Origin of the sequence: Aeribacillus sp. FSL K6-2848 (assembly GCF_038004325.1) — a bacterium.
GTDB lineage: Bacteria > Bacillota > Bacilli > Bacillales > Aeribacillaceae > Aeribacillus > Aeribacillus composti.
On record NZ_JBBOQQ010000001.1, the window covers coordinates 2787638 to 3018323 of the forward strand.

At 39.2% G+C, this 230686-nt stretch carries 232 protein-coding genes, 1 tRNA gene, 4 pseudogenes, 3 riboswitches and 1 other annotated feature (2 of these 241 cut by a window edge); of the genes and pseudogenes, 40 read left to right on the plus strand and 197 right to left on the minus strand.

Features of this window, described 5'->3' with window-relative positions:
- From NSS70_RS13425 to NSS70_RS13475, 11 genes are all read right to left on the minus strand, one after another.
- Positions 1-1017, minus strand: the 5' portion of a protein-coding gene (locus NSS70_RS13425) for an ATP-binding protein (protein WP_094246154.1). The gene continues 750 nt to the left of window position 1, outside the view; the window shows 1017 of its 1767 coding nt (coding positions 1-1017); its start codon is at positions 1015-1017; its stop codon lies off the left edge, out of view.
- Positions 1014-1736, minus strand: coding sequence for a response regulator transcription factor (locus NSS70_RS13430; RefSeq protein WP_066247683.1), 723 nt, complete (start codon positions 1734-1736; stop codon positions 1014-1016). Before NSS70_RS13430 ends, NSS70_RS13425 begins: the two co-directional genes overlap by 4 nt.
- 91 nt (positions 1737-1827) lie before the next feature.
- Complete coding sequence (gene ccsB, locus NSS70_RS13435; RefSeq protein ID WP_066247681.1) at positions 1828-3003, minus strand: c-type cytochrome biogenesis protein CcsB; 1176 nt, start codon at positions 3001-3003, stop codon at positions 1828-1830.
- Between the two features lie 24 nt (positions 3004-3027).
- Positions 3028-4659 carry a cytochrome c biogenesis protein ResB gene (resB, locus tag NSS70_RS13440; RefSeq protein ID WP_130157473.1) on the minus strand — a complete coding sequence of 544 codons (1632 nt, stop codon included), beginning with the start codon at positions 4657-4659 and terminating at the stop codon, positions 3028-3030.
- A gap of 16 nt (positions 4660-4675) precedes the next feature.
- A complete protein-coding gene (gene resA / locus NSS70_RS13445; protein ID WP_063388628.1) occupies positions 4676-5197 on the minus strand; it encodes a thiol-disulfide oxidoreductase ResA in 522 nt (173 codons plus the stop codon).
- Between the two features lie 171 nt (positions 5198-5368).
- On the minus strand, positions 5369-6106 hold the full coding sequence (locus tag NSS70_RS13450) for a pseudouridine synthase (RefSeq protein WP_063388629.1): 738 nt from the start codon (positions 6104-6106) through the stop codon (positions 5369-5371).
- A gap of 99 nt (positions 6107-6205) precedes the next feature.
- On the minus strand, positions 6206-6736 hold the full coding sequence (locus tag NSS70_RS13455) for a spore maturation protein (protein ID WP_063388630.1): 531 nt from the start codon (positions 6734-6736) through the stop codon (positions 6206-6208).
- 2 nt (positions 6737-6738) lie between these two features.
- Positions 6739-7329, minus strand: coding sequence for a nucleoside recognition domain-containing protein (locus NSS70_RS13460; RefSeq protein ID WP_063388631.1), 591 nt, complete (start codon positions 7327-7329; stop codon positions 6739-6741).
- Entirely contained in the window at positions 7326-8456 is a 1131-nt protein-coding gene (locus NSS70_RS13465; protein WP_066247679.1) for a D-alanyl-D-alanine carboxypeptidase family protein, read from the minus strand. The genes NSS70_RS13460 and NSS70_RS13465 overlap by 4 nt, the downstream gene beginning before the upstream one ends.
- 124 nt (positions 8457-8580) lie before the next feature.
- Positions 8581-9165 (minus strand): SMC-Scp complex subunit ScpB, encoded by a 585-nt coding sequence (gene scpB, locus NSS70_RS13470; protein WP_327848146.1) that lies wholly within the window; start codon positions 9163-9165, stop codon positions 8581-8583.
- Positions 9146-9916: a segregation/condensation protein A gene (locus NSS70_RS13475; protein ID WP_340808033.1), complete on the minus strand. Its 771-nt coding sequence runs from the start codon at positions 9914-9916 to the stop codon at positions 9146-9148. The genes scpB and NSS70_RS13475 overlap by 20 nt, the downstream gene beginning before the upstream one ends.
- 187 nt (positions 9917-10103) lie before the next feature.
- Here NSS70_RS13475 and NSS70_RS13480 point away from each other — a divergent pair, with 187 nt between their 5' ends.
- Positions 10104-10628 (plus strand): DUF309 domain-containing protein, encoded by a 525-nt coding sequence (locus tag NSS70_RS13480; RefSeq protein ID WP_340881781.1) that lies wholly within the window; start codon positions 10104-10106, stop codon positions 10626-10628.
- Here NSS70_RS13480 and NSS70_RS13485 read toward each other — a convergent pair whose 3' ends face one another.
- The 6 genes from NSS70_RS13485 to NSS70_RS13510 form a co-directional block, all read right to left on the minus strand.
- A complete protein-coding gene (locus NSS70_RS13485) occupies positions 10629-10997 on the minus strand; it encodes a GNAT family N-acetyltransferase (RefSeq protein ID WP_327848148.1) in 369 nt (122 codons plus the stop codon).
- 127 nt (positions 10998-11124) lie between these two features.
- Positions 11125-11595, minus strand: coding sequence for a 6,7-dimethyl-8-ribityllumazine synthase (ribH, locus tag NSS70_RS13490; RefSeq protein ID WP_340882536.1), 471 nt, complete (start codon positions 11593-11595; stop codon positions 11125-11127).
- Between the two features lie 21 nt (positions 11596-11616).
- A complete protein-coding gene (locus NSS70_RS13495) occupies positions 11617-12810 on the minus strand; it encodes a bifunctional 3,4-dihydroxy-2-butanone-4-phosphate synthase/GTP cyclohydrolase II (protein ID WP_340881783.1) in 1194 nt (397 codons plus the stop codon).
- 13 nt (positions 12811-12823) lie between these two features.
- Complete coding sequence (gene ribE / locus NSS70_RS13500; protein WP_094246158.1) at positions 12824-13468, minus strand: riboflavin synthase; 645 nt, start codon at positions 13466-13468, stop codon at positions 12824-12826.
- Positions 13441-14556, minus strand: a complete 1116-nt coding sequence (gene ribD, locus NSS70_RS13505) for a bifunctional diaminohydroxyphosphoribosylaminopyrimidine deaminase/5-amino-6-(5-phosphoribosylamino)uracil reductase RibD (RefSeq protein WP_340881785.1) — start codon at positions 14554-14556, stop codon at positions 13441-13443. Before ribD ends, ribE begins: the two co-directional genes overlap by 28 nt.
- A gap of 152 nt (positions 14557-14708) precedes the next feature.
- Positions 14709-14860: riboswitch (FMN riboswitch) on the minus strand.
- Positions 14861-15251: 391 nt separating this feature from the next.
- Positions 15252-15689 (minus strand): peptidylprolyl isomerase, encoded by a 438-nt coding sequence (locus tag NSS70_RS13510; protein WP_063388640.1) that lies wholly within the window; start codon positions 15687-15689, stop codon positions 15252-15254.
- A 163-nt stretch (positions 15690-15852) separates the two neighbouring features.
- Here NSS70_RS13510 and NSS70_RS13515 point away from each other — a divergent pair, with 163 nt between their 5' ends.
- Positions 15853-16719: a DUF1002 domain-containing protein gene (locus NSS70_RS13515; RefSeq protein ID WP_340881787.1), complete on the plus strand. Its 867-nt coding sequence runs from the start codon at positions 15853-15855 to the stop codon at positions 16717-16719.
- Between the two features lie 43 nt (positions 16720-16762).
- On the opposite strand, the gene lysA is transcribed toward NSS70_RS13515, so the two are convergent.
- The 18 genes from lysA to NSS70_RS13605 all read right to left on the minus strand — a co-directional run bounded on the left by lysA (position 16763) and on the right by NSS70_RS13605 (position 32572).
- Positions 16763-18085 carry a diaminopimelate decarboxylase gene (gene lysA, locus NSS70_RS13520; RefSeq protein WP_340881789.1) on the minus strand — a complete coding sequence of 441 codons (1323 nt, stop codon included), beginning with the start codon at positions 18083-18085 and terminating at the stop codon, positions 16763-16765.
- Positions 18086-18159: 74 nt separating this feature from the next.
- Positions 18160-19635, minus strand: a complete 1476-nt coding sequence (locus NSS70_RS13525) for a spore germination protein (protein ID WP_327855896.1) — start codon at positions 19633-19635, stop codon at positions 18160-18162.
- A gap of 55 nt (positions 19636-19690) precedes the next feature.
- The gene (spoVAD, locus tag NSS70_RS13530; RefSeq protein WP_063388662.1) at positions 19691-20698 is read right to left on the minus strand and encodes a stage V sporulation protein AD; all 1008 of its coding nucleotides are present in this window, start codon (positions 20696-20698) and stop codon (positions 19691-19693) included.
- A gap of 37 nt (positions 20699-20735) precedes the next feature.
- Positions 20736-21158 carry a stage V sporulation protein AB gene (locus NSS70_RS13535; RefSeq protein ID WP_063388663.1) on the minus strand — a complete coding sequence of 141 codons (423 nt, stop codon included), beginning with the start codon at positions 21156-21158 and terminating at the stop codon, positions 20736-20738.
- On the minus strand, positions 21148-21765 hold the full coding sequence (locus NSS70_RS13540) for a stage V sporulation protein AA (RefSeq protein WP_063388643.1): 618 nt from the start codon (positions 21763-21765) through the stop codon (positions 21148-21150). Before NSS70_RS13540 ends, NSS70_RS13535 begins: the two co-directional genes overlap by 11 nt.
- Before the next feature lie 101 nt (positions 21766-21866).
- The gene (gene sigF / locus NSS70_RS13545) at positions 21867-22625 is read right to left on the minus strand and encodes an RNA polymerase sporulation sigma factor SigF (protein ID WP_063388329.1); all 759 of its coding nucleotides are present in this window, start codon (positions 22623-22625) and stop codon (positions 21867-21869) included.
- Positions 22626-22637: 12 nt separating this feature from the next.
- A complete protein-coding gene (spoIIAB, locus tag NSS70_RS13550; RefSeq protein ID WP_063388330.1) occupies positions 22638-23078 on the minus strand; it encodes an anti-sigma F factor in 441 nt (146 codons plus the stop codon).
- Positions 23075-23428, minus strand: coding sequence for an anti-sigma F factor antagonist (spoIIAA, locus tag NSS70_RS13555; RefSeq protein ID WP_327862960.1), 354 nt, complete (start codon positions 23426-23428; stop codon positions 23075-23077). The genes spoIIAB and spoIIAA overlap by 4 nt, the downstream gene beginning before the upstream one ends.
- Before the next feature lie 97 nt (positions 23429-23525).
- Positions 23526-24692, minus strand: a complete 1167-nt coding sequence (locus tag NSS70_RS13560) for a D-alanyl-D-alanine carboxypeptidase family protein (RefSeq protein WP_063388332.1) — start codon at positions 24690-24692, stop codon at positions 23526-23528.
- Between the two features lie 181 nt (positions 24693-24873).
- The gene (locus NSS70_RS13565; protein ID WP_339196766.1) at positions 24874-26178 is read right to left on the minus strand and encodes a pyrimidine-nucleoside phosphorylase; all 1305 of its coding nucleotides are present in this window, start codon (positions 26176-26178) and stop codon (positions 24874-24876) included.
- Between the two features lie 15 nt (positions 26179-26193).
- Entirely contained in the window at positions 26194-27012 is an 819-nt protein-coding gene (locus tag NSS70_RS13570) for a purine-nucleoside phosphorylase (protein WP_094246165.1), read from the minus strand.
- 3 nt (positions 27013-27015) lie between these two features.
- Positions 27016-28206 carry a phosphopentomutase gene (gene deoB / locus NSS70_RS13575; RefSeq protein ID WP_144598189.1) on the minus strand — a complete coding sequence of 397 codons (1191 nt, stop codon included), beginning with the start codon at positions 28204-28206 and terminating at the stop codon, positions 27016-27018.
- Between the two features lie 99 nt (positions 28207-28305).
- Positions 28306-29199 carry a site-specific tyrosine recombinase XerD gene (gene xerD / locus NSS70_RS13580; RefSeq protein ID WP_063388336.1) on the minus strand — a complete coding sequence of 298 codons (894 nt, stop codon included), beginning with the start codon at positions 29197-29199 and terminating at the stop codon, positions 28306-28308.
- Positions 29200-29205: 6 nt separating this feature from the next.
- A complete protein-coding gene (locus NSS70_RS13585; protein ID WP_063388337.1) occupies positions 29206-29433 on the minus strand; it encodes a YqzK family protein in 228 nt (75 codons plus the stop codon).
- Positions 29434-29540: 107 nt separating this feature from the next.
- The gene (gene fur, locus NSS70_RS13590) at positions 29541-30005 is read right to left on the minus strand and encodes a ferric iron uptake transcriptional regulator (protein ID WP_063388338.1); all 465 of its coding nucleotides are present in this window, start codon (positions 30003-30005) and stop codon (positions 29541-29543) included.
- A gap of 111 nt (positions 30006-30116) precedes the next feature.
- Positions 30117-30755 carry a stage II sporulation protein M gene (spoIIM, locus tag NSS70_RS13595; RefSeq protein ID WP_066247667.1) on the minus strand — a complete coding sequence of 213 codons (639 nt, stop codon included), beginning with the start codon at positions 30753-30755 and terminating at the stop codon, positions 30117-30119.
- A 96-nt stretch (positions 30756-30851) separates the two neighbouring features.
- Positions 30852-32021: a TIGR00375 family protein gene (locus tag NSS70_RS13600; RefSeq protein WP_066247665.1), complete on the minus strand. Its 1170-nt coding sequence runs from the start codon at positions 32019-32021 to the stop codon at positions 30852-30854.
- On the minus strand, positions 32018-32572 hold the full coding sequence (locus NSS70_RS13605) for an NUDIX hydrolase (protein WP_063388341.1): 555 nt from the start codon (positions 32570-32572) through the stop codon (positions 32018-32020). Before NSS70_RS13605 ends, NSS70_RS13600 begins: the two co-directional genes overlap by 4 nt.
- Before the next feature lie 78 nt (positions 32573-32650).
- Between NSS70_RS13605 and mciZ the strand changes: the two genes are divergently transcribed.
- Positions 32651-32830 carry a Z-ring formation inhibitor MciZ gene (gene mciZ, locus NSS70_RS13610; RefSeq protein WP_161939821.1) on the plus strand — a complete coding sequence of 60 codons (180 nt, stop codon included), beginning with the start codon at positions 32651-32653 and terminating at the stop codon, positions 32828-32830.
- Positions 32831-32835: 5 nt separating this feature from the next.
- The gene (locus NSS70_RS13615) at positions 32836-33756 is read left to right on the plus strand and encodes an aldo/keto reductase (RefSeq protein WP_339210030.1); all 921 of its coding nucleotides are present in this window, start codon (positions 32836-32838) and stop codon (positions 33754-33756) included.
- Between the two features lie 263 nt (positions 33757-34019).
- Here NSS70_RS13615 and NSS70_RS13620 read toward each other — a convergent pair whose 3' ends face one another.
- Positions 34020-34625 carry a TetR/AcrR family transcriptional regulator gene (locus NSS70_RS13620; protein WP_066247661.1) on the minus strand — a complete coding sequence of 202 codons (606 nt, stop codon included), beginning with the start codon at positions 34623-34625 and terminating at the stop codon, positions 34020-34022.
- Positions 34626-34795: 170 nt separating this feature from the next.
- On the opposite strand from NSS70_RS13620, the gene cyoE reads away from it, so the two are divergent.
- A complete protein-coding gene (gene cyoE, locus NSS70_RS13625; protein ID WP_339210031.1) occupies positions 34796-35713 on the plus strand; it encodes a heme o synthase in 918 nt (305 codons plus the stop codon).
- A gap of 358 nt (positions 35714-36071) precedes the next feature.
- On the opposite strand, the gene NSS70_RS13630 is transcribed toward cyoE, so the two are convergent.
- The 4 genes and pseudogenes from NSS70_RS13630 to NSS70_RS13645 all read right to left on the minus strand — a co-directional run bounded on the left by NSS70_RS13630 (position 36072) and on the right by NSS70_RS13645 (position 37884).
- The gene (locus NSS70_RS13630) at positions 36072-36281 is read right to left on the minus strand and encodes a DUF3886 domain-containing protein (RefSeq protein WP_130157802.1); all 210 of its coding nucleotides are present in this window, start codon (positions 36279-36281) and stop codon (positions 36072-36074) included.
- Between the two features lie 36 nt (positions 36282-36317).
- Positions 36318-36560: a DUF2552 family protein gene (locus tag NSS70_RS13635; RefSeq protein ID WP_063388346.1), complete on the minus strand. Its 243-nt coding sequence runs from the start codon at positions 36558-36560 to the stop codon at positions 36318-36320.
- Positions 36561-36570: 10 nt separating this feature from the next.
- Positions 36571-36894 carry an iron-sulfur cluster biosynthesis family protein gene (locus NSS70_RS13640; RefSeq protein ID WP_066247658.1) on the minus strand — a complete coding sequence of 108 codons (324 nt, stop codon included), beginning with the start codon at positions 36892-36894 and terminating at the stop codon, positions 36571-36573.
- 209 nt (positions 36895-37103) lie between these two features.
- A pseudogene (locus tag NSS70_RS13645) lies at positions 37104-37884 on the minus strand (class I SAM-dependent methyltransferase).
- A 400-nt stretch (positions 37885-38284) separates the two neighbouring features.
- Here NSS70_RS13645 and NSS70_RS13650 point away from each other — a divergent pair.
- Positions 38285-38656, plus strand: coding sequence for an iron chaperone (locus NSS70_RS13650; RefSeq protein WP_130157796.1), 372 nt, complete (start codon positions 38285-38287; stop codon positions 38654-38656).
- 495 nt (positions 38657-39151) lie between these two features.
- On the opposite strand, the gene NSS70_RS13655 is transcribed toward NSS70_RS13650, so the two are convergent.
- From NSS70_RS13655 to NSS70_RS13670, 4 genes are all read right to left on the minus strand, one after another.
- Entirely contained in the window at positions 39152-39481 is a 330-nt protein-coding gene (locus NSS70_RS13655) for a YolD-like family protein (RefSeq protein ID WP_339193019.1), read from the minus strand.
- A gap of 38 nt (positions 39482-39519) precedes the next feature.
- A complete protein-coding gene (locus tag NSS70_RS13660) occupies positions 39520-40776 on the minus strand; it encodes a Y-family DNA polymerase (protein WP_063388352.1) in 1257 nt (418 codons plus the stop codon).
- Positions 40777-41115: 339 nt separating this feature from the next.
- On the minus strand, positions 41116-41910 hold the full coding sequence (locus NSS70_RS13665; protein WP_094246172.1) for an SDR family NAD(P)-dependent oxidoreductase: 795 nt from the start codon (positions 41908-41910) through the stop codon (positions 41116-41118).
- Positions 41911-42879 carry an MBL fold metallo-hydrolase gene (locus NSS70_RS13670; RefSeq protein WP_339193020.1) on the minus strand — a complete coding sequence of 323 codons (969 nt, stop codon included), beginning with the start codon at positions 42877-42879 and terminating at the stop codon, positions 41911-41913.
- A gap of 325 nt (positions 42880-43204) precedes the next feature.
- On the opposite strand from NSS70_RS13670, the gene proC reads away from it, so the two are divergent.
- Together proC and namA are read left to right on the plus strand one after the other, a co-directional pair.
- Positions 43205-44041, plus strand: coding sequence for a pyrroline-5-carboxylate reductase (gene proC / locus NSS70_RS13675; RefSeq protein WP_094246174.1), 837 nt, complete (start codon positions 43205-43207; stop codon positions 44039-44041).
- 129 nt (positions 44042-44170) lie between these two features.
- Entirely contained in the window at positions 44171-45196 is a 1026-nt protein-coding gene (gene namA, locus NSS70_RS13680) for an NADPH dehydrogenase NamA (protein ID WP_130157790.1), read from the plus strand.
- A 263-nt stretch (positions 45197-45459) separates the two neighbouring features.
- Here namA and rnz read toward each other — a convergent pair whose 3' ends face one another.
- Positions 45460-46389, minus strand: coding sequence for a ribonuclease Z (gene rnz / locus NSS70_RS13685; protein WP_130157788.1), 930 nt, complete (start codon positions 46387-46389; stop codon positions 45460-45462).
- A 177-nt stretch (positions 46390-46566) separates the two neighbouring features.
- On the opposite strand from rnz, the gene zwf reads away from it, so the two are divergent.
- Positions 46567-48042, plus strand: coding sequence for a glucose-6-phosphate dehydrogenase (gene zwf, locus NSS70_RS13690; protein WP_339193021.1), 1476 nt, complete (start codon positions 46567-46569; stop codon positions 48040-48042).
- Between the two features lie 85 nt (positions 48043-48127).
- Here zwf and NSS70_RS13695 read toward each other — a convergent pair whose 3' ends face one another.
- A complete protein-coding gene (locus NSS70_RS13695) occupies positions 48128-48400 on the minus strand; it encodes an acylphosphatase (RefSeq protein WP_094246179.1) in 273 nt (90 codons plus the stop codon).
- A 407-nt stretch (positions 48401-48807) separates the two neighbouring features.
- Here NSS70_RS13695 and NSS70_RS20890 point away from each other — a divergent pair, with 407 nt between their 5' ends.
- Positions 48808-48918, plus strand: a complete 111-nt coding sequence (locus NSS70_RS20890) for a hypothetical protein (RefSeq protein ID WP_445290600.1) — start codon at positions 48808-48810, stop codon at positions 48916-48918.
- A 306-nt stretch (positions 48919-49224) separates the two neighbouring features.
- Here NSS70_RS20890 and NSS70_RS13700 read toward each other — a convergent pair whose 3' ends face one another.
- From NSS70_RS13700 to shc, 7 genes and pseudogenes are all read right to left on the minus strand, one after another.
- Positions 49225-50403, minus strand: coding sequence for a sugar ABC transporter permease (locus NSS70_RS13700; RefSeq protein WP_327874122.1), 1179 nt, complete (start codon positions 50401-50403; stop codon positions 49225-49227).
- Positions 50404-51903 carry a xylose ABC transporter ATP-binding protein gene (locus NSS70_RS13705; RefSeq protein WP_130157813.1) on the minus strand — a complete coding sequence of 500 codons (1500 nt, stop codon included), beginning with the start codon at positions 51901-51903 and terminating at the stop codon, positions 50404-50406. It lies immediately after the preceding gene.
- 91 nt (positions 51904-51994) lie between these two features.
- Positions 51995-53083 carry a D-xylose ABC transporter substrate-binding protein gene (xylF, locus tag NSS70_RS13710; RefSeq protein ID WP_063388155.1) on the minus strand — a complete coding sequence of 363 codons (1089 nt, stop codon included), beginning with the start codon at positions 53081-53083 and terminating at the stop codon, positions 51995-51997.
- A 221-nt stretch (positions 53084-53304) separates the two neighbouring features.
- Entirely contained in the window at positions 53305-54579 is a 1275-nt protein-coding gene (locus NSS70_RS13715) for a response regulator (RefSeq protein ID WP_066247636.1), read from the minus strand.
- Positions 54572-56005, minus strand: coding sequence for a sensor histidine kinase (locus NSS70_RS13720; protein ID WP_144596820.1), 1434 nt, complete (start codon positions 56003-56005; stop codon positions 54572-54574). Before NSS70_RS13720 ends, NSS70_RS13715 begins: the two co-directional genes overlap by 8 nt.
- Positions 56002-57117 (minus strand): sugar-binding protein, encoded by a 1116-nt coding sequence (locus NSS70_RS13725; RefSeq protein WP_340881795.1) that lies wholly within the window; start codon positions 57115-57117, stop codon positions 56002-56004. Before NSS70_RS13725 ends, NSS70_RS13720 begins: the two co-directional genes overlap by 4 nt.
- 215 nt (positions 57118-57332) lie before the next feature.
- Positions 57333-59194, minus strand: a pseudogene (gene shc / locus NSS70_RS13730) (squalene--hopene cyclase).
- A 90-nt stretch (positions 59195-59284) separates the two neighbouring features.
- On the opposite strand from shc, the gene NSS70_RS13735 reads away from it, so the two are divergent.
- Together NSS70_RS13735 and NSS70_RS13740 are read left to right on the plus strand one after the other, a co-directional pair.
- The gene (locus NSS70_RS13735; RefSeq protein WP_340881797.1) at positions 59285-60436 is read left to right on the plus strand and encodes a DUF2515 family protein; all 1152 of its coding nucleotides are present in this window, start codon (positions 59285-59287) and stop codon (positions 60434-60436) included.
- Positions 60357-60824 carry a CBO0543 family protein gene (locus NSS70_RS13740; protein ID WP_340881798.1) on the plus strand — a complete coding sequence of 156 codons (468 nt, stop codon included), beginning with the start codon at positions 60357-60359 and terminating at the stop codon, positions 60822-60824. The genes NSS70_RS13735 and NSS70_RS13740 overlap by 80 nt, the downstream gene beginning before the upstream one ends.
- 194 nt (positions 60825-61018) lie before the next feature.
- Here NSS70_RS13740 and NSS70_RS13745 read toward each other — a convergent pair whose 3' ends face one another.
- From NSS70_RS13745 to gltB, 10 genes are all read right to left on the minus strand, one after another.
- On the minus strand, positions 61019-61282 hold the full coding sequence (locus tag NSS70_RS13745; RefSeq protein WP_340881800.1) for a hypothetical protein: 264 nt from the start codon (positions 61280-61282) through the stop codon (positions 61019-61021).
- 104 nt (positions 61283-61386) lie between these two features.
- Positions 61387-62499, minus strand: coding sequence for an RNA-guided endonuclease InsQ/TnpB family protein (locus NSS70_RS13750; protein ID WP_003353586.1), 1113 nt, complete (start codon positions 62497-62499; stop codon positions 61387-61389).
- Between the two features lie 11 nt (positions 62500-62510).
- Positions 62511-62909: an IS200/IS605 family transposase gene (gene tnpA, locus NSS70_RS13755; protein ID WP_094245197.1), complete on the minus strand. Its 399-nt coding sequence runs from the start codon at positions 62907-62909 to the stop codon at positions 62511-62513.
- Between the two features lie 52 nt (positions 62910-62961).
- The gene (locus NSS70_RS13760; RefSeq protein WP_340881801.1) at positions 62962-63474 is read right to left on the minus strand and encodes an ATP-binding cassette domain-containing protein; all 513 of its coding nucleotides are present in this window, start codon (positions 63472-63474) and stop codon (positions 62962-62964) included.
- A gap of 297 nt (positions 63475-63771) precedes the next feature.
- Positions 63772-65274 carry a hypothetical protein gene (locus NSS70_RS13765; protein WP_340881802.1) on the minus strand — a complete coding sequence of 501 codons (1503 nt, stop codon included), beginning with the start codon at positions 65272-65274 and terminating at the stop codon, positions 63772-63774.
- A gap of 160 nt (positions 65275-65434) precedes the next feature.
- Positions 65435-65986, minus strand: coding sequence for a hypothetical protein (locus tag NSS70_RS13770; RefSeq protein WP_340881803.1), 552 nt, complete (start codon positions 65984-65986; stop codon positions 65435-65437).
- A gap of 228 nt (positions 65987-66214) precedes the next feature.
- A complete protein-coding gene (gene gndA, locus NSS70_RS13775; protein ID WP_063388147.1) occupies positions 66215-67627 on the minus strand; it encodes an NADP-dependent phosphogluconate dehydrogenase in 1413 nt (470 codons plus the stop codon).
- Between the two features lie 110 nt (positions 67628-67737).
- Positions 67738-68958: a DNA polymerase IV gene (locus NSS70_RS13780; protein ID WP_066247697.1), complete on the minus strand. Its 1221-nt coding sequence runs from the start codon at positions 68956-68958 to the stop codon at positions 67738-67740.
- Positions 68959-69227: 269 nt separating this feature from the next.
- Positions 69228-70709: a glutamate synthase subunit beta gene (locus tag NSS70_RS13785; RefSeq protein ID WP_063388146.1), complete on the minus strand. Its 1482-nt coding sequence runs from the start codon at positions 70707-70709 to the stop codon at positions 69228-69230.
- A gap of 45 nt (positions 70710-70754) precedes the next feature.
- Complete coding sequence (gltB, locus tag NSS70_RS13790) at positions 70755-75314, minus strand: glutamate synthase large subunit (RefSeq protein WP_063388145.1); 4560 nt, start codon at positions 75312-75314, stop codon at positions 70755-70757.
- Between the two features lie 128 nt (positions 75315-75442).
- On the opposite strand from gltB, the gene NSS70_RS13795 reads away from it, so the two are divergent.
- Positions 75443-76345, plus strand: coding sequence for a LysR family transcriptional regulator (locus NSS70_RS13795; RefSeq protein WP_063388144.1), 903 nt, complete (start codon positions 75443-75445; stop codon positions 76343-76345).
- A 197-nt stretch (positions 76346-76542) separates the two neighbouring features.
- Here NSS70_RS13795 and NSS70_RS13800 read toward each other — a convergent pair whose 3' ends face one another.
- Positions 76543-77664 (minus strand): tripeptidase T, encoded by a 1122-nt coding sequence (locus NSS70_RS13800; protein WP_063388143.1) that lies wholly within the window; start codon positions 77662-77664, stop codon positions 76543-76545.
- 147 nt (positions 77665-77811) lie between these two features.
- Between NSS70_RS13800 and prli42 the strand changes: the two genes are divergently transcribed.
- Positions 77812-77910 carry a stressosome-associated protein Prli42 gene (gene prli42 / locus NSS70_RS13805; protein ID WP_232515568.1) on the plus strand — a complete coding sequence of 33 codons (99 nt, stop codon included), beginning with the start codon at positions 77812-77814 and terminating at the stop codon, positions 77908-77910.
- 425 nt (positions 77911-78335) lie between these two features.
- Here the strand turns inward: prli42 and NSS70_RS13810 are convergent, their stop codons facing one another.
- From NSS70_RS13810 to lpdA, 6 genes are all read right to left on the minus strand, one after another.
- Entirely contained in the window at positions 78336-79313 is a 978-nt protein-coding gene (locus NSS70_RS13810; RefSeq protein ID WP_063388142.1) for an aromatic acid exporter family protein, read from the minus strand.
- 77 nt (positions 79314-79390) lie between these two features.
- Positions 79391-79828, minus strand: a complete 438-nt coding sequence (locus NSS70_RS13815) for a BrxA/BrxB family bacilliredoxin (RefSeq protein ID WP_063388141.1) — start codon at positions 79826-79828, stop codon at positions 79391-79393.
- A 117-nt stretch (positions 79829-79945) separates the two neighbouring features.
- Positions 79946-81181, minus strand: coding sequence for a dihydrolipoamide acetyltransferase family protein (locus NSS70_RS13820; RefSeq protein WP_063388140.1), 1236 nt, complete (start codon positions 81179-81181; stop codon positions 79946-79948).
- A 31-nt stretch (positions 81182-81212) separates the two neighbouring features.
- Positions 81213-82196 (minus strand): alpha-ketoacid dehydrogenase subunit beta, encoded by a 984-nt coding sequence (locus NSS70_RS13825; protein WP_063388139.1) that lies wholly within the window; start codon positions 82194-82196, stop codon positions 81213-81215.
- Between the two features lie 13 nt (positions 82197-82209).
- Positions 82210-83202 (minus strand): thiamine pyrophosphate-dependent dehydrogenase E1 component subunit alpha, encoded by a 993-nt coding sequence (locus NSS70_RS13830; RefSeq protein ID WP_063388138.1) that lies wholly within the window; start codon positions 83200-83202, stop codon positions 82210-82212.
- Between the two features lie 17 nt (positions 83203-83219).
- A complete protein-coding gene (gene lpdA, locus NSS70_RS13835) occupies positions 83220-84641 on the minus strand; it encodes a dihydrolipoyl dehydrogenase (protein WP_063388137.1) in 1422 nt (473 codons plus the stop codon).
- Positions 84642-84852: 211 nt separating this feature from the next.
- On the opposite strand from lpdA, the gene NSS70_RS13840 reads away from it, so the two are divergent.
- Positions 84853-85101 (plus strand): DUF2627 domain-containing protein, encoded by a 249-nt coding sequence (locus NSS70_RS13840; protein WP_063388136.1) that lies wholly within the window; start codon positions 84853-84855, stop codon positions 85099-85101.
- Between the two features lie 20 nt (positions 85102-85121).
- Here the strand turns inward: NSS70_RS13840 and spo0A are convergent, their stop codons facing one another.
- The 28 genes from spo0A to NSS70_RS13980 form a co-directional block, all read right to left on the minus strand.
- Complete coding sequence (spo0A, locus tag NSS70_RS13845; RefSeq protein WP_063388135.1) at positions 85122-85916, minus strand: sporulation transcription factor Spo0A; 795 nt, start codon at positions 85914-85916, stop codon at positions 85122-85124.
- A 202-nt stretch (positions 85917-86118) separates the two neighbouring features.
- A complete protein-coding gene (locus NSS70_RS13850; protein WP_063388773.1) occupies positions 86119-87300 on the minus strand; it encodes an IS701 family transposase in 1182 nt (393 codons plus the stop codon).
- Positions 87301-87667: 367 nt separating this feature from the next.
- Positions 87668-88957 carry a SpoIVB peptidase gene (gene spoIVB / locus NSS70_RS13855; RefSeq protein WP_311066312.1) on the minus strand — a complete coding sequence of 430 codons (1290 nt, stop codon included), beginning with the start codon at positions 88955-88957 and terminating at the stop codon, positions 87668-87670.
- Positions 88958-89072: 115 nt separating this feature from the next.
- Positions 89073-90797: a DNA repair protein RecN gene (gene recN, locus NSS70_RS13860; protein ID WP_311066313.1), complete on the minus strand. Its 1725-nt coding sequence runs from the start codon at positions 90795-90797 to the stop codon at positions 89073-89075.
- A 21-nt stretch (positions 90798-90818) separates the two neighbouring features.
- Positions 90819-91268, minus strand: a complete 450-nt coding sequence (gene ahrC / locus NSS70_RS13865) for a transcriptional regulator AhrC/ArgR (protein ID WP_063388132.1) — start codon at positions 91266-91268, stop codon at positions 90819-90821.
- Between the two features lie 67 nt (positions 91269-91335).
- Positions 91336-92169, minus strand: coding sequence for a TlyA family RNA methyltransferase (locus tag NSS70_RS13870; RefSeq protein WP_063388131.1), 834 nt, complete (start codon positions 92167-92169; stop codon positions 91336-91338).
- Positions 92162-94063, minus strand: a complete 1902-nt coding sequence (gene dxs, locus NSS70_RS13875) for a 1-deoxy-D-xylulose-5-phosphate synthase (protein WP_063388130.1) — start codon at positions 94061-94063, stop codon at positions 92162-92164. The genes NSS70_RS13870 and dxs overlap by 8 nt, the downstream gene beginning before the upstream one ends.
- A gap of 10 nt (positions 94064-94073) precedes the next feature.
- The gene (locus tag NSS70_RS13880; protein ID WP_066247695.1) at positions 94074-94694 is read right to left on the minus strand and encodes a hypothetical protein; all 621 of its coding nucleotides are present in this window, start codon (positions 94692-94694) and stop codon (positions 94074-94076) included.
- Positions 94695-95457: 763 nt separating this feature from the next.
- Positions 95458-96336 (minus strand): polyprenyl synthetase family protein, encoded by an 879-nt coding sequence (locus NSS70_RS13885; protein ID WP_130156396.1) that lies wholly within the window; start codon positions 96334-96336, stop codon positions 95458-95460.
- Positions 96336-96575 (minus strand): exodeoxyribonuclease VII small subunit, encoded by a 240-nt coding sequence (locus tag NSS70_RS13890; protein WP_063388128.1) that lies wholly within the window; start codon positions 96573-96575, stop codon positions 96336-96338. Before NSS70_RS13890 ends, NSS70_RS13885 begins: the two co-directional genes overlap by 1 nt.
- Positions 96572-97918 carry an exodeoxyribonuclease VII large subunit gene (gene xseA, locus NSS70_RS13895; protein ID WP_340881804.1) on the minus strand — a complete coding sequence of 449 codons (1347 nt, stop codon included), beginning with the start codon at positions 97916-97918 and terminating at the stop codon, positions 96572-96574. Before xseA ends, NSS70_RS13890 begins: the two co-directional genes overlap by 4 nt.
- A 22-nt stretch (positions 97919-97940) precedes the next feature.
- Complete coding sequence (gene folD, locus NSS70_RS13900; protein WP_340787836.1) at positions 97941-98795, minus strand: bifunctional methylenetetrahydrofolate dehydrogenase/methenyltetrahydrofolate cyclohydrolase FolD; 855 nt, start codon at positions 98793-98795, stop codon at positions 97941-97943.
- Between the two features lie 10 nt (positions 98796-98805).
- A complete protein-coding gene (gene nusB / locus NSS70_RS13905; RefSeq protein WP_063388125.1) occupies positions 98806-99204 on the minus strand; it encodes a transcription antitermination factor NusB in 399 nt (132 codons plus the stop codon).
- Between the two features lie 158 nt (positions 99205-99362).
- Positions 99363-99764 (minus strand): Asp23/Gls24 family envelope stress response protein, encoded by a 402-nt coding sequence (locus NSS70_RS13910; protein ID WP_063388124.1) that lies wholly within the window; start codon positions 99762-99764, stop codon positions 99363-99365.
- A gap of 17 nt (positions 99765-99781) precedes the next feature.
- Complete coding sequence (accC, locus tag NSS70_RS13915) at positions 99782-101131, minus strand: acetyl-CoA carboxylase biotin carboxylase subunit (RefSeq protein ID WP_340881805.1); 1350 nt, start codon at positions 101129-101131, stop codon at positions 99782-99784.
- A gap of 10 nt (positions 101132-101141) precedes the next feature.
- Positions 101142-101633, minus strand: a complete 492-nt coding sequence (gene accB / locus NSS70_RS13920; RefSeq protein WP_340881807.1) for an acetyl-CoA carboxylase biotin carboxyl carrier protein — start codon at positions 101631-101633, stop codon at positions 101142-101144.
- Between the two features lie 185 nt (positions 101634-101818).
- Positions 101819-102439 (minus strand): SpoIIIAH-like family protein, encoded by a 621-nt coding sequence (locus NSS70_RS13925; protein WP_066247608.1) that lies wholly within the window; start codon positions 102437-102439, stop codon positions 101819-101821.
- Positions 102440-102454: 15 nt separating this feature from the next.
- A complete protein-coding gene (gene spoIIIAG / locus NSS70_RS13930) occupies positions 102455-103090 on the minus strand; it encodes a stage III sporulation protein AG (protein ID WP_232515569.1) in 636 nt (211 codons plus the stop codon).
- A complete protein-coding gene (gene spoIIIAF, locus NSS70_RS13935) occupies positions 103083-103700 on the minus strand; it encodes a stage III sporulation protein AF (RefSeq protein ID WP_063388120.1) in 618 nt (205 codons plus the stop codon). Before spoIIIAF ends, spoIIIAG begins: the two co-directional genes overlap by 8 nt.
- Before the next feature lie 12 nt (positions 103701-103712).
- Complete coding sequence (spoIIIAE, locus tag NSS70_RS13940) at positions 103713-104930, minus strand: stage III sporulation protein AE (protein WP_340881809.1); 1218 nt, start codon at positions 104928-104930, stop codon at positions 103713-103715.
- Between the two features lie 13 nt (positions 104931-104943).
- Positions 104944-105342: a stage III sporulation protein AD gene (spoIIIAD, locus tag NSS70_RS13945; RefSeq protein WP_094246193.1), complete on the minus strand. Its 399-nt coding sequence runs from the start codon at positions 105340-105342 to the stop codon at positions 104944-104946.
- 6 nt (positions 105343-105348) lie between these two features.
- Positions 105349-105555, minus strand: a complete 207-nt coding sequence (gene spoIIIAC / locus NSS70_RS13950) for a stage III sporulation protein AC (protein WP_063388118.1) — start codon at positions 105553-105555, stop codon at positions 105349-105351.
- Between the two features lie 27 nt (positions 105556-105582).
- Positions 105583-106095 carry a stage III sporulation protein SpoIIIAB gene (gene spoIIIAB / locus NSS70_RS13955; protein ID WP_339196817.1) on the minus strand — a complete coding sequence of 171 codons (513 nt, stop codon included), beginning with the start codon at positions 106093-106095 and terminating at the stop codon, positions 105583-105585.
- Between the two features lie 2 nt (positions 106096-106097).
- Positions 106098-107015 (minus strand): stage III sporulation protein AA, encoded by a 918-nt coding sequence (gene spoIIIAA / locus NSS70_RS13960; protein WP_340881810.1) that lies wholly within the window; start codon positions 107013-107015, stop codon positions 106098-106100.
- A 480-nt stretch (positions 107016-107495) separates the two neighbouring features.
- Positions 107496-108053, minus strand: a complete 558-nt coding sequence (gene efp, locus NSS70_RS13965; RefSeq protein ID WP_063388115.1) for an elongation factor P — start codon at positions 108051-108053, stop codon at positions 107496-107498.
- Between the two features lie 50 nt (positions 108054-108103).
- Positions 108104-109165 carry a M24 family metallopeptidase gene (locus tag NSS70_RS13970; RefSeq protein WP_094246194.1) on the minus strand — a complete coding sequence of 354 codons (1062 nt, stop codon included), beginning with the start codon at positions 109163-109165 and terminating at the stop codon, positions 108104-108106.
- Positions 109155-109607: a type II 3-dehydroquinate dehydratase gene (gene aroQ, locus NSS70_RS13975; protein ID WP_063388113.1), complete on the minus strand. Its 453-nt coding sequence runs from the start codon at positions 109605-109607 to the stop codon at positions 109155-109157. Before aroQ ends, NSS70_RS13970 begins: the two co-directional genes overlap by 11 nt.
- A 140-nt stretch (positions 109608-109747) precedes the next feature.
- Complete coding sequence (locus tag NSS70_RS13980) at positions 109748-110242, minus strand: YqhR family membrane protein (protein WP_340881811.1); 495 nt, start codon at positions 110240-110242, stop codon at positions 109748-109750.
- 243 nt (positions 110243-110485) lie between these two features.
- Between NSS70_RS13980 and NSS70_RS13985 the strand changes: the two genes are divergently transcribed.
- Together NSS70_RS13985 and NSS70_RS13990 are read left to right on the plus strand one after the other, a co-directional pair.
- Positions 110486-111424 (plus strand): DUF1385 domain-containing protein, encoded by a 939-nt coding sequence (locus NSS70_RS13985; protein ID WP_066247604.1) that lies wholly within the window; start codon positions 110486-110488, stop codon positions 111422-111424.
- A 57-nt stretch (positions 111425-111481) separates the two neighbouring features.
- Positions 111482-111853, plus strand: a complete 372-nt coding sequence (locus NSS70_RS13990) for an SA1362 family protein (protein ID WP_066247602.1) — start codon at positions 111482-111484, stop codon at positions 111851-111853.
- On the opposite strand, the gene NSS70_RS13995 is transcribed toward NSS70_RS13990, so the two are convergent.
- The 3 genes from NSS70_RS13995 to NSS70_RS14005 form a co-directional block, all read right to left on the minus strand.
- A complete protein-coding gene (locus tag NSS70_RS13995) occupies positions 111850-112728 on the minus strand; it encodes a patatin-like phospholipase family protein (RefSeq protein ID WP_066247600.1) in 879 nt (292 codons plus the stop codon). The genes NSS70_RS13990 and NSS70_RS13995 overlap by 4 nt on opposite strands.
- 108 nt (positions 112729-112836) lie before the next feature.
- On the minus strand, positions 112837-115398 hold the full coding sequence (locus NSS70_RS14000) for a vitamin B12-dependent ribonucleotide reductase (protein WP_063388108.1): 2562 nt from the start codon (positions 115396-115398) through the stop codon (positions 112837-112839).
- Positions 115399-115721: 323 nt separating this feature from the next.
- Entirely contained in the window at positions 115722-116558 is an 837-nt protein-coding gene (locus NSS70_RS14005) for a lipoate--protein ligase family protein (protein WP_063388107.1), read from the minus strand.
- Positions 116559-116751: 193 nt separating this feature from the next.
- Here NSS70_RS14005 and NSS70_RS14010 point away from each other — a divergent pair, with 193 nt between their 5' ends.
- On the plus strand, positions 116752-117126 hold the full coding sequence (locus tag NSS70_RS14010) for a rhodanese-like domain-containing protein (RefSeq protein ID WP_063388106.1): 375 nt from the start codon (positions 116752-116754) through the stop codon (positions 117124-117126).
- A 40-nt stretch (positions 117127-117166) separates the two neighbouring features.
- Here the strand turns inward: NSS70_RS14010 and gcvPB are convergent, their stop codons facing one another.
- Genes gcvPB through gcvT form a run of 3 tightly spaced genes read right to left on the minus strand, consistent with a single transcriptional unit; the run spans position 117167 to position 121095 of the window.
- Positions 117167-118627, minus strand: a complete 1461-nt coding sequence (gcvPB, locus tag NSS70_RS14015) for an aminomethyl-transferring glycine dehydrogenase subunit GcvPB (protein WP_340881813.1) — start codon at positions 118625-118627, stop codon at positions 117167-117169.
- Positions 118618-119961, minus strand: a complete 1344-nt coding sequence (gene gcvPA / locus NSS70_RS14020) for an aminomethyl-transferring glycine dehydrogenase subunit GcvPA (protein WP_340857190.1) — start codon at positions 119959-119961, stop codon at positions 118618-118620. Before gcvPA ends, gcvPB begins: the two co-directional genes overlap by 10 nt.
- Before the next feature lie 18 nt (positions 119962-119979).
- Positions 119980-121095, minus strand: a complete 1116-nt coding sequence (gene gcvT, locus NSS70_RS14025) for a glycine cleavage system aminomethyltransferase GcvT (protein WP_082829399.1) — start codon at positions 121093-121095, stop codon at positions 119980-119982.
- 213 nt (positions 121096-121308) lie between these two features.
- A riboswitch (glycine riboswitch) is annotated at positions 121309-121396 on the minus strand.
- A gap of 283 nt (positions 121397-121679) precedes the next feature.
- On the opposite strand from gcvT, the gene NSS70_RS14030 reads away from it, so the two are divergent.
- Positions 121680-123347, plus strand: a complete 1668-nt coding sequence (locus tag NSS70_RS14030; protein WP_063388102.1) for a DEAD/DEAH box helicase — start codon at positions 121680-121682, stop codon at positions 123345-123347.
- 50 nt (positions 123348-123397) lie between these two features.
- Positions 123398-124195 carry a YqhG family protein gene (locus tag NSS70_RS14035; protein ID WP_063388101.1) on the plus strand — a complete coding sequence of 266 codons (798 nt, stop codon included), beginning with the start codon at positions 123398-123400 and terminating at the stop codon, positions 124193-124195.
- A 90-nt stretch (positions 124196-124285) separates the two neighbouring features.
- Here NSS70_RS14035 and NSS70_RS14040 read toward each other — a convergent pair whose 3' ends face one another.
- From NSS70_RS14040 to comGA, 8 genes are all read right to left on the minus strand, one after another.
- Positions 124286-124465, minus strand: coding sequence for a YqzE family protein (locus tag NSS70_RS14040; RefSeq protein ID WP_130156369.1), 180 nt, complete (start codon positions 124463-124465; stop codon positions 124286-124288).
- Between the two features lie 119 nt (positions 124466-124584).
- Positions 124585-124956, minus strand: a complete 372-nt coding sequence (comGG, locus tag NSS70_RS14045; protein ID WP_327874156.1) for a competence type IV pilus minor pilin ComGG — start codon at positions 124954-124956, stop codon at positions 124585-124587.
- On the minus strand, positions 124953-125444 hold the full coding sequence (comGF, locus tag NSS70_RS14050; protein ID WP_133309105.1) for a competence type IV pilus minor pilin ComGF: 492 nt from the start codon (positions 125442-125444) through the stop codon (positions 124953-124955). The genes comGG and comGF overlap by 4 nt, the downstream gene beginning before the upstream one ends.
- The gene (locus NSS70_RS14055) at positions 125374-125700 is read right to left on the minus strand and encodes a hypothetical protein (protein WP_063388097.1); all 327 of its coding nucleotides are present in this window, start codon (positions 125698-125700) and stop codon (positions 125374-125376) included. Before NSS70_RS14055 ends, comGF begins: the two co-directional genes overlap by 71 nt.
- Positions 125684-126145 carry a competence type IV pilus minor pilin ComGD gene (gene comGD / locus NSS70_RS14060; RefSeq protein ID WP_158640149.1) on the minus strand — a complete coding sequence of 154 codons (462 nt, stop codon included), beginning with the start codon at positions 126143-126145 and terminating at the stop codon, positions 125684-125686. Before comGD ends, NSS70_RS14055 begins: the two co-directional genes overlap by 17 nt.
- Positions 126114-126425, minus strand: a complete 312-nt coding sequence (comGC, locus tag NSS70_RS14065; protein ID WP_063388095.1) for a competence type IV pilus major pilin ComGC — start codon at positions 126423-126425, stop codon at positions 126114-126116. Before comGC ends, comGD begins: the two co-directional genes overlap by 32 nt.
- A gap of 4 nt (positions 126426-126429) precedes the next feature.
- On the minus strand, positions 126430-127461 hold the full coding sequence (gene comGB, locus NSS70_RS14070; RefSeq protein ID WP_340881816.1) for a competence type IV pilus assembly protein ComGB: 1032 nt from the start codon (positions 127459-127461) through the stop codon (positions 126430-126432).
- Positions 127454-128521, minus strand: coding sequence for a competence type IV pilus ATPase ComGA (gene comGA, locus NSS70_RS14075; RefSeq protein ID WP_066247583.1), 1068 nt, complete (start codon positions 128519-128521; stop codon positions 127454-127456). Before comGA ends, comGB begins: the two co-directional genes overlap by 8 nt.
- A 316-nt stretch (positions 128522-128837) precedes the next feature.
- Between comGA and NSS70_RS14080 the strand changes: the two genes are divergently transcribed.
- Positions 128838-129083, plus strand: coding sequence for a DUF2626 domain-containing protein (locus NSS70_RS14080; protein WP_063388092.1), 246 nt, complete (start codon positions 128838-128840; stop codon positions 129081-129083).
- 54 nt (positions 129084-129137) lie between these two features.
- On the opposite strand, the gene NSS70_RS14085 is transcribed toward NSS70_RS14080, so the two are convergent.
- Complete coding sequence (locus NSS70_RS14085; RefSeq protein WP_063388091.1) at positions 129138-129782, minus strand: MBL fold metallo-hydrolase; 645 nt, start codon at positions 129780-129782, stop codon at positions 129138-129140.
- Between the two features lie 246 nt (positions 129783-130028).
- On the opposite strand from NSS70_RS14085, the gene NSS70_RS14090 reads away from it, so the two are divergent.
- The gene (locus NSS70_RS14090; protein ID WP_065095533.1) at positions 130029-130202 is read left to right on the plus strand and encodes a DUF2759 domain-containing protein; all 174 of its coding nucleotides are present in this window, start codon (positions 130029-130031) and stop codon (positions 130200-130202) included.
- Between the two features lie 116 nt (positions 130203-130318).
- Here NSS70_RS14090 and NSS70_RS14095 read toward each other — a convergent pair whose 3' ends face one another.
- The 9 genes from NSS70_RS14095 to rpmG all read right to left on the minus strand — a co-directional run bounded on the left by NSS70_RS14095 (position 130319) and on the right by rpmG (position 139831).
- Entirely contained in the window at positions 130319-131437 is a 1119-nt protein-coding gene (locus NSS70_RS14095) for a YqgU-like beta propeller domain-containing protein (RefSeq protein ID WP_339210106.1), read from the minus strand.
- 69 nt (positions 131438-131506) lie between these two features.
- The gene (locus NSS70_RS14100) at positions 131507-132628 is read right to left on the minus strand and encodes a M14 family metallopeptidase (RefSeq protein ID WP_339193049.1); all 1122 of its coding nucleotides are present in this window, start codon (positions 132626-132628) and stop codon (positions 131507-131509) included.
- Positions 132629-132736: 108 nt separating this feature from the next.
- Entirely contained in the window at positions 132737-134647 is a 1911-nt protein-coding gene (locus NSS70_RS14105) for an LTA synthase family protein (protein ID WP_339193051.1), read from the minus strand.
- A 494-nt stretch (positions 134648-135141) separates the two neighbouring features.
- Complete coding sequence (locus NSS70_RS14110; protein WP_066247573.1) at positions 135142-136110, minus strand: ROK family glucokinase; 969 nt, start codon at positions 136108-136110, stop codon at positions 135142-135144.
- A complete protein-coding gene (locus NSS70_RS14115) occupies positions 136100-136330 on the minus strand; it encodes a YqgQ family protein (RefSeq protein WP_066247571.1) in 231 nt (76 codons plus the stop codon). Before NSS70_RS14115 ends, NSS70_RS14110 begins: the two co-directional genes overlap by 11 nt.
- Before the next feature lie 86 nt (positions 136331-136416).
- The gene (locus NSS70_RS14120; RefSeq protein ID WP_063388085.1) at positions 136417-137946 is read right to left on the minus strand and encodes a rhomboid family protein; all 1530 of its coding nucleotides are present in this window, start codon (positions 137944-137946) and stop codon (positions 136417-136419) included.
- Between the two features lie 310 nt (positions 137947-138256).
- Positions 138257-139048, minus strand: a complete 792-nt coding sequence (locus NSS70_RS14125) for a DUF92 domain-containing protein (RefSeq protein WP_066247569.1) — start codon at positions 139046-139048, stop codon at positions 138257-138259.
- Positions 139045-139614: a 5-formyltetrahydrofolate cyclo-ligase gene (locus tag NSS70_RS14130; RefSeq protein ID WP_339193058.1), complete on the minus strand. Its 570-nt coding sequence runs from the start codon at positions 139612-139614 to the stop codon at positions 139045-139047. The genes NSS70_RS14125 and NSS70_RS14130 overlap by 4 nt, the downstream gene beginning before the upstream one ends.
- A 67-nt stretch (positions 139615-139681) precedes the next feature.
- Positions 139682-139831: a 50S ribosomal protein L33 gene (gene rpmG / locus NSS70_RS14135; protein ID WP_063388082.1), complete on the minus strand. Its 150-nt coding sequence runs from the start codon at positions 139829-139831 to the stop codon at positions 139682-139684.
- Positions 139832-140050: 219 nt separating this feature from the next.
- Here rpmG and NSS70_RS14140 point away from each other — a divergent pair, with 219 nt between their 5' ends.
- On the plus strand, positions 140051-140416 hold the full coding sequence (locus NSS70_RS14140; protein ID WP_339193061.1) for a DUF6115 domain-containing protein: 366 nt from the start codon (positions 140051-140053) through the stop codon (positions 140414-140416).
- The gene (locus tag NSS70_RS14145; protein WP_339193063.1) at positions 140413-140973 is read left to right on the plus strand and encodes an endolytic transglycosylase MltG; all 561 of its coding nucleotides are present in this window, start codon (positions 140413-140415) and stop codon (positions 140971-140973) included. Before NSS70_RS14140 ends, NSS70_RS14145 begins: the two co-directional genes overlap by 4 nt.
- A gap of 508 nt (positions 140974-141481) precedes the next feature.
- Here NSS70_RS14145 and NSS70_RS14150 read toward each other — a convergent pair.
- The 11 genes from NSS70_RS14150 to NSS70_RS14200 all read right to left on the minus strand — a co-directional run bounded on the left by NSS70_RS14150 (position 141482) and on the right by NSS70_RS14200 (position 152736).
- Positions 141482-143254 carry an IS1182 family transposase gene (locus tag NSS70_RS14150; RefSeq protein WP_340881820.1) on the minus strand — a complete coding sequence of 591 codons (1773 nt, stop codon included), beginning with the start codon at positions 143252-143254 and terminating at the stop codon, positions 141482-141484.
- 133 nt (positions 143255-143387) lie between these two features.
- On the minus strand, positions 143388-144041 hold the full coding sequence (phoU, locus tag NSS70_RS14155; protein WP_063388079.1) for a phosphate signaling complex protein PhoU: 654 nt from the start codon (positions 144039-144041) through the stop codon (positions 143388-143390).
- Between the two features lie 41 nt (positions 144042-144082).
- Complete coding sequence (gene pstB / locus NSS70_RS14160) at positions 144083-144892, minus strand: phosphate ABC transporter ATP-binding protein PstB (protein WP_063388174.1); 810 nt, start codon at positions 144890-144892, stop codon at positions 144083-144085.
- 66 nt (positions 144893-144958) lie between these two features.
- On the minus strand, positions 144959-145837 hold the full coding sequence (pstA, locus tag NSS70_RS14165; protein WP_063388078.1) for a phosphate ABC transporter permease PstA: 879 nt from the start codon (positions 145835-145837) through the stop codon (positions 144959-144961).
- A 1-nt stretch (position 145838) separates the two neighbouring features.
- Positions 145839-146783 (minus strand): phosphate ABC transporter permease subunit PstC, encoded by a 945-nt coding sequence (pstC, locus tag NSS70_RS14170; protein ID WP_445206387.1) that lies wholly within the window; start codon positions 146781-146783, stop codon positions 145839-145841.
- A 70-nt stretch (positions 146784-146853) separates the two neighbouring features.
- Positions 146854-147840 carry a PstS family phosphate ABC transporter substrate-binding protein gene (locus tag NSS70_RS14175; protein ID WP_117016748.1) on the minus strand — a complete coding sequence of 329 codons (987 nt, stop codon included), beginning with the start codon at positions 147838-147840 and terminating at the stop codon, positions 146854-146856.
- Positions 147841-148001: 161 nt separating this feature from the next.
- Positions 148002-149282: an MFS transporter gene (locus NSS70_RS14180; protein ID WP_339193067.1), complete on the minus strand. Its 1281-nt coding sequence runs from the start codon at positions 149280-149282 to the stop codon at positions 148002-148004.
- 406 nt (positions 149283-149688) lie between these two features.
- Positions 149689-150297: a superoxide dismutase SodA gene (gene sodA, locus NSS70_RS14185; RefSeq protein ID WP_063388074.1), complete on the minus strand. Its 609-nt coding sequence runs from the start codon at positions 150295-150297 to the stop codon at positions 149689-149691.
- Between the two features lie 138 nt (positions 150298-150435).
- Positions 150436-150509: transfer RNA gene (locus NSS70_RS14190), tRNA-Ile, on the minus strand.
- A 56-nt stretch (positions 150510-150565) separates the two neighbouring features.
- A complete protein-coding gene (locus NSS70_RS14195; protein WP_063388073.1) occupies positions 150566-151048 on the minus strand; it encodes a DUF456 domain-containing protein in 483 nt (160 codons plus the stop codon).
- A 56-nt stretch (positions 151049-151104) separates the two neighbouring features.
- Positions 151105-152736: a Na/Pi cotransporter family protein gene (locus NSS70_RS14200; protein WP_063388072.1), complete on the minus strand. Its 1632-nt coding sequence runs from the start codon at positions 152734-152736 to the stop codon at positions 151105-151107.
- Positions 152737-153097: 361 nt separating this feature from the next.
- On the opposite strand from NSS70_RS14200, the gene NSS70_RS14205 reads away from it, so the two are divergent.
- Positions 153098-153880 (plus strand): DUF1189 domain-containing protein, encoded by a 783-nt coding sequence (locus NSS70_RS14205; protein ID WP_340881822.1) that lies wholly within the window; start codon positions 153098-153100, stop codon positions 153878-153880.
- A 50-nt stretch (positions 153881-153930) separates the two neighbouring features.
- On the opposite strand, the gene NSS70_RS14210 is transcribed toward NSS70_RS14205, so the two are convergent.
- Complete coding sequence (locus NSS70_RS14210; protein ID WP_340881825.1) at positions 153931-155628, minus strand: methyl-accepting chemotaxis protein; 1698 nt, start codon at positions 155626-155628, stop codon at positions 153931-153933.
- A 77-nt stretch (positions 155629-155705) separates the two neighbouring features.
- A complete protein-coding gene (locus NSS70_RS14215) occupies positions 155706-156920 on the minus strand; it encodes an MFS transporter (RefSeq protein WP_339193073.1) in 1215 nt (404 codons plus the stop codon).
- 494 nt (positions 156921-157414) lie between these two features.
- On the opposite strand from NSS70_RS14215, the gene NSS70_RS14220 reads away from it, so the two are divergent.
- Both NSS70_RS14220 and ispG read left to right on the plus strand, forming a co-directional pair.
- The gene (locus NSS70_RS14220; RefSeq protein WP_063388069.1) at positions 157415-157717 is read left to right on the plus strand and encodes a hypothetical protein; all 303 of its coding nucleotides are present in this window, start codon (positions 157415-157417) and stop codon (positions 157715-157717) included.
- A 95-nt stretch (positions 157718-157812) separates the two neighbouring features.
- Positions 157813-158919 (plus strand): flavodoxin-dependent (E)-4-hydroxy-3-methylbut-2-enyl-diphosphate synthase, encoded by a 1107-nt coding sequence (ispG, locus tag NSS70_RS14225; RefSeq protein ID WP_094246222.1) that lies wholly within the window; start codon positions 157813-157815, stop codon positions 158917-158919.
- Positions 158920-158954: 35 nt separating this feature from the next.
- Here ispG and NSS70_RS14230 read toward each other — a convergent pair whose 3' ends face one another.
- The 5 genes from NSS70_RS14230 to NSS70_RS14250 all read right to left on the minus strand — a co-directional run bounded on the left by NSS70_RS14230 (position 158955) and on the right by NSS70_RS14250 (position 162611).
- Positions 158955-159341, minus strand: a complete 387-nt coding sequence (locus NSS70_RS14230; protein WP_063388067.1) for a hypothetical protein — start codon at positions 159339-159341, stop codon at positions 158955-158957.
- A gap of 241 nt (positions 159342-159582) precedes the next feature.
- Positions 159583-160005, minus strand: coding sequence for a Fur family transcriptional regulator (locus tag NSS70_RS14235; RefSeq protein WP_339210120.1), 423 nt, complete (start codon positions 160003-160005; stop codon positions 159583-159585).
- Positions 160002-160841, minus strand: coding sequence for a metal ABC transporter permease (locus tag NSS70_RS14240; protein ID WP_063388065.1), 840 nt, complete (start codon positions 160839-160841; stop codon positions 160002-160004). The genes NSS70_RS14235 and NSS70_RS14240 overlap by 4 nt, the downstream gene beginning before the upstream one ends.
- Before the next feature lie 15 nt (positions 160842-160856).
- On the minus strand, positions 160857-161615 hold the full coding sequence (locus tag NSS70_RS14245; RefSeq protein ID WP_066247563.1) for a metal ABC transporter ATP-binding protein: 759 nt from the start codon (positions 161613-161615) through the stop codon (positions 160857-160859).
- Between the two features lie 114 nt (positions 161616-161729).
- Positions 161730-162611: a YitT family protein gene (locus NSS70_RS14250; RefSeq protein ID WP_063388063.1), complete on the minus strand. Its 882-nt coding sequence runs from the start codon at positions 162609-162611 to the stop codon at positions 161730-161732.
- A gap of 146 nt (positions 162612-162757) precedes the next feature.
- On the opposite strand from NSS70_RS14250, the gene NSS70_RS14255 reads away from it, so the two are divergent.
- A complete protein-coding gene (locus tag NSS70_RS14255) occupies positions 162758-163024 on the plus strand; it encodes a DUF2624 domain-containing protein (RefSeq protein ID WP_063388062.1) in 267 nt (88 codons plus the stop codon).
- 38 nt (positions 163025-163062) lie between these two features.
- On the opposite strand, the gene NSS70_RS14260 is transcribed toward NSS70_RS14255, so the two are convergent.
- Together NSS70_RS14260 and NSS70_RS14265 are read right to left on the minus strand one after the other, a co-directional pair.
- Positions 163063-163956 carry a deoxyribonuclease IV gene (locus tag NSS70_RS14260; protein ID WP_066247561.1) on the minus strand — a complete coding sequence of 298 codons (894 nt, stop codon included), beginning with the start codon at positions 163954-163956 and terminating at the stop codon, positions 163063-163065.
- 23 nt (positions 163957-163979) lie between these two features.
- Positions 163980-165281, minus strand: coding sequence for a DEAD/DEAH box helicase (locus NSS70_RS14265; RefSeq protein ID WP_063388060.1), 1302 nt, complete (start codon positions 165279-165281; stop codon positions 163980-163982).
- Positions 165282-165404: 123 nt separating this feature from the next.
- On the opposite strand from NSS70_RS14265, the pseudogene vrrA reads away from it, so the two are divergent.
- A pseudogene (gene vrrA / locus NSS70_RS14270) lies at positions 165405-165920 on the plus strand (VrrA/YqfQ family protein); the annotation flags it as partial.
- 104 nt (positions 165921-166024) lie between these two features.
- Positions 166025-166972 carry a 4-hydroxy-3-methylbut-2-enyl diphosphate reductase gene (locus tag NSS70_RS14275; RefSeq protein ID WP_130156326.1) on the plus strand — a complete coding sequence of 316 codons (948 nt, stop codon included), beginning with the start codon at positions 166025-166027 and terminating at the stop codon, positions 166970-166972.
- Positions 166973-167034: 62 nt separating this feature from the next.
- Here the strand turns inward: NSS70_RS14275 and NSS70_RS14280 are convergent, their stop codons facing one another.
- From NSS70_RS14280 to NSS70_RS14390, 23 genes are all read right to left on the minus strand, one after another.
- A complete protein-coding gene (locus NSS70_RS14280) occupies positions 167035-168156 on the minus strand; it encodes a Nif3-like dinuclear metal center hexameric protein (protein WP_130156324.1) in 1122 nt (373 codons plus the stop codon).
- Positions 168157-168867, minus strand: a complete 711-nt coding sequence (locus NSS70_RS14285) for a tRNA (adenine(22)-N(1))-methyltransferase (protein ID WP_327873393.1) — start codon at positions 168865-168867, stop codon at positions 168157-168159. It lies immediately after the preceding gene.
- Positions 168868-168956: 89 nt separating this feature from the next.
- Entirely contained in the window at positions 168957-169322 is a 366-nt protein-coding gene (gene cccA / locus NSS70_RS14290; protein ID WP_063388055.1) for a cytochrome c550, read from the minus strand.
- Between the two features lie 322 nt (positions 169323-169644).
- The gene (rpoD, locus tag NSS70_RS14295) at positions 169645-170772 is read right to left on the minus strand and encodes an RNA polymerase sigma factor RpoD (RefSeq protein ID WP_063388054.1); all 1128 of its coding nucleotides are present in this window, start codon (positions 170770-170772) and stop codon (positions 169645-169647) included.
- A gap of 32 nt (positions 170773-170804) precedes the next feature.
- Positions 170805-172601: a DNA primase gene (gene dnaG, locus NSS70_RS14300; protein ID WP_094246229.1), complete on the minus strand. Its 1797-nt coding sequence runs from the start codon at positions 172599-172601 to the stop codon at positions 170805-170807.
- Positions 172602-172625: 24 nt separating this feature from the next.
- Entirely contained in the window at positions 172626-173114 is a 489-nt protein-coding gene (locus NSS70_RS14305) for a YaiI/YqxD family protein (protein ID WP_063388052.1), read from the minus strand.
- A gap of 260 nt (positions 173115-173374) precedes the next feature.
- Positions 173375-174184: a pyruvate, water dikinase regulatory protein gene (locus NSS70_RS14310; protein ID WP_063388051.1), complete on the minus strand. Its 810-nt coding sequence runs from the start codon at positions 174182-174184 to the stop codon at positions 173375-173377.
- A 15-nt stretch (positions 174185-174199) separates the two neighbouring features.
- Positions 174200-174838: a helix-turn-helix transcriptional regulator gene (locus tag NSS70_RS14315; RefSeq protein WP_094246231.1), complete on the minus strand. Its 639-nt coding sequence runs from the start codon at positions 174836-174838 to the stop codon at positions 174200-174202.
- A 765-nt stretch (positions 174839-175603) separates the two neighbouring features.
- Positions 175604-177667, minus strand: a complete 2064-nt coding sequence (glyS, locus tag NSS70_RS14320) for a glycine--tRNA ligase subunit beta (RefSeq protein ID WP_063388049.1) — start codon at positions 177665-177667, stop codon at positions 175604-175606.
- The gene (glyQ, locus tag NSS70_RS14325) at positions 177660-178550 is read right to left on the minus strand and encodes a glycine--tRNA ligase subunit alpha (RefSeq protein WP_063388048.1); all 891 of its coding nucleotides are present in this window, start codon (positions 178548-178550) and stop codon (positions 177660-177662) included. The genes glyS and glyQ overlap by 8 nt, the downstream gene beginning before the upstream one ends.
- Positions 178551-178619: 69 nt before the next feature.
- Positions 178620-178793 (minus strand) — a binding site (T-box leader).
- Between the two features lie 116 nt (positions 178794-178909).
- Positions 178910-179662 (minus strand): DNA repair protein RecO, encoded by a 753-nt coding sequence (gene recO / locus NSS70_RS14330; RefSeq protein ID WP_339210129.1) that lies wholly within the window; start codon positions 179660-179662, stop codon positions 178910-178912.
- A gap of 30 nt (positions 179663-179692) precedes the next feature.
- Complete coding sequence (locus tag NSS70_RS14335; protein ID WP_065095532.1) at positions 179693-179833, minus strand: YqzL family protein; 141 nt, start codon at positions 179831-179833, stop codon at positions 179693-179695.
- Between the two features lie 112 nt (positions 179834-179945).
- Positions 179946-180851, minus strand: a complete 906-nt coding sequence (era, locus tag NSS70_RS14340) for a GTPase Era (RefSeq protein WP_063388046.1) — start codon at positions 180849-180851, stop codon at positions 179946-179948.
- Positions 180844-181242, minus strand: a complete 399-nt coding sequence (locus NSS70_RS14345) for a cytidine deaminase (RefSeq protein WP_063388045.1) — start codon at positions 181240-181242, stop codon at positions 180844-180846. Before NSS70_RS14345 ends, era begins: the two co-directional genes overlap by 8 nt.
- A gap of 98 nt (positions 181243-181340) precedes the next feature.
- Positions 181341-181700: a diacylglycerol kinase family protein gene (locus NSS70_RS14350; protein WP_339210131.1), complete on the minus strand. Its 360-nt coding sequence runs from the start codon at positions 181698-181700 to the stop codon at positions 181341-181343.
- Between the two features lie 2 nt (positions 181701-181702).
- Positions 181703-182179, minus strand: coding sequence for an rRNA maturation RNase YbeY (ybeY, locus tag NSS70_RS14355; protein ID WP_063388043.1), 477 nt, complete (start codon positions 182177-182179; stop codon positions 181703-181705).
- Positions 182176-184308 (minus strand): HD family phosphohydrolase, encoded by a 2133-nt coding sequence (locus tag NSS70_RS14360; protein ID WP_340881831.1) that lies wholly within the window; start codon positions 184306-184308, stop codon positions 182176-182178. Before NSS70_RS14360 ends, ybeY begins: the two co-directional genes overlap by 4 nt.
- A 59-nt stretch (positions 184309-184367) precedes the next feature.
- Positions 184368-185330 carry a PhoH family protein gene (locus NSS70_RS14365; RefSeq protein ID WP_339196858.1) on the minus strand — a complete coding sequence of 321 codons (963 nt, stop codon included), beginning with the start codon at positions 185328-185330 and terminating at the stop codon, positions 184368-184370.
- Between the two features lie 3 nt (positions 185331-185333).
- A complete protein-coding gene (yqfD, locus tag NSS70_RS14370; RefSeq protein ID WP_063388040.1) occupies positions 185334-186527 on the minus strand; it encodes a sporulation protein YqfD in 1194 nt (397 codons plus the stop codon).
- 10 nt (positions 186528-186537) lie between these two features.
- Positions 186538-186822 carry a sporulation protein YqfC gene (gene yqfC, locus NSS70_RS14375; protein ID WP_063388039.1) on the minus strand — a complete coding sequence of 95 codons (285 nt, stop codon included), beginning with the start codon at positions 186820-186822 and terminating at the stop codon, positions 186538-186540.
- A gap of 63 nt (positions 186823-186885) precedes the next feature.
- Positions 186886-187263: a hypothetical protein gene (locus NSS70_RS14380; RefSeq protein ID WP_339196860.1), complete on the minus strand. Its 378-nt coding sequence runs from the start codon at positions 187261-187263 to the stop codon at positions 186886-186888.
- A 28-nt stretch (positions 187264-187291) separates the two neighbouring features.
- Positions 187292-188284: a flotillin-like protein FloA gene (gene floA, locus NSS70_RS14385; RefSeq protein ID WP_339193102.1), complete on the minus strand. Its 993-nt coding sequence runs from the start codon at positions 188282-188284 to the stop codon at positions 187292-187294.
- 16 nt (positions 188285-188300) lie between these two features.
- The gene (locus NSS70_RS14390) at positions 188301-189584 is read right to left on the minus strand and encodes an NfeD family protein (RefSeq protein ID WP_339196862.1); all 1284 of its coding nucleotides are present in this window, start codon (positions 189582-189584) and stop codon (positions 188301-188303) included.
- Positions 189585-189777: 193 nt separating this feature from the next.
- Positions 189778-189893: riboswitch (TPP riboswitch) on the plus strand.
- Between the two features lie 134 nt (positions 189894-190027).
- Here NSS70_RS14390 and thiC point away from each other — a divergent pair.
- Positions 190028-191770, plus strand: a complete 1743-nt coding sequence (gene thiC / locus NSS70_RS14395) for a phosphomethylpyrimidine synthase ThiC (protein WP_340881834.1) — start codon at positions 190028-190030, stop codon at positions 191768-191770.
- A 47-nt stretch (positions 191771-191817) separates the two neighbouring features.
- Here thiC and NSS70_RS14400 read toward each other — a convergent pair whose 3' ends face one another.
- Positions 191818-192927 carry an MGDG synthase family glycosyltransferase gene (locus NSS70_RS14400; protein WP_339196864.1) on the minus strand — a complete coding sequence of 370 codons (1110 nt, stop codon included), beginning with the start codon at positions 192925-192927 and terminating at the stop codon, positions 191818-191820.
- 203 nt (positions 192928-193130) lie between these two features.
- On the opposite strand from NSS70_RS14400, the pseudogene NSS70_RS14405 reads away from it, so the two are divergent.
- A pseudogene (locus NSS70_RS14405) lies at positions 193131-194378 on the plus strand (IS701 family transposase).
- Positions 194379-194506: 128 nt separating this feature from the next.
- Positions 194507-195061 (plus strand): YkoP family protein, encoded by a 555-nt coding sequence (locus NSS70_RS14410; protein WP_339196866.1) that lies wholly within the window; start codon positions 194507-194509, stop codon positions 195059-195061.
- 478 nt (positions 195062-195539) lie between these two features.
- Here NSS70_RS14410 and NSS70_RS14415 read toward each other — a convergent pair whose 3' ends face one another.
- Together NSS70_RS14415 and rpsU are read right to left on the minus strand one after the other, a co-directional pair.
- A complete protein-coding gene (locus NSS70_RS14415; RefSeq protein ID WP_339196868.1) occupies positions 195540-195986 on the minus strand; it encodes a GatB/YqeY domain-containing protein in 447 nt (148 codons plus the stop codon).
- A 19-nt stretch (positions 195987-196005) separates the two neighbouring features.
- Positions 196006-196179 carry a 30S ribosomal protein S21 gene (gene rpsU, locus NSS70_RS14420; RefSeq protein WP_063388032.1) on the minus strand — a complete coding sequence of 58 codons (174 nt, stop codon included), beginning with the start codon at positions 196177-196179 and terminating at the stop codon, positions 196006-196008.
- A gap of 342 nt (positions 196180-196521) precedes the next feature.
- Between rpsU and NSS70_RS14425 the strand changes: the two genes are divergently transcribed.
- Positions 196522-197469 carry a Na/Pi symporter gene (locus NSS70_RS14425; RefSeq protein WP_130157933.1) on the plus strand — a complete coding sequence of 316 codons (948 nt, stop codon included), beginning with the start codon at positions 196522-196524 and terminating at the stop codon, positions 197467-197469.
- Between the two features lie 73 nt (positions 197470-197542).
- On the opposite strand, the gene deoC is transcribed toward NSS70_RS14425, so the two are convergent.
- The 14 genes from deoC to gpr form a co-directional block, all read right to left on the minus strand.
- Positions 197543-198202, minus strand: a complete 660-nt coding sequence (gene deoC, locus NSS70_RS14430) for a deoxyribose-phosphate aldolase (protein ID WP_063388030.1) — start codon at positions 198200-198202, stop codon at positions 197543-197545.
- A 69-nt stretch (positions 198203-198271) separates the two neighbouring features.
- Positions 198272-199618: a tRNA (N(6)-L-threonylcarbamoyladenosine(37)-C(2))-methylthiotransferase MtaB gene (gene mtaB, locus NSS70_RS14435; protein ID WP_066250569.1), complete on the minus strand. Its 1347-nt coding sequence runs from the start codon at positions 199616-199618 to the stop codon at positions 198272-198274.
- 5 nt (positions 199619-199623) lie between these two features.
- Positions 199624-200379: a 16S rRNA (uracil(1498)-N(3))-methyltransferase gene (locus NSS70_RS14440; protein ID WP_066250567.1), complete on the minus strand. Its 756-nt coding sequence runs from the start codon at positions 200377-200379 to the stop codon at positions 199624-199626.
- A gap of 11 nt (positions 200380-200390) precedes the next feature.
- Positions 200391-201326: a 50S ribosomal protein L11 methyltransferase gene (prmA, locus tag NSS70_RS14445; RefSeq protein WP_063388027.1), complete on the minus strand. Its 936-nt coding sequence runs from the start codon at positions 201324-201326 to the stop codon at positions 200391-200393.
- Between the two features lie 18 nt (positions 201327-201344).
- Entirely contained in the window at positions 201345-202475 is a 1131-nt protein-coding gene (gene dnaJ, locus NSS70_RS14450; protein ID WP_063388026.1) for a molecular chaperone DnaJ, read from the minus strand.
- A 296-nt stretch (positions 202476-202771) separates the two neighbouring features.
- Complete coding sequence (locus NSS70_RS14455; RefSeq protein WP_340882538.1) at positions 202772-204130, minus strand: transposase family protein; 1359 nt, start codon at positions 204128-204130, stop codon at positions 202772-202774.
- 184 nt (positions 204131-204314) lie between these two features.
- Entirely contained in the window at positions 204315-206147 is a 1833-nt protein-coding gene (gene dnaK / locus NSS70_RS14460) for a molecular chaperone DnaK (RefSeq protein ID WP_063388025.1), read from the minus strand.
- 33 nt (positions 206148-206180) lie between these two features.
- Entirely contained in the window at positions 206181-206813 is a 633-nt protein-coding gene (gene grpE / locus NSS70_RS14465) for a nucleotide exchange factor GrpE (protein ID WP_261308784.1), read from the minus strand.
- A 52-nt stretch (positions 206814-206865) separates the two neighbouring features.
- Positions 206866-207891, minus strand: coding sequence for a heat-inducible transcriptional repressor HrcA (gene hrcA / locus NSS70_RS14470; protein ID WP_063388023.1), 1026 nt, complete (start codon positions 207889-207891; stop codon positions 206866-206868).
- A gap of 81 nt (positions 207892-207972) precedes the next feature.
- Positions 207973-209118, minus strand: a complete 1146-nt coding sequence (hemW, locus tag NSS70_RS14475; protein ID WP_340881837.1) for a radical SAM family heme chaperone HemW — start codon at positions 209116-209118, stop codon at positions 207973-207975.
- A 63-nt stretch (positions 209119-209181) separates the two neighbouring features.
- Positions 209182-211011, minus strand: coding sequence for a translation elongation factor 4 (lepA, locus tag NSS70_RS14480; protein ID WP_311066342.1), 1830 nt, complete (start codon positions 211009-211011; stop codon positions 209182-209184).
- A gap of 184 nt (positions 211012-211195) precedes the next feature.
- Positions 211196-211543 (minus strand): DUF3679 domain-containing protein, encoded by a 348-nt coding sequence (locus NSS70_RS14485; protein WP_063388020.1) that lies wholly within the window; start codon positions 211541-211543, stop codon positions 211196-211198.
- Positions 211544-211566: 23 nt separating this feature from the next.
- Positions 211567-212736 carry a stage II sporulation protein P gene (spoIIP, locus tag NSS70_RS14490; RefSeq protein ID WP_063388019.1) on the minus strand — a complete coding sequence of 390 codons (1170 nt, stop codon included), beginning with the start codon at positions 212734-212736 and terminating at the stop codon, positions 211567-211569.
- Positions 212737-212810: 74 nt separating this feature from the next.
- Positions 212811-213905 (minus strand): GPR endopeptidase, encoded by a 1095-nt coding sequence (gpr, locus tag NSS70_RS14495; protein WP_063388171.1) that lies wholly within the window; start codon positions 213903-213905, stop codon positions 212811-212813.
- 195 nt (positions 213906-214100) lie between these two features.
- On the opposite strand from gpr, the gene rpsT reads away from it, so the two are divergent.
- Positions 214101-214367 carry a 30S ribosomal protein S20 gene (gene rpsT / locus NSS70_RS14500; protein ID WP_063388018.1) on the plus strand — a complete coding sequence of 89 codons (267 nt, stop codon included), beginning with the start codon at positions 214101-214103 and terminating at the stop codon, positions 214365-214367.
- 15 nt (positions 214368-214382) lie between these two features.
- On the opposite strand, the gene holA is transcribed toward rpsT, so the two are convergent.
- Positions 214383-215435 carry a DNA polymerase III subunit delta gene (gene holA / locus NSS70_RS14505; protein ID WP_063388017.1) on the minus strand — a complete coding sequence of 351 codons (1053 nt, stop codon included), beginning with the start codon at positions 215433-215435 and terminating at the stop codon, positions 214383-214385.
- A 358-nt stretch (positions 215436-215793) separates the two neighbouring features.
- On the opposite strand from holA, the gene NSS70_RS14510 reads away from it, so the two are divergent.
- Entirely contained in the window at positions 215794-217044 is a 1251-nt protein-coding gene (locus NSS70_RS14510; RefSeq protein ID WP_339197272.1) for an IS4 family transposase, read from the plus strand.
- 234 nt (positions 217045-217278) lie between these two features.
- Positions 217279-217410 carry a YqzM family protein gene (locus NSS70_RS14515; protein WP_065095531.1) on the plus strand — a complete coding sequence of 44 codons (132 nt, stop codon included), beginning with the start codon at positions 217279-217281 and terminating at the stop codon, positions 217408-217410.
- A 100-nt stretch (positions 217411-217510) separates the two neighbouring features.
- Here NSS70_RS14515 and NSS70_RS14520 read toward each other — a convergent pair whose 3' ends face one another.
- The 3 genes from NSS70_RS14520 to NSS70_RS14530 are packed head-to-tail and all read right to left on the minus strand — an operon-like array spanning position 217511 to position 221129.
- A complete protein-coding gene (locus NSS70_RS14520; protein WP_339210140.1) occupies positions 217511-219820 on the minus strand; it encodes a DNA internalization-related competence protein ComEC/Rec2 in 2310 nt (769 codons plus the stop codon).
- Between the two features lie 25 nt (positions 219821-219845).
- Complete coding sequence (locus NSS70_RS14525) at positions 219846-220406, minus strand: ComE operon protein 2 (RefSeq protein WP_063388016.1); 561 nt, start codon at positions 220404-220406, stop codon at positions 219846-219848.
- Positions 220407-220439: 33 nt separating this feature from the next.
- Positions 220440-221129 (minus strand): helix-hairpin-helix domain-containing protein, encoded by a 690-nt coding sequence (locus tag NSS70_RS14530; protein WP_339210144.1) that lies wholly within the window; start codon positions 221127-221129, stop codon positions 220440-220442.
- A 95-nt stretch (positions 221130-221224) separates the two neighbouring features.
- On the opposite strand from NSS70_RS14530, the gene comER reads away from it, so the two are divergent.
- A complete protein-coding gene (gene comER, locus NSS70_RS14535; protein WP_340881839.1) occupies positions 221225-222049 on the plus strand; it encodes a late competence protein ComER in 825 nt (274 codons plus the stop codon).
- A gap of 72 nt (positions 222050-222121) precedes the next feature.
- Here comER and NSS70_RS14540 read toward each other — a convergent pair whose 3' ends face one another.
- The 8 genes from NSS70_RS14540 to NSS70_RS14575 are packed head-to-tail and all read right to left on the minus strand — an operon-like array spanning position 222122 to position 227154.
- Positions 222122-222871 (minus strand): class I SAM-dependent DNA methyltransferase, encoded by a 750-nt coding sequence (locus NSS70_RS14540; protein ID WP_235600443.1) that lies wholly within the window; start codon positions 222869-222871, stop codon positions 222122-222124.
- A complete protein-coding gene (gene rsfS / locus NSS70_RS14545; RefSeq protein WP_063388012.1) occupies positions 222859-223212 on the minus strand; it encodes a ribosome silencing factor in 354 nt (117 codons plus the stop codon). The genes NSS70_RS14540 and rsfS overlap by 13 nt, the downstream gene beginning before the upstream one ends.
- A gap of 13 nt (positions 223213-223225) precedes the next feature.
- Positions 223226-223786, minus strand: a complete 561-nt coding sequence (yqeK, locus tag NSS70_RS14550; protein ID WP_339196888.1) for a bis(5'-nucleosyl)-tetraphosphatase (symmetrical) YqeK — start codon at positions 223784-223786, stop codon at positions 223226-223228.
- Entirely contained in the window at positions 223776-224345 is a 570-nt protein-coding gene (locus NSS70_RS14555) for a nicotinate-nucleotide adenylyltransferase (protein ID WP_066250550.1), read from the minus strand. Before NSS70_RS14555 ends, yqeK begins: the two co-directional genes overlap by 11 nt.
- Before the next feature lie 22 nt (positions 224346-224367).
- Positions 224368-224664, minus strand: coding sequence for a ribosome assembly RNA-binding protein YhbY (yhbY, locus tag NSS70_RS14560; RefSeq protein WP_063388009.1), 297 nt, complete (start codon positions 224662-224664; stop codon positions 224368-224370).
- Positions 224661-225506 carry a shikimate dehydrogenase gene (aroE, locus tag NSS70_RS14565; protein ID WP_327848035.1) on the minus strand — a complete coding sequence of 282 codons (846 nt, stop codon included), beginning with the start codon at positions 225504-225506 and terminating at the stop codon, positions 224661-224663. Before aroE ends, yhbY begins: the two co-directional genes overlap by 4 nt.
- Before the next feature lie 26 nt (positions 225507-225532).
- Complete coding sequence (gene yqeH, locus NSS70_RS14570; protein ID WP_429653210.1) at positions 225533-226639, minus strand: ribosome biogenesis GTPase YqeH; 1107 nt, start codon at positions 226637-226639, stop codon at positions 225533-225535.
- On the minus strand, positions 226639-227154 hold the full coding sequence (locus NSS70_RS14575; protein ID WP_063388006.1) for a YqeG family HAD IIIA-type phosphatase: 516 nt from the start codon (positions 227152-227154) through the stop codon (positions 226639-226641). Before NSS70_RS14575 ends, yqeH begins: the two co-directional genes overlap by 1 nt.
- 316 nt (positions 227155-227470) lie before the next feature.
- On the opposite strand from NSS70_RS14575, the gene NSS70_RS14580 reads away from it, so the two are divergent.
- Complete coding sequence (locus tag NSS70_RS14580) at positions 227471-227611, plus strand: sporulation histidine kinase inhibitor Sda (RefSeq protein WP_063388169.1); 141 nt, start codon at positions 227471-227473, stop codon at positions 227609-227611.
- A 278-nt stretch (positions 227612-227889) separates the two neighbouring features.
- Positions 227890-228609: an RNA polymerase sporulation sigma factor SigK gene (gene sigK, locus NSS70_RS14585; protein ID WP_063388005.1), complete on the plus strand. Its 720-nt coding sequence runs from the start codon at positions 227890-227892 to the stop codon at positions 228607-228609.
- 460 nt (positions 228610-229069) lie between these two features.
- On the opposite strand, the gene NSS70_RS14590 is transcribed toward sigK, so the two are convergent.
- From NSS70_RS14590 to NSS70_RS14600, 3 genes are all read right to left on the minus strand, one after another.
- The gene (locus NSS70_RS14590; RefSeq protein ID WP_063388004.1) at positions 229070-229303 is read right to left on the minus strand and encodes a YrhC family protein; all 234 of its coding nucleotides are present in this window, start codon (positions 229301-229303) and stop codon (positions 229070-229072) included.
- A 90-nt stretch (positions 229304-229393) separates the two neighbouring features.
- Positions 229394-230089 (minus strand): 5'-methylthioadenosine/S-adenosylhomocysteine nucleosidase, encoded by a 696-nt coding sequence (mtnN, locus tag NSS70_RS14595; protein WP_063388168.1) that lies wholly within the window; start codon positions 230087-230089, stop codon positions 229394-229396.
- 109 nt (positions 230090-230198) lie between these two features.
- A protein-coding gene (locus NSS70_RS14600; protein WP_340881841.1) for a YrrS family protein crosses the window boundary here: on the minus strand, positions 230199-230686 show its 3' portion. The gene runs 181 nt beyond the window's last position; 488 of the gene's 669 nt are visible here — the last part of the coding sequence; its start codon lies off the right edge, out of view; it ends in the stop codon at positions 230199-230201.

Here is a 230686-nt window from a genome sequence, read left to right on the forward strand (position 1 = left end):
AAGAGAGCTCATGATCACTCCCCATGTTCTGCCTTGCAAAGTAATCTCAGTAACCTGCTCGCGGTGAGTCGTCGTCACTCGTTTAAATAGCTCTTCAATAGCCGGCGGAAGCTCATGTTCCTTTTTCGGATCCATTCCGTTTTCATAATACCATGCCTGCAAAAAACGTTCAGCAGGAGGATTTGTGACTAAAATCGTTCCATCGATATTTAACGTAATGACACCGTCGGCCATGCTGCTTAAAATGTTTGAAAGCTGTTCTTTTTCTTGCCGCAAAGCGTTAATATGGAATTTCACCTGCCGGCCCATTTGGTTAAAGGCAACAGCTAATTCACCAATTTCATCGCTTGTCAGCTTCGGAACTTTCGTATCAAATTTTCCATTCGCCACTTCAATTGCGACTTCTCTCATTTTTCGGAGCGGATAGGTAATGCGGGTTGATAAAAAAAAGGCAAAAACGGTAGTTAATATAATAGCTATAAATGCTGCCATAAAAATATATTTAGTTGTTTGTTTTGTTGTTTCATTAATGGCAGACAAAGATTGTACGACAAATATCGCTCCAGATTGATAAGGCACTCCGACGATCATCATTTCATTGTTGAATTTATTGTGATCATTCGTTTGCGGAAAGCTTTTTACAAGGCTGATTTTTTCTTGATCTTCCAATACTTTTGACAGTTCTTTCTCACTGATGATTTCATTTAATGAATATTGAGCGACACCCGCCCCGTCATTTTGCTTTTGCCAATATGTTTTTCCACCATCAACGATATACACACTTGTTAGTTTATCAGAAAGTTCAGTTGCGATGGAGCCGGCTAATGGTGTATTTTGATGATTTTCCATAATAATGGCTGCTTTATTGGCAAGCTGGGTCAATTTTTGCTCGGCATCTTTTATATGATAATTTTCCATAAACTCGAGCAGCAAAATGGTTAAAATCGACAGAACCACTATCACAAGAAATAAAATGGTCATCCAAAGCTTGCCAACAACGCTTCTCCAAAATTTCATTCTTCAACGACCTCGAATTTATAGCCGACACCCCAAACAGTCACGATCATTTTGGCGGCTTCAGGCGAAACTTTGTTTAATTTTTCCCTAAGTCTTTTCACATGAGTGTCAACTGTTCGTAAATCTCCAAAAAATTCGTAATGCCATACTTCCTTCAGCAGCTTTTCCCGGTCGTATACTTTATCAGGAGTTTTTGCCAAAAAATAAAGCAGCTCGTACTCTTTCGGGGTTAAGTTGACTTCCTTGCCGTCGGCCGTCACGCGATGAGCATCATGATCGATTGTTAAGTGCGGGAAAACGATCACATTTTTCGCCGATGAATCGGTTTTTAAATAGCTTGTTTGTGACGCCCTTCTTAAAATCGCTTTCACACGCAAAACAACCTCTCTCGGGCTGAACGGTTTTACAATATAATCGTCCGCACCGACCTCAAACCCTTGAACACGGTTTACCTCCTCTCCTTTTGCTGTCAGCATAATGACAGGAGTGGCTTTCTTTTCTCTCAGCTGCTTGCACACTTCGATTCCGTCAATTCCGGGCATCATAATATCCAGAATAATCAAATCATAATCGGCACAAAGAGCCTTTTCAAGCGCTTCATCACCATTTTCCGCCTCATCTATTTGATAATTTTCCCTTTCTAAGTACATTTTCAAAAGCCTGCGAATTCTTTCTTCATCATCTACCACTAAAATCGTTACATCCTGGTTCTCTGACATATTTTATTCCTCCCTTGATCAGGTTAAAAAAGAGCTGACTCAAATGATAATGATCCAAATTCCAGCATGTATCATGAGTCAGCCAATCCGTTTATGCATATGAATGTAAACCAGCTATCACAAGGTTTACAAAAATTAAATTAAACATGATGATCGCAAATCCAATAACCGCAAGCCATGCTGATTTTTCTCCATGCCATCCTCTCGAAAGCCGTAAGTGAAGATATGCCGCGTAAAACAGCCAAGTGATCAATGCCCAAACCTCTTTCGGATCCCAGCCCCAAAATCGGGTCCAAGCGATCTGCGCCCAAATCATGGCAAATATTAAAGCACCTAGTGTAAATACTGGGAATCCAATCGCTACTGAACGGTAGCCAATTTCATCCACCACATCCAAATTTAAATTTTTCACTAAAGGCTGCAACGCTGCAGAAATACGCTTTCTCAATATTAGGCGGATCACTCCGTATAAAATCAGTCCTACAAATGTGGACCATAAAACAGTGTTCACCTTTCTGGCCGATAAAATCGCCGGCAATTCCACAAATCCTGCAAGCCGATCTTTTGTCAGCAATTCTCCTTCGTGCGGCGCTACGAGAGCAGGCAAATGAAATTCCATTTCCGCCTCTTGTCCATTTTTATCGATCCATTTAAACACTGATTCATAATCCATTGCTCGGAACACGGTTGTGACAATGACAAATGCAAGTGTTGTGACTAATACAAACATGACAAATTCAAGCCAAAACGTCTTTTTTGTTGCTTTTGATTGGTCCACAACCTTTGTTAAATACAGGACTCCGGCTACAAAGCTGATCGCCAAAATAGCTTGTCCGGCAGCAGCTGTTGTTACATGGATTTTCAGCCAATCGCTTTGAAGAGCTGGTATTAAAGGGCTGATTTCTGTCGGAAACATGCTGGCATATGCAATCAATAAAAGTGCAACTGGCAATGTAAATAAGCCAAGTGCAGACAGCTTATAAATAAAATAAATAATGATAAATGCTCCTACTAGCATCATACCAAAGAATGTCGTGAATTCAAATAAGTTCGAAACCGGGGCATGTCCAGCAGCGATCCATCTCGTAACGAAGTATCCCAGTTGAGACAAAAAACCGAGGATCGCCGCCGCAATGCCTAATCGCGCCCATCTATTCGGTTTTTCATCCTTTCCTCTTTTGTCACGGATGGCACCGCCAAAAAAGAATGTTCCTATTAAATACAAAATAAACGCAATGTATAATAAAGTGCTGCTAAGTTCAGCCACAAACTTCCCCTCCTTCATGAGGTTCTATTCTTTTAATTGTTTTTGGTCAACAGGCTTTTGAATTTCAGTATCGCGCAAAATGATGTCCAATTCATTTTTTAATCCAAACCAGTTTTTGTTTGTATGCCCCGCCAGCATGATTTTGTCGTTATCCGCTTTCAGCCATATGCGGCGATGCTGCCAGTACAATCCTTGAATTAAGCCTATCATAAAAATGGCTCCGCCGACACCGAGCACCCATAAAGTTAAATCTTTTCTTACAACTAGACCCGTTAAGTTTTTCGTTTCAATTCCTGAAAATTTCATTTTGTATTTGTTATTCTCGTTAGGTTCAATCGTTTGCTGGATGGCAACGAAACTCGTTTCTCCCTTCGGTCTGTCAGGTGCAATCATTTTAAAAACAAATGCCGGGTTGTTTGGCACTCTCGACCGCGTGGCTGGATTGCCTTCGTCATCAAAATAAAAATCTGGAAGATAGCTGGCAATTTCAACAGCATAGCCGTTTCCTAAATCATATTTCTTTTCTGGGTTTAAGAGGTCAATGACAACTTTCCCGAAGCTTTTCCCCGATTTTTTATCGATAAGATCAAACGTCATTTTATTTAATTCATTCAGCTTGTAATTCACTTGATAGACAGCATAAGAATCAAATTTCAACGGTTCGTTGACGCGAATGCTGAAGTCTTTTACCTCTTTTAATTTTGGTTCTTCACCCGGCAGGCTGTCTCCCTGCTTTTTATAAAGCGTCACATTTGATTGGAAGTTTTTAGCTACGCTTCCATCGCCGACACGGTCAATCGCTTCCTGAAACACATCTTTTTCTTTTTCCTTTTGATAAGTTTCCAAAATGAATTGATGATGTTTCAAATAATACTCGCCATTTGTCCCGGGTATTTCTTTCGTTTCCCCTTCTCTTAACCAGAGAACCTCATCCACATACATCCCCGGGAAAAAGCGGAGCATGGCTCCAATTAAAAAAATAATCAATCCGATATGATTGACATACGGACCCCATCTGGAAAATCGATTTTTCTCTGCCAAAATGTTTCCATTTTCTTCTCGAATGCGATAACGGCGCGCTGTTAAATTTTTTTTAACTTGTTCTACATTTTTTTCAATATTGTCCACATATGATTCGCTAAAAAGGCGCTGTCTTTTCAAAAAAGACTCGTGCCGAGACACACCTTGATTTTTCAAGGCACGATAAAGTGGAATAACCCGGTCAAGCGAGCAAATCACAAGCGATATTCCAATCGATGCGATCAAGGTCATATACCACCAAGAACCGTATAGGCGGTGGAAGCCTAATTGATAATAAAGCTGGCCTAAAATTCCATATTCATCTTTATAAAATTGCTCTGGCGTTACGTTGGAAGGTATGTACAATTCTTGCGGAAAAATCGTTCCGATTGCTGATGCGATCAGCGTTATCACAATCAGCCAGACTCCAACTTTAACAGAAGAGAAAAAATTCCATACTTTATCGACGATCGTTTTATTATATGTTTGAGAACGTCTGGCACTTCCGTCATAACGCATATCATGAAGTTTTTCCGAATTGCCTTCGCCCTCTGCTGCCAAGGCCCGTCCGCAATTTTCACACAGCACAGTACCGAACGGATTTACATGACCGCATTCACATTTCACATGATTCATGTTGAAAACTCCCTAACTATGGTTTTATCATTTCCATGTAATCTCGAACTTCCCGTTCCGTCATTGGTGCAGTAATGATTTTGACAACCTTCCCGTTCTTATCGATGAGAAACGTAGTAGGCAGCGGATCTACATCATATGCATGAAGCACCTGCTGATTTTTGTCAATGACAATCGGGAAATTGAGTCCGTATTTTTCCGCAAATTTTTCCACTACTAATTTTGATTCGCCAACGTTGACAGCTAAAACTTCCACGCCTAAATTTTTATAGTGCTGATATTGTCTTTCAATGTAAGGCATTTCACGTTCACAAGGTTTGCACCACGTTCCCCAGAAATTGAGAAATACCCCTTTTCCTCTATAATCGGAAAATTGATGCTTTTTTCCTTCTAAATCAGTAAGAACAAAATCAGGCGCAGCTGATCCGACTTTCACTTTTTCTTTGCTCATAAAAAAATTTGAATAGAGTGTATATCCAAGAGCACCTAATAAAATAACAAGAATAATCGAGCGAGTAATGAGTCGCCTTTTTTTCATCGTGTGTACTCCCTTTGTTTTTCATTCGCTTGTTATTATATCATTGAATTTCCGTTCATTCAGAAAAATAATTTTGACGTTTATGTGACATAAAAACGTGTAAGCCCCTAAAGCAGTACATTGTTTGCAACGTTTTGTCGGTATAAATGCGAAAGCTTAACCGATTTTAGGCTAAACTCTCGCATGCTTGCCGTGCTGGGCCAGCGCCCGCAATCTCTTCACCTCGTGGGGAGTAATTTCGCGGAACGCACCCGGATTGAGCCCTTTTAAATCTAAAAATGCGTACCGTTCTCTTTTCAGCTTCAGCACAGGATAGCCGATTTTATCAAACATTCTTCTAATTTGCCGGTTTCTTCCTTCATGAATGGTAATTTCGATTATACACGTTTTTTTTCTTTTATCTAAAGAAAGCATTTTGACTTTTGCTGGTTTTGTCATTCCATCTTCCAGCATGATCCCTTGCTCCAGTTGTTTTAATTCTTTCCTTTCTGGAATTCCTTTAACTTTCGCTACATACACTTTATCAATTTCATATCGTGGATGCATTAACAAATTAGCAAAATCGCCATCGTTTGTCAGGATTAGAAGGCCTGAAGTATCATAATCAAGTCTGCCGACCGGAAAGATGCGCTGCTCAAAATCTCGAAAGTAATCGGTGACGACTTTTCTCCCTTTTTCATCTTTCACGCTCGAAATAACTCCCCTAGGCTTATAAAACAAAATATAAATCGGTTCTTCCCTTTCTACCGGAATCCCGTTTACCTCCACCTTGTCCTCGTCAGATACTTTTGTTCCGAGCTCTGTTACAACTTGTCCATTTACAGTAACTTTTCCGTCCAAAATTAATTGCTCCGCTTTTCTTCTTGAAGCAATTCCCGAACGCGCTATCACCTTTTGCAAACGTTCCATTGATCTCACCTCTCTAAAAATATTACCTTCTTTCGGTCTGGTTACACAAGATGAACGCATTTATTTTTTTGCAAATAAAAAAGCTAAGCTCATTAAAGCTTAACCGAAAAGGAGCGTAACAATTATTATGGAAGAAAGGATGGCTGCAAAATCCGCCAGCAGCCCAACCTTTATCGCATCGCCCATTCGCTTGATCCCAACAGCACCGAAATATACTGTAATGATATACAAAGTCGTGTCTGTGCTCCCTTGCATGGTGGCTGCCAGTCGGCCGATCAACGAATCCGCTCCATGCATTGAAATTAAATCGCTCATAATTCCTAACGAAGCTGTTCCAGAGATGGGCCGAATTAACGCCAGCGGAACAATTTCCGCCGGGACGTGGATAGCTTGAAACATCGGTTTTAACAGGTCCATAAAAAAATCGAGAGCCCCTGAAGCGCGAAAAACAGACACTGCCACGAGCATGCCGACAAGATACGGAATAATGGAAAAAGAAATTTCGATTCCTTCTTTTCCACCTTCAACAAACGCTTCATAAGTTGGAATGCGTTTAAAAGTCCCGTACAACAAAATAAAACCGATGATCAATGGGATCAGCCATATCGAAACAGCACTAATGAACACCATCGTTATTCTCCTTTTCTTTTTCGTAAATAGTAAAAATAGCGGTCAATCATAATAGCGGCTATGGTAGCAAAGAAAGTCGACAGAAGCGTTGGCACGACAATATCAGTCGGATTATGCGAACCGTATGTCATTCGTATAGAAATTACAGTTGTTGGAACAAGAGTCAATCCAGTTGTATTTAATGCTAGAAAGGTGATCATGCTTCTGGACGCCTGGTCTTTATTTTTGTTCAATTTTTTCAACTGCTCCATCGCCTTAATTCCCAACGGTGTAGCTGCGTTTCCTAGCCCAAACATATTGGCGAGCAAGTTTGACAGCATGTAGCCCATCGCAGGATGCTCAGGGGGAACATCAGGAAAAATTCTCCTCATCAGCGGTTTGAACAGATTCCCTAGCTTTTCTAACAGACCGCTTTTCTCAGCAATATTCATTAAGCCTAACCAAAATACAAGCACGCTGATGAAGCCAAAGGCAATGGTGACACCCTCTTTTGCACCTGAAAAGACGGCTTTATTCACTTCCTCCATTGTTCCGTTGAACATTGCAAATACGACGCCGATCAAAGTTAAGGCAACCCAAATAATATGAATCATGCGGAAACACCCAGCATATCAAAAAATAGATCGATCATCTTTCCAAACCAGCCATGCGGAGGCTCTACATCACCGTTTTCAAAATAGATCGGCACTTCTTCAATCGTTTCGCCATCGAGCAACACTCTCAATGTTCCTACTTTTTCTGGAACCTTTTCAGGATGGTTCTTCCACGAAGCCTTCGGTTTTGCTAGGAATAAACGGATGTTTATTTTGTTTTTTTCTTCCTCCATCAGCGGATAAACAATGTCGCGATTAATGAAGATGCGGTCTTTGTAAAACTTGTTGTCAATGGCAAGGTATCCTTCTTTTTTGATCGTCACTTGATCATATTCGCTGAACGCGCTGTTAAACATGGACATATGGTCGTTCCAATCATCGGGAGCATTTAGCGTAACAGCAATTAAATGTAAATCATCTTTTTCCGCAGTGGAGACTAATGTTCTATTTGCCCTCTTTGTGTACCCGGTTTTACCGCCTGTACAATATTCATATAAATTTAAAAGTTTGTTTTTATTTTTCCACTGAAATCCGTCTTTTTTATAAACTTTTGTTCCAAATATTTTGCGGAACGTTTCATTCTCCATGGCGTATTTCGTTAAAAGAGCCATATCATATGCGGTAGAATAGTGGTTTTCGTGATCATCCAAACCGTGCGGGTTGGCAAATTCAGTATTTGTCATGCCGATTTCCTTCGCCTTTTCGTTCATCATAAATACGAAACCATCTAAACTGCCTCCGACAAATTCAGCAATCGCCACCGCAGCGTCATTTCCGGACCTTAGCATAAGACCATAAACCAAATCTTCCAGCTTCACCTTTTGCTTTTGCTTAAGATATATGGAAGACCCTTCAGTTCGGACAGCGCGGTCACTGACAGTCACATTTTGATCCATTTTTCCTGATTCAATTGCTAAAATCGCCGTCATGATTTTCGTAATGCTTGCAATGCGCATTTTTTTATGTGGGTTTTTTTCAAAAAGGATCCGGCCGCTCTCCTGATCCATTAATATGGCGCTTTCTGCACTAACTTCAATCGTATGAGTTGCATGAGCTGTCGGGATAAAAAAATGGCCTATCAATATAAAAAGAATGAATACATTAATACGTGATGTCCATTTGTTCATTAATGCTTTCACGTCCCTTTATTCGATTCGTTTTGTACAAGTTTATGCAAAGAAGACAACCGTATGAACGGAATTTGAAAGAATGTGAAATAAAAATAAGTCTCAGACTGCCGCCTGAGACGACTTACAAGTTATTTAATTTTTCAAAGAATAAATCTGCCTCTTCTTGAATAAAATGCTCTTCATTCTCGATCTCTGTCAATGAAGGCAATTCTTCGATCGTTTTTAATCCGAAATATTCAAGAAACTCTTTTGTCGTTCCGTATAAAATAGCTCTTCCCGCTCCCTCTTCTCTGCCGACTTCTTGAATAAGCCCTTTCGCTGAAAGGGTCCGGATCGGCCTTTCTGACTTTACCCCTCTAATTTCTTCTATTTCAATCCGGGTAATCGGCTGTTTATAAGCGATAATGGCCAATGTTTCAAGCGCAGCCTGAGAGAGTGATTGGTTCATAGGAGTTTCCATCAGCCGCTTTAAATATGGTGCATGCTCCTTTTTGGTTGTGAGCTGGTAAACCCCTGCGACTTCTACAAGGTCGATCCCCCGTTCTTTTTTTTGGTATTCCTCTTTTAAATCTTCAATAATGCTTAAAACCGTTGCCTCGTCAATTTCAAGAACGGAAGTTAATTGCTTGATGGAAAGGCCTTCGTCCCCAGCCGCAAATAAGAGCCCTTCCAAAATGGATTTCCATTCAATAATCCCTAAACTCATGCAGCTTTTCACTCCCGTAAATATAAATTTCTGAAAAATTATGTTCTTGTTCTACATGAACGTATTCATTTTTCATCAGCTGAAGCAAAGCTAAAAAAGTCACGACCATATAATCCTTCCTGTCAGCTGGAAAGAAATCGTGAAACTCCTTTTTCTTTTTCGTTGCCTTCAGCTCCATGATCATTTCCTTCATTCGTTTTTCGATCGGGATTTCTTCTTTTGCTACGGTTCGTTCGATTGGCTTTTCAATTTTTTTTCGTTTTAGCATTTTTTGAAAGGCAGCGATCATATCATAAACCGTTACGTTTCCTTTTTGCAAAATCGGCTCTTTTTCCTCCAAATATTCGCTCAAGTCGCTTGGAGGCTTCGTATAGACAAGCGCCCGTTCACTTTCCAGTTCTTTCAGCTTTACTGCCGCTTCTTTATATTTCTTGTATTCAATTAAACGGGTAACAAGCTCATCTCTCGGATCGGACTGCTCTTCTTCGATGATTTCCTCGTCTGACCACTCTTCCTCCTGTCTTGGAAGGAGCATTTTGCTTTTAATCGACAATAATGTGGCTGCCATCACTAAATATTCACTGGCAACATCCAGCTCAAGCTCCTGCATCGTGTGAATATATTCCATATACTGTTCTGTTATTTCGCTGACAGGGATATCATATATATCAATTTCTAAACGATGAATTAAATGCAAAAGCAAATCTAACGGACCTTCAAAAGCTTCTAACTTTACTAGATACATTACCAGATCATCACCCTCGATAAATGGCTAATTTTTAGTATAGACCAATAGAAAAATACATCCAATACTCTTTTTCAACAAAGCTCATTTTTTGTTTATTTTTAAATCAGGCATGAATACTTTCTTTCTTTCTTTTTTGCAGCCATTTTCATAAACTATAACATATATAGTAGAAAAAAGGAGTTTTCTCAATATGTACCCACCTGAATATATTGAGTTTTTGTATCATTTTCATTGTGACCGGGATTATTTTGAATGTCATGAAATTTTAGAAGAATTGTGGAAAAAAGATCCTAAAGAAGAGAGAAAACAAATCTGGGTCGGGCTCATACAAATTGCCGTTAGCTTTTATCATTACAGGAGAAAAAATTTCAATGGTGCTGAGCGGATGATGAAAAATGCTATTCGCATTTTAAAAAATGAAACGGCGTCTCTTAACAAACTCGGTTTGGATGATGAACAGCTCTTACATATTTTACAAGACACTTTTGGTCGAATTCAAAAAAGAGAACCATATAAAAGCATTCAGCTGCCGATTTTTGATCAAAACCTTTACGAAATTTGCTTAACAACGGCAAAGGAACGAGGAAAAACGTTCGGCAAGCCTAGCGATATTTCAAACGTTTTTTTAATACATAAACATAAAACAAGGGATCGAACGGACATCATTGAGGAGAGATTGAAAAATTGGCATAAAAAAAGAAAAAGAAGAGAGTGATCAGCTCTCTTCTTTTTCCATTTGTTCATGGTCGCATTTTTCAAAAAAGGATTGAATTTGTTCGCTAGGAATAACATGTTTATCTTTATATAGCTCTTTTACGGCATTGATCATTTTTTTGCCGATTCCTTCATGACGATGGGACGGGTTTACGCAAATATGCTGAATTTCCACTATTCCTTTATCTTTCAATTCAACGCCGATCACTCCGATAACATCTTCTTCCTTCCATAAGAAAAGCTGCCAATTTTCGTCATTTTCATACGTTTTCATCGTTTGCTGGAGCTGCTTTAAATCCTTTTCACTCGGCATAAAGGAAAGAAGCCCCATCGCAATTTTTTCAAAAGCTTTCTTATATCGAACTAACATGCTGGATCCCTCGTTAATATATAACATTCTTTCAAGAAAGATTTTATGGGCAACTGGTGTTGAATCCCATTTATCGTATTGCTCTTAACATTATATACATTTTCTTATGAATTTTAAACTGTTTTCTTTAAAGTTGGGCGAGGGATTTGATTAAATTTGCCATTTCAATTGCCGATAGTGCTGCTTCCCAGCCTTTATTGCCCGCTTTCGTTCCTGCTCGTTCAATCGCTTGCTCGATATTTTCCGTCGTGACGACGCCAAATATTACCGGCACTCCTGTTTGCAGAGAAGCGTTCGCAATCCCTTTTGCCGCTTCATTGCATACGTAATCGTAATGCGTAGTGGATCCACGGATAACTGTTCCTAAGGCAATGACCGCATCGTATTTTTTGGACTCAGCCAGTTTTTTGGATACAAGCGGGATTTCAAAAGCCCCCGGAACCCATGCAACATCAATGTCGCTTTCCGAAACGCCGTGGCGGATGAGAGCATCGATTGCTCCGCTTAACAGCTTGCTTGTAATAAATTCATTAAATCTTGATACGACAATTCCGATTTTCAAATCTTTTCCGACTAAATGTCCTTCAATTTTGTTTATGCTCATTAGTATAACCTCCCGCTAAATATGAAGTAGATGTCCTAGTTTCGATTTTTTTGTTTTCAAATATTTTTCATTATCCTTGTTTGCCGGTATTTCAATTGGAACCCGCTCCAATATTTCAAGTCCGTATTCTTGCATTTCTTTCATTTTTCTCGGATTGTTTGTCATTAAACGAATAGACTTGGCTCCAATATCCTTCAGCATCTGTGCTGCAACAGCATATTCTCTTTGATCCGGCTGAAAGCCGAGCTCCTCATTTGCTTCGACCGTATCATAACCTTTTTCTTGAAGCTTATATGCTTTCAATTTATTTATTAGCCCGATCCCCCTGCCTTCTTGGCGCAAATAGAGCAAAATTCCGCTTCCTTCTTTTTCAATTTCACTCAATGCAGAATGAAGCTGCGGGCCGCAGTCGCATCTGTGAGAATGAAAGACGTCTCCTGTCAGGCATTCTGAATGGATTCTAACTAAAACGGGATGCTCCGGCTTAATTTCACCCTTCACCAGCGCAATATGCTCTTTTCCATCATACAAGCTGGTATAACCGATGGCTTTAAAACGGCCAAAACCTGTCGGAAGCTCGATTTCCACTTCTTTTTTGATTAATTCCTCCCGTTTTCTGCGGTATTGAATTAAATCTTGAATCGTGATCATTTTTAAATTGTATTGTTCCGCTATTTCTTTTAATTGAGGAACCCGAGCCATTGTTCCGTCTTCATTAATAATTTCGCAAATGACGCCAGCTGGAAAGCATCCTGCCAGCTTTGCCAAATCAACGGCTGCTTCCGTGTGGCCGGCTCTTTTTAATACTCCTTCGTTCTTTGCAATCAACGGGAAAACATGTCCGGGTCTTTTAAAATCCACCGCCCTTGCATCCGGCTGAATGAGCGACTGAATCGTTTTAGCTCGCTCATATGCGCTGATTCCCGTCGTTGTTGTTTGATGATCGATGCTGACAGTAAACGCGGTTTGGTGCAAATCTGTATTTTCCGCTACCATAGGGTGAAGCTGCAAACGGTGCGCTAACGATTCCGTGATCGGCACACAAACGAGACCTTTTCCTTTCGAAATCATAAAATTGATCATTTCAGGGGTGGAAAACTCAGCTAGACCGACAAAATCTCCTTCGTTTTCCCGATTCTCATCATCCACGACAATGATCACTTTCCCCTGTTTTAAATCTGCGATGGCATCCTCAATGGAATGAAACATTATTCTATCACCTCTATTCACTGTAAAAACCGTGCTTTTGCAAAAAATCAACGGTAATTCCGGTTGGCGCCTCTTTGCGAGCAAACTTTTCTAAATATTTCCCGATCAAATCACATTCAATATTGACCTTATCGCCAATCTCCTTTTCCCCAATAATTGTTTCTGAATATGTGTGAGGAATAATCGAAATCGTAAAGGTTTGTTCTGTTAAGCCAAAAATGGTTAAACTCGTTCCGTCAACTGCAACTGAACCTTTTAATATCATGTAATAAAGCAAATCTTTAGGAGCTTTAATTTGATAATAAACAGCATTTTCCTTTCTTTCTTTTTTGACGATCGTGCCAACGCCATCAACATGTCCTGAAACGATGTGGCCGCCAAATCGGTCGCCAACAGCCATTGCCCTTTCCAAATTCACCTTTGATCCGGTTTTTAATGTACCTAATGTCGTTGCTGCCATCGTCTCAGGCATGACATCCACAGAAAAATAATTCGATTCAAAGTCGGTGACCGTTAAACAGACTCCGTTGACGGCAATGCTGTCGCCTATTTTTACATCTTGCAAAATGTTTTTTGCATAAATTTCTAAAATTACTGCTTGATTCGTTCCTTTTACTGATTTGATTTCCCCTATTTCTTCAATGATTCCAGTAAACAATCTTGTCCACCTCTTTTCGGAACGGAGACAATTTTCACATCTTCTCCTATTTTCGTAACGGACTGAATTTCAAATGAATGTGCCATGCTCATCTTTAATGCTTCATCGCCCATGACGGCTGATATTCCTTCAGGGTCTCCCAATATTTTGGGTGCAAAATACACGATTAATTCATTCACCGCTTCCGCTTTTAAAAATGAAGCATGGACTCTTGCTCCTCCTTCAACGAACAGGGAGGTGATGCCTCGCTCGCCTAATATTTTTAAAATATTTGGGATATTCCATTGATCATGTAAAGTCAACACTTCTATTCCTAATTTTTTCAGTTCCGCTTTTTTATTGAGAACCCCATCTTGGCAAATGACCCAAGTTTCTGCTTCCTTGTCAGTTATCACATTGGCATCCAGCGGAATTCGCAGATGGGTATCTAAAATAATCCGTATCGGTGTTCGTTTGCGATCCGGCAGCCGACAAGTCAGACTTGGATTGTCTTTTATAATTGTATTAACACCCACTAAAATGCCGTCGTGTATTTCTCTGTAACGGTGCACATCCTGTCTTGCTTCCTCTCCGGTAATCCACTTGCTGTCACCTGTTTTTGTAGCAATTTTCCCATCGAATGTTGCGGCATATTTTAATGTGACAAACGGAGTGTTTGTTTGAATGTAATGAAAGAAAACTTTGTTAAGTTCATGTCCATTTTTTTGCAATATCCCGGCTTCCACATCGATTCCAGCATCTTGCAAAGCTTTCACACCGCGTCCACTTACGAGAGGATTCGGATCCAAAGCAGCTACAACGACCCGTTTAATCCCTCTTTTGATAATAAGCTCAGAGCAGGGAGGAGTTTTGCCAAAATGGCTGCAAGGTTCAAGCGTGACGTACAGCGTTGCACCTTTTGCCTTTTCCCCAGCCATATTTAAAGCATGAACTTCCGCATGGGGTTCCCCAGCCTTTAAATGCGCTCCAAACCCGATCAGTTCCCCATCCTTCACAACGACCGCTCCCACCAACGGGTTAGGGCTCGTTTGGCCGATTGCTTGTTTCGCTAGCTGAAAGGCAAATTCCATCCATTTTTCGTCATTCATGAAGGACACACCTCCCTTTTGTTGATTTCAAAACAAAAGCCCCGGGTTTGTTCCCCCAGGGCTTGATGATCACTTTAATGAAAAGAAGGTATACTCAAATAAGAGTATAAAATCTGTTCTTTTTGAACAGTTTATACTCCTCACCTTCAAAAGTGATCCTTCTCCCATCCAGACTATACTGTCGGCTCTGGATTTTCACCAGATCCACCGCAAAGGCGTTCCGCCAATGCGGGTCACGGGCTAAAAAAGCTTAAAAGCTTTTATCACCGCCGGTCGGGAATTTCACCCTGCCCCGAAGGATGCATCATTCATTTTATGTTATTTTCAATGGGAAAAACGGCTGCTTCCTCTTGCTTCCCACCTTCCATTTTGAAGCATTCACGAGTTTTTGAAAAAGAAACAAAGCTGAAGAAAACAGCCAATTATTCTACTATTATCTCCCTTCAATCGGTCTTCTGTCAAGAAAGCAATCTTTGAACAATATGAAAAAGTGCCTTTTTAATATTATTTCTCTCCTACACTTGACCGCACCTACAAGAATTATATTATCAACTAAAGCTGAGCGGTATTCAGCTAGTCAGCAATGAACATCCAATAGACGAGTCCCCACATAATGCTCAATACAACAAGAACAATAAATAACATCCAGTTTTTCATTCTCATTTTGTACATCCCTTTCTATTTGAAAGAGGAATTTAATTTTCATACACTTCTACTTTTTTCATTACATCTCCGTTTTTCATGCTCAACACAGTTTCCATGCCTGAAGTTACTTGGCCAAAAACAGTATGAACTCCATCCAAGTGAGGCTGAGGTTCATGAACGATAAAAAATTGACAAGAGCCTGTATCCCTGCCTGCGTGAGCCATAGAAATGGCGCCGGTTACATGTTTATGCGGATTGCCATCTGTTTCGCATTTGATCGTATATCCTGCATTACCAGTGCCGTTGCCATTCGGACATCCGCCTTGGCTTACAAACCCTGGAATAACGCGATGAAAAGTCAAACCGTCATAAAAGCCTGAATTCGCAAGTTTTTCAAAGTTCTTCACTGTATTTGGAGCTTCATTCGGAAAAAGCTCAAATTCAATTTTTTCTCCGTTTTCCATTAAAATGTAGCCTTTTTTGCTCATAAAACAGCTCCCTTTCATGAAAAAATTTTCTCTTTATTTTATCATAGAGTAAAACATAAAATACAGATGAAACGTTTTAGTATATATATACGTCTTAAATGGTTGAAAGTTTTTGCACTCTATATCATATATTCGAAGTCATGTTCGCTTAGGAGGTTAAGTGATGAAAAAAATCGTTTTATCCATATTACTTGCTATTGGGTTGGCAACACCTACTACTAGTTTTGCTGATTCTGTTGTTGGAGATGTTATTGTCACGTTAGGCAGCGATTTAACGGAGCAGCAAAAGCAGGATCTCTTAAAGGAAATGAACGTACCAGATAACGTGCAAACGGTCACCGTGACAAACGAAGAGGAGCACAAATATTTAGGGGATTATATTCCGAAAGCGCAAATCGGTTCAAAAGCGATTTCTTCTTCCAAAATACAAATTGAGAAAAAGGGATCTGGTTTAGAAGTCCAAACAAACAACATAAACTGGGTCACGGATGAAATGTACTTAAATGCGCTCATGACAGCTGGTGTCAAAGATGCAAATGTTTATGTCACCGCGCCTTTTGAAGTTTCCGGAACAGCCGCTTTAACAGGGTTGATAAAAGCTTATGAAGTTTCGACTGATAAAGCGATCCCTGAAGACGTGAAACAGGTCGCCAACCAAGAGCTGGTGGAAACAGCAAAGCTTGGAGATAAGATTGGTGACGAAAATGCTTCGGCATTAATTGCAAAAGTAAAAGAACAGATGTCCGAAAACGGCGTTCCGAAAAATGACCAAGAGTTAAGAGAAATGATTGAACAAGCAGCAAAAGATTTGCAAATAAATCTTTCCGAAGATGATATAAACAATTTAATCCTCTTATTTAACAATATGATTAACGTCAATATCAATTGGGATGAAGTCGGAAACCAGCTTGACAAAGCAAAAGACAAAATTTCTAAATTTCTCGAATCCGAAGAAGGACAAAGCTTTTTGCAAAAATTGAAAGAATTCTTTTCTTCGATCATTGATGCCATCGCATCGTTTTTCCAATAATGAAAACGGCGTCTTCAACTAATGTTGAGACGCCGCTTTTCGTTTACGGTTGACCGACTTCCGCTTTTAAAGGCAAATCGAGACTGACTAAATCCTCGTATGTTTCCCTTTTGACGACAAGTCTCGCTTCGCCGTTTTCAACAAATACAACAGCAGGCCGAGCAATCCGGTTATAATTATTTGCCATAGAATATCCGTAAGCTCCCGTGCAAAAAACAGCTAATATATCGCCTGCTTTTACGGTAGGAAGGGATAAATCCCAAATGAGCATGTCCCCGCTTTCGCAGCATTTTCCAGCAATCGATACAGTCTCAGAACATTCGTCATTCATCCGGTTGGCAAGAGCCCCCTCGTATTTTGCCTGGTACAAAGCAGGCCGGATGTTGTCGCTCATGCCTCCGTCCACCGCAACATATTTGCGAATGTTAGGGACGACCTTTTGAGATCCTATCGAGTACAAGGTTGTTCCTGCATCCCCGACGAGAGAGCGTCCTGGCTCAATCCATATTTCAGGGAGAGGAATTTGAAGCTTCTCAGAGTGTCCTTTCACAACTTCCACCATTTTTTCAACATATACATTCATTGGCAGAGGATCATCCTCTTTCGTATATCGAATTCCGAATCCTCCCCCTAAGTTTACAACTTTCGGAACAAACCGAAACTTCTCTTTCCAAATAGAAATTTTCCCAAAAATCTTTCCTGCTGCTAAAACAAATCCTTCAGTGCCAAAAATTTGCGAACCGATATGGCAATGGATTCCTAATAGCTGTAAATGCGATTGATTTTTTACAAGCTCAATCGCTTTTTCGATTTGACCATTATGAAGGTCGAATCCAAATTTCGAATCTTCCTGCCCGGTTGTAATGTAATCATGTGTATGTGCCTCGACGCCCGGTGTAACGCGAAGCAATACCGCAACTTTTTTATTCATTTGCCGGCAAAGAGAAGATAAAACATCAATTTCATAAAAATTATCAATCACAATGCAACCGATATTTGCCTCCAGAGCCATTGCAAGCTCGTCGATGCTTTTATTGTTTCCATGAAAATGAATTTTTTCCGGAGGAAATCCTGCTTTTAATGCCGTATACAGTTCACCGCCTGAAACGACATCAAGAGAAAGCCCTTCCTCATTTGCAAGCTGCACCATTGCAATGGAAGAAAAGGCTTTGCTTGCATAAGCAACTTGATATGGAACTCCTAATGATTCAAATGTATTTTTAAAAGAACGGGCTCGTTCGCGAATGAGTGCGACATCGTATACATATAACGGTGTCCCATACTGTTTGGCAAGTTCAACTGTATCGACACCGCCGATTTCTAAATGCCCTAACTGGTTGATTTTACTTGTTCCCTGTAAATACAAAGACTAGCCCCCGCTTTCGTGAACGTAAAAGTTAAAAATACATTACCATAAAACATTTTCTCTTTCAAATTTTTTTAAGGCTGCTTTTTTACGTTCTGCGGATGAACAATGCTTGGCCTTACTTTTATATGAGGCACCGACGACCTGACGATGATCTGCCAAAAGGCTTGAGGATTAAAAGGGATAAACGGCCATAAATAAGGCGTATTTAACGATCGAATGCTGGCAAGGAAAAGGATGAACAGTGTGCAGCCGATCACTAATCCGGGCACTTTAAAGATCACTACTAATAGCAGCAATACAAAACGAACGATTTTATTGGCTACGCTCAATTCATAGCTCGGGGTTGCAAAAGTACCGACCGCCGCAATGGAAACGTACAAAATAACTTCCGGCGAAAACAAACCGACATCGATGGCAATTTGTCCTATGAGAACTGCTGCAATTAAACCCATCGCCACTGAAAGAGCTGTCGGTGTATGAATGGCTGCCATTCTTAAAAGCTCAATCCCTATGTCAGCAAGAAAAATTTGAACAACAATCGGAATATTTTTTTCTTTGTTTGGTCCGATGTAAGATATAGCCTCCGGCAGTAAAGACGGCTGCACTACATACAGCATCCAAAGAGGAAGCAAATAAATAGAAGCTAGCATGCCAAAAAAGCGCACCCATCTGACAAACGTTCCGGCCGCTGGCGCCTGACGGTATTCTTCGGCGTGCTGAACATGGTGAAAAAAAGTAGTTGGCGTAATAATGACACTCGGGGACGTGTCAACAAGAATAATGACATGTCCTTCCAGCAAATGAACTGCAGCGACATCCGCTCTTTCCGTATAGCGGACAAGCGGAAACGGATTAAAGCCTTGCTTTACTAAAAATTCTTCAATTGTTTTATCTGCCATTGGAAGCCCGTCAATCTTTATCGTTTTTAACTCCTTTTTGATCACTTCAATTAATCCTGGATCCGCCACATCTTCCAAATACGCGATCGCAATGTCGGTTTTTGATCGCTCGCCGATTTTCATGATTTCATATCTCAGACGTTCGTCCCTTATTCTTCTCCGAATCAGTCCTGTGTTGACAACGATATTTTCCACAAAACCGTCACGTGCGCCGCGAATCACTTTTTCCGTATCCGGCTCTTCCGGCTGTCTTCCAGGATAGTTGCGGACATCGACAACAAAAGCAAAATCGCTGTCTTCGACAAAAAAAACGACTAAGCCTGACAACACTTGATCGACTGCTTCATCAAGCGTTTGAACCAATGTTACTTGCTGATGAACGAGACGGTTTTTGACAATTTCCTTTAAACGATTGGCTTCCGTTTCATGATCATTGATTTTCAAAAGCTCCTTGATCAGTTCGATGACATAAAGTGAATCGCAAAGTCCTGTCACATAATATAAATGCACTTGTTTTCCGAGAAGCATAAATTTGCGCACGCCTAAATCAAAGCTTGTTCCTAAGCCAATATGATCTCGAAAAAATTTTTCGGTATCTTGCAGCTTGGGAGAGATTTGACTTTTTTCTTGATCGGTTAATTTCGTCATGCTATCGAATCCTTTCTCTTCATCATTCATGTTCAGCTCACCTTTTCCCGCCTTTCTATCTCTGTCTTTCAAAAACTACTCCGTGAGCTATGGCCGGGATCGATTCGTTCAGCTTGATCATCGTTTTACTTAACAGAGCCCCGGTTGCCACCATCAATACTCGTTTTAAATTTCCTTTTTTCATTTCTTGGAATATGTGGCCGTAAGTTACAACTGCTGAACAAGCACATCCGCTCCCGCCGGCAAATGCTCTTTGTGCTGGATGAAAAATTAACAGCCCGCAATCTGAATGGTTGCCTCGGATGTCGTACCCATCCTCAAGCAATAATTCCTTCAGCTTCGGACTGCCGACTCCCGAAAGATCGCCGGTAAGAATTAAATCGTAGTCAGAAGGAGTCCGATTTAAATCACGAAAGTGCTGCTTAATTGTATCTGCAGCTGCCGGCGCCATTGCGGACCCCATATCATAAGGGTTTTTCCTGCCAACATCGATCACCTTGCCGATCGTTGCAGCCGTTATGGCAATCTCACTTTCGTCTTTGCTGATTAATACAGCACCTGCCCCTGTTACGGTTGTCGTCGCTGTTTCTGGTTTTTGTCCGCCGAAATTCGTTGGATGCCGAAACTGCTTTTCAGCTGCGCCATAATGGCTGCTTGTGGCAGCGATAATTTTGTTCGCGAACCCCCCATCGATCAGCGCGCATGCCGCAGCGACTGTTTCCATTGAAGTCGAACAGGCCCCGTACATACATAACAGCGGAATATTGAGCATTCTAGCTGTATAGTTCGATGTAGCATTTTGGTTCAATAAATCCCCCGCCAAAAACAAATCAATATCCTCTTCCTTTAATTCAGCTTTTTTTAAACAGCGGCTGATCGCCTGCTCCATTAAATTCCGCTCGGCCAATTCCCAAGACGGCGCACCGCAGTACATATCATCAAAATGAGCATCAAATGTTTCCTTAAGCGGTCCTTTCGCTTCCTTCGGCCCAACGACAGTTGCCGTTTTATTGACAAACAATTTATGTTGAAACACCCATGTTTGCTTTCCCGTTAACCGCATCATGCTATGTTTCCTCCGATCATATGACAAATTGCCTTTACAGACCAGCAAAATAAAGCCAATGAAACAAAGAGCCGCAAATTTTTCCTAAAACGATCGCCATCATCAACATAACGATTTTGTCATCAATGCCGATCCTTTTCGCTAATATCGGAAATACATTCAGCACTTCTGTTAATGCTGCTGCAAGCATTCCGACAAATATTCCGTAAAGGAGACCGATCGGGATAAACCAATAATGCGAAGCATGCAAATAGACGGGAGAGAGGCTGAACCAACCGCCGGACACGGCGCCAAGAATAACAGCCCATTCATACAAACGAATCCATTTTATTGTCTTCGTCAGCTGCATGAGTCTTGGAATGATTCCGAGAACAGATAAAAACGCAACAAATCCACACCCGACAGCCAAGCCCCCTGCAAACCCCGTAAACAAAAGCATGAACCATTTAATCATCATCATTTTTCACGCTTTCTTTGTTTTCGTTTATGGCGATGTATTGGTCGAGATCCATTTGATAATTAAAAATCTCGACTTCCAACGGACTCGGCTCTTCATTAAATTTCTTTTTAAAAACGTGATTAAAAAACAGAACCATTCCCAGCCCCAAACCGATGGAGTAGGGGATTTGCAAAATTAACGGCTTATCGATCTTATTGCCAGTGAAAAACTGATACAAATTGCGATGCATCCGCTGCATGCTGACATCTTCATGAAAGTTCATAATCGTTAAAGCCGATCCGACAAATAATAACAGCCATACAAGAAAAAAAAGGACGGGAGCAAATTTTTTTCGATGATTTTGAATTTCAACAATTGTTTGCGTCGGCCCAACAGGTTGGACATCAAGGGAAGGATCAATGGATTGGATTTTTTCTATGACGTTGATGACATCAATGACAACATATGTTTTATCTTTTGATTGAATTTGATGAATGATTTGATCCCCCATTTTGCTGATTAACGCTTCGTCTGCAATTATTTTCGCGATTTTGTTAAGCGTGATCCTTTCGTTCGGTTTTGCCTGAATACGATGCTTTAGACGCACATAAACCGTTTTATTCACGCCCTGTCACATCCTACTTTTTTCTAATAGTATGAAACGTTCGCCACTCCCTCATGCAAAATGATCAAGACCATTTATTTCCACAAAAAAAGACCAAAGAGCTATCCGCTCATTCGGTCTTTCATTTGCTTTAATATTTTCTTTTCCAGTCTGGACACCTGAACTTGTGAGATTCCTAACCGTTTTGCGACTTCCGACTGTGTTTGATCTTTATAATACCGCAAATAAACGATCAGCCGCTCCCGCTCGCCTAAATCGTTCATAGCATCTTTTAATGCTATTTGATCAAACCATTTTTGCTCATTTTGATCTGCAATTTGATCCAGCAATGTAATCGGATCGCCATCATTTTCATAAACCGTTTCATGGATGGAGGAAGGTGCACGTACAGCTTCTTGTGCAAGAACGATATCTTCAGGTGAAATATCTAAGTAGTCAGCGATCTCCCCTACTGTTGGCACCTTGCCAAGTGTTTTGGACAGTTCCTCTCTAGCCCGTCTAATTTTATTTCCGAGCTCTTTTAATGAACGGCTCACTTTTACTGTTCCGTCATCCCGGATGAATCGTTGAATTTCTCCTATAATCATCGGAACAGCATAAGTGGAAAATTTAACATCATACGACAAATCAAACTTATCGACCGATTTCACTAAGCCAATGCAGCCGATTTGAAATAGATCATCCGCCTCATAGCCTCGGTTTAAAAATCGCTGCACAACTGACCAAACGAGCCGCATGTTTTTTTGGATAAGCAAATCGCGGGCTGCCTGATCGCCTTGCTGGCTTCTTTTAATCAAATCCCTGACTTCCTGATCCTTCAATTGTCCATTCGAATGTTCGTTCTTGACCTCCACATCCATAAGCTAATCTCCTTAATTACATAAAGCTTTGCTTTTTGTAAGATGTTTTGTTAATCGAATGATTGTGCCTTTATTTTTTTCCGATTCTATTTTCACTTCATCCATAAAATTTTCCATGATGGTAAATCCCATTCCTGAACGCTCCAGCTCAGGCTTTGTTGTAAAAAGCGGCTGTCTAGCTTCTTCAATGTTGTCAATTCCTACCCCTTCATCTCGAATCGTCAAATGAACGATATGGTCCTCTAGCGTGCAGGAAATATACACAATACCGTCAGGATTATTTTCATAACCGTGAATGATCGCATTTGTCACAGCTTCGGAAACTACTGTTTTGATTTCGGTTAGTTCATCGATCGTCGGATCCAGCTGTGCGATAAAGGAAGCTACAGCTACTCTTGCAAATGATTCATTTTGACTTACAGCGGAAAATTGAAGCTTCATTTCGTTTTTCATGACGCCACCCCCAACGTTTGCAAAGCCGCTTTCTCTGTCTCGGCCAGATGAATAATTTTAAATAAACCTGACATGTCAAAAAGACGCTTTACACTCGGGGAGATGGCGCAAACAATCATTTCACCGCCGAGATGTTTTATTTGCTTATAACGCCCGAGAATCACTCCAAGTCCGGAGCTATCCATAAAAGTTAATTGTTTTAAATTTAATAAAATATGTTGAATAGAGTTATTTTCGATGGCATCATTGACTTTTTGCCGAAGTTCCTCTGCTGTATGGTGGTCGAGCTCCCCTGACAGACGTATCAATAACACGTTTTCTTTTACTTCAAGGTCAACCGCTAGACTCAAGATCATATTCCTCCTTCAACTATGATATTGAATCTTTCGAGCTGACCTTTCATATTTCCTGCCTGAAGACAAAACTAGTGGAATTTCGCCAAAAATATCATTTTTCGGCCTTCGTCCATTCGCCTAGAACCCTTTTGAACAGCTTCCACCAGCTCGCAACGCGAACATCTTGTTTAGCCACAAGCTTGCTTTCAGCAAAAACCTTTCCATTCTTTTTCAGCACGAGGGTTCCAAGCTCATCCCCTTTTTTCACTGGCGCTACCAGGTGGTTTTTAAACATAATTTCTTGTTTAATATCATCAATGCTTTCGCCCTTTTTGGTTATAATGGAAACAGGCTCCGAAGTGATCAGCTGTACATCTTTATCGCTTCCTTTGCTCAGTTTTGCTTTTGTCACCACTTCGTTTCGTTTAAACAGAGGATGGGTTTCATACTGGGAAAAGGCATAGTCTAACAGCTTCGTGATTTGAGCATTTCGATCTTTTGGCGTTTTAGCTCCAAATACAACAGCAATCACCCGCATATTCCCTTTTTTGGCTGTTGCCGTTAAACAGTATTTCGCTTCGTTTGTATAACCTGTTTTTACTCCGTCAACTCCGTCGTAAAATTTCACAAGCCGATTTGTATTGACCAACCAAAATTTTTTGTCTGTTCCTTCTCGCAAATAATCCTCATATGTTCCCGTAAATTTCGTAATTTCTTCATATTTTAATAGCTCTTTGGCAATAACCGCCATGTCCTTTGCCGACGAATAATGTCCTTTTGCAGGTAATCCGGTCGAATTTTTAAAATGCGTATTTTTCAGACCGAGCTCTTTCGCTTTTTGATTCATCATGGATACAAACTGTTCTTCTGATCCTGCAATTCTCTCCGCCATCGCGACAGACGCATCATTGCCGGAAGCAATCGCAATTCCTTTTAATAAATCTTCCACTGTCATTTCTTCCCCAGGCTCCAAAAAGATTTGCGATCCCCCCATGGATGCTGCATATTCGCTCGCTCTTACTTTTTCATCCATTTGAATCTTTCCTTTATCAAGAGCTTCCATAATAAGAAGAAGCGTCATGATTTTCGTCATACTGGCGGGCGGCAGCGGTGTATCTGAATTTTCTTCATATAATACTTGACCTGTATCCCGCTCAATCAATATAGCCGATTTCACTCCATCTACTAGTTTGACATTTTTTTCTTCTGCCCACGCAGCCGTTGAAACCCCAAAAAAAAGAACAAATGTTGCCATGACAGACAGTAGTAATTGTTTCATCTCCACATCCTCCATTCCTCATATGTAACTGCAATCTAATCTAATGAAATGTAAAAGACTCTAAAAATGAAATGAGAATGAATTTTTACTGGTAAAATTATCTGTATAAAACCCATTTTTTCCAATTATTAAAAAGTTATACAAAAAAAGAATCGGGATTACCCGATTCTTTTTTTCTTTCCTAATTTGTTATTGTTTCATAAATAAGGACAGGCTTTTTTGTTTTGTTTTTCGAAATTTTAATGCTGTAGTATAAAGTTTGTTTCACCTTTTCAATATCTTGTTGATTGCTGTAAATTGTAACGAATGTTTCTCCCTTTTTTACGTAATCGCCTATTTTTTTATGGAGGATGAGGCCGACTGCCAAATCAATTGCAGCATCTTTCGTCGCTCTTCCGGCACCAAGCCACATGGCGGCAGTCCCGACTGCATCAGCTGCAATTTCGTTTACATAGCCTTCTTCTTTCGCCTTTAATTCGAATGTATACGAAGAATGCGGCAATTTTGATGGATCGTCCACAATTGAGGCATCTCCCCCTTGGGCAGAGACAAATGTTTTAAAAGTCTCTAAAGCTTTTCCGGAAGCAATGGATTGCTCGAGCAGTTTACGCGCTTTTTCTAAACTGTCTGCTTTTTCCGCCATATACACCATATAGCTGCCAAGCGTTAAACATAGTTCAGTTAAATCTTCAGGACCTTCACCTTTTAATGTATCAATCGCTTCTTGGACTTCAAGAGCGTTTCCGATGGCAAACCCTAACGGCTGACTCATATCGGAGATCACGGCAATCGTTTTTTTGCCGACGTTTTCCCCTATTTTCACCATCGCTTTTGCCAGTTTTTTTGATTCTTCTATATTTTTCATAAAAGCGCCCGATCCGGTTTTAACATCTAAAACAATGGCATCCGCTCCGGCAGCGATTTTTTTGCTCATGATGGAGCTGGCAATAAGAGGAATACTGTTAACCGTCGCTGTCACATCTCTTAATGCGTACAGTTTTTTATCAGCGGGAGTTAAATTCCCCGTTTGTCCAACGACTGCAATTTTATTTTGATTGACTAAACGGACAAACTGTCGATTGTCTATTTCAACATGAAACCCCGGGATCGATTCTAGTTTATCAATCGTTCCGCCGGTATGGCCAAGACCTCTTCCGCTCATCTTGGCAACAGGAACACCAGCTGAAGCCACAAGCGGCGCAAGCACCAACGTAGTTTTATCGCCAACTCCTCCGGTCGAATGCTTATCCACTTTTATTCCTTTAATTTCACTAAGATCGATCTTTTCTCCAGAATCAACCATCGCCATTGTGAGCTCCGCCATTTCCTCTTCCGTCATCCCTCTAAAAAAAACGGCCATGGCGAAAGCGCTCATTTGATAGTCCGGAATCTCCCCGGCCGTATATCCTTCAATGATATAACGGATTTCTTTTTTTGTGAGCGCTTTCCCATCCCGCTTCTTCTCTATTAAATCGACCATTCGCATGCAAATCACCTTTTTCTACATTTTGGCTACGATGGATTTTACTAGCGCTATAAAATCAGCCCGAACCATTTCCGCCGTTTTCATGACTTCTTCATGCGTCAAAGGCTGTTTTAAAATACCAGCCGCCATGTTCGTAATACATGAAATGCCAAGCACTTTCATTTTGACTTGATTCGCCACAATTACTTCTGGAACTGTTGACATGCCAACTGCGTCTCCCCCGATCGCTCTTAACATCCGTATTTCAGCCGGCGTTTCATAGGACGGTCCAGTATTGGCAACATAAACCCCCTCTTTTATTTCGATGCCAAGCTCTTTCGCTGCTTCTTTTGCCAGCTGGATTAGTCTGCTATCGTACGCTTCCGACATATCGGGAAAACGGTCGCCAAGCTCAGGGCTATGTTCGCCAATTAAAGGGTTTTGTCCCATGTTGTTAATATGATCGGTAATCAGCATTAAATCACCTGGCTGATATGACTGATTGATCCCTCCGGCTGCATTTGTCACAATTAAGGAATGAATACCCAGCGCCTTCATGACTCGCACAGGAAATGTCACTTGCTTTACACTATACCCTTCGTAAAAATGGAATCTGCCTTGCATGATCGCTACTGTTTTGCCATTTAGCTCCCCAATTACGAATTGGCCTTTATGCCCTTCAACAGTGGAAACCGGAAAATAAGGAATGTCGCTGTATGGAATGGTTACAGCATCCTCCACTTCTTCAGCGAGAACTCCTAAACCTGATCCTAGAACGAGACCGATCTCTGGAGTTTGTTTGCATTTATCTTTTAAAAATTGAGAGGCCTTTTCAACTTCTTCCACAATTGACATTGATCAATCCCCCTGCTTCAATTCTGTTAAAAAGCTTGTTCCGTAATTTGGCATTTGCACGCCGAAATTTTCTGCAATGGTTGCTCCTACATCTGCAAATGTTTCTCTGATTGGCAGTTCTTTTCCTTTTGTATAGGTTGAATTATAAACTAACAGCGGAACATATTCTCTAGTATGATCCGTACCGTGGTGAAGAGGGTCGTTTCCATGGTCTGCTGTGATGATGAGCAGGTCTTCTTCCTTCATTTTTTCGAACACTTCAGGAAGACGAGCATCGAATTCCTCAAGCGCTTGTCCATACCCTTCAGGATCTCTTCTATGGCCGAATTTTGCATCAAAATCGACAAGGTTCAAAAAGGAAAGACCTGTAAAATCCCGGTCGAATGTTTGGATCAATTTGTCCATTCCATCCATATTCGACTTTGTCCGGATTGCATCTGTAATGCCTTCGCCGTCATAAATATCGGAAATTTTCCCAAGGGCAATTACATCAAATCCTCCGTCCTTCAACTCGTTCATAACTGTTCGGCCGAAAGGCTTTAAAGCATAGTCATGCCGGTTGGCAGTCCGTTCAAAATTCCCCGGCTCCCCGACAAACGGACGAGCTATAACGCGCCCAACCATGTACTTTTCATCCAAAGTCAGTTCGCGGGCAATTTGACAAATTTGATATAATTCGTTCAGAGGAATGACTTTTTCATGTGCAGCAATCTGTAAAACAGAGTCTGCCGACGTATAGACAATGATGGCTCCTGTTTTCATATGTTCTTTTCCAAGCTCTTCTATAATTGCCGTACCGCTTGCCGGCTTATTGCCAAGCACTTTTCGCCCGGTTCTTTTTTCAAGCTCCTCTATCAGTTCTTCTGGGAAGCCGTCTGGAAATACTTGAAAAGGAGAATCGATTTTTAACCCCATCAGCTCCCAATGACCAGTCATCGTATCTTTTCCTGCTGAAGCTTCTTTCATTTTTGTATAGAAGGCGAGCGGCTTGTCTGTCTTTGGAACACCTTTTATTTCACGTATATTCCCCAATCCGAGCTTCGCTAAATTCGGCAAATGCAAACCGCCGAGATGTTCAGCGATATGGCCAAGCGTGTCAGCACCTTTGTCGTTATAAAGCTCTGCATCCGGTGCTTCGCCGATTCCAACTGAATCCATTACAATTAAAAAGACGCGTTTATATGTATGCTGCATGTTAAATTCCTCCTGCCATTTGAAAGCGGTGATGATTATATTTTTTCCTAATGCTTGCCGAAACAGACGAGCAACTTGATTTTTAGCATGACGATGGCATTAAGCACGGGGGTGGTACATTTTATATACATCTTTTAAACGTGTTTTTGTCACATGAGTATAAATTTGCGTGGTTGAAATATCAGCATGACCTAGCATTTCTTGCACCGCTCTTAGATCAGCGCCGTTTTCAAGCAGATGGGTGGCAAAGGAATGTCGCAATGTATGAGGAGTCAATTCTTTTTGTATTCCTGCTTTAACCGCAATCGATTTTAAATTTTTCCAAAATCCTTGGCGGGAAATTCTTTTTCCATGATGGTTTAAAAATAAGGCATCCGTTTTATGCTTCTGTCTTACAAGCTTTGGCCGGCCCTTTTCCAAATATTCCTCCAGCGCTTTTGTTGCTTTTTCTCCAATCGGAACGAGCCGTTCTTTTTTCCCTTTACCGTAGCATCGGATAAATCCCATGATCAAATGGACGTCTGAAAGATTCAAATGAACCATTTCACTCACCCGAATACCTGTCGCATATAAAAGTTCAAGCATTGCTTTATCTCTATATCCAATCGGTGAGGTCAGCTCAGGCGTTTCAAGAAGCCGCTCCACTTCCTCAAGAGACAGCACTTTCGGAAGCTTCCGTTCAATCTGCGGTGTTTCAATATGGACGGACGGGTCTTCATCCGCAGCTTTTTCCCTTAACAAAAATTGATGGAAAGCGCGGATTGAGGCGATATGCCGGGCGATTGTCTTGCTGGATTTCCCTTGATCTTTCAAAAAATGCAAATATTGCAAAATATGATAGCGTTGAATATTTTGCACTTCTTGAATATTCAGTTTTTCGTTCAAAAATTGCTTGTACGATTTCAAGTCTCGCTCATATGAAACGATCGTATTGTTCGCAAGTCCTCTCTCAACGGTCAAATAATGAATAAAATCTTGGATATGATCGTTCAATCTTCTCTACTCCCCGTTTAAATAAAAGAATATTAAGCGATTCAGCCAATTATCGTTCTGTTCTTCCACAACGCTTGTCACCTTTACGGCAGATCCTTCAGGCTCGTCATAGCGATGGTAATCTTGATATTCCAAGTTAACCCATATAATAGCATAGTAGAACAAAATCGTAAATCCTGTAAACAAGATAAAAATTTTAAGCATATTCTTTACGGTTTTCGTCCATTTTTCCATGTTCGTCCTCCACAAGGCCATATTTTCTTATATTTAAAGATATGACCGTCTGGACAATCTTTATACGTATATAATATAAAAAAACCTTTCCCCTCGCGGAAAAGGCTTTATTCTTTCTTGTTATCTTCTTTTTCTTTTTCCTGACAGCGGTGGCATATGCCGTGAAAAGTTAGACGATGATCTTTAATTTTAAACTTCCAATCTCGTTCGACAATTTTTTCAACATCTTCTAATAAATCTTCCTGAATCTCATCAACGGAACCGCATTCCATACATACGAGATGATGGTGAAAATGAGCGGCTCCTTCCCTGCGCAAATCATATCTGGAAACCCCGTCTCCAAAGTTTATTTTATCAACAATTTTCAGCTCAGTTAACAATTCCAGCGTTCTGTACACTGTTGCGAGCCCGATCTCAGGCGATTTTTCCTTAACGAGGAGGTAAACATCTTCGGCACTTAAATGATCCTCTTCATGTTCAAGCAAAACACGAACGGTTGCTTCCCTTTGCGGGGTTAATTTATAGCTTGAAGAATGCAACTGCTTTTTTATACGCTCTATGCGGTTTTCCATGACACTTTCCCTCCCTCGCCGCATTCCTCATATATTATAACAAAATAAAAGAAAGTGTCCAACTGAAATAATTTTAAATTAAAAAATAAAATTTATATTAAATAATAATTATTATTTATAAATAAAATCGATCGTCCCTCTCATCAGGATCGGGGAAACATATGCTTCTAACATTGCAGCGAGCAATATAACGGCGATCAAGCAAGAAAATGTGACTGCATAGCCTGCAAACATTCGAAACGGCTGATCGTGGAACTTTTTTACAAAAAGCTGTCTAATGAGCTTGAAGGAAAAAGAAATTGCCGATGCGCTCATAATAAGAAACACAGGTATCAGCAGCAAATTTTGCGGCAAAACGGAAACGAATGACAGCAAAAATCCGCCCCATTTCATTTGATTTACTAAAAATCCGACTGTAAATCCAACGACCATTCCTTTTAAAAATAACATGATAAAAATAATCGGCAGACCAATGATCGAAATGCCTAGAAGCCACATAAGCCCTACATATTTTGTATTGTGGAAAAAACTTTGCTTGAACATTTCAAACGAGCTGGCAAGTTTTCCGTCCGATACTTGTCCAAAAAACAGGTTTAAATAATAATACAGATCTTCTTTTTGCGTAATGCTCATGCTGTTTACGATGATTGCGCCAAAAATTACTCCCATTATGAACAATATAAGCACAAATAAATAGACGGTTGATTGATCTTTCAATTGTTTTAGTAAAAAACGCTGAATATTCTGCATATCCTATCCTCTCCTGTCTTTCTTTACTAGATTGTATGAGAGAACGGATGGTACATATTCGTATTTTTACTAGAAAAAAAGAAAAGGCGCGAAAATTTACGCACCTTCCACTTTTCCGTATTTTCCTCCTCCCCCTGATTGCACATAAAGGGTGCCTTCTCTTGCCGAGATGATGGAAGCGGCGATTTTTTCCGGAACCACTTCGACAAGATCGGCGTACGGAACTTTGTGTAAAATATTCATTTCCGTTCCAAAATAATGCTTTAATTTTTTTAATGTTTTAGGGCCAATGCCAGGCAGAAAAGCTAGCGGGACTTGATGAATATAAGGGGGCCTTTTCTCCACATGATTTGTTTTATCCCCCAGTTCTTCAACCCGCTGTTTTACACCTTTTGTAATTTTTACTCCTCCGCATATTTGACAGCATCCCTCATCTGTCAAGCCTACTGTTTTTTGGCACGCTTCACAAAACGTTTCGTAATACTTTCCAAGTTTCGGGTTTAATCCGTAATTCGCCTCAATTTTTCTGTCGTTTTCTTTTTTGATCGCCATCACCAATTCCTGAAACGTCGGCGCTTTTAACAACAACTTCTGATATTCCCGCCCGATTTTTGGCAATGAATGGGCGTCTGAGTTCGTTAAAAATGGATAGGAAGCTAGTTCACGAATACGGCTTGCCATGTTAGTATCGCTGCTCAAACCGAGCTCGACCGCATCGATGAGTGTTTGATCAAAAACTTCTGTCAAGCTTCGCTGAACCCCTTTTCCGTACAAGCTTTTAAAAGGAGTAAAAATATGCGCCGGAATGAACAATCCGCCCAAGCTCTTCACTTTATGCTGAAGTCTTTTCCCTTCAACATATACCCGTTGAGAGCTTAAATGAATATTTTTTAAATGGGAGCTGAGCCAATGGGAAAATTCCTTCATCTTTTCTAAAGTCGGCATAAAGCATAGAACATGAATCGGCCCATTGCAATGTTCATCAAATATTTCAAGCTCCGTACCTAAAATAAGTGTCGAATTTTGATAGCGGACTCCCCCTTCCATTAATTCCTCATACTTTCCTCTTCTGATGCCATCTTCAATTTCCTTGATTACTTCGGGAACATGGCAATCAATGATGCCAATTATATCCATACCTTTGCTCTCAACTGCTTCAATAAAAATATTTTCAAGCGTCAGCGACTTGGCCCCCGTAATCTTTACCGGTTTTCCTGTATTTGTTCTGCCGATATGAATGTGCAAATCTGCGAAAAAAGCGTTCATATCTCCTCACTCAATTGTTTTAATGTTAAATATTGAACTGCATAAGCTGTTTTTGCATCGTAAATTTCTTTTTCTTCTATCAATTTTCTCGCTTCCTCAAGGGTTACTTCCAGCACCTCGACAAACTCGTCTTCATCCAAACTCGCTTTATTTTCCAGCTTTATCAATCCTTCAGCTAAATAAAGATGAACGAGTTCATCAGCAAAGCCCGGTGAAGTATAAAACGAAATGACATGTTTTAATGATTCACATCCATAGCCCGTTTCTTCTTCCAACTCTCTTCTTGCTGTGATTTCAGGTGACTCCCCTTTTTCAAGCTTGCCGGCAGGAATTTCCACAAGCTGGCGTTCTAAAGCTTTGCGATATTGTCTCACCATGACAATTTTCCCTTCATTTGTAATAGGGATCACGGCAACTGCACCCGGATGCTTCACGACTTCACGTTTCGCATTTTCCCCGTTTGGGAGACGGACATCTTCCACATATACATCAATAATCTTCCCTGAAAAAATTTTTTCCTTCGCAATCGTTTCCTCGTTTAAACGGTTCATATATTCAACTCCTGTTCTATTATCCAATCATTCTTCATACATTCTACCATAATTAAAAAGGAGGCGGAGCGATTGCTCATGTATCGGAATTATAACCGGGTCGTGATGATCGGAAAGCCGAAGGAAATTTCTTACAGCTTAAAGGAAGCCGCAAAACGATATAAAACAGTCTATGAATGGCTTCATCATGAATATGAAACATTTGCTTTTTCAAAAAGTTTATACTACTTTCAAATTAGAAGAGAAAAAGAGAGGTGATCTTTTTGAAAAAGCGCAGATTAGGAACATCCGAGCTGTATGTGAGCGAAATCGGTCTTGGATGCATGTCGCTTGGCCGCGACGAAAAGCATGCGCGTTCGCTGATTGACCAAGCTCTTGAATTGGGGATTAATTTTTTTGATACAGCAGATCTTTATGATCAAGGCCTGAATGAAGAATTTGTCGGAAGGGCTCTTAAATCGCGTCGAAACGATATCATTTTAGCAACAAAAGTAGGAAACCGGTTTGAAGTTGGCAAAGACGGATGGTGGTGGGATCCATCCAAGAAATACATAAAGGAAGAAGTGAAAGAAAGCCTCAGACGGCTGGGTACAGATTATATCGACTTATATCAGCTTCACGGAGGAACAATCGACGACCCGATCGATGAAACGATTGAAGCGTTCGAAGAGTTAAAGCAGGAAGGCGTCATCCGCTACTACGGCATTTCTTCGATTCGGCCGAACGTTATGAAAGAATGGTTGAAACGCTCCAATATCGTTTCAATCATGATGCAATACAGCCTTCTTGACCGGCGCCCAGAAGAATGGTTTCCTTTGATTCAGGAGCATAACGTTTCTGTTATTGCCAGAGGGCCGTTGGCTCAAGGCCTCTTGACAGAGCGCCCGCTCGAAAAAGCCTCTGAGCGCGTCAAGAACAATGGATATTTAGACTACACGTTCGATGAATTAAAAGAAGCTTTGCACAGCATCGATTCAACATGCCCGGATCGCACTCGGACGGAAACAGCCATAAAATATGTTCTTCATCAGCGTGTTGTAGCCTCCTGCATTGCCGGAGCGAGCAAGCAAGAGCAGCTGCTTGAAAATGTCCAAGCAGCGAAAGCAAAAGATCTGCTGGAAGAAGAGTACGAAGCGCTTATAAACGCAACAAAACAGTCTCTTTATACAATCCATCGCGATTAAAACAGGCGGGGACGATCCCCGCTTATTTATTTTCGGATTCACATGACTGTTGAAAATTCAATTTAGCTATCCAGTTGATGTTCCTGCCGAAACGGATGGGATTCGCATGATCATGTTGCAATCTCAATGGCTAAACGATTGTTCATAGCACATAAACCGGATTTACAACTATATGTATCGGTTCATTGAACAGCGCCGTCCATTCCTATCTTGAAAAATTTTGGACTAATATATTTTGAAATCCGTTTAAGCTTGAATATTTTCTAATGAGGGGATCGAAGCAAATTTTGCAGTGCTTTTCCATATAAATGAAGAGGCACACGGTCTTCGCTAATATAATAAAATATCGCTAAACCGTTTTCTAACGAAAGAATAGTCCATGCTATTTCATCCGCAGATAGAGCAGAATCGTTATTCTCTTTCGACTTCAATTTTTCAATCGCCTTGGAAATTTGTTGTACCGCTTCCGTTATCATGTCAGACCATTTTCGGCGTACCGATTCTTCACGCATCGCATAAAGAAAAAATTCCATGTTAAGCATGCTCCACGTTCGATTTTTCTGCCTAACTGACAGGAAATATTCATCCATCGTTTCGATAAAATGTGAAAGCGAATGCTGTCCGTCTATGACTTGAAGAATGTTGTCCACATGCAATTGCATTTGTTGCTCCAAAATAGCTAAAAAGAGCTCTTCTTTGGAACGAAAATGGGCATATACCGCCCCTTTGCTAAATCCGGCATGTTCTGCAATTTTATCAACAGAAGCGCCGTGAAAGCCGAATCGAGCAAAGATTTCAACAGCTGACTCTAAAAGTAATTGCCGCGTTTCTTTTTTTCGCTCCTCTTGGGTTAATCTTCGTCTGACCAATTTGCTATCCTCCCTCTCTCTTGACAATCATACCATATAGCATTAACATACCAGATAGTATATAAATTCTAATCAGTATACAAATTATAATTTCTCATTATGCTGGACGCAACTATCAACAATGTCCTCCTAGATTTATAGATCATGAGTGAAAAAGGAAGAGGGGAAGAATGCGAAAAGAAGAAAGCCTTACAACACAGAAACCAACTTTGCCCCAAATTTTGGCTGAAACTTGTAAAATTGGAATTATTCAATCAAATCTCGTTCCGATGTTGGCTGGATTGACATTGGCATTGTATACGTATCAGATCAGCCTGTTTGAGAAATTGCCGGAAATGTTATTTGCTTTGATTGGATCGATTTTCGTAATGGGTGCAGCTGGAGCTTTTAACAACTTATATGACCGAGATATAGATTCTATCATGGAAAGGACGAAAAACAGACCGACTGTGACAGGAGCAATAAAGCCTAAAACAGTATTATGGCTTGGAATCTGTATGTCTATTTTAGGAATTGCAGCTCTTGCATTAACAACTCCTCTAGCAGCATTCCTAGGGTTTCTAGGTTTGTTTTTTTATGTTGTCCCATATACGATGTGGAGCAAGAGAAGAACAATTTATAATACGGAAATTGGCAGTATTTCTGGAGCAATGCCCCCTCTCATCGGATGGGCTGCTGCTCATCCGGACGTGACACATCCAGCCATTCTTGGTTTGTTTGTGATTTCAATTATTTGGCAAATGCCTCATTTTTATGCTATAGCTATTCGCAAGCACGATGAGTATAAGGCTGCGAAGGTTCCTATGCTCCCAGTTGTCAAAGGTGTTAAAAGAACATATATACAAACGAATATTTATTTAATTATTTTAATTGCAGCAAGCTTTCTTTTTGGGCCTTTAAGCCTTGGTCTTATGCTAGTAGCCCTTCTTTTAAGCGTTCTGTGGCTTATGTTAAGCATTTTCGGCTATAAAAAAATGGATTCAGAGAAATGGGCAAAATCAATGTTTCTTTATTCTCTGTTTCATATGACAATCTTATTTTCAACTGTCATTATCTATTCTCTTGTGGGAATTCTTTTTCATTTATAAAAGAAAGTGTTTCTAAACAAATTCATGGCGGCATAATAAATGTTGGGAATTAAGGGGCTGTCCGATGAGTTCCTAAAATGAAGGATCGGGGAAAAATACTACTGTGAAGGACAAAAATAATCTAATAAAATTTGTAAATGTCCTTCATAGAGGCAATGAAGTCCAACAAGAAGCAATTGTATATGCTGAATGTCCGTCATACAACTTTTGAAGAACCTAATGAAGAAAAGTCCTTCATAAGACTTCTGGAGGATATAAACAAGACAGGAAAAATGGTCTATCCGATAAGTCCCTAAAATGAAGGGGCTCCAAAAAGTCAGTGAACCCTGACTTTTTGGACAGCCTCCTTTCCAGCTTTTTATTTAAAATCTTCCCATTTCAAGTCGCTTTCTGCGAGCAATTCAGCAAAGCTTTTCTGTTTTTCCCGCTTTTGTTCCTCTTTTCTTTTACGCTCCAATTCCAGTTTTTTTAATTTCTCCTTTTCTTCTTCAATTTGTTTTTTCATATCTATAAGCTTTTTCGCTTTTTCTTCGCCGATCTGATCTTTGAGATTCCATGCATCTTTCATGTTTTTTCCCTTCCTTTGACCAATGCATGCTCTTTTTTATCCTAATACATCGTGAATATTCTGCATGTTTTTTTCCATCCATGCAATTGCTTCATCGATCGTGGCAAACTCTTCCGCTTCAAACGTCATTTCATCTTGAATCAGCCACACATCCTTTTTTTCATATCCCATTCCTCCTACAGACCAATGCAGAAGGGTGTACGGATGATTGTCATGGAGAAAGGACACCCATGTTTTATTTAAAGCAATGTTCTTTAAAGAAGCTAGACGTTCCTTCAATTTTGTTCCCTCATTTCACAATGCAGCTCATTCTTGGATTGTAAATTTGCATTGGACTTTTGAGCATGAATATTTGTTTTTGCCCGTGATAATCGATTTGCAATTCATCATCTAAAAAAACAAGCTTTGATCGCTCCACGTACACCGGGACAAAATTTGTATCAATTTTCATATCATCCTCATCAAGATCTTTCACAAGCCAAAGAACAGTAACACCGCTCATGACACAGCCGCAGCCATCTGTATCATATTTCAGCTTTATATAGCGGTTTTCGTTCATTTCCAATATCTCTTTAAGCTTTGCTTTCGCTGCGTTTGTAAACGAAATGTTCATAGGCTAAAATCATCCTTTTTTAATTTTGCCTCCATTCTATCATATTTTAGCTCTCTCCGCTTATTGAAGCAGAATGAACATAACCGATTAACGTTTTTTAAACATTTATAGAGAAATATGGACAAACTATTAGCCGGGTTAGTTGAATAAAGCTGTTGTTTTTATTTGTGAGAAATCAGCGTTATTTTCACAAGCAAATGATGACACGTCTATTTTCTTCCAATCAATATCATTGCATTCCCTAATACTTTTTTGTTCAATAAAAGCTTTGGCAGTTTCATTACTTTAGCGAGTTTGTAGCTTTTCAATTCAGATACACCATGTTTCTTTAAGGAATTTAAGAGTTCTTTTTCATCCCCAAATATTTTTTCATCCATAAACAAATCTAAAAAGACAAATCCACCACCAGGTTTTAACACTCTTAATGCCTCTTTCATTACTTCTGTTTTATTTCTTTCATCTTTAACTTCATGAAATGTTAGACAACTTACAATTATATCGAATTCATCATTTTTAAAAGGCAGTTTTGTGGCACTTGCTTTCAGAAAATTTATTCGATCAGAAACCCCTTCAATTTCAGCGTTTCGTTGGCATTGATCTTTCGAATATTCCCAATCGTCGCCCCAATAATCAATTCCAGTTAATAGGGACTCAGGAAAAGCCTTTGCAAGTTTTATAATCAGTGAACCGCTGCCTTCCTATATCCAGTATTTTTCCTTGCCCATCCCAATTCACCTTGGCAACAATTAAGTCATGTATTTTTGACTGATAATTTCCCCCAAATGCTGCGAATTGGTAATAAGAATAAGAAAGGATAAATGTAATATAAATTAATGGTAACGCTATAATACCTGACAAAACTCGCAGATATAAATTAATAGGTAAGAATGTCAACAAAATGAATAAAAGTGAAAAAAGCAAAAAAATTAGTAGTTTATTCATTCGAATCCAAGTTTGATACCTAGCATTTGTTTTCAAGTTATCAGCCATCCTTAAATCATTAAACTGATTACCGTAGCAATTCGGTCATTGAATTGCTACGGCTCGTGTAGTTGACTAGCGAAAAGATACAGCATAAATTAAACTAATATTCATTTAATTTGGTGCTGTACCCTTTCCTTTCGTTTAAGTAAATTGTTTCACAATATCATGGTTTTATCAATCTTTATTATAATTTGCTTTAAATGATCGAACCTTTTTTAACTCTACATTCGGATGGAAAATTTCAAACTAATTTGCATTTTAAGCCATTTTGACTATTCAGGTTGTAAAATATATAGTGGAAATAGGTGTTGTTTAAGAACTTGTCTGAGCGGTTCTGTGAGGAGTTTTAACGACGAATGGGTTTGAGGAACTTCTCTGAACGATTTTTATTTTAGGAGGAAATAACATGGAAGTTTTTGCAAAATATTTAGCAGGTATCGATAACCCCGACCACCGCGACCGAACAGAGGAAATTTTGGCGTGGGTTGCTAATAAATTTCCAAATTTGAAACCGCAAATCAAGTGGAATACGCCAATGTTTACCGATCACGGCACATTTATCATCGGCTTTTCCACAGCGAAGCATCATTTGAGCGTTTCACCTGAAGAAAAGACAATGATGCATTTTGCCGATGAAATCGCCCAAGCTGGCTACAGCGCTACCAAAGGCTTGTTTCGAATTCCGTGGAATGAGCCGGTAAATTACGAGTTGCTGGAGAAAATGATTGAATTTAATATTCAGGATAAAGCAGACTGTTCAACTTTTTGGCGGAAATAGAATAGGATAGCCCTTAGAAAGCCTGTGAGGGCTTCTGAGAGGCTTTAAGAAGTTGATAGCTACAAAAACGCTTTTTCTTCATGCCCCAACACTCTTGTTGTGGACGCCCTGACACAGCTAATGTCAAAGTTTGGGGTGCGTCCTTTTTTAATAAGTGTAAATTATTACAGGAGCTAAGAAAATAATTCTCTTACTTATTCCAGAAAATGACCCTATAGTGGCAGAGTGAAACTTAATTGTTTTTAGTTAACCGTGAATGTCACTTATTCACTAACGGGTGCTTTTTTAGTGAAAGAAAAATTAATTGATTTTAAGATTGAGATCATGTTTTAGTTATTCCATTATAGGACGCCGATGGTAGAGTAGCAAAAAGCCCAATTTCTCAAATTTTTAGAAATTGGGCTGTTAATTATCGTCATTTTCTAAGCGTTGTAAATCTGCATTTTCCTGACCTTACGCTACCCCTATTAAATTTGTATTTCTAATGCTGTTTTCTTAGTATTGCTCAATTTCAATAATATCTCCTAATTTTAAAACATGTTTTTTAGTCAAGTAATCAACAATTCGTAATTCTCTTTTTAGCTGATCGATATAATGAATATTGCCGACAAGCTTCTTTATTTCACCTTTTTGATAATAGGTGAATTGTAGAGTAATGTCCTCTTCCATAGCCTCACAGATAACTTCATTAAATTCTTCATATTTTTGTTCATCTAAAACCGGTTTTTCGACTTTATCTAAACTTTCATTGTATTCCCTTAGTAATTTCACATGCTCGGGCAGCATCATAGCTGTCCATTTTATGCTTCCACGATCCTGAATCATTGTTTATCCCATCCTTTGCTTTCTTTTCTTCATATTCGTTACGCATAATGCCCGCCGATCAGCTTGTTGCGGTGAAGACTCGTTCCTGCCTTCGTATACGAAACAGCGCGCAGCAGTGCATTGGAGCCGTGCTTGTTCCGAATCGCATCCATTACATATCCTAAACGATGCTCTTTTATGCGGTTCGGCCTAAACAAATCAAGCTGCATGCCGCTGTCTTTTTCCACGTTGGAAAGAGAGATGGAAATTTTTCTGACTGTCTTCCCCTCATAAAAACGATCAAACAGCAAAAGGCAGGCTCGATAAAGATCCATCGTAATATTTGTTGAGACATCCATCGTTTTTGAACGGTAAAATCCTCCTCCGCCTTCCTTTTGGCTGTAGCCGATTCCAAGGCTGATTGTTCTCCCCGCCATCCGGTGTTCCCTCGCTCTTTTTGCCACTTCCTCGCACATTTCTAAGATGACGCATTTCACCTCTTCGGGGTCCGGATAGTCGCGAAGCAATATTTGATTTTTTCCAAAACTGATTTGCCCCAGCATAATCGGAGAGCCTATGTCGGAAAGATCTATTCCCCATGCGTGGTAATAAAGCTGATTCCCCATGACGCCGAACTTCTTTTCAAGGAGCTCTAACGGATAATTTGCGAGCTGACCGACTGTAAAAATTCCCATTCGATTTAACGTTTTTTCAAGTCTTGCCCCAATCCCCCACATCTTACGCAACGGCTTGATGCTCCACAGCTTCGTTTTGACATCATCATACGTCCATTCCGCTATACCTTTCTTTTTCGCCTCCAAATCTAGACAAAGCTTCGCCATCAATATGTTTGGACCGATCCCAACCGCGCATGGGAGAGAAAATTCATTTCGTAAATCTTCCACAATTTTTTCGGCCAGACTATGCGCATCCCCCCAAAGTCTTTCTGTTCCATCCGCAGTAATAAAACATTCATCTACGCTGTAAACATGGATGTTTTCTTTCGGAACATAGCGGTTCAGCAGCCGAGTAATTTCAGCAGAAATCCGTAAATACGTCGCCATTTTCGGAGTGATGAGGCGGATGCGGGGGTCGTTTGGAATTTGAAATAAGCGGGATCCGGTTTGAATTCCGAAATCTTCCTTCAGTTTTGGTGAAGCGGCCAATACAATGCTTCCTGTCCGCTCTTTGTCCCCAACGATAGCAATGTGGGCTGTTAAAGGATCAAGCCCAAGTATGACCGCCGCACAGCTCGCATAAAAGCTTTTCATATCGATGCATAATATATGCCGGTTTGGAAACGATTCATAATTCATTCCATCATCCCCTCATGAGAATGTATGTTCGGTTTTATTTTATTTTTATTGTATGGGAATATACGTTCGATTTCAATGGGAATTTGCGCCATTTTTCGCGGTACAAAAGAAGCATAACAACGAAGTACGGCATCGAAAAACAGATATTAAGCTTGGAAAGCTTATTCAAAATACAGCCGCGTTTTTTAGAAGATTTAAGTTGGAGACAAATCGGTGAAAGAGCTGAATTTTTTGTCAAAATAAAAAGACGCTTGACGCGCCTTTTCAGAAGTGAGAGCGGAGATTTTAGCGAAAAGTCCGCCTTCAGCTTTCTGTTCATTTCCTGCATCATGCTCCCGGTCATTTTTGCCGAAACAAATTTCCGGCAACTTTTTCAAATAGGGAGGGCATAAGACGATAAACAAGCCCGCCAAGCTCCATCCAAACAGGCATATTAATTTCCCGTTTATTTGTCAGCATCACGCTCACGATTTTTTGTGCAACAGCTTCCGGATTAAGCATCCAGCGTTGGACGTTTTTCACATAATCCCCTGACGTATCGGCAAGATTGAAAAAATCCGTTTCAATTGGACCCGGATTGACAGATGTTACAAAAATCCCGCGGTCCGCCACTTCCATCCGCAAGCTGTTCGTAAAGCCTAAAACAGCATGTTTTGTAGCAGAATAGATGCTTGATTTCGGAGTAGCTATTTTGCCAGCCTGAGAGGCGACATTAATAATATGCCCTTCCCGTTGGGCCAGCATCTTCGGAAGAACCAGCTTTGTCGCAGCAATTAATCCGAACACATTTACTTTAAACATTTGCTGCATCTCTTCGAATGTTGCTTCCTCTGCATTTCGAAAAATACCAAAACCAGCATTATTGACTAAAACATCCACTCGGTCAAAATTCTCTGTGATGTCCGTAAATACTTCGGAAACTGCGTCAAGGTCACTGACATCCAGTTCGTAATATGTACAAGAAATAGAGTGAGAGGCTTGAAGCTCATCCGAAAGTTTCTTGAGACGATCCTTCCTCCTAGCCAGCAAAACTAAATGTCCACCGCTTTCTGCAACGATCCTTGCGATTTTTTCCCCGATCCCGCTCGATGCCCCCGTAATAACTACCAATCGATCTTTAAGCCGCGAATTCATTTATTTGTCACCTCTTCGTTGCGCGGAAAAAAGTAAAACGCCATTTTCTATTCTTTTGTTAATTTTTCCATATTGTTCTAAATAATCAAGCTGAGCAACAGTTTCTGATATAGCAAATAAAAGCTCTTGTTGATAAGCAGACGGAAAAAGAAGCTTGCAAAGAGCAAACACCGTCATTTCCTGTTTTTCTAAATGCTTTAATACGGTGAGCGCGCGTTCATGCTGTTTGTCTAAACGGTTCCGAATCAACAGGTGAGGATCGAAAAATTCATCTTTATGACCCGGAAAGACAACAGAAATCGGAATATGCAAAAGCTTTTTCAAAGATTCATTATATTGCAGCTGAGGTTTTGGACGCTCTTTTCCTTCATACGGCATTTCAAGAACAGGATTGGAGGAAATGGTTTTCAGCAAATGATCGCCGCCGATCATTCGGCAGTCTTCCTCATTGTACAAAACGATATGGCTTTGGGCATGTCCAGGAGTCTCAATGACTGTAAACCCAGGCATCCCGTCTATTTCATCTCCTTCTTGAATGGAGGAGGTCAGCGGATGATTGCGTGGATATAAGGAAAGATCAAGATGATCTAAGTGTGACTTAAACGACTCTGGGACGGCAAACTGCTTCAACAATTCTAAAAAAAATTCCTTTTGCCGATCAAAAAAACGCACATCATGAGAAAGCCAAGGAGCAAGCAAACGATGGCCCAAAACACGAAGATCGCCATCAAAAAAATCGAGCAAACCGATATGGTCAGGATGATGGTGGGTAAGAATGACTTGCTCAATATCCTCAGGCACAAGCCCTATTTCCTTCAGCTTATGTTCAAAAACTCTCCACGCTTCCTCCGTTTTCATCCCTGCATCCACTAATGTCAATGCGTCCCCTTTTACAACATACACGTTCACATCTTTAATCGGATAAGGTATAGGGATCGTTATTTTATAAATTGCATCTTTGCTGAACATTTTTGCAAACCGCCTTTAATTTTTTAATATAACTTATTTTACACATGATAAATCAATTTGTCATTTTATTCAAATAATTCATAAGTATACTTGACAAGCCGTAGGAACTGATAAAAAATTAATTCTACAACGCTTTTAGAATTTAAGGCAGGGAAACATTTCATCATACAAGCCTATCCAAAGCATGCGCTTCTGTTGCTTAACAGATGAATAGTAAAACGTTTTCTCGCTACCTTTCCAACTGAATCTCTTCTCTTTTAAACTAAGTTTATAGGGAAGAAGTTCAAAAGAAACATATAAAACAATCAGGAAGGAGTCTCTTTTTATGTACAAGTTTGGATTTATCGGAGCCGGATCTATGGCGGAAGCTATTATATCCGGATTGATCAACGGGAACAAGTGCCGGAGAGAAGAGATCGTTGTGACAAACCGTTCCAATGAAAAGCGGCTCGAGGAGCTGCAAAAAACATACGGCGTCACGATGACAAAAGATAAAAAGCATTTGTTTGACAACACAAAAACGATTTTTTTCGCGATGAAGCCGAAGGACGTTGACGAGGCAGTAAAAACAGTCCGCGAATACGCAACAGAAAACCATCTTGTTATTTCCATGCTCGCAGGCGTTTCAACGAAAGCAATTGAAACATTATTCAACAAACGTATTCCCGTCATTCGAGCAATGCCGAATACGTCCGCTACCATCAGACAATCAGCAACCGCCTTGGCACAAGGACAATATGCAACGGATGGTGACCTGTCAGCAGCTGTTGAACTGTTTCAATTGATCGGAACAGTTGAAATTGTTGAAGAAGACAAGCTCGATGCCGTCACAGGACTGGCAGGAAGCGGACCAGCCTATATTTATTACATAGTAGAAGCAATGGAAAAAGCAGCAGAAGAAATCGGGTTAGAAAAGTCCATGGCGCGCTCCCTCATTGTTCAAACACTTTATGGGGCAGCATTAATGTTAAAAACGTCTGACAAAGAGCCGTCTACTCTAAGAAAAGAAATAATGAGCCCAGGCGGCACAACTGAAGCCGGCTTAAGCGTCTTAAACGATCATCACGTAGATGAAGCTATTATAAGCTGTGTGAAACGGGCAGTCGAACGGTCAAAAGAATTAAACAGCGCTTTGGAGGAAAAACTGGTGAACGAACAATAATCTGAAATCGGATTCGGGTTCAGCGAGCAATACTGAACCCCTTTTTTATATTTACCAAGCAGATCATATGACAAAAATAATCATAATTGCTAAAATTTCAAAGGAAATATTTAGGGAGGCGAATAAAAGATGAAAGACCGATTATTATTTTCTCCATTTACGATTAAAGATGTCACATTGAAAAATCGAATTGTCATGTCGCCGATGTGCATGTACTCAGCCGCAAATAAAAAAGGATTTCTTGAAGATTTTCATTTCACACATTACATTTCAAGAGCGGTGGGACAGGTGGGCCTCATCATTCTTGAAGCAACAGCTGTTACGCCGGAAGGCAGAATTTCTGAATTGGACCTCGGTATATGGGAAGATGACCATATTATAAAATTGGCTGAACTTGTGCAGCAAATCAAATCATACGGAGCGAAAACAGGTATCCAGCTTGCTCATGCAGGAAGAAAGTCAAATGTGAGCGGAGACATATTCGCCCCATCTTCAATTCCTTTTGATCAAAACAGCCGTACACCGAAAGAACTGACAAAAGAACAAATAAAAGAAACGGTTGAAAAATTTCAATTAGGAGCAAAACGAGCTAAGGACGCAGGCTTTGATATCATCGAAATCCATGCTGCCCACGGTTATCTCATTAACGAATTTTTATCTCCGCTATCAAACAAGCGCAATGATGAGTACGGAGGAAGCTTAGAGAACCGCTACCGGTTTTTAAAAGAGGTTATCCAAGCCGTAAGGAAAGTGTGGGAAGGCCCGTTGTTTGTTCGTGTTTCCGCCAGTGACTATGTTGAAGGCGGATCGACGATAAATGATTACGTACAAATTGCTAAATGGCTGAAAGAGGATGGTGTCGATTTGATTGATGTCAGCTCAGGAGGGCTTGTCCCGGCAAATATAGATGTTTATCCCGGGTACCAAGTGCCATTTAGCGAAAAAATCAGACAGGAAGCAAACATCAAAACAGGGGCAGTCGGCTTAATTACTTCACCTTTGCAGGCGGAAGAGATTTTAAAAAACAACCGGGCGGATCTTATTTTTGTCGCCCGCGAATTATTGAGAAATCCATATTGGCCTTACCATGCAGCTAATGAACTAAACGCAAAAATTGAATCGCCGACACAATATGAACGCGGATGGCGCGTATAAAAGAAGAAGCTGTCTCAAAAAAGCCTTTTGAGGCAGCTTTTGTTTGCATATTGCATTTTCCAAAGCATACTGTGAGTGTTGAATCAACATATAATTCTTTCATTGCCGCAACCGAAAAAATTTTGAAAGTTCAGAGATTCTGCAAGAATCATGTCGACGATTTTTTTGCCCGATTATAGGACTAAATATGCCTGTAGACGATTCTTTTATTCTATGTAAAAAAGGCGGCGAAAGTTTCATTTTTGGCATCCCCATACCATTTTCTACTTTTTAGGAATTGGGACACATAAAAAATCATGGGCAAGGCTTGCTTCTGGAAATACAGCCCTTGCTTCAGCAAGAAGCATTTGACAATCCTCTTCGCCTTGATATCGCGAGCTAATATGCGTCAGCCATAACGTTTTTGCGTTTGCCTCTAAAGCAATTTGCGCTGCTTGAACTGTTGTCGAATGAAAATAATTGTAGGCCAAAAGCTCTTCATCCTTTGCAAATGTCGCCTCATGCACTAAAACATCCGCATCCTTTGATAATTCGACGCTTTGCTTGCAATATCTTGTATCACCCAAAATCGAAACAATCCGTCCTTTTTTGACAGGACCTAAAAAATCTTTTCCATTCAAAACTCTTCCATCAGCAAGTTGGACTGTTTCGCCATTTTTTAATTTTTTGTATATAGGTCCAGGTTTTACTCCAATTTCTTTTAATCGATCCGCTAAAAGTGTTCCGGGCAGATCCTTCTCTATAATCCGATAACCGAATGAAGGGATACCGTGCTCCAATTTCTTTACCTTAACGATGAATTGATCATCCTCAAAAACGGTTTCATCGTCAAATATTTCTTTTGTAATAAGCGGATATTTAAGATGAGTAAAGCTTAACTTCAAAGTTTGTTCCACAAATTCTTTAATGCCGGGAGGACCGTAAATTACGAGCGGGCTCTCGGCGCCATGAAAGGATCTTGTTCCTAACAAACCGGGAAGTCCGTATATATGATCACCATGCAAATGCGTAATAAAAATTTTTTCAATTTTTGCCGGTTTGATGTTCGTATATAAAATCCGGTGCTGTGTCGCCTCGCCGCAATCAAACAGCCAAATAGAACCGCGTTCTTCAAGCAATTCAAGCGCAATGGAAGACACATTTCGATGTTTGGCCGGCAGACCAGCACCTGTTCCTAAAAAATAAAGATTCAACGTTCGCTCCTCCAAATGTCTTTTTATCTGTTATTATAATACATTCATTCAATATTTAGCAGAAAAATCAGCAAATATTATTTGCGTTACAGTACGTTTACCTTTAAAATTAAATATTTGAACGGGTACATATTTTTAGCAAAATTTATAGCAAAACGATAAAGTGAGGTACGTTCAGTGAATACAATCCAGTTACCAAAAGCAATCATCATTATATTCGGAGCAACAGGAGATTTAGCAAAACGGAAATTATTCCCATCCATTTACCGTTTATATCAAAGCGGTAAGATCAGCGAAGAATTCGCGGTCGTTGGCGTGGCAAGAAGACCATGGACGAACGAAACGTTCAGAGAAAATGTTAAAGATTCCGTTGAAAATGCAGTTTCCGTCAACAGCGATCTAACATCCTTTACTTCGCATTTTTATTATCATCCGTTTGATGTATCGAACCAGTCTTCGTATCACAGCTTAAAAAGCTTACTTTCCGACTTGGATGAAAAATATCAAACGGAAGGGAACCGAGTCTTTTACTTGGCGATGGCGCCTGAATTTTTCGGAATCATCGCTAACAATTTAAAAGAGCACGGTTTAAAAGATACAAACGGATGGACAAGACTTGTCATTGAAAAGCCGTTCGGCCATGACCTAGCTTCCGCCCAAAAATTAAACGATGAAATCCGCACCGCATTCGATGAAGAGCAAATTTACCGAATCGACCACTATTTAGGAAAAGAAATGGTGCAAAATATTGAAGTCATTCGATTTGCCAATGCGCTTTTTGAACATTTATGGAATAACCGTTTTATTTCCAATATTCAAATTACTTCAAGCGAATCACTCGGCGTGGAAGACCGGGGCAACTATTATGAAACATCCGGTGCGCTCAGAGATATGGTGCAAAACCATATGCTGCAGATGGTGGCCTTGCTTGCGATGGAACCGCCAATTAAATTAACGACTGACGAAATTCGTTCCGAAAAAATTAAAGTGCTTCGTGCTTTACGGCCAATTCAGGAAAATGAAGTCGACAGCTATTTTGTAAGAGGCCAATATACAAAGGGAATAATTAATGGAAAAGAGGTTATCGGCTACCGAGAAGAAGCAAATGTAGATCCCGATTCCAATACAGAAACGTTTGTGGCCGGAAAGATTTTGATTGACAATTACCGTTGGGCAGGCGTTCCTTTTTACATTCGCACAGGAAAGCGGATGAAAGAAAAATCAACAAAAATTGTTGTCGAATTTAAAGATATTCCAATGAACCTTTACTTTAAAAAGGAAAGCGACCGCGTTCCAAACTTGCTTGTCATCCATATCCAGCCTGATGAAGGGATTACGCTTCATCTCAATGCCAAAAAAGCGGGAGTAAGCTCAGAGGCTACACCAATTAAGCTTTCTTACAACAATAACGGCATCGACGGCATGAACACTCCGGAGGCATATGAAAGATTGCTATATGATTGCATGCAAGGCGATGCCACGAATTTTACCCACTGGGATGAAGTCGCCTTATCATGGGCATATGTTGATCCGATTTCAAATGCATGGTCCCGTAAAAAAGCGGCCTTCCCTAACTATGAGGCAGGCTCGATGGGTCCTAAAGAAGCGGATGAACTTCTTGCCAAAGACGGCTTCCATTGGTGGCCGATCTAATGACATTTTTCAATTTAAAAGTGTTGCCTTATTAAAACACCCCTTGTACAAATAGGGGTGTTTTATCATATTGATGCTTTAATGATTAATAACGAATATCAAACTTTTGAAAGCCTTCCACTTCATCATGTTCCGTTAATTGTATATTTTCAACTTTTGAAAAAGGACTACCTTTTTGAATAGAGGCAAGAAAGTTCTGTAAATTTTGCTCCTCTCCTTCTGCAACGATTTCAACCGTTCCGTCCATCTTGTTTCGAACCCAACCGGAAATTTGGTGCTCGACCGCTTTTGATTGCGTAAAATATCGAAACCCCACTCCTTGCACACGTCCTGAAACAATGATATGGTATTGCTTCATTTTTTCACTCCTTTCATAAATATTCTTCATTTCTATCTTAATTTATTTTTTACCGAATTTAGATATAAACGAAACGGTTTGTGAAAGAATTAATCAAAAAAGTGATAGTTAAAAAATATATCCAATAGAGGCTGTCTAAAAAATCAAATCCTCATTGAAAAATATCAATCTATCAACATTTCTAAAACATTAAAAGGGCGTCTATAAGCCGAAAAACGACTTATTAAGCATCCCCATCCAAATTATAGAAGGTAAAGTTCATAGGGGGGAATTTACACAATAATTTGGACTTGACCAAAGAATTTTGCAAGTTAAAAAGATAGAAAATCAATATAAGATGGAAAAAATCCAATCACAACTAACGCCAACCGAATGAAAAATATTAGAGTTCATAGATAATACGTGAAATTGCAGATGAAATGTTCATTTCCATCCGAACGGTCAAAAACCATGTCAACAACATTTTAAAAAATGGAAGAAAAAAGCAGCAAAAAAAATTAGGCTTATTTAAAAGGTAAGTTTAGTTATCGAACTTCTTAATTGCTTCTGGAATTACCTATAGGCTTTTTTTATTTATGTGATTTTATATTTAATAAATCACATTCCGTCCTTAGTGATTTTCCTTCGTTGAAATACGATGCCTAAATGACCACAAGGATAGGAAATGAAATGAGGTTTATTCCAAGCTTTCCATAGTTTGATATAGTCTTCATAATTATATGGAAATTTTACAGCATACTGGTTCATTTTTTACCAATACAAATAGGGCTGAAACTATGAATGATATCCAAAGTTCAGCCCTTTTGTAGCAGATTTTTAACTACTTATTTTTTTTTACGGCTTGCAATATCTATCCAGACTGCTAGTACAAGAATACTTCCTTTCACAATGTACTGCCAATAGGTGTCCAGCCCCATAAGGGACATTCCATTATCGAGCGATGTCATGACCATGGCCCCTATAATCGCACCAATAATCGTTCCAGATCCGCCCATTAAAGAGGTTCCGCCAATGACACATGCAGCGATAGCATCTAATTCATACATCTGGCCAGCCGAAATGGTAGCAGAAGAAAGACGAGCTGTTAACACAATTGCTGCAACGGCTGATAACAATCCGCTAAATACAAACAGCATCATCGTGCGACTTTTAATATTAATTCCTGATAAACGCGCAGCTTCTGAATTTCCGCCAATTGCATAAATATGACGGCCAAATGTTGTGTTATTCGCAATAAATGAAAAAATGACTGCCAAACCGATAACAAATATAATGGGAAACGGAATTCCTTTATAGCTGTTCATCGTGATGACGAATAAAACAATGAGTGAGCTAAGAAAAAGTATTTTCATGATTTCCAATGAAAGAGGCATTACTTCAAATCCATAATTTAAGCGAGTTTTTCGTTTTCTTATTGTTAAAATAACCAAAATGACTACTGCTAGTATGGCCAACACAATCCCAAACATATTTGTAAAATAGGCACTTCCAAGGGCAATAAAATTCGCATCAAAAATAGGAATGGTTGTTGATTTCGTTATTCCCATTAAGATGCCGCGAAATGCCATCATACCGCCTAAAGTGACAATAAATGCAGGAATTGCCTGATAGGCAACTAGCCAACCCTGAAGTAGGCCAACAATTGCACCAGCAACTAACGTGACAACAATGACAACAATCGTTGGCATTCCCATCCAGTTACTAAATATGGCAGCAATACCTCCTGTAAGACCTACAATGGATCCGACAGATAAGTCAATGTGTCCGGCAACAATAACGAGAACCATTCCAATCGCTAAAATAGAAGTAACAGACATTTGAGTGAATAAATTTGAAAGGTTACGCGCTGTTAAGAATGTATCGTTCAAAATTCCAAAGAACAGCCAAATCGCAACTATGGCACCAATCATCGTATAAGCCCGTACGTCAATTTTTCCGATTATATCTTTCAACGACTTTTTTTTGACATTTGTCTTTTGTTGAGCCGTCACTTTTAATTCCATTTATTTCCCTCCTCCCGTTGCTGCTGACATAATTTTTTCTTGTGTGGCTTCTTCTTTCGTCAGCTCTTTCACAAATCTGCCTTCGTTCATGACCAGAATTCGATCGCTCATACCAAGTATTTCAGGCAGCTCTGATGAGATCATAATGATTGCGACTCCTTCATTAACCAGCTGATTCATTAATTGATAAATCTCATATTTTGCCCCTACATCAATTCCCCGTGTAGGTTCATCTAAAATTAAAATTTTCGGCTTAGACATCAACCATTTGGCAATAACGACTTTTTGCTGATTCCCTCCCGATAATGCTCCAACTTTCGTTTCGAGAGATGCCGTTTTAGTTTTTAACTTCTGGACAAACTGTTGGCTTGATTTCATTTCTTCATTATGGTTCATAACGCCCCATTTGCTAATTTTTTTCAAACTGGCAAGAGTGGTATTTGTTTTCACATCCATACTTAAAACAAGACCAAAGCGTTTTCGATCCTCTGTCACTAATGCTATCCCTTCATTAATAGCATCTTGAACGTTGCGAATGTGAACCTTTTTACCTTCTATCCATACCTCGCCTTCCCGTTTTCCCTCATATGCTCCAAAAAGACTTGTGGCAAGCTCTGATCTACCAGACCCCATTAATCCAGCTATTCCAAGGATCTCTCCTTTTCTAAGTGAAAAGGAAATATTATCATTTACCTTCATTTTTGGCATATCTGGATGCCAGACAGAATAGTTTTTCACTTCAAGAATCGTTTCTTTTGGAGTTCGTTCAGCTTGCGGATATCGTTCCGTTAATTCTCTGCCGACCATTAAAGAAATAATTTCATCCTCACTTGTTTCATCTTTGGATAGAGTTGCAATGGATTTTCCATCACGTAAGACGGTTATGGAATCAGCTAAACGAAAAACTTCAGGCATTTTGTGAGAAATGTAAATACATGTTACCCCTTTTTTTCTTAATTCCTCTAAAATTCCCATTAATATTTCGACTTCACTCTCTGTTAAAGCAGCTGTCGGTTCATCTAAAATCAATATCTTCGTATTTTTAGACAAAGCTTTGGCAATTTCCACAAGTTGTTGCTGCCCGATGCCAAGTGAATAGATTTTCGTTTGAGGAGCCACATTTAAACCTACTGCATTTAACCATTCGGATGACTCATAAAACAATTGATCCCATTGGATGACGCCATATTTTTTCGGTTCTGCTCCTAGAAAAATGTTCTCTCCAACTGTCAAATCTTTAACGAGTGCAAGTTCTTGGTGAATAATTGCAATCCCTGCCTTTTCTGCATCTTTAATATTGCGGAAATGTACAGGGGTTCCGTTTATACGAATCTCTCCTGAATATGTTCCAGTTGGATATAATCCACTTAATACTTTCATTAACGTCGATTTACCCGCTCCATTTTCACCACAGAGCGCATGAATTTCACCTTTTTTCACTTTAAATGTTACACGGTCTAATGCTTTCACTCCGGGAAACTCTTTTGTTATTTGATCCATCTCTAACGAATACAACCATCTTCCCTCCCATTCGCAGCATGATAGAATGAGAAAGGTCTGACTCTTTTGTAAGAGTCAGCCTTTATAACATTTAATTCTGTTTTGGCCATTGATCTTTTGGAACATTTTGATAGACATCTTCTAATTTGTGAAATCCATCTTTAATGACAGTATCTAGAACATTTTCTTTCGTTACAGCAATAGGATCGAGAAGGACAGATGGAACATCGATTTTACCGTTCGGTATTTTTTGATCTGTTTCGATTTTTTCTCCTTTTGCAACAGCTACAGCTATTTCAGCCGCTTTCGTGGCAATAGCATGAATTGGTTTATAAACCGTCATTGTTTGCGTTCCTTCCACGATGCGTTGCAGCGCAGCCAGCTCTGCATCTTGACCAGACACAGGGATTTTCCCTGCCAGTCCTTGAGCCGCTAATGCTTGAATGGCGCCGCCAGCTGTGCCATCATTTGCTGCTATAACTGCTTGAATATTATTTTTATTTGCTGTTAAAGCGTTTTCCATATTTTTCAATGCTTCTTCAGGCTTCCAGTCCTTTGAGAACTGATCATAAACAATCTTAATATCCCCTTTTTCTTCAAGCGGTTTTAACACATTCATAGCTCCTTCACGGAATAGGTGAGCATTATTATCTGTATCGGCACCACCGATGTATACATAGTTTCCAGTCGGTGCTTGCTTAACAATCTCTTTCGCCTGCATTTCCCCAACTCGAACATTGTCAAAAGATACATAGTAGTCTACATCTGCATTTTTAATCAGGCGGTCATACGAAATAACCTTAATTCCTTCTTTATGCGCTTTGTCAACAATAGCTGCTGTAGCTTCTGCATTATGTGGTACAACAACTAACACATCTACCCCTTCGGAAATTAATTGTTCTGCTTGATTCAATTGAGCGGCATCATCGCCATTAGCCGCAAGCGTTTTTACTTCTGCTCCTAATTCTTTTACCTTTGCTTCAAACAGGTCTTTATCGCGCTGCCAGCGCTCCTCCTTTAACGTATCCATTGAGAAACCAACCACAATTTTGTCGCCATCTTCTTTTGCTTGACTGCTTTTGTCCTCGCCTCCCGATGAAACAACGCCGCATCCTGTTAAAGCAGAAGCTAAAACAAGTGATGCAGCTGCCATCGATAAAGTTTTCCACCATTTCTTCATTTGAAACCCCCCTCGTAATGTTTACGCTTTCATTTTTAAGCCTATCACGCATATGAAAACGATTTCTTTCTTATTTCCTTCACTTTTTCGACTTATAAAGGGACATTTTTCACCTGTAAAAATTTTACTGACTACCAAAATAGGACTCTTTTAATATTTGTCAAAAAAGTGCTAAAAAAAGATCACCCCTCCTGCACGTATAGGAGAAGTGATCGAATTTATCATTTATTTTTCTGCAGTTGGTTTCGATACTCTTTTGGCGTCATTTTCGTAACTTTTTTAAAAACTCGACTAAAATAGTTAGGATCGTTATAACCAACATAATAAGAGATTTCTTTTACGTTAAGATGGTATTGTTTCATCAGTTCTTTCGCTTTTTCAATACGCATATGTGTTAAAAAATCAGAGAACGTTTGGCCCGTTTCCTGTTTAAATCGTTTACTAAAATAGTGTGGATGAAAATTCATCAATTGAGCGACTTCCTCTAGTGTAATATCTTCGTGAAAATGATCAGAAATAAATTGAAGTGCTATATCTAGTCCCTTCGTATTCTCTGAATTTAGTAAAGCTCGATTCTTTTCTTTCTTGTCTGAATCGTGTGCAGCCTCTACTTCTGAAATATGTTTTACCCGTCCAAAATACGGTTGAGATGTTACAGCCAGAAGAGCTTCTTGATATGACTTTTTAAAGCCTTGAATATCCTTTTGCAAAGTACCAATTCCTATTTTAATTTTTTTGTTTGTTCGTTTTTCGATTTCCTTCAACCATTTCATGGAAAGAGTAATCCATTGATTTCTCGTCATGTCCTGATCGGAAGGAAAAGAAAATATCGTCATACGATGATCGATTAAAGGACTGCATATACACTCTTGTTTATTTTTCATATACCTTTTGACAATTTGGTATAAATCTTGTTTCTCTTCCATCTTTATATCGGAAAATTCAATGACAAAGGCTACGCTAGTTCGGTGAGGGATTTTTAACAGAGAAAGCAATTCATCCACGTCTGTTTCTGATACTGCATCCATCATAATCATTAGGGCACATTCGGATTCACTAATTGAAAAAAGGTGTCCCAGCTTTTCTTTCATTTTCAGTTCCTTCTCACGATTTAGCAATTCTTCTTCTAATTCTGATATACATTTTTTCAACACAGAGACAATTTTCTCTTTTTTAGCTGGTTTTAAAATATAATCATTCACACCGAGTTCAATGGCTTCTTTTGCATAGGAAAAATAATCAAATGCAGTTAATATAATGATTTTAATCTTAGGATTTTGTTTTTTTATTTCTTCAATCGCCTCCAGTCCTTGAATACCAGGCATTTTTAAATCCATAAATATAATTTCCGGCTGATGCTTTTCCATCTGTTGTATCGCCAATCGGCCATTTTCAGCATGAAAAATTTGAAATTGATTGGGCAAACATTTTTGAATCATCAATTCTAACCCTTCACGCTCTAGAGGTTCATCATCTGCAATGAGAAGTTTATACATGCATCTTTTCCCCCCTTACTCTTGGTAATGACAACAAAATCGTGGTGCCGCGACCTTGCTTGCTTTTAATATCCACGATATCATGTACTTGGTAAAATAATCGCAAACGTCGAAACACATTTTCCATTCCTAATCCTGTTGAATGTCCTGTTGATTTTTTAATTGAAAAAGATGGTGACTCGAGTATTGTTTTCACAATTTTTTCATCCATCCCTACACCATTATCCGAAATTTTCACCAACACTCTTCCTTCTTTTTCTTTGACGCTTAACTCAATAACAGCTCCTGATTCCATTGATTCGATCCCGTGGACAAAAGCATTTTCAAGCAAAGGCTGAATCGTAAGTGCAGGTATTGATTGGTCTAAACAATGATTATCAATCTCCATTTGAAATGAAATACGGTCACGAAATCGTGCTTTTTGTATGGCAAAATACTCTTTTGCATTTTCAATTTCTTCACGCAGCATGACAGGTTCGTTTAATTTCCGCAAATTATATCGTAATAAATTGGAAGTAGAAATGGTTAGTTCACTCGTTTTTTCAGCTCCTTCAATATATGCAAGCTTTGAGATCACATTTAATGTGTTAAATAAAAAGTGCGGGTTAATTTGACTTTGAAGTGCTTTTAACTCTAATTCTCTCATTAATTTTTCTTTTTCTAGTATTTCCATATTTTTAGAGATTAATTTTCGTAAATTTTCAATCATCTGATTAAACACTTTTCCTAGTACCCCAACCTCATCATTTGGCTGGTATATAGGCACGTTCGTATTTAAGTCTCCCGCAGCGACTTGTTTAGCTGTTTGAACAAGCTGCTGAATGGGAATGACGATACTTCGAGACAGCCAGATAGCAAATACGATACTTAATGCTGTGGTTACAATAAACAAACTTCCTCCCCATTTATTCATATTTTCGTTAATTGCCAACATACTATTATACACAGGCTGGTATTCACTCAATTCCATGTCTACTAGTTGTTGGCTATCCTCCCGAATGAAAGAAGCAACTCTTTCTATTTCTTTGAATTGATCAGCTTGATCCAGAAATTTTTTTTCTTTTAAGTTTGTTAAAATAGCTTCTTCCAGTTGGAGAAAAGTATTGATCATATTTTTGTAATTATCAACTACTAAAGCATTACTGGCCGAATTGTTGCTTAAATTATTTTGCAGAGCTTCTAAATTAGCTTTATGTTTAATTAGCAAGTTAAGATTTTCTTTGTCTTGATATATGAGATAGCTACTTAAATAGCGAAGATTTTCTTGAGTTTCATTGGAAATTTGTTTGTATAAGTAAATACGATGGACCATGAAGTCATAGCTCTTTTGAACTTTTTTTCCACTATCAAAAATAAAAAATGCTATAGTATTGAGTAAAATGACGAGCAATGGAATAAAGATAAACAATTTTGTCCGTATATTCACGGTGTTACCTCCATTTGTACGTTTGATGCATCTACTTTTTTGCTTGAAGTAAAATATACGTTTGGAATAGGTTGTCCTTGCAAATGCTTGGACATTAATTGAACAGCAATAAAACCTATTTCATATGGTTTTTGAATGATGGTTGCTGTAATCTCTCCTTTTTTTATTGCCAATAATGTTTCTTCGACGTCATCAAATCCAAAAATTTGAATATCGGATCGTTGCAAATTTTTCACAGCCACTGTCATACCAATTGCATCTAAAGCACTTGTCCCAACCATCACTGAAATATCGGGATATTTTCTTAACATAATATCAGCTTGAATGGACGCTTGTATTCTCGAAATATTGGATGCTTGGACTTCCACTACTTCTAACCTTGGATGTTGTTTAATAACTGACAAAAAACCATCTAGTCGCTCCTGTTGATTGTCAGATGATTCACTCCCAATAATAACCCCAATTTTATGCTGCCCTGTTGTCATATCTACCACGGTTTTCCCAAGCAATTGACCAGCTGCAAAATTGTCTGTCCCTACATAGGAAAGACGACGGCTCGCTTTAGCATCTGTATCAATTGTGATAATTGGAATATTTTTGGATATTGCTTTATTAATGATTGGAGTAAATGTTTCTTCATCCAAACTTTGAACAATGATTCCATCTACTTTAGAAGCAATTGCTTTTTCTAATAACTTAATCTGTTCTTCAATACTTGTTCGTAACGGAGCGACATATTCAACTTCTACTTGAAACTTTTTTGCAGCATCCTGAGCACCTTTTTCTACTTTCCGCCAGTATGGATTATCGAATTCTTGAGCAATAAGAATAAAATGCGGAGGTTCTTCATGTAGGGAAACCCTTTTGTCAAGAGCTTCCACTGTCTCTTCCATCTGCTTTGACGTCCATATAAATTGAATAAAAACATATAGAAACAAAATAATTAAGAATAAAAAAGTTAATGTCCATCTTTTGTTTGACATATATTTCACCTTTAGCTCAAATAAATTGTAACCGTTTACAGTTAATCCGATTAAATATTTTGATAATCTACAAGCCTTATATCTATTAATATTATTATAAACTAGTGCGATTTCCTTTTTATTTTTCATAAATTTCTCATGTATGACTCCTCATAGGGAAATAATTCATAGCTTTTGTCTTACACTGATCGCTTTTTCCCTTTAGGAGTCTCGCGAATTTCACTTTAAATGAGGATAGCTTTCCATTGAAACATCGTTCTACTATTTTTCGGTAAAAAGGTTAAAAATTAATTATCAAAAATGTTACGGCCGTAGCTTTTTGCATACAAATTTCCATCCTCTAATCACCATTTCTTTACAAAATGAGCCAATGCCAGCAAAGGAAAAATATATTCATAGCTTGGATAATGAATGTAAAATCCGCCAGGTAAGCCTTGACCTTTTGGGTATGTGATTGTCCATGAATTTTCATCTTTTGAATTTAATAAATAGTTCACTGCTTGATTCATTTGTGGTGTAACCGTTTCTTCTGCCGCTGCCAAAGCGTCTAATGCCCACGCGGTATGCACTCTAGTACTAGCTGGTAAAGGGATAAATTTTTTCTGTATATCACTTTTACAAGACTCTCCCCAGCCCCCATCGTCATTTTGAATGGAGTATAACCATTTCACAGCCTTTCGTACGGCAGGGTGATCTCTTCTCACCTTTACTGCGATTAAGCCTGTTAATGCACACCATGATCCATAAATATAACAAATTCCCCATCGTCCATACCAAGAACCATCGCTTCGTTGATTTTTTAAAAGCCACTTTACCCCTTGTTTTATAAACGTTTGATTGTAGCTTGATCGTGTAAAATTCCCTAAAAACTCCAACGTTCTTCCCGTTAAATCAGGCGTTGATGGGTCAAGAAGCATTTTTTCCCCGCCTTCTATCGGAAGCCAAGATAGCGATGACTTATTGACATTTTTTTCGAACGATCCCCAGCCTCCATCATCGTTTTGCATAGACAGGAGCCATTTCATTCCTCGATCCCAAAAGGAGCGATTATTTAATGCTTCTTTTCGCAACGCGCGTAAAGCCGCTGTTGTATCATCAATATCCGGATTCATCGTATTAATATTTGAAAATCCCCATCCCCCCGGTATTTGATACGGATTATGAACAGCCCAATCACCATATAGATAGTGCTGGCGAGAAAGCAAATATTGATTTGCTCTTTGAATAGAAGCTGACGCAGATGGTACACCAGCTTCTTGTAATGAATAGCTTAATAATGCCGTATTCCAAACAGTTGCCGTCGTGTATTGAATCTGAGTGTGTCCATCTATTGTTGTCTTCATTGACTTTAGCCCTTGAACAGCCCGAACAATAACTGGATGCTTTTTCGAATATCCTAGAGCCATCAGAGCAAAAATCATTAAAAAGTTGAACTAAAGTAGCTATAAAAGGTACCATCTTGTTCAATTCGATTTAACATATATTGTTCTGCTCGATGTAATGCCAATCGATGAAGCTCAAAAGGAATACCTACTAATTGTTTCATGCCGTCATATATAAACGAAAAAAAAGAACGCCATTCAGAAGAGTCCAAGTCCCAAAGGTCTTCATTTCTATGAACATATAAGTCTGATAAGTCAGGAGTATGCTTTGTCTTTATACTAAACTTGCGATCAGCAGCAATCAATATTGGTATTAAATTGGCTCTTGCATAAACGGAAAAGTCAAAAAAATTTACAGGAAAAGTAGTTGGAAATAAAATGAATTCGATCGGCAGATGAAAGGATTTAGGCCATTTGATTTGGTCCGTTAAAGCAAGCATGACTTTCGTAAACATATTTACTTTTCCAATGCCACCATGGTTTATGATAAACTTCCTAGCTAGTCGCATGTTTGTATTGTTTTGATCGATGAATCCCGAATAAAGTAAAGCATAGTATGCTTCAACTGTTGTGGATAGATTTCCCTTCTCTTCATCGTAAAACAGCTTCCATGCTCCGTTTTTCTCCTGTTTACTTAATATCCTGTCAACGAGTGATTGAATGAATTGTTCATCATGAATTTCCAATGTTCGTAATAAGATAATCATATAACAATCTGTGGCAATACCCGTTTCAAATGGGAAATCCCAAGCACCGTCAAAATTTTGCCTCTTTAGGATTAATTCCGCCAATCGATTGATTTCAGCTTCAATTCGTTGTTTCATCCTATTCACCACCACTTCATGTAGTAAGTTTTAGCTTATTCCTATACATATTCAGCTTTTATGGAAGCTATTCGATGAGGGAGGAATAGGATGGTCTTTCCATGGTTGAACAACAATAAATTGATCGATCAACAGCTTTTGAAAATTAAGGAAGATCTCGTCGAAAAAATGAAATGTAACGTAAATCAGCCTATGCCTCCATTACAAACATGGGAACAAAACATCATCGATTCCATTGTGAACGTGACAAATACACTCAACACTAACAACGTAACTAGAACAGCTGCATATTTAAATTTTTATATCAGGCATCCAGACATCCATTGGGCGCTCTTAGGACATATGGTTTCCCGGAATGGAGGATGGCATATGACCGATTTAAAAGGAGACTTGTTAACAAGGCTAATATCAGAAAAGGAGCAAAAAAACTACTTTTTATTTTTAGAACGTGGAAATTGGTTAATCTTTCAAGATGTATTCCCGCAATTTTTACTTTATCACCACAGCTTGCGCATGAAACGAAACTTATTTTACCTCCTCCCCTATTTAAACGTATCAACATTTATGGAAACAATCTGGAATCACTATTGGGAAAACAGAAACTATTATCTACTGGCAATCGCAACGGTCATCAATGAACAAAACTATTTAGAAAAACATGTTATTCAAAATCATCATTTTCAAAAGACCGTATTAAACACGATTGGTTTCAAGCTTTATGATTTTTTGCGATTTAATCACATCATCTTTCCGTATGTTGAAAATGAAACAAAGCCTGCTTTAATCGGAGCGACGCTGCAGCATTTTGCATCGCTTCATGAACGAATTATGTTAGGTAAACGTTTATATTCTTTGCTTTTTCACCAAGAGAACGTTTTACAAGGAGTGCTGCGTTGGGCAAAAAAAAATAAGCATACAGGTTCGAGAGCAGATTACTGGGGGCTCCTCTTTCATCATGTGAAAGAATCATTGCCAGGCACAATCTATAAACGAAGGACAAAAAAGTGCGAGTTGAAAAAAGGAGAGCCGCGCATTTACAGCCCTCAATTAAAATTCGCTTGGGGAAATATCAAACACGAAGACGCGGACAGTGGAGATTGGTTCCATGATTGGAAGGTCATCCACTATTTAAAAGAAGAAACATTTTCAGGCGGGGATATTTATGAAGATTATTGTAAAACAATCGAAAAAATTGAACTTACCATCATGGCGAAAAAAGCAATTTTTCTTAGAAAGGAATAACATTGCTTTACTTGCTGCAGCACTTTTTGCCTCTTTACTTGGAACATACTTAGATTTGATTTTTGTTGAATGCAGATTTTACGCCTTTCCAAAACGATTGTTCCCGAAAATCTTCTCTATTAACATCTTGTTTACGCTCGTCATTCTACCTATTATCACCGCCTCATTTTTAATCGTCATGCATAAAATCCGTCCTTTTGTTCGCCCAATCCTATTTTGCTTGATTGGTATTTTAGCCTGCATTTTTGAACAAGCGGCTGAACGAGCGGGCGTGTTTATCCATTCTTCTAATTGGAATCATTTCTATTCTTTTTTTGGATATATCCTTTTCTTTATAATTATATGGAGATTTTACAGCATACTGGTGAATTCTCCCGAAAACAATTAGGGCTGCAACGTTCAGCCCTTTTGAAGCTGTCGATTACGGGAAAAGAGGCTCCCAATAAAAGGATCAATGAGATCTTTCTGGAGAATGATAAATCGGTGATTTTTTCGGTCTTGACAATAATTGATGTTTTATGCCCGACAGCATAATTAACGGCATCGATTTTGAAATGGCTGAAGCATCCAGCAAAAATATTATTATATTTGATTTAACACATAATGTTCCAGTTCGCTTTCGCTGTATTGATTGGCAACTTGATGAATTTTCCCGTTTTTCAGCAATAATATTTCATCAGCCAATTTATGGGCGATCGGGATCATATGCGTGGAAAGAAGAACAATATTTCCCCTTCTGGCATAAGAAACGAGCTTCTTATAAGTTTCAGCAATGTTAATCGGGTCTAAAGATACTAGCGGCTCATCCAACAGCAATACCTTCGGTTTTAGTGAACTACCCTCCACTTACCACCCTTGCGGGTCGCTTGAAGTGGGGGCTTCTCGGGTAATCCTATCTAACGATAAGAAATTGACCGAGCTTACCCTCTCGTTCCGAAAGTTATTATTCTTTATGCTAATATGCGTAATCCTTCATTTTTGATATTGATTGCTGAATTGTGATCACGATCTAATACAAAACCGCAAGAACATTCATATACACGTTTAGATAATGGCATTTCTTTTTCCTTGCCACAACAAGAACATTTCTTAGTAGAAGGGAACCACTTATCGATTTTTACAAGTTGTTTCCCTTGTTCTTTTAGCTTGTATTCTAAGAAAGTAGTGAACATACCCCAGCCATTATCATGAACACTTTTTCCAAAATTGAGGGCTTGAGACATTCCTTTCATGTCTAAGTCCTCAATGATAACTGCGTCATAGGTTGATGCTAATTCTTTTGATTTATGGTGAAGAAAATTCTTGCGTTGATTGGCAATTTTCTCTTGTAACTTTGCTACTTTCAAACGTTGTTTTTCCCAACGTGCAGAACCTTTTTTTCTGCGAGAAAGAATTCGTTGTGCTTTTGCCAGTTTGTCTAATGCTTGTCGATAGTACCGTGGGTAATTGGCTTTCTCACCCTGTTCACTCTCGACATATAGACCGTCCATAGCAAAATCTAAGCCAACTACTTTTTGAATCTTTACTGACTGAATATCTTTCTCGTATTCTGTCAAAATCGAAATATAATATTTACCTGTCTTTGTTTTAGAAATAGTACAAGATTTGATTTTATAATCAGCAGGTATTTCTCTATGTCGGTTCATTTTCATTGGCTTTTTGATTTTTGGTAGTTTGATATGACCATTTTCTAGCTTAATATTGCCGTTGACCATATTGGTTGTGTAAGATTGTTTATTTTTCTTGCTTTTGAATTTAGGAAACTCCGCACGACCTTCAAAAAAGTTCTTATAAGCATTTTGCAAATTGATCTGTGCGTTTGCTAAAGCTAAAGAATCCACTTCTTTTAGGAATGGAAATTCATCTTTGTATTTCGCTGGTGTCGGGAATGCTTGTTGTTTAAGCGTTTCTTTATCGTTTTTGAATTTCTCATACGTTTCCTTACGTTCTTCCAGCATCTTATTGTAGACAAAGCGAACACAACCAAATGTTTTGGCTAATTGGATTTTCTGTTCTTTATTCGGATACAAACGAAATTTGAAGGCTTTGTTTTGTTTGGCCATATCAAATCACCTCACTTCTGACCTTGATTTTCAATGTATTTTTTTATGACTTCTATTGGTGCACCGCCTGTTGTAAGCAGGCAAAAGCTTCTTGACCAAAACATCTCTTTCCATAGTCTTTTTCGGATATGAGGAAAGTTTTTCTTTATCAGTCGAGAACTTGCACTCTTATAAGTATTGATGAACTTCGATAATTCAGAATTAGGATGTGCTTTGAATAGGATGTGGATATGATCCTTATCATGATTCCACTCTGTCAAAGTAATGTTGTATTTTTTTCCGATCTCAATGAACATATCTTTTGCAAAATCAGATATTTCATCGGTGAACACTTCTCTGCGATACTTTACAACTAATACAAGATGATAATGTAATAGGAACACTGAATGATTATTACTATCCAATTTCATTGATATATCAATCCTTTTTTATATATAAGACTGATTATATCAAAACCTTTGGCTAAAGCCAACCGAAATTCATCTCCCACCTACTCATTGGGCTACGCCCTGCACATTCCTTGAGGATGGGAGACTTCTTTCGGAAATCCGTTAAAAAAGCAACGGCTAAAGCCAGCTGGTGCTTCATTCCATGTGAATAATTGATGACCAGTTCGTGGATAAACGACTGAATTCCTTGTTCTTCACAAAACCTTTCCAATTCATCTTTCGACATATTCAAATGATAGATTTTTTGAATAAAATCTAAGTTGTCAAAGCCAGATAAAAAATCTAGAAAAATTGGCTTCTCTGAAACATAATGAACAAGCTCATTAAGCTTTTTGTTATCTTTTATTATAATCGTGCCGGAATCATAAGCTAGAATGCCGGACAAAATTTTCATCAATGTCGTTTTTCCCGCACCATTCCTCCCTAATAGACAATAGATATTATTTGGTTCTAATGTAAATTGAACTCCTTTTAATATTTCCATTTTCGCCCGATACGACTTTTTTAAATCCGCAACTTGAATCATCTTTTTCAACCCTACTTTATGTTAATTTTTAACATTTCCCTCTATATTTAAAGAGGAGACAACATAATCCCATTGTTGATTCTTAATTGAAGCTGACTGCAAGCCAACGCGACCGCTGTCTTCCCAGCCTATATAAAATGAAGCGAAATGTTGATAAGCTGTCCATGACCGATCGCTGTTGAAAAAGCAGCAAAAATTAGCATAGTGAATAATGTGACAAAAATGGTGCGTTTTATTAATAAATTTTCGTAGAAGCCGATTGTTTAGGTAAATTCCAAGCACGCCATCATTCAAAAATCAATGAAATCGCTCATAAAAGAAGCCTCTTATTCGATCGATTTTATGAAAAATTAAAAATAAAATTGTACAAACACAAATGAGACTTAGCATTTCTCCTAAAAATAAATTGTTTAAACCTATTAGACGCAGCAAGGATTTTATAGCAGCAACGAAGGCAAAAAAGAGAACGATTAAAATCCCGCCTAATTTTTCAAACGCTTTTTCGTCAATAAAATATTTTTCAAATTGATAAATAAACGTACAATAAATGATTAGACTGGAAAATATAAAGGCAAATCCTAATAAAATAAAGGATAATGCTGCCAGATCAGCAGATATCAACTTCGCAAAAATTAGTAAAATCACCACAATGAAGTATTGAACCCATAAAATATACGAAAACATAACAGACGTTTGAATGATCGAAAGTTTATGTCTTTTACAAAGCAAAATGATATTCGAATGATTATGATTCATGAATAGAGAAATAAATAGAAAAACTGTAAAAAGGGATATATCATTCACCTTTATAGGAAGAGATTCGACAAATAGAAACAGCAGAACAGTTAATGTATACGTCACGAAAAAATGGCTGTTGATGATCCCGTTTGATCTTATATAATTGAAAAAAATATATAATGACTTCTTTTTAGGCAAATGGTATTTAGAAAAAGATCGTATTATTTTCTTTTCAATGAATAAATAATCGCAGGCTTTATGAAAGAAAAACAAGCAAATTCCTATTAAAACAATGCCCAGCCAAAACAGCCATCCATGTATTCTCAACTCATATAAATTGACTTCGGTAGGGACAAATTTTATTACAAAATCCGCAAAATCTCCGTGAATAAAATAACGAACGGCAGAACCAACAAAAAATTCAAGATCGTCTTTTTTTCCATTGATGAATAAACAGAGAAGCAAATAAATGAAAGAAATAATGAACCGATTGCTTCCAAAGGGGTAGCTTCGCTTGAACACAAATAATAAAAATTTTATAAATGCCAGCACAAACCCATAGAAGAACAAAAATGAAAAGATTTGCAGAAGAAAAACAAAGCCTGCATAGGAGTTGTAATATGTCTGTACGATAAAAAAAGGCAATGACATGAGCAAAAGAAACAGCCATATTAAAAAAAAGCCTAAAAATTCATTAGTGATGATCAATTTCTTCTTTATGTCTGCTGAAAATCTGCTTTCAATTGCAAAATTGCGAATTTCATCGCTGACACCGCTTCCAGCCTGAATTATACACAGCTGCAAAATATATAAGATAATCAATAAATTCAATGTTTTTATGGGCAAGGAAATATGGTGAAACAAGATTTGGAATAAGACCGCAAGTACAAACCAGAATATATAAGCAGCCAAACATACAAAAACAGCATATCTTTTCAGTATTTGAAGGATCGGGTTAAAAATATTAGACTTCAATCCAATTCCATCGCTTAAATAAAAAAGCCTGTTTATAAATACTTTGATGATTTTATTCGTTAATAAATAGCATAATTTTAAATACATGTCTTATCATACTCGCTTACACAAGTTTAGATCGGTTTTCTCGTGAATAAGGATGAATCATGTGATATTTTAAGAGTACTAAATTTTAAAAGCTGCTTTTAGTGCACCCTTTATAATAAACTGCAAACTTCATCCTGATGCCATATTAGAAAAGATCACGTCACATAATGTATTCTTCATCAAATACGCAACCTCCTAAAAATGTAAAAGCCAAATAGACGAATAAAGAAAAAATGGTGAAAAGGAGTGGCTTTTTCCAGCTTAAATTCGCCATTCTTTTCAATAGAATAAAAAGAGCAAAAAGACCTGAGAGTAAAAACGGATTGGCTAAAATGAAAAAAATATTCGAAGTATCTCGGAACATAAACAATTGCCAAATAATCGATAACGCTAAAAAAGAAGTGAAAATAAGATAAACTCTATAAAATAAAGAAAATTGTAAAGGAATTCTAAATAGAAATTTTACGAAAAAATGAGTAATGGAAGCTCCTACAAATAATTGCATTATGACTGATAATATAATAAACACGAGGACAATTCCGAAAATTGCATAAGCCGGCGCCCCTTCTTTTTTCAGCATGATTGGAATATTTTCCGCCTCTGAGCCCATCGATATATAGATGGACAGAATGATCGAAATGAACGACAATGTAAAAGCAATAAAAAACAATACATAGCTGGAAAATTTATTATCCTTTATCCATTGGATCATTTTTTATCACTCATCTCGCTTTTTAGCAAATGAATTATAAGTCTAGTTTTATATCTTAATGGAATATATAACCTTTATTTGAATTTATAGTAATTTATGTTGAAATTTTTATCAAGAAAAATTTTGTATTTTTCTTTTTCAAAATGAAAAATAGCAGAACGGTGCTCACGAGAAAGGAAAATCATGGCGAAATGAAAAAGCATCGGTTAAAACCGATGCTTTTTATCGTTATTTATTCAGCCAATCTGTATGGAAGATGCCTTCTTTGTCAACACGCTGATACGTATGAGCGCCGAAATAATCGCGCTGTGCTTGAATTAAGTTTGCCGGCAATGTTTCAGTGCGGTAGCTGTCATAATAAGCAAGAGCTGCAGAGAAGCACGGCACTGGAATTCCTCTTTCGATGGCAATCGCAATAACTTGTCGTAAAGCTCCCTGATAGCTTTCAACAATTTCTTTAAAATAAGGGTCCAACAGTAGGTTTGGAAGATCAGGGTCGCGATCGTAAGCGTCTTTGATTTTTTGCAAAAACGCTGCGCGGATGATGCAGCCGCCGCGGAAGATCATGGCAATATCGCCGTATTTTAAATTCCAATTATATTCTTCGCTTGCTGCTTTCATTTGCGCAAACCCTTGAGCATAAGAACAAATTTTACTCATGTACAGCGCTTTTCGAACGGCTTCAATGAGTTCTTCCTTGCTTCCTTCATAAGGCCGTACATTCGGTCCGCTCAACAGTTTGCTTGCTTTAACACGCTCTTCCTTCATGGCGGAAATAAAACGGGCAAATACTGATTCAGTAATGATCGGAAGAGGGATTCCTAAATCGAGCGCGTCTTGGCTTGTCCATTTTCCTGTTCCTTTTTGCCCGGCGGTGTCAAGAATGACATCGACAAGCGGTTTTCCTGTTTCTTCATCGATTTTTGTGAAAATATCTGCTGTAATTTCAATTAAATAGCTGTCGAGCTCTCCTTTATTCCATTCAGCAAACACTTCATGAAGCTCTTGAGCATTTAACCCAAGAACATGTTTTAAAATGAAGTAAGCTTCGGAAATTAATTGCATATCTCCGTATTCAATGCCGTTATGCACCATTTTTACGTAATGTCCTGCTCCATCTGGACCAATGTAGGTGGTGCACGGCTCACCATTTACCTTAGCGGCGATCGCTTCAAAAATTGGACGCACAAGCTCATGAGCCTCTTTTTGTCCTCCCGGCATGATGGAAGGGCCTTTTAAAGCTCCTTCTTCCCCGCCGGAAACCCCTGTGCCAATAAAATGGATGCCGCGTTCAGCGAGCTGTTTGCTGCGGCGTTGAGTATCTTTATAATATGTATTTCCGCCGTCAATTAAAATATCTCCTTCATCGAGATATGGAAGAAGCTGTTCAATAGTTGCATCAGTCGCAGCACCCGCTTTAACCATTAGTAAAATTTTTCGAGGCTTTTCAAGAGAATTGACAAATTCCTCTATACTATACGTTCCGACGATTTTTTTTCCTGCTGCTTCTTTTAGCATTTCGTCTGTTTTTTCTGAAGAACGGTTGTAGACAGAAACGCTGTAGCCTCTGCTTTCAATATTCAATGCTAAATTTTTTCCCATTACTGCTAATCCGATAACACCTATTTGCTGTTTTGACATATGAATACGTCCCTTTCTATTTCGAATAACTATTCTACAGAACTGAAAATACCATAATTAATAGATTGTTTTCAAGTCAAAGCCATATACAAAGTACAGGTTTAAAAAACTTATTTAAAGAAAAAATCTTTCCCGAAGCTCGAGCCGAAAGAATCAATCTCTTTATGCATGCTCAGTCCTTTTTTGATAATTCCTTCTCCATATTTTTCAGACAATTTTTCTATCGCCTGATGGAGCGGTTCATTTTTCGCTTCTTCTTCAAAAGTAAATAGATCAAGCTGTTTAAAAGCATTTTTTTTGTGCATCACATCCTGCCCTGTTATGCCGAGCAGGCGCACAGGCTCGTTTTTCCACAGCTTTTGAAAAACAATCAAAGCATGCTGGAAAATTGTTCTTTCATCATCGGTTGGGTTTTCTAATTTCATACTTTTTGTTACAGTCGTCCGGTCTTTATAGCGAAGCATCACTGCAACTTTTGTCGCTACCGCCTCTTTTTTCTTCAATCGGAGACTTACCGATTTCGCCAAACTTTTCAGGGCATTCTTTAACTCTTCTTCATTTGTTGCATCTTCGGGCAGCGTCATCTGATTTCCGACGCTTTTAAAATCATAAACGGACGATGGATCAACCGGGCGATGGTCAATGCCGTTTGCTTTTTCTTTTAACCTTAATCCATTAATACCAATTATTTTTTCTAGTTGAACGTCGTTTCCTCTTGCAAGGTCACCGATTGTCCGAATTCCGATCTTCTTTAATTTTTCAGCTGTTTTCGCCCCTACGCCATGCATCTCTTCTACATCAAGAGGCCACAATTTCTCTTTAATATCCCTCTTCCTTAAAACCGTTATGCCTAAAGGCTTTTTCATATCAGAAGCTGTTTTAGCCAAAAATTTATTCGGGGCAATTCCGATGCTGGACGGCAGCTCCAACTCATCAAGAAGCCGCTGTTGAATTTCTTTTGCCAGATCGAGCGGATGTCTTGCGACGTCTGTGACATCCATATATCCTTCGTCTATAGAAACCGGCTCTACAATCGGTGTGTATGAACATAAAATCGCAAACATTGCTTTCGATGCTTTTCGATAACGATCAAAACGGGGCTTTTTGACAATTAAATTCGGGCAAAGCTTCTTTGCCTCCCATACTGGCATGGTCGTCTTTACCCCAAACGCTCTAGCTTCATAGCTGCAAGTCACAACAATTCCTTTCCTCTCCTCCGGGTTGCCGGCTATCGCAAGCGGCAGCCCTTTTAACGACGGATCAAAGGCAGCCTCAACAGATGCGTAAAAACTATTCATATCAATATGCAAAATAACGCGGCTCATACACATCACCCAATATCATTGTACCATACATAAATAAAAGAGGCTCCCTTGTTCTTTTGAATGGGCGGACAGAGCTGAATGAAGCTGGCATTTCTTGCTGCCTGCTATGCAAATGCTTAAAAAATAAAGGAAAGGGGGTGTCTAATAAGTCGTTTTTACGGCTTATTGACACCCCCATTAATGTTTTAGAAACGTTGATATATCGGTGTTTATGATTTTTTATTTTCAATGGCGATTGGACTTTCTAGACAGCCCCGGGATTTCAAAATATAATTTTAAGGTAAATTCGTCGCTCCCATTAAGAAGCGATCCACTTCCCTTGCGGCACCTCTTCCCTCATGAATCGCCCAGACAATCAAGCTCTGTCCTCTTCTTGCGTCACCTGCGGCAAATACGCCTTCTACATTTGTTGTAAATTTGCCGTACGGAGCGTTCACTTTCCTGTTTACCGTTTCAACGCCAAATTGCTTCAGAACAGGCTGTTCCGGCCCTTCAAAGCCGATTGCGATAAAGACTAAATCGCACGGCCATACTTTTTCTGTGCCGGGTATTTCTTTAAACACCGCATTGCCGTTTTCATCAAATGATTTTTCCATTTGAATCGTATGCAATTCTTTTACATTGCCATTTTCATCGCCGACAATTTTCTTTGTTTGGATGCAAAATTGACGAGGATCCTGTCCGAATTTGCTTTTGGCTTCCTCATATGCATAATCTAACGTAAAGACCAGCGGAGCTTGAGGCCATGGATTGCCTTCCGCCCGCTCCTTCGGCAAGGCTGGATGTTTACCAAATTGCACAACGCTTTTACACTTTTGCCGCAATGCTGTCGCTACACAGTCAGCACCTGTATCACCGCCGCCAATGACGATGACATGCTTATCTTTTGCATCAATAAACTTTTTGTCTGCAAAATTAGAATTGAGCAGGCTTTTCGTCGTTTCTGTTAAATAATCCATCGCAAAGTGCACGCCGTTTAATTCTCTTCCTTCAATCACAAGATCACGCTGCTTTTGCGCTCCTGTGCATAAAACAACAGCATCATATTGGGAGCGAAGCTCATCAGCGGTGATGTCTTTGCCTACTTCCGTATTAGTTATAAACGTAATTCCTTCTTCTTCTAAAAGACGCACTCTTCTTTCAACAATTTCCTTCTCAAGCTTCATATTCGGAATACCGTACATTAATAACCCGCCGATTCGATCAGCCCGCTCATAAACCGTAACGGAATGTCCCGCTTGGTTCAATTGATCCGCACATGCCAGACCGGCAGGACCTGACCCAACAATAGCGACTTTTTTACCTGTGCGCTTTTCAGGAATTCTCGGCTGAACCCATCCTTCGTCAAAGCCCTTATCGATTATTGCGCGCTCGATGCCTTTAATGGCAACAGCAGGATCTGAAATCGCAACCGTACAAGATCCTTCACACGGTGCAGGGCAAACCCTTCCGGTAAATTCAGGAAAATTATTTGTTTTTAAAAGACGGTCCAGCGCTTCCTTCCATCTACCTCTATAAACAAGATCATTCCATTCAGGGATTAAATTATGAATCGGACAACCTGATGTTAAGCCGTTGATCTCCATTCCCATATGACAGAAAGGCGTCCCGCAGTCCATGCAGCGGGCACCTTGTCTTGCAAGTGTTTCATTTGAAAACGGGAATGAATATTCCTTCCAATCATCAAGGCGGGAAAGCGGATCACGTTTTTTCTCTTCTTCGCGTACATACTCCATAAAACCTGTTGCTTTTCCCACGAGTCTCCCCCTCCTTTTCATCCATTCACTAGGTGTGCAATGAGGTTAATTTGCAACAGCCTGTAAAGCGAATGGTTCACCGGCGGTTGTTTTCTCATTCGCAACCGCTTCAAATGCTGCAAGTACAGCTTCTTCTTTCGTAAGACCTGAATTTTCCATTTTTTCAATCGTGCTGATCATTAATTTGTAGTTTCTAGGTATCACTTTAATAAATCTTCCGACATACTCTTCCCAGTGATCTAATATATGCCGGGCCTTTGGACTTTCTGTATATTGGAAATGCTTCGAAATCATGTCATATACAGTGCGGATTTCTTCTTCATCTTCAAGAGATTCAAATAACACTAATTCCTTATTGGCTGTTCGTTTGAATTTCTCCTGATCATCCGCCAATACGTAAGCAATGCCTCCGGACATACCAGCTGCAAAGTTTTTGCCGACAGATCCGAGAATGACAACACGTCCTCCGGTCATATATTCACAACCGTGATCGCCGACACCTTCAACAACAGCATTCACACCGCTGTTTCTGACACAAAATCTTTCGCCGGCTCGCCCTTGAATATATGCTTCACCGCTCGTTGCACCGTAGAACGCCACATTTCCAATAATGACATTGTCACTTGATGCAAAAGATGCTTCTTTCGGGTGACGGACAATTACTTTTCCGCCGGATAAGCCTTTTCCAATGTAATCATTGGCGTCGCCAGTAAGCGTCATCGTCATTCCTTTCGGTACAAACGCAGCAAAGCTTTGACCTGCTGAGCCGTAGAAATGAAGATTGATCGTATCTTCCGGCAGCCCCTCTTCGCCATATTGTTTTGCAATTTCGCTGCCTGTAATGGTTCCAACGACGCGGTTCACATTTTTAATGTTCAAATGGAGTTCAACTTTTTCTTTCCGTTTAATTGCCTCTTCAACTTTCGGCAATACTTCGTTCACGTCTAATGACTGGTCGATTTTATGGTTTTGCGGACGTGCAAATGTTCGCGGACCCTCCACTTGATAAAGCAAGCGGGATAGGTCAAGATGCTTTGCTTTCCAATGTTTTTTTGCACGGTCGCTAACCTTCAATACATCTACTCTTCCAACCATTTCATCAATAGTTCGGAATCCGAGGCTTGCCATGATTTCGCGAACTTCCTGCGCGATGAAATACATGAAATTAACAACATGCTCTGGCTTGCCCATAAATTTTTCACGAAGTTCAGGATTTTGCGTTGCCACTCCGACTGGACATGTATCAAGATGACATACACGCATCATGACACATCCTAGAACGACTAGAGGAGCGGTTGCAAAACCAAATTCTTCTGCCCCGAACAATGCCGCCATCACAACATCACGGCCTGTCATCAGCTTGCCGTCTGTTTCAAGAACGACTCGGTCACGCAATCCGTTGAGCATAAGCGTTTGATGTGTTTCACTAAGGCCGAGCTCCCACGGAAGTCCGGCATGCTTAATGCTCGTCTTTGGAGATGCCCCGGTACCGCCGTCATAGCCGCTGATTGTAATAACGTCCGCTGCACCTTTCGCAACTCCAGCAGCAATCGTTCCTACTCCAGCTTTTGAAACAAGCTTGACGCTGATTCGGGCATCTCTATTCGCGTTTTTCAAATCATGAATAAGCTGCGCCAAGTCTTCAATTGAATAAATGTCATGGTGCGGAGGCGGTGAAATCAATTCCACACCCGGTGTAGAGCCGCGAACTTTTCCGATCCAAGGATACACCTTTTTGCTTGGCAGCTGTCCGCCCTCACCTGGCTTTGCTCCTTGAGCCATTTTAATTTGCAGCTCGTCAGCATTGACTAAATAATGGATTTTCACGCCGAAGCGGCCGGAAGCTACTTGTTTTATGGCGCTTCGCTTCAAATCTCCATTTTCATCTGGAACATAGCGGTTCGGATCTTCTCCACCTTCACCGCTGTTGCTTTTTCCACCGATGCGGTTCATCGCAACCGCCAATGCTTCATGCGCTTCCTTGCTTAAGGAACCGAAGGACATTGCTCCTGTTTTAAAGCGGCGTACGATCGATTCCACCGGCTCAACTTCTTCAATAGGAATCGGTTTTCTAGATTCATTGAATTCAAACAAGTTGCGCAAAAACGTCACTTGCTCTTCATTGGCCATCTTCGAGTATTCTTTAAATAACTTATAATCGTTTTTCCGGCATGCCCATTGCAGCGTATGGATCGTTTTCGGATTAAATGCATGGTGTTCTCCGTTTCTTCTCCATTGAAATTCGCTGCCTGGATCGAGCGTTTCATCTCGATAAGTTGTTTTAAATCCTTGAGCATGACGCATTTTCGCTTCTTTTTCAATTTCTTTTAATCCGATTCCTCCAATTTGCGAGGCTGTTCCAGTGAAGTATTCCTCGATGACTTCTTCTCCAATGCCGACCGCTTCAAAAATTTGGGCTCCGCGGTAGCTTTGAATCGTAGAAATTCCCATTTTTGACATGACTTTGACGACCCCGTCTGTCACCGCTTTTTTAAATCTTTTTACTGCTTCTTTATATGAATATGGAATCGTTCCCTTTTGAACAGCATTTCGCACTGTTTCTAAAGCTAAATAAGGATTGACCGCATCTACACCATATCCTATTAGAGCCGCAAAATGGTGCACTTCTCTCGCTTCTCCGCATTCAACAATAATGCTTGCTTTCGTGCGGGTTCCTTTTTTCACCATATATTGATGCAGAGCGCTTCCGGCAAGCAGTGCTGGAATTGCTGCATATTCTTCGTTTACTCCGCGATCTGATAAAACTAGAAGTGTAGCGCCGTTTTCCACCGCTTCATCTGCAGCTTGAAAGAGCTGATCCAATGCATTTTTCAAATCATCTTTAAACAAAGCCGGCAAAGTGACGCATTTAAATTCAGGATACGGATTATTTTTCAAAGCAGCGAGTTCTTCATTCGAAAGAATTGGAGATTCTAAGCGAATGCGTCGTGCTGCTGATGGATCAGGATCGAGAATATTTCCTTCTTTTCCTAACAGTGTCATCGTAGAAGTGACGATCGATTCACGAATCGCATCAATCGGAGGATTCGTTACTTGGGCAAACAATTGTTTAAAATAATTAAACAAGCTTTGCGGGCGATCTGACAGCACTGCAAGAGGAGTATCATTTCCCATTGCGCCGATCGGATCTTTTCCATCGATCACCATTGCTGCAATTGTTTTTTCAACATCTTCATACGTATAACCAAACGCTTTTTGGAGTTTGGTTAGATCGTCAACCTTTTCAACATCTTCAGGAACATTGATGTCGAAAATAGAAATCATCTGATCATTGATCCACTGGCGATACGGTTTTTCTTTGGCGATTTCTTCTTTGATTTCCTGATCAGAAATGATTCTTCCTTCTTCCAAGTCAATCAACAGCATTTTTCCTGGACTCAGCCGGTCTTTATAAAGCACATTTTCCGGTTCAACATCAATCACACCGACTTCTGATGAGAAAATAATGTAATCATCTTTCGTCACATAGTAGCGGGCTGGTCTAAGTCCATTGCGGTCCAAAATAGCTCCGATCTGCTTTCCGTCTGTAAACGAGATGGCCGTTGGACCGTCCCACGGCTCCATAAAACAGCTGTGAAACTCATAAAATGCTTTCTTATCATCATCCATTTCATCATCCCAAAACCATGGTTCAGGAATAAGCATCATCGCCGCATGCGCCAGCTTTTTCCCTGCCAACACAAAAAATTCAAAAGCGTTGTCTAAAATGGATGAATCGCTTCCGTTCATATCTAAAATAGGTGTGATTTTTGTCAAATCATCCCCGAAAACGTCTGAAACAAACAGCTTTTCCCTTGCAGCCATCCAATTCACATTGCCGCGCAATGTGTTGATCTCGCCATTATGGATTAAATATCTGTTTGGATGCGCTCTTTCCCAGCTTGGGAACGTATTGGTGCTGAATCGGGAGTGGACTAGAGCAAAAGCTGATTGAAATCTCTCGTCCTGCAAGTCTACATAAAATTCATCTAATTGTTCAGGCGTCAAGAGACCTTTATAAACAATTGTCCGGCTTGATAAACTTGCAAAATAAAATTCATTATTTTGAACAAGACGTTCTGCTTGTTTCCGAATAACATACAGCTTTCTCTCAAAAGTAAGCTCGTCTTGAATATCATCGCTCGCCCCAATAAATACTTGTCTGATGAAAGGTTTGCTCTCTTTTGCAAGCCAACCGATCTTTTCAGAATTTACCGGCACAGTTCTCCAACCTAATAATATTTGTCCTTCTTTTTCAATGATTTTATTGATTTCTGTTTCATAATGTATCCGATCATGTTCACGACTCGGCAAAAAGACCATTCCGACTCCATATCGTCCTTTTTCTGGAAGGTTCATTCGTCCGCAAGCAACTTTAAAATAATTGTGCGGAATTTGAACCATAATGCCTGCACCGTCTCCAGTTTTCGGATCGCTTCCTTGTCCGCCGCGGTGCTCCAATTGACAAAGCATGTGAAGGCCTTTTTTGACAATATCATGAGAAGGTTTCCCCTTCAGATGAGCATATAAACCGATCCCACATGCATCATGTTCAAATTCAGGACGATAGAGACCTTGTGCCTTTGGTAATCCTATCTGTTTCATCTCTTCTCCCCCATTCTCATGCCGATAAGTCTGTATGTATAATTGTAGTTTTCAAAAATAATATTAACAATATATAATTTAGATAATAATAATCTCATTTTGATATAAATTGCTTGGGGGTGAGTCAAATGGAACTGAGACAGCTTATATATTTTTGGGAGGTTGCGAAGAGGGAGCATGTTTCAGAAGCTGCTGAAGCCCTTCATGTCGCACAGTCGGCTATCAGCAGGCAAATAGCAAATTTAGAGGCGGAGCTCGGAGTGGAGCTTTTTGAAAGGGAAGGAAGGAATGTTAAGCTTACTCCAATTGGACGTCATTTTTTGCCCCATGTCGAGACGGCTTTAAAAGCGATTGAACACGCCAAACAGCAAATTGAAGAATTTTTGGATCCGGAAAGAGGAACAGTTAAAATCGGCTTTCCGACCAGCTTGGCAAGCCATACAATGCCGACTGTTATTTCCGCTTTTAAAGCAAAACACCCGAACGTTTCCTTTCATTTGCGACAAGGTTCTTATAAATATTTAATTGAAGCCGTCAAAAAAAGAGAAATCGATTTAGCTTTTCTCGGTCCTATTCCGACGGATGACAACGATGTGAAAGGGGATATTTTATTTACGGAATCCTTTGCAGCCCTTTTGCCGCACAATCATCCGCTTGCGCACAAAAAAAGCTTAGTGCTGACTGAATTGCGTAATGAACCGTTTGTGACGTTTCCAGAAGGTTATATTTTGCATAAAATCGTGCATGAAGCGTGTCAACAGGCTGGATTTTCCCCAATTATTTCATCGGAAGGGGAAGATTTAGATGCCATCAAAGGGCTCGTATCGGCAGAAATTGGCGTAACATTGCTGCCTGAAAGCACTTTTTATGAAACAATGCCTCGTTTTACGGTAAAAATTCCGATTGAAATGCCTCGTGTAAGCAGAAATGTCGGCATTATTATATCGAAAAATTACGAGCTGGCCCCGTCCGTTAAAGTGTTTTATCAATTTGCAAAAGAGTTTTTCTCAGTACTAGAAAAATATCAATAAAAAAGATGCTCTTCCAACACGACGCTGGAAGAGCGGAACGGCTGTCAATTCTTATTATCGAAGCCGGAGGTTGTAAAAACTATCAGAGGTCTTGCAGATGTTTTAGAGCTGTCAATTCTTATTATCGAAGCCGGAGGCCTGGCACATCGGATCGTTTGCTGAGTGACAAGCTTCCGGCTTCTAATTCTTTCAAAGCTCTATTGGTTTGCTACCTCTTTTATAATGGCGACAACTAATTCTGCTGTTTTGACAAGCTCCTCGATCGGCATTTTTTCATTTGTTGTATGAATTTCCTCATAACCAACAGCAAGATTAACAGTCGGAATGCCGAAGCCAGCGATAATATTCGCATCGCTTCCGCCCCCGCTTTTTAACAATCTGCTCTCTCTGCCGATTGTTTTGATAGCTTTTTTAGCAATTTGAACGACCTTATCTTCATCGGTAAACGTAAATCCGGGATACATTACGTTAATATCCACTTCTGCTTTTGCCCCCATTTCGGCAGCAGCTGTTTCAAAAGCTTCCTTCATTTTTTGTACTTGCTGCTCCAATTTTTCAGGTACAAGTGAACGCGCTTCAGCTAAAATATCAACGCGGTCGCATACGATATTTGTTTGCGTTCCCCCTTCAAAACGGCCGATATTTGCCGTTGTTTCTTCATCGATTCGGCCTAAAGGCATATTGGCAACTGCTTTTGCTGCAACGGTAATAGCGGAAATTCCTTTTTCTGGCGCAACCCCGGCATGAGCGGTTTTTCCATGAATCGTCGCTTTAATTTTTGCATGTGTCGGCGCCGAAACAATAATGTCTCCAACTTTTCCGTCACTGTCCAATGCATACCCGTATTGCGCGGTAATCAATTTTGAATCAAGCGCTTTTGCCCCAATTAAACCTGATTCTTCTCCAACCGTAATGACAAACTCGATTTTCCCGTGAGGAATGTTATTTTCTTTTAATACACGCACCGCTTCCAGCATTGCGGCAAGGCCCGCTTTATCATCAGCGCCTAAAATCGTTGTTCCGTCCGTCACAATATATCCGTTTTGTATAGAAGGTTTTACCCCTTTTCCAGGTACGACCGTATCCATATGAGAGGTAAAATAAATCGTATCAACGCCTTCTTTCGTCGCCTCTAGCGTACAAATTAAATTTCCTGCTCCATGTCCTGTTTTTTCAATTGATTCGTCTTCTATTACTTGTAGTCCAAGCTCGGTAAATTTTTGCTTTAATACATTTGCTATTTCCCGTTCAAATTTTGTTTCTGAATCAATTTTCACGAGTTCTAAAAATTCATTCACTAGCCGGTTTTCCTGAACCATTTTGTCTTTCCTCCTAATTATGTATTCATGTTTAGTGTAACCGATTTTGATTCCGCTTGTGAAATCAAAAAGAAGCTGTCGATGAAGGTTGTCCCCTCTAAAAAATCGTTGTACAATGTTTTATAAATCATGTATGTGGAGGGAATCATGATGACAAGCAAAAAAATGCAAAAGTGGGTTGTTTATATTATGTTAGGTTCATTGCTGATCACCTCAATTTTAACAGGCATCACTATGTGGCTTTAAAAATTCAACATGCACTTTTTACACCACATAGGCTGTTTGGTGAAAAACAATTTCTTTCAAATCGGTGCTTCCTCCTCTCGATTGCTCGTCCTCATACTACCTTTTGTTACATATTTTCCGATAAAGTCCATGAATTCCGCACATTCATTTTCGCAAAATCAATCTCGTCCGCTGCGGACTTTTGGCATCGTTGCCGCGAATTTTTTTACAGATCACGCTGATTTATTCCATAGCTGTTCACGAATATTTTCAGATCATGCGAACCGATATGGTGAACATTCTTAGCCGATTTTTTTCAGCAGACACGGTCCATTCTTCTGTTTGTATTTTGAAAAGTGCAGCTCATAAAGGCGTTTCTTCTAAACATATGTACGAAAAAAGCATTGACACGATCTCTCGTTTTATTGTGCTCAATGACAAGCGCTTCATCCTTTTCCTTTTTTGGCGTCGGCAAGACCTTTAAACTGGCTTTTAATAATTAAATATTGCTCCATTTCATATAAAAAATGATAAAGCCTTGCTCTCGTTTCAAATTCCTTTCTTGTTTTCGGAAGCGGTGCCCTTTCCATCTCTTTTTTGATGTCATCTAGCTTTTTTAAAAATTTCTTTGCTGTATTTCCGGAATGAATGTTGTCTTTTAACTCTTCAATAAACTGTGCAATAAGGTGCGCTTGTTCTACGTTTGCGGTGATCATCGTGAACGTCGGCAGCACTCGTTCAATGATTTCAAATTGTTTTTCTCTCATTTTAAAATATGCATAATATTGGTCTTCATGTCTTAGCAAACGATTTTCTACATTTCGGAGCGCCAATCCTTTCCCTTTTTCAATGAGATCGGCTGTCTCAGGAATTTCTTTTCCATCCCACGTATAGTCGCCTTCTCTTAAAAAAGCTACAATTTTTTCAAAAATAACCGCAAAGTTTTTTTCTACTTCTTTTCGATAAACATTAAGGTCATTTTCCAAGCTCGGCATATACAGATTCATTAAGAGCGCTACTCCGATCCCTGTCACAATAATCAAAAGTTCGTTTTGAACAATATCCAGCGTTATTTGACCTGCTTCATATAAGTGCAAAATAATAACAGCGCTCGTTACAATGCCTTCTGTCGTTTTAAAAAGCACCATTGTCGGTATGAAAAAAAGCAACAGAAATCCAATGACAATTGGATGGTAACCAAAAATTTCAAAAAAAAGAAAAGAAAACATCATTCCCGTTATACAAGCAAAAAACCTGGACCAAGCGCTTTTCAATGATTTCTTTTTTGTTACTTGAATACAAAGAATCGCGATGATGCCGGTGGAAACAAAATGGTTTAAATCCATCAGCTGTGCTAAAAATATCGATAGAGAAGCACCTATCGCTGTTTTTAACGTACGATAACCGATTTTAAATTTTCTCATTACTCATCACCATCATTTGCCTATTCTCTTTTCGAAATAAAAAAGGCGCCACATCTAAAAATGGCAGCCTTTTCTTTTTATACTTCGTCACAATATTGCTCGAATGCCTCTTGCAATTTTTGGACAACAGACATCGGCTCATGTCCTTCGATTTCATGGCGTTCAATCATGGTAACGAGCTTTCCATCCTTGAGCAGCGCAAAAGATGGAGAAGACGGCGGATAACCGGTAAAATAAGATCTAGCTCGTTCCGTAGCTTCTTTATCTTGACCTGCAAATACAGTCACTAATTGATCAGGACGTTTATCATAATGAAGCGCATGATATGCAGCCGGTCTTGCGATTCCGCCTGCACAGCCGCAAACAGAATTAACCATTACTAAAGTGGTTCCTTTTTTCGTTAAAGCTTCATCCACTTCTTCCGGTGTTTTCAATTCCGTATAGCCAGCGGCAACGATTTCCTCACGCGCTTGGCGAACTATGTCGTTCATGAAGAAATTAAAATCGATGCTCATTCATTCGCACCCCTTTCCCTTTTTTTCACCATTATATTGTTATCTTACAATAACAGCAATCTTTGAAGCAAATGTTAACCAATGTTGCTTAAGCATTATTTCTAATAACTCAAAGGACTAATATACGGATGTCGTTTCTTTCGAAATACCTTCTAATATTTGTTTTACTCTTTGCAAAAATCTTCCGCATACAACCCCATCTAATACTCTATGATCGAGAGAAAGGCAGAGATTCACCATATCGCGCACGGCGATCATTCCGTTTTTCATGACAACTAATCTTTTCACAATCGTTTCTACTTGCAGCAAAGCCGCTTGTGGATAGTTAATAATTCCCATTGATTGAATAGAGCCAAATGAACCTGTGTTGTTAACGGTAAATGTACCGCCTTCCATTTCCTTCGCTTCTATCGTTCCCGTTCTAACCTTTAAAGCAAGCTCGTTAATTTCTCGAGCAATTCCTTTAATGGATTTTTCATCAGCGTGTTTAATAACTGGTACATAAAGCGCATCATCTGTTGCAACAGCGATCGAAATATTAATGTCTTTCTTTTGAATAATTTTATCCCCCGCCCAAGTCGAATTCATTTGCGGATATTCTTTCAACGCTTCTGCAACGCTTTTCACAAAAAACGGGAAAAATGTTAAAGGAAAACCTTCTTTTGCTTTAAATTCTTCCTTGATCGAATTTCTTAACTCAACTAACCCAGTTACATCGACCTCAATCATCATCCAAGCATGGGGAATTTCTGTTTTGCTTCGCGCCATATTTTGAGCAATGGCTTTGCGCACCCCAGAAACAGGAATTTCAGTATCACCGGCTGTTTTAGGTGATTTATAGGATTTCGTTTCTTGGATCAAGGAGCCCTTTTTCGGTATATTACCTGCTTCAATCAGTTTCAACACATCTTTTCGGGTAATTCTTCCGAAAGCTCCCGTTCCGTTGACTTTTTCTAAATCAATATCATGTTCTTGAGCTAGCCGGAGCACTGCCGGAGAATACCTGTTTTTCATAGTCTTCTTTTCCGTTTCTTCTTTTTCAGCCGGCTGATGGTCATTAGCATAAAGACTGTCTTTTGGCTGAATGTTTTTTTCTTGTTCAACCGCCACAGCCTCCACTTCAATTCTGCAAATAACTTCGCCAACTTGGAGAGTATCTCCCTCCTCAGCTAAAAGCTCTTTAATTACACCTGTATATGATGAAGGAACTTCTGCATTCACTTTATCCGTCATAACTTCTGCAATGGGATCGTATTTGTTGACCTTATCGCCGATGGAGACGAGCCACTTGCTGATTGTTCCTTCTGTCACGCTTTCTCCTAATTGAGGCATTTTCATTTCTTCGATTAGCACGTTGATTCCTCCTTGAGATTAGGGTCAACTTTTAAAACTCTGCCAATTCTCTCATCGCTTTTTCAATTTTTTCTGCATTCATCATAAAAAATTTTTCCATTGTCGGTGCAAATGGCATCGCAGGTACATCCGGGCCTGCAAGCCGTTTAATTGGTGCATCAAGATCAAACAAACAATGCTCTGCAATAATGGCGGATACCTCGCTCATTACACTGCCTTCTTTATTATCCTCAGTCACGAGAAGCACCTTGCCGGTTTTTGAAGCGGCCTCAATAATAGCCTCCTGATCAAGCGGATATACCGTTCTTAAATCTAAAAGGTGGACAGAAATTCCATCTTTTTCTAATCGTTCAGCTGCCTGCAGAGCAAAATGAACGCACAATCCATATGTAATAACGGTAATGTCATCCCCTTCCAGCTTGACATCCGCCTTTCCAATCGGCAAAACATAATCATCTGCCGGAACTTCCCCTTTAATGAGCCTGTATGCCCGCTTATGTTCAAAAAATAAGACAGGATCATCATCGCGTATCGCTGCTTTTAATAATCCTTTTACGTCATACGGCGTAGAAGGTATGACAATTTTCAAACCGGGCTGGTTGGCAAATACCGCTTCAACAGACTGAGAATGGTATAAAGCACCGTGCACTCCTCCGCCAAACGGCGCCCGAATCGTAATCGGACAGTTCCAGTCATTGTTGGAGCGATACCGTATTTTCGCTGCTTCTGAAATAATTTGATTGACAGCCGGCATAATAAAATCAGCAAATTGTATTTCACAAACAGGGCGCATTCCGTACATGGCCGCTCCTATTCCAACGCCAGCGATAGCAGATTCAGCAAGGGGAGCATCGATTACCCTCTCTTCTCCAAACTGTTCATATAACCCTTGAGTCGCTTTAAAAACTCCTCCTTTTTTCCCGACATCTTCTCCTAGTAGAAATACTTTTTCATCTCGCTCCATTTCCTCACGAAGTGCAGCTGTAACTGCTTCGATATATGACATAATTGGCATCTTTTTTCCTCCTTCAGTTTCCATACACATGTTTCAGTGCATGTTCCGGAGCCGCATAAGGCGCATTTTCTGCATAATCAGTTGCTTCATCGATTATGCTTGCAATTTTCGTCTGCATATTTTGTTCCAATTCCTCTGTTAACAATCCAATTTCTTTTAAATAGGATGCAAACGTATAAATCGGATCTTTTTTCTTAGCTTCTTCGATTTCTTCTTTTGTCCGGTAGCTCCGATCATCATCATCGCTCGAATGGGGTGTAAGGCGGTGCACAAGCGTTTCAACCAATGTCGGTCCCTCTCCTCGGACAGCTCTTTCTCTCGCTTCCTTCACAACTTTATACACTTCAAGAGGATCGTTTCCATCTACAGTCACCCCGTGCATGCCGTACCCTGCTGCTCTGTCTGACACTTTTTCGCAAGCTAATTGCTTTTGAATCGGAACGCTGATGGCGTATTGGTTATTTTCACACATCAAAATGACAGGTAATTTATGTACTCCAGCAAAATTCGCCCCTTCATGAAAATCTCCTTGGTTCGATGATCCTTCCCCAAAGGAAACAAATGTGACAAAATCCTTTTTATCGATTTTTCCTGCTAAGGCGATCCCAGCTGCATGAGGAACTTGAGTTGTAACAGGGGATGAACCAGTTACAATCCGATTTTTCTTTTGGCCGAAATGTCCTGGCATTTGCCTGCCCCCGGAATTCGGGTCTTCCGCTTTTGCAAATGCTGATAGCATTAATTCTTTCACGGTCATTCCAAAGTGCAGGACAACGCCTACATCACGGTAGTAAGGCAAGATATAATCCTTTGTTTTGTCCAAGGCAAAGGCTGCACCAACTTGAGCGCCTTCATGCCCTTGACATGAGATGACAAATGGGATTTTTCCTGCTCGGTTTAAAAGCCACATCCGTTCGTCCACTTTTCTTGCAAGAAGCATCGTTTCATACATGTTTAATACGTCCTGATCCGTTAAACCTAAAGACTGATGACGATTTTTGGGCATGACAAGACCTCCCTAGCTTATATATGTATTGCTTTGCCATTTACCGCAAGAGCCGCTTCCATTATCCCTTCTGACAATGTTGGATGGGCATGAATCGTACGGGAGAGTTCCCAAGAGCTTGCATCGAGAAAGCTTGCTAAACTTCCTTCAGAAATCAGCTCTGTTGCATTTGGTCCGATAATATGAATTCCTAAAAGATCATCGGTCTTTTCATCTGCGACAATTTTGACAAACCCTTGCGGTTCTCCATAAATGAGCGCTTTTCCAACTCCTTGAAAAGGAAATTTTCCGATTTTGATGGTATAGCCTTTTTCCCTCGCTTCTTGTTCTGTTAAACCGATACTTGCAGCTGCAGGATTCGAATAAATACATTTAGGGACTTTTTTGTAGTCAATTGGCAAAACATTCTCTCCTGCAATATGTTCTACGGCGCGTATTCCTTCTTGCGATGCGACATGGGCAAGCTGAAGACCGCCGATGACATCACCGACTGCATAGATGTTTGATTCCTTTGTTTGATAAAACTCGTTTGTCACAATATAGCCATTATGGATTTCAATTTCGGTATTTTCCAATCCAATTCCTTCTGTGTTCCCTTTTCTCCCTATTGACAACAGCAGTTTTTCACTGTGCAAACTGATTTCTTGTCCATCCTGTTCGATGAACACTGTGATTCCGTTTTGTATTTCTGTTTTTTCAGGCAAAATCGATATATTCGTAAAAATGCGGACTCCTTTTTTCCTCATTAGCCGTTCCATTTCTTTACTTATTTCAATATCTTCTGACGGCAAAATTCGATCCGCCATTTCAAGGATCGTGACTTCAACTCCGAAATCAGAGAGCATAGATGCCCATTCCATTCCAATCACTCCGCCGCCCACAATGATCATAGATGAAGGAAGGCGTTGTAATTGCAATGCTTCATCTGACGTCAAAATAGTCTCGCCGTCAATCGTTAATCCAGGCAATTCACGAGGGCGCGATCCAGTTGCAATAATAACGTATTTCGGAAGTAAAATTTGGTTTTCCTCCCCGTTTTCCATCTCTACAGAAACTGTTCCTGGCTGCGGAGAAAAGATGGACGCACCTAAAATTCGTCCGATGCCATGAAACACATCGATCTTTCCCTTTTTGACTAATTGCCTGACCCCTTGATAAAGTTGAGAAACTATCTTTTCCTTCCGCTCCTGCACTTTATCAAAATTGACTTGAACATTGGACAGCTCGATTCCAAAGTCGCTGCTTTTTTTTGATTGAGCAAATATTTCAGCGCTTCGCAATAAAACTTTGCTCGGGATGCAGCCCGAATGCAAACAGGTCCCTCCAAGCTTTGATTTTTCAACAATAGCTGTTTTCATTCCGAGCTGGGATGCCCGGATCGCTGTAACATATCCTGCCGTTCCTCCTCCTAAAATCACTACATCATATTCTTTGGCCATGAAACTCTCCTTCCTTCATCTCTTCTATGTATGCTAAAAAACCGATTTTTAAAAATATTTATATAGAAAAGACGTATGCTCCTTGTCCATTCATCGTTAATAAAATGGCATATCTTCATCATAACATGTTTATTTGTATTGACAAATTGTAATATGATCGTAAAAATGAAATTGATTCGCTCTATTTTAACAGAAAGGGATATAAAGTCAAATGATAAGGCTTATTGCATTGTTGATTATGGTGATTCCAGGGATCCTGGCGGTTTACGGAATTAAATTAATGAGAGACATGCTTTTTGGCATTTTACAGCCCCCGTTTCCTTACTTATGGCTGCAATTTTTAATGGGTTTATTATTTTTCCTAGCAGGATTGTTCTTTATAGGAGGATTTATTTTGCATAGAGATAGAAAACGCAATCGAGTTCAGCCGCGTTTTCAGAAAAAAAGTAACCGCCGTTAGGCTCAGCGGTTACTTTTTTTTCAGGAGGCCTTATGCTCCAATCTCAATTTATCTGCCACCATTGCAATAAATTCCGAGTTCGTCGGTTTGGCTTTTGACATGCTGACTGTGTAGCCAAACAGCGATGAGATAGATTCAATGTTGCCGCGGCTCCATGCTACTTCAATAGCATGGCGGATAGCACGTTCCACACGGCTTGCCGTTGTGTTAAATTTTTTCGCAATATCTGGATAAAGCACTTTTGTAATCGATCCTAACAGCTCGATATCATTATAAACCATGGAAATCGCTTCTCTTAAATATAAATATCCTTTGATGTGCGCAGGAACCCCGATTTCATGAATAATGCTTGTAATACTAGCGTCTAGATTGTCATTTTTATTTTCAGAAACAGCAGAGCCAGATTTATGTAAAGATATATTTTTCATTAGAGGCGAAGGCTTTCCACTCACTTGACGAATATTTCCAGCCAGCTGTTCCATATCGAACGGTTTTAAAATAAAATAAGCAGCCCCTAGGTCGACCGCTTTTTTCGTTACATCCTCCTGGCCAAAAGCAGTTAACATGATTACGTTCGGCTTTTTCGCTTTGTTTAGCTCCTTGAGCTTTTGCAGTACTGCTAATCCATCTAAATGGGGCATAATGATATCCAAAACAAGGACGTCCGGGCTTTTTTCATTCAAAATATTTAAACATTCCTGACCATTGTAAGCAACGCCGATTACTTCCATATCCTCCTGGCTGGATAAATATTCATCCAAAAGGGCAACAAGCTCTCGATTATCATCAACAATACATACTTTAATTTTTTCCACACGCACTCCTCCCAATCCTCTTTACAAAATTATACATTGTTTGATCTACAAGATATTTTCGACAACTTTACAGAGAATCCTTTTCCTTTTTTAAAAAAAGTGAAAAATTATGTGTTTTTTCAAAGTTCTTCTTATTATGACTGTAGTTGAGCAATTTTCATTACAATAATTACCATGTAAAAAGAGACAAACGGAGTACCCCTTATGCCACATGAAGCTGTTTTTTAACGACATCAATGGGAATATCTTGTTTCGCTGCATCGTAAATAAACTCCACGAGGCTATGTCCTTTCTTCTTTCGAAGGAAGTCAAGCCCGGTAGAGAAATCGCTGTTGGATTCGACCATACTGTACACATAAGCGAGTTGCACCAAGATCCAATACCGTTTCACCGCCCGACGTTGACGAACGCGGTACCCATCGAGCTTCAGCTGGTCTTTCGCTTGTCGAAAAAAGCATTCGATCGACCAACGCTGGGCATAGTAGCGCAAGATCTCTTCATCGCTTAGCTCCCGGTCGGTGCTCAAGACGCAGTGAAGATGTTCAGGTGTCATCGGCTGATCGGCTTTCCAAGCCAACAACACAACGGCATCATCGAGACCTTTCAGCGCTCCCTCGTAGCGATACACGCGATAACGCTCTTCTCCCACCGTGACGAGATGGGTGTCGTTCGGTTCGATATAGCGGGCAAACTGTTTGGCTTGGATGGCGATGCCTTTTGGATAAAGAACCCGATTCGTCTTGAGCATCGCAATGACGTGGAATCCTTTTTTCAGGCAGGCTTCCACGAGTGTTTTCGATGGGTACCAAGAATCCATCAGCACATAAACAGAACCGTGCACATCCAAAGAAGAAAGCATCTCGATGGCCCATTGACCCTTGCTTTTCCCATCCGCCTTGTCGTAGAGGCGAAACGCAAAGGGAAAGGCTTGCGTCATCGTATGAACCATGAGCCAGACGAGAGAGTGTCCCCAAATCGACTTTTTGTCCGCGTGAGAATAATGCCAATTACACCCTTCAATAGCGTGTTTCGCCTGTGACGAAGGCTTCGTTTTTCGGCAGATCGTATCATCGATCGAAACAAAAATGGGGTGATTCTTTCGCTTGGCCGTTCGTTCCACATGACGAAGCATCCACTGCTGGAGTTTGCGAAGCAAGATTTCTTCATCCCAAGGGCTTTTCGTGAAAAAATGGCTCAGTGTCGTTCGATGGTTGGGATGAAAGCTCTCATGATGCAGATCGGTCAAGGTTCCCACAAATCCTTTCGTTGTCAGCGCATCGATAATATGAACGAGATGCTTCATGACCGGCTTAGAGAAATAAAGGGCCAGCCCCAACATTGCGAAAAACTTGTCGATTCCTTGGTGATGTGGTAGTCTATTCATGAGACATGAACCTCCTTGAGAATGGTTTGGTGACACATCTATTCTAATCAAGGAATCGGGTTCATGTCTCCTTTTTTGTTCGGATGTAAATTTATGTTAGTGAATTTGCTCATCTACAGTTATGAATAAAGTTTTCGATTTCAACCAAAATTCTCCTCTAACAAACATAAACAGCGTTTTTGTAATAAATATGTATGTCGAATTAAATAAATTTATACATAAATTTTCGCTTTGATTCAACCAGTACACTTCCCTTGCTTTTAAACAAACAGCACACTTCATAAAATTCCTTTATGTGAACGTGACGTTTTTCGCAAAAGGATTTATGTCAGAGCACTGCATCATGTAATAAGAAAAAGCGAGTACGTTAACTCGCTTTTTGCTGCTTTTCGTCAATACTAATCCCTGCATCTTGCAGCATCCATTCAATGTGAACACCGTAACCAGATGTCGGATCATTGACAAATACATGAGTCACAGCGCCAACCAGTTTTCCATCTTGAATGATTGGACTGCCGCTCATTCCTTGAACAATGCCTCCTGTTTTCTTAAGCAACTCCTTATCTGTCACTTTTATGACCATGCCTTTTGTTGCAGGAAACTTTTGATTCACTGTACTGACAATTTCCACATCAAATGCTTCCACTTTATTTTGATCTACCACTGTTAAAATTTTTGCAGGACCTTCTTTTACTTGATGTGAGAAAGCAACTGGTATCGGTTTGTCCATAATTCCGTTTTTCACTTCTTGATTCAGCCTGCCAAATATGCCGAATGGACTGTTTTTTGAAATAGAGCCGATCACTTCATGTTTTTCTGAAAATCTTGCTAATTTTTCACCTGGACTTCCGCCTCTTCCTTTTTCAATCGACGTTACCGTTGAGCGGACAATTTTTCCATTTTCAACCACAATCGGTTTTTTTGTATCCATATCTGATATAACGTGACCAAGAGCACCGTATTTTTTTGATTTCGGATCATAAAACGTCATCGTTCCAATGCCTGCTGCAGAATCCCGTATATAGAGACCGATACGATACGTTTTGTCGCTTTTGTCTTTGACTGGTGTCAATTTCGTGTTGAGAACTTTGTTGTTGCGTTTTACTTCGATCGCTAAAGGGCGGCCTGTTCTTCCTGCTTCTTGTATAAATGGAATAATATCACTCATTTTTTCTATTTTTGTCCCATTAATTTTTGTTATCATATCGCCGACTTCTACACCTGCCGATTCACCCGGTGATTTTTTTCCGGCTTCAGTTTCAATTTGGTGAAAGCCGACTACTAAAACACCAAGTGTATTTAACTTAACACCGATCGATTGGCCTCCAGGAATTACCTTTAATTCCGGGAGAACTTTGACATTCACGTTTTTAACCGGCATGCCTTTTATTTCATAGAGAATTTGTCCATCTCCAGATTTCGTGCCTTTTAGCAGCAATTCGTCCCCGCTTTCCGACACTTTTAAAGCGTTCTGAACATCCTGAACTTGAGCTTGAGCTGGAATAACATTTTTTTCTATTGTATAAACGTCATGTTCAAAAATGGTGATTGTTTTCGGAATGTGTAAATATTGTCGCACCTCTTTTGAAAAGCCTAAACTGATTAAAGAAACAAGGAGAATCGTACCAATTATTTTTCTGATGTATTCTAAAGTCATTTCTTCACTCTCCTCGCTCCTAACCCACACCATATGACTATTTCACATGGCTACATCTAATAATTTTTCCTTGAGCGAGGCCATTTATAACTTTTTCTTAAAGAAATTATTTCCGCTAGGAGGATTTCACCGATATAGCCAGATCCAACAGCTCTTTTGCATGCTGCTTCGACAATTCCGTCACTTCCGCTCCAGCAATCATCCGGCCGATTTCTGCAATTTTTTCTTTTTCAGAAAGCGGAAGAACCTTTGTTTTCGTTCTTCCCTCTTTGCTTACTTCCTTAGCAATTAATAGATGGTTGTCAGCCATCGCTGCAACTTGAGGAAGATGCGTGATGCATAGCACTTGAGAGTTAATCGACACCTGATAAATTTTTTCTCCGATCGCTTGGGCGACACGGCCGCTTACACCAGTATCCACCTCGTCAAATATGATGGAAGTAATTCCTTGATGCTTGGAAAAAATCGTTTTTAAGGCAAGCATGATTCTTGATAATTCCCCGCCGGAAGCAATTTTCGCAAGAGGCTTAAGAGGTTCGCCTGGATTGGTGGAAATGTAAAATTCCACAAAATCCATGCCGTCACTTCCAAATTTCGCTGGAATTCCATCGATCAAAGCGGAATCTTGGGCCTCTTTCTGCGAAAATTGAACCTTAAATGTAGTTTTATCCATGTACAGCTGTTTTAATTCAGATGTGATTTGAGCGGTTAGCTTGTTTGCGTATTTTTTTCTTATTGCTGTTAAATGTTGGGATTTTGTCAGCAGTTCTTCGACGACAGATTTAAGCTCATTTCTAAGCGTTTGAATATGGCTATCACGGTTTTCAATCGTATCGATCTCTTTTTCAATTTCATCTCTATATTGCAAAATGTCTTTGATTGTTTGCCCGTACTTTCGTTTTAACCGATGAATGACATGGAGGCGGTCCTCTATCATATTTAACCGATCAGGATTAAATTCCATGCGTTCTAATTCATTTCTAAGCTGAAATGTTAAATCCTCTACAACGTAAAAACTGTTCGACAGCGTTTCGGACATTTCTTTTAACTGTTTATTAAATTCTGCTGCTTCTTCTAAATGATTCATGGCAAGTCGTAAAAAATCAAGCCCGCGCTGCTCTCCCTGCAGCGATTCATAGCTATTTTTCAAGGCTTCATAAATTTTTTCAAAATTTAACATTTCCTGCCGTTCTTCCTGAAGCTTTATATCTTCATCCATTTTTAAATCGGCATCGTCAATTTCCTTTAATTGAAACTTCAATAAATCCAATCGATGCGCCATCTGCTGCTCATTTTCTGAAAGGGCTTTTAACCGCTTTGTTAAGTCCGCGTATTTTTTATAAAGCTTTACGTATGCATCCTTTGCTTTTTTCACTTCTTCGCCGCCATATTCGTCGAGAAGATGAAGATGCTTTTGCTCGTCCATCAGCTCTTGATGATCGTGCTGTCCGTGTATATCGACTAATGTGCTCCCAATATCCCGGAGAATTCCGATTGTGACAAGCTTTCCATTAATTCTGCAAATGCTTTTTCCGTTAGCGGAGATATTCCGGTTTAAAACAATCATGCCTTCACTAGCATCTATTCCTAATTCATGGCACTTTTTCAAGCACGGATGGTCCTCTTCTTCCAATATAAACAACCCTTCCAATTCAGCGCGCTTTTCACCGGCTCGGACAAATTCAGAAGAACCGCGTCCTCCTACAAGAAGAGATATTGCATCAATAATGATCGATTTCCCAGCACCTGTTTCTCCCGTCAGCACTGTCAGCCCTTTTTCAAAAGAAAGAGATAGGGATTCAATAATGGCAAAATTTTTAATCGACAATTCCGCTAACATCGCATTTTCACCCCAAACTTGTTAAAGCATGTCCAAAAATTTTTCCGTCAACGTTTTGGTGTCTTCATTCTTCCTGCATATAATTAAAATCGTGTCATCGCCGCAAATTGTCCCTAATATTTCTTCCCAGTCCAAATTATCAATTAATGCACCGATTGCATGAGCATTTCCCGGCATTGTTTTCATCACAAGCAAATGTCCGGCAGAATCGATTTTAACAAATGCATCCATCAATGCTCTTTTCAGCTTTTGATGGGGATTGAAGCGCTGATCTGCGGGCAGGCTGTATTTATAACGTCCATCAGATGTCGGAACCTTCACTAAATGGAGCTCTTTGATGTCGCGGGATACGGTTGCTTGGGTGACATTAAAACCTAAATTTTTCAGCATTTCAACTAGTTCATCCTGCGTTTCGATTTCGTAATTTGTGACAAGCTCTCTAATTTTAATAAGACGCTGTCCTTTTGTCATTAGCGACCACCCCTATTCTCTTTCCTGTTATGATATCTCATAGAAAAACAGGAATAACTTGTATTCGTTATCCCTGTCTCTTTATTTTTAACGTGGAATGAGCGTTTTTCACAATTTCTTCAATTGTTTCCGTAAATTTTATGTCACCTTTTTCTTTTGCCCCTCCCCAATACAAATGGAGCAAAAACTCTATATTCCCGTTGCTGCCAGTGATCGGAGAGTACGATAAATGTAAGCAATCAAATCCTTCACTGATTGCAAAGGCCGTTATGTCATGCAAAACTTCCTCATGAACCCGAGCATCCTTCACAATTCCTTTTTTCCCGACTTTTTCTTTTCCTGCTTCAAATTGCGGCTTAATTAGCGCGACGCATTCACCAGTGGGCACCAAAATGGTTTTTAAAACAGGGAGGATCAATTTTAAAGAGATAAACGATACATCAATGGTAGCAAATTCCGGAAGCCCCTTTTGAAAATCCTCCGGCTTTACATAACGGAAGTTTGTCCGTTCCATCACGATGACACGTTCATCTTGACGCAGCTTCCAATCCAATTGATTATACCCGACATCCACCGCATAACATAATTTTGCGCCGTTCTGCAAGGCGCAGTCGGTAAATCCTCCCGTAGAAGAGCCGACATCTACCATAATTTTTCCTGCCACACTGATTTCAAATTGTTTCAACGCCTTTTCCAGCTTTAAACCGCCTCTTGAAACATAAGGGATCGCATCTCCCTTTACAGTTAACGGGATGTCGCGATCAATTTTTTCGCCAGGCTTATCCAATCGTTTTTCATTTGAATAAACAAGCCCGGCCATAACGGCCCTTTTTGCTTTTTCTCTCGTTTCTGCAAGTCCTCTTTCTACAAGCAATACATCTAAACGTTCCTTTTTACCCATATTTGATTCCTTTTTCTTTTTTTGGTATTACTTCGAGCACATTTTTGATTATTCCTTCTTTTGTTAATCCAATCTCTTCTAACAGTTTTTCCACGCTTCCATGCTCGATAAAGCGATCTGGAATTCCCATTCTTTTCATTGTAAGATTTGTAAAGCCATGCTTTTCAGCAAATTCTAATACCGAGCTGCCAAAACCGCCTTCAAGAACTGCTTCCTCTACTGTTAAAATCGGTATTCCTTCGTTGAAAATCTCAAGAAGCATTTTCTCATCAAGCGGCTTTAAAAAGCGGGCATTGACGACTCGAACGGAAACATTATTTTTGGCAAGTGCTTTCGCTGCATCCAATGCCATTTTAATCGTCGTTCCAAATGTTAAAATGACAGCATCTTTACCTTGTAAAAGAACTTCCCACGTACCGATCGGAATTTCTTTCAGCTCAGGATCAAGAGGCACACCCAATCCTGTTCCTCTCGGATAGCGAAGAGCGATCGGCCCTTCATCGTACTTCAGAGCCGTATAAACCATATGCTGTCCTTCATTTTCGTCTTTCGCCATCATTAATACAATGTTTGGTATATGGCGCAAAAAAGCGATGTCAAATACTCCCTGATGGGTTTCTCCGTCAGCTCCGACGAGTCCTGCGCGGTCAATTCCGAAAAACACATTTAAGTTTTGTCGGCAAATGTCATGAACCATTTGGTCATAACCGCGCTGCAAAAAGGTTGAATAGATTGCCAAAAACGGCTTCATATTGGCAGCAGCAAGTCCTCCTGCAAGCGTCACCGCATGCTGCTCGGCAATACCGACATCAAACATTCTGTCCGGAAATTCTTCTCGGAATTTTTCAAGTTTCGAACCAACCGGCATGGCTGGTGTAATTGCAACAATTCTTTCATCGTTTCTCGCTAATTTTCGAACTGTTTCACTTACTAATTCACTCCAAGACGGAGCCGATATTTTCGGTTTAACAAAATCGCCTGTTTCAATTTTATACGGGCCTGTTCCATGCCATGTTCCAACCTTGTCTTTTTCGGCAGGCAAATAGCCCTTTCCTTTTTTCGTGATAACATGCAGCAAAACAGGGCCTTTTGTTTTTTTGGCATAACTAATGTTTTCCATCAATGCCTGAAAATCATGTCCGTCAATCGGTCCAAAATAGGTAAAGCCAAGCTCCTCAAAAAACATGCCCGAAACGAATAAATATTTCAGACTGTCTTTAAGCCGTTCTGCTGTTGAGGCAAGCTTTCCTCCGACAGCTGGAATTTTTTTCAACAAGTATTCCAACTCTTCTTTTACCCAGTGATATTTGCCTGTTGTTCTTAATCTTCCAAGTATATGATGAAGAGCACCGACGTTTGGAGCAATAGACATTTCATTATCGTTTAACACAACAATAATATCCTTTTGTTCATGGCCGATGTGATTCAATGCTTCAAGCGCCATGCCTCCGGTTAAAGCACCGTCGCCGATAATCGGCACAATATATTCATCCGTTCCTTTTAAATCGCGGGCAATAACCATTCCCATTGCCGCAGAAAGTGAAGTTGAACTGTGCCCCGTTTCCCAAACATCGTGCTCGCTTTCTGAACGCTTCGGAAAACCGGACAATCCTTTATACTGCCTCAACGTATCAAACTCTTTCGCCCTGCCTGTCAAAATTTTATGAACGTACGCCTGGTGACCTACATCCCAAATAAATTTATCTTTCGGGCTGTCAAACATTTTATGTAAAGATATTGTCAGCTCAACTACTCCTAAATTTGGTCCAATATGTCCGCCGGTCACTGACAGCTTTTCAATTAAAAATTGGCGAATTTCCGCGCTCAATTGCTCCAGTTCTTTTATTGAAAACTTTTTCAGAAATTTTGGATTTTCGATGGACAATAGATCCAAAACGGATCACTCACTTTCGCTTTTTAGATATGCTTGCTTTTTTATGATTCTTTCCTTTTTTCTCTTTCATCAAAACAATATTAAATCTTTTTTCAAAAAAATAAAATATCTTTCCGACATAAAAAATAATCGGAGTTGAAAAACGGATTGCAAACGCCTTTCCAAACGCTTTTCCTCCGACAGTAAGAGCAGCTACAATGCTTGTGAATACGATTGAAATCGTAAACTCAAGCGCCGAAGTTTGACGGTCGGCAAACGTCACCGCCAGCTGCACTACGACAACAGCCGAGGCTGTTCCGCTGATTATGCCGGAAATATCGCCAATAACATCGTTGCAAAAGTTCGAAAAGCGATCGGCATTTCGGATAATTTGAATGGCATGCTTGGCACCGCTCACACGCTTTGACGCCATCGCATGAAACGGAACCTCATCTGCTGATGTGGCAGCAATGCCGAGCATATCAAAAAAAATGCCGATTAAAACGATCACAAAAACGATCATCATACCGGCAGCCCATCCGACGCCTTCCAGGAGAACAGTTGATACAATTGAAAAAAGAGCCGCTAACACGAATGTGATAACGGCAATTCCTAAACTCCATCGTATTGAATATCGAATTAGCTCTTTCATCATGAAATGCATAACACCTGATTTCTATGTAAAAACTATATATAACGAAATGGAGTGGTCATATATAGAGTAAACATTACGGCTTAGGTCCAGTAGGTTTTCCCAGTCAAGTACCAGGCGTTGCCGCCCCGGCGGTTTCCCTTTAAACCTGACTTAGCGCTGTCGCCAAACGCTAGACTGGATTGCCACTTAGTCCGTACTACAATCCTCTATATATGTCATGTGAACAGTCTAGGAGTTTTCCTCAAACAGCCTTTAGCCGGTTCCTAGCCTCTTTTGCAGAGCCGATTTCATATGTCACATAAGAAACTCTTTCATTGGCCATATGAAAAAGTTCCTTGTTTCCATAATCCCCTCGGCCTCCACTCAAGGCAGGCTACGCTGTCCGCGCCTCATTGCACTATGAAGCGCGTAGACAGGTTCATACCCATTTTGCACATAAAATGGGCCTCCGCGGAAAGAGGGTCAACGCCCACATGCCATTGTGGATCGCCCTCTAACCTTAACCCCCAGCATCAACCCAAGGCTGGGCGCCTCAAGCCAACACCAGGAACTTCATCGATGTGCCCTTTAGCGGATTTTTAGGCCCGCCTTCAGAACCGGAGGGCTGACTAGAATACTGCACCACTCCATCATGTTTTCTGACAGAATTATATCATATAGGAGTGTTTTCCTCAACTTGTTGGAGAATGCACACATTCAAATGCGAATCCCGTTCCTCACATTTTGTCGACCCGTTGGAGGTGCACCGAATTTTCATCGTTTAATGTTCGCGCTCACCAATTAAATCACAAAACGATAATAGAAGCTCATTGTTTATGGAGCATGTTTGCAAAATAGCCTTTGATGTTTCAATATGCTCCGACAATTTTTTCTTTGCGCCTTCCAAAGACAGTACGGACAAATACGTTGTTTTTTTATTCTCTTCATCGGAACCAACAGGCTTTCCGATCTTTTCTTCGTCTCCTTCAACATCTAATATGTCATCTTTAATTTGGAAGGCAATGCCTATATGGTATGCGAATTCCTTTAATTTATTTATTTCTTCAATCGACGCCTCAGCAATGATGGCACCTGCAATAATACTGAAAGCCAGAAGCTTTGCTGTTTTATGCTCATGAATATATTCAAGCTGTTTTAAAGTTAATTGTTTGTTTTCTCCTTCCATGTCGGCAACTTGTCCGCCAACCATTCCTTCTGCACCAGCCGCCTTTGAAAGCTCTGAAATGAGCGTCAATTTTACGCGATCTGAAAGCTCTTCAGCATCAGCAATCAGCCGAAAGCTTTCAGTCAGTAATCCGTCACCTGCCAGCACGGCTATGGCTTCTCCATATACTTTATGATTGGTCGGCTTTCCTCTTCTAAAATCATCATTGTCCATGCATGGAAGGTCATCATGAATGAGCGAATACGTATGAATCAATTCCACCGCACATGCGACCGGGTAGCCAATTTTCTCTTCTTTTCCATACGAATGGAGAACGGCAAGCAAGAGCATAGGGCGCAGACGTTTCCCGCCGGCATTTAAGGAATAAAGCATCGATTCTTTAATAATTTTCGGGGCATTTAATCTTTCAATATATGTGGGAAGAACGGAATCAATGGCAGCTTTGCGCGTTTTTAAGTATTCCGGAAAAGACATCACTTTTGTTCTTCCTCCTGTGCTTGGAAAGGTTTGATCGTTCCATCTTCATCAAGAATAAAATCCAATTGCTTTTCAGCTTGCGTTAATTTTTCATGGCAAAGCTTTGAAAGCTTCATTCCTTCTTGAAAATATTGGATCGCCTGTTCTAATGGAACATCTCCGTCTTCTAATTTTAAAACAATTGCTTCCAGCTCTTTCATCGCTTCTTCAAACGTTAATTCTTTTTGATCATTCATGATCTTCTCTCCTCAATTTCAGATACTTCACAATGGATGGTCCCGTCCTGCAATTTAATTTGAATAAAATCCCCTTTAGCCGTTTGTTTTACGCTCTTTACCAGCTTATCTTGTTTATACACAAGGCTGTATCCACGTTCCATAATCTTTAATGGGCTGAGTGCATCAAGTTTAGAAGCCAATGCTTGAAAGCGATTCAGCTTCTGTTGATATAAAGCTGTCATCTCGCGCAGCATTTTTTTGTCCAGATCCTTCATTCTTGTCTTCGCCCGCTCAATTTGGTCATATGGAAGTTCGTTTTTAAGACGATTCGTCAATAACAAGTATCGGTTCGTTTGATCGCTTAAGTAACGTTTTCCTGCTTTTTTAAACCTTTCGAATAAAATGTCCAGCTCCTGTTCCTTTTGCATATAAAGCTTTTTCGGATATTTGAATGCATATGAGTTGGTTAAGCGGAAAAGCTTGAGCTTTTCCTTTTTGATCCGTTCCTTTAAAGCGTTCGTCATTCTAATGTTCCGTTCCCGGATCTTTTCGATTAAATCCGTTATATTAGGAACAGCCAGCTCTGCTGCTCCGGTTGGAGTCGGCGCCCGAAGATCGGCGACAAAATCTGCGATTGTATAATCTGTTTCATGGCCTACAGCAGATATAACGGGTATTTTTGATTTAAAAATTTCCCTTGCCACCATCTCTTCATTGAAAGCCCACAACTCTTCAATCGATCCGCCTCCTCTTCCAACAATGAGGACATCGAAATAACCGAGGGAGTTGGCAAGCTGTATTTTATTCACAATCGATTTTCCCGCTTGTACACCTTGAACAATTGCGGGAATAACCACCACTTTTGCCACAGGGTATCTTCGTTTGATCGTTGTGATGATATCCCTGACGGCTGCACCTGTCGGCGATGTGATCACACCGATCGTCTTTGGAAAGGCAGGAATCGTTTTTTTATGCTTGACATCGAACAGCCCTTCTTGCTCCAATTTTTTTTTCAGCTGCTCGAATGCAAGATAAAGCCCTCCTACTCCATCAGGCTCCATTTCCTTTGCATAAATTTGGTATATTCCTCCGGGCTGGTAAATGGTAATTTCACCGCGTACCAATACGTTCATCCCGTCCTCTGGGCGAAATGGAAGAGAACGGTTAAAACTTGAAAACATAACCGCCTGTATTCTGGCATGCTCGTCCTTTAACGTAAAATAAATATGTCCGCTGTCATGAATTTTTACGTTTGATAATTCGCCTTTTACCCAAATATCGCGCAAATGTGGATCAACATCAAATTTTCGCTTAAGGTATTTTGTTAACGCCGAAACGGTTACAAATTTTTTGTTACTCATGAACAACTCCTTTAAAGCAAGTTTATGGACGTACCCGCTTCTTTGCGGATTTAACCGTATTATAAACCAGCATCGTAATCGTCATTGGACCTACTCCGCCGGGAACAGGAGTAATGGCGCTTGCTTTTTCTTTTGCCTCATCAAATTTTACATCGCCTACAAGTTTTCCGTTCTCAAGTCTATTGACGCCAACATCTATTACGACTGCACCTTCTTTAATATGATCAGCACCTATGAAATGAGGACGCCCGACAGCAACGATTAAAATATCTCCTTGGATCGTATGCTCCCGTAAATTTTTCGTTTTCGAATGGCAATATGTAACCGTTGCATTTTCGTTTAGAAGCAATTGTCCGACCGGTTTTCCGACAATATTGCTTCTGCCAACAACGACAACATGCTTTCCGGCAATTTCGATATTTGCAGATTTGATCATTTCAACAATTCCGGCCGGTGTGCACGGCAAAAACGCATCCTGTCCCGTCATCATGCGTCCAACATTAATCGGATGAAAGCCATCCACATCTTTTTCTGGAGAAATTTTTTCAATGACTGCTGTTTCATCAATATGGTCAGGTAACGGAAGCTGAACAAGAATTCCGTCATAACGATCGTCCTGATTATATTTTTCTATCACTTCAAGCAGTTCTTCTTGTGAAATCGACTCCTGCAAATGTTCCAGCTTAAAAGAAACGCCGATTTCCTCCGAAGCTTTTTGCTTCCCCTTAATGTAAGAAAGGGAAGCAGGATTGTTCCCAACTAAAATAATGGCAAGGCCGGGTGTTACCCCTTTTTCCTTTAATTGTTCCACTTCTTTCTTTAACTCGCTTCGCATTTCTTTTGCCAATTCTTTTCCGTCAATAATCGTCGCCACCATCTTTTTCCTCCTAAGCTTTTTTTTCTAACTCTTCTTTTATACTTGAGAGGACACCATTTACAAATTTGCTCGACTGAACATCTCCGAACATTTTAGCAAGTTCAATCGCTTCATCAATTGTTACATTGAACGGAATATCCGGTTCATATTTCATCTCATATACAGCTAAACGCAAAATGGCACGGTCAATGTTAGCCAATCTTTCCAATTTCCAATTGGTTAAATTCCTTTTTATCAATTCGTCAATTTCGTTTTGATGTTCAACCGTTCCGAGTACAAGCTTATTTAAAAATGGATCATGTTCATTACCGTCCAAAACATGATTGATGGCTTCCTCAGGAAGCGCTTCAGCCAAGTCAATTTGAAACAGTGCCTGCAATGCCTTTTTCCTAGCTGTTCTCCGTTTCATCTTTTTGCTCCTTTTTTCAAACTATGTCGAAATGTCATATATGAATCATATCATAACTGCCTCTTGTATCACATATGAAAGTTCATCCGAAAAGAAATTTCAGAATCTTTCTTATTATTCTTTATTTTAAACAAAAAAGGGGAGGATATCCTCCGCCTTTACATTTCCTCTTGAATTTCAGGCTCTTCCGTCTTCGTTTCAAACTGAATGCCCACTACATGAATGTTGATTTCGTTGATTTCAAGCGCCGTCATCGTTAAAAGCGTTTGACGAATGTTTTCTTGTACTTTCTGTGCAACAGCCGGAATGGAAACCCCGAAATTCATGACACAATATACATCAATGACAATGCCTTCTTCACCTAAGTCTACTTTTACGCCTTTACCATGATTTTTTTTGCCAAAGCGTTCAGCGACTCCTGAAGCGAAATTGCCGCGCATTTGGGCTACCCCTTCTATTTCAGATGCGGCAATTCCGGCGATGACTTCAATGACTTCCGGAGCGATTTCCACTTTTCCAAAGCTTGCTTCATGATTCATTTCCAATCCTGTATCTTTCAAATAGTACACCTCCAAAATTATGACATGATTTTATAATTTTCAAGAAATCTAGTGTTGAACTCCCCGCTGATAAATTTTTCATGATCCATTAATTTCAGGTGGAAAGGTATGGTTGTATGCACTCCTTCTATAACAAATTCACTTAAAGCTCTTTTCATTTTGGCTATCGCTTCTTCCCTTGTCGCTCCGTGTGTAATCAGCTTTGCGACCATTGAATCATAATATGGCGGAATGGAATAGCCAGGGTAGCAGGCAGAATCAATGCGGACACCCGGTCCGCCCGGAGGCAGGTACATTTCGATTTTACCAGCTGAAGGCATAAAATTCTTTTCCGGGTTTTCTGCGTTAATTCTACATTCGATCGCCCAGCCGTTAAATGTAATGTCTTTCTGTTCAAAGCTTAGTGGTTCGTTTGCTGCAATCTTGATCTGCTCTTTGATCAGATCAATGCCTGTGACCATTTCAGTAACAGGATGCTCAACTTGAATGCGGGTATTCATTTCCATGAAATAAAATTGCTCATTTTTATAATCAAAAATGAATTCCACTGTACCTGCACCGGAATAACGCACCGCTTTGGCTGCTTTTACAGCCGCTTCCCCCATTTTATGTCGCATTTTATCAGATAGTGCAGGAGAAGGAGTTTCTTCCACCAGCTTTTGTAAGCGCCTTTGAATGCTGCAGTCCCTTTCACCTAAATGAACGACGTTTCCATGGTGATCGGCAAGAATTTGGATTTCAACATGGCGGAAAACTTCAATACATTTTTCAATGTAAACGCCTGGGTTTCCAAATGCTGTTTGCGCTTCCTGCTGAGTAATTTGGATCCCTTTCCGCAAGCTTTCTTCGTCATTCGCAACGCGTATTCCTTTTCCTCCGCCTCCGGCGGCTGCTTTAATAATGACTGGATAACCGATTTGATTTGCGATCTCAACTGCTTCCTCTTCGCTTTTAATGATCCCTTTTGACCCAGGCACAATCGGAACACCCGCCTGCCGCATTGTTTCCCTAGCAACATCTTTTTTTCCCATTTTTGTGATTGCTTCTGGACTAGGGCCTACAAAAACAATGTTGCAATCATTGCAAAGCTCGGCGAAATCAGCGTTTTCTGCCAAAAATCCGTAGCCTGGATGAATGGCTTCTGATCCAGTCAACGTCGCTACACTCACGATGTTCGTAAAGTTTAAATAGCTGTCTTTAGATGCAGTCGGTCCTATGCAATACGCTTCATCTGCAAGCTGAACATGCAAGGAGTCTTTATCCGCCTCAGAATATATGGCGACTGTTTCGATCCCTAATTCCTTGCAGGCGCGTATGATTCTTACTGCAATTTCTCCTCTGTTTGCTATCAGCAATTTTTTAAACATTTTCTTTCCCTCACTCTGGTTTTACAAGGAATAATGGTTGTCCGTATTCAACAAGCTGACCGTTCTCAACTAAAATGTCGACAATTTCGCCTTTTACTTCCGCTTCAATCTCATTAAATAATTTCATTGCCTCTACAATGCAAACAACGGTATTCTCTTTTACTTTTGATCCTATTGTAACATAAGGATCTGCATCTGGGTTTGGAGCAGCATAAAATGTGCCGACCATCGGCGAAGTAATTTTATGTAAATTTTCTGTTTTCTGCTCGCTTTCTTCTTTCGGCAAATGCACCTCTTTTTTCGGCTGTTCTAAAGATTCAGCAGCTGGCTGCTTTGGCAAAGCTTGAATTTCAGAAGCATTGTTATAGACAACATGCTGATTAGCGCGAGCCGCAGTTTTTTTTAATTGGACCTTTGCCTCTTCACTTTCATATGTAAATTCATCAATGGATGAATCATCGATCAATTTGATGATTTCCTTTATTTCTTTAAAATTTAACATGAAAAAACACTCCTTAAAATGAATTCCAATTTGCTAGATATTATCATCAAGTATTAAAAGTAACTATCATTTATGATACGATAACTTTTTGCTAAAATTCAATAACTATTAAAAATATGAGCAAACAATTCAAAGCAGCTTTTTCTTCACATGAAAAAATCCCCGATTTTTCTCGGGGAGTCATGTTACTTTGCTATTTCAAATGTTACGGCAACATCTTGCATGGACTGGATTTCATCCTTCACCAATTGAATCAGTTCGTTTGCTTGCTGCGGGGAGTGTTCTTTCGCTTTTACGGTAATTCTCACCTTGTCTCCATCAGCGCGAACTAATGCATCCTCGTAGCCTTTTGTTTTGATAAGTGTTTCTAATACCTTCTCTTTCTCTGACAGCTTGGATAATTCGCGCATCTCCTCATATGCATTGTTTTTTTCCTCAGATGAGACATCATTGGACCCAATAATTGTCTCCAGCTCCTGCTTGCGTTCACTTCTTTCATCTTCCACTTCCATTCTCAGCGCAGTAAATAAATCATCGTCCGTTATTGTGGAGACTACCGATCCATCTTCTGAGCTGGACTGCTTGCTCGATTGTTCTTTTTCTTGCTGCTTCGCATCAGTTTTTTGCTGCTCTGTTTGTTCTTTATTATTGTCATTTCCGCTTTCTTTTTCATTCGAATTCGTCTCTGTATCCGTCAACACCACATCAGGGGAAGATCCTCCTTCAGGAGATGTAATGTAATAAACGGACAGCACAACAACTAAACTTAACATGGTTAATAACCAAACAGTTTGTTTTTTTAACATGTCAAGCATCCTCCTTTACTTTTTTGGCAATACGGCTACTCTATGACTATCAACATCAAGCACCCTTGTAACTGCATCGGTGATCATTTTTTTAATTTGAACGTTTTCAGCACCTTTTGCTACTACTAACACTCCGCGTATTTTTGGCTTTTCGGTTTTTACAACGATGGGCGATTCTTGATCCCCTTTTCGAATGATTACCACTTGTTCGTCAACAGATTTATCTTCCACCTGCCGCTTTCCGCCTTCACGGTCCGTCTCATCTGTCGTTTGGTTTTGAATCGAGCGATTTTTTTCCAACACACTTTCAGATGAAGAGTCAACATTGACAATAACTTCTACCTCACCTACGCCTGAAATGGACTGAAGCGCTCCTTTTAGCTCATTTGCATACTGCTGTTCATAACGTTCAATTGTTCCTTTTTCACTTGTTGTTTGTTTAAATGCGGGTTCAACATCCTCTTCTTCTGCAGCGGTGTTTATCGTTTCTACTGTTTTGCTTTCGCCGGATAAAAAACTGCCGATCAGCATAAAAGCGATTCCAAGCGTCAAAAGTATAAGCATGAATGGATAGGTGGCTGATTTTTTGAGCATATCTCGTCCGGGAAGAAGAGAGGCTAGTCGCTGCAAAAAATTTTTCCTATCATTCACTTAGGCCGCCTCCTTCCATTTCAATCGAAATTTTTTCTTTCGATACTCCCCATGTTTCTGCAAGCTGGGCAATTATTTCGTTTTCATTTGCGAGCATTTTTTTGTCTTCTTCGTTCATGTTGATTTCAACCGGTTTAACCGTTTCAACCGTGTGGGGAAGATCTTTTTCTTCCACGAAAACTGTAACTTGCTTTAAATCGTTTTCTGATTCAATCTTCTCTTTTGTTTCATCAACCGAAAGATGAATTTTTTGAACCTTTAAACCATAGTTTTCTACCAGCTCCTCTTCCGCTAAATTTTTCATTTGGACAGCCATTTGTTCTAAAATATATGCACGGTTGTTAGCTTGTATTTCATTTTTCTTAAATTCTATTGATTTTTTTATTGAATCTTCTTTTGCTTCCGAGTTCAGCAGCTCCTCGGATAACAAGTTCGGAAAATCATAGGAAAATATTTTTAAAATCGGCGTAAGAATGACAGACACTAATAATAAACTAACAACGACTTTTACATATTTTTGCATTGCGGATCTCGGCAGCAGCATATCTAAAATAATGGCAATAAAAATAAATAATATGATATTAGTGACCCATTCGGTGATGAATGACATATACCACCACTCCTATCGAACCATCATGGTGACATTGCTCGCTGCGATAATAACTGTAATGCTTAAAAAAAACATGAACGATACAAGGATCAGTGCCGCTAGTATATAGATGATGCTCTTGGAGATGATGTCTAAACAGGAGATAATCTCTCCCGGCCCTAAAGGCTGCAAAACGGCAGCGGCAAATTTATAGATGAAGGCAATCGCCAGTACTTTCATTGCCGGAAAAATGGTGATCAAAAAGAGAATGGCAACACCAATGACGCCAATTGTGTTTTTTAACAGCATCGATGCGCTGAAGAGCGTATCAGCCGCTTCCGTAAACATTTTTCCAAGCACAGGTATAAAGTTTCCCGTTATAAACTTTGTCGTCCGCAAGGCGATCCCGTCTGTCACAGCTGCCGTCGCCCCCTGGACAGAAATCACTCCTAAAAAAATGGTTAAGAAAATGCCTAAAAGCCAGATGCTAATGCTTCTGAACAGCTGAGCAAGCTGAGTAACTTTATATTGATCCGTCATCGTGCTGATTAAAAATAACAAAGAAGACAAAAACAGCAGAGGGAGAACAATTTTTTCAATCAACAAACCGCTTCCGTTCATCAAGAAAATGGTAATGGGGTGAAAAAATGCAGCCGAAGCAACTCCTCCAGATGACGCCATTAAAGCTATTAACATCGGAATTAAGGCTAGAAGAAAGCTTGTCATCCCGTTAATCGCATTCGTTGCATAGGAAATGGCTACGTGAAAACTGTTTAAAGCTAAAATGACAAGCACCATATAAACAATGGAGTAAGCAACTTTGCTTACATTTTTTTCTTCAAAAGCGTTTTGTAAATGCTGGAGAAGAACGCTAAATATCGTTAAAATGATAATGGTTCCAAGAAGCTTTCCGTTTGCCAAGATTTCATGTAAAAGAAATTTCAAAATGCCAATGGCCCACTCTTTTATAGAAAATTGTTTTTCACCTTTAATAAAATCCATCAAACTTCCCTTCTGGCTTTCCGGAAGAAGTCCTCCGTATGTCGTCATAATGTCATTCCAAAAATTTTTAATTTCCTCAATCCCAAGCTCGTCCATTTGTTCTGCCATATATTCTTGTTGAATCGCTTCTTCTTTTGGAGGATCTGCCGATGAATTTTGCTCTTGAGAGGCTTGTACCATGTTTGGCACAGCGAAAGCAAAAAACGCCAAAAAAAGGATGCCGCGAAAAAATGATGACTGAATCCCCATCACCCCCTTAAACTTATATATTTGGGAGAAGCTTAATCATCGTTTGTATAATCACCGTCATGATCGGAATTGCCATAGATAAGATTAAAATTTTCCCTGCCAATTCAATTTTGGATGCAATGGAGCCTTGTCCGGCATCTTTCGTAATTTGCGCACCAAATTCAGCAATATAGGCAATTCCGATGATTTTTAAAATGGTTTCGACATAAATCAAATCAATGCTTGCTTCATTCGCAATTCTTTCGACCATTCGAATCAATTCATAAATTTGATCCACTAAAAAAAGAAAAATGGAGACACCGGTAAAGACGATTAATAGAAAGGCAAAGGTCGGCTTTTGTTCTTTTATGACAAGAGCGAGCAAAGTTGCAATCAATCCTAGCCCGACAATTTGAAAAATTTCAATCTCCAAAACCTCCTATCCTTGAAAAAGAAAAACCGCTTTAATTTTTTGGAACAAATCGTTGACAATGGAAGCAACCATAAAAAGTATGTAAATAAATCCCAACAATGTAACCCATTGGGCGTACTCTTTCTTCCCCATTTGATCTAAAATGGTATGAAGAAACGCAACGATAATTCCGATTCCTGCGATTTGGAAAATTGTGTTGACGTCAACACCCATGTCCCTTTCTCCTCCCAGCTTATATCGCTACATCAAAAGAATGATAATGAGCAATCCCGCTAAAAATCCTAAGCTTTTCGTCATTTTTCCGTAATGCTCTTGATTAAACAGCGCTTCTTTTTCTTCTTTTTCCAAATGAGCCATTGTCAATTTAATATGCTTTTGCTGGCTGATTAAATCATGCTGCCCCAATGTTTCTCCAAATTGCTTTAAAACTTCCAATTCCCCTTCCTTCAGCGATGTATAAGGCCATATTTCAAGCAGACTGCTTTCCCATGCGCTTTTCACATCCATGTCGCCTTGCGATAATTTCTCAGAAAATAATGTAAATAGATTAGAAAGCGGAGGGGCTGACTGTTTGGCAATATGAAGCGATGCATCCTGCAATGGTGTGTGGCCGTACATGATCTCAGCTTCCAAGCTTTGCAAAGAAACCTTTAATTGCCGCAATTGTCTTGTCCGCTCTGTCAATCGTTTAGCCGAATCAAACCCAATCCATGTTGTTGCTAATAAGATGAATAAAGACCCTAGCAATTTCATCGCTATTTCACACCTGCTTTATACACAATCTCTTTTTCTTTTTTTCCAAATATACGGGAAACCATCCCTGGAGTACCTTTTTTCTCCAATTCCATGTATCGGTCAAAAATGCCTAATTGAATAAGTTCTCTTAAAGTCGGACGGTGCAGCAAATCTTCAAAGCATTCGCCATGAGCGCTCACAAACAGCTGAACACCGCTGTTCACAGCTTCCATTAATGCATCGGTATCTTCCTTACGCCCTATTTCATCAGCAATAATGATGTCAGGGCTCATCGAACGGATCAACATCATCATCCCTTCTGCTTTCGGGCATCCGTCCAATACATCAATGCGAAGACCAAAAGTAAATTGCGGAATTCCTTTTACACTGCCGGCTATTTCTGATCTTTCATCCACAATGCCGACCTTTTGAGGCGGGATCGTTTTAACCCCAGTACTTATGATCCGGGCAAAATCGCGCAGCAGCGTCGTTTTTCCTGATTGGGGAGGTCCAAAAATAAGCGTATTTAACCATTTTTTTTCATATACATAAGGAATATATTGCTCAGCCAGGCCTATTTTCTCCCTTGCTATCCGGATATTAAAAGATGTAACGTGCCGTATGGCTTTGACATTGCCGTTTTCTGTAATCACTTTTCCAGCAAGGCCGATCCGGTGCCCTCCTCCAATCGTAATAAAACCTCTCTTTAATTCTTCCTCCAGTGTGTAAATCGAATATTGGCTGATCTTGTTTAAAATCATCATCCCGTCTTCTTTTGTCGCCTCGTAGTGAAGAAAGTGCGGTTTGCCGAATGCGATGATTTCAATCGGCTTGTACAAACGTATGCGAATTTCTTCCATCTGTTCAAAAAAAGAAGAAGGAAGCTGCTTTAATTCATTTGCAATTGTTTCGGGAAAAATTGAGATGATTTCTTTCAATCTTCCTTCCCCCTTTAATACCTTATTTATTTTCAATGTATGCAAGCTTGGCCACTTTATGACTACCGTTTCTCTTATTCCTTTTTTTTGCATTTATCATTTCAATAGAATTTGATAGAATTTTCTGATTTTAACAGTTATAATGGAGTTAGGGGGTGGTGATTGAATGTTGGTTCAAATTTATGATGGACTTGTATGGCTTCTTGCGGCTTTTATTTATATTGTTATACCTTTTGCCGTTTTCAGTGAATTGAGGAAAAAGAAAAAAGCGTGGATGGATCATTAAAGGTGGACAAGCTGTAATTGAATCCTGTTCAAAAAAAGGCCAGGTTGGAAAGCTTGTGTATTCTGATCTTTTATAAACGATTGCGAAAATAGCTATAACTTTCTTTTCAAAAAAAATAACCCACAGAAATCAGTTATGAATTCTGCGGGTCTTTTCGTTTTCTTTGACTTTTTTCATTATTTTTTTAAGAATAATTACGCACGGGAAACATAAGAACCGTCAGAAGTATTGACGATAATAACGTCCCCTTCATTAACGAAAAACGGCACTTGCACGACAAGCCCTGTTTCAAGCGTAGCCGGTTTAGAGCCGCCTGATGCAGTGTCCCCTTTAATGCCAGGTTCTGTTTCCGTAACAGTTAATTCAACCGTGTTCGGAAGCTCAATTCCGATTGTTTCGCCTTGATACATCATGATGTATACTTCCATATTTTCTTTCAAAAACTTCAACTCATATTCAATTTGTTTTGAAGTAAGCTCAATTTGTTCATACGATTCTGTGTCCATGAAAACGTGCTGATCGCCATTTGCATACAAATATTGCATTTTCCGGGTGTCAATTTGAGCACGTGCTACTTTTTCGCCAGCCCGAAACGTTTTTTCTTGGATGGCACCTGTCCGAAGGTTGCGCAATTTTGAACGAACGAACGCCGCCCCTTTACCAGGCTTTACATGCTGGAATTCAAGAACGCGCCAAATCCCCCCATCGACTTCAATCGTTAAACCTGTACGAAAATCATTTACAGAAATCATATTTGGTCCTCCTATTACATTTTCTTTAACAACATTGATTGGGGCACTCGCTAGAGAATGATGAGCTCTTTCTTCGAATGAGTCAACACTTCATTTCCGTGCTCAGTGATCAAAATATCATCCTCAATTCTTACCCCGCCTTTTCCTGGAAGGTATATACCAGGTTCAACCGTGACCACCATGCCTGGCTGAAGAACGGTATCAGAGCGAGCTGATAGTGTCGGTCCTTCATGGATTTCAAGTCCGATTCCATGTCCAGTTGAATGACCGAAATATTCCCCGTACCCTTTATCCTCAATGTAGGTACGTGTGACAGCATCCGCTTCCCTTCCAGTCATTCCAGACTTGATTTCGCGCACGCCTTTCTTTTGTGCTTCAAGCACGATGTTATAAATTTCTTTCATTTCATCTCCAGGATCTCCAACAGCAATTGTCCGCGTCATATCTGAACAGTATCCTTTATAATAGGCGCCAAAGTCAAACGTTACAAGCTCTCCCTTTTCAATTGGTTTTTCACTTGCTACACCATGGGGAAGGGCTGACCGATAACCTGACGCGACAATCGTATCGAAAGATGAGGAAGCTGCTCCTTTTTTTCGCATAAAAAATTCGAGCTCATTCGCTAGTTCAATCTCTCTCACACCTGGACGGATCATATGTAAAATGTGTGTAAAGGCAGCATCAACGATTTCAGCGGCTTCCTTTAATATCTTAATCTCTTCATCAGTCTTTATCAAGCGCAACTTTTCCACAATATTTGAGACAGGAACGAATTCAATCCCTTTTAAAACATCCTTGTACGATGTGTATGTTGAATAAGAAAGATGATCCTGCTCAAACCCGAGCGTTTTGATCCCCATTTTCTTCGCCTGCGCAGCGACTTCTTCAAAAATCGATCCTGAATGCTGCACAATTCTAAAATGCTTTACTTGTTTTTTTGACTGTTCTACATACCGGAAATCGGTAATAAAGCATGCATCCTCTTTTGCCACTAGTGCGACCCCGGCCGTACCTGTAAATCCCGTCAAATAGCGGCGGTTATATTCGTTTGTAATGAGCATGCCGTCAATATTTAACTGTTCCATTTGTGAACGAACTTTTTCAAGCTTCATGTGTTTCCTCCCTGATCAAATGTAGTAAAGATAAAGCTGCCAATTGATAGCCGTAAAACCCTAAGCCAATTATTTGCCCTTGTGTCACCGGCGCTGTGACAGAATGATGCCGGAACGGTTCCCGTTGATTTGTATTGGAGATATGGACTTCAATTACCGGTTTTGAAATGCTGGCAATTGCATCCCGTATCGCATAGCTGTAATGAGTAAAAGCTCCTGGATTTAAAATCACTCCATCAAATTGTTGATCGGCTTCATAAAGCTTATCGATAATCTCTCCTTCATGATTCGATTGAAAAAAAGAAAATTGAACTTGTTTTTTTTCACCGAGAGATTTTAATTCATTTTCCAAATCTGCCAATGTTTTTTTTCCGTAAATATGAGGCTCCCTCACGCCTAAATAATTTAAATTCGGGCCATTGATCACAAGTATTCTCTCCATCGATTACACCTTTCTATCATGTATTAAAAAAGAATGTCCAGTATTATGAACATTCTACCATAAGATTCTTGATCTCTCATCATTTAGTTTATGATTGGATCTTGTGACCCTGACACAGTTCTATAATCTCATCATTTAGTTTATGATTGACGCTCCCCATATTCGTAGGAAATGGAATACCCGACAAAAACGCCAAACAGCACATACAAGCAGATGGAGGTGACAATGGTATTTGTACCAAGCCGACCGAGCGGATCGATTTTTAGAAAAGTCGGTCCCAGCCAGCAAAAAACAACGGCCCACAGCGCGACTCCGAAAACAATGCCTCCCCATATTGACCGAACTTTTTTGAACAGAACATAATATAAAAATGCAGTAAGTATAGAAATGATGCCTATGAAGGCAGCTCCCGCAAAATGCCCAGCGACTCCGTTCTTCCAATTATCAAAGGCAAATAACATGAGAGCTCGATTTGGCCCGATTTTCGTAAAGTTCAACACATACGCTAAATATCCTATCAAACTCCATAATACTCCGCCAGTAAAACCAATGACAACAATTTTCAGAAAAAAGGATCGGAATGGTTCTTTTTTCTTTTCCTTACCAGTAGAATTCTTTTTTTCGCTGTTAAGCATCCGTCCACCTCCCTTTTTTAATATGTCCACTTTTCTTTTCTTGATGAATTTTTCATGAAAAGTTTATTTTTTGTATAAAAAAATTTATTTCATTCATACTAAATAATGATAAAGTTTTTCACGCCGCCCTATTGGAAAAAAGACACATCCAACCTAGAGGTTTCATCTAATTTTTTGTAGAATAGTAATAAATAAAACTTTTCAATAGCTTTTTTATTATATAGATAGGCAGGTTGGTGCGTCATGAAAAACGAAAAGACTATGTATGGCGGGCAAGCGGTAATTGAAGGAGTTATGTTTGGAGGGAAGCATCATTTCGTCACAGCGATCAGGAGAAAAGACAATTCAATTGATTTTTTTCAATTGCCGCGAAAAAAACATCCTATATTATCCCGCTTCAAAAAAATTCCTTTTATTCGCGGAATTGCCGCCATTATTGAAGCAAGCGCAAACGGCTCCAAGCATTTAAGCTATTCTTCAGATCGATACGATGTTGATCCAGCCGATGATGAAAAATTATTGTCAGAAGAAAAAAAAGAGTCGAAGCTTTCACTCATTTTAGGAGCTGCTGCTGTCGGAGTGCTGTCATTTTTGCTTGGCAAATTTATCTTTACTTTAATTCCAGTGTTTATCGCAGAATGGTTCAGGCCGATCATCTCATCGGATGTGGGGCAAATTTTGCTCGAAGGCTTTTTTAAGCTTTTGCTGTTGCTTGCTTATATTTATTTCATCTCGATGACTCCTTTAGTAAAGCGTGTTTTTCAATACCATGGGGCTGAGCATAAAGTGATTAACGCCTATGAAAACGGGCTCGCTTTAACTGTTGAAAATGTACAAAAACAATCAAGACTTCATTATCGATGCGGTTCCAGTTTCATTTTGTTTACGGTTATTGTTGGAGTATTTGTGTATCTGCTCGTTCCGACAGACCCGCTTTGGCTTCGCGTTGTTGACCGAATCGCTCTTATACCGGTTGTTCTCGGCATTTCATTTGAAGTATTGCAGTTTACAAATAAGCTGCGGCATAAGCCTGTTTTAAAATATCTTGGTTATCCCGGACTATGGCTTCAGCTGCTGACGACAAAAGAACCTACAGACGATCAAGTGGAAGTAGCGATTGCAAGCTTTCAAAAGCTGCTTTTATTGGAAGAAGAGACGGAAAAAATGGAGCGTATTGGTTGATTTGATAAACGAGAGCTTTTCTTTTTCTTGAAAATGACTGATGGAGGTGGCCTTTAGATGAATCGTTTTCCCGTCCATCCCGTATTCGCCGTTATCGCTACTTTAGGAGGTTTAGGGCTTATTTATATGCTCTTTTTCAATCCAAAGACTTTTTTCAAATTGTTTATTTGGGCGGTTGTCATCGGGATCATCATCCTCATTTATCGCTTAGTGATGAAAAAACGTACAAATAATGAGTATTCACAGTTTTTAAAAGCTGCGAAAAGATCGAAAAAAAGATTTAAAGACAAAAAGATACATTATGCTCAAAAGCACGTACTCCACAAAAAAAACAAAACGGCTATCTCTGCTAAAAGGCGGAGAGAAAACAATCATTTGACAGTCATCGAAGGTAAAAAAGGAAAAAAGAAAAATAGAGCTCTTTTCTAATAGGACCACTTTTTTAAAAAGGTTTCCGTTTTTTCTTTGCCGAGCTGAATTAATTCCTGTTTCTTCTCATTCGTAATTTTAAATTCCGTCGTTAAAATATTTTCAACCGGAATAAAAACGATGCTGCGTTCATGCCTTGTGGCAATATGCCTTGCATCGTGCGCTTCCTTCATCGTTTCAAATAACGCGTGAAACATTGATAAAGCGTTTTTTATTTCATTTCTTGGCCTTTCCTCTATATGCGCGCTAAGCTGAAAACCGAGGATCGGTCTTTTTTTTATTTTTCCATCAAAAAGCCAAATCGGGAAATTGCTGAGCACTCCTCCATCGACAACAATACTGACGCCATCCTTCGTCCATAGTTTGACAGGTTCAAAAAAATACGGGAGGCATGAGCTCATTCTGACTGCCTTTGCAACAGAAAATCTATTAGGATTGATTCCATATTTGCTTAAATCGTCCGGCAATACAACAATTTTTCCGTTCGTAAGGTCGGAGGCAATCACACGAAGCTTTCCTTTCGGCAAATCTGCAAATGTTGAAACTCCTTTTGCTTTTAATTTTTCTTCCATCCATTCTTCTAAAAATTGTCCTTTATATAGTCCCATCCGCCAATAAACACTGATCCATTTCATGAGCATAAATGACATAATTCCTTTTCTTTTATCTAAAAACTTTCGCAGCTCTAAGCTGTCCATCAAAGAAAGGATTTCATCACTTTTGTAGCCGGCTGCAATGAGAGCGGCAATGATCGAACCGGCGCTCGTGCCAGCAACCCTGGCGAATTCAAATCCTTTTTCCTCCAAGGCCTTGTATGCTCCAATAAAAGCGAAGCCTTTGATCCCTCCACCAGAAAAAACACCGTCAATTTTCAAAGCATTCCCTCCTTACTATTCCGTTACTACATTTTAAGAAGGGAAAACGATGTTTAGAAGTTTGTTTTCAATAAAAGAATAAAGCAGCAGAACAAGTCTGCCGCTTTATTATAATCCACATTTCAATTGGGCACCGCATTTTGTACAAGTATTGCAGCCGCCGATTTCTTGAACCTTTCCTTCCCGGCAAACAGGACATGTATTGCCGACTTCGTTGCCATATGTGACATCAGTTGAGCGCAAATCTTGAACAGTGTTCATTAACACAACTTTACCTTCATTTTCTTTCGTCGATTCCGGAATGTCGTCATTCAATACATTTTCTTCCGCTTTTAATGTCAGGACTTGGGTATCACGGCTTCCGTCTACATAAACAGTTCCGCCTTTTGCTCCGCCCTTCCATAGGCGCTCATATACTTTTTGCACTTGATCAACTGTATAGCCTTTCGGCGCATTTACTGTTTTGGAAAGGCTTGAATCGACCCATCGTTGAATGATACATTGCACATCGGCATGAGCTTCAGGCGACAAGTCCATCGCTGACACAAACCAATGCGGTAAATGATTCGGATCAGCTTCCGGATGTTCGTTTAAATATTCTTGAACGATATCCGCTTTTACTTCAATAAATTTGCCAAGACGCCCGCTTCGGTAGTACGAGAAGGAGAAATATGGCTCAAGACCTGTAGAAACGCCAACCATAGTGCCAGTTGATCCTGTCGGTGCTACCGTCAGCAAATGCGAGTTGCGAATACCATATTTTAAAATGTTTTCGCGAATATCTTCCGGCATTTTTTTCATATATCCTGTATTAATGAAGGCTTGTCTTAATTTTTGCGTCTCTTCCTCCGTTTCGCCGACTAGGAACGGGAAGCTGCCTTTTTCTTTTGCCAGTTCTATTGATGCCCGGTATGCGGTCGTTGCAATTACCTTAAACACTTCATCAACAAGCTTGTTGCCGTCCTCTGCTCCATATTCTTTTTCGCAGTAGATAAGCAAGTCCGCCAAACCCATAACGCCTAAGCCGATGCGCCGTTCACCCAGCGCTTGCTTTTTGTTTTCTTCGAGAAAATAAGGCGTAGCATCAATGACATTATCTTGCATTCTGACGCCGATTTCCACAGTTCGTTTGAGCTTTTCATAGTCAACAGCTTTCTTTTCCTTGTCGACCATCTTCGCCAAGTTTACTGCTGCTAAGTTGCAGACGGAATATGGTGCAAGAGGCTGTTCACCGCACGGATTTGTTGCAACAACCTTTTGACCGTATGCTCTTGCGTTCGTCATATCATTGGCATTGTCAATGAAGAAAATACCTGGCTCCGCTGAATAGGTTGCACAAATGTTAATCAGCTTCCAAAGCTCTCTTGCGCGAATTTTGCGGTACACGCGCACGCGATGCCCCATTTTCTCCCACTCGCGCACATCGCCAACTTTATGCCATTCTTCATTGTAAATCTTCATTTCTTCATCATTGTAGCTTTCCACATCTGGGAAGCGAAGCTCATACTCCCGATCTTCTTCCACTGCTTCCATAAACTCTTTCGTCAAGCAGACAGAAATGTTAGCGCCTGTTAAAAATTCCGGATTATGAACAGTATATGTTCCTCCGACTCGAAGCTTTAATTCCGCCTCTCTAATAACAGCGTCTGAAAAGCCTCCTTTGCCCGGAACATTTTTAAAGTTGACAATTCCTTGATACATGTCGCGCTCTTGCTGTGTAAGAGGAACAAATTTGAGCTTGTCTTCAGCCGCCTTCTTAATTCCTTCATCATTTGTATTTTCAATTAAGTAGCGCAAAATGCGCGGGTTTTGCATTTTGGAAACGATAAATTCAATGATGTCAGGATGCCAGTCGGCCAGCATAATCATTTGGGCTCCTCGCCGTGAGCCACCTTGTTCAACAAGATGGGTTAATTTTGCAATGTCATCCAGCCACGACACAGATCCTGATGATTTGCCGTTTACACCACGAGCTAATGTGTTTCTTGGTCTCAATGTTGAACCGTTCGTGCCGACACCGCCTCCGCGGCTCATAATTTCCATTACTTGTTTGCGGTGTTCAGAGATCCCTTCACGGGAATCTTTTACAAAGGGCATGACATAGCAGTTAAAATACGTCACTTCGGTTCCTGCTCCTGCGCCGTAAAGAACCCGGCCAGCCGGAATAAAATGCAGATTGACGAGCTCTTGATAAAATTTTTCAAACCATTCTTTTCTTTTTTCTTCTGTTTTTTCAACAGCAGCAAGACCTGTTGCATTTCTTTTGGCAATTTGTTCATAAAAAATTTCAAGCGGTTTTTCGATGACATCTAAAGAGCGAACGATGATTCCCGTCTCCCGTTCTTCAGGCTTTTCAAGAGTATGACGAAACTCTTCTTCGACCTGAACCTTTGCCTTTTTATTTTCCCAATCAATTTCTTTAATGTAACCTAGCCCTCTTGCAGGAAATTTTGGATCTTCCTTGATCGTCAGCACTACAAAATCGCCTTCAGATAGCGTAATTTTTTCAGTGTCTTTAAATGAATACCTGTCCAGCATTACAAGGCGCGAAACACCTTTGTGCGTGATTTTCATATCTTCCGTAATCGGATGCACCTGCGGGAAAAGGCTGATATCTTTATTCAGCTTCTCCACATCAATTTTCATTTTCTCATTCAGCGCCACTGTCATATTCACAACTCCCTTAAAAATATCGTACTTGATATACGTTACCACATTTAGATGATATTATCAACGAAAAAATAACAATATATTGTGCTAAAGAACATTTGTTTGCTCTATATATTGTATGATATACGCTACATTATGAAAATGTCAAATGTAAAACTAACCAAAAAAAGAAGCAAGGAAAAGAAATTTAATGATCTTAGAATCATTCCGGCGGTATTTGAAGAAATTTGTCAGTTGCAGTTTTTGAAAACACATCGGCACCTTGATTTACAAGCAACGATCCATTTCATTTTGATCATACAAAAAACGGCATGTTCGCCGCTTCATCTTCTAAAATTCCATTCTTCTGTTTCATATTTCTCTTTAGCCAGTTTTTTCACATACTCTTCTTGTTCGCTAGACAATTGATACGGTCTCAGCTCAATATCAAGCCCGTATTCAAACCCTTTTTTAAAGGCGCTCCATGCCTCTTCCATTGTGACTGGAGTTTCTCTAAGGTCGTTGATCGCCACCGCTTTATTTTTAAAGTTTTTCTCTAATCTTTCCCTGACTCGCTCATTAGGATATTTAAACAAGTCGAACAGCAGCTTTTCATCTAAATCTAGCAATATCGAGCCGTGCTGCAGGATAACGCCTTTCTGGCGAGTTTGGGCACTCCCGGCAACTTTTCTTCCTTCAACTACCAGCTCATACCAAGACGGTGCATCAAAGCATACAGATGACCGCGGATTTTTCAAATGCTGTTTTTCTTCATCCGTTCTTGGAATTGCAAAATGAGCGTCTAAGCCTAACAAGCGAAATCCATGCAAAATTCCTTCCGAAATTACACGATAAGCCTCTGTCACGGTTTTGGGCATTCGCGGATGATCTTCGGATACGATGACGCTATATGTAAGCTCCTTGTCATGCAGCACGCCCCTTCCGCCTGTTGGTCTTCGTACAAAGCCAAGGCCGTGCCGTCTTACAGCATCCATATCAATTTCTTTTTCAACCTTTTGAAAATAGCCGATGGATAATGTCGGCGGATTCCATCCGTAAAAACGAATCGTCGGAGCGATTTTTCCTTCACTGTGCCAGTCCAATAAAGCTTCATCAAGAGCCATATTGTAAAAAGGGGATGAAAAGCCAGAATCAATATAATTCCATATTTCTTTTCCCATATCGCAACCCTCTTTATTTTATATTTGCTTTTTTAGTCTATCAAATGAAGAGGATATTGTTAAATAAAACGCCCGAAAAGAAATGACATTTCCATTCTTGTTTTATATAATAAATGTTGTCCAACATTCGTATGTATGTTCACATGAACTTCAAACAAATAAATTCAAACAAATAAAAAGGAGTCGAACAAGCGTGGAATGGTCATTGCTCATTCTTGCAGCTATTATCATTTATTTTTTGGCCACATTTTTATATCAAAAAAAGATTATGAAAGGATTAACGGAGGAAGAATTTAAAGCCGGCTATCGGAAAGCGCAGCTCATCGATGTGCGGGAGCCGAATGAATTTGAAGGTGGCCACATTTTAGGAGCAAGAAATATTCCCCTTTCCCAATTGAGACAGCGCTATAAAGAAATCCGCCCAGACAAACCGGTTTATTTATATTGCCAGTCAAGTGCAAGAAGCGGGCGAGCCGCACAAATGCTGAAGAAAAAAGGCTATCAGGAGCTCTATTATTTAAAGGGCGGCTTTAAAAAGTGGACTGGAAAAATTAAAAAAGGGAAATAAAATCAAGTATAAAAGATAAGGATTCGCAAAACGCGAATCCTTACTTTTTTTCATATTTTAATATCGGATTTCTTGCTGCGAGTGTTTCATCGAGCCTTTTGACGACTGTTGTATGAGGAGCTTCTTGAACGATTTCCGGTTCTTCCTCCGCTTCTTTAGCAATTTGAATCATCGCTTCGATAAAGGCATCCAATGTTTCCTTTGATTCCGTTTCAGTCGGTTCAATCATCATGCATTCTTCAACATTGAGCGGAAAATAAATTGTCGGCGGATGATACCCGAAATCGAGAAGCCTTTTTGCAATATCAAGCGCACGGACACCGAGCTTCTTTTGCCGTTTCGCAGATAAGACAAATTCGTGTTTACAAATGCGGTCATACGGCATTTCGTAATAAGGCGCTAATTTTTTCAGCATATAATTCGCATTTAATACCGCATTTTCAGAAACCGCCTTTAAACCGTCCGGACCCATGGAGCGGATATATGTGTATGCCCGCACATTGATTCCAAAATTTCCATAAAATGATTTTACTCGTCCGATCGATTGCGGCCTGTCTTCGTCGAAACGAAATCCATTTTCATCCTTGACGAGCACAGGCTTCGGCAAAAAAGGAATTAACTCTTTTTTCACACCGACAGGTCCTGAACCGGGACCCCCTCCCCCGTGGGGGCCTGTAAACGTTTTATGAAGATTTAAATGAACGACATCAAAGCCCATATCCCCTGGTCTCGCTTTGCCTAAAATTGCATTTAAATTCGCTCCGTCATAATACAATTTTCCTCCAACTGAATGAACAATCTCCGCCATCTCTACAATATGCTCTTCAAACAAACCGAGCGTATTTGGGTTTGTTAACATAAGAGCAGCTGTATTTTCTCCTACCACTCTCTTTAAGTCGTCTAAGTCGACAAGTCCGTTTTGATCAGATCGCACCGTGACAGTTTCAAAACCGGCAACGGTCGCTGAAGCAGGATTTGTTCCATGGGCTGAATCAGGTACAATCACTTGTGTTCGATGTTTTTCTCCATTTGCCTCATGGTAGGCGCGAATCATCATGAGCCCCGTCCACTCTCCGTGCGCCCCTGCAGACGGCTGCAATGTAACAGCATCCATACCTGTAATTTCTTTTAAATGTTCTGATAAATCATACATTAATTCCATTGCTCCTTGAACCGTCGCTTCATCCTGTAATGGATGAATATAAGAAAAGCCAGTTAATCTTGCCACATTTTCATTTATTTTCGGATTATATTTCATTGTACAGGAACCAAGCGGATAAAAACCGGAATCCACACCGTGGTTCCGCTTCGACAAAGCAGTATAATGGCGCATAATGTCAAGTTCTGATACTTCCGGCAGCTCGGCATCTTCTGCCCGCAAATAGTCACTAGGAATCAGCTGATCAATATTTTCCTCCGGTACGTCTAAATCAGGCAGGCTGTATCCGATCCGTCCCGGTTTTGATATTTCAAAAATTAACGGTTGATCCTTCATTGCCATCCCTCCAACTCGTTCACAAATAAATCGATTTCTTCTTTCGAACGAAGCTCTGTTACCGCTACAAGCATATGTTTTTCAAGTTCCGGATACGTTCTGCCAAGGTCGTAGCCGCCGATGATTCCCTTTTCGAGCAGCTTTTTATTGGCCAAAGAAACTGGTTTGGACAGCTTCACGACAAACTCATTAAACATTGGACCTTGAAACGGAATGGAAAAACCTTTCTTCTCAAACATCTTTTTCGCATAGTTTGCTTTTTGGATATTTTGATAAGCCATTTCTTTTACACCTGTTTTTCCAAGAGCAGTCATGGCAACAGAAGAGGCAAGAGCATTTAACGCTTGGTTGGAGCAAATGTTTGATGTAGCTTTATCCCTTCTGATATGCTGCTCCCTTGCCTGCAGAGTGAGAACAAAGCCTCGTTTCCCCTCTTCATCTACTGTTTGACCGACGAGTCGCCCAGGAATTTTTCTCATCAGCTCTTTTTTTACGGCGAAATATCCACAAGTTGGACCGCCAAAAGACATTGGAATTCCAAACGGTTGAACATCGCCTACTACGATATCCGCACCAAATGAACCAGGCGGTGAAAGCACACCTAAAGCAAGAGGATTGCTTGAAACGATCAATAAGCTTTTCTCGGAATGGGAGATCTCTTCGATTTGGTGAAGCGGTTCAAGTTGGCCGAAAAAATTTGGATGCTGTACAATGACTGATGCTACTTCGGCGTTCATCATTTCTTTTAATGCCTCTACATCGGTCACTCCGTTTCGGTAAGGGATTTCCACTACCTCAACGTTTTGTCCTTTTGCATAAGTTTTTAGCACATCTCTCGTTTCAGGATGCACCGTTTGCGAAACGAGCACCTTTTTCTTTTTTGTTTGACCTGCAGCTAATAATGCAGCTTCTGCTAAAGCTGTCCCTCCGTCGTACATCGACGAGTTGGCGACATCCATTCCTGTCAATTCACAAATCATTGTTTGAAATTCGAATATTGCTTGGAGCTCGCCTTGAGAAATTTCTGGCTGGTATGGCGTATAAGCCGTATAAAACTCTGATCGGGAAATGACATGATCGACAATTGCCGGAATATAATGGTCATACACTCCAGCTCCTAAAAAGGAAACGTTTGTTTTTACATCTTTATTTTTGGCAGCAAGTTGAGATAGCTCGCGAAACAGCTCGGTTTCCGGTTTCTGAGCCTTTATGTTGTATTTTCCTTTAAACCGTACACTTTCTGGAATGTCGGCAAACAGGTCATCGATCGATTCGACTCCGATCGCCTCCAACATCTCTTTTCGATCAGTTTCTGTCATCGGTAAATAGCGATGCTTCATCGAAAGCTTCTCCTTTCTTTATTTTCCATTTTTTGTTGGTCGTTTATAAAATGGAGTTGGTACTACTCTTGCTTTTAATCGTTTTGTCCGAACTTCCACCTCGATTTCATTCCCGATCTCCGAAAATTCTTTCTTGACGAGAGCGATCCCGATGCTTTTATTCAAAGTAGGAGAGTGCGTCCCTGATGTAACAACTCCAATTTGTTGATTTCCAGAAAACAATTTATAGCCTGAACGGGGAATGCCTTTTTCGATCATTTCCAAGCCGACCGCCAGCCTCGATACCCCTTGTTCTTTTTGTATTTGCAATACATCTTTTCCGATAAAATTCTCTTTTTTCGTAAGCTTCACTGCAAATCCGACTCCTGCTTCTATCGGAGTAATGTCTTCCGAAAGATCTTGACCGTACAACGGCAAAGCTGCTTCCAGCCGCAAAGTATCACGAGCGCCCAATCCGCATGGAACAACTTTTTCTTTATCTCCTGCTTGCAAAATCTTCTCCCATAAATAAACGGCGTCCTCACTTTGGCAATAGATTTCAAAGCCGTCTTCCCCGGTATAACCAGTTCGGGCAATGAGCGCTTTTTTACCTGCGATCTCAGCACTTTCAATAAATTCAAAAAATTTCAACTCAGATAAGTGTACGTCTGTTAAAGTTTGCAGCACCTTTTCCGCTTTCTGGCCTTGCAATGCAAGGAGAGCACAACTTTCAGAAATATTTTGCAATTCAACATCTCCGTGTTTTTGAGACATGAGCCATTGAAAATCTTTTTGAATATTCGCTGCATTGACTACTAAAAGATATTTTTCCTCGTTTAGCCGATAAACGATTAAATCGTCTACACAGCCTCCATCTTCATAACACATAATTGTGTATTGAGCCTTTCCATCCCGAAGCTTTGAAACATCATTAGTTAATACCTTTTGCAAAAACTGAAGACTATCTTTCCCTTTTACAATGATTTCTCCCATATGAGAAACATCAAATAGACCTGCATTGGTGCGGACAGCGTAATGCTCCTCTTTAATGGAAGTAAATTGCACAGGTAATTCCCATCCTCCAAAATTGATCGTCTTTGCTCGATATTGTTTATACACTTCAAAAAGAGGAGTGCGTTTTAATTCATTCATCATTTCCCCTCCTGATCTATTTTTTGCATCTAATTTCTCTCAAAATTTTTCAGCTTAAAAAGCAGAAAAAAGGACAGAAAACGGCCTAGTATCGTCTTGTCTATTCCAATCGACAAGATTTTGCTACACCGTCTCTGTCCTTGCACCTGAAAGTTTACCTTAAAAAGGCTTTCCCCTTTGGTGGTTTGCACAATATGCAAACACTCTCCAGAGCTGCGTCAAACAAGAGTCTTTTTGCCTGAGAGATTCACATATGCTTGCTCCTTCGGCGCCTCACAAAGGAGGTCTCTCCCCTTGCTCTCATCCGCACATATTTTCTTGTAAATTGTGAAAAAATAACAAATGACATATTCGACAAAAAGGAAAAAGATGAGTAGAAAACAAAAGAAAAAGACTTCAAACGTATTTTAATGGTATCATCTTTAAACGTTTTCAGCAATACCTTTCCCAAATAATTTTAAAAAATCATTGTTAATTGTTCGTGTTTATAAAAATTTATAATCAAAAAACGGAACGGTTTTTGAATTAGCGATAAAAAAAATGAACATTTCACTTTGAATATAAAAATAAAGGATGGGGTGTGGGCAATGAATATAAACATCCGCTATAAAACAACATGGGAAGAAGAATTTTTGCAAAGATTAAAGGAAGACGGTCCGTGGGCAAACTGGGAATTATACAAATTAGCTTATGAAGTTACGAATTATTTGTCCATTCCATCATTTGAAGGTTTAGTAGCTCCTTTGCATCTTGATCATGTAACCCCTCTTCCCCACCAATTGGAGGTCGCACAAACAGTAGTAGAAAAATTAAACGGAAAAGCAATATTAGCTGATGAAGTCGGTCTCGGCAAAACAATTGAAGCCGGATTAATATTAAAAGAATATATGATTCGCGGACTTGTCAAAAAAGTGCTCATCTTAGTTCCAGCTTCACTCGTCTCCCAATGGGTGAGGGAATTAAATGAAAAATTTTACATTCCTGCCGTTGAGCAAAAGAAAAGCTATGTTTGGGAGCAATGCGATGTTGTCGTATCTTCCCTTGATACAGCAAAAAGAAGCCCCCATAAAGAAATTATTCACGGATTGGATTATGACATGGTCATCATTGATGAAGCTCATAAATTAAAAAATAACAAAACAAAAAACTATGAGTTTGTTCAAAATTTAAAGAAAAAATTTTGTTTATTATTGACGGCAACGCCTATTCAAAATCGCATTGAAGAAATTTTCAACCTTGTTTCTCTTTTAAAACCTGGACATCTCGGCAATGAACAGCTCTTTCACGATATGTTTAAGAAAAAAGGACGGAATATTCGTGACGATGAGCATTTACGAGAACTTGTCAATAAAGTTATGATACGAAACCGCCGCATTGATACAGGAATTGAATGGTCAAAAAGACATGTGGAAACGATTTGGATTCAATTTTCGGAAGCTGAAAAGGCTTTATATGATGCCATCAGCCAAATTCGGTCGTCATTCTCTATTCCGACAAGCAGTTTCTCCATTTTAACGCTTCAGCGTGAAGCATGTTCGAGCAGAGAAGCAGTGTACATAACATTAAAAAAAATGCTTGATAAAAAGGATGAAGCTCCACAATTGCCTGAAAAGATCATTCGCAATCTAATGGGCTATATCGATCAAGTAACAAAAAATTCGAAAGCAGAAAAAACGGTCGAACTCATTCAAAACATTAACGATAAAGTGATTATTTTTACCGAATACCGGGCAACACAATTATATTTACAATGGTTTTTAAAACAGCACGGCATAACATCTGTTCCGTTCCGCGGCGGATTTAAACGCGGCAAAAAGGATTGGATGAAGGATTTATTTAAAAATAGAGCGCAAGTACTGATCGCGACAGAGGCAGGAGGGGAAGGGATAAATTTGCAGTTTTGCAATCATATTATTAATTATGATCTGCCTTGGAACCCGATGCGTTTGGAGCAGCGAATCGGGCGCATCCACCGTCTCGGACAAGAACGAGATGTGTTCATTTATAACATGGCGACAAAAAATACAGTAGAGGAGCATATCTTAAAGCTATTATATGAAAAAATAAATCTGTTTGAACGTGTTATTGGGGAATTGGACAGTATTTTAGCAAAACTTGACCTCCGCAATATTCATGAACATATAGAAGATATTATGATTCAGTCGAGTTCGGAAGGAGAAATGAAAATTAAAATGGAAAATTTAGCGGCTATTCTTAACTTTGGTGAACAATTACAACAGGCCGAGAATAACTGATTTCTTTTTTTCATAGCTGCTTGCAAAATTTTTAAATAGGAGGCGGAATGATGCAGCAGGCTCAAATTTCCACATTTTTAAAACGCTTTTTTCAGGCGACCAATTGTCCAATTATTGAAGAAAAAAACGGATATTTTACCGTTCAATTAACTGTTGAAATGGATAAAGAATTAATGAATCGGCCTTTTTACTGGCATTATTTAGAAAAAACCGGCGGAACTCCAAATCCGATGAAACTTACTTTCATCACGGATTCAAAGGAGGCTCCGGAAGATGTAAAAGGTGAATGGATTCATTTCGGATCGCCGAGACTGCACCAAATTTTTGCGGCAACGAAGAAAATGTCTTCTTATATTCGGTTATATGAACAGACAGCAGCTTCCAAAGCAAACGTGCCGCTGCACCCTTGGATTGGGATGAATGTAACGATTTCGTATATTTGTGACAAAAAGAAGGATCAAACTTATTCATTAGGACTGCATTTAATCAATGGAAGGATTGTTGAAAATTTTCAGGAGCAGCTAGAAAAAATTCATTTGACACCGAAAATTCCTGATTTTTGTTTTACCATTACGCCATTAATTACACCAAAAAGCGGATTAACTCGATTGAAGCATTACGTGATAAAAAAAATTGAAGAAGATGACCATCGGTGGGCGGAAGAAGCGAGAGAACGAATGAATGCCGATTTAGCATTGTTGGAGCATTTTTATGAAGATCTAGATGAAAAACCTTCTGTTTATTGGACAGAAAAGAAGGCGATTCAAGAGCTGTATGAACCGCGCATTGAAATAGAAGTCCACAATGGAGGAATTTTTTATTTATCATCGGATTCTATAATTCATTAAAATAAAATCAAGACGCAGAAAATACGCTCGAAATTGAATGATCTCATCACTTTTCAATAAAAAAGGAGCTGGTGAACGGCTCCTTTTCCTTTATTTCTTTTTCTTGATCAAAATTAAAAACGCCATCGGCAAAAATCCAAACCATCTCATTGATAATGGAAGACGATCTTTTTTCCGTTCCTCACGCCTTTGTTTCCTTGTTTCTTTTGGGGTGTCGATAAACTTTACAAACTGTTCGGTTACATATTTCACATAATCATTACCAGACATAAGCGGGCACCTCGAAATAAAATTTTTTTATATTATTTCCTAAACTCTGTTCATTTAAACAGACATTCTGGCAAATAAACGATTGGTTGAAGCTTTGATAAGGCGCTGAACGATGAAAGCTATGAATATTCATTCCAGCTCATAATCTGTTGATTGTTCAAATCATAATGAAAGTTTGCCGTATACTCCGTTCCTTTTATCGTCTTGCATGTAATGGAAATATTGACGATTCCGTTTTCTTTTTTCGTTCGTTTATACGAAATGGTTCCATTTGGGAGTTCAAGTATTTCCTGGGTATCAGAATAGTCAGCTTTTTTCAGCGAATATTGAACACCGGCAAGCATTAACGTTTCCTGCAAATAAAACTCTTTCGCATCATGCCGAAATCTTTGCTCTTGTATATATGAGGAAGCATATGCGGTAAGAATCATTATGCAAAGCAGAAATATGCCGATCGTCATCGGAAAAATATGACCATCTTCATTTTTCAATCAGGAATCACTCCTTTCACATCGCGAATGGTTCCTTCAAACCGCTTACCTTCTAAGCTTGTGATTTCAATTTTCACACCATGTGTTATTGGAATAAAATGAGCGGCTTGAACACCGCGCAGCACAATAACATGTCCTTTTCCGTCAACCTGATAGCGCAGCAAATCATTATATTGACTGAGTGTGACTACTTCTCCTTTTTGATTTTTATATTGTAAAACATTTTGCTTCACCATTATTTGTTGAGACGTTTTGATTTCACGATGAAGCTCAATTAGAAATAAATTCCACTCGCTTGGATGTAAATCTTGCTGCCTCGTATTCAATTTGAGAAAAAATGAGAGCATGGGTGCAAAGGAAGAGATGATGATGGTTGTCGCTAGAAAGGCTATCAGCATGTTTGCTGCCGTATATCCTTTATTGTTCATAAATGTAGCCGCAAACCTTTTGTTCTGCATTTTCATCCGAAAGAACACATAATTCAGCAAATTGCCCCTCCTTTCCCCACACCAGTTCGAACATCATCCCTTGCCGCTCAACTTGGCCATTTGTTTTTTTCTTTTCAAATACAAAACGTTCAAGTTCTTCTTTGAGCAGTTGATAAGCCAGCACAGATGCTGCTGCTTCTTTTTGCTGTTTCAATAAGGCTGTTGACACAGGGACCAGCGTCAGCGAAAGCAAACACCATATGGAAAATGCTATTAATATTTCTGTGATCGTATATCCGCTATAATTTTTCCACACGGAACCTTCCTCTCCCTAAATTAAAAATGATTTTGTACGTTTTTTTATCATACGAAATGAAGATTGTTCCAGCTTGATAAAAATAGCCGGAAGGAGAGTACTCGATTGGAAATTTTATGTTTCCTGATTCGACTTTTATGTTTTGATCGTATGCTCTTTCAAACAGTTCCCCTTTAAAGCCGGATCGTTCAGCTTCGTAGTAATGTTTGTCAGGATACCAAAACAAATAAATTTTTTCTTTATTAACGAATGCGTGCTGTTGTACATATAGCAAATCTTTTTCCAGTTGAACGAAAAATTGATCGATGACTTTTTCTCTGTAAATATTTACTGCTCCAATCCATATAAAAGAGCTGATCAATAAAAAGATCGAAAGAACAAGAAGCATCTCCAGAACAGTAAAACCACTTTGCCTAGTTGCTCTTAATGACGTTTCCATTTGCATCAATTTCAATCTCATCACCATTTGGACATTTTCCAGAATTATTCGGCAAGTACCCTTTAGTGATTAAATCATTAATTGTTGGTGTTTGATGAAACTCCATTTCATATGCGACGACTTGACCCTGCACCATATCAATTAAACCTTCGCACCCTTTATTTTGAATATTTTTATTATGAGCCATAACATTCGGAATCGTTATAATAAGCAAAATCGAGATCACTAACAGTACAACCAGCATTTCCACCAATGTAAATCCATGTTCATTTTTCACTATTTTCATCCTCCTATACTTGACCCATCATTTGGTACATTGGAAGCAAAATCGATAAATAAATGATCAATACGAAGACCCCGATCATCAGAAAAACGACCGGCTGAATATAACTAATGATTCTCATTATTTTTTGTTCCATCCGCTCCAATACGAACCGGCTGTACATATACAACTCTTTAGACAATTGACCGACGGCTTGTCCATGTTGAACAACAGAGGAAAGTTCCTGTTCAAAAAATGGACTTTCAGCAAATATGATCTCTAGCGATTCTCCTTTCTTTAATTTCTCGATAAACAGATTGGCCTCTTCCCTATAAAAATGGAGAAAATGTTGTTCTTGAAACAGAGTAAAGCATTCAAAAACGGACAATCCTCCCTTCAACAAATTGCTCATTTGCAAAGAAAAATAGTAGCTGTGAAATAACCGCAAACCTTTTGACACGATCGGAATTTTCATAAGCAGCTTCTGTTTTTCAAGCGGAGGCTTTTTTTTGAAAGAGACCCAATAATAGAAAAAAAGGAGCAATAAGAAACTAAACAAAATGAAAAAAAACGTTTTGATGCCTTGAATGGTAAACATGACAAATGTCAGAAAGAAGGAGGCGTTCAAATCAACTGCTTCATACATATACGAAAATTGCGGGGTAACAACTGCTTGGATGACAAATAAAATAATTAAAAGAAGAGCAATTAAAAAGAGCGGATAGCGGAGAACTTGAATAAATTTTTCCAAATGGAGGAGTTGTTTTTCCAGCATTACTGAGCTTTCTTTTAAAGCAAAATGTATATCACCATGCTTTTCAGCAAAGAAAAGATAGCTTAGTACATCTCGATGAAATCCAAGCTTCTCAAAAGCCGTGTATAGCGAATTTCCTTTCGTCAACATCTGTATACAAGTCTCAATATCTTGTCGGTATTTTTCTTTTACATGAAAACTCATAAAGCGAATAGCTTCATTTAATGCATACCCTTCTGAAAGCAGCTCACTCACTTTCTTCAAAAATTGTGCCTGCATCTTTTTGTTCCATCGATGCCTATTCATATTCAAACACCCAACGATCATATATGTCCGGATATAAATACCCAAGAGCGATTCCTTTTTTAATTACATCTTTTAACTTCATATAATCTAACTCACTCTGCTCCTCTCCTTTTGCTTCCCGAATAGCGGCGGTTAAATTTTTGCCGTAAAGAAGTTCATAGACCCCAATTCTCCTAATTTCCTTTAATTTTTTGCAATAAGGCGGGCAATTCCCTTTGCAAAACGGGCATATTAAATGAACGAGACGCTGCGCAGCAACAGCGATCAAAGTTTGCTCAATTTCGGAAAAGGTTACACCAAATTCTAATAATCGATAAATAGCTCCCTTTGCATCCCGCGTATGCATGGTGGTCAGTACTAAATGTCCGCTAAGCCCAGCCCGGACCGCAATCCTTGCTGTCTCATGATCCCGAATTTCACCGACCATAATGACATCGGGATCGTGTCTTAATATTGCTTTTAACCCATTTGCATACGTAATTCCAGCTTTTTCATTGATCTGCACTTGAAGCATTTCATCGCTTTTCGTTTCCACAGGATCTTCAAGTGTGATGATGTTTCTTTTAAAATGTTTTTTTGCATAATGGAGAAGCGAATAAAGAGTGGTCGTTTTTCCCGAACCGGTCGGACCGGTAAGGATCAGGAGACCGTGAGAATGCTTTAAAAATGAAAGCATTTTTTTGGATTCTGACGGGAACAATGAAAGTTTTTCAGGCGATTGAATCGATTGCTCTAGCAATATTCGGATGACTAGACTTTCATCGAATACTGTAGGCAATGTCGATAAACGAAGATGCACCTCTCCGTAAATCGTATGGAAGGAGTAAGCACCGTTTTGCGGACGCCTTTTTTCGCCAATATCCATTTGGGCCATAAATTTAAAATGAGAAATTAAGCGTTCACAAATAGCTTTAGGCAGATGAAATATTTCTTTGATGTCATCGTCAATTCGAAATTGAATAACTGCTTTTTTCTTTTTCGGAACAATATGGATGTCTGAGGCACTAAATGAACACGCCAGTTCAATCAGTTTTTCGCTAAGCTTTTCAATTTCAATCATTCCATATCCCCCCTTTCTTTTCTTAGGATTCATCTTAACGAATTGAAGAGAAAAATGCGAACGTAGATAATGGATTTTTCTTTTCCCTTTCCTTTTGCAAAATTTAATTGAGCATAACCGAAAAATAACAATTGTTTGCAAAGACTGTTTAGAAAACAATTTTTTGCTATAAACTCATAATTTTTGAACATTTTTTTACAACATGTTTGAAAACAAAGTGGATACAATAACAATTGGAAACGGTATATTTACAATGTATCAAGCTGTACATTATAATATAAAAAGCGACCGATTGAGGGAAAAGGAGGGAAACACAATGGATCGCATGTTCCGTGTACTCGGTTTTTGGACAGGTATTTTTGCTATTATGTTTTATTTAGGCGATATGAAGACGACGTCTTTACTTTTCTTTGGTCAAACTGGATTTTTTGTTTTACTATCTTATTTAAAATTAACTGAACGTATGTATATTTATATTTTCGGAGCATATTTGACCATTTTCTTCGTCGGGTTTACATATTGGACGACGTTTATGATGGTCCCTGGACAAGGCGGCCATTAATAAAAACAGGCAATTCCGCAATGGAATTGCCTGTTTTTTGACCTTCTTCAATTTTTACGAAAGCGAAAATCCATTTAAAAAAGGATTTGTTTCCATTTCTTCTATAATGGTTGTTTCTGAACCGTGGCCAGGCAACACAATGGTTTCTTCCGGCAGCACTAGCAGTTTTTCATGAATGCTTTTCAGCAGTTCTTCATGATTCCCTCCAAGCAAATCCGTACGGCCAATGCTTCCTTTAAATAATACGTCGCCTGAAAAAACAGCATTTGCTTCTTCTAAATAGTAGGAGATGCTTCCAGGAGAATGCCCCGGTGTTTCAAATAAAGAGAACTGGAAAGAACCAATTGTCAAGCTTCCTTCTTCCCGAATGATTTCGTCCGCTTCCTCTACCGTTACATTTTTTCCATTCATAAAATGACCAGATCCATTTAAAGAAGGATCGCCAAGCCATTTTTGTTCTTTTTCGTGGACATATACTGGAATATTCCAAACTTTTCGAACATCATCAATCGCTCCGATGTGATCAAAATGTGCATGTGTCAACAAAATGGCAAGGGGAGTCAACTGATGTTTGCGCAATACTTCAATTAGCTTTTCTCCTTCATCGCCTGGATCAAATAAAATACACTCATTTTTGTCATTTGTTAAAATATACGCATTTGTTTGCAGCAATCCGAGCGGGATTCTCATCCATTTCATGCTCTCACCTCAGGTCATTTTCTTTTCCATTTCCATCATACAAAACATTCTTTTTTGGCGCAAAAGGAATAGTTAGAAAATTTTTGGCCAAACCTAAAATGTGCAGGACATACCGTTCATAAAATTGACATAGTCATTTTATGCAAACGTACCGTTCCTACCTCGACAAATCTAGTAAAAGAGATTAAAATATGAAGGGGAAGATATTTGCCGCACTTCAACGTATAAAAGATTGGGGGCTATACAATGGGTACTGTCATTATCTTTACTTTAGTAACTTTGCTTGGTATCTATGCTATTTTCCGTTCTTTAAAACAAAAAAACATATTGGGAATTTTGTTTGCGCTTGGAACAGTCGCTGTTTTTGGATGGTTTACCTATAAAACGATTGTTCACCACGGTATACCAGTGCCACACTAAAAAAGAAAGAATGGCGGGGCCATTCTTTTTTTTATGAATAAATAAACATTCAGTTGTCACACACCCGTCTTTTAACCTCCGCTTCATATTGCCAAAAAAGATGCTTTCACTCCTGTTTATTTTACAATCTCCTGAATCTTTTCCTTACTTAAGTCCATGATTTTTTCCAATCTCGGCCCATACAAAGCATAATGACCGGATGGCGAAATGAGGATAGGATCGTTTGTCACGTTTTTGAAGATGGTTTCTTTTTTCTTAGTGATAAGGTTAAATCTCTGCAGTTCAAAGGAACCGTCCTGGGATTTGGCAACGGGCACAAATGTATAAAACTGCTGATTTTGAGCATTGAAGTCATAGTAGGGAAAAATCCATTGAGAGTAATCGGAAGCCAAAGGGACACGAAATGTAGACAACACTTTTTTTGATGAAGAATTTATAAAAACATATTGACCGAATCCTTTTTCCTGTTGATTTTCCTGCAAATACATGACAATCGATGAAAAATTTCCATTTCCGATGACATGATCAGCGATTTTTTTTTCGTGATGTTTCATTAAGTTTGCTTCATAAAGCGGAGCGCTTAACTCAGGCTCATCGTTATTCCATTTTACATATGTAATGCGATCTTCATCTGTCCATTGAAAAAAAGGTATTTGATAGGGACTATCCACAACTTTTTTCTCTTTCAAATCAAGCAAATAAGTCTTATATGACCAATCTTCAGCAAATGCTGTAACCATCAGCTCGTTTTCATTATAGGGATTCCATGTGTATTGAAGTTCAAACGCATTGATTTCCCAATGAAATAATTCCTCTCCTTCGGTGTTTACAAATGTCAGGATGGCTTGATTGGTTTCATGGCTTGAATGAATGAGAAAAATTGTTCGGCGATCATTGGGCACTGTTTGAATAATCGGATGCTTTGTCTGAAAAAATAGTTCATCTTTTCCGCTTTGAAGATCGTGACAAATAACTTCCGAACGGTCTTCAAGATTTTTAATGTAAAGCACAGCCGTTTCATGAAACCATCCAGTAATATTTTGAAAGGTATTTTCCTCTGCTTCAATCGGTTGAATGTTCTCTAAAAGATTCTGTTCTGCTTTAAAGTTATCAAACTCGGTTTCCATTTTTTTCTCTTTTGTCACTTGTTTCTTTTCATCCGTTAGCTGATGAAATTCACAAGACGACAAAAAGAGAATCGGAAAGCACATGACGAAAAAAAAGGCTGCCCTCATCACCCTCATCCTTCTCATCCAATTTTCACTTATAATTTACGAATTTTTCAAAAAAATGTTTCAAAAAATTTATTTGCACAGCAAATAAAGCGACGCCCAAAATATTCCCTTTGCTTTCCGATAAATTTCATCAAATTGGTCAAGCGGCAAAGGGTTCCTTCCTCTGCCTAATTCAACGGTAAATCCCGGCTTTCTGTATTCTTTAATAAACCAATCGCGAAAGCCGGCATGACTATCAATCATTCGGATTCCTTTATATCCGCTTAACAACTCATACTCTTTTACGATTTCTTCCGACTCCTCTGGTTCATAGTTTAAATACCCCCAATATATTTCTTCTCCTTGTGTGTGGAAGGCTACGATGAGATCAAATTGAGACTGCTTGACTAGTTCACTCATAGCAATTGCTTCCGGCTCTGAGAGAGGATAATCACCTGGATAATCACGAGGAGCCGGGGATTTTGGGCTTTTTCTTTCTTTTTCAATTTCCCAAAAGGCAGGAAATTGATTGTTCAGATCGACACCGCGAATATTTGCTTTCCAATCGGAAAAATCTTCACAGTTATTATTTAACTTGACGGCCTGTTCTTTCACTTGAGGATCAAACGATTCGGCTGCTAAAACAAGATTCACTCCATCCGGATTTACCATCGGGACAAACGATAAAGTTATCTGCTCATAAAGCTGTCTCACAGAAATTCCATTAATCGATTCGTTTAAAATAAGCTTCCGAACATACTCATTGAGCCATTTCATCATAATGGCTGTCGTAATCCACTCATTTGCATGAAACGAACCGTTCATATGAACTTTTTTCGTTCCGGAACCGATAAGAAGTTCAACTAAAGGATTCCCTAGAACACTGCGACCGATAATCCTCTCTTTAATAAACGGGTAATTTTTTTTTAACACCGCAATATCGCTTGTCAAAGCCAAAAAATGATAGGGCCGTTTTGGATCAATTACAGGCCATGAAATTGGGACAGCATTGTATGTATTTTTAGTCAAGCTTGGTGAAGGATGAAACGGATTATTTTGTACGAAACCCCATCCGGGGATGACGATTTTTTCCCCTTTAAAGATTTTTTCGTTTTCGAAGAAGGGATTTGAATCCAACAACAATCGTTTTGAAAGTTGATATTTTTTTCCCAAGTACTCCAAATCCGCTGTTTCATTCATACAGATTTCCATAAAAAACCCCTCTCCCCTTTTTATTCAGTACATAACATATTATATGAACGACATCATGTTTCATTAATAAAACGTATAAAAAAGCTCTGACCTAATGGCCAGAGCCTTTTACTGTTTTTTTGCATCTTGCTGCTCGGTTGTATTCGGAGATGATTCATCCTCTTTGTCAAAAAACCGCAGCAGGTCACCATAAATAATTTCATCCGAATAATCAAGCTCATTTTTCGCTTTTTCCATATATGGTTCACATGCATTTTTTTCCTCAACAGCTTCACCTGTTGATTTGTCATAGCATATTCCTCTTGTATATACATATTGATCCGTAATAAAGCTGCCGTCCCTTAACACAGCAAACGGAATACGGTCTTTTGAAAAAATATCTGTACCAAATTCGATATCGTTTTTCGTATCAATGCCTAGCAGGTTTAAAATAGTTGGCTTCAAGTCAATTTGCCCGGCGACTTGATGGAACACTTTCGGATTTTTATCGGTAACCCCTGGAATATGGATAATTAACGGAACTTTTTGCAGTTGAATCGTATCAAGCGGCGTAATTTCCTCTTTTCCTAAAAATTGTGCCATCGCTTTGTTATGGTTTTCGGAAATACCGTAATGGTCGCCGTACAATATAATAATTGAATTTTCATATAGTCCAGCTTTTTTTAGATCTTCGATGAACACTTTCAAGGCTTCATCTGTATAACGAACCGTCGTAAAATAGCGATTCACGACTCCATCTTCAGAATCAAATTCATCAATCAATTTATCTTCTTCACCCAACTCAAACGGAAAATGGTTCGTTAATGTAATATATTTCGTATAAAAAGGCTGAGGAACATTTTTCAATAATTGTACCGACTGCTTAAAGAAGTCAATATCCTTCAATCCCCATCCTACCGAATTTTCTTCCGTCACATTATAATCTCTGACATCAAAGAAACGGTCGTATCCGAGAGAATTATACATCACATCGCGATTCCAGAATGTGCGGTTATTTGCATGAAATACAGCTGTGTAATAACCGTAATCCTTTAAAATTTCCGGAGTTGCATTGTACTCATTGTTCGCATTTGTAAAGAAGACTGAGCCTCTTCCCAACGGATACAAAGAATTTTCCAATAAAAATTCTGAATCTGACGTTTTGCCTTGTCCTGTTTGATGGTAAAAATTATCAAAATAGTAGCTTTGTTTAATAAAATCATTTAAAAACGGAGTAATTTCTTGTCCGTTCAATTTCTGATTGATAACAAAGTTTTGGAACGACTCCATAGAGACGATAATGACATTTCTACCTTTTGCAATTCCATTCATTTCTTTACTAGGTTCTTTTTTGTTCGCATTTAAATAATTTTGAATTTCGACCAAGTTATTGCTGTCAGCTAACGCACGTTGTGCAGACGTTTTGGACTGCAGCAAAGAATCGTAAATATGAAAATTGTATACACCGATATTTTTGACGAGCATCTCCCTGTCAAACGTTCTTGTTAAAAGCTGCGGACGCTCTGTTTCAGCCAATCCAAGATTAAAGAAAAACACAGCTGCAACCATTAAATAATATGCTGTTTTTTCTTTGCGCATTAATTTTTCCTGTTTGCGGAAAACAGGTCTCCGTGAAAGCCAAATTAAAATGGCTATATCAACAAACATTAATATATCGACAGGTTGAATCAGCTCGGTTATGCTGCTTCCCAAATCTCCCATATTGCTAGCTTGGAAGAGCACGGGAATAGTCAAAAAGTCGTTATAAAACCGATAAAAAACAACATTAGCTAATAAGAGAAAGGTCATCACAATGCTGGCACCGATCACCCAGCGATTCCGGTTTTTGTCTTTCATAAATAATCCAATACCAAAAACAAACAGCAAAAAGCTCAGCGGATTGATGAATAAAATAATCTCTTGCTTGAAATTTTCTATTTTTATATCAAAGCTAGTTTTGTAGACAATGTACGTTTTAATCCACATAAAAAATGTCGCTAATAACAAAAAAGAAATTTTTGAAAATGTGCTTTTACGCATTTTTTTACCTCCTCAAACGGTGGACCTGCGCATTTCTACACTTAAGTGTTTTTTTCCATTTTTTAGGCATCTTAGTGAATAACTAAAGATTATCTTAATACTTCTTCCAAAAAAAATCAATGTTTTTTTACAATATATTTACAATAAGATGCTAGCTTTTTATATATTATTTTATCTCAGTACCTATTATGTTTAGACGGACAAAAATTAAAAAAGTTTCATATAAACAGAATTTGTTATAATCCAAATTTGGCTGCCAAAAAAATAGCGCCTTTTTTAAAAGCGCTATCAGGTTTTCTTTGCTGGACCTCGACAAGGTACATGTCGAGTTTGGGATTGTGGCTTTAGCGCACACATACTGAAAGTAGCCGGCATCCGCCAGCTACTTTCAGATGAAAATCGAACAAATATAAAAGCAAGTGGAGAGAAACACATTGTTTTTCTCCACTTACTTCATTTTAGGGACTTATCGGACAATTCCTTTTTAGTCTTTCTCAATTTTCAAGTATGTACGTTTTAACCAGCCATGCGCCGCCAATTACACCTGCATCATTGCCAAGCGTTGCAAGAGCAATATCTGCTGCGGAAGCTTCATGAAAAACGAACTGTTGAAAAACATTTTTAACTCTTTTTATTAAAAATTCCCCAGCCTTTGATACTCCACCGCCAATGATAATTTTGGAAGGATTTAAAGCAGTAGCCAAGTTGGCAAGAGCAAGACCAAGATGCATCGTCATGTCGTCGACAACCTGCAATGCCATCTCATCGCCGTTTTTCGCAGCATCAAACACATCTTTTGCAGTGATCGATCCTTTTCTTTCCAATTCTCGATTCAGCGTTGATCTCCCATTAAACTCTTCCATTTTGGCTATAGCCATTCGAACTATTCCAGTTGCAGAGGCGACCGTTTCCAGGCAGCCCGTTTTTCCGCAGTTGCACGGAAAACCTCCATGCAAAACGGAAGTTATATGGCCGATTTCTCCGCCTGCGCTATTTTTCCCATGGATTATTTCTCCATTTGCAATGATTCCTCCGCCGACTCCCGTTCCGAGTGTGACGCATATTAAATCCCTTTCTCCATTCCCCGCTCCTTTCCACATTTCACCAAGAGCTGCAAGGTTGGCATCATTATCAACGATTACTTGCAAACCAGTTTCTTTTTCAAGATTTTTCTTAAGCGGATAATTATTTTCCCATCCAATATTGACAGTTCTAGAAATGATTCCCTCTGTTAAATCGACAGGGCCAGGCGCCCCCATGCCGATTCCAATCAGCTTTTGCTTCGATTCACCAAGTTCTTTCAACTTTTCGTATATAGATTGAGAAATATCACTAACAATATTTTTTCCTGATTTATCGGTAGGGATTTCCCATTTTTCAATAATCTCTCCATTTATATTGATAAATGCAATTTTTATCGTAGTTCCCCCTAAGTCCACACCAACTAGCCAATTATCGATCATATTTTTCATCCTTTACTCTTTTTCTCTTATCTTTTTCTATCATTATTTCTCGTCTTAACAATAGCATGGCCATTTCAAATTCTTTTGCGTCAATCAGCTGCGACTCAAACAGCTGCTTCACCTCCTCCTCCATTAATTCAAGATCAGCCACACGATCCCCGATGTATATGATAGTACCGAAACGTTTTAAAAGCTGTTGTATGTCGTAAATCGTTTTCAAAAACATCACCTTCTAAATAAAAATGCGGATAAGCTGCACATATTGCTAAAGTTCTTTTTTTGAAAACTTCCGAACAAGTCATCGAGCTATAGATTGTCAAGCTGTTGTTTTAGCTGCTGATATTCCGCTTTTCCCGGATCAAGCTTCAATGCCTTATCAATCGCTTCTTGTGCTTTCACAACATCATTCTGTTCTGCATATATTAGGCTAAGTACATAATAAGCTTGATGAAATGTCGGATCTTTTTCCAATACATTGTTTAAATATTCAATTGAGCTTGCCACATTGTTCAAACGATATTCCGTATAAGCAAGTAAATAGATGATTTCAACTTTTGCATCATCAAGCTCCTTCGCTTCCGAAAGCACTTCGGAAGCCTTTTGGAACTCCTTGTTCTCAATTAGTGCCTGCGCCCTTGCTAAAGCCATTTCCGAATTGCGCTTAGGGGCTATTTCATATCCATAATACCCAAGACCGAAAACGAAGATGATCGATAAAATAAGCCCCACTGCTCTCGTGAAAAATTTGGACATCCTTGGAATCTGCAGAACAAAAGCTGCCAGAAATCCGCCAATTAAACCGCCTATATGACCAGCGTTGTCCACATTCGGAATCGCCCAGCCAAGCATTAAGTTAATTAAAACTACAATCAAGATGTTGGGTCCTATTGTACGGAAAAACAATTTAGGGTTTAACACACCTAAAAACAAGAGCGCACCGAACAAGCCGAATATCGCACCTGATGCACCTGCGGACAAAAAGGGGCTGAAAGCAAAGCTTGCAAGCGAACCAGTAAATCCGGCAAACAAGTATATAAGCAAAAATCGAATCGAACCATACATTTTTTCAACAGTCATTCCAATATAATAAAGGGCTAAAGAGTTCATAATCAAATGCAAAAAACCGATATGCAATAAAATTGGTGAAAAAAATCTCCACCATTCGCCATCGTAAATGGCAGGATTGTATTTCGCTCCAAATTTTATAAGAGTATCAGAATTTGTGCTTCCCCCGTACCATTCAAGAAGAAAAAACATCACAATTTGTGCTGTTAAAAAAACATATGTAAAGAAAGGCCTGCCATTTTCAAAAAAGGAGCGTTCCAGCCTTTCCTGCCTTTTTATATAAGAAAATATTTCTTCTTTTATTCGTTCAACTGATTCAAAATTTGATTCTTCTGCTGCATAATCAAGTTTTTTCAACGAAGCCGAAAGAGCATCTTCCAAATCACCTGTTTTTTCCATTATATGCTCTTGATCCAGCAGCATTGTTTTGACGACTGTTTTCCCATGCGCAAAAGGTTCTTTAATCCGAAATTCCCAATCATCAACAGGAGGAAATGTGGTCACATAAATGTTAAGAATATTTAAGTCCCTTCTCATAGATTGTTTTCGGATCGTTTCAAAAATATGCGCCGTATGTTCAATGTCTTGAGAGATCCAATTTCCCCAGTCAATATCTTTTCTGACAAATCGTACAAGCTGAAAATATTTGTTGCGAAACGGCTCAAGCCAAACCTCCGAATGATCGCCGGATATATTGATTAGCCTGTAATTATGCTCCACCACAAGACTTCGCAAAATTTTCCAAAAAATAAAATCTAGCTGAGTCCCCATTTAAAATCTCTCCGCATGTTTTTCCTTTATTATACCAATGTGGAAGGGCAGTTTGAAGAAAAAAGCTGAATCAAAAACGATTCAGCTTTCCATTTCCACCTATTTAAAAGCACCTTGGAGAAATTTCCTGCCAATTAGCGGTATCTGCATTGTCAGTTGAATAAATTTCTCACGCATCCATTTGCTTTTTAGGCATACGTTCATAATTTTGTATCGATTTGAATATATGAAGAAAATGCCGAATACTAGAAGAATTCTTTTTAATCGCTTCATAATTTAATCCCTCCATTAATTAAAATAAACTTTTTGCTCAATTTTTATCCAAAATAAAATACGCAATTACTGTTGAAATGAAAATTGATAAAAAATTAACTGCGTCATTATTCATCCAGACAAAACCTTTCGTCTTTACCGTATATTCCCCGCAATGTATTCTTTTTTCCGTTTCAGCATGGCAGACGAGACATTTATTTTTTCGTTGAAAAAAGCATCCGAACAGCGTGTCAATCAAAGCTCCAATAAATCCAAATAATATAATGAAAGGTAAAATTTGAGCATCATTTTTTATAAAAAAAGAACTCCCCAGCGCAACAAACGAAGAACCGAGGATGGAAGCAAAAGTTCCGAGAACGGTAACAGCACCTGATGTTCCTTTTTCGACAAATTTTGGAGGAAATAAAAGAATCGGTTTTATTCGGCTTAAGCTGCCAATTTCGGAAGCCCATGTGTCCGCGTTGGCGCAAGCGAATGAAATGGTTAAAAGAATGAACCAAAAATTGCGGTCATCATGATCCACTATATTGAAAATGCTGATCAATACTGGAATCCCGCCATTTGCCAGCACTTGAACATAGTCGCGTCTTTCCCCTTTTTCAAGAATTGATGCCATTTGCGCTTTTCGTTCCTTCTTCCATTTACTGATCATGCTTGATGACGCAAAAAATAATCCAAGGGGGACCAGCCCTGGAAAACCAAAACTAAAATAGATGCTAGCGCCGACAAATACGGAGCTTATTGCTCCAGAAATCGACAAAGCTTTTGACTTATAGGAAATATAAGCGATAGTCGCAATAAAAATAATGAACAATAAAGGAATGATCATTTCCTGCACTCCACCAATTCTTTTTCAGTAATGATGATATCAACCGGAATATCATGGAATTCAATCGGCACTTCCTCAACTATTTGAAAGGAAAAAGCAAGCGCAATAGTTACATTTGCGTATTTATGTAAATAACGATCAAAATAACCCCCGCCATATCCGATCCTGTGCCCACGCCGGTCGAAGCAGATGCCAGGGACGATGAGCAAGTCAATTTCTTTTGGCGTTATGAGTGTTGTTTGCTCAAAGATCGGCTCCTGTAAATCTAAATAAACATTCTCTAATTGATCAAACGATTTTATTTCCCTGAACTCCATTTCTTTTATATTTGGGTCGCATTTAGGCACAGCTGTTTTTTTCTTTTCCTGCCAGCAGCGAAAAAATAAACTTTTTGTATCGACCTCGAAGCCTTTGGATACTGTAAGGCCAATGGTATTCGCCTCCTGCCAATAGTCTGTTTCAAAAAGAGTTTCAGCAATTTTGTTTGACCAGTCCGCATGCAATTCATGCCTCATGTTTTTTAACATCCGTTTCACTTCATTTCTGATTTCAAATTTTTTTTCCAACTTAAAAATTCCTCCCATTTACCTTTTTTATAATAAAAAAACAGCAGGAAATATCTTCCCACTGCTTTTACTTCGTTTCACGATGCAAAGCATGACTTTTGCATCTTGGACAATATTTTTTCAATTCGATGCGTTCTGTGTTTGTACGTTTATTTTTTGTAGAGATATAATTTCTATCGCCGCATTCTGTGCAAGCAAGAGTAATATTTACGCGCATATCTTTCCCTCCAAACTATTTCATGTTCAAATTCAGACTTTTATATAATATCATTTTTGCATTGTAAAATCTACATTATGTTTATTTTTGAACACAAAGTTTCAAGTCGTTTCAAATTACATTTTTTTTAAGTTAACATGAAATTTCGTTAAAAGCCGTTTTGTTCTATTAAAATATATGATATAACAATAAAGGGACAACTAATGGAAGGTGAGATGCATGGAAGTTGTGATTATTATTCTTTTCCTTGTCAGCATTGCTTTATTAGGAATTGCTTATACTCAGCGTGACGATATAAAAGAGTTGGAACAAGAAGTTGAGCATTTATCCGTTTCTGCGATGCAAGAAATATACAAAATGAAAAAGAAAATGAGGGTATTGGAAGAAGAATTGCTGCAAGGAACAAACACAAAACCTGTTTCGCAAGACACACAGTCCGTTATACACTTTGATTATTACACGAAAAACAAAATTCTATCAAAATATCAGCAAGGCATGTCAATTGCTGAAATTGCAAAATCGGAAAATGCCACAACCGATGAAGTAAAGCTAATAATCGAACAAAATAAGAGGGAACTATCATGAATAAACGAATTTTACAAGCATTCTCAGCAGGGATGATCGTTTCCACCTCAATTTTGACCCTCACTTTTTATTTAGGGAACTATGATCAAAAGGTTGTGGCTGAAAAAGAGTTGACGGACAAATCAGTTAACGAGTATTTAGCTCAAAATAATAAAATTGCTGTATCCAATAAAGAATATGAAGAATTTCTTTCTTACAAAGATACAAAAGTAAAAAATCTGAATAAAACACCTCAACAAAATGAACAGCAGCAGAAGCAGCAAAATCAAAATGCACAAAACCAAAATGCACAAAACCAAAATGCACAAAATCAAAACCAAGAACAAAAGAACAATAACCAACAAACTGAGGTAAAACCTGTAAAAGTAAATATTAAAGAAGGCATGACGACAAGCGACGTATCAAAAATACTTGAACAATCGGGCATTATTGATTCCGCCTCCAAATTTAATCAATACTTAATTAAACACGATTATCATAAGCGTGTACAAATTGGAACTTTTGAAGTAAAAAAAGGGATGAGCTACTACGAGATCGCAGAAGCCCTTACAAGATAAAAGGGGCTGCGATCCGTTTTTTTATAAATAAGGTTTGAAACCAGCCGTTTGTAAAAAAAGGAAGTTTTTCAAAACTCAAAATGGTGAAGTTCAGAACCACAAAAAAATTGCCCTTATCATTTTTCTCCCATTCCCGACCGTGTTGATTATTGTCATTCCAAGATCATTGTCCCAGCCTCAATTTTGTGCTTTTCTCGGCTTTTAAATTGTCTTTTTTCAATCAATAGTACTTATAAAAGCCCACCAAAATTCCATGCCTTTTCTTTCACAAAATTGCCCTATGCTCTGCCCGAAATTTTTCCATAACACTTGTCTCTTATATTTCAGACATAGACACGATATAATACTTACAATTCCATTTTATATTCGATAAACTATTTAAATCGAAAGACATAAAAAGTTCCCTTCCTATCTAGATAAATTTGGGCGGCGAACCAAAATTTATTTTAGCACTAGGAGGGGCTTTTTAGTATCGCGGAACCATTTGCGAATAACATTGCGATTTTATTTATATAAAAAAGGGCTTGTCTAAAAAGTCCATAAAAACAGAGCGAATGGAGAAAACAATGAGTTTTTCCATTCGCTCTGTTTCCTTATTTTTGAAATTGGTTTGGGAATTTGCGGCCCATTTCAGTATGTTGTGGGCCATTGCCACAATCCCGAATTCTGTTCGGACTTTATGAAGCCCCCGTAACAGAAATCGAGTGAAACGCAAATTGCCCTTGATGTTACCGAACACACTTTCGACATCCACTTTACGCTTCGCATAAAGAGCTGCCTTTTGTTCGTCACCAAGAGCTGCTTTGGCTTTCGCTTTCATTTCTTCATAAATCGTGTTCCAATATACTCGACGATTTCCTTTGGCTTTCGTACACCCATTCTTCAACGGGCAATCCGTACAATCTTCACACTCGTACACTTTCAAATCTTGTATGTATCCAGATGCATTTTTTCTTTTTTGATAATACTTGAATACGACTTTCCGATTGTTCGGACAGATAAAGCAATCGTCTTCTTCGATGTATTTCCAGTTTTGTACTTTTGATAAATCCTTTTTAAACTTTTTACTTTGTTCCTTCAAATAGGTTTGGTATGGGGCTAATAATTCAAAACGAGGTTCTTTTTCTTCGCCAATCGCATATAAATAGTTTTCTTCACTCGCATATCCTGCATCGGCAATGACATACTTGAGTTTCTTTTCCTTCGGCATCGATTCCAATAACTTTTCCATAAATGGTTGGAAACAGCGAGTATCTCCTGGATTTTGATAAATTTCAAATCCCACGATAAATTGATGTTGTGTGGCGAGTTGAACATTATAACCCGCCTTGAGTTGGCCGTTTTTCATATGGTCCTCTTTCATTCGCATAAAAGTGGCCTCATGGTCGGTTTTCGAGTAGCTATTTCGTTCACCTAGAATCTGTTTTTGTACTTTGTATTTTCGTAATCGTGGAAGATAATCCGTTTGAATCGTTTTCAGTTGTTTGGTGAGTTGGGATTTTTTAGAGCGAAGTTCTTTTTTTCTTTCTTTGTCTTCTTCCTGTTTATAATCTTTTTCCAAAGCTTCTATTCTCTCAGAAAGTTGTGCCGATGATTTTTCTAATTCTTCTTCTAATTGTTCTTCTTTTAATTCCTCCAAGGCGATTTGGTGCGCTTCTTGTAGAAACGATTGAATTTTGGCTCGTAGTTTCTGATCATATTTTTCTACGGATTTTCGCCATACAAACGTATATTTGTTGGCATTCGCTTCTATTTTCGTACCATCCACAAAAATATGGTCGAGGTCGATAAGTCCTTGTTCTACTAGTTGAAGGACAAATTGTTCAAATACAGAATCCATCATGTTTGACATACGAACACTACGAAAATCATTTATTGTGCGATGGTCAGGGGTTTGCAATCCCGCCAACCACATCATCGGAAGATTTTCTTTCACCATTTGCGCTATTTTCCGACTTGAATAAACATTTTGAGTGTACGCATATAAAATCACTTTCAATAACATTTTAGGGTGATAGGGTGCACGACCCCCACCAACATAATGAGTATACAACACTTCATCCGGAATCGATTCCACCATTTCATCCACTAAACGGGCGACATGATTTTCAGGAATATACATTTCGATATCTAAAATGCTCATGACTTGACGATTGCAATAAGGTTGGAAAACTAGTTTTTTGCGTTTCTTATTCTTTTGAACCTCTATTTTTTGAATACCCTCTAGAGTCATTTCTAATTGCGTGTTATAATTTTCTTGAATAGTCATTTGATTATTCATAAGAAATCGTCCTTTCTGTAGAATGTTTTTTGGTCAATTTCATTCTATAAAAAAGGACGATTTTTTTGTACCCTAAAAACAGAAAAAAGGGCTGAGCCCAAGGTCGATTCAATCGACTTTTCGGACAGCCCCTTTAATCATTTAAAGCATAATGGCGGCCTTTAACTAAATATAAAACATTTTCCGCGATATTCGTTGCATGGTCAGCAGTACGTTCAATAAATCTTGCTACAAGAGAGAGCTGGGTAATTTGATTCATATACTCTAAGTTCTCAGGAATAATTTGCAAAAGCTCCTTAATTGCTTCACCATATAAATCATCTACTTCATCGTCTATTTCGGCTATTTTTCTTGCTAATGCAACATCTTCCTCATGGTAAGCTTTCAGCGATAAAGACAGCATTTCCGATGCCAGCTTGTGCATTTTTGTGATTTGTTCAAGCGGTTTTATAAGCGGTTCATTTCCAATTCGAATTGCTGATTTTGCGATGTTGACTGCGTTATCTGCCATTCGTTCGATATCAGCAGCTATTTTAATGGAAACAATGATTCTTCTTAGATCAATCGCAACGGGCTGCTGCTTTGCAATTAAAAGAATTGCAAAGTCATTAATTTCCTCTTCGAGCTGATCGACATTCACATCTTGCTCTAATACTTCAATAGCCAAATCGATATCCTGCTTTTCTAATGCGCGGATTGATTTGCCTAATGCAACTTCCGTCAAACTGCCGATTTCAATTAACTTGGTGTGTAACGTGTTCAAGTCAAGTTCGAATTTTTCTCTCATTTTTTTTCCTCCAACATGAACCGTGTTATTCAAAACAATTATTATCCGAAGCGTCCTGTAATATAATCTTCCGTCCGCTTATCTGACGGATTAGAAAAGATTTGGTCGGTTTCGCCAAATTCGATAACTTCTCCGTTTAAGAAAAAGGCAGTTTTATCAGATATACGTGCAGCTTGCTGCATGTTATGCGTTACAATAATAATGCTGTAATCTTTCTTTAATTCTTGAACCAATTCCTCAATTTTCAACGTAGAAATCGGATCAAGCGCTGACGTTGGTTCGTCCATCAAAATCACATCAGGTTCAATTGCTAAACAACGCGCAATACATAAACGCTGCTGTTGTCCTCCTGACAGGCCATACGCGTTTTCCTTCAACCGATCTTTTACTTCATCCCATATAGCCGCGCCTCTTAAACTTTTTTCGACGATTTCATCCAATATTTTTTTATCACGGATGCCGTGTATTCTCGGTCCATACGCAATATTGTCATAAATAGATTTCGGAAACGGGTTCGGCTTTTGGAAAACCATGCCGACTTGAGTGCGCAGTTCTTCAACACGATAAGATTTATCAAATATATTTTTTCCGCGATATAATATTTCACCGTTGATTCGAACGGATGGAATCAGCTCGACCATTCGATTCAATGTTTTGATATAAGTCGACTTTCCGCACCCAGAAGGACCGATGATTGCAGTTACTTCATTTTCATAAATGTCTAAATCAATGTTTTTTAGAGCTTGATCATCACCGTACCATAAATTTAAGCCGTTCGTTTTATAGACAATTTTCTTTTCATTCTTGTCTTCGCTATTTTGTTCATAAACAATTTCTTGTTCTTTTTTCAGTTCAGTTTTTTTCAATTCAGTAATTGCCAAAATAAAAACCTCCTTCATCCTTTTAGGAAAACCCATTTAATAACGCTTTTGAAATTTGTTTCGAATCAACACCGCAACCGAATTCATTACTATTAAGAAAATAAACAACACAATGATTCCGGCAGCTGCTACATTTTGAAATTCTGCTTGAGGTCGCGACGCCCAATTGTAAATTTGAATCGGCATAACCGTATAGGAGCTTAATAAATTCTCTGGTAAATAGTTAACAAATACAAATGCACCCGCCACAAGAAGAGGGGCTGTTTCTCCAATAGCTCGTGAAAAAGCTAAAATGCTTCCGGTAAGAATTCCAGGAATTGCAGCTGGAAGAACAATTCGATAAATTGTTTGCCATTTCGTTGCTCCCATTCCATAAGAAGCTTCACGTAACTCTTTCGGAACCGAACGGATCGCTTCTTGTGCCGCCACGACAATAACTGGCAATATTAATAAACTCATCGTTAAACCGCCTGCCAAAATGCTTCTGCCTAAATCCATTCCCCGAACAAATACTGTAAGCCCCAACAAACCAAAAACAATAGATGGGACACCCGCCAAATTCGAAATATTCGCCTGAATAAAATTTGTAAGTTTATTTTTTTTCGCATATTCCTCTAAATAGATAGCTGTTCCTACACCAAGCAGGAGGGAAATTGGAATGACCACTCCCATAACCCAAATTGAGCCGACCAGGGCTGCTTTTATTCCTGATGCAGAAGCTCTTCTTGAGGCAAAATTTTGGAAAAACTCCGGTGTTACATAACTAATTCCTTGAGTGAATATTCGGTATAACAGAATAGCAAGGACTACTAAAGCGAAGATGGTAGATACAAAAAACAGTGTTTGAAAAAAACGATTTTTCATGGCCCTTTTGCCCATCATTTTTCGAACAACCGTTTGATCAATGTACTTCATGTTAATATTCCTCCCTGAATCGGCGCGAGATAAATTGAGCTAATAAATTCATCAGCATTGTAAAGACAAAAAGCGTGGCCCCGACAGCATAAATGCTGTAATAGATTGTTGTTCCGTATCCCGCATCGCCCGTGCTGACTTGAACGATATAAGCCGTCATCGTTTGAATAGATTCAGTTGGATCAAACGTTAATTTTGGAGTGGCTCCTCCAGCCAATGTGACAATCATTGTTTCGCCAATCGCACGGGAAATTCCTAGTACGAACGAGGCAACGACTCCCGATGTGGCAGCAGGAAGTACTACTTTTAAAGCCACCTCAAATTTTGTCGCACCTAAAGCAAGTGCGCCTTCTCGAATGGAATTCGGAACAGAGCTCATCGCATCTTCTGAAAGGGAAGCAATCATCGGAATAATCATAATTCCAACAACAATGCCCGGGCTTAATGCATTGAAAAAGCCAATATCAGGGATCAATTTTTGCAAGAGAGGAGTAACAAACGTCAGAGCAAAAAAACCATATACAATAGTTGGAATTCCTGCCAAAACCTCTAAAATCGGTTTGATAATCCTTCTTGTCCGATCTGACGCATACTCACTCAAAAAAATAGCAGATGCAAGACCGACTGGAAGCGCAACAATCATGGCAATAACCGTTACTAAAAGCGTGCCAGAAACAAGAGCCATGATTCCATATGAGGCATCATCTTTTAAAAACGGATACCATTCTTTTTCAGTGATAAATTCAAAAAAAGAAACTCGTGAAAAAAACATGATTGTTTCTGTAGCAAGAGTAGCAATGATTCCGATAGTTGTTAAGATGGAAATAGCTGCTGCAACAAATAAAACGGCTGGGACCATTTTTTCCATAAAATCGCGCGTGGATTTTTTTGTTTTTTTCTCTTTGATCATTTCCCGAACCGATTTTCCTGCAGATAAAGCCATCATGAAAACCCCTTTCATGCCCATAGGAAGATGAGAAGCAAGGATGCTTCTCATCCAACCAGTCTATTTATTTTTATTTTAAACCTTCAAGCGTTTTTAACTGTTCATCATATTGCTCTTGCGGAAGTTTTACATAGCCAACTTCCTCTGCCAATTGCCCAGCGTTTTCCAAGGCAAACTTCACGTATTCATACACTTGCGGCTTTTCTTTTAATGATTTGTTGTTCACATAAAAGAATAACGGACGGGAAAGCGGTTCATAAGTTCCTTTTTCAATCGTTTCATTTGTCGGCTCGACTGCTTCCCCTTTAGAGTTTACAATCGGTACAACTTTCAACTGGTCTTTATTTTCTAAATAGTATGCATAGCCGAAATAACCTATTGCATTTTTATCGTTAGCGACTCCTTTTACAAGTACGTTATCGTCTTCGGACAATGTCGCATCTTTTACAATCGGCTCACCGCCTAAAACAACTTCATCAAAATAATCATACGTACCGGAATCTGTACCAGGCGAGAAGTATTTAATTTTTTCATCCGGCCACTCAGGGTTGATGTCAGACCATTTTTTCGGCTCGCCTTTCCAAATTTTTGCTAAATCTTCGATCGTAAGTTTATCGACCCAGTCATTTTCTTTGTTTACAACAACGGATAAACCGTCAAAAGCAATTTTGAATTCTGTATATTCAATACCATTTTCTTCAGCAACTTTTTTCTCTTCGTCTTTAATTGGGCGAGATGCGTTAGAAATATCAGTTTCACCAGCTGTAAATTTTTCAAAGCCTCCGCCTGTTCCTGAAATTCCAATTGGAGCTTTTACATCAGGATGTTCTGCAGCAAATTCTTCAGAAACAGCTTCCATTATCGGACCAACAGTTGATGATCCATCAATAGCGATTTCACCTTCTAATTTTTGCTCGCTTGATCCGCTTTCTGAAGATGATTGCTGTCCGGAGTTTGAACCATTTGTGTTTGCATCATCCGAATTACCGCAGGCTGCTGTAAAAGCTAATACAGAACTGATCATAATGGATGACGCCAAAAATTTAAAATTTTTCATTCGGTTACTTCCCCCTATTATTTCGTGATCTCATCTTACGTATATAAGATTAACTTTCAAGTATTAAACAAGTTTTAATAGAATGTAAAGCTTTTGTAAAGCTTGTTTTTTGTGTGTATAAAGAACAGCTGATGCTGCGTAAACGGCATTCCGCATTTATTTTATCCCTTCTCTCCATCCGCTAGATTTGGCCTGTGTATGCGCTTTTCTTGTTTTAACGGGCGGTTGCTTTCTTTCAGCCTAATTTGTTTAACAAACAGATATATGAACGCATGGCCTGAACCTATTAAGAGCAATAAAAAAGGAATGGTTTTTGTTTCATTTGTCAAAGCAACTGTAAAAATAAAAAAGAGGATCGATAGGATTCTTCCTGCATTTAAAAAAATTTCTCGAACAACAATATATTCGATCCTTGCTTGCGCAATATTCCACCCTTTTCCAATCACATCATACGTGATCGAAGAGTACGGAACAAGCAAAATTGGATAGGCAATTCCGATTGCAATAGCATATATTAACAATCTTTCATAGGAAATTTGAAATAAAATGAGAAACAAGGAAAAGTATAGCATAAGCCCGCCGGCTAGAATAGCTTTTTTCCTCATTTTTTTCGTGATCCACCGAGAAGCCACAATATAAGTGAAAAAGGCTACGAAAGAATTTAGAAAACTAAATGTACCTAAAGCCATCTCACTTTTGGTCACGATGTATACAAACACATTAATGAAAAATGTAAATGTTCCTTCACGCAATCCTTGAAACACATGAGCGTTTGTAATTAATCTCCAATTTTTGTTTCTTTTTCTTTCTTGAATGATTTTCAATAAAATGTAATCTCCGTGAGCTTTTCTAGACGTAAAAAAGAAGCTCAACATGACAGCAACAGTAAATAACATTAACGAAACTGCAAAAATCACTTTATACCCAATAGTATTTGTAAGTCTTGAAATAATCAGACCGGCTAACATCGGTCCAACCATCCCTGAAAGGGAAGTTAATATCCCAAGAAAGCCATTAAAAAAGTCCCGTGTTTCCGGTTCAGTAATTTCAAATGTCAACACATTAAAGGCTAGCCAATAAAAACCGTAGCCGATGCCAATGATTGCACCTAACAAATACATGTAGTTGACAGCTTGATCTTTTAAAACTAAAACGGTTAGAAAAAATGCGGCTAAAAAGGACACTCCTAGGCGAAGTACAACGACTCGATCAATTTTTTTGGATACTTTCCCAGCAATAATGAAAGCAAGCGGCTGAAAAATGACAATAAATAAATTGTATAATCCTAAATCAATCAATTCCCCTGACTGTTTCCATAAATAAACATTTACGAACGTATTCGAAAGTGCAATGCTTAATGAATAAAAACCGCCGATCATCAACAGCAGCATGAAATCATGGTCTGTTTTTCTTGATCCAATCCATTTTTTGACGTTTATCATATAAAACTCCCCTTTACTTGCTACTACTATTTTTCCTAGCTAAAGGGGAGTTATGTATAAAGAAAGGTGTTTTCGTTACCTTTCAGTGATCAGACTCAAAAAAAATGCACAGAAACCGCTGAAACGCGAATTATGTCAGTCATTTCCAAAAAATAGTAGAGTAGAAAACTGATTTCAAGGGGCTGTCCAGAAAGTCAAATCCGTTTGTGTCGTCCCATAGGCTTGACCAGTTTGGATTTTTCTGTGTTGATTTCAAGGTCTAGTTTCTCCACCAGTTGCCTGTCAGCTACCGAGCGTCCTGGCATTTACTCGAGTTGGATTTGCACCAACTAGCAGATAACAGCTTAGCTGGGCGCGCCAAATAAAAAAAGGCTGAGATTCGAATATCTCAGCCTCTTATAACAGTTTATTTTGCAGCGCTGTAGCGTTTTGCCACTTCGTCCCAATTCACAACATTCCAAAACGCTGCAATATATTCAGGACGACGGTTTTGGTATTTTAAGTAATAAGCATGCTCCCAAACATCAAGACCTAAAATTGGAGTTTTCCCTTCCATAAGAGGATTGTCTTGGTTTGGAGTGCTTGTAATTTCAAGCTCGCCGTTGTTTACAACCAACCATGCCCAGCCGGAGCCAAAACGACCAGCAGCAGCTTTAGCAAATTCTTCTTTAAAAGCTTCAAAACTTCCAAATTTTTTGTTAATTGCTTCTGCTAATTCTCCAGTTGGCTCGCCGCCTCCATTCGGTGAGAGGATGGTCCAGAACAAGCTGTGATTTGCATGCCCTCCGCCATTATTTCGAACAGCTGTACGAACAGATTCAGGAACAGCGTCTAAATTAGAGATTAAGTCTTCTACACTTTTAGATAAAAGTTCAGTTTGACCTTCCAAAGCAGCGTTCAAGTTCGTCACATATGTGTTATGATGTTTTGTGTGGTGAATCGTCATTGTTTCTTTGTCAATATGAGGTTCCAATGCATCATAGTCGTATGGCAATTTAGGTAATTCATAAGCCATAATGAATCTCCTCCTTAATGATTAATATGTACTAAATGCTTTCTTCCTTGAAGCTTTCATATTCAGATTACCAAACTTATTAAAATGATGCAATTAATGTGCAATTAAAAAAGCGGTTACATTATTCGACTAATTTTATGGACCCTGCAGGATTCGAACCTGCGACCGGACGGTTATGAGCCGTCTGCTCTAACCAGCTGAGCTAAGGGTCCTTTTTCAAACACATAAGTAAATTATCACTAAATAGCTATTGAAGTCAATGGCTAATTTAGAATATTGTATAAAGAAAATGAATGATCATCAACAGCTGAATCAGCCCTTTTGCTACTGTGCTCGCCAACAACCCCAATAAAGAACCGACTCCAACCTTTACAGCCTCGCTAAATGTTTTGCGGTGTACGAGAAGCTCTGCCGCAACAGCCCCTAAAAAAGGTCCTAAAATAATGCCAACAAACGGGATGATAAATGGCCCGGCAATTAAACCAATCGTACTTCCCCATCCGGCTGCTTTACTTCCACCAAACCGTTTAACTCCTACCATATTTGCCAAATAATCCGATAGGAATAAAAGAATGATGAACATACTTTCAACAACCCAAAATGAAATGGTTAACTGGCTGAAGCTAAAACAAATCCCATAGATAAAAAAGGCTGCTACAATCAATAACGCTGACGGTAAAATGGGGAAAAGCAGCCCGACAAAAGATAAGATAAAAAGAGCAATGATCAAAATCCAAATGATTACATCCATTTGCTTATCCTCCTAGAAATTAGAAATCAATGAACAATTTAATCCACTTGAAACGATTATTGACGGTATCCTAAAACAGCTTCCGCAATATTCACCGAGTGGTCGCCAATTCGTTCTAAGTTGCTGATAATATCTACATATACTATTCCGCCTTGTCCGGTACAAATCCCTTCATTAATGCGGATAATATGTTTTTTGCGTAAAGTGCGTTCCATTCTATCGATTTTTTCTTCAGATTTCAATACTTTTTTTGCTAATACAACATCGTTATCATCTAAAGCGTCGATCGCATCCTTCACATTTTGCAAGGTAATTTCAAACATTTCCAATAAATCTTCCAATGCCTGCTCAGTAATGGTGACTTTATTATTATTTTTATAATCAATAAGCTCCACTATATTTTCAAAATGGTCGCCGATTCGTTCAATATCTCGAACAGTATCCATTAAAATGGAATGTCGGCGTGAATCATTTTGCGACATATCTTTTCCAGAAATCAATACGAGATAATCTGTTATTTTCCTATCTAAATTATTGATCGCCTCTTCAAGCTGCATCGCCATTTGTGCGTGCTTCTGCTGATTTGTCATCAAAAATTGTCTCGTTTCCTCTAACCCTAATGATGCATATTGACCCATCCGAAGCACTTCTTCCTTCGCTTGCCCTAAAGCAATGGTTGGTGACTGTTCAATAAAAATTGGATCCAAATGCTTCGCTTTATACTCTATCGCTAAATCTTCACCAGGTATAACTTTTGTGACAAGCAGTGCAAGTGCACCGATGAACGGCGCTTGAACGATCGTATTGACAACATTAAATATTCCATGAGCAAAGGCAATGGTCATTTCAGGATTTAAATACAAATGGGCTTGTAATGATTCGATAAAATATTTGAAAATTGGTAAAATAATTAGAAAAATTGCCGTTCCGATTAAATTAAACATTACATGCGTCAAAGCAGCCCGTTTGGCAGCAATCGATGCTCCAATTGATGCCAAAACTGCTGTGATGGTTGTTCCAATATTATCACCGAATAATAAAGGCAGCGCAGCGTTGAGATCAATTAACCCTTGTGAAAACATCATTTGCAAAATCCCAATCGTCGCACTTGAACTTTGAACGATGATTGTAAAAACGGTTCCAATTACAACGCCAAGCAGCGGATTTGCACTTATGCTGACAGTCAAGTCATGAAAAATTTCTAATGATCTTAACGGCTTCATGCCGTCTCCCATCAATTCAAGCCCAAAAAACAAAGCGCCAAATCCAAAGATCACCTGCCCGATGCTGTTTATTTTTTTGTTTTTAGAAAAAAATAAAAGAACAGAACCTATAAATAAAATTGGCAAGGCATAAGCTTCGATATCGAATCCGATAATAAATGCCGTAACAGTCGTTCCGATATTTGCTCCCATGATCACGCCTATTGCTTGCTTTAAGCTCATGAAGCCGGCAGAAACGAGACCAACCGTTAAAACAGTTGTACCGCTGCTTGATTGAATTAACATTGTCACAAACATCCCAGCAAAAATACCCATAATAGGGTTTGTCGTAAACTTATCCAAAATATCTCGTAATTTATCTCCGGAGAATTTTTGCATACCTTCTCCCATACTTTTAATCGCAAATAAAAAAATTCCAATCCCGCCAAGAAATTCAAATAATATTTTTTGAACATCTACATCCACTCGTTTCACCTCCTTATTTTTCCAAATATATTAACGGTTGAATCATTTTTGAAAAAGAAACGTTTACATTTCCCATTACCAAATTCCTTCAAATCAAATTTTTTATTTTGCAATCGGTGCAGGCTCCTGCAGCTTCTATCTATAATAATGGACGAAACCGATATGCCCCGCAAATAAAATTAATTTTTAACATGTTCCTCCCACACATGTTACTTTTATATTTTAAATTTAACAAAAAAATTTTACATTTTGTTCACAATTGTTATTCTTATTGCCGAATCGCCTATATAACTTATTTTCATTATTTTTGTTTCATTGGTACAATCAAATAGAAATGTTATAAAAGGAAGTGTTTCGATCAATGAATTTATTTGTCCTCCTTTTTAAAAGCATATACTCTCCAAAAACGATCGCTCTTACTAGATTTCAAAAAATCGGCAAACCCATTCTTTATGGATTTTTATTGGCCTTTCTTGCCGCCCTGCCCAATTGCATATATTTAAACTTAGCTATTGTAAATGCTATAAACGGGCTTGACCAAACGATAAATGAAAAAATCCCTGAATTCACCATTCATAACGGAACTTTAAAATCCGAGGAAAATGCGGTTGTGAAAGCAAAGCATGATCAATATACAATTATTTTTGACCCAAAAGGAACTTTCACAAGGGATGACTTGAAATGGCAGGAAAACGTCATCGGCATCTTATCGAATGAATTTGTTTTCGTTTCCAATGGCACAATGCAGCAGCTCGAGTATAACTTTTTTCAGGAAACAGAGATAACAAAAGAGGATTTGACATCTGCCATCAAACAGCTGTCTGAAGTTGCTCCGATTATCATTCCCGTGATATCTGTCACACTATTTGCGATGTCAGCCACTTCTAAATTTGTGGAAATTACGTTTTTAGCTATTGTCGGGCTGTTGTTTAAAAAGAGGATGGGAAAAAGATTAAATTTTAAACAGCTTTGGACTATTTCAGCCTACAGCGTCACGCTTGCAACCGTGTTTTTTGCCATTATGAACTTTTTTCTCATCGATATATCCTTTGCTCTTTATATAAACTGGTTTGTACATATAACTGTTTTATATCTTGTATTAAAAGAAAGCCCGAGCCCGAAACAACCAATAAAAGCTGCATAAAAAACCCCTTAAGGCAGAATTTCCAACTCTGCCTTAAGGGGTTATTAACACTATGATTTAAACTGAAATTTGTTTGTAGTGGACTTTAGAGATTCGGACAGTTCCATTAAAGTTAGTCCAATAGCATGGGTTTCGCGAATTTGTTCCATCTGTACTTTTGCGACAGATTGCATTTGCTCTGCACTGGCAAACGTTTCTTGAGAGACTGATAAAAAATTTTCAGCAGATTGCTCCATTTTAGGGAGCCAATCATCTAAAGTATGTAAGCTGTGTCTTGTTTCAGACAATATTTCATTCACTTTTCCAATCTCATCTACTAGTTGATCAAATGAAAGCCGCGATTTACCTGCAACTTCTAAATGGTTTTGCACAAGCTCCAAAATTAGCTTAAACTGCTGATAAGCGCTCTGAGAAATATCATCCATCATTTTTACAGACTGTGCTATGTCTTCCGTCGCTTTGGATGACTGTTCAGCCAATTTTCGGACTTCCTCAGCAACGATAGCAAATCCTTTGCCTTCTTCTCCAGCTCTTGCTGCTTCAATTGTTGCATTTAATGACAATAGCTTTGTTTTCTCAGATATTGCATATATCATTTCCACAACCTTTTCAATCGCCGTCGAATGATCTCGAACACTTTGGATCGTTTTAGACATAGTTTTGCATTCTTTTTCAAAGCGATTTAACGATTCGATCATCTGTCTCATATTTTGTTCTCCCGTGTTGGCTGATCGGTTCATGCCCTGTACGCTTGAGAAAAGGCGCTCTATTCTCTCCAGCACAGTTTGAACTGTATTTTTCATGGAATGAAATACTTTTGCGCTTTCTTCAGAGCTTGAAGCTGTTTGCTGCGCACCGTTTTTCACCATTTCAATCGCTTCAACAAGATTCGTATGTAATGTTAATACGTCATCAGAAGAATGTTTAAGCTTCCGGCCTGTCGAAAACAAATTTTCTGTTGTGGTATTAATCCTTTGAATCATCATCCCCAAATAGCCTGCCAATTGCTTAAAGCTTTTGATGAGCGAAAGGATTTCTGGAAGATTTGTATTTATGTTTAAATCAAGCTGAATATCTCCTTCACGCATTTTTCTCATTTTTTCCCTCAAAATCGTCAACGGTTTTGTCATACTTCTGACAGCTAAAAACAATATTCCCATCATAAAAAAGACGCTGATTATTCCAATCCAGATTGTATTGTAAGCTAGTTCATGCACAGGCTTTATAAAACTTTCTGTCGGAACGGCAAGCAAAAAAATTCCTTTCAATTCCTGCATTTCTTTAAAGGCCAACGTATAATCTTGTCCATTGAAAGATTTATGAATAATTCCACTATTTTTTTTCGTTATTTCCTTTACAATTGCAGTTGGGATTTGAGTTTTTGTTTTAACGCTAACCGAAAATGGTGTGGCCTTTTCATTTCGAACGAAAAAAAAGTCAGCATTTAAACCGTCCTGAATCAGCTGGGAGGATTGCCTTTGAACGACTTCTTTATCAAATCTTTCGAAAAAATCATCAGAGCTATTTACATAAGCATACAGAAGATTGCTGGCAGCAATCTCTGTCATATATACTTCCCTTTTTAATCGATCCTCTATCAAATTAAAAGTTGTTTCACTTGCTTTTTGGTAAGCAGTATAACCGACAACAGTTATCGAACTAATAAGAAGTATGAGCGCAAACAAAATCAATCTTACAGATAGAGGTATTCGCTCTCCTATCGACATGTTCTTTCTCTTCTTTTTCACTATTATGATTTCCCCCTTTATAAGCTTAACAGCATTATGACAAAAGATTATTAAGGGAATTTAAAGTTTTTTTATTTTTATTGTAAATTCCTCCACATTTTGCTACATACTATTTTCCAATCATTTTTAAATACGTATAGGAGTAAACATTGAACGAGCGACAACATAAAAAATAAAAGCTTAAACAACAACTGTTCATTGCCAATCCACAAGCTAAAAACAACCGGTCCGAGCGCAACCCCTAAAAAACGCGCCATCCCGTATAAGCTAACTACAATCCCTCTTTCTGCATCATCAACACTTGATATAATCAACGAATTAATAACCGGCAGCACAAAACCTAAGCCGCCAAATGAAATAGTGATAAAAAACAAAAATAGCGAAAACTGTTGAAAAATCAAAAAACTGAAAAATGATAAAAACGTCATGAACATCCCTACCAATAAAAAAAGAAAACGGTTTTTTACATAGTCCAATCGCTTTCCTGTCCAATAAGACGATATAGATAATGCGCCTAACGGAAAAGAGTATACAAATCCTTTAAAGAATCCATCGATATGATATAACTCTTCAATTAAATAGGCTAAGTAATACAGCAGCCCAAAAAGCAAAAACATACTTGTACCGCCATACAGGTAAAGAGATAACAATCGCACTTTTTGCACCTTTAACACATCAGCTATTCTTTGCACATATTCGTGAAGCGATATTTTTTCCTCGCCTGATGGAGAAGTCTTTATAAAAAAAAGAATGAAAAAAAGCAAGAGAGTTCCAATAATAGGGAAAAGAATGAATGGAAAATACCATGCTACAAGGGCTAACAAAGCCCCTAAAATGGGAGCGGCTACTTTTGCAGTTCCGTTGAACACTTCTAAAACGGCAAGAGCTCGATCCCGTTTTTCGTCCGTAAACATGTCTCCTGCTAATGACATGGCTAGAGACGATATTCCTCCTGTGCCAAGCCCTTGCACCAAACGTCCAGCTAACAATGTCCAAAAAGCAATAGATTTGTTGACAAAACCGCTGAAAAAACAGATAGCCCCCCCTATGATCAGCAATAAAAGCGACCATAAAATAAATGTTTTTCGGCCGTAACGGTCGGAAAGGAAACCTACGATTGGGATGATGATCGCTGCAGGTATATTAAATATGCTTAAAATAAAGCTCGTCTGTGCAGCTGTAATTTCAAGCGCTTGTCCAAACTCCGGCAATATCGGGATCAGCATCGAATTCCCTAGCACCATCATAAACGGAAGCATCCCTAATAACATAATGATGATATGCTCTCTCATATTTATCTCCCTTCGTTTACTCGAATTTCGAATTGATGCATGAATTCATTGTTGACAGCAGGGAATGCGTTAAACCGAAGAATATTTTGGACGTTTTCAAAATGCTCTTCGATCGTAAAGCAGCCCCTTCTACCCTTTAGGTTTAACTGAGCTTCCCTCTCGCATTAATTCAGGCACTGGCTTCAGCTTGAACATATTTTCGGAAAGAATAGCTGGAAAGGATCTGAATTCATAAATTTGAGCCCGCATTGCCTGAAAGCTTTAATCTGTATAAATTTTCCATTTGAGAAGGAAGAAAGATCGAAAAAAGCAGCGAACTCGCTTTGCAACAGCTTCAGCAGCTTGTCTCAAGCGAGAAAAGAGATGTTGATTTCTCCCCAGGTCCTCCGAACTTGCTAACTTTTCACTTGTGTATGCCAGCAAAGACATAATTGGTATGTTTGTACATAAAAAAACATATATGTTAATAAAGAACAAAACGGGGGAACATAGAGATGAAACGTTTATTTTCCGCTTTACTAGTTATCTTTTTCAGTTTTGTTATTTATTATGATTTAAAAAACGGTACATTACCTGTATCTTCCATACAAAATGAACAGCATGCTGAAGAACAATTTATGGAGGTAAAAGTGAAGGAAGGAGATACGGTTCTTTCCATTGTTGAAAAAATACACAATAAGCCTGTTCCAGCAAGCATTGAAGAGATTATTAAAGATTTTGGGGAATTAAATTCAAATGAAGATGTGTACAGTATACAAGCAGGAAAAACATACAAATTCCCCTTATATAACAATTAGTTAAAGTTTTTAATTCTTGTCATTGCTTGGCTATGATTGGTACAATATCATAGGATGGCAAATGTTCCATCAAACGTATTTATATTTAAGGAGCGATAAACGTGGGCGAAATCACACATCGTACGAAAACACGTCCAGTCAAAGTAGGCAACATCCAAATTGGCGGAAATAATGAAGTAGTCATTCAAAGCATGACCACAACGAAAACGCATGATGTTGAAGCCACAGTAAAAGAAATTCACAGACTGGAAGAAGCAGGTTGTCAAATCGTTCGTGTTGCTTGTCCTGATGAACGGGCTGCAAATGCAATTCCAGAAATCAAAAAACGCATTAACATTCCTCTAGTTGTCGATATACATTTCGATTACCGGCTCGCTTTAAAAGCGATTGAAGGCGGAGCAGATAAAATACGGATTAACCCGGGGAACATCGGGCGAAGGGAAAAAGTAGAAGCCGTTGTGAAGGCTGCGAAAGAAAGAAACATTCCAATCAGAATTGGAGTAAACGCCGGTTCACTTGAAAAAAGGATTTTAGAAAAGTACGGCTATCCTACTGCTGACGGAATGGTTGAAAGTGCATTGCATCACATAAAAATTTTAGAGGATCTTGATTTTCACGATATTATCGTTTCTTTAAAAGCGTCTGATGTACGGCTTTCAATCGAAGCATATGAAAAAGCTGCAAAGGCGTTTGATTATCCTCTCCATTTAGGGATTACCGAATCTGGCACTTTGTTTGCGGGGACAATCAAAAGCGCTGCCGGCCTTGGAGCCATTTTAAGCAAAGGCATCGGCAATACTTTGCGTATATCATTAAGCGCTGATCCCGTCGAAGAGGTGAAGGTTGCCCGGGAATTGCTGAAATCATTCGGCCTGGCTGCCAATGCAGCAACACTTATTTCATGCCCTACATGCGGAAGAATTGAAATAGATCTCATTAAAATCGCGAATGAAGTCGAAGAATATATTTCAAAAATTCGTGCGCCAATCAAAGTAGCTGTTTTAGGATGCGCAGTAAACGGTCCAGGCGAAGCGAGAGAAGCCGATATTGGAATTGCTGGTGCACGAGGCGAAGGATTGCTTTTTAGAAAAGGAAAAATTGTTCGGAAAGTTCCGGAAGAAACAATGGTCGAAGAATTAAAAAAAGAAGTGGATTTAATCGCTGAAGAATATTTCAAAAAACAAGAAAAGGAAAAAGTTTAAAGCTTGGAGCAGATGCCCCAAGCTTTTTGTTTTTGTTAAAAAAACGGTAATACGAAAATTCCAAGCAGCAAGGAAACGATACCTATTCCGATCGCCCATGCTCCCAGATTTTCCGCACCGCGCCGACGGGCGATAAACCCTATAATGATACCCGATGCTCCTAATAAAACGGGCAAAACAAATAAAGAAATAATCGATAGTGCCAGCGCCAGCCATCCTAAATTGCGGCCGCCAGCTTCATCGGCGTCATTATTATAATTATATGTTTCATTTGTATTTCTAGATTCAACTGCTCCAGCTTCTGCTGCGGTTTCTTCTAGATAATCTCGGTTTTCATTATTCCGGTTTTCAAAATTTCGGTTTTCCTGAATGGCATTTATTTCAGTTGATTTGCCGGCATGTGGGAAATTTTTGTTTGCCATTGCCATATCCCTCGCTTTCAAAAGATAGGAGCATTTATAGTATAAGCAAATCAATTCCCATTATTATGGAAATGTTTTCAAATAGGATCTAATGTTGGATCAGAGGACGGGAAGCAATATGTTGATCCTTTATTTTTTTACTATTTGTGAAATTTTATTCTTTTTTTAAGAAATGACAAAACTCGAGTTCATCCCTTCTTATCACGAATTCCCATAAAAAAACAAACCTTGTGATCAAATTTCACAAGGTTCGTTCATGGCAATTCGGGCATAACCCATAAATTTCAAATTTATGTCCATTAATTTTATATCCGTCCAAATACTCCTCTATCGTATTCATTGGGCATGATTCGATCTCTTTCGTTTTTCCGCATTCCATACAAATAAAATGGTGGTGATGATGTCCTAAGTCACAATGAAAGCGAAAGTGCTTTTCACCTGAAAGCTCTGTCGTTTCCAATATACCCAACTCTGCAAACAATGATAAATTCCGATAAATCGTATCAAAACTTAAACCGGGATAGCGCTTATTCATTTTTTCCAAAACATCTTTAGCTGTCAAATATTTATCAGAATCGGCAATTAGTTGAAGCATTTCTTTCCTTTTGGATGTATATTTATATCCCTTTTCTTTTAAATATTGTAAAGCTTGTTCGACATTCATATTTTGCCCCTCCTAGCTTTTGACAAAATAATGGAAAAAATCAAAGCCAATACCTCTAAAATGACAATTGTTCCTCCCGGAGCAATATCTAAATAATAAGATAATACTAAACCGATTAAAACGGAAGCTTCTCCTATTATAACGGAAAGAAAAATTGTCTTTTTAAAACCGGTTGCTATTCTAATACTTGCAGCAACAGGAAGGGTCATAAGCGAGGAAACTAACAAAATTCCAACAACTCTCATGGAAACGCTTATCACTAGGGCAACTGTTAAAATAAACAAAAGATGCAAGCCTTTTGCCGGCAGCCCTAAAGCAGATGCATATTCTTCATCAAACGACAGTAAAAACAATTCTTTATAAAACAATACGATCAATAAAATAACCAATGCTGCAACACCAGTAATAATATATAAATCCGTCCTGGAAACCGCACTAACACTTCCAAATAAGTAATTAAAAAGATCTGTATTAAACCCATCTGCTAAAGAGATAAATACAACGCTAAAACCGATCCCAGCCGACATGATTATCGGAATGGCCAATTCCGCATAAAATTTATAAAAAGCTCGCAGCTTTTCAATCACAAGTGAGCCTAAAACAGAAAAACCCATTCCTACATAAATTGGATTCAATGAAGAAAAGAAGGATATTTTTGAAGATAAAAAAAGACCGCCCGCAATTCCAGCCAAGGTCACATGACTCAGTGCATCTGCAATTAGTGATAATCGTCTGACCACCACAAAAACACCTAAAAGAGGTGCGATAAAACCGATTAAAATACCTGAAAGAAATGCATTTTGCAAAAACTCAAATTGTAAAATACTGCTAAACATCTTCATTTCCTCCATCTACTCATGATCATGCGTTATTAACTGAACTGGATGCCCGTACAATGAGGTCAATTCCGTTTCTTTCAGGCGTTCAAATTCGTCTTTATTTCCATGGAAATAAAGTTGTTTGTTCAAGCAAGCAACATGCGTAACTTTATCTGTAATAGCTCCAATATCATGGGTAACAAGTATTAATGTGATTTCCAATTCTTTATTCAAATGATGCAAAAGCTGATAAAAATGATTGACTGTCTGACTATCTACACCTACAGTTGGTTCATCTAAAATCAATAATTTAGGTTCACTGACAAGTGCGCGAGCAATAAATACCCTTTGCTGCTGTCCTCCTGAAAGCTCACCGATATTTTGGTGAACTGCCTTTTCCATTCCAACTGCCCGGATCGCTTCCATTACCTTTTCCCGATCAGCTTTTTTCATTTTTTTAAACAAACCGAGTTTGGGAGTCAAGCCGCTCGCTACTACTTCAAAAACAGTAGCTGGGAACGAAGAGTTAAAGCTGTTTGCCTTTTGAGAAACGTAGCCAATTTTATGCCAATCGTTAAATTGATGAATATCTTCACCAAATAAATGAATCGTCCCTTTCTGAGGCTTTAAAAGCCCAAGCAGACATTTCAATAATGTCGATTTTCCGGAGCCGTTCGGCCCAACTAAACCTAAAAATGCTCCTTTTTCAATGGAAATATTGATATTTTCGAGCACATATTTTCTCTCATATTGAAAAAAAAGGTTCTTTACTTCTACTATTTTTTCCCCCATGCTTCTCACCTGTTTAATTAGGAATCATTACGATTTATTTTTATCATTAAAGTATACAGGAGAAGAGCACATTTGTAAAGAAAAATGTGTTCTCCCTCTACTTCAATGTGTTGATTAATGGATGGCAGATTTAAATTTTCCGCCTTTCGTTTCTTGTGTATTCATAATGGTAATAAACGCGTTCGGGTCAATCTCATGTACAATCGATTTTAATTTTGCCACTTCAAGCCTTGTAACAACTGCATAAATGACGTCTTTTTCCGTATCCGTGTATCCGCCTTTTCCCTTTAATTTTGTCGTTCCGCGTCCTAAGCGTGACAATATGGCATCAGACACTTCATCGTAATGATCAGATATAATGATGGCGGCCTTTGTTTCATCAAGACCTTGAACAACCGCATCAATTGTTTTAAAGGCAATATAATATGTAAAGATGGAATACATGGCTTGCTCAATCCCGAAGACAAACGCTGCGCTTCCAAAAATGAAAATATTCAAAAACATCACGATTTCACCAACGGAAAAGGGAATTTTTTTCGTTAAAAGAATTCCTAAAATTTCTGTCCCGTCCAGAGATCCTCCGTGTCGGATGACAAGTCCCACTCCTGCACCGAGCAAAAAACCACCAAATACAGTGGCTAACAAAGGCTCTGTTGTAAAGGCCTCAAAATCATGGGCCAGCCTTTCCGCAATGGCCAAACAAATGATGCCAAATATGGACGAAAACATAAATGTCTTCCCAATCTGCTTATAACCGGAATACATAAAAGGAAGGTTTAACACAATAACTAATGTTGCGAAATTGATGATTTTAATATGATTCGAAAATATGTGGTCTAAAATAAGCGAAATGCCGATGATACCGCCATCAATCATATGATTTGGGACTAAAAACAGCTCGATGCTTACGGCTGCCAGAACAGCTCCAATCACAATCATTAACAATCGATAAATGATGTGTCTTAAGCTTTCTTTTTTATGATGTTTTTTACTCATCTCGTCCTCCTAGTTTTTTTTTAATCATATTGTATTATAAAAATTTTGCTGAGACGATATTTATGTCATTTTCTCCACCCATTTTTTTTAAAAAAAGGCAACTATCTCCCCCTCTGTTCATACGAATAAGAGGGGAGGCGAGATCTTTGATTTTATTTGAAAAAATTATTCAACAAAAAATTAACAGTTTAAAACCTGAAGAACTTGTGTCATATGCAAAGCAATATGATATATCCATTTCGATTAACGAAGCAAAACAGCTGCTTCAACTCGTACAGGGAAAAAAAATCAACGTGTTTCATGAAGAAGAAAGAATTGCTTTGTTAAAACAAATTGCCAAAATCACTTCGCCGGAAACAGCCAAAAAAGCAAATCAATTATTTTTGCAATTCTTCAATGGCAATTGGAAATAAAAAAGGCAAGTTCCCTAAAAAAGGGAGCTTATTCTTTTTTATTGATTCGCTATTTTTTCCAAAACATTTTCATCAAACGTCTTATTCTTCAGCATGTCAATTTCAAATTTATAAGGCGGCTTTTTATTTTTTTTGTCGTCACCGACATACGGAGTTTCTAAAATTTTTGGCAAGTCTTTTAATTGCGGATGGTGGACGATATAATTGATTGCTTTAAATCCTATGTGGCCGAATCCGATATTTTCATGACGGTCTTTTTGGGCCCCGCGCGGATTTTTGCTGTCGTTTATATGAACAACTTTTAAACGGTCGATGCCGATGATTTTATCAAATTGATTTAAAACCCCATCAAAATCATTGACAATATCATAACCGGCATCATGAGTATGGCAAGTGTCGAAACAAACGGACAAATGTTCATTGTAGGTAACACCATCAATGATCATCGCAAGCTCCTCAAACGTTCTTCCGCATTCTGAACCTTTGCCGGCCATCGTTTCAAGGGCGATTTGCACTTTTTGCCCCCTCTCCAGCACTTCATTTAAACCTTCAATAATTTTTTTGATTCCGGCTTCTGCACCGGCTCCAACGTGAGCTCCCGGATGGAGCACGATTTGTTTTGCGCCGATTGCTTCCGTGCGTTCAATTTCCGATTTTAAAAAATCAACGCCAAGCTGGAAGGTCGCTAAATTTGTTGTATTGCCAATGTTAATTATATATGGTGCGTGAACGACAATTTCTTCGATGCCATGCTCTTTCATATGCGCCAAACCTGCTTCGATATTTAAATCTTCAATTTTTTTTCTTCTCGTGTTTTGCGGGGCTCCTGTATAAATCATAAACGTATTAGCGCCGTATGAAACTGCCTCTTCACTTGCAGCAAGCAACATTTTCTTGCCGCTCATCGATACATGCGAGCCAATTTTTAACATGTTTTTCCTCTCCTTACAACCTTTTATTTATTTTTTCTTGCTTGCTTTTTCTTTAGCTTTTCGATTTGTTCTTTCATCTTTTTTTTGTATCCTGGTTTTACCGATTTTGGCTTTTTGATGATTCCGATAAACGCGTTTGTTTCCATTGGTTGTTTTTTTCTTTTTTGTCTGCGATTTCGGTCATCGAGCGTTTTCCATATTCCGTTTTCAATATCTCGATTTTCAAAGATTATCCCCATTTTTTCAAGCTTTTGCAGCATTTGTTCATCATCGTCTTCATAGATTGTATAGGCAAATCCTGAAAAGCCAGCCCGAGCCGTTCTTCCGGTTCGGTGAATATAAAAATCTAAATCAGTCGGCAGCTCGGCATTGATTACATGGGAAACACCTTCAATATCAATTCCTCTTGCAGCTAAATCAGTTGCTACTACAACTTGATAGGCAAGATCCTTTATTTGACGCATTTCTTTTTTCCGTTCACGCGGGGTAAGACCGCCGTGGATTTGCCCAACCTTTAATCCCTTTTCGGCAAGACCGTATGCCACATCTTGGGCATTTGCTTTTGTATTCACAAAAATTAACGCTAAATAAGGGTTTAAGGAAACTACCATATTGTATAAAAGATCTATTTTGTTTCGATGCCTCAGCGGAACAAGGACATGCGTGATGTTTTTGGCATGTACTTGTTTTGGAGATACATGAACATACTCAGGATTTTCCATATATTTTTTTAAAAAAGGCTTTAATTTTTCAGGAATGGTGGCAGAAAACACAAGCATTTGCAGTTCTTTTTTCATGCGGCTAGCTATTTGGTCGACCTCATAAATAAAGCCTAAATCAAGCATTAAATCGGCTTCATCCACAACTATGCTTTTTGTCGAATATAAATCTAGCGCCCCTTCCTTGACAAGATCAAGAATTCTGCCAGGTGTTCCGATCACAAGATGGGGCTGAGTTTTTAGCTTTTCGATCGCCCGCATTTTATCTGTACCGCCAATAAAAAGTTTTGCATGTAATTCTTTTTCCGGCGGGGCGAATTTTATGATTTTTAACGCTTCTTCGTAAATTTGAGTCGCGAGCTCTCTCGTCGGTGCTAAAACAACAACTTGAACACGCTTTTCCTCTCCGCAAATACTGTTGATTAACGGTAGCAAATAAGCATGTGTTTTGCCTGTACCTGTTTGTGATTGGCCGATGGCACTTGCTCCTCTTAATATGATTGGGATCATTTGTGCTTGAATTTCAGTCGGTTCTTTAAAACCTAACGACTGAACGGCATCTATAATAAAATCTTGAAATGGAAAATCTTTAAAGTCAGCTGCCATTGCAAAACAACTCCTTCATAATCAATCAACCCATTTTTTGATTATAAACAATATAATGGAAAAACTCCAATTTTAATAAAACATTTTCCTAAAACGCCGCATAGTTTAATGTAGGTAAAACAGCAAAAGAAAGGGGAAAAGTTTATGCATCCTTATCGAGCTTTTCCTCCCTTCCGGCAGCAGCCATTGATCCGCCCTTTTTTTGGCGGAGGCTACCATCCTTTTTGGGGGCAGCCACCTGTTCAGCAATGGCCGGTTCCGCCTAGGGGAGGATTACAATCGCTTTTTTCGCGTTTTCTTCCATCGAGCACAATGCATGCAGGAAGTATACCGTCAAGCGGTGCTGTTCAAAGTTTAACAAACCCTGCCAATCTTTCAAACATGTTGACGAATGTCCAAAAAGTTCTCGGTGTCGCTCAGCAAGTCACACCGATGGTTCAGCAATACGGTCCTCTGATTCGTAATCTCCCGGCAATGTTCAAAATTTATAGAGAATTGAAAAATGCTGATACAGACAGTAGCGAAGAAGATGATATAAAAGAAAATTCGTCATCTAAAAGATTGAAGGAACAGACAGCCGATGACAGCCCTTCAGATGAAAATACGTCGGGCGAATCAAAACCTAAGCTTTATATTTAATTGTGTTTTGTTTTCTTCCTCTATGTTAGGTATAATGATGTTAGATAGTCAAGCCGCTTGACGGCTTTTTTATTTTCCTTTACTAAATATCAGGAGGAAAAAACATGGAGGTTATTAAAATTTCCCCTCGAGGATACTGCTATGGTGTTGTTGATGCAATGGTGATAGCCAAAAATGCAGCAATGGATAAATCACTGCCTAGACCGATCTATATTTTAGGAATGATCGTTCATAATAAACATGTAACAGATGCCTTTGAAAAAGAAGGGATTATTACGTTAGACGGAAAAAATCGACTTGAGATTTTGAAAAAAGTCGATAAAGGAACCGTTATTTTCACTGCTCACGGCGTTTCGCCAGAAGTGCGCAAAATAGCGAAGGAAAAAGGGCTTGTCACGATCGATGCTACATGCCCTGACGTCACAAAAACTCATGAACTTATTAAGCAAAAAAAAGAAGAAGGGTATGACGTCATTTATATTGGAAAAAAAGGGCATCCGGAACCGGAAGGAGCAGTAGGTGTAGCGCCGGATATCGTTCATTTAGTCGAGACTGTCAACGATGTTGAAGAGCTCGATATTTCCAACGACAAAATCATTGTTACGAACCAAACAACAATGAGCCAATGGGACGTAGCTGATATAATGGAAAAAGTGAAGGAAAAATATCCGCATGTCGAGTTTCATAAAGAAATTTGCCTCGCAACACAAGTTCGCCAGGAAGCTGTGGCCGAACAGGCAAAAGAAGCTGATTTAACCATTGTCGTCGGCGATCCGCGCAGCAACAATTCAAACCGGCTTGCGCAAGTATCTGAAGAGATTGCGGGCACGAAAGCTTATCGCGTGGCGAATGTAAGTGAAATCAAACTGGAATGGCTTAAAGACGTTAAAAAAGTTGCCGTTACAGCCGGTGCATCAACCCCAACGCCGATTGTCAAAGAGGTCATTCGATTTTTGGAGAATTATGATCCAGAAAATCCAGAAACATGGGATTTAACTTCAAATGTCCCTCTTGAAAAAATATTGCCAAAGGTAAAAGTCAAAAAATCATAGACAAAACCTTTTTAATGATTAAAGGGGATCGGTCCACTAAAAAGGACTGATCCCCCTTTTAATTATAGAAACTTGAACGGATCTGTATGGACGCGGGAAGGAATAATTTCTACTTCCAGATTTTCTTCAGCACACAGCTTTGTTAGTTTTTCCGCCACTCCCTCTTTCATCACCTTTTCAATGTTGTGACCTGGATCAACTACATGTAAGCCGAGCATCATAGCATCGTGAGCTGTGTGGTAATATACATCACCAGTTACATAAACATCTGCGCCTCTCATTTTTGCCTGATAAATGTATTTATTTCCGTCTCCGCCTAAAACGGCTACTTTTTTTATAGTTGCCTGTAAATCCCCTACTACTCTTACTTTTTCCACTTCTAAAGCTTTCTTAACATGCTCTGCAAATTCCTTCAATGTCATTTCTTTTTCAAGCTCTCCAATTTTCCCTAATCCTAGCTGTTTCCCTTCGTTTTCTAATGGATAGATGTCATAAGCAACTTCTTCATAAGGATGCGCCTTCAACATCGCTTGAATGACTTTCTTTTGGATTGACTGCGGGAAGATCGTTTCAATTTTGACTTCTTCAACCATTTCAAGCTTTCCAGTATCTCCGATAAAGGGATTTGCATTTTCCAAAGGTAAAAATGTTCCTGTTCCTGCCGAGGAAAAAGTGCAATAACTGTAGTTGCCGATAAATCCAGCACCCGCTTTGCCAAGCGCCTCCCGAACGTCCCCCTCATAGTCTTTTGGTACAAATACAGCAAGCTTTTTTAATGGGTCTTGATAAGTTGGGACAAGTATTTTTTGATTCACCAGTTGTAAGCGGTCGGCCAAAAGATCATTCACTCCGCCTGGAGCCACATCCAAATTTGTATGGGCTGCATAAACGGCAATTTCATGCTTGATGCATTTTTCTATAATACGCCCTGCCGGATCATCTGTTCTAATATGCTTTAAAGGATGAAAAATGGGAGGATGATGAGCGATAATTAAATCAACCTTTTGATTGATTGCTTCATCAACGACTTCCTCCAAAACATCCAGAGCGACCATAATTTTTCGGACAGGCTTGTTTAATGTGCCGATTTGCAGCCCGATCTTGTCTCCTTCCAATGCATAATGCTTTGGAGAAAACCGTTCAAATAATTGAATAATATGTTGGCCGTTAGCGATTTTCTTCATTTATTTTATGACCTCCTCAATGATCTCGATCACCTTTTTTATTTCTTCTTTTTTTTGCATAAGCTGTTCATTTCCGTTGGATTGCTCCAGCTGCCGTAGAATGTCCTTCCGATGAGAAAGCTCGTGTTTCCATTTTTTAAAAAAAACGTTGTTCTTTTCTTTTAACAAAAATGGACCCATTAACAAAGCTGCTTCAAATGGCAAATCTTCGTACGGTTTCATTGCATTTCCACGCTTAGCGGACAGCACCTCATATATTTTTCCGCTCTCTTCTAGAATTGTTTCTCCTTCGAGCTCCCAACCATTGTCAATCAGCCATTTTCGAACTTCAATTGCATGAATATTCGGCTGAAGTACAAGCCGTTCAACCTTCCCGAGCTTCTCTTTTCCTTCCTCCAAAATCGTTTTAATAAGCGAGCCGCCCATGCCAGCGATCGTGATGCATGTTGCCTCATCCTTTTGTAATACGGACAATCCGTCCCCTTTCCGAACGGAAATTACATGCTGGAGCCCGTTTTTTTCCACTTGTTTTTTTGCCGCTTGAAAAGGGCCTTCATTGATTTCACCGGCAATCGCTTTCACTGTTTTTTTGGCAAGCACTAAATAACATGGCAAATATGCATGATCTGATCCAATATCTGCTGTCACCTGATTATTCGGAACAAATTCTGCCACAGCCGACAGTCTTTTTGAAAGTTGGACACTGTTCAATTTATTTCACCCTTTATTCCAATTTGGTAAACATGAAAATACGAAAAAAGTCCCCCAAAAGGAAGACTTTTCAACCAATATGTTTTTTATTATTTAATTTTAGAAACCCATTCGGCCATTTCATCAAGCTTTTCTTCAGGTACTAGCCCGCCAGGCATCGCACCGCGGCCGTTTTTAATTGTTTCTTTAATTTCATCAACAGACAATTTGTCGCCAACACCTTTTAATGAAGGACCTGCTCCGCCTTCAAAGTTTTGACCGTGGCAGCTTGCACAGCTTTGCTTGAATATATCCTCCGGCTTTGCATTAGCGACGTCTTCCGTTTTTTGTCCGCCCCCCTCTTTTTCTTCAGCCATCTCTTTCATATTATCCAGTCCGATGAAAGAAAATGCAACCATTAGTCCAATTCCAAACACAATGATTAATGCAAATGGAATAAGCGGATTACGATTCATTTTGTAACCTCCCTTATGTATAACCGTACATTTGCTTTTTTCGCTCAACATGGACGAGCTGAAACTAACCTAAACAATCTCTATTGTACTTGAATTTTCTTTGAAGGAAAAGTCTTTCTATATAAGTTCCTTGTGATGTTCACGAATTAGACAAAAAAACAATTTAAAAAGATCTTATGTTTTTTCAACAAATGTCATTTGCAAAATGAAAGAAGATTCAGTAAAATATAGTACAAATAGTTATTGTTGTTAGCGTTTACATATATTGAAGGGAAGGCAGACGAATAAGTCTGCCCAAGGAAAGAAAAAGACATTTTTATTTTTATTCCAAAAAGTCTTTCAGCCGCTTGCTTCGGCTTGGATGGCGCAATTTTCGCAGAGCCTTCGCTTCAATTTGCCGAATGCGTTCTCGAGTGACACCGAAAACTTTTCCTACTTCTTCCAGAGTCCGAGTTCTTCCATCGTCCAGTCCAAAACGAAGGCGCAGAACGTTTTCTTCCCTGTCTGTAAGGGTATCGAGAACATCTTCAAGCTGCTCCTTTAATAATTCATATGCAGCATGCTCTGATGGAGAAGTAGCCTCTTGGTCTTCAATAAAATCACCTAAGTGCGAATCGTCTTCTTCGCCAATCGGCGTTTCTAATGATACAGGTTCTTGGGCAATTTTTAAGATTTCTCTAACTTTTTCAGGAGTCAAATCCATATCTTCAGCGATCTCTTCTGGTGTCGGTTCACGACCCAAATCTTGAAGCAATTGGCGTTGGACTCGAATTAACTTATTGATTGTCTCAACCATATGGACAGGGATGCGGATCGTTCTCGCCTGATCTGCAATTGCCCGTGTAATTGCCTGGCGAATCCACCATGTTGCATATGTGCTGAATTTGTATCCTTTTCGATAATCAAATTTTTCAACAGCTTTCATCAGCCCCATGTTGCCTTCCTGTATGAGATCGAGGAAGAGCATTCCGCGGCCGACGTAGCGTTTTGCAATGCTGACGACTAGGCGCAGGTTGGCTTCTGCAAGCCTTCTTTTCGCTTCTTCGTCCCCTTGTTCAATACGCTTGGCAAGTTCGATTTCTTCATCAGCCGATAAGAGATCAACCCGGCCGATTTCTTTTAAATACATTCGAACCGGATCATTTATTTTCACACCCGGCGGTACACTAAGATCATTTAGATCAAATTCTTCTTCATCTTCTTTGTCTAAATCCGGCAAATTGGAATCAACATCTTCGTTTTCGCTAATTAATTCGATTCCTTGCTCATTAACGTATTCATAAAACTCATCCATTTGATCTGAATCAATATCGAAATTTGCCATTTTCTCAGCAATTTCTTCATATGTTAATACTCCGCGTTTCTTTCCTAATTGAATAAGCTGATTTTTCACTTCCTCAACAGTTCCATCAGCTTCTAAATCTTTTGAATGGGCTTGTTTTTCAGCCATTGGATCCCCTCCTTCCAGAGTTATACAAGCTTTCACATTAATCCTTTTTTCAGCTGAATTACTTCCATTGCAATTTCGGCAGCTTTTACATAATCTTTTCGTTTTTCAGCCTCTTTCTTCTCAGCTTCCTTTTCCTTTAGGATGAGCATTTTTTGATGGTTCAAGATATGTTTTACATAGTCTTGAAGCTCTTGCTCAGTCAATTGTTCGCCAATTGTCATCATGGCAATTTCCGATACAATTCGGCTTAATGAAGGATCTTTGAGCTTCGTCAAAAAGTGGCTTATGTCTGGATCGTTCCCTTCCTCATAATAAGCGTATAAATAGGATGAAATAGCCCGATGCTCCTCCACGTTAAAATTTCCACCAATCGCATGAAGAACCTTTTCTGCCACTTCCCTGCTTTTCAACATATGAGCAATTAGAAGGCGTTCTGCCTTTTGATAAGCAGGCATCAGTGCATTCCGTTGTAATGCATCAGTCTTGAGACTCGTTTTTTCTGGTCTTCTTCTTTTCCGCTTATTTATATTCCGAAGCTCTGCCATTAACGTTTCTTTTGATACGGAAAATTCTTCAGAAAGCTGCGTGATATACAGCTCTTGTTCGATCCCGCTCGGAAGGCCGCTTAATTCGTTAAGCACTTCTTGAATGTATCTCGCTCGATCCCCTTCATCCTGGAGATTTTTCCCCTTTCGAAAATATTCCATCTTAAATGCCATTAATGAGAGACTTGCCCCTATTACATCGTTTTTGAATTTTTCCTTTCCGTATGTCCGAATGTAGTCATCAGGGTCTAACCCTTCAGGCATTTTAGCAATCCTTACATTACATCCTGCTTCAACAAGCAATTTAGAAGCTCTGAAGGCAGCTTCAATTCCAGCGGAATCGGAATCGTAGCAAATGACAACTGTTCCTCCGCTTCTGGCTAAGAGCTTGACCTGTTCTTCCGTCAGCGCTGTTCCCATTGTTGCTACACTATGCTCGATTCCTGCATGAACGGACGATATAACATCCGCAAACCCTTCAAACAACACCGCTTCCTGTTTTCGTCTAATGAAAGGTCTTGCTTGGTGGAAATTATAAAGAATCCGTCCTTTGTTAAATATTTTTGTCTCAGGGCTGTTTAAATATTTTGGCTGTTTGTTTCCTAGCGACCTTCCGGAAAAAGCGACTGTACGGCCTTGTGCATCTTTAACCGGAAACATGATCCGATTGCGAAACCGATCAAAAAAAGAACCGTTAGATTCGCTTCGGATAATTAACCCTGTTTTTTCCAACAACGGAAGTTCAAAACCTTTTTTCAGCAAATATTTTAAAGAAAAGTCCCAAGAATCTAAAGCGTAGCCAATCTCAAATTGATCGATTAATTCTTTCGTAAAACCCCGATGAAGCAAATAATTTAACGCGTTTTGCCCTTCTTTTGTATTTAGTAATAAATGATGATACATTTTTTTCAGCAGTTCATGCACTTTTATCATTTTCTCTGCTTCGCTGTTGTTTGGGTATGTCGACTCTTGAGAAAGTGCCGAGCCCCCTGGAATGTCCAAACCAGCTTTTTTTGCTGTCATTTGTACAGCTTCTGTAAAGCTGCATCCTTCAATTTGCATGAGAAAGGTAAAAACATTTCCGCCAGAACCGCAGCCAAAGCAGTGGAAAATTTGTTTTTCAGGTGAAACAGAAAATGAAGGTGTATTTTCGCCGTGAAAAGGACATAGTCCAAAAAAGTTTCGACCCTGCTTCTTTAATTGAACATATTCACTCACAACATCTACTATATCAACAGCATGTTGCACTTTTTCTATAAATTCCTCGGGAAGCATTTTCCCCATATGAACAACTCCGTGCCTTAAAATTTATTCAATATGAATTTTAAAATTTCCTGCATAATTCGACAATATTTTTTCAAGTGCTGTGATAAAATGATGACGATCTTTATCTTGGAATTTTTTTGGCCCTTTGATATAATTGCCGTTTCTTCTTTCCCTTGCCGAAATATACCGGAGATGGAGAACAGAGTCGATTGTATCTTCTGTAAACAGCATTCCTCTTGGAGAGAGAACATGTGTGCATTTCTTAAGCAGCATACCGGCTAGTCCGATATCTTGTGTAATGATGATGTCATGTTTTTTTGAGTTGTTAAAAATGTATAAGTCGACAGATTCCTTTTCTTGATCGACAAATACCCAGCTATTCCCGTCATCCTTTTTACCTACATGAGCATATGATGCAATGAAACAAACCGGGACTTTATATTTTTTTGCGACTGATGCAATTTCTTCTTTGACGGGGCATGCATCAGCATCGACAAAAATAGTGATATTTTTCCCATCATATTTCTCTATTCTTCATCACCTCAAAGAATCCTGCCAGCAATTTAAACTTTTTACAAAAAGTGATTTGTCGAATTTTCTTTCTCCAACCCCCTTGACATCTTCCTGTAAATAGTTTATTCGTATTTTTTTTAGTCTAAACCTAAAAAGCGTAATTTTATCACAATTTTTTATTATAATACAATACACTGCATTATTCCATCATTTTATCTTTCACCATGAAAAAAACCTACTATATTCTTAAGATCGGAATAAGCAGGTTTTATCACATGTTATTTTTTTAAGAATAAATTTTGGATATGATTGGCTGTTTCTTCAACTGCTTTGTTCGATACATCTATAACTGGACAGCCGATTTTTTGAACAATTTTTTCAAAATAAGCTAATTCTTCTTTAATTCTGTCTATATTGGCATATATAGCCTGATCATTAAGCCCGAGCTGCTTTAATCTTTCCTTTCGGATATAATTCAGCTTTTCCGGACTGATTTTTAGACCGACGCATTTCTCTTTGGAAACTTTAAAAAGTTCTTCAGGGGGTTCTACTTCTGGAACAATAGGAACATTAGCTACTTTTAATCGTTTTAGCGCCAAATATTGCGACAAAGGCGTTTTGGAAGTCCGCGATACACCGATCAAAACAATATCGGCTTTCAAAATTCCTCTCGGATCGCGGCCGTCATCATATTTAACAGCAAACTCAATTGCTTCTACTTTTTTGAAATAGTCTTCATCAAGCTTCCGAACTCTTCCGGGCTCATACTTCGCTTTTATTCCATATGACGTTTCCATTTTATCAATTAAAGGACCAATGATATCGTGGTAGATCACACCTTCTTTTTCCGCTTCTTGAATAAGAAGATTCCTAAGTTCGGGGACAACGATTGTGAAGCAAATGATCGCATTATCCATTTTCGCCAATGCGACAACTTCTTTGATTGTATTTGCATCCTCCACATAAGGCACCCTTTTCACATTCGTTTCATATTGAGAGCCGTTAAATTGACTGATAGCTGCTTTTACAACGAGATCTGCCGTTTCCCCGACTGAGTCTGAAACAATATAGATCGTACGATTATTCATTCGGATCCCCCATTCTTACATAATATCGTCATCAACTAATCTTACCAATATTTTTGTAATGTTTGTTTTCGTAATTCTTCCTATCACTTCAAAACCGCCGTCCACTTCTTTTACAACGGGCAGTGCATCGATTTGCTTTTCAATTAAAATCCTTGCTACATCAATAATAAGATCTTCCTTTTTGCATACGGTTATATTTGGCATTCTAGTCATAATAATATTGACGGGGATTTGGGTTAATTCCTGTTTGCCGATGCTTGCCCGGAGGAGATCTTTTCTCGACAGCACTCCCACTAGCAACGATTGATTATCTACCACAAATAATGTCCCGACATCTTCCAAAAACATTGTACAAATTGCATCATAAACAGAAACATTATCGTTGACAACGACTGGGATCGACTGAAAATCTTTTACTTGGAGCTTTTTTAATTTCTCTGCAAGCAAATTGGCGCCTGATTTCCCTGTATAAAAATAGCCGACTCGCGGCCTTGCGTCAAGGTATCCAGCCATTGTTAAAATTGCTAAATCAGGTCTTAGCGTAGCTCTTGTCAAGTTTAAACGATCTGCAATATGCTCACCCGTAATTGGCCCATGCTCCTTAACGATTTGCAATATTTGTTCTTGCCGTTTATTAAGCTCTATTGTCCTCACCACCTTGAAAAAGAGGCTGCATTATAAAAATATTATATATGATTTCAATATTTTGAAAAGGTTTTCTATTGTACATTACGGCGAATCGAGTAGGAGGGAGCGATTAACTCCCGTCCTCTCACACCACCGTACGTACGGTTCCGTATACGGCGGTTCAATTAAGATAATTGACGCAAGTCTTTATAACTTCCGTGAATAGCTGTTCTCTTTATGCCAGTGGTCACTCCACCCTCCAAGAGATCTCCCACGGGATTCACCGCTTCCTCCCTCAAGTGAGGTACTACGTTTTCTGTGTTCATCATGACTCACTGAATGCCAAGGGCTATTCTCTCTTAATTGTTCGGTCCTTCTTAGTTGTTCTAGACCAACTAATACTATGACCTCTGCTGACTTCTGACGGTTCAGCTATCTATCACTAGATAGGTTACCAAGGTTACTTGGCGTGCCAGCCAGACCTCCCCGGGTAAGAGTGTAATCTTTCCTTCCATCCATCTGCTTCATTTACTCTGTATCACCTTCGGCAGAAAGGGCTTTGTTTTGTCTTGCAAACTCACCCAGTGATACCTAGCCTCATATGAAGTTCGTGTTCCTCAGACCGGAAGTTTGCCGCTCGCTTCCTTCAGATTCCGCGTCACCACGGACACCCTTGCGTTAAGCTAACTGCTACTTCTGCCTTCGCAGCTCGGGACTTTCACCCTATAGATTACACCCATGCCGGGCGCACAAGGAAAGACGATTATCCTCGGGATAATCGTCTATTTGCATTTATTTTACGATAATTTCATTCACTTTGGCAAAAGATGTGATTATCTTTGTTAATTGTACCATTTGGGACAGCCTGTTTTGTTTAACCGATTCATCCTCTGCCATTACCATAATATTATCAAAATAACGATCAATCACCGGCTTTAAAGCTTTCATTTCCAAAAATGCTTCTTTAAAATTACCCTCTTTTTGCAATTTTACAAAATTTTCTTCAAGCCGTAAATACGCTTGATACAATGTTTTTTCTTCTTCCTTCTCGAACAGCTCTTCTTTAATATTGCCCTCTTGGCCCTTAGACGAGATGTTGACAACACGAGACAGCGATTCAATTACTTCTTTAAAGTCACCCTTTTGGCTTTCTTCTGACAGAACGGCAGCCCGCTCAAAATATGCATTAACTTCATGGTAATTGGATTGTAATACCGATTCAATTATATCATGGCGGACATTTTCTTCATGAAGCGCAAATTTGACTCTCATTTGGAAGAACGACAGCAATTCTTTTCTCAAATTGTCTTTATTTTCTAAACCATATACATTTATAGCAAGGTCGAACAATTCCTCCAATTCAAGCCGCCATTGTTTTGCTCGAAGAATTTGAACAATGCCGCTTGCTTGTCTTCTTAATGCATACGGATCTTGTGAGCCAGTTGGAATCAAACCGATCGAAAAAAATCCTGCAATTGTATCCAGCTTGTCCGCAAGCCCTACAATGGCTCCGCTCAACGTTTCAGGCGTCTTGTCGGAAGCATGCCGCGGCATATAATGCTCATTTATTCCTTTTGCAACCTCTTCCTGTTCACCCTTTAAAAGAGCGTATTTTTCTCCCATAATTCCTTGAAGCTCAGGAAATTCATAAACCATTTGCGTAACAATGTCAAATTTGCAAATGGAAGCAGTCCGTTTAATATAAGCTTTCTCCTCATTGGAGCATTCAAGCTTTTCGCTAAGCTTTTCTGATAATTTTACAATTCGGCGAACCTTGTCACCGATGGAGCCCAGTTCTTCATGAAAAACAATTTTTTCAAGCTTCTCCAGTGCGGTATCGATGGCAAGCTTTTTGTCTTCTTCGTAAAAGAAATTTGCATCGGAAAGTCTTGCCCGAAGGACCTTTTCATTCCCCTTGGCAATCGTTTCAATGTTTTGATCATTCCCGTTTTTTACGGTAACAAAAAACGGAAGCAGCTTTCCATCTTTATTTTTGACAGGAAAATATCGCTGATGCTCCTTCATCGTCGTCACTAACACTTCTTCAGGCAATGTTAAAAACCGGTCTTCGAATGAACCGTACAGGGCGGTCGGATATTCCACCAAGTTTGTAACTTCCTCGAGCAAATCTTCATCAACAGGGATGATCCAGTTTTCCTTTCTTTCCAGTTCCTCCAGCTGTTGAATGATCATTTGTTTTCGTTTTTCATAATCGGCGACAACAAACTGGTTCAACAAAGTATTTTCATAATCGCGTGGAGTGGAAATTTCCGCTTTCGTTCCTAAAAAGCGATGGCCATACGTAACATTTCCTGTCGGAACATCGGTAATGGAAAACGGAATGATGTCTTGTCCAAATAAGACAACTAACCATTGTATCGGACGGATATAGCGAAGATTCCAATTTCCCCAACGCATATTTTTCGGAAAATGGATGGTTTGAATAATCTCTTCTAACCCTGGGAGCAGTTCTTTCGTTTCTTTCCCTTTTTGAAATGTTTGAACAAAAGCGTACTCAACACCGTTTACTTCTTTAAAGGATATGTCGTTTGTGGAAGCTCCTTGGCTCCGTGCAAAGCCTAACGCTGCTTTTGTCCAATTTCCATTCTCATCAACCGCAATCTTTTTTGCCGGTCCTTTTGCTTCGCCAAGCAAATCTTCCTGTTTTTCATTTACATCCTCTACAAGGACGGCAAGACGTCTAGGAGTTGAATATTTTTTTATTTTGGCGTAAGAAATGCGATGTTCATCCAGCCAAGCTCCTACTTTGTCAGCCAGCTGATCAATCGAAGACAGGATGACGCCGGCAGGCATTTCTTCAAGCCCGATTTCGATAAGTAAATCCCGTTTATTCATGATTTTCGGCCCCCTTGTTTTTCAGCATTGGAAAACCGAGTTTTTCCCGTTCTTCATAAAACGTTTTGGCAACTTTTCTTGCCAGCTTTCTCACTCTGCCAATATATCCGGTTCGTTCTGTAACAGAAATAGCTCCTTTTGCGTCAAGCAAATTAAATGTGTGCGAGCATTTTAAAACGTAGTCGTACGCTGGATGAACGAGACCTAATTCCATCTGTCTGTGCGCTTCTTTTTCATACGTATTAAACAGTTCAAATAGCATGTTTGTATCGGATGTTTCGAACGTATACTTGGAATGCTCATATTCAGGCTGATAAAAAATGTCCCGGTATGTAAATCCGTTTGTCCATTCAAGGTCAAATACATTTTCTTTTTCTTGAATATAAGACGCCAAACGCTCTATTCCATAAGTAATTTCAACAGAAATCGGTTTGCATTCCAGTCCTCCGACCTGCTGAAAATACGTGAATTGAGTAATTTCCATTCCGTCAAGCCAAACTTCCCAGCCAAGCCCTGCGCAGCCGAGAGAAGGATTTTCCCAGTTATCTTCCACAAAGCGGATGTCATGTTCAAGCGGATCAATTCCAAGAGCCTTTAATGAATCTAAATAAATTTCTTGTATGTTTTTCGGAGACGGCTTCATAATGACTTGGAATTGATGGTGTTGATAAAGGCGGTTCGGATTTTCCCCATACCTTCCGTCAGCAGGTCTTCTTGACGGCTCCACGTAAGCAACATTCCACGGTTCTGGCCCGATGGAGCGAAGAAATGTGTATGGGCTCATGGTTCCGGCACCTTTTTCTACATCATATGCCTGCATCAAAATACATCCATGATCGGCCCAATGCTTTTGCAGCGTCAAAATCATTTCTTGAATGTTCATTCATCATGCACCTCCACAATTAAGTTATGTTCGAACAAAATAAAAACCGTCCCTAATGCAACAAAGTTGCATAGGGACGGGATGACCCGCGGTTCCACCCTATTTGCTGAAAAACGTTTCAGCCTCTCGTAAACCGTTATTGCTCTGGAACGCCGTTCCCTGCATCCTCATACCTTAGCTCGCACCATCCTAAGGTCGCTTTCTATGAAGATTGCAGGTACTCTTTTCCTTCATCGCATTTTATTATTCAATTTGACACGTACATTTCCGCTCATTACATGACATTAAATCGCTTTTTCTAACAGCATGAGGGGGGGATAAATCCTTCATTTGAAAGGTTTCACATCCATGTATATGGTTTACAACATTTCTTTTAAACTGTCAAGCTGATTTAAAAATTTTTTCGATTTCAGCGATAAACCTGCATATTCCTGATAATATTGATCAAGAACAAATCTCAGTTCTTTTTTTGTCTCAGGGGAGACGGATATTTGACCAATGCGGTTTAAGTCAATAGAATAAAACAGCCGCAACAGCTTCACTGTCTTCTGAGAAATATTGAGCCTGTAAGGATCTTTTTCAAAACAGCGGCTGCAAATCAATCCGTTTTCTTTTAATGAAAAATGAAACGGTCCGTTTGTTTCGCCGCTTACTGCACATTTGTTTAATTCGGGATATAAACCGAGAACGTTGAGCATCTTTATTTCAAATATATTGGTCAAAATTTCCGCATCCTTTTCTTCATTCAGCAGATGAAGTGTTTGAAATAAGAGCTCAAACAAAAAAGGGTTTCTGTCTTTTTCATCTGTTCCTTTATCAAGGAGCTCTACAATATATGAAGCATATGCAGTCAAAAAAATATTTTCCTTAATCTCTCTAAAAGCGGAAATGATTTCTCCTTGGCTTAAATTACCCAATCCAGAAGATTGATGATACAAAAAATTTCCATACGTAAAAAGTTGGGTAACAGCTGCGAGGCGGCTGTTCGGTTTATTTGCGCCCCGTGCCATTACACCAACTTTCCCCAACTCCCTTGTATATATTGTAACAACTTTATTGGTCTCACCATATTCCGTTGTACGAATGACAATTCCTTCCGTCTTTACAAGCATTTCTCCACCATCCTATTGGATACAGCACTACTAAACAGGGAGATCAACCTCAGTCCGCTCTTCTTCCTTCATTTGACAATCTTTCGTCCGCTCCTTTTCAAGCTCTTTAAAAAGGAGATATGTGTCAATATTACCTGTAAACGTGAATACTTTCCAGGTAAAATCTAACATATTGTCCCCACCTTTCTGTCGTTGTTCCTAAGCTATATCCAATTCATTGTTATCATAGCCTTTTTGACTCATTTTCATGTTTTGAAAATATTTCTAACTTCCTTCAAGTCAATTAATATTCGTCTTCCCTAAATCCAAAATCTCGCAATTGCGACAGGCGATTTCTCCAATCTTTTTGCACTTTGACCCACAGCTCTAAAAAGACTTTTGATCCGAGCAAGTTTTCAATGTCAACCCTTGCCCTTTTCCCAATTTCTTTCAACATTCTTCCTTGCTTCCCAATGATAATACCTTTTTGAGAGTTGCGTTCCACAACAATTGTTGCAGCTATATATACTGCATGGTTTTCTCTTTTTTCAATAGAATCAACAACAACTGCGACAGAATGCGGGATCTCTTCTCTTGTCAAATGCAATACTTTTTCGCGAACTAGTTCAGAAATGATAAAACGTTCCGGGTGATCTGTCACCTGATCACTAGGATAATATTGCGGACCTTCCGGCAAATACGCTTCAATTTGCCCTAGCAACGTTTCAATGTTGTTTCCTTGCAGGGCAGAAATTGGAACAATTTCCTGAAACTCGAACTTTTCCCTGTATTGGTCAATAAGCGGCAATAAATCATCAGGATGAACCCGATCGATTTTATTGACAACTAAAAATACAGGAGTATCGGTTTCCTTCAATCGTTCCATGATATATTCATCACCGCGGCCTAATCCTTCTTCAGCATTAATCATAAACAGAATTAGATCCACTTCTTTGAGCGTATTTTGAGCGACTTTCATCATAAAATCGCCCAATTTATGCTTTGGTTTATGAATACCGGGAGTGTCGATAAAAATAATTTGTGAGTTTTCCGTCGTATAAACCCCTTGTATTTTGTTTCTCGTTGTTTGAGGTTTATCGCTCATAATCGCAATTTTTTGACCGATTACACGGTTAATAAAAGTCGATTTGCCGACATTCGGACGGCCGATGATTGATACAAATCCTGATTTAAATTTTGTCTTATTCATGTAAATCCTCCGATGTAAATGCTTCTGGTAATAGTTGTTCAACTGTTAGCTCGTTATAGTCTCCGTTAAGATTCGCCAAAATCACCTTCATATTTTTAGGACAGAGCTCTGCTATGACTTGCCTGCAAGCGCCGCATGGCGATACAGGGCGCTTTGTATCCGCAACTATGGCAATAGCTGCGAATTCATTTTCACCTTCTGAAACCGCTTTATATATAGCAGTGCGCTCGGCACAATTGCACATGGAATAAGCTGCGTTTTCAATATTGCATCCTTTGTATACTTTTCCATCCTTTGTCAGAAGTGCTGCACCTACTTTAAATCGAGAGTAAGGTGCATAAGCAAATTCTCTTGCTCTTTTTGCTTCTTCAATCAGTTGATGGGAGTCCATAGCTTCCTTCCTTTCGTTTACGTTGCAGCTTATACTCATTATTTTACATCATTTTTCATTTAATTTCACGTTTATTTTTTCAGAAAATTCTACATTTTTCACGAAAAAACTTCAATTATTTTGGGGGCAAAAATGATGAATCCGATGACAACCGAAACGGCTGCATAAACCAATACTGCTCCTGCAGCTGCATCTTTTGCAGTTTTAAGCAGAGGATGAGATTCTTTCGACACAGCATCAGCGATTCGCTCAATGGCAGTATTGACCAGCTCTAAAGCTAACATTCCGCCAATTAATAGGAGAATGACAATCCATTCAATTAAGCTAATGTTGAAAAATAATCCGGCTGCGATCACGATGATCGCAACTGTCACATGAATTCTAAAGTTCCGCTCGGATTGGAAGGCTGCAGCTATTCCTTGTACGGCAAAATAAAAGCTTTTCAACAAAGTCTTCATGTTTATCCTGTTCTTTTCAATCCAAATTTCTCTAAAATTTCCTTTTGCCTTGAAAACATTTTTTCTTCTTCTTCTTTTGTCATATGATCATAACCTAATAAATGCAAAAAGCCATGAACAGATAAAAATCCGAGCTCTCTCATAAATGAGTGGCCGTATTCTTCTGCTTGCTCTTTCGCTTTTTCTATTGAGATAATGATATCCCCTAAATGAGGGGGGAGATCAGCACCTTGGATCTCCACTTCATCTTCTCCTGTTTCTTCAAGCGCAAATGAAATCACATCTGTCGGCTGATCTTTTCCCCGGTAATCCCGATTGATCTCTTGAATGTCTTTATTAGTAACAAAGGTTATAGATACTTCCGAATCTTTGGGAACACGTTCTTCTAAAGCAGCAAATTGCAGCAAATTTTCGATCGTTTCTATTTCCTCAGAAGAGAGTGTTTCCGTCTGGTCGAAAATGTCAATGGATAATGTCATGTTTTCTTCACCTTCTTTTCATGAAATTCCGGATATTCAATTCTTGAATGAAAAATCCCCTTCAATGTTTCACACAATATTTTTGCCACCGTTTCAAGCTCTTTAAACGTTATATCACATTCGTCGAATTGCCCGTCTTGAAGTTTATCTTTTATGATGGAACGAACAAGCTTTTCAATTTTTTCGGGCATCGGATTTTTCATTGAACGAACAGCTGCTTCTACACTGTCAGCGATACAAATAACGGCAATCTCCCGCGTTTGCGGCTTCGGACCCGGATATCTAAACTCACTTTCCAAAATAGGCTGATCACTATTTTCTTGGGCTTTATGGTAGAAAAATTTTAAAAGCGATGTTCCATGATGCTGCAGAGCAATATCGATAAATTCTTTCGGCATTTTATGCTTCCTTAACATTTCTGCTCCCTCTTCAGCATGAGCAATAATAATGTTTTTGCTTAGCTGAGGGGACAATTTATCATGCGGATTTTCCATGTTCATTTGGTTTTCAATAAAATAGCGCGGCCGTTTCGTCTTGCCGATATCGTGATAGTAGCTTCCAACTCTTGCCAACAACCCATTCGCACCGATCGCTTCGCAAGCAGCCTCGGCTAGATTGGCCACCATTACACTGTGATGATAAGTACCAGGCGCCTCCGTTAATATTTTCCTTAATAAAGGATGATTCGGATTCGACAGTTCAATCAGCTTCATCGTCGATAAAATGCCAAAACCTGATTCAAAAAAAGGCATTAAACCGATTGTCAAGACGGAAGAGATAACACCTGATACAATCGCCATAAGAAAATAAGAACCGATCTCTAGATTCGAATAAATTCCATTTTGAATGAATAAAATAGCGGTGATCACAACAATATTAACAGCCGAAACGAAAAGACCAGCTTGTAAAATTTTCGAACGGACGTTATGTTCCCCTAGAAACAGAATGGCTGCGATGCACCCGCATAAGTAGTAAAGACCAATTGTAAAATTAAATGTGCCAGTGACTCCATCATTAAAAATCAAGCTTCCGCAAAAAGCATATATAATGCTTGTCACGAACGCAAGGCGGTCATTAATCAAAAGCTTTGTCAACATAACTCCCATCAGCACCGGGACAATAAAGCCGATATGAGAATAGTCCATTTTTTGAAATAAGCTGATAATCTTCATGACCGTTAACGTTATCGCTAGGATGATGGTAAAGAGAAGCAATGACTGGTTTTTACTCGTAAAGAACGAGTTCTTTTCTTTTTCAAAAAAATATGCAAGATAGATCATCACTAATAAGACTAAAATGAAAAGACCAATGATCGGCTGAAATGTGTACTTATTATCTAAAAGGCCCAACAATTCCAGCTTTCTATATACTTCCCTGTCAATTAATTGGCCCTCTTCGACTATAATTTGACCTTGCTTAATTTGAACCTCCTGCACTTTTTCTTTTGCTTCTTCCCGCTTTTCATCTGTTGATTTTGGGTCAAATACATAATTGGAAATAATTGCGCTGCGTCCAATCTCTTCAGCTGCTGAGCGTATCTTATCCGGCAAATTCACGTTTTGAAGCCGTTCTTTCACTTTGTTTCTCGCTTCTTCTAATTTTTCAGCCGGAATCGGCTCGCTCATCGTTTCATTGACAGCCGTAACAACCGCATCTTTCGCCAGCGTAAGCTGTCCTTCATTTGCACTTAACAACGATGTATATACGCTTTCAGGATATTTATCATACATATCTCCTAAACTGCTTTTAAGCCTGTCAAGCTTCTCTTTGCTGCTCATTTCGGCATTAGATGAAGCCTCCATGATGGCATCAAATAAAGATTCGACCAAATCCACACTGTTGTCCGCATATTCTTTTTTTAGCACATATTGATCTTCCACGCTTTCAGCAGCTTCTTCTCTTCTCTTTTCCGTCATTTCCTTATCGACAACGGTAACAGGTGCGTAAATCGTTTGGTCGGATACTGAAAATAATTTGGCATCAAACGTGTCCGGTTCTACATTGCTGTATAAAACGGTAAACAAAATTACTCCAATAACGGGATATAAGAAAAGATGAAGGGATTTCATTTTTTTCAAAAAATGGAATATCGGCTGTTTCCTGTCTTTGCGATCCATTTTTCTTTTCATTTGTCACAGCACCTCCGATCAATTCTATGCAAAAATGACCCGGTCATGATGAGCGGGTCTTACTGATCATCTTTTTCATAAGCCTCAATAATTTTTGAAACGAGCGGGTGCCGCACGACATCAGTTTCCTTTAAATATACGAATGAAATGCCTCGAATGCCTGATAATTTTTCATTCGCTTCAAGCAGTCCTGATTTTACTCCTTTGGGCAAATCCACTTGTGTCAGGTCGCCTGTAATGACCATTTTGGATCCAAAGCCTAAACGGGTTAGAAACATTTTCATTTGCTGAGTTGTTGTATTTTGCGCTTCATCTAAAATAACGAACGCATCCTCAAGTGTTCTTCCGCGCATATACGCCAATGGAGCAATTTCAATAACTCCTCTTTCTAACAAGCGCTCCGTATGGTCCACGCCTAAAATATCGTGTAGAGCATCATATAAAGGTCTTAAATAAGGATCTACCTTTTCTTTTAAATCGCCGGGCAAAAAACCTAAATTTTCACCAGCTTCAACGGCCGGCCGCGTTAATATGATTTTATTTACAAGCCCATTTTTCAAGCAATGGACGGCCATGACAACAGCGAGAAACGTTTTTCCTGTTCCTGCTGGACCGATTCCAAATACTAAATCATGCGTTTTAATTGCTTGAAAATACTTTCGTTGACCTAGCGTTTTTACACGAATGATTTTTCCTTTTGCATTTTTCGCAACTTCTTCATCGTATAGGGATTCAAATTCATCGATCTTCCCACTTTTCGCCATTTTTGTTGCATAAAGCACGTCTTGTTCGTTAATCGAAATTCCTTTTCGAATAACCGAAAGAAGGGATTTCAAGATGTCTTCAACCAGTTCAGCTTTTTCTTTATCTCCTGAAACATATACCGCTTCACCGCGCGAAATGATCGATACGTTTAACTCTTCTTCAATTCTTTTTAAATGAACATCATGAATCCCAAATAAATTAATGGCTTCATTCGGATTTTCTAAACTCTGGCTGATTGTGACTAAATCTTCTGTCATTCTCTAATCTCCCTGAACCCGTTTTATTTTTACAATGTTTTCAATAACTTGGAAGTGTATTTTCAATCTTACTTTACCATTCTCGACGTCTTCGTGCAAAACTTTTTCGCCAACAATTTTGACATCTTTTCCAAGTTTTCGAAATAAGTCATTTTTCCCGGCAGCAATCGCTTGCCGTTTCGCTTCATCCACAGAATATTTTCTGTGAAAGGTTTCCGTCTCACGAATCGTTTCTTTCTTATAGTTAACTGGAAGATCCCATTTTAAAAATTTTAATGGACGCTCGTCTCGCTCCACCGCATATTGCGGATATTCCGATTCATCATTGCGAAACATCCCCCAAATAGGAAGGGAAAAAGAACGAAAGGAGAGAAAATGCTTCGTGACTGACTTTCCTGAAAATAACTGGAAAGTTGTTTGAAGCGGCACCTCCACTGTTGAAATATACCAAGTTTCGCCTAATATTTCTCCGTCTGCTGCCACTTTTCGTATTTTATCACCTTCTCCAACTACACCGGAAACTAATATTTGTCCTTTTCTAACAAAATCATGAACGTCTACTAAAGGTTGTCCTTTTTCAACATACATTTTTGCTATAACAGCTTCCTTCGCGGCCACTAAATGCCTCGGCCCCTCCACTTTGCTTTTTTGCTCTTTTTTCTTTTCGGCTACTTCCAGAGAATATGTCGTTCCTTTTAATTTGACACCGATCCATGTTATATCATCTATTTGGCTCATCAAACGATTTTGAACTGTTTGATTGCTCGATGTCAAAAACTGAAACGTCCCTCTTTTAATTCCTATTTTGTCCAATTCTTTTTGTATTAAATGCTCTGTTTTCGGACTAGCCCCTTTTATTTCAATATGCCAAATCATGTTGGATAAAAGAAATGTAATGGCAATGAACAGAACAATTCCAATAACAAACCCAAAATTTCTCCATGATTTTTTTAATAAAAATGGAAATCCTATCCTTTGGTGAAAGGTGCACTTACATTCATGTTTACGAACTACTTTTCGTAAAGCCTGTACATCTTTAAGGCGTATAAAAAAAGAAATTGCACCGTTTTCCAGCCGCTTTACATTTATTGTGACAATGCCAAGCCGCGTGCAATCGTTCAACATTCTTTCTGAGCCGGTTCCTTCCGCTATTACCTGAACGAAGCCTGTAAAATATAACAACCAATTGTTCCGCATCCCGATCCCCCTACTGATCAATATATAATACTTGTTCAATTTTCCCTTCTACAAGGAGCTCTTCTGGCAATATCGCTTTCATCACAAAATCGCTTCCTTTAATGAGCATCTGGCCTTGCTGCAGCAGAACTCGAATCTCTTTATCTGTAAAAGAAAGCAGTCCTTTATGATTTTCTATATATATATGCAATGTACCGATCATCGTAACACGGGGAAGATCCATCATGACGTCAGCTGGTATTTGCAATCCTTCTGTCAATATGCTTTTTATTCGCTGATGCCATTTTTTGCCCATAAAAGAACCCCCTTCATCCTCATATTTATGAGAGACAAAAGGGGATTAACACCATTAATTCATTTATTTTATGAAATTCGACCGATGGGGCTTTTTGGATCGGGGTTCATCTAAAATGACGCTCCAAATGACTCCTTTTGCAGCTGAATGCATGTGTAAAGCTGATGGTTTCTGTTTTTTATTTTTATTATGAAAAGATTTCATATTCGATTTGTCTTTTTCAGCTTTTTTTAGTTGGCTGGATAGGCCTGTGTGTACATTTTGAATTTGATTCCATTCATTTGGAGGGCTTGTCGAAACATTTTTTATCCTTTGTTTCGTTTGTTTTGCAACTTGTTTCCTTTTTTTCTGCTGCTCTTGATCTTTTTTATTTCTGCCAAACAAAGAAGAAATAATCCCGATTAAAATAAAAATGAACAGTGGATTTTCAAATATTTCCATATGACACCTCCTTTGATGGGCAGAAAGATCATTCTTCTTCATCACCAGCAGAGTTTTTTGTCATTTTTCCGATAGAATCACGCATATTTGTATCAGCGGTAATGTTTTTGATGTTCATATAATCCATAACTCCAATATTTCCTGATTTTAAAGCTTCCGCCATTGCAAGCGGAACTTGCGCTTCCGCCTCAACAACTTTTGCCCGCATTTCTTCAACTTTAGCGCGCATTTCCTGCTCTCTTGCCACCGCCATCGCCCTGCGTTCCTCCGCTTTAGCTTGCGCGATGTTTTTGTCCGCTTCCGCTTGATCTGTCTGCAGGATCGCACCGATGTTTTTGCCGATATCAACGTCCGCGATGTCGATGGATAAAATTTCAAAGGCTGTTCCTGAATCGAGTCCTTTGTTTAAAACTGTTTGCGAAATCATATCAGGGTTTTCCAGCACTTTTTTATGATCATCAGAAGAACCAATGGTGCTGACAATTCCTTCACCTACACGTGCGATAATCGTTTCTTCCCCGGCACCACCAACAAGCCGGTCAATATTGGCTCGCACCGTGATGCGGGCTTTTGCTTTCACTTCAATTCCGTCCATGGCAACCCCTGCAATAAACGGGGTTTCGATTACTTTCGGATTTACGCTCATTTGAACGGCTTCAAGCACGTCTCTTCCCGCTAAATCAATCGCAGCACAACGTTCAAAGCTCAATTCAATATTAGCTCTTTCAGCTGCAATTAATGCGTTGACAACTCGATCGACATTTCCTCCTGCCAAATAATGGCTTTCCAATTGATTCGTTGTGACATCAAGGCCGGCTTTATGCGCTTTAATTAACGGATTGATCACTCGACTTGGAATGACTCTGCGCAGCCTCATTCCAATAAGAGTCAAAATACTGATGCGAACGCCAGCTGCCAGAGCTGAAATCCAGAGCATAATCGGCACAAAAGAGAACAAGATGCCAAGCAAAATAAGACCTAATACGATAAGACCTAGTAAAAGAAAAAATGTTACGTCCATGTGATATACCTACCTCCTATTCATTTTCATTAATAGCTCTTACAACAATTCGTGAGCCTTCTACTTTAACAATTTTCACTTTTTTTCCTTTCTCAATATACGTTCCTTCTGTCACAACATCCAATCTTTCCTCTCCATCGGTCATTACTGTTCCTGCCGGTCGTAAAGCAGTCACAGTTACACCCGTTTTCCCAATTAAATCTGTACGATTTTGATTGGATACATAACCTTTCTCCGTGCTGATTGAATCATTTAAAATAATTTTTTTAAACCATTTCATACGCTTACCAATCACCTTTGACATGATGAATATTGTGAATATCGAAATGGAACCGGCAATAAAAAGAGAAACCGCCATATGTCCTATATGATCAGCTGCTAAAAATAAACTTAAAAGGACTGAAAGAAAACCGATTGCTCCAATAATTCCTCCTGGAACAAACAACTCTGCAATTATAAGCAGTACCCCAAGCACGAACAAAACAACCGTTTCCAATCCCGCAAGCCCTGCAATAAAATGACCGAAGAAAAACAAAAACAGTGCCAATAGTCCAATAAAACCAGGAATGCCAAACCCAGGAGTGTACAATTCTAACACAAACCCTAAACCGCTAATCGTTAATAATATCGGAATGGTATACATGTTTGTTACAAAACGGGCTATTTTTTCAGCAAACGTCTCCTCAGTCTCCTGGACTTTTGCACCTTCCATTCCGATCGATTTCAAAAGCTTTGCCCGGCTTTTGGCGATGCCTTCACCATACCCGACTTCCATCGCTTGTTTTGCTGTTAATGTTAGTAATTCTCCTTTTTCTGCACCATATTCGGGCATATCCAAGCTGCTGTCTACCATCGCCTCAGCGAACATAGGGTCTCTGCCATGAACCTCAGCAGCATTTCTCATCTCTGCTTTCCAAAACGATTGCACTTTTACTTCTGCAGCATTGCCATTGGAGTCAATGACAGCCGCTGACCCAATGGTACCGCCAGGATGGTAATATATTTGATCAGCCCTTAATGCTATATAAGCCCCTGCGGAAATCGCATGTTTATTTACATAAGCGATTGTTTTGATATCTGTATCCATAATCATTTTGCCTATTTCTATCGCTGCCTCTAAAGCACCGCCAGGAGTGTTCAATTCAAAAACAATGACATCCGCCTTTTCTTTTTCCGCCTCCTGAATGGATCGTTTAATAAAATGCACCAATCCTTTTTCAATTGTATTTTCAATCGGAATAAAATAAACTGTTTTCCCTTCAGCTGATTTGGCATCAAAAGACGCACAAATAATCGACAAGATGAGCAGCAGAGCGCAAATAGCGAAAAACTTATTGTTTGATTTCAGGCCTCTCCCCCCTTATTTTTTGCCTAATATTATTACGGACAATTGTGCAGAAAGTTTCAAAAATCAACAATTCTGCAAACAAACATGAAACGAAAAAATATTTTCATTATTTTTCATATTATGTTACTATTAAAAAAAATATATAACCATCTACTAGGGGTGTCCAATTAGCTGGACTGAGAGAAGAACGCGCCTGAAGTTCTTCAACCCTTTGAACCTGATCTGGATGATGCCAGCGTAGGGAAGTAGGTAGCGGGAGTATTTTATTGCCTTCTTTTTCTATATTGAATTGATCGGGTTCGTGCTAAAGCGAACCCGTTTTTATTTTTCACGTCCCATCTCCCCTCCTATTTTTCTATGCACATCTTCAGATAAAAAAATGGAGGAGGAGAAAAATGAAACATTATTTCGAAAACATGCAGTTTCCAGCAAGCAAAAAAATTTATGTGACTGGGTCGAGACCCGATATTCGGGTTCCGATGAGGGAAATTCAATTAACTCCCACGAAAACGGAAGCGGGAACGTTTGAAAATGAACCTGTAAAGGTTTATGACACGAGCGGTCCCTATACAGATCCTGATTTTCAGGCAGATATTCATAAAGGTTTGCCGGCTGTGCGCAAACAGTGGATTTTAGACCGTCATGATGTTGTAGAATATGACGGGCGCCAGGTAAAGCCTGAAGATAATGGATTTCGCAATTGGGAAGATCACAATATTGCCACACCTTTTCATCGAAAGCCTTTCAAAGCAAAAAAAGGTGCTGTCGTTACACAAATGCACTATGCAAAAAAGGGGATCATCACCCCAGAGATGGAGTTTGTGGCGATTCGTGAAAACATGGATCCTGAATTCGTTCGTCAAGAAGTCGCTACCGGCAGGGCCATTATTCCGTCCAACATTAATCACCCGGAAAGTGAACCGATGATCATCGGCCGGAACTTTCATGTAAAAATTAATGCCAACATTGGCAATTCAGCTGTAACATCGTCAATCGAAGAAGAAGTTGAGAAGATGCTTTGGGCCATCCGCTGGGGCGCTGACACAATTATGGACCTGTCAACAGGAAAAAATATTCATGCAACAAGAGAATTTATCATCCGCAACTCGCCCGTGCCGGTTGGAACCGTCCCGATTTACCAAGCGCTCGAAAAAGTAAATGGCGTTGCTGAAGAGTTAACATGGGAAATTTACCGTGATACATTAATTGAGCAAGCAGAACAAGGGGTCGATTATTTTACTATACATGCCGGCGTGCTGCTTCGCTATATCCCTTTGACCGTCAAACGGACGACCGGAATCGTATCCCGCGGCGGTTCGATCATGGCGCAGTGGTGTATGGCGCATCATCAAGAAAACTTTTTATACACTCATTTTGAAGAGATTTGCGAAATTTTAAAAACATATGATATTGCCGTTTCATTAGGTGACGGCTTGCGTCCCGGATCTATTCGAGATGCCAATGATGAAGCGCAATTTGCCGAATTGAAAACGCTCGGTGAATTGACGGAAATCGCCTGGAAACATGATGTCCAAGTCATGATCGAAGGCCCTGGGCACATTCCGATGCATAAAATTAAAGAAAATGTTGATTTAGAAAATGAAATTTGCAAAGGGGCTCCTTTTTATACCCTCGGTCCATTAACAACCGATATTGCTCCCGGCTATGATCATATTACGTCAGCCATTGGAGCAGCCATGATCGGCTGGTACGGAACGGCCATGCTATGTTATGTAACTCCGAAAGAGCATTTAGGCCTTCCCAATAAAGAGGATGTGCGCCAAGGTGTTGTTGCTTATAAAATTGCAGCCCATGCCGCAGATTTGGCAAAAGGGCATCCAGGCGCCCAAATAAGGGATGATGCTTTATCAAAAGCCCGTTTTGAATTTCGCTGGAACGACCAATTTAATCTTTCTCTCGATCCTGAACGGGCACGCGAATATCATGACGAAACTTTGCCGGCAGAAGGAGCGAAAATTGCCCATTTTTGTTCTATGTGCGGTCCAAAATTTTGCTCGATGAAAATTTCCCACAATTTAAGAAAAATGGCCGGTTCAAGTGATTCTGATTTCGTTCAGGAAGGTTTGAGGCAAAAAGCAAAAGAATTTATAGAGGGCGGGTCATCCCTTTATCGATAAATAATTTTCAAACTAATGCTCCTAGAAGCTTTAATGGCTTCCAGGAGCTATTCATTCATTAAACGTTTGATCAATCCCGCTGGTTCAATCGGAGCTAAACTTTTATGATATTCATCCACTTTCGATAAAAATTTTGATAGCTGCTTAGATTGCAGCGCTCGAATAATGGAGGCCGAAATATTTGTTTCCTCTTGCCAATTTCGAAAATCAAACACCATCCCGAATTTCGTTAATTTCTCCAAATTTATTTCTTCCTGTCCTGGAAGAGTGTGGTATACAAATATAGGAATTTTTTTGTATAAACATTCGCTGATTGTCACACCCCCGGGCTTTGTCATGATAAAATCGACGCGATTGTACAGATCGTTCATTTGTTCTCTTGAAGAGATGTAAGGTAAAGGAGTAATTCGTGGATGGTTTTGTTTTATTAATCGATCATAAAGCTTTCTGTTTTTTCCGCATAACACCATATAATGGATATCATCATCGCGGCTGATTTTTTCCGTTATCTTCTCTATTGAACCGACGCCTGAACTTCCTCCCGAAATTAATCCTCGATAAAAGCGCATGCTATGTACATGTTCATCTTTCCTTTTTGTAAAAGTTGGGTGAATAGGAATCCCTGTAACAAAAATCTGTTCTTTTTTTATACCTTTTTCGAGCAAATAATCTTTCATATATGAGTGACCGACAAAATGATAGTCAATTTCTCTTTTTCCCCAAAGGTGATGAATAAAAAAATCTGTGTATACATTGATAACAGGGATGTTGATTTGAGAAGAGGCTTTCAGCCTGGCAAGCAAGTAGGAAGGAAGAGCATGGGTACAAACAATCATTTTCGGATTCAATTCATCAATGATCTTTTTTAAATGCCGGAGAAAAAGTGCCTCATAATGGAAAAACCTTTTGGCGCTCTTTTGTTCCGCGAGCACTGACCTGTGGTACATATGGCTGTATGATTTAGGAAAACGGCCAATCCATTGCAAATAAAAGGAAGATATCAGCCTTTCTATTTTTCCAAATTTCGATGACAAAAGGTCCATTTTTTCGCAATGAATGTCAGGATCAAGCCGTAACAACCCTTCCATTAGGGCATCAGCTGTTTGATGATGGCCTGAAGGTATGGTCAAAAAAGGAAGATATAAAATTTTTTTCATATCGCTCACCATTGTTATTGATGGAGTTCTTTAAAAGTTTTTTCTTAATTTCTCATGGCTATTCGAAAAAAATTTTTTATAACAGTAGATGAGCAAAATCACTAACATAAATTTACATCGAAACAAAAAAGGAGACATGAACCCGATTCCTTGGTTAGAATAGATGTGCCAACAAACCATTCACACAAGGAGGTTCATGTCTCATGAATAGATTAGCACATCATCAAGGAATCCACAAGTTTTTCACGATGTTGGGGTTGGCACTTTATTTTTCAAAACCTGTCATGAAGCATCTCGTTCATATCGTGGATGCGATGATCACGAAAGGCTTTTCTGGAACGTTGACCGATCTTCATCATTGGAGCTTTCACCCCAATCATCGAACGACACTCAGCCATTTTTTCACGAAAAGCCCTTGGGATGAAGAGACGCTGCTTGGCAAACTCCAGCAATGGATGCTTCATCGTGTCGAACGGATCGCCAAACAGAAAAATCAACCCCTTTTTGTTTCGATCGATGATACGATTTGCCAAAAAATCAAGCCTTCGTCACGGGCAACGCACGCCATTCAAGTATAATGTTTTTCTTCCCAGTAAAAGTCATCCCAGCCTTCGTCACGGGCAACGCACGCCATTCAAGGGTGTGATTGGCACTATTCTCACACAGAGAAAAAGTCGATCTGGGGACATTCTCTTGTTTGGCTCATGGTTCATACGATGACCCAGGCTTTTCCCTTTGCGTTCCGCCTCTACGACAAGGCGGCTGGGAAAAGCAAGGGGGAACTCGCGATCGAGATGCTTTCTTCTTTGGATGTACGCCGTCCCGTTTATGTGCTGATGGATTCGTGGTATCCATCGCAAGCGCTCGTGGAAGCCTGTCTGAAAAAAGGATTTCACGTCATCGCGATGCTCAAAACGAACCGGATTCTCTATCCGAAAGGCATCGCCATCCAAGCCAAACAGTTTGCCCGCTATATCGAACCGAACGACACCCATCTCGTCACGGTGGGAGAAGAGCGTTATCGCGTGTATCGCTACGAGGGATCGCTGAAAGGTCTCGATGATGCCGTTGTGTTGTTGGCTTGGAAAGCCGATCAGCCGATGACACCCGAACATCTTCACTGCGTCTTGAGCACCGACCGGGAGCTAAGCGATGAAGAGATCTTGCGCTACTATGCCCAACGTTGGTCGATCGAATGCTTTTTTCGACAAGCGAAAGACCAGCTGAAGCTCGATGGGTACCGTGTTCGTCATCGTCGGGCGGTGAAACGGTATTGGATCTTGGTGCAACTCGCTTATGTGTACAGTATGGTCGAGTCCAACCGGGATTTCTCTACTGGGCTTGATCTTCTCCGAACGAAGAAAGGGCATAGTCTCGTCGAGTTCATTTACCATGCAGCGAAGCAAGATATTCCCATTGATGTTGTCAAAAAACAGCTCCATGCGGCATAAGGGGTACCCTGTTTGTCTCTTTTGGTATGGTAATTATTGTTATGAAAATTGCTCATCTACAGTTATAAATAAAAACAATTCGTATGCTAAAAAATAAACTGTAAGAAAAAAAGTGAAAGGTGTTGCAAATGGGAAGGTTGAGATATTGTTTTTTTAAGTTTTGGTGCCTATTGGATCCCATTTATTACCTTTGTTCGCGGCTTGAGTATGTGAGGGACAAGGAGAATAATCGTGACATTTTCCGGGTTCGATTGACAAAATATAAAGGAAGGGAAATAATTCTTTCAGACGGTACAAAAATTAAAAAAAATGATCTTCTGTTAAAAATACATCTTCATAACGTCTATTTAATGAAGGAACTGAATCATTTTAAGAGCGAAATTCAAAAAGGAAGATACATTTACTCTAAAACAGAAAAAGGGCTGCCAAATATCGTTCAATACTTGCGGAATCATTCACAATTTCACAATGTGAAAGGGATTATTGGAATAACTATTTTAAATAAAGGCTCTGAACGGCTGGGCTTTGAAACGTTTGCCATTCAAAATCCATTTTATAAATGGTATAAGCTTTTGACATTTACCCCTATGTATTTCATCATTCAATATCGTTTCGATAGCTTGAAGCGGCCGCCGAAATATTTAATGATGTCAAAAGAAAAACTGCTCAAACTATATGGATAGAACGGTTTTCCCTTCATCAAAAAAGAGCGTATGAACAGCTCATGCGCCGCTTATACGCTCCGTCATGTTGATCCCATTGAGGTTTCAATGAAAATATTTGGGTTAACTCCGAAATAAATCCTTTCCCTTTCAGAGCAAATAGTGCTGTCGTTTTTCCCTGTTCTCACAGCTAGATAGACGTGTGCTCTTTTCGATAGGTTTTCCTTTATTGCCGCCGTATTTTCCCGATAATCTTCATTGAGATCAGCGATCTTTCCGAATGTTTTCCTTCATTGTTGCCCTCTGCTCAATTTTTTGCGGACATTTGCATAGCAGCTATATTCTTTCGCCGACAAGCTTGCTATCAACAACTGAACCACTATTGATGAATTGCAAGGCAGCTACATTCATTAATCGACTGCCGCAGTCCATAGGATGAATCCGCTGCAAAAACTTAAAAGCTTGCCGCACATAGAAAGCGGCAAGCTTTTTACTCGAATTATGAAAGCAAACCCTGAACCAATTTATTGACAAGCGAGCCATCTGCTTTTCCTTTTACTTTTGGCATAACGGCTCCCATTACTTTTCCCATATCGGATTTGGACGTTGCGTTCACTTCCGAAATTGTTGTTTTAATAATTTGTATTAATTCCTCTTCAGATAATTGCTCAGGCATATATTCAGTTATTACTGCAATTTCAGCTTTCACTTTTTCAACTAAATCTGAACGACCTGCATTTTCAAATTCTTGGAGGGAGTCTTTACGTTGCTTTAATTCTCGAGAAAGTACCGTTAATTCCTCTTCTTCAGTCAACTCACTTTTTCCGAGTTTAATCGCTTCATTTTGCAAGGATGCTTTTACCATGCGAATGACTGAAAGGCGATCTTTCTCTTTATTTTTCATCGCTTGCTTCATATCTTGATTTAAACGCTCAAGAAGACCCATAATTAATATACACCCTCTTTTAATATTTACGCTTTCTTGCAGCTTCAGATTTTTTCTTGCGTCTTACGCTAGGCTTCTCATAAAATTCGCGCTTTCTATATTCCTGCAAAGTACCAGTTTTTGATACTTGGCGTCTGAAGCGGCGAAGAGCATCCTCAAGCGATTCGTTTTTACGTACGATCGTTTTAGACATCCTTTTTCCCTCCCTCCGATCAAAGCCAGTTCATGTTCCTTATCAAAAAGAACATTTACTAAGTTAGTATAATATAATCGATTTATTTGGTCAATGTTCAAAACATCTTTCCTATTCCTTATGACTTTTTTTTATCGGACAGGTTTACAAGACTGTTTTATATCAGCTTTTGTATGGAAGAATTTCCAAATTCATCATGTATATAAGGAAATGATTCAAGATCGTTTGAAAGCCGCTAAACAGCTGTCTGAAAAAATATAACTAGTTCGATTGAAAAAAATTACTCGTTCATAAGGTCTTATTGTGACACCTTGTCCATAGACTGTTGATGAGGTGGTTTTCATGGGAATGCAATTGCTGTTATTATGTTTTTCTTGTTTCCTTTTATTTTTTTGCGGAATGGCAATGATGAAATACGGATTTCAGCAAATGTCCCATAGGCAGCTGGAGAAATGGCTGTACAACTGCACGAATGCCCCAATCAAATCCTTTCTAACCGGCATGATTGCAACAGCTCTTGTTCATAGCAGTTCTCTAGTGATGGTGATTACAGTTAGTTTTGTTTCCGCTGGTTTGTTAAAGTTTAAAGATGCAATTGGAATTATTTTAGGTTCCAATGTCGGGACGACCTTTACGACCGAATTTCTAGCCGTTGAAATAGATGACTATTTAGGGATGATGTTTGCAATTTCTCTTCTTCTCATGCTTTTTAAAAACAGAATTTTATTTTCATTAGGCTGTTCATGCTTCGGCATATCGTGTATTTTTTTAGCTTTGAACGGGTTTGAAAAAGCTGCTTTTCTTTTGTCTGACCTGCAGGTTATGTCTGATCTACTTGCCAAATCGAGTGACCATTTGCTTTTTTCTGTCGGAATAAGCGCGGTCTTCACCGGAATTATTCAATCATCAACTGCATTAATCGGAATTGTCATGAGCTTTATGAACGAACAGCTGCTGCCATTAGAAACAGGATTAGCTTTTGTTCTCGGCGCAAATATCGGCACCTGCATTACAGCTTTATTGGCCTCGATCGGCTCTAAACAAGAAGCGAAATATACTGCTTTTGCCCATCTTTGGCTGAATGTGTTTGGAGTGATCCTGTTCGTTCCGCTTATTCCTTTTTTCGCAAATAATTTAAAATTGTTAACAAATGAACCAGATTTCCAAATCGCTCACTTTAGTCTGATTTTTAACTTGATAACTTCTTTAATCATTCTCCCGTTTGCGAATCAATATGCAAATTTTGTATTATGGTGGACAAAAACTATTTCAGCATGGATAAAAAAATAATCCCGCAACAAACTGCGGGAAAACTTTTTTAAACTAAATGTAAAAAATCCAGCAATTCTGTGATTATAATAGATTAACGTTCACTTCCTTTTATAATCGCCACTCCAGAACTAGTACCAATTCTTGTCGCACCGGCTTCTATCATCATGATCGCAGTTTTATAATCGCGGATTCCGCCAGATGCTTTCACGCCGAATTTCGGACCTACTACTGCACGCATAAGCTTCACATCGTCAACTGTTGCACCACCGGTAGAAAATCCTGTCGATGTTTTGACAAAATCTGCTCCGGCTTTTACAGCTAGCTCACACGCTTTTCTTTTCTCATCAACATTTAATAGACATGTTTCAATAATCACCTTTATCAAAGCTTTTCCGTTTGCCGCTTCAACGACAGCACGAATATCTTCTTCAACTGCATGATAACGCTGATCCTTTAATGCGCTGATGTTTATCACCATATCTAATTCCGCTGCACCTTTTTGAACCAACTCTGTCGTTTCATATGCCTTTACTTCAGTAGTTGTTGCTCCAAGCGGAAAACCAATCACTGAGCAAACTTTCACATCTGATTTTTGCAGCAAATTAGCTGCTGTTTCCACCCATACGGGGTTAACACAGACAGATGCAAATCCGTACTCCTTCGCCTCAAAACAAAGCTTTTCAATATCTGCCTGCGTGACATCCGGCTTTAAAACAGTATGGTCAATATACTTCGCAATATCCCTTTTCATGAGAAGGCTCCCTTCATAAAAAGTGGTACAGCTTACATCAAAGTCTGTTTTACGCAAGAAAAAGCTAGATTAAGAAGACTTCTGTAAATAGTCTTCATCGACTATACGGACTACTTGTCCTTCATTATATGGATAGCCAGCCTTAGTTAATTTCACCTTCACAATTTTCCCAACCATCTCTTTCGTCGCCGGAAAAACAACTTTTAAATAATTGTCCGTATATCCTTCATATTTGCCGCTGTCTGGAGCTTCTTTATAAGGTTCTTCTGGAATAACCTCCAGTACTTGTCCCTCAAATTTTGAGGCATATTCTTTTGCTAGTTGATCGCTTAATGCGATCAGCCGGTGTACGCGTTCGTTTTTTATGTCTTCGTCAACTTGATTTTCCATTCGGGCAGCTGGTGTTCCTGTCCGCTTCGAATAAGGGAAAACATGAAGCTCAGAATAACGGTGTTCTTTAACAAAGTTGTATGTTTCCATAAATTCTTCTTCCGTTTCACCCGGGAAACCTACAATCACATCAGAAGTTACCGCAAGCCCAGGCAAAGCTTCCCGCAGCCGTTTCAGACGCTCAGCATAAAATTCCGTCGTATATTTACGGCGCATCCGCTTTAAGACGCTGTTTGATCCTGATTGAAGCGGTATATGCAAATGGCGGACAATTTTATCGGACGTTTTCAGCACTTCAATTACTTCATCAGTTATTTGGCTCGCTTCAATTGAAGAAATTCTAAGCCGCTTTAATCCTTTCACTTCAGAATCAATATCGCGAAGAAGCTGCGCAAAATTATAATCTTTTAAATCTTCCCCATATCCTCCTGTATGGATGCCGGTTAAAACAATTTCTTTATATCCAGCATCCACCAGCTTTTGAGCCTGTTTAATCACTTCTTTTGGATCCCGGCTCCGCATGAGACCGCGTGCCCAAGGAATAATACAAAACGTGCAAAAATTATTGCAGCCTTCTTGTATTTTTAAAGACGCCCGCGTCCGGTCTGTAAAGGAAGGTACGTCCATCTCCTCGAATACCCGAGCTTTCATAATGTTTGTCACACCGTTGATCGGCTGGCGCTCCTTCTTAAACTGCTCAATATAATCGAGCATTTTTTTTCGATCTTGTGTACCGACAACGATATCAACCCCAGGAATAGCCATGACTTCTGCGGGTGCCGTTTGCGCATAACAACCTGTAACGCAAATAACACTGTCAGGGTTTTTGCGGATCGCTCTCCGTATTACTTGGCGGCTTTTTTTATCACCTGTATTCGTCACCGTACAAGTGTTAATGACATATACATCCGCAATCGCTTCAAAATCCCGGCGCTCATATCCCGCTTCTTTAAATAGCTGCCAAATAGCTTCTGTTTCATAATGATTTACCTTACATCCTAATGTATGAAAAGCAACAGTCGGCATGTTTTTCACCTCGACAGTTCAAAATGATAGGATACTGCAGATAATAAATAAAGAGGAGCCGTTTCCGCCCGCAATATTCTCGGACCTAGCCCGCATAAAAGAAAGCCGTTATCGGATAACTGCTTAATCTCCTCGGCTGTAAAACCTCCTTCTGGTCCAAAAACAGCGAATAATGATCCTCCCCGCTGCAAAGAATTTAAAGCACGAAATAAATTGCTCGTTTCACCTTTTTTTGCATGCTCTTCATAAGCGACAATTTTTACATCGGCTGATGCAGCATAAGAAATGACATCCTTTAATGAAGCTGGCTTCGTCACCTCAGGAATTATGGTCCGATGTGACTGTTCCGCAGCTTCTTTCGCAATTTTATTCCACCGCTCTAATTTTTTATTTATTTTACCTTCATTTAATTTTACAATTGAACGAGCAGCATTAAAAGGGATAAACTTGGAAGCACCAAGCTCCGTCCCTTTTTGAATGACGAGCTCCAATTTATCCCCTTTAGGCAGCCCATTCGCTAATATCACTTTTACCGGAAGCTCTGAATTGTTCTCGATCCACTCTAAAATGGAACAGCATACTTTATCGGCAGATATTTGAACAATTTGGCAAAGGGCTGAATATCCATCCTTTGTTACACATATAATTTGATCATTCTGTTTCATCCGCATCACCCGGGAAATGTGGTGGACATCTTCCCCGGTGATGTCAATAATATCAGTTAATTCTTTTTTTGCATAATGAATAAAATAACGCTGCATCTTCAATCCCTCTATTTTTTTGCGATAAAGGCGACCCAATCTTCCATCGTCATCGTCTCTTCAATCGTAAAACCAGCTTCGATTAAAGCTTGCTCCACTTCGTGTTTTTTGTTTTGAATAATTCCGGAAGTAATAAAATAACCGCCGTTTTCTAAACGCTCATGCGCATCACGAACAAATCGCAATATGACTTCAGCTAATATGTTTGCAACAATTACGTTCGCTTTAACATCGATATCGTCCAACAAATTGTTTTGCTTGACTTGAACAAGATGCTGCACTTTATTCAATTTAACATTTAATCGCGCGCTGTCCACTGCAACTGGATCCAAATCAAGTGCGATGACTTTATCGGCCCCCAGCAAAGCACTCGCGATGCTCAATACGCCTGACCCTGTACCGACATCAATTACAATATTTCCCTTTTGCACCTTTTTTTCAAGTGCTTGTATGCAGAGAACTGTTGTTGGATGGGTTCCAGTTCCAAACGCCATACCAGGATCCAATTCAATGATCAGTTCATCGGTGTGAGCAGGTTCATACAGCTCCCATGTGGGGACAATCGTAAATTTTTTTGAAACCTTCACAGGACGGTAATATTTCTTCCAAGCGGTAGCCCATTCTTCCTCATTAACTTCACTAATTGTAATATGGTTCCGCCCCAAATCAATATCATACAACAGCAGGTTATTTATCCGTTCTTTTATCCCTTCCACCGTCTCGCCTAAAAAGCTATTCACAGGAAGGTACGCTTTAATGATGACACCTTCATCAGGATAGTCTTCAGGATCAAGCTGATATATTTCTCCATATTGATCTTCTCTTTCTTTTATAAGATCATACGGATCTTCAATAACTACTCCACCAGCACCCGCTTCATGTAAAATATTAGAGATAGGTTCAACCGCTTCTTCCGTTGTATGGATGCTAATCTCTGACCACTTCATTTTAGTAACCCCAATCCTTTAATCTCCTTTAAACGCCCGCTTCACTTTATCAAAAAAACTTTCTTCCTGTACATCAGGTTGATTCCCGCTGATAGCCGCAAATTCCCGCAGCAATTCTTTTTGTTTTTCCGTAAGGTTAGTTGGTGTAACGACGCGAACAGTTACATATTGATCTCCTATGCCATGGCCGTGAACATTTTTGATCCCTTTTCCAGACAGTCTGAATTTTCGGCCTGTCTGCGTGCCTGCAGGTATTTTTAATTTCACTTTACCGTATAAAGTAGGAACTTCAATCTCATCTCCTAGCGCAGCTTGTGCGAATGTCAGCGGCATTTCACAATAGATGTCATCACCATCGCGGACGAAAAATTCGTGTTCCTGTACGTGGAAAACAATATATAAATCACCTGATGGACCGCCGTTAATTCCCGGCTCTCCTTTCCCTTGTATGCGGAGCTGCTGACCGTCATCTACACCAGCTGGAATTTTCACTTGGATTTTTCTGCGTTTCTTCACTTTTCCGCTGCCGCCACAAGTTGTACAGCGATGTCTGATAAATTTACCTGTTCCGTTACATTGATAACAAACGCGCCGATTCACAAAAACACCAAAAGCTGTTCGCTGCTCTGAGCTGATTTGACCCGAACCTCCGCAATGCGGACAAGTTTCCGGAGTAGTACCAGGTTTCGCTCCTGAACCGTGGCAAGTATCACATGTTTCTTCGCTAGGAATTTCAATTGTCGTTTCCTTTCCGAACGCAGCTTCTTCAAATGAAATCGTCATCGTATATTGAATATCTGCACCTGCTCGAGGAGCATTCGGATCTCTTCTTCTTCCTCCGCCAAAGATCGAACTGAATAAGTCATCAAATCCAAATCCCCCGAAATCCGCTTCAAATTCTTCACCGTTAAAGCCGCCGAAGCCTTGAGTAGCACCTGCATGACCGTAGCGGTCATATTGGGCTCTTTTTGTGTCGTCGCTTAACACTTCATACGCTTCTTTTACTTCTTTGAATTTTTCGGGCGCGTCTGGGTCTTTGTTAATATCCGGATGATATTTTTTGGACAGCTTGCGATAGGCTTTTTTAATCTCCTCTTTTGTTGCGTTCTTACTAACTCCAAGCACCTCATAGTAATCACGCTTCGCCATATATTCACACTCCCGATTTCTCACATAGAGTAAATTTTAACATTGACAAACGGAAGAAAGCAACTGTTAACCGCCTTTACCAGCTATGAGGAGTAAATTTATCAATTTTCGGTAGTATTATGCAATTACGACTTATCCACAGTTGGTAAAATTTTCCAGTTAAATTTATTTACAAAAAGGGTCAAAAAGAACCAATTTTGCTTATTTTTTTAAAAAATGTGGATAACTTATTTTTGTTTGTTGTGGATAACTTTTTTTCTTTGCCAAACATCACATCCTTTGGTACAATTAATTCGCTAGGTAAACCTAATTTGCATAGGTTTTCCCAGTTGTGCGATATCCTCGTCTGTTAGTGTTTGCCCACGGAAGGCTTCTAACAATCGCGAGGATATTTCTTTTATCGTTTTCTTCATGCTTCTCAATATTTTTGACCCATGCTCATGTAACACCATGATAATCTCTGTAATTTGGGTTAATAGGTAGTGATTTTTCATGGCATTGTAATCTTGGCTGCTTGCGTGTTCAATGTGGTAGCGCAGGTTTTTTTGTCTGTTAAACCCCTCATTCTCTATTCTCCAGCGGCTTCTGTCAGCGTTCATCAGTTTCTTTGCATTGTTTTTTGTGATTTTTATATCTGTGATAAAGGTAAATTTTTGTTTTCTTTTTTCATCTTCTAATTCGCATTCGAAAACATTCACCCCAAAGCCTCTGTAATCAATATCGTTCACCCAGGTGATTTCCCCTCGCTGTTCGCTTTCACGTATCTTTACCACATTGGCTTTCTTGCCTTCCTCCTCTTCCATATTTTTTAACGCTTGAAACTCATCGGTGATGCTTTTAATACGATCTTCCTTAAAACGGAATAAGTAGTTCCAATTATTCGCCTTGCATTGTTTAAATACATTTTCGCAGGCATAAAGACTATCGGCAATCAGACAGATAGGCAGTTTTTTAAAGGTGTCTTTCAGTCTAGCAGTCAGTCGATAAAAAGCATTCAACTCACAATCTTGCTTTTCCACGTCCTCTGATTCATTTTCAATAAACTCGGAGGCCACACTTAGTACCATATTTCCCACAATTAACTTGGCTTCCAAGACATGATGCATGTAGATGGTCTTTATTTTTTCTTCACCCGTTTCCTTGTCTATGTATTTGCGCTCCCGTTTCAGGCAGTGTTCACAATGTTTTTTGTCAAAAGTAAAAATACCGGTCCCATCTATGGCAATACCCCAGTATTTCCCATTGATACGATAGGATTCAAAACACCTCTTTTTGAATAATTTCTTGATCATATCGATTCGGATCCTTTCAAGTTCTGCCGGGTTCACTCGTGCCAAAAAATCATTGATTGTGTCATAATGGGGCAGTTCTTCCAAATCTTCATTCCCCAACAATTTCCCCAAATTTTTAATGCACTCTTCCTTATTAAATTCGTTTGTCATTTCGCGCATACTTTTTAAGTTGCATGCATTTTTCAAAATAACCATCATCAAAAGGACTTCCGTGTCATAGGTAATATAGCTTTGGTGCCTTGGATCATCAATAGTTTTGAGCAATTTGTTTAAATTTTTAAAAAAGTGATTTTGTGTTTTTAGCAACTCGAATAAATAATTTACCTCTTTTTCCTTTTCACGCTTTTCCTTCCTCGTTACCATAAAAAAATCCCCCCCAAATGCCAATATATTAGGTTTTTTACATACCCTTATTATCACATATTTGGCAAAGTTTGGGTGGAATTATCTCGAAGAATTTTTACTCTTCAGGGCTGCGCCTTTACTGAAAAAAGTCAAAGTCAAGACATGCCTGACTTTGACTTATCCATTTTCAGAATAAAACATTTTATTTGTCATCTACTTCTTTGTATTCAGCGTCAATCACATCATCGTCATTTTTATTTTTGTTTTCAGAATTATTTTGTTGATTATTTGTCTGTGCTTGTTTAGCCGCTTCCTCATAAAGTTTTACAGAAAGGTTTTGAACGATTTCTTGAAGTTCTTCTTTTTTCGCTTTTATTTGATCGAAATCATTTTTATCAATCGCTTCTTTTAATGCGTCTTTTATTTCGTTTGCTTTTTTCACTTCTGCTTCATCAACTTTTCCTTGCAGCTCTTTTAATGTTTTTTCTGTCGTAAAGACAAGCTGGTCAGCTTCATTTCTCAATTCTGCCTGTTCTTTTCGTTTTTTGTCAGCTTCAGCGTTTTCTTCCGCTTCCTTAATCATGCGCTCAATTTCTTCTTCGGATAATCCCGTGGATGATTTAATTGTAATTTTTTGTTCTTTTCCAGTTCCTAAATCCTTAGCACTTACGTTCACAATTCCGTTTTTGTCGATATCAAACGTTACCTCGATTTGCGGCACTCCTCGCGGCGCAGGCGGGATATCTGTTAATTGGAAGCGTCCTAATGTTTTATTGTCAGCAGCCATCGGACGTTCCCCTTGCAGAACGTGAATATCGACCGCAGTTTGGTTGTCAGCAGCAGTTGAAAAGATTTGCGACTTGCTCGTTGGGATCGTAGTGTTCCGTTCAATCAGTTTTGTAAACACTCCGCCCATCGTTTCAATTCCAAGCGATAATGGAGTAACGTCTAGGAGCACAACGTCCTTCACATCACCTGTGATGACACCGCCTTGAATTGCAGCACCTAACGCAACGACTTCGTCCGGGTTAACGCCTTTATGAGGCTCTTTGCCAATTTCCTTTTTAATCGCTTCTTGAACAGCAGGAATCCGAGTGGAGCCTCCGACTAAAATTACTTTATCGATATCGTTTTTCGTTAAACCAGCGTCGCTCAATGCTTGGCGAACAGGACCCATAGTTTTTTCTACAAGATGCGCAGACAATTCTTCAAATTTTGCCCGCGTTAATGTCACTTCCAGATGAAGCGGTCCTTGTTCACCTGCAGTAATAAACGGCAAAGAAATTTGTGTTGATGTTACGCCTGATAAGTCTTTTTTCGCCTTTTCCGCAGCATCCTTCAATCTTTGCAGAGCCATTTTGTCTTTGGAAAGATCAATGCCATTTTCTTTTTTAAATTGATCTACTAAATAGTCAATAATGACTTGGTCAAAGTCATCACCGCCGAGATGGTTGTCGCCCGCTGTTGCTCTTACTTCAAAAACACCGTCCCCAAGTTCAAGAATGGACACATCAAATGTACCGCCGCCCAAGTCATAAACTAAAATGGTTTGATCTTCATCCATTTTGTCAAGACCGTAAGCTAAAGCAGCTGCAGTCGGCTCATTGATAATCCGTTCAACTTCAAGACCGGCTATTCTTCCTGCATCTTTTGTTGCTTGGCGCTGAGCATCGTTAAAATAGGCAGGAACAGTAATGACAGCTTTTTCTACTTTTTCCCCTAAATAATCTTCTGCATACGATTTTAAATGCTGCAAAATAATGGCAGAAATTTCCTGCGGCGTATATTTTTTTCCGTCAATCTCCACTTTGTAGTCAGTTCCCATGTGGCGTTTAATAGAAATAATTGTATTTGGATTCGTGATCGCTTGGCGTTTTGCAATTTCACCTACTTGACGCTCGCCGTTTTTAAATGCAACAACCGACGGTGTCGTCCGGTTTCCTTCTGGGTTTGGAATCACTTTCGGTTCGCCGCCCTCTAGAACCGCTACACAAGAGTTCGTTGTTCCTAAGTCAATACCGATGATTTTACCCATATATCACAACCTCCTGCTAATTATCATATGTAATTACTCATTAACCTTTACCATAGATGGTCGAATAACCCGGTCTTTCAGTTTGTAGCCTTTTTGCAGCTCTTCCACAACAACATTGGATTCGAAATTTTCGTCTTTCACTTGCATTACCGCTTGATGAAGGTGCGGATCAAACGGTTTCCCAACCGCTTCGATCACTTCAACTCCTTCATTTTCAAGTGCTTGAAGGATCTGACGGTAAACCATTTCCATGCCCTGCAAAACGGATTTTGTTTTTTCATCCTCTGCCTCAATTTTCAACGCCCGTTCAAAATTATCAATTGCAGGCAAAAGATCTGATATTAAACTTTGCGCACGATATTTTTGCTGTGCTTCCATATCAAGCCTGCTGCGCCGGCGAAAATTTTCAAAATCGGCCTGAGCTCTGAGCATGCGATTTTCCATTTCCTCCAGCTTTGCCTCAAGCTCAGCGATCTTTTCATTCGCTTTCACCAATTCCTCTTCAGCATTTGAAGAAGATTGTTCTTCACCTTTTTCCTCTTGGCTGCCCTCTTGGCGCAATTCTTCTTGATCAGGCATTTCTTCTTTCTCGTTTTCGGCTTTCTCGTTATTGTATTCAACTTCTTCTTGGATTGTTTGTTCTTTTTCAGTCTGATCGTTTGCCATCATTTCACCTCCCTTAAAGTGCAAAGGAAAAGGGATGGAGAATTCCCCCATCCTATCCTTGATATAGCTTTGTTAAAACTTGTGATAAATCTTTCGAGAAAAATTTTAAAAGGCTGATGACCCTTGAATAATCCATTCGTTTCGGGCCAAGCACCGCGACTGTGCCGATTTGCTTCTCGCCAATTGAATAGGTGGCAGTAATTAAGCTGCAGTTTTCCATAGCAGATATTTTATTTTCCGTGCCAATTTTCACCGTAATGCCTGACGGGTTTGTCTTTAGCAAATCATACAGTTCATCTTCTTGTTCTATGAAATCTAAAAATGTTTGAATTTGAGAGACATCGCGGAACTCCGGCTGGCTCAAAATATTCGTTTTTCCTCCGAAATATATTTTTTCGTGACCTACATTCAGCGTGCCAGTAATCAATTTTAATAAAATATCATAATTTCTAATATGCTTCCGTAAAATGTTTGCAATTTCCTTGTATATTTTATCCTTTAATTCGCTTAGAGGCACGCCAGCAAGCTTTTCATTTAAAATATTTACGATTTTTTCCAGTTCACTCATGTCTATTTTTTCTGGAAAAGTAATCATTTTATTCTCAACATGGCCTGTGTTCGTTACAAATATGGCAACCGCCTTATCTTCGTTAATTGGAACGATTTGCAAACGTTTGAGTCGGTTCTCCGAAACTTTCGGACCTAAAACAATCGCTGTATAGCTTGTAAGCTCAGATAAAATTTGAGCTGATTTTTGAACAAGCGTTTCTAATTCATATATTTTCTCGGCGAAAATGGATCTTATCGCCATAATTTCTTTTTTCGTTAATTTTTTTGGTGACAATAAATGGTCGACATAGTATCTATACCCTTTTTCGGATGGCACTCTGCCTGATGACGTATGGGTCTTTTCAATCAATCCTAATTCTTCCAAGTCCGCCATTTCATTTCGGATTGTAGCCGAGCTGAACGTAATCGATTCCTTTTTCGATAAAGAACGGGAGCCAACCGGCTGAGCATATTGAATAAAATCATCAATTATAATTTGCAAAATTAATAATTGACGATCTGTCAGCAAGGAACATCACCTCTGTTAGCACTCATATTACTCGAGTGCTAATTCTATGATAAAGTTATCAAATGAAAGAAGAATTGTCAATTAACTAACTGCGAGAAATGCTTGAAATACTTCATTGCCTAAAAGCATTCCTTTTTTTGTTAAAAAAAGATGTGATGCACTTTCAGATAAAAGACCTTTTCTTAATTGTTCTTCAATTTGCGGGCCAAATACTTCCCCAACATCTAATCCGTATTTATCTCGGAACCGTTTTTTGGAAACCCCTCTGATCGTCCGCAATCCGAGAAACATTTCTTCCTCCATCATTTCTTCTTTTGTCAGCATATTCTCCGAAACAAAAGCCGTTCCATTATTTTTATAAATCATTTCAATATATTTTTTCAGCGGTCGAGCATTTTCCCGCCGGATCCCGTCCAAATAGCTGTGTGCTCCAGCTCCGAATCCATAGTAATGGTTATTATGCCAATACGTTAAATTATGTTTGCTTTCAAAGCCTTTGCGTGCGAAATTGCTTAATTCATACTGATGGTATCCGTGCCGTTCCATTTCATTCATAACGGTCTCATACATAAACGCCTCTTCCTCTTGAGAAGGAAGCAAAAGCTTTCCTTTTCGCATTAAATTATAAAACACCGTTTTCGGTTCTACGATTAGCGAATAAGCAGACATATGCTGGACCTCTAATGAAAATGCAACGGAAAGAGTTTCTTTCCATTCTTCTATCATTTGGCCGGGAAGACCGTACATAAGATCTATGCTAATATTTTCAAAGCCTAGCGATCTTGCCCGTTCAACTGCTTGAAATACTGTTTCTTTATTATGAGTCCTTCCAATTTTTTTCAGCAATGAATCTTGAAAGGCTTGCACTCCGATGGATAGGCGATTGACTCCGGCGTTTTTCAATACAGACAGCTTCTCCATCGTTAATTGATCTGGATTGCATTCAACTGTAAATTCAACTACGGATTGCATCGGCAAAGTTTGATGTATGCTCTCCATTAAATAATCGAGCTGTTTGGCTGACAGGGAAGTAGGCGTACCGCCGCCGATAAATATCGTTTTTAATTCTTCATTTAATACTTGATCCTCCATTGCCTTTTTCATTTCCAAACACAGTGCTTGCAAATAGTCATCAACAGGCTGGTTTTGTAAAAAAAATTTATTGAAATCACAGTAGTGGCATATTTGTTCGCAAAACGGGATATGAATATACGCGGCTTCAGCCATTTTTCATTCTCCTGCCTTTCCAAAGCGCTAATGCCGCAGCAATGGCTGCGGCACTCGTCAACATCATTTTTGGTTTTCATCCATTTTCAGCACAGCCATGAAGGCTTCTTGCGGCACTTCGACAGAGCCGACTTGTTTCATTCGTTTTTTTCCTTCTTTTTGTTTTTCAAGAAGCTTCCGTTTACGCGACACATCTCCACCGTAACATTTTGACAACACATTTTTACGTAAAGCTTTAATCGTTGAACGTGCGATGACCTTGTTTCCAATTGCAGCCTGAACAGGAACTTCAAATTGCTGCCTTGGAATAAGCTCTTTTAATTTTTCAACGATAGCTTTGCCGCGTTCATAGGCGCTGTCACGATGAACAATGAAGGATAAAGCATCGATTTTCTCCCCGTTTAAAAGAATATCCATTTTCACAAGTTTTGAAGGTTTGTAGCCAATGAGTTCGTAGTCAAACGATGCATACCCTTTTGTGCTTGATTTCAACTGATCAAAAAAATCATAAACGATTTCCGAAAGGGGGATTTCATAAACAATATTGACTCTCGTTTCATCCAAATATTGCATATCTATGAATTGGCCGCGTTTTCCTTGGCAAAGCTCCATCACCGCACCAACATAGTCGTTTGGAGCCATAATCCCGGCTTTCACATAAGGCTCTTCTATTCGGTCAATTTTTTGCGGATCCGGCATGTTCGAAGGGTTATCAACTTGAACCATGCTGCCGTCTGTTAAATAAACATGATAAATAACGCTAGGCGCCGTCGTAATTAAATCAATATGAAATTCCCTTTCAATTCTCTCTTGGATGATTTCCATATGCAGCAGACCTAAAAAGCCGCAGCGAAATCCAAAGCCCAGCGCTTGCGATGTTTCAGGTTCAAATTGCAATGCGGAGTCATTCAGCTGCAATTTTTCAAGAGCATCACGTAAATCGTTGTATTTTGCCGTATCTATTGGATACATCCCGCAAAAGACCATCGGATTTAATTTTCGGTACCCCGGCAGAGGCTCGGCAGCCGGATTGACAGCGCTAGTGATCGTATCACCAACTCGTGTGTCACTGACATTTTTAATGGAAGCCGTTAAATAACCGACGTCGCCAACCGTGAGCTCCTGTACAGGATGCGCTTTTGGCTTGAAAACACCGACTTCCGTTACTTCAAATTCTTTCCCCGTCGCCATCATTTTTATACGGTCTCCGACTTTTACCGTACCATCAAAAATGCGTATATAAGCAACAACTCCACGGTATGCATCATACAGAGAATCAAATATAAGCGCTTTGAGCGGTGCGTCTGGGTCACCTTGCGGAGCTGGGACTTTTTGAACAATTTGTTCTAAAATTTCTTCGATGCCGATTCCTGCTTTTGCTGATGCCAACACAGCCTCAGAAGAATCAAGCCCAATCACGTCTTCAATTTCTTGTCGCACTCGTTCAGGCTCAGCGCTCGGCAAGTCAATCTTATTAATAACAGGCAAAATTTCTAAGTCGTTGTCAATCGCTAAATAGACGTTCGCCAGCGTTTGCGCTTCGATCCCTTGCGCCGCATCCACAACTAAAATGGCGCCTTCACAGGCAGCCAAGCTTCTCGAAACCTCATACGTAAAATCAACATGTCCAGGGGTATCAATTAAATGAAAAATATATTCATTCCCGTCTTTCGCTTTATATGATAACTGAACCGCATTCAGTTTAATTGTTATACCTCTTTCGCGTTCAAGATCCATCGAATCGAGCAGCTGCTCTTTCATTTCCCTTTGGGTAACAGCAGCTGTTTTTTCCAGAATCCGGTCAGCTAGTGTTGATTTCCCGTGATCTATATGAGCAATGATGGAAAAATTGCGAATTCTCTTCTGGCGTTCTAATTTTTCTTCCCTTTTCATATTTTTGTCACCACTCCTACTAGCCAACTACACTAGCTTTGATTATATCAGTAGAAAATTGGAGATTCAATGAAAATTTATTCTGTGATTGAATACGCAAAACAGGGATCAGAATGACTGTCTGAACCCTGTTTTGAAATAGACTAGACCTGCGGATTGCTTCAAGTCTTTCTTTTAAATTTGTTTAGGTGTATGCTTCAATCAGCTCCAATATTCCTTCAATGATCGCTGATGTTCCTTTTTGCACTAGATTCGCAAGCGATTTTCCAATTTGAGAGAAGAAATTGAATGCCTCTATTTTTTCAAGCTGCTCCTGCTTTTTTTGTAAATCGTGGCTTGTCACTTGATTTCCCAAAATCGTGGCTTCCAGTTTTCCGTCGTCCTTTTGCTTTAGTTGAACGGCTTCGACTGTCTCTTCCGTCTCATAGCCTCTCATTTGTTGAATGCCATGGCTCGCTTGCTGTATGCCAATTATTACTCCTAAAAACATAATGAAGGTTAGAAGCAGACTTTTGGCCATAAACTTCGCCATCAAACATTCCTCCTTTCAAGCCGTCACTCGTTTTGAACGCTCCCGCTCACCTTTTCTGCCTGCCAATAATATTCGCTAAATATGTTTGCAACAGCTTCGACAGTTCTGCTGAGTTCTTCCATGTTATTATCAACTCCCCCGAACTCAATCAGCAGCGAATTCTCTGATAAGTCTTGATTGTAAACGCCGTTAACTCCTTCGCCTTTTTTGGAAAACACACCACGGCTTAAGCCCGGATATTTCTTTTCAAACAATTTGTGCAAATTTTGTGCAATTTTTTTATTTTTATCAGCATTTGGATTATTCCCACCAATCACAAATGCAATTTTGGCATAACTCTTTCCATTAATCGTAATGGTTGTTTTATCCCTTTTTTGTGAATCACGGTGGATGTCGAAAATGTATTGAAGATCTCGATTCGATGCCAATGCTTCTTGAACAACAGGTCTTGATGCATCATATGATTTGTAATATTTCCATTTTTTCTCATTTAATACAGTTTGAAAATTCGTTTTGTCCACAACCGCTCCTATTCCTCTTTCTTCAAGCTCCTGTCCAAACTTTTCTCCGACTAATGTGACATTCGCCTTTGAATGAAAAGGAGATTTTGCCCCATTTAATAAAGGATAATAAGATTCGGTCGTGTGAGTATGATAAATAAATACGACTTTTTTTCCATTTGTTGTTAAGTTAGGAGACTGTTTTGGCTTTTCCTCGCCTTCCACATCTTCAAGCTTGTCAATCGAAGCTTCCCTTTCCTCTAAAAGCACTTCTGTCGGGGGAGCGGATTCAATCGGCATGTTCGTATAATTCGTCCCTTCTCCAGCCACAATGATGTCGCCATCGAACAAAGTAAACCCTGGAAGCTCCCTTCCGAGCAAGCTGCGCGGATCATCAGGATTTATGCTTGTCGTTAATTGAAAAAGGACGGAAGAAACTGAAAAATCCGGTTTACTTTCTTCTAATCCTTGAGAAAAATAATGGTTTTCAAAGTTTAATAAATGAAGAAACATTCTGCCGTTTATATTTCCCGTGATTTCATGAATAGAACTAGAGGCGGGACGATATTCAATCTTAATCGACGTCAAAAGCCCTGTAATGAAAAACATAAAAATGATTAAAAAAAATCCCGCTAAGATGATTTTTTTTAAGCTTGTCCTATCAACTGTTACGACCATTCTGCGATGCTTCATGAAAATCCTCCTCCAAGGCTTGTCTACAAAATATGTATGACAGCACTTGGAGGAATAGAACTTTTACTTTGTTTTTAATGTGTGTAAGCCCCGGTATTTTCTTCATTCACCGCGGAATGGAGCGCCATGTTTAAACCGCTCGCAAGCACATTCGCCATATCTTCAATAAACATATCTACTTCTTTCGGTGTTACCATTAAATTATGTCCAAGTGGACTCAGCACTTCATGAATCAGCATTCTCTTTTCATTTTCTTCCAGGGTACCGATTATCCCTAAAAACTGCTTTCTCTCTTTTTCCTCAGGCAAATCTTCATCCGTCAGCTTCTTTTTTTCAGCAAAGCTAAACCAAGACGGAGCCAACGCATTTTTTGGGCGATTTCCTTCCCGCATTTCTCTGCCGAGATGCTTTAATATAAAATCAATCGTATCACTAGTTATCGTTACAGCATCAACTACTGTCGGAATTCCGATTGATATAACCGGAACGCCTATCGTGTCCACACTCAATTCTTTTCTTTTGTTTCCTACGCCGGATCCAGGATGGATGCCGGAATCGGCAATTTGTATTGTGCTGTTTACACGCTCTATTGATCTTGCAGCTAATGCATCAACGGCAATAATGAAGTCAGGTTTTGATTGTTTTACAACTCCCGTTATAATATCAGATGTTTCAATTCCCGTTAGCCCCATCACTCCTGGTGCAAGGGCGCTGACAGGTCGATAGCCTTCTTTGACGTTTTCTGGTTCAAGCTGAAACAAATGTCTTGTGACCAATAAATTTTCACATGTTAAAGGGCCTAAAGCATCTGGAGTGACATTCCAATTGCCAAGACCGACCACTAAGCAGCTTGCATCTTTAGAAATTTGCAGCTGTTCCAAAAAAGAACTGAAATGCTTTGCAAACATTTTGATTACTTTTTCCTGCAGTTCGGTATCTTTATTGCGGATTCCCTGCACTTCCAGCGTTAAATATTTGCCTTTCTTTTTGCCGATTGTCTCAGCACCTTTATCCGTAATGTCCATATGGACAATTTTCATACCGTCTTCCTCTTCTTCTTGAACGATGACCCCTTCCATTTCTTTCTTTTTTTCAAGGGCCAAATCTCTCGCTTCAAGCGCCAAATCCGTTCTGATTGAATATTTGCTTAAATCAAGCGCATTGTTCATCATTGTCACCCCAAGTTCATTTTTATCTATTTTTTCCAAAGTCATTTCATTTCATCCCATTTCTTAGCTTCAAAGGGGGATTTCATTTACATTAGTATTGCAAAAGAAAAAACCGTTTGATAGAATAACTTTTGTTCTATATCCAAAAAAGAATGCGGCAGCTTTGATTTTATATAGTCAGTAGGAGGTGAAACAATGGCTAACATTAAATCCGCTATTAAACGAATGAAAACAAATGAAACACGCCGTGCCCGCAATACATCAATGAAATCGGCTATGCGTACAGCAATTAAAAAGTTTGAAGCGTACGTTGTAAATAAAGATGTTGAACAAGCAAAAGAAGCGTTTAAAGTAGCTGCGAAAAAAATTGATAAAGCTGCTTCCAAAGGAATCATTCATAAAAATGCAGCCGCTCGTTTCAAATCACGCTTAGCTAAAAAATTAAACAGCTTATCAGCATAAAAATAAAAGCAATCATCAAGCTTTTATCCCGCTTGTTGATTGCTTTTTTTCTTGCTGAAACAGCTTCAGCAGCAAAAACTCTAACGCTAATTGTCTATCTTTTTTTCCTGTTTTTATTTCAAAATCTGTCTCCGCAAGAGCTTTTATGATGCTCTGCAATTCACTGGCAGAAAACTGCTTCTCCTGTTTTAAAGCCAGCTTAATGCGAAACGGATGAACCTTTAAGGATGACGCCATCCGATCCTGTCCGTAACCGGATTTCGAAAGCTGCTTCACTTGATATAATAGACGGAATTGTTGTGTAAGGAGGCTTAAAATTTTAATCGGTTCTTCGTTTATTTTTAACAAATCATAAAAAATTTTAAAGGCTTCTTCTGTTTTCTTTTTGACGACGGCATCAATTAAATCAAAAACATTTTGTTCAAGCGAGCGTGCAACGAGCTGCTTGACCATTTCTGCAGTCAACTTATTTCCGCTTCCAACATATGCACATAATTTTTCCATCTCTTTATCTATGATCATTAAGTTGCCAGATGTTTTTTCCATAAGCTCATCGATCGCTTCTTTTTCCATCGCCACATTTTCTGCTTCCGCTTTTTCCTTTATCCATTTGACTGTTTCCTCTTCTGAAAAGGAATTCATTTCAACTACTGTTGCCGCTTTCTTTATTTGTTTTGTCAGCTTTTTTCTTTCATCAATTTTTTCATGTGGAAGCAAAAAGACAAAAACAGTAAACGGGGCAGGATTTTCTACATATTGTTCAAGTTTTTTAAGATTATGCTCCACTTTTTCTTTTTTCTTTTCGCTCGTCAAAAAATAAGGATTTTTCACAACAACCATCCTGCGTTCACCTAAAAACGGCATCGTTTCCCCATCTTCAACAGCCGTTTCTATATTTGTTTCTTCCATATCATAGACGGAATAATTAAATTCCCGTTCGTCTTCACTAATTGCCTCGGTTAACAATTTGCGAATTGTTTCATTTAATAAAAATGATTCTTTTCCATAAAATAAATAAAGAGATTGAAATTGTTTCTTTTTAAATGAATTCCATAAATCGACAATCATCTTAAGATTCCCCTAAAAAATGAAGTGTGCTTCATTCATCATATATGGAAAAAAATTTTTTCGCAACACTTCAACATAATGGAGAATTGGTAGCGAAGCCAATCCTCCGATTTATATGAACGTTTTTTTGTAAGCCCCGGGACACTTACAAAAAAACGATTACCCATTCATATATTCTCCCTTTCGAAAAAGAATATAGTTGTTAATCGTTAACATGAATCCAGTAGCATTGCATTAAGTTAATTTTAATTTGTCAAGCCCAATTTTATGTTAAATTTCATCTTTTTGGATATAAAAAAACTCCTTATAATTAGGATTGGCAGTCCTATCCAAATCCTAAGAATAAGGAGAAACCATTATGGATAAGAATACCACAGAATCCACAATAAATGAACTATTTAAAGAGATCGATCCAATAACTTTTTCAAAACTAATTAATGTGATTGACGTTGACAAATACATTAAAAAATTAACAGCGTATAAGTTTTTACAACTTTGTATCATCGCTCAGATAAATGAATTGGAAAGCTTAACAAAATTGGCCAAACATTTGAAAGACAAGGAAGAGTTGCAGACATATCTGGAATTTGATGCAATTAGTACTTCGCAACTTTCTCGCAAATTAGGCCAATTATCCCCTCAACTGTTTGAAAAAGTATTTAAATATCTGGTCTTAAAGATCCAAGGGCAAATGAAAAATGCCCCGATCATCCGAAACATTGGTCGTCTTCTGGTCATTGATTCTACCACGATGAGCATGAGTTTGAGCCAATATCCATGGGCAACTTTTCGTAAGACAAAGGCTGGTGTTCGACTCCATTTAAAGGTTGTTGTAACGAAGGATATCACTGTTCCGGATCAAGGGATTATCTTACCCGCGAAACATGCCGATCGCACACAGATGGACGAACTCATTGAAATCGATCCAAATGCGATTTACTTGTTTGATCGAGGGTATGTCGATTACAAACAGTTCGACCGCTTATGCCGAGAAGGGGTGCGATTCATTACCCGGCTTAAAAAGAACGCAGAGATTGAAGTTTTATCGGAACGGATTCCCAATCCAGAACGTTTGATTTATAGGGATCAGATTGTCATTTTAGGAAATGACCGTAATCATACCAAAATGACTCATCCTCTCCGATTGATCGAAACGGTCGACAGCGAAGGGAATCCCGTGATCATCATAACCAATTGCTTTGATCTTTCTGCGGAAGAGATTGCAGATTTATACCGATATCGCTGGAAGATAGAGACCTTCTTTAAATGGATGAAACAGCACCTTAAGATAAAAAGATTTTATGGAAAAAGTCAAAATGCCGTTTACAATCAAATTTGGATCGCCCTAATCACCTATTGCTTACAGGCCATGCTCCAATTAAAAGTGAATCACGATGGTCCTTTATTAGAGATCAAGCGAACTTTACAGAATCTGCTTTTTAAAGGTTTTGACTGTTTTGTTCGCTCCCTTTTTAAAAAGCCAATTCGAACGTCCAACGGTCGGAAAAAATACCATTGGGAAAAAGATTTTGAAACCATCGTGTACCAATTTGAAGAAGGGGAGGTGGAACACCTAGACGATTTAGTTTATGATCCAATGTTTCTGTAATATATTACCAAATTGTGGAAATGGACTGCCGATTAAGACGTCATTGTCCTTTTAAGCTTGCTTAGAAAGATTGTATGTCTGAATATTCAGTTACATGAAATAACTGGAATTTTTATTGAGCTTGACAAACATTAAATTTTTTTATGCAACGCTACTGACATGAATCATTTTTAAGAATGTAGATTTTTTTGCTGAAATCGCTTATACTACTTATGACGATGAGGAGGGGTATAGATGAACGAATTTGAACAAAATGTAAGCAAACGTAATGATGCTGTTGATTCTGCCGTCGGTTTTATTGTTTCTTTTGGCTTTTTTGCCACATTGTTTATCATTGCAACAGCGATTAAATTGATCGGCTCGTAAAGAGAGAGGCTGCAAACGGCAGTCTCTTTCTTTTTGCTCCTTGTACAATCCGGACCCAGCCGTCCAATCATCTCTCCATTTTCAAGCTGTCAAAACTGCCCTATTTTGTTAATGTATCGTATGGCGGGTAGAATAAAAAGGTTCCTTGAGACTTTCGATATTTGTATTGGACAGCACCCAGTTGATCTGTACGAAAAATGGATACGTTTTGTTTTTTTAATCGATTCAATACTTCTTGATGAGGATGTCCGAAACGATTGTTTCTTCCTGCTGAAATGACCCCGATCTTCGGATCAATTGTTTGTAAAAATATATCGCTAGTCGAAGTTCTGCTTCCATGATGCCCGATTTTGACCACATCCGCAGTCATTTTTGGATATTGTTTAATCATGTGCCGCTCTCCACTTTCTTCAAGATCTCCGGTAAACAGCCAGCGCAACCCGCCTATTTTTGCCATTAGGACGAGAGAATCATTATTTTTAGAATCCGATTTTGTGAAAGGAGAGAGAACGTGGAAAGCTGTTCTGCCTGTGATCCGATCTCCTGCTTCTAATTCAAATATTTCAATTCCTCGATTTTTCGCTTCTTTTACTATTTGCTTTTCAAGCTCTTCTCTGGAAAAATATTTTGGAATAACCAATTTGTTTACTCGAAATTGTTTGATTAAGGTTAATGACTCGCCGATATGGTCATAGTCTCCATGAGTTAAAAACAAAATTTCAATTTCCTCTACCCCTTTCGACTGAAAATAAGGGATCAGGACGTCCAATGCGATGGAAAACGGTTTTTTTCGCATCTGCCAGCTTTCTTTTTCAAATACAGCCATTCCTCCTGTATCAATTAAATAACTGTTACCTAAGCCGGGCTCTCTAATAAAAATGCTGTCTCCTTGTCCGACATCAAGAACTGTTACTTCTCCCGGCATGGTCATTTTTCCTGCTATCAAAAGCAATGCAGTGAGCAAGCTGCTGCACAATATCGGTTTTCCCCATTTTTTCATCGGCTTATGCTCCATTTGAAAGAAAACAGCAATAAAAATGACGCATTGCAGCAAAAATAAATAAACAGTCGGTTTTCCAGTTGTTATCATGAAAAAAGGCAAATTACTGAAAAATAATGCTGTTTTGGACGACAAAGTAAAAGAAGTGTGAAGAAGGGAAACAAATATTGAACCGATGGAAGAAGAAATTACGGTTAAAATGAGAGTGATCATGGTAAGCGGCAGCAAAAAGAACGTGTATAGCGGCACAAACATAATATTCATGATAAAGCTCAATAGAGAAAATTGATAAAAATAGTAGCATATAATCGGCAGTGAAGCAGTTTGGGCAACAAATGAAACTGCTGCCAACAATTGCAATGAATTCCTGCATTTTTGAAAGATTTGTCTTGATAAAATTAGTGAAAATGTGACTGCGTAAGAAAGCTGAAATCCAAGATGAAAAACTTCATACGGGTCAAGAAATGTCATGAGAAGAAAGCTGAATGAGATTGAATCAGAAAGGGGCATATTTTGTTTAAAAAGTGTTCCTCCCATGATCAGTGCTGCCATAAGAGAGGCGCGGACGACAGGCGGAGCTCCTCCTGTTAACAATGCATAAAAGGGGAGGAAGCAAATCAAAATCATAATGGTTTGTTCTTTTGAAATGCCCAGCCGCAAAAGGAAGAAGTAAAGTGAGGCGATTAATATGCTTACGTGAAGACCTGAAATCGAAAGAATATGAACAATCCCTAGCTTTCGATAAGCGGCAAGATCTTCTTCTGGAATATTGTTCTGATAGCCTACCGTCAAAGCAAGGACGAAGCCGGCTGTTTTTTCTGGAAATTTATGATGAATCCATTCAATCATTTTTTGCCGGTAATTTTCCAAATGATCTTTCCATGACGGCTTATATGTACAATGCCCGATTTTGTCGAGCTTATACAGCCAGTGAATTTGCTGAAAATACAAATAGCGCTTATAATTAAACGCATTTTCATTTGTGTTATTTTTCGGTTTTTCAAGCTTTCCTGAAAAATTGCATATATCACCTGGCCGTATATTATTTGTATTTTTCATCTCTTGTTTTGTTTTCAATGTATAACGGGCCGTCAGCTTTTCTCCCTGATTCGTCTCGACCGCAAATGTCATCAGATCCCCGTCGATTTCAGGAGAGGAGATTACCTTTCCTTTTGCTGATAACATGCCTTCGTGATAATTTGTTTTATTTTGTTGATCATACCAATGAAAATATGGAAGCATGAACAAAAACGAGCAAGCAACGATGAAAGCTAATTTCCTTTTATGTTGAAGCCATAAGAAAAAAAGAAGTGCAGCAAAAATGAAAAAAGGAAGAAGGGAAGGAAAAGAGGTAGCGGAAACAATCGCCAACAATGCGGAAATCGCGACATATGCCCACTGGCCTCTCAAAAAAATAACCTCCTTTTCGATTAGATCAGCCGAAAAGTTGACGGGCTTGTTCATTCCATTTTTTCAAGTCCGTTTCTGATACGCCGAGATGTTTTAAAGCATTTAAAAGCTGCTCAACATATTCGCGCTTTTCTTCATTTTTTAAATCCAAAGTCGTTTCATCGAATGCGACTTTTTCTATATGAACACCTGCTTGTTCAAATAATTCCATTGCATATGGATGATTTTTGTAATCTTTTGCATAATATACACTTTGAATACCCGCTTGAATAATCGCTTTTGTGCAAGCTAAGCATGGAAAATGCGTGACGTAAATTTCCGCTCCTGCTGTTGCCACTCCAAATTTGGCGCATTGCAATATCGCATTCATCTCCGCATGGATCGTTCGAACACAATGGTTATCAATCACATAGCAGCCTTCATCAATACAGTGGACTCCTCCTGCGATCGAGCCGTTATATCCCCCCGCAATAATCCGTTTATCGCGGACAATCGTAGCACCGACAGCAAGTCTTGTACATGTGCTTCTCAGCGCAAGCAAATGGCTTTGCGCCATGAAATAATGATTCCAAGAAATTCGATCCACTTTTACCCCTCCGAATTTTGTAAACATTCTTTTTCAGTTTATCGACAAGTCTTCATGTTCGTCAACGCTAATCTCATTTTTGATCTTTTCAAACGTTTTTTCTCCTATACCGGTAACCTCCAGTAAATCCTCTTCTTTTTGAAACGGCCCGTTTTCTTCACGGTGTGCGATAATTGCTTCCGCTTTTGCAGGGCCGATTCCCGTTAATTTTTGCAGCTCTTCCTTTGTCGCCGTATTAATATTGATTTTTTCTTTCTCTTGCGGTCTTTGTAAAGCATCAGCATTTGCGCCGCTTTCATCCATAAGAGCATTTTCGTCAATTTTTTCGCCTAGCTTTGGCACATAAACAACCATACCGTCTGTTAGCTTTCTGGCCAGATTCACACGATTTCCGTCTGCCTGGTCATTCATTCCTCCAGCTTTTTCGATTGCTTCAAACACCCTGCTGGATGACGGCAATTCATAAACACCAGGCTTACGAACTGCCCCCTTTACATCAATATAAATCATCGTCGTCTGTTCGTTACGGTGCTCATTCTCTTCTTCGTCATCATCTTCTCTGCTTTTTTGCATCGGCGTTCGTTCATCCGTTTCCAGCAATGGTTCATCGGAAACTTCGATCTCGTTTGAATCACGCCAGTTGTTGATGATAAAAAACAAAATGGCAGCGAAAATGATTAACAAAAAAACCCCATACTTTTTTATAAAAAGGAAATGGTTCATACACATGAATTCCCCTTTCTAAATATTCATTCATAAAATAAGGCAGCAGAACATATCGTGTAGGAGAACAATGTTAAAAAAAGGAGGGGTGAAAAGTGAAAATAGGGTTTATAGGAACCGGCAATATGGGGCGTATTCTCATTGAAGCTTTTTGCGAGGCAAAAGTATCAACACCCTCATCGTTGTTTATAACGAATAGAACGATTCAAAAGGCATATGCCATCAAACGGAAATATCCTGAAATACATGTTTGTACATCAAGTATAGAGGTCGTTCATCAAAGCGATTTCATATTTCTATGCGTTAAGCCTTTAGATATACACCCCCTTTTAAAGGAACTGAAAACTTGTTTACAAGAACATCAATGTTTAATTTCCATTACGAGCCCGATTTCAGTCGAGCAAATCGAATCGGCTGTTCCATGCCAAGTAGCCCGAGTCATACCAAGCATAACAAACAGGGCTAAAGCGGGAGCTGCTTTGCTGACATTTGGAAATAGATGCAGCGAACATACAAGAAATATCATTCTTTCCATGTTTGAAAAAATATCAAAGCCAATCTTAATAGGAAATAACATTACCCGTGTTGCATCTGATATCGTCAGCTGCGGACCGGCTTTTTTCAGCTTTTTGCTACAAAAATTTATTGAAGCTGCTGCGGCGGAAACAGACATTTCGAAAGAGGATGCGGTTCAATTAGCAAACGAGATGATGATCGGCATAGGCAAGCTGCTTGAAAGCGGGTATTACACGCTTCCGACATTGCAGGAAAAAGTGCACGTAAAAGGGGGAGTTACCGGAGAGGGGATTAAAGTGCTTGAAAATGAACTAGGCGACATGTTTCATCATTTATTTCAAAGCACCCATGCAAAATTTGATGAAGATTTACAAAAAGTGAGGCATCAATTTGACAATGAATAATATTCTGCAGGGCTCATGAAAATTCCTGCTAAAATGAAAAAAACCATCGAAAAAAAATTACATTCGATGGTTTCAACTTTTTTTCGCAATATAAAATATTCGTTCCGCCTGCTCGATGTCCGGGCTTTGAAAAATTCCATCCGTTATGTCAACGATCGTAAAGCCGCACTTTTCCAACATATGTCGGTACTCAGAAATTGAAAAAGTTCTTTGATAATGGTCTTCATCCAACCGTACATAATCCGTTCCATTGTTCACAAAGAAGGTTAATTCATGAATGACACTGTTTGGATATTCACCGTCAAAGCATTTCCAAATATAGCTGACATCCTCATCATTATCAGCGAATACAGCATGTTTAAATATTTTCTCCATTTTATGAACAGAATGGGCATCAAACAGAAATAAGCCGTTTCGGTTCAAGTGGTCGTATACGGCTTGAAACGTTTTGACCACATCCTCTTCCTTCAGCAAGTAGTTGATGGAATCGCAATTTAATAACACCGCATCAAAAGGCTTGTAGCCTTTAAGCTCCCTCATATCTTGTTCAATAAAGAGCGCATCAAACCCTTTTTTCATCATCTTTTCCTGGGCAACGGCGAGCATTTCTCCGGAGAGATCGACACCTGTTAGCTCATACCCAAGCTCAGCCATCCTATACGATATTTCTCCTGTTCCACAAGCTAAATCTAGCACCCGGTTCCCGCCGTTTCCATATCGTTGAATCGCTTGATGCAAAAATTGCGCCCATTCATCATAAGGAACATCTTTCATTAATCGGTCGTACACAGATGCAAAATGCTTATAAATCAAGCTAACCACTCGCTCACTTCTTCGCGCGGAGCATCTCCCCATAATTTTTCTAAATTATAATAGCTTCTTTCATCCCTATGGAAAACATGAGCAACGACATCTCCTAAATCAATGAGAACCCATTTTGCCTCGTCAAACCCTTCGAGACGCTTGACGGGAATTCCGTTTTCCTCTGCTTTCTCTTTCATTTCTCTGGCAATTGCTTGCACATTTTTTTCGTTATTCGCATGGCATATCATAAAATAATCAGCTATTAGAGAGATTCCTTGCATGTTTAATACTACGATATCTTCTGCTTTTTTATCGCTGCCTGCTTTAACAGTTAAAGCTAGAATATCACGCGAATTCATCCACTTCACTCCTTCAATTTTTCATTACGAGCGCATTATAAGTTTTAAACGTTTCAGGGTAAATCGGCTGCTTTTTCTTCATTAAAAATGCAATCGTATTGGATATCGACTGAACGAGCGCTTCATTTAAATCTTTTTGTGCCAATTCCCTGACTTCATCGACTCCGGGGAAGCTTCTACCCGGTTCAATATAATCAGCTAAATAAATCACTTTTTCAAGAAGAGTCATGTTTTCTCTTCCGGATGTATGGTAGCGGATCGCATCTAAAATTTCTTTATCAGAAATGCCGACTTCCTTCTCGACTAAATAGGCGCCAACAGGTGCATGCCAAAGTTCTGTATTATATTCCAGCAAGTCCTTCGGCATATTTTGTTCAATAATAATTTTTCTCATTTCATCTTTTGGCCGAAATTTGGCATAATCATGAAAAATAGCTGCTAATTCTGTCTTTTTCACATCGGCGCCGTACCGCTTTGCCAAACTGATGGCTGTCTCCATTACGCCTAAAGTATGTTGATAACGCTGTTTCGTTATCGCCTTTTCCACAACTGCTAACGCTTTTTCACGTTCCATATAATCGATTCTCCCCTATATATTGAATAACTTTTTTGGGCAGAAGATAGTCCACCGCTTGTCCGTTTTTCAATCGCTCTCTGATCATTGTAGAGGAAACATCAAACTGAGGAACTTCCACCTCTTTTACGAAAAATGTGCTCTCATTCGAGTATCCGTTACGTTTCACGCCGACAAATTGCACCATATCCATCAATTCCTCTATTCGATGCCAATGAGGCAAATTTTCAATCATATCTGATCCAATAATAAAATAAAATTCTTCGTTTGGATATCTTTCTTTCAATATTTTCACTGTGTCATACGTAAAAGACGGACCCTCTCTTTCAAGTTCAATTAATTGGACTTGAAAAAATGGATTTCCTTCAATTGCTCTTTTCAGCATATTTACCCGGTGGTGTGTTTCTGTCACCGGCTCCTTTTGTTTATGGGGTGGAATATTGTTCGGCATAAACCATATTTTGTCCAGATTAAGAGAATGAAGAACCTCATTGGCCATTAATAAATGTCCGTTATGGGGCGGGTCAAATGTCCCCCCAAAAATTCCGATTTTACCCAATTTTTCCGCACCATCCGTTCGTTTATTCAGGCAAAATGATTTGTTTTTTTTCTTTTGATTCTTTATATAAAACAATGACATTTCCGATGATTTGGACGAGATGGGCATTTGTCCCATCAACAAGTGCTTGAGCAACTGCTGCTTTGTCTTCATCACAATTTTTCAGCACGTTCACTTTTATGAGCTCTCTTGCTTCTAAACAATCGTTCACCTGCTGAAGCAAATTTGAATTTACTCCGCCCTTTCCAATTTGGAAAATCGGGTTCAGATGATGTGCAAGAGAGCGTAAAAAACGTTTTTGTTTTCCAGTTAAAGTCATGATTTTCCTCCTAATTTTTCATATACGAGCTTTTTCATTCGACTGACATCAGGTTCCACATTCGTCCATATTTGAAACGCACATGCCCCTTGATAAACAAACATTCCTACTCCGTCAACAGCTTTAAGGCCCAGCTTTTCAGCCTCTTTTAATAACATCGTTTTCAGCGGATTATAAATGATATCAGCAACGACAGTTCCGCCGTGAACGCGTCCGGTTAATTCAATCGGCTTTTCTTCGATATTTGGCTTCATCCCGATGGATGTCGTTTGAATGATGACATCATATTCATTGGACGTTTGATCGAGTTGTTGGAATGAATAAACGTTTCCTTTTGTCTCATAGCTGCAGTTTTCCTTTAACAGATGAGCCCGCTCTGCTGTTCTGTTTACAATATCAATGAACGCAAAGCCTTCTTTCGCCAGCGTTGTATAGATCGCCCGAGCGGCTCCGCCCGCCCCGATCAGCAGCACTTTTAAATCTCGGGGATTGGTATTGTCAATATGCTCTTTCAATGACAGGTAAAATCCGTATCCGTCTGTGTTAAAACCGATTAATCTCCCGTCTTCGTTTTTTACTGTATTTACCGCGTGAAGCAATTGAGCCGATTCATCCAATTCATCAAGAAAAGGAATGATTGACACTTTATGTGGAACCGTTACATTAAACCCCTTTATGCCAAGAGCCTTCATCCCTTTTACCGCTTGTTCAAGCTCTTCCCCTTTTACTTGAAATGCGTGATAGCGGGCATTCATATTTAAGTAATCGAAAGCATCGTTATGAATGAGAGGGGAAAGCGAATGACCGATCGGGTCGCCTATTACTCCGTAAACTTGCTCCATTTGAAATCCTCTCCACCTTTTTGTTTTTATATTAATGAATGACGGACGCCCACATGTACATCTTTAGGTGCATAAGCAACAACTCTTTTCGGTCCATCGTGGATCGTTACCCATCCAAGACCTGAAAACACGATATCTTTCTTTTTTCCATTTATAGTGAATTCGTGCGGGACAAGTTCTGGAAAGGATTCGACTGCTTCTTTACTAGGAGGGGTTAAAAGCTCCCCTAAATGTGTTGCATATAAATGATCCGCCTTCTCCAGTTTTGTTCGATGAATGTCAATGCTGTTCGGAATATAGCACACAATGGAGGAACGTCCTCCCTTTATATAATCCAGTCTTGCCAATCCGCCGAAGTATAAAGTTTGCCTTTCATTTAACTGGAACACTCTAGGCTTAATTTCTTTTTTCGGCGATAGAAGCTTTAGGTCGCGCTTATCAATAAAGTGCGCCATCTGATGATCATTGATAATGCCTGGTGTATCGTATAAAACTGCGCCGTCATCTAACGGAATTTCAATTAGATTGAGCGTTGTGCCGGGATAATGGGAAGTTGTAATGATATCCCCTTCTCCCGTAACCTCCTTCAAGATTCGATTAATAAAAGTTGATTTCCCAACATTTGTACATCCAACAACATACACGTTTTCTCCGTTGCGATAATGATCTATTTGCTCTGCCGCTTCTTTAATGCCATGTCCCTTTTCTGAGCTGATTAAAAGCACATCCAATGGCGTTAATCCATACTCTTTTGCTTCTCTCTTCATCCAACGAATAACCTTTTCTTTTTTCACCGATTTTGGAAGGAGATCAGCTTTATTGCCGATTAAAATGACTGGATTGTAGCCGATAAAACGCTGTATGCCGTTGATCCAGCTTCCGTTAAAATCAAAAATGTCGACAACCTTCACAACAAGAGCTTTCGTATTGCCAATGCCGTGCAAAATTTTTAAAAAGTCCTCATTTGTTAACGAGACATCTTGAATTTCGTTATAATGTTTCAGCCGAAAACACCTTTGGCAGATCGGCTGTTCTTTCTCAAGAGCAGCTTTTGGAGCATATCCAATTTCAGATGGATCTTCCGTTTGAATTTTTACTCCGCACCCGACGCAAACCTTCTCATCCAAACTCATCACTCCTCCCAATGCAGCATGCCTTTCTGTTTTAACAATTTTAAAATTTTCCTTTCAATTTTCCTGTTGATCCGGGTCCAAAAGCCGTCAGTAGACGATACAGGCACAACTAAAATCGTATGAAAACCGCAGAGATTCCCTCCGAGAACATCTGTCAGCAGCTGGTCGCCGATCACAACAACTTCTTCTTTTTTCAGCCCCATCTGCTCAGCTGCTTTTTTAAACGCTTTTGCACGGGGTTTTCCCGCTTTCGAAATGAACGGAATATTCAGCGGTTCAGAAAACGAACGGACGCGTTTTTCGTTATTATTTGAAACAATTGTCACTTTAATCCCGTTCTGTTCCATCATTTCAAACCAATTTTTCAATTTCGGAGTTGCGTTCGGCCTGTCCCATTCTACTAAAGTATTATCTAAATCGGTAATAATACCTTTTATACCTTTTTCCTTTAAAAAATGAGGATAAATATGAAAAACGCTTTTCGCATATTCTCCGGGCAAAAACCTTTTCAGCAAATTGAACACCTCTTAATTCAATAAATAGACTACTGTTAAACTATTTTTCATCATACCGAATTTCGAGTTTACTTTCAAAACAATATTGTTTTCACAAAAAAATTCGACAATTTTTTAACATATTCAACAGCTGTGGATAATTTTATACACAATATCCACCTATTTATATCAATCTTTAGTAAAGTATATAAACAAACTACCCACAGCTTTTCCACCGAAGGCTGTGGATAACAGAACGGTTGTTCTCTATTAAAAAACATGGTAAATTTATGGTAATAAATAAAGGAGGTGCTTTCTCCATAACATGATCGCTTCTATGAAAAATTTATCGGACGAATTTTTAATTGAATCTTACTATAAAGCAACCGAAATGAGGCTTAGCAAAGAATTCATCGAATTAATAGAATTGGAAATAAAGCGCCGCTCGCTCTCTCACTTATTAAAAGCATCGTCTTAGCGGTGTCTTTTTTTTTTGCTTAAAAACCTACCCCCGGCGCATGGCTGCATGTTCCACAGCCGCTAAACTCCTTTAACAGATAATCGTTGATGTCAATCCACAATGACTTAATACCTTTCAACTGATGATCTCCGATACCAATCCATTTTTCTTCACTGTCTCATTATAACTAAAACTCAGCTGTTTTCCATACTCTTTCCCCTTTTTCATGAAGGACATACAAGGACAAAGCCGCAATCACATACAATTTAATAATACGTAATGCGGGGGTGAAAAACATGTCTGGAATTTTGACTGCACTAAGCTATTTTATAAAAGAATTGGTTTTTCTCGTTTCATATGTAAAAAACAATGCTTTCCCTCAACCGCTTTCCCCAAATGAAGAAAAAAAATATCTCCGCCTGATGGCCGAAGGAAATGACGAAGCAAGAAATATATTAATTGAACATAATTTGCGCCTTGTCGCTCATATTGTCAAAAAATTTGAAAATACAGGTGAAGACTCGGAAGATCTCATATCCATCGGCACAATTGGTTTAATTAAAGCGATTGAAAGCTATTCCGAAAACAAAGGGACAAAGCTTGCTACATATGCCGCAAGATGCATTGAAAATGAAATTTTAATGCATCTCCGTTCCTTAAAAAAAACAAAAAAAGATGTTTCCCTACACGATCCTATTGGCCAAGATAAAGAAGGAAACGAAATCAGTTTAATAGATGTGCTAAAATCAGAAAATGAAGATATTATCGACACGATTCAATTGAATATGGAGCTGGAAAAAATTAAGAAATATTTATCGATTCTAGACGAAAGAGAAAAAGAAGTCATTATCGGGCGGTTTGGATTGAATACGCAGCAGGAAAAAACGCAGCGTGAAATTGCAAAAGAGCTCGGCATTTCGAGAAGTTATGTTTCCAGAATCGAAAAAAGGGCACTTATGAAAATGTTTCATGAGTTTTACCGAAATGAAAAAGAAAAAAAGATGTCAAAAGAATAAAAGGAAAAGCATTTTCAACGAGATTTTGTGCGAAATTTGCGAGAGTTCCTGAATGATTTACTCGCGTATATCTGCAAAATTCATTTTAAAGTGGCTTTCCGATATGTGACATCCCATAAAACTCAAAATTAACCTTGCTACAGGTTTTCCAGCGCATTGGCGCAAATCGAGATATAAAAACGAATCTCAAAATTGACCGATTAATAAAAATCGCAGAAAGCGAATCCGCTGTTTGACGTAAAATGGTGGTAACATGATTTGACAGGATGCGAACGTTACGGTTGAGAGCCCATTACAACTGCTTTCAATCTGTAAAAAGGCAGCCTTTATTGCAGCGCTAGTTGCTGTTTTCATATGAAACAGAGCAATGCCGCCTTCATTCACCTAATGTTTTATCAAAAAAGAGGGGCTCAAAAGAGTCAGCTATACTGACTTTTTGGAGCCCTTTTTCAAGAAATGATTAAGATTGCAACTTATCAAGCTTTTTTTGATATTTCGATGACAATTTAAAAAATAGAATAGAGCTGGCTAACATCATCGTTGAAGTTCCGATTAGCATTATTTCTTGTATATTGGTCCGAGGTGAATGATTAGGAATCCATATTCCGATGTATAAAAAGGTTCCGACAGCTAGCAGAACGAGAGCAAAATGTTTATAGTCTTCTATTAATTCTTTTAATTTTTTCTCCTCCATGATATCACCTAATCGAATTAGTTATTCTATATTATAAAAGAATAACATATCGATTCGGGCTAATAGGCTTGTAATAGTTTCCATTTACATTCAACTTAGTTCTTCAATCATTTTCAGAACCAATTCCGATGAATTGAAAGCCGCTTTGTCTAAAAATTGTTCAAAAGAAATGTTCGACTCTTTTCCGGCGATATCTGAGAGCGCCCGGATGATGACAAAAGGCGTTTGAAATTTGTAGCACACTTGCGCGACAGCAGCAGCTTCCATCTCAACAGCGTACAAATGGCTGAATTTAGACCGGACAAAAGCTACTTTATCGGGGTCGTTCATAAAAGAATCCCCCGTTGCGATCGCCCCTTTTACCGTCTGAATTCCTGAAATGTCTTTTGCTTTTCTTTCAGCGATTTCAATCAGTTTTTCATCGGCCTTAAAGGATGGAGGAAGCCCGGGAACTTGACCATATTCATACCCAAAAGCCGTCACATCTACATCATGATGGCGAACCTCTGTGGATATGACAACATCCCCTACGTTTAAAGACTCATGAAATCCTCCGGCGGAGCCGGTATTGATCACATAATCCGGCTGATATCGCTCCAGCAGCAAAGTGGTGCTTACGGCTGCATTCACTTTTCCAATTCCTGATTTTAATAAAATCGTATCAGTTTGATTGTATTTTCCAATCATAAAACTGCAGCCTGCAATCTCCTCTTCTTTTGTACAATCCAATTTCTCGCGCAGGATGCGAACTTCTTCTTCCATTGCACCAATGATTGCAATTTTCATATTCCAACATTCCTTTCTATCATGAATAGCTATAAAAATCATAAAAAAAGATCCCTCAAGTGTTTGACAGTCAGCTTTTTACACATGAGGGTCTTTTTTGTTTTTCAGTCTATTTTAATACTTCAACTCTAGTCGGTTTCCAGCCCTCTCCGTCTATCCATGTAATGGATACTCTATATTTTTTTCCGTCTGCTTTGTTTTGAATCGTTCCTTTCGCATCATTCGGGCTTCCGTTATTGCCGATCCAAAGGGTCTGCATATTTTCAAGAGAAACACCTGTTGCATAGCTTAATGCTTTTTCCATTTCCTTCCAATCTACAGATGACTTTTTATAAGTCGTAACGTGCTCACCTGTCTGGACTGTTCCGATCGGCTTCCAATTTGGATTTTCAATGATTTGTTCAACATCGGAACCCGCTTCTCCTTCAGTTACTGTTGCACCTTCAAAAGGATCATCGCTCGATTCCTTTTCTTCATTTGCTGATTGTGTATTTTCGTCCTCTTCCTCCTTAATTTCATTACTTTCATTCCGTTCAGCTGCTTTTTCTTCTTCCCGCTGATCGTTAGATTGTTCAACTGTCTCTTCTTCGATATTTT

What these genes read in the sequence shown, in the direction of transcription:
- NSS70_RS13430 (WP_066247683.1), bottom strand. Translation starts at nt 1,736, where the DNA reads ATGTCAGAGAACCAGGATGTAACGATTTTAGTGGTAGATGATGAAGAA.
- resB (WP_130157473.1), bottom strand. Translation starts at nt 4,659, where the DNA reads ATGAATCATGTGAAATGTGAATGCGGTCATGTAAATCCGTTCGGTACT.
- resA (WP_063388628.1), bottom strand. Translation starts at nt 5,197, where the DNA reads ATGAAAAAAAGGCGACTCATTACTCGCTCGATTATTCTTGTTATTTTA.
- NSS70_RS13450 (WP_063388629.1), bottom strand. Translation starts at nt 6,106, where the DNA reads ATGGAACGTTTGCAAAAGGTGATAGCGCGTTCGGGAATTGCTTCAAGA.
- NSS70_RS13455 (WP_063388630.1), bottom strand. Translation starts at nt 6,736, where the DNA reads ATGGTGTTCATTAGTGCTGTTTCGATATGGCTGATCCCATTGATCATC.
- NSS70_RS13460 (WP_063388631.1), bottom strand. Translation starts at nt 7,329, where the DNA reads ATGATTCATATTATTTGGGTTGCCTTAACTTTGATCGGCGTCGTATTT.
- NSS70_RS13465 (WP_066247679.1), bottom strand. Translation starts at nt 8,456, where the DNA reads ATGAACAAATGGACATCACGTATTAATGTATTCATTCTTTTTATATTG.
- scpB (WP_327848146.1), bottom strand. Translation starts at nt 9,165, where the DNA reads ATGAGTTTAGGGATTATTGAATGGAAATCCATTTTGGAAGGGCTCTTA.
- NSS70_RS13480 (WP_340881781.1), top strand. Translation starts at nt 10,104, where the DNA reads ATGTACCCACCTGAATATATTGAGTTTTTGTATCATTTTCATTGTGAC.
- NSS70_RS13485 (WP_327848148.1), bottom strand. Translation starts at nt 10,997, where the DNA reads ATGTTAGTTCGATATAAGAAAGCTTTTGAAAAAATTGCGATGGGGCTT.
- NSS70_RS13495 (WP_340881783.1), bottom strand. Translation starts at nt 12,810, where the DNA reads ATGTTTCATTCCATTGAGGATGCCATCGCAGATTTAAAACAGGGGAAA.
- ribD (WP_340881785.1), bottom strand. Translation starts at nt 14,556, where the DNA reads ATGAATGACGAAAAATGGATGGAATTTGCCTTTCAGCTAGCGAAACAA.
- NSS70_RS13510 (WP_063388640.1), bottom strand. Translation starts at nt 15,689, where the DNA reads ATGAGCAAAAAAGGCTACATTTTAATGGAAAACGGAGAAAAAATTGAA.
- NSS70_RS13515 (WP_340881787.1), top strand. Translation starts at nt 15,853, where the DNA reads ATGAAAAAAATCGTTTTATCCATATTACTTGCTATTGGGTTGGCAACA.
- NSS70_RS13525 (WP_327855896.1), bottom strand. Translation starts at nt 19,635, where the DNA reads ATGACGAAATTAACCGATCAAGAAAAAAGTCAAATCTCTCCCAAGCTG.
- spoVAD (WP_063388662.1), bottom strand. Translation starts at nt 20,698, where the DNA reads ATGCGGTTAACGGGAAAGCAAACATGGGTGTTTCAACATAAATTGTTT.
- NSS70_RS13535 (WP_063388663.1), bottom strand. Translation starts at nt 21,158, where the DNA reads ATGATGATTAAATGGTTCATGCTTTTGTTTACGGGGTTTGCAGGGGGC.
- sigF (WP_063388329.1), bottom strand. Translation starts at nt 22,625, where the DNA reads ATGGATGTGGAGGTCAAGAACGAACATTCGAATGGACAATTGAAGGAT.
- spoIIAB (WP_063388330.1), bottom strand. Translation starts at nt 23,078, where the DNA reads ATGAAAAACGAAATGAAGCTTCAATTTTCCGCTGTAAGTCAAAATGAA.
- NSS70_RS13560 (WP_063388332.1), bottom strand. Translation starts at nt 24,692, where the DNA reads ATGAAACAATTACTACTGTCTGTCATGGCAACATTTGTTCTTTTTTTT.
- NSS70_RS13565 (WP_339196766.1), bottom strand. Translation starts at nt 26,178, where the DNA reads ATGCGAATGGTCGATTTAATAGAGAAGAAGCGGGATGGGAAAGCGCTC.
- NSS70_RS13570 (WP_094246165.1), bottom strand. Translation starts at nt 27,012, where the DNA reads ATGTCAATTGTGGAAGAAGTTGAAAAGGCCTCTCAATTTTTAAAAGAT.
- deoB (WP_144598189.1), bottom strand. Translation starts at nt 28,206, where the DNA reads ATGCAGCATACATATAAACGCGTCTTTTTAATTGTAATGGATTCAGTT.
- NSS70_RS13585 (WP_063388337.1), bottom strand. Translation starts at nt 29,433, where the DNA reads ATGGAAAAATGGACGAAAACCGTAAAGAATATGCTTAAAATTTTTATC.
- fur (WP_063388338.1), bottom strand. Translation starts at nt 30,005, where the DNA reads ATGGAAAACCGCATAGAGCGTATAAAAAAGCAGTTGCATTCTTCAAGC.
- spoIIM (WP_066247667.1), bottom strand. Translation starts at nt 30,755, where the DNA reads ATGCAGAATATTCAGCGTTTTTTACTAAAACAATTGAAAGATCAATCA.
- NSS70_RS13600 (WP_066247665.1), bottom strand. Translation starts at nt 32,021, where the DNA reads ATGAACGCTTTTTTCGCAGATTTGCACATTCATATCGGCAGAACAAAT.
- NSS70_RS13605 (WP_063388341.1), bottom strand. Translation starts at nt 32,572, where the DNA reads ATGAACCGTTTAAACGAGGAAACGATTGCGAAGGAAAAAATTTTTTCA.
- mciZ (WP_161939821.1), top strand. Translation starts at nt 32,651, where the DNA reads ATGTATCGGAATTATAACCGGGTCGTGATGATCGGAAAGCCGAAGGAA.
- cyoE (WP_339210031.1), top strand. Translation starts at nt 34,796, where the DNA reads ATGCGAAAAGAAGAAAGCCTTACAACACAGAAACCAACTTTGCCCCAA.
- NSS70_RS13630 (WP_130157802.1), bottom strand. Translation starts at nt 36,281, where the DNA reads ATGAAAGATGCATGGAATCTCAAAGATCAGATCGGCGAAGAAAAAGCG.
- NSS70_RS13640 (WP_066247658.1), bottom strand. Translation starts at nt 36,894, where the DNA reads ATGAACATTTCGTTTACAAACGCAGCGAAAGCAAAGCTTAAAGAGATA.
- NSS70_RS13650 (WP_130157796.1), top strand. Translation starts at nt 38,285, where the DNA reads ATGGAAGTTTTTGCAAAATATTTAGCAGGTATCGATAACCCCGACCAC.
- NSS70_RS13655 (WP_339193019.1), bottom strand. Translation starts at nt 39,481, where the DNA reads ATGATTCAGGATCGTGGAAGCATAAAATGGACAGCTATGATGCTGCCC.
- NSS70_RS13660 (WP_063388352.1), bottom strand. Translation starts at nt 40,776, where the DNA reads ATGAATTATGAATCGTTTCCAAACCGGCATATATTATGCATCGATATG.
- NSS70_RS13665 (WP_094246172.1), bottom strand. Translation starts at nt 41,910, where the DNA reads ATGAATTCGCGGCTTAAAGATCGATTGGTAGTTATTACGGGGGCATCG.
- NSS70_RS13670 (WP_339193020.1), bottom strand. Translation starts at nt 42,879, where the DNA reads ATGTTCAGCAAAGATGCAATTTATAAAATAACGATCCCTATACCTTAT.
- proC (WP_094246174.1), top strand. Translation starts at nt 43,205, where the DNA reads ATGTACAAGTTTGGATTTATCGGAGCCGGATCTATGGCGGAAGCTATT.
- namA (WP_130157790.1), top strand. Translation starts at nt 44,171, where the DNA reads ATGAAAGACCGATTATTATTTTCTCCATTTACGATTAAAGATGTCACA.
- NSS70_RS13695 (WP_094246179.1), bottom strand. Translation starts at nt 48,400, where the DNA reads ATGAAGCAATACCATATCATTGTTTCAGGACGTGTGCAAGGAGTGGGG.
- NSS70_RS13700 (WP_327874122.1), bottom strand. Translation starts at nt 50,403, where the DNA reads ATGGAATTAAAAGTGACGGCTCAACAAAAGACAAATGTCAAAAAAAAG.
- NSS70_RS13705 (WP_130157813.1), bottom strand. Translation starts at nt 51,903, where the DNA reads ATGGATCAAATAACAAAAGAGTTTCCCGGAGTGAAAGCATTAGACCGT.
- xylF (WP_063388155.1), bottom strand. Translation starts at nt 53,083, where the DNA reads ATGAAGAAATGGTGGAAAACTTTATCGATGGCAGCTGCATCACTTGTT.
- NSS70_RS13715 (WP_066247636.1), bottom strand. Translation starts at nt 54,579, where the DNA reads ATGTATAAACTTCTCATTGCAGATGATGAACCTCTAGAGCGTGAAGGG.
- NSS70_RS13725 (WP_340881795.1), bottom strand. Translation starts at nt 57,117, where the DNA reads ATGAAAAATAAAAAGGAAATCGCACTAGTTTATAATAATATTAATAGA.
- NSS70_RS13735 (WP_340881797.1), top strand. Translation starts at nt 59,285, where the DNA reads ATGGTCTTTCCATGGTTGAACAACAATAAATTGATCGATCAACAGCTT.
- NSS70_RS13740 (WP_340881798.1), top strand. Translation starts at nt 60,357, where the DNA reads ATGAAGATTATTGTAAAACAATCGAAAAAATTGAACTTACCATCATGG.
- NSS70_RS13750 (WP_003353586.1), bottom strand. Translation starts at nt 62,499, where the DNA reads ATGGCCAAACAAAACAAAGCCTTCAAATTTCGTTTGTATCCGAATAAA.
- tnpA (WP_094245197.1), bottom strand. Translation starts at nt 62,909, where the DNA reads ATGAAATTGGATAGTAATAATCATTCAGTGTTCCTATTACATTATCAT.
- NSS70_RS13760 (WP_340881801.1), bottom strand. Translation starts at nt 63,474, where the DNA reads ATGATTCAAGTTGCGGATTTAAAAAAGTCGTATCGGGCGAAAATGGAA.
- NSS70_RS13765 (WP_340881802.1), bottom strand. Translation starts at nt 65,274, where the DNA reads ATGTATTTAAAATTATGCTATTTATTAACGAATAAAATCATCAAAGTA.
- NSS70_RS13770 (WP_340881803.1), bottom strand. Translation starts at nt 65,986, where the DNA reads ATGATCCAATGGATAAAGGATAATAAATTTTCCAGCTATGTATTGTTT.
- gndA (WP_063388147.1), bottom strand. Translation starts at nt 67,627, where the DNA reads ATGTCAAAACAGCAAATAGGTGTTATCGGATTAGCAGTAATGGGAAAA.
- NSS70_RS13780 (WP_066247697.1), bottom strand. Translation starts at nt 68,958, where the DNA reads ATGTGTATGAGCCGCGTTATTTTGCATATTGATATGAATAGTTTTTAC.
- gltB (WP_063388145.1), bottom strand. Translation starts at nt 75,314, where the DNA reads ATGAAACAGATAGGATTACCAAAGGCACAAGGTCTCTATCGTCCTGAA.
- NSS70_RS13795 (WP_063388144.1), top strand. Translation starts at nt 75,443, where the DNA reads ATGGAACTGAGACAGCTTATATATTTTTGGGAGGTTGCGAAGAGGGAG.
- NSS70_RS13800 (WP_063388143.1), bottom strand. Translation starts at nt 77,664, where the DNA reads ATGGTTCAGGAAAACCGGCTAGTGAATGAATTTTTAGAACTCGTGAAA.
- prli42 (WP_232515568.1), top strand. Translation starts at nt 77,812, where the DNA reads ATGATGACAAGCAAAAAAATGCAAAAGTGGGTTGTTTATATTATGTTA.
- NSS70_RS13810 (WP_063388142.1), bottom strand. Translation starts at nt 79,313, where the DNA reads ATGAGAAAATTTAAAATCGGTTATCGTACGTTAAAAACAGCGATAGGT.
- NSS70_RS13815 (WP_063388141.1), bottom strand. Translation starts at nt 79,828, where the DNA reads ATGAGCATCGATTTTAATTTCTTCATGAACGACATAGTTCGCCAAGCG.
- NSS70_RS13825 (WP_063388139.1), bottom strand. Translation starts at nt 82,196, where the DNA reads ATGCCAATTATGTCATATATCGAAGCAGTTACAGCTGCACTTCGTGAG.
- NSS70_RS13830 (WP_063388138.1), bottom strand. Translation starts at nt 83,202, where the DNA reads ATGCCCAAAAATCGTCATCAGTCTTTAGGTTTAACGGATCAGGACGTA.
- lpdA (WP_063388137.1), bottom strand. Translation starts at nt 84,641, where the DNA reads ATGGCCAAAGAATATGATGTAGTGATTTTAGGAGGAGGAACGGCAGGA.
- NSS70_RS13840 (WP_063388136.1), top strand. Translation starts at nt 84,853, where the DNA reads ATGATAAGGCTTATTGCATTGTTGATTATGGTGATTCCAGGGATCCTG.
- NSS70_RS13850 (WP_063388773.1), bottom strand. Translation starts at nt 87,300, where the DNA reads ATGAATAGACTACCACATCACCAAGGAATCGACAAGTTTTTCGCAATG.
- spoIVB (WP_311066312.1), bottom strand. Translation starts at nt 88,957, where the DNA reads ATGACTTTAGAATACATCAGAAAAATAATTGGTACGATTCTCCTTGTT.
- recN (WP_311066313.1), bottom strand. Translation starts at nt 90,797, where the DNA reads ATGTTAGCGGAATTGTCGATTAAAAATTTTGCCATTATTGAATCCCTA.
- ahrC (WP_063388132.1), bottom strand. Translation starts at nt 91,268, where the DNA reads ATGACAAAAGGACAGCGTCTTATTAAAATTAGAGAGCTTGTCACAAAT.
- NSS70_RS13870 (WP_063388131.1), bottom strand. Translation starts at nt 92,169, where the DNA reads ATGGGTAAAAAGGAACGTTTAGATGTATTGCTTGTAGAAAGAGGACTT.
- NSS70_RS13880 (WP_066247695.1), bottom strand. Translation starts at nt 94,694, where the DNA reads ATGAAAGAGCTAATTCGATATTCAATACGATGGAGTTTAGGAATTGCC.
- NSS70_RS13885 (WP_130156396.1), bottom strand. Translation starts at nt 96,336, where the DNA reads ATGTCTTTTCCGGAATACTTAAAAACGCGCAAAGCTGCCATTGATTCC.
- NSS70_RS13890 (WP_063388128.1), bottom strand. Translation starts at nt 96,575, where the DNA reads ATGAATGATCAAAAAGAATTAACGTTTGAAGAAGCGATGAAAGAGCTG.
- xseA (WP_340881804.1), bottom strand. Translation starts at nt 97,918, where the DNA reads ATGAGTAACAAAAAATTTGTAACCGTTTCGGCGTTAACAAAATACCTT.
- folD (WP_340787836.1), bottom strand. Translation starts at nt 98,795, where the DNA reads ATGGTGGCGACGATTATTGACGGAAAAGAATTGGCAAAAGAAATGCGA.
- nusB (WP_063388125.1), bottom strand. Translation starts at nt 99,204, where the DNA reads ATGAAACGGAGAACAGCTAGGAAAAAGGCATTGCAGGCACTGTTTCAA.
- accC (WP_340881805.1), bottom strand. Translation starts at nt 101,131, where the DNA reads ATGTTTAAAAAATTGCTGATAGCAAACAGAGGAGAAATTGCAGTAAGA.
- accB (WP_340881807.1), bottom strand. Translation starts at nt 101,633, where the DNA reads ATGTTAAATTTTAAAGAAATAAAGGAAATCATCAAATTGATCGATGAT.
- NSS70_RS13925 (WP_066247608.1), bottom strand. Translation starts at nt 102,439, where the DNA reads ATGTTAAAAAAACAAACTGTTTGGTTATTAACCATGTTAAGTTTAGTT.
- spoIIIAF (WP_063388120.1), bottom strand. Translation starts at nt 103,700, where the DNA reads ATGTCATTCATCACCGAATGGGTCACTAATATCATATTATTTATTTTT.
- spoIIIAE (WP_340881809.1), bottom strand. Translation starts at nt 104,930, where the DNA reads ATGGGGATTCAGTCATCATTTTTTCGCGGCATCCTTTTTTTGGCGTTT.
- spoIIIAC (WP_063388118.1), bottom strand. Translation starts at nt 105,555, where the DNA reads ATGGGTGTTGACGTCAACACAATTTTCCAAATCGCAGGAATCGGAATT.
- spoIIIAB (WP_339196817.1), bottom strand. Translation starts at nt 106,095, where the DNA reads ATGAAATTGCTAGGGTCTTTATTCATCTTATTAGCAACAACATGGATT.
- efp (WP_063388115.1), bottom strand. Translation starts at nt 108,053, where the DNA reads ATGATTTCTGTAAATGATTTTCGTACAGGTTTAACGATTGAAGTCGAT.
- NSS70_RS13970 (WP_094246194.1), bottom strand. Translation starts at nt 109,165, where the DNA reads ATGAAGCTTGAAAAAGTTCGTTCACAAATGGAACAGTTAAATATTGAC.
- aroQ (WP_063388113.1), bottom strand. Translation starts at nt 109,607, where the DNA reads ATGGAGAGAATACTTGTGATCAATGGCCCGAATTTAAATTATTTAGGC.
- NSS70_RS13980 (WP_340881811.1), bottom strand. Translation starts at nt 110,242, where the DNA reads ATGCTTAACAGCGAAAAAAAGAATTCTACTGGTAAGGAAAAGAAAAAA.
- NSS70_RS13985 (WP_066247604.1), top strand. Translation starts at nt 110,486, where the DNA reads ATGAAAAACGAAAAGACTATGTATGGCGGGCAAGCGGTAATTGAAGGA.
- NSS70_RS13990 (WP_066247602.1), top strand. Translation starts at nt 111,482, where the DNA reads ATGAATCGTTTTCCCGTCCATCCCGTATTCGCCGTTATCGCTACTTTA.
- NSS70_RS14000 (WP_063388108.1), bottom strand. Translation starts at nt 115,398, where the DNA reads ATGACAGTGGCGCTGAATGAGAAAATGAAAATTGATGTGGAGAAGCTG.
- NSS70_RS14005 (WP_063388107.1), bottom strand. Translation starts at nt 116,558, where the DNA reads ATGGGAAAAGAAATATGGAATTATATTGATTCTGGCTTTTCATCCCCT.
- gcvPB (WP_340881813.1), bottom strand. Translation starts at nt 118,627, where the DNA reads ATGGCAATGAAGGATCAACCGTTAATTTTTGAAATATCAAAACCGGGA.
- gcvPA (WP_340857190.1), bottom strand. Translation starts at nt 119,961, where the DNA reads ATGAAGCATCGCTATTTACCGATGACAGAAACTGATCGAAAAGAGATG.
- gcvT (WP_082829399.1), bottom strand. Translation starts at nt 121,095, where the DNA reads ATGATGAATGAATTAAAACGCACTCCTCTTTTTGAAGTGTATAAACAA.
- NSS70_RS14030 (WP_063388102.1), top strand. Translation starts at nt 121,680, where the DNA reads ATGAATATAAACATCCGCTATAAAACAACATGGGAAGAAGAATTTTTG.
- NSS70_RS14035 (WP_063388101.1), top strand. Translation starts at nt 123,398, where the DNA reads ATGCAGCAGGCTCAAATTTCCACATTTTTAAAACGCTTTTTTCAGGCG.
- NSS70_RS14040 (WP_130156369.1), bottom strand. Translation starts at nt 124,465, where the DNA reads ATGTCTGGTAATGATTATGTGAAATATGTAACCGAACAGTTTGTAAAG.
- comGD (WP_158640149.1), bottom strand. Translation starts at nt 126,145, where the DNA reads ATGCAAATGGAAACGTCATTAAGAGCAACTAGGCAAAGTGGTTTTACT.
- comGC (WP_063388095.1), bottom strand. Translation starts at nt 126,425, where the DNA reads ATGAAAATAGTGAAAAATGAACATGGATTTACATTGGTGGAAATGCTG.
- comGB (WP_340881816.1), bottom strand. Translation starts at nt 127,461, where the DNA reads ATGAATAGGCATCGATGGAACAAAAAGATGCAGGCACAATTTTTGAAG.
- comGA (WP_066247583.1), bottom strand. Translation starts at nt 128,521, where the DNA reads ATGATTGAAATTGAAAAGCTTAGCGAAAAACTGATTGAACTGGCGTGT.
- NSS70_RS14080 (WP_063388092.1), top strand. Translation starts at nt 128,838, where the DNA reads ATGGATCGCATGTTCCGTGTACTCGGTTTTTGGACAGGTATTTTTGCT.
- NSS70_RS14085 (WP_063388091.1), bottom strand. Translation starts at nt 129,782, where the DNA reads ATGAAATGGATGAGAATCCCGCTCGGATTGCTGCAAACAAATGCGTAT.
- NSS70_RS14090 (WP_065095533.1), top strand. Translation starts at nt 130,029, where the DNA reads ATGGGTACTGTCATTATCTTTACTTTAGTAACTTTGCTTGGTATCTAT.
- NSS70_RS14095 (WP_339210106.1), bottom strand. Translation starts at nt 131,437, where the DNA reads ATGAGGGCAGCCTTTTTTTTCGTCATGTGCTTTCCGATTCTCTTTTTG.
- NSS70_RS14100 (WP_339193049.1), bottom strand. Translation starts at nt 132,628, where the DNA reads ATGGAAATCTGTATGAATGAAACAGCGGATTTGGAGTACTTGGGAAAA.
- NSS70_RS14105 (WP_339193051.1), bottom strand. Translation starts at nt 134,647, where the DNA reads ATGCGTAAAAGCACATTTTCAAAAATTTCTTTTTTGTTATTAGCGACA.
- NSS70_RS14110 (WP_066247573.1), bottom strand. Translation starts at nt 136,110, where the DNA reads ATGATCGATAATTGGCTAGTTGGTGTGGACTTAGGGGGAACTACGATA.
- NSS70_RS14120 (WP_063388085.1), bottom strand. Translation starts at nt 137,946, where the DNA reads ATGGGGACTCAGCTAGATTTTATTTTTTGGAAAATTTTGCGAAGTCTT.
- NSS70_RS14125 (WP_066247569.1), bottom strand. Translation starts at nt 139,048, where the DNA reads ATGATCATTCCTTTATTGTTCATTATTTTTATTGCGACTATCGCTTAT.
- rpmG (WP_063388082.1), bottom strand. Translation starts at nt 139,831, where the DNA reads ATGCGCGTAAATATTACTCTTGCTTGCACAGAATGCGGCGATAGAAAT.
- NSS70_RS14140 (WP_339193061.1), top strand. Translation starts at nt 140,051, where the DNA reads ATGGAAGTTGTGATTATTATTCTTTTCCTTGTCAGCATTGCTTTATTA.
- NSS70_RS14145 (WP_339193063.1), top strand. Translation starts at nt 140,413, where the DNA reads ATGAATAAACGAATTTTACAAGCATTCTCAGCAGGGATGATCGTTTCC.
- NSS70_RS14150 (WP_340881820.1), bottom strand. Translation starts at nt 143,254, where the DNA reads ATGAATAATCAAATGACTATTCAAGAAAATTATAACACGCAATTAGAA.
- phoU (WP_063388079.1), bottom strand. Translation starts at nt 144,041, where the DNA reads ATGAGAGAAAAATTCGAACTTGACTTGAACACGTTACACACCAAGTTA.
- pstA (WP_063388078.1), bottom strand. Translation starts at nt 145,837, where the DNA reads ATGAAGTACATTGATCAAACGGTTGTTCGAAAAATGATGGGCAAAAGG.
- pstC (WP_445206387.1), bottom strand. Translation starts at nt 146,783, where the DNA reads ATGATGGCTTTATCTGCAGGAAAATCGGTTCGGGAAATGATCAAAGAG.
- NSS70_RS14175 (WP_117016748.1), bottom strand. Translation starts at nt 147,840, where the DNA reads ATGAAAAATTTTAAATTTTTGGCGTCATCCATTATGATCAGTTCTGTA.
- NSS70_RS14180 (WP_339193067.1), bottom strand. Translation starts at nt 149,282, where the DNA reads ATGATAAACGTCAAAAAATGGATTGGATCAAGAAAAACAGACCATGAT.
- sodA (WP_063388074.1), bottom strand. Translation starts at nt 150,297, where the DNA reads ATGGCTTATGAATTACCTAAATTGCCATACGACTATGATGCATTGGAA.
- NSS70_RS14195 (WP_063388073.1), bottom strand. Translation starts at nt 151,048, where the DNA reads ATGGATGTAATCATTTGGATTTTGATCATTGCTCTTTTTATCTTATCT.
- NSS70_RS14205 (WP_340881822.1), top strand. Translation starts at nt 153,098, where the DNA reads ATGAATTTATTTGTCCTCCTTTTTAAAAGCATATACTCTCCAAAAACG.
- NSS70_RS14215 (WP_339193073.1), bottom strand. Translation starts at nt 156,920, where the DNA reads ATGAGAGAGCATATCATCATTATGTTATTAGGGATGCTTCCGTTTATG.
- NSS70_RS14220 (WP_063388069.1), top strand. Translation starts at nt 157,415, where the DNA reads ATGAAACGTTTATTTTCCGCTTTACTAGTTATCTTTTTCAGTTTTGTT.
- NSS70_RS14230 (WP_063388067.1), bottom strand. Translation starts at nt 159,341, where the DNA reads ATGGCAAACAAAAATTTCCCACATGCCGGCAAATCAACTGAAATAAAT.
- NSS70_RS14235 (WP_339210120.1), bottom strand. Translation starts at nt 160,005, where the DNA reads ATGAATGTCGAACAAGCTTTACAATATTTAAAAGAAAAGGGATATAAA.
- NSS70_RS14240 (WP_063388065.1), bottom strand. Translation starts at nt 160,841, where the DNA reads ATGTTTAGCAGTATTTTACAATTTGAGTTTTTGCAAAATGCATTTCTT.
- NSS70_RS14245 (WP_066247563.1), bottom strand. Translation starts at nt 161,615, where the DNA reads ATGGGGGAAAAAATAGTAGAAGTAAAGAACCTTTTTTTTCAATATGAG.
- NSS70_RS14250 (WP_063388063.1), bottom strand. Translation starts at nt 162,611, where the DNA reads ATGAGTAAAAAACATCATAAAAAAGAAAGCTTAAGACACATCATTTAT.
- NSS70_RS14260 (WP_066247561.1), bottom strand. Translation starts at nt 163,956, where the DNA reads ATGTTAAAAATTGGCTCGCATGTATCGATGAGCGGCAAGAAAATGTTG.
- NSS70_RS14265 (WP_063388060.1), bottom strand. Translation starts at nt 165,281, where the DNA reads ATGGCAGCTGACTTTAAAGATTTTCCATTTCAAGATTTTATTATAGAT.
- NSS70_RS14275 (WP_130156326.1), top strand. Translation starts at nt 166,025, where the DNA reads ATGGAGGTTATTAAAATTTCCCCTCGAGGATACTGCTATGGTGTTGTT.
- NSS70_RS14280 (WP_130156324.1), bottom strand. Translation starts at nt 168,156, where the DNA reads ATGAAGAAAATCGCTAACGGCCAACATATTATTCAATTATTTGAACGG.
- cccA (WP_063388055.1), bottom strand. Translation starts at nt 169,322, where the DNA reads ATGAATCGTAATCCGCTTATTCCATTTGCATTAATCATTGTGTTTGGA.
- rpoD (WP_063388054.1), bottom strand. Translation starts at nt 170,772, where the DNA reads ATGGCTGAAAAACAAGCCCATTCAAAAGATTTAGAAGCTGATGGAACT.
- dnaG (WP_094246229.1), bottom strand. Translation starts at nt 172,601, where the DNA reads ATGGGGAAAATGCTTCCCGAGGAATTTATAGAAAAAGTGCAACATGCT.
- NSS70_RS14310 (WP_063388051.1), bottom strand. Translation starts at nt 174,184, where the DNA reads ATGAATAATCGTACGATCTATATTGTTTCAGACTCAGTCGGGGAAACG.
- glyS (WP_063388049.1), bottom strand. Translation starts at nt 177,667, where the DNA reads ATGAATAAACGGGATTTACTTATCGAAATCGGGCTTGAAGAAATGCCT.
- glyQ (WP_063388048.1), bottom strand. Translation starts at nt 178,550, where the DNA reads ATGAACATTCAAGAAATGATTTTGACGCTGCAAAAGCATTGGGCCGAT.
- recO (WP_339210129.1), bottom strand. Translation starts at nt 179,662, where the DNA reads ATGCTTGTAAAGACGGAAGGAATTGTCATTCGTACAACGGAATATGGT.
- NSS70_RS14335 (WP_065095532.1), bottom strand. Translation starts at nt 179,833, where the DNA reads ATGTTAGATTTTACCTGGAAAGTATTCACGTTTACAGGTAATATTGAC.
- era (WP_063388046.1), bottom strand. Translation starts at nt 180,851, where the DNA reads ATGAATAAGACAAAATTTAAATCAGGATTTGTATCAATCATCGGCCGT.
- NSS70_RS14345 (WP_063388045.1), bottom strand. Translation starts at nt 181,242, where the DNA reads ATGGACTCCCATCAACTGATTGAAGAAGCAAAAAGAGCAAGAGAATTT.
- NSS70_RS14350 (WP_339210131.1), bottom strand. Translation starts at nt 181,700, where the DNA reads ATGAAGACTTTGTTGAAAAGCTTTTATTTTGCCGTACAAGGAATAGCT.
- ybeY (WP_063388043.1), bottom strand. Translation starts at nt 182,179, where the DNA reads ATGACATTATCCATTGACATTTTCGACCAGACGGAAACACTCTCTTCT.
- NSS70_RS14360 (WP_340881831.1), bottom strand. Translation starts at nt 184,308, where the DNA reads ATGAAAAGAAAAATGGATCGCAAAGACAGGAAACAGCCGATATTCCAT.
- NSS70_RS14365 (WP_339196858.1), bottom strand. Translation starts at nt 185,330, where the DNA reads ATGACAGAAGATTTAGTCACAATCAGCCAGAGTTTAGAAAATCCGAAT.
- yqfD (WP_063388040.1), bottom strand. Translation starts at nt 186,527, where the DNA reads ATGCGGAACAATTGGTTGTTATATTTTACAGGCTTCGTTCAGGTAATA.
- yqfC (WP_063388039.1), bottom strand. Translation starts at nt 186,822, where the DNA reads ATGGGCAAAAAATGGCATCAGCGAATAAAAAGCATATTGACAGAAGGA.
- NSS70_RS14380 (WP_339196860.1), bottom strand. Translation starts at nt 187,263, where the DNA reads ATGGAAATATTTGAAAATCCACTGTTCATTTTTATTTTAATCGGGATT.
- floA (WP_339193102.1), bottom strand. Translation starts at nt 188,284, where the DNA reads ATGGACGTAACATTTTTTCTTTTACTAGGTCTTATCGTATTAGGTCTT.
- thiC (WP_340881834.1), top strand. Translation starts at nt 190,028, where the DNA reads ATGAAACATTATTTCGAAAACATGCAGTTTCCAGCAAGCAAAAAAATT.
- NSS70_RS14400 (WP_339196864.1), bottom strand. Translation starts at nt 192,927, where the DNA reads ATGAAAAAAATTTTATATCTTCCTTTTTTGACCATACCTTCAGGCCAT.
- NSS70_RS14410 (WP_339196866.1), top strand. Translation starts at nt 194,507, where the DNA reads ATGGGAAGGTTGAGATATTGTTTTTTTAAGTTTTGGTGCCTATTGGAT.
- NSS70_RS14415 (WP_339196868.1), bottom strand. Translation starts at nt 195,986, where the DNA reads ATGGGTCTTCTTGAGCGTTTAAATCAAGATATGAAGCAAGCGATGAAA.
- rpsU (WP_063388032.1), bottom strand. Translation starts at nt 196,179, where the DNA reads ATGTCTAAAACGATCGTACGTAAAAACGAATCGCTTGAGGATGCTCTT.
- NSS70_RS14425 (WP_130157933.1), top strand. Translation starts at nt 196,522, where the DNA reads ATGGGAATGCAATTGCTGTTATTATGTTTTTCTTGTTTCCTTTTATTT.
- deoC (WP_063388030.1), bottom strand. Translation starts at nt 198,202, where the DNA reads ATGAAAAGGGATATTGCGAAGTATATTGACCATACTGTTTTAAAGCCG.
- mtaB (WP_066250569.1), bottom strand. Translation starts at nt 199,618, where the DNA reads ATGCCGACTGTTGCTTTTCATACATTAGGATGTAAGGTAAATCATTAT.
- NSS70_RS14440 (WP_066250567.1), bottom strand. Translation starts at nt 200,379, where the DNA reads ATGCAGCGTTATTTTATTCATTATGCAAAAAAAGAATTAACTGATATT.
- prmA (WP_063388027.1), bottom strand. Translation starts at nt 201,326, where the DNA reads ATGAAGTGGTCAGAGATTAGCATCCATACAACGGAAGAAGCGGTTGAA.
- dnaJ (WP_063388026.1), bottom strand. Translation starts at nt 202,475, where the DNA reads ATGGCGAAGCGTGATTACTATGAGGTGCTTGGAGTTAGTAAGAACGCA.
- NSS70_RS14455 (WP_340882538.1), bottom strand. Translation starts at nt 204,130, where the DNA reads ATGGTAACGAGGAAGGAAAAGCGTGAAAAGGAAAAAGAGGTAAATTAT.
- dnaK (WP_063388025.1), bottom strand. Translation starts at nt 206,147, where the DNA reads ATGGGTAAAATCATCGGTATTGACTTAGGAACAACGAACTCTTGTGTA.
- grpE (WP_261308784.1), bottom strand. Translation starts at nt 206,813, where the DNA reads ATGGCAAACGATCAGACTGAAAAAGAACAAACAATCCAAGAAGAAGTT.
- hemW (WP_340881837.1), bottom strand. Translation starts at nt 209,118, where the DNA reads ATGGCTGAAGCCGCGTATATTCATATCCCGTTTTGCGAACAAATATGC.
- lepA (WP_311066342.1), bottom strand. Translation starts at nt 211,011, where the DNA reads ATGAAAAGGGAAGAAAAATTAGAACGCCAGAAGAGAATTCGCAATTTT.
- NSS70_RS14485 (WP_063388020.1), bottom strand. Translation starts at nt 211,543, where the DNA reads ATGGCGAAGTTTATGGCCAAAAGTCTGCTTCTAACCTTCATTATGTTT.
- spoIIP (WP_063388019.1), bottom strand. Translation starts at nt 212,736, where the DNA reads ATGAAGCATCGCAGAATGGTCGTAACAGTTGATAGGACAAGCTTAAAA.
- gpr (WP_063388171.1), bottom strand. Translation starts at nt 213,905, where the DNA reads ATGAACAATGCGCTTGATTTAAGCAAATATTCAATCAGAACGGATTTG.
- rpsT (WP_063388018.1), top strand. Translation starts at nt 214,101, where the DNA reads ATGGCTAACATTAAATCCGCTATTAAACGAATGAAAACAAATGAAACA.
- holA (WP_063388017.1), bottom strand. Translation starts at nt 215,435, where the DNA reads ATGATTGTCGATTTATGGAATTCATTTAAAAAGAAACAATTTCAATCT.
- NSS70_RS14510 (WP_339197272.1), top strand. Translation starts at nt 215,794, where the DNA reads ATGGATAAGAATACCACAGAATCCACAATAAATGAACTATTTAAAGAG.
- NSS70_RS14515 (WP_065095531.1), top strand. Translation starts at nt 217,279, where the DNA reads ATGAACGAATTTGAACAAAATGTAAGCAAACGTAATGATGCTGTTGAT.
- NSS70_RS14530 (WP_339210144.1), bottom strand. Translation starts at nt 221,129, where the DNA reads ATGAACCATTTCCTTTTTATAAAAAAGTATGGGGTTTTTTTGTTAATC.
- rsfS (WP_063388012.1), bottom strand. Translation starts at nt 223,212, where the DNA reads ATGAATTCGCGTGATATTCTAGCTTTAACTGTTAAAGCAGGCAGCGAT.
- yqeK (WP_339196888.1), bottom strand. Translation starts at nt 223,786, where the DNA reads ATGGAACGTGAAAAAGCGTTAGCAGTTGTGGAAAAGGCGATAACGAAA.
- yhbY (WP_063388009.1), bottom strand. Translation starts at nt 224,664, where the DNA reads ATGACTTTAACTGGAAAACAAAAACGTTTTTTACGCTCTCTTGCACAT.
- aroE (WP_327848035.1), bottom strand. Translation starts at nt 225,506, where the DNA reads ATGGAGCAAGTTTACGGAGTAATAGGCGACCCGATCGGTCATTCGCTT.
- yqeH (WP_429653210.1), bottom strand. Translation starts at nt 226,639, where the DNA reads ATGAGTTTGGATGAGAAGGTTTGCGTCGGGTGCGGAGTAAAAATTCAA.
- NSS70_RS14580 (WP_063388169.1), top strand. Translation starts at nt 227,471, where the DNA reads ATGAAAAATTTATCGGACGAATTTTTAATTGAATCTTACTATAAAGCA.
- sigK (WP_063388005.1), top strand. Translation starts at nt 227,890, where the DNA reads ATGTCTGGAATTTTGACTGCACTAAGCTATTTTATAAAAGAATTGGTT.
- NSS70_RS14590 (WP_063388004.1), bottom strand. Translation starts at nt 229,303, where the DNA reads ATGGAGGAGAAAAAATTAAAAGAATTAATAGAAGACTATAAACATTTT.
- mtnN (WP_063388168.1), bottom strand. Translation starts at nt 230,089, where the DNA reads ATGAAAATTGCAATCATTGGTGCAATGGAAGAAGAAGTTCGCATCCTG.